General features: G+C 40.5%; 224 protein-coding genes, 1 other RNA gene, 1 riboswitch and 5 other annotated features (2 of these 231 running past the window's edge). Of the genes, 36 read left to right on the plus strand and 189 right to left on the minus strand.

What is annotated here, in order from left to right; translation table 11 throughout:
- The 19 genes from J1899_RS15320 to rpsU all read right to left on the minus strand — a co-directional run.
- Nucleotides 1–717 carry the 5' portion of a pyruvate, water dikinase regulatory protein gene (locus J1899_RS15320; RefSeq protein WP_066443529.1) on the minus strand. It extends 102 nt beyond the left edge of the window, so the window shows 717 of its 819 coding nt (coding positions 1–717); it begins with the start codon at nt 715–717; its stop codon lies off the left edge, out of view.
- Between the two features lie 27 nt (nt 718–744).
- A complete protein-coding gene (gene ccpN / locus J1899_RS15325; protein ID WP_066443526.1) occupies nt 745–1,380 on the minus strand; it encodes a transcriptional regulator CcpN in 636 nt (211 codons plus the stop codon).
- Between the two features lie 288 nt (nt 1,381–1,668).
- Entirely contained in the window at nt 1,669–3,741 is a 2,073-nt protein-coding gene (gene glyS / locus J1899_RS15330) for a glycine--tRNA ligase subunit beta (protein ID WP_214475029.1), read from the minus strand.
- A gap of 1 nt (nt 3,742) precedes the next feature.
- Nucleotides 3,743–4,624 carry a glycine--tRNA ligase subunit alpha gene (gene glyQ, locus J1899_RS15335; RefSeq protein WP_151573272.1) on the minus strand — a complete coding sequence of 294 codons (882 nt, stop codon included), beginning with the start codon at nt 4,622–4,624 and terminating at the stop codon, nt 3,743–3,745.
- Between the two features lie 94 nt (nt 4,625–4,718).
- Nucleotides 4,719–4,899 (minus strand) — a binding site (T-box leader).
- A gap of 42 nt (nt 4,900–4,941) precedes the next feature.
- Complete coding sequence (gene recO / locus J1899_RS15340) at nt 4,942–5,697, minus strand: DNA repair protein RecO (protein WP_214475031.1); 756 nt, start codon at nt 5,695–5,697, stop codon at nt 4,942–4,944.
- A 30-nt stretch (nt 5,698–5,727) separates the two neighbouring features.
- The gene (locus J1899_RS15345) at nt 5,728–5,871 is read right to left on the minus strand and encodes a YqzL family protein (RefSeq protein ID WP_066443516.1); all 144 of its coding nucleotides are present in this window, start codon (nt 5,869–5,871) and stop codon (nt 5,728–5,730) included.
- A gap of 151 nt (nt 5,872–6,022) precedes the next feature.
- Entirely contained in the window at nt 6,023–6,934 is a 912-nt protein-coding gene (era, locus tag J1899_RS15350; protein ID WP_066443514.1) for a GTPase Era, read from the minus strand.
- Nucleotides 6,927–7,325, minus strand: coding sequence for a cytidine deaminase (locus J1899_RS15355; protein ID WP_066443508.1), 399 nt, complete (start codon nt 7,323–7,325; stop codon nt 6,927–6,929). The genes era and J1899_RS15355 overlap by 8 nt, the downstream gene beginning before the upstream one ends.
- Before the next feature lie 980 nt (nt 7,326–8,305).
- Nucleotides 8,306–8,704: a diacylglycerol kinase family protein gene (locus J1899_RS15360; RefSeq protein ID WP_214475033.1), complete on the minus strand. Its 399-nt coding sequence runs from the start codon at nt 8,702–8,704 to the stop codon at nt 8,306–8,308.
- Nucleotides 8,682–9,152, minus strand: coding sequence for an rRNA maturation RNase YbeY (gene ybeY / locus J1899_RS15365; protein WP_066443498.1), 471 nt, complete (start codon nt 9,150–9,152; stop codon nt 8,682–8,684). Before ybeY ends, J1899_RS15360 begins: the two co-directional genes overlap by 23 nt.
- Nucleotides 9,149–11,344, minus strand: coding sequence for an HD family phosphohydrolase (locus tag J1899_RS15370; RefSeq protein WP_066443492.1), 2,196 nt, complete (start codon nt 11,342–11,344; stop codon nt 9,149–9,151). Before J1899_RS15370 ends, ybeY begins: the two co-directional genes overlap by 4 nt.
- Nucleotides 11,345–11,624: 280 nt before the next feature.
- Nucleotides 11,625–12,587, minus strand: a complete 963-nt coding sequence (locus tag J1899_RS15375) for a PhoH family protein (RefSeq protein WP_066443488.1) — start codon at nt 12,585–12,587, stop codon at nt 11,625–11,627.
- On the minus strand, nt 12,584–13,777 hold the full coding sequence (gene yqfD, locus J1899_RS15380) for a sporulation protein YqfD (RefSeq protein WP_214475035.1): 1,194 nt from the start codon (nt 13,775–13,777) through the stop codon (nt 12,584–12,586). The genes J1899_RS15375 and yqfD overlap by 4 nt, the downstream gene beginning before the upstream one ends.
- Before the next feature lie 54 nt (nt 13,778–13,831).
- Complete coding sequence (gene yqfC / locus J1899_RS15385) at nt 13,832–14,116, minus strand: sporulation protein YqfC (RefSeq protein WP_066443482.1); 285 nt, start codon at nt 14,114–14,116, stop codon at nt 13,832–13,834.
- A gap of 76 nt (nt 14,117–14,192) precedes the next feature.
- The gene (locus J1899_RS15390) at nt 14,193–14,669 is read right to left on the minus strand and encodes a hypothetical protein (RefSeq protein ID WP_066443479.1); all 477 of its coding nucleotides are present in this window, start codon (nt 14,667–14,669) and stop codon (nt 14,193–14,195) included.
- Nucleotides 14,670–14,742: 73 nt separating this feature from the next.
- Nucleotides 14,743–15,753, minus strand: a complete 1,011-nt coding sequence (gene floA, locus J1899_RS15395; RefSeq protein ID WP_066443477.1) for a flotillin-like protein FloA — start codon at nt 15,751–15,753, stop codon at nt 14,743–14,745.
- Nucleotides 15,754–15,764: 11 nt separating this feature from the next.
- Entirely contained in the window at nt 15,765–17,096 is a 1,332-nt protein-coding gene (locus J1899_RS15400) for an NfeD family protein (RefSeq protein ID WP_066443475.1), read from the minus strand.
- A gap of 174 nt (nt 17,097–17,270) precedes the next feature.
- Nucleotides 17,271–17,714, minus strand: a complete 444-nt coding sequence (locus J1899_RS15405) for a GatB/YqeY domain-containing protein (protein ID WP_066443472.1) — start codon at nt 17,712–17,714, stop codon at nt 17,271–17,273.
- Between the two features lie 15 nt (nt 17,715–17,729).
- Complete coding sequence (gene rpsU, locus J1899_RS15410; protein ID WP_066201342.1) at nt 17,730–17,903, minus strand: 30S ribosomal protein S21; 174 nt, start codon at nt 17,901–17,903, stop codon at nt 17,730–17,732.
- A gap of 213 nt (nt 17,904–18,116) precedes the next feature.
- Here rpsU and J1899_RS15415 point away from each other — a divergent pair, with 213 nt between their 5' ends.
- On the plus strand, nt 18,117–19,049 hold the full coding sequence (locus J1899_RS15415; protein ID WP_214478865.1) for a Na/Pi symporter: 933 nt from the start codon (nt 18,117–18,119) through the stop codon (nt 19,047–19,049).
- A gap of 34 nt (nt 19,050–19,083) precedes the next feature.
- Here the strand turns inward: J1899_RS15415 and deoC are convergent, their stop codons facing one another.
- The 13 genes from deoC to gpr form a co-directional block, all read right to left on the minus strand.
- Complete coding sequence (gene deoC / locus J1899_RS15420) at nt 19,084–19,752, minus strand: deoxyribose-phosphate aldolase (protein WP_214475037.1); 669 nt, start codon at nt 19,750–19,752, stop codon at nt 19,084–19,086.
- A gap of 438 nt (nt 19,753–20,190) precedes the next feature.
- Complete coding sequence (gene mtaB, locus J1899_RS15425; RefSeq protein ID WP_066443470.1) at nt 20,191–21,534, minus strand: tRNA (N(6)-L-threonylcarbamoyladenosine(37)-C(2))-methylthiotransferase MtaB; 1,344 nt, start codon at nt 21,532–21,534, stop codon at nt 20,191–20,193.
- A gap of 5 nt (nt 21,535–21,539) precedes the next feature.
- Nucleotides 21,540–22,289: a 16S rRNA (uracil(1498)-N(3))-methyltransferase gene (locus tag J1899_RS15430; protein ID WP_214475039.1), complete on the minus strand. Its 750-nt coding sequence runs from the start codon at nt 22,287–22,289 to the stop codon at nt 21,540–21,542.
- Between the two features lie 346 nt (nt 22,290–22,635).
- On the minus strand, nt 22,636–23,574 hold the full coding sequence (gene prmA / locus J1899_RS15435; protein ID WP_066443466.1) for a 50S ribosomal protein L11 methyltransferase: 939 nt from the start codon (nt 23,572–23,574) through the stop codon (nt 22,636–22,638).
- Nucleotides 23,575–23,595: 21 nt separating this feature from the next.
- Nucleotides 23,596–24,720, minus strand: a complete 1,125-nt coding sequence (gene dnaJ / locus J1899_RS15440) for a molecular chaperone DnaJ (RefSeq protein ID WP_066443463.1) — start codon at nt 24,718–24,720, stop codon at nt 23,596–23,598.
- A 207-nt stretch (nt 24,721–24,927) separates the two neighbouring features.
- The gene (gene dnaK, locus J1899_RS15445) at nt 24,928–26,760 is read right to left on the minus strand and encodes a molecular chaperone DnaK (protein WP_066443461.1); all 1,833 of its coding nucleotides are present in this window, start codon (nt 26,758–26,760) and stop codon (nt 24,928–24,930) included.
- Between the two features lie 25 nt (nt 26,761–26,785).
- Nucleotides 26,786–27,364, minus strand: coding sequence for a nucleotide exchange factor GrpE (gene grpE, locus J1899_RS15450; protein WP_214475041.1), 579 nt, complete (start codon nt 27,362–27,364; stop codon nt 26,786–26,788).
- Nucleotides 27,365–27,685: 321 nt separating this feature from the next.
- Entirely contained in the window at nt 27,686–28,726 is a 1,041-nt protein-coding gene (gene hrcA / locus J1899_RS15455) for a heat-inducible transcriptional repressor HrcA (protein ID WP_066443454.1), read from the minus strand.
- A 114-nt stretch (nt 28,727–28,840) separates the two neighbouring features.
- Complete coding sequence (gene hemW / locus J1899_RS15460; protein ID WP_214475043.1) at nt 28,841–29,974, minus strand: radical SAM family heme chaperone HemW; 1,134 nt, start codon at nt 29,972–29,974, stop codon at nt 28,841–28,843.
- 114 nt (nt 29,975–30,088) lie between these two features.
- The gene (gene lepA, locus J1899_RS15465) at nt 30,089–31,924 is read right to left on the minus strand and encodes a translation elongation factor 4 (RefSeq protein WP_066443448.1); all 1,836 of its coding nucleotides are present in this window, start codon (nt 31,922–31,924) and stop codon (nt 30,089–30,091) included.
- Between the two features lie 248 nt (nt 31,925–32,172).
- Complete coding sequence (locus J1899_RS15470; RefSeq protein WP_066443445.1) at nt 32,173–32,517, minus strand: YqxA family protein; 345 nt, start codon at nt 32,515–32,517, stop codon at nt 32,173–32,175.
- 24 nt (nt 32,518–32,541) lie between these two features.
- Nucleotides 32,542–33,729: a stage II sporulation protein P gene (gene spoIIP / locus J1899_RS15475; RefSeq protein WP_214475045.1), complete on the minus strand. Its 1,188-nt coding sequence runs from the start codon at nt 33,727–33,729 to the stop codon at nt 32,542–32,544.
- Between the two features lie 301 nt (nt 33,730–34,030).
- Entirely contained in the window at nt 34,031–35,155 is a 1,125-nt protein-coding gene (gene gpr / locus J1899_RS15480; protein WP_214475047.1) for a GPR endopeptidase, read from the minus strand.
- 330 nt (nt 35,156–35,485) lie between these two features.
- Between gpr and rpsT the strand changes: the two genes are divergently transcribed.
- Entirely contained in the window at nt 35,486–35,749 is a 264-nt protein-coding gene (gene rpsT / locus J1899_RS15485; RefSeq protein ID WP_066443438.1) for a 30S ribosomal protein S20, read from the plus strand.
- 119 nt (nt 35,750–35,868) lie between these two features.
- On the opposite strand, the gene holA is transcribed toward rpsT, so the two are convergent.
- Nucleotides 35,869–36,888, minus strand: a complete 1,020-nt coding sequence (holA, locus tag J1899_RS15490) for a DNA polymerase III subunit delta (protein ID WP_066443430.1) — start codon at nt 36,886–36,888, stop codon at nt 35,869–35,871.
- A gap of 314 nt (nt 36,889–37,202) precedes the next feature.
- Here holA and J1899_RS15495 point away from each other — a divergent pair, with 314 nt between their 5' ends.
- The gene (locus J1899_RS15495) at nt 37,203–37,337 is read left to right on the plus strand and encodes a YqzM family protein (RefSeq protein WP_066443427.1); all 135 of its coding nucleotides are present in this window, start codon (nt 37,203–37,205) and stop codon (nt 37,335–37,337) included.
- 252 nt (nt 37,338–37,589) lie between these two features.
- Here J1899_RS15495 and J1899_RS15500 read toward each other — a convergent pair whose 3' ends face one another.
- The 3 genes from J1899_RS15500 to J1899_RS15510 form a co-directional block, all read right to left on the minus strand.
- A complete protein-coding gene (locus tag J1899_RS15500; protein WP_214475050.1) occupies nt 37,590–39,911 on the minus strand; it encodes a DNA internalization-related competence protein ComEC/Rec2 in 2,322 nt (773 codons plus the stop codon).
- 21 nt (nt 39,912–39,932) lie between these two features.
- Complete coding sequence (locus J1899_RS15505) at nt 39,933–40,493, minus strand: ComE operon protein 2 (protein WP_214475052.1); 561 nt, start codon at nt 40,491–40,493, stop codon at nt 39,933–39,935.
- A gap of 62 nt (nt 40,494–40,555) precedes the next feature.
- Complete coding sequence (locus J1899_RS15510; RefSeq protein WP_214475054.1) at nt 40,556–41,179, minus strand: helix-hairpin-helix domain-containing protein; 624 nt, start codon at nt 41,177–41,179, stop codon at nt 40,556–40,558.
- An 88-nt stretch (nt 41,180–41,267) separates the two neighbouring features.
- On the opposite strand from J1899_RS15510, the gene comER reads away from it, so the two are divergent.
- Nucleotides 41,268–42,089 carry a late competence protein ComER gene (gene comER, locus J1899_RS15515; RefSeq protein WP_214475056.1) on the plus strand — a complete coding sequence of 274 codons (822 nt, stop codon included), beginning with the start codon at nt 41,268–41,270 and terminating at the stop codon, nt 42,087–42,089.
- Nucleotides 42,090–42,166: 77 nt separating this feature from the next.
- Here the strand turns inward: comER and J1899_RS15520 are convergent, their stop codons facing one another.
- Genes J1899_RS15520 through J1899_RS15555 form a run of 8 tightly spaced genes read right to left on the minus strand, consistent with a single transcriptional unit; the run spans nt 42,167 to nt 47,196 of the window.
- Complete coding sequence (locus J1899_RS15520; RefSeq protein WP_214475057.1) at nt 42,167–42,922, minus strand: class I SAM-dependent DNA methyltransferase; 756 nt, start codon at nt 42,920–42,922, stop codon at nt 42,167–42,169.
- The gene (gene rsfS, locus J1899_RS15525) at nt 42,922–43,275 is read right to left on the minus strand and encodes a ribosome silencing factor (RefSeq protein ID WP_066443411.1); all 354 of its coding nucleotides are present in this window, start codon (nt 43,273–43,275) and stop codon (nt 42,922–42,924) included. Before rsfS ends, J1899_RS15520 begins: the two co-directional genes overlap by 1 nt.
- A complete protein-coding gene (gene yqeK, locus J1899_RS15530; RefSeq protein ID WP_214475060.1) occupies nt 43,268–43,846 on the minus strand; it encodes a bis(5'-nucleosyl)-tetraphosphatase (symmetrical) YqeK in 579 nt (192 codons plus the stop codon). The genes rsfS and yqeK overlap by 8 nt, the downstream gene beginning before the upstream one ends.
- The gene (locus tag J1899_RS15535) at nt 43,836–44,405 is read right to left on the minus strand and encodes a nicotinate-nucleotide adenylyltransferase (RefSeq protein ID WP_066443408.1); all 570 of its coding nucleotides are present in this window, start codon (nt 44,403–44,405) and stop codon (nt 43,836–43,838) included. The genes yqeK and J1899_RS15535 overlap by 11 nt, the downstream gene beginning before the upstream one ends.
- 16 nt (nt 44,406–44,421) lie before the next feature.
- On the minus strand, nt 44,422–44,712 hold the full coding sequence (gene yhbY, locus J1899_RS15540) for a ribosome assembly RNA-binding protein YhbY (protein WP_214475062.1): 291 nt from the start codon (nt 44,710–44,712) through the stop codon (nt 44,422–44,424).
- 2 nt (nt 44,713–44,714) lie between these two features.
- Entirely contained in the window at nt 44,715–45,545 is an 831-nt protein-coding gene (gene aroE / locus J1899_RS15545) for a shikimate dehydrogenase (RefSeq protein ID WP_214475065.1), read from the minus strand.
- Nucleotides 45,546–45,570: 25 nt separating this feature from the next.
- A complete protein-coding gene (gene yqeH, locus J1899_RS15550; protein ID WP_214475067.1) occupies nt 45,571–46,677 on the minus strand; it encodes a ribosome biogenesis GTPase YqeH in 1,107 nt (368 codons plus the stop codon).
- A gap of 3 nt (nt 46,678–46,680) precedes the next feature.
- The gene (locus J1899_RS15555; protein WP_066443397.1) at nt 46,681–47,196 is read right to left on the minus strand and encodes a YqeG family HAD IIIA-type phosphatase; all 516 of its coding nucleotides are present in this window, start codon (nt 47,194–47,196) and stop codon (nt 46,681–46,683) included.
- A gap of 522 nt (nt 47,197–47,718) precedes the next feature.
- On the opposite strand from J1899_RS15555, the gene sda reads away from it, so the two are divergent.
- Nucleotides 47,719–47,859 carry a sporulation histidine kinase inhibitor Sda gene (gene sda, locus J1899_RS15560; RefSeq protein WP_066443394.1) on the plus strand — a complete coding sequence of 47 codons (141 nt, stop codon included), beginning with the start codon at nt 47,719–47,721 and terminating at the stop codon, nt 47,857–47,859.
- Nucleotides 47,860–47,919: 60 nt separating this feature from the next.
- On the opposite strand, the gene J1899_RS15565 is transcribed toward sda, so the two are convergent.
- The gene (locus J1899_RS15565) at nt 47,920–48,717 is read right to left on the minus strand and encodes a phosphatidylserine decarboxylase (RefSeq protein WP_214475069.1); all 798 of its coding nucleotides are present in this window, start codon (nt 48,715–48,717) and stop codon (nt 47,920–47,922) included.
- A 220-nt stretch (nt 48,718–48,937) separates the two neighbouring features.
- On the opposite strand from J1899_RS15565, the gene pssA reads away from it, so the two are divergent.
- Nucleotides 48,938–49,480, plus strand: a complete 543-nt coding sequence (gene pssA / locus J1899_RS15570; protein WP_214475071.1) for a CDP-diacylglycerol--serine O-phosphatidyltransferase — start codon at nt 48,938–48,940, stop codon at nt 49,478–49,480.
- A 70-nt stretch (nt 49,481–49,550) separates the two neighbouring features.
- Here pssA and J1899_RS15575 read toward each other — a convergent pair whose 3' ends face one another.
- Nucleotides 49,551–51,350, minus strand: a complete 1,800-nt coding sequence (locus J1899_RS15575; RefSeq protein ID WP_214475073.1) for a M3 family oligoendopeptidase — start codon at nt 51,348–51,350, stop codon at nt 49,551–49,553.
- 238 nt (nt 51,351–51,588) lie between these two features.
- Between J1899_RS15575 and J1899_RS15580 the strand changes: the two genes are divergently transcribed.
- Nucleotides 51,589–52,575 (plus strand): F510_1955 family glycosylhydrolase, encoded by a 987-nt coding sequence (locus J1899_RS15580; RefSeq protein ID WP_214475074.1) that lies wholly within the window; start codon nt 51,589–51,591, stop codon nt 52,573–52,575.
- Nucleotides 52,576–52,645: 70 nt separating this feature from the next.
- On the opposite strand, the gene J1899_RS15585 is transcribed toward J1899_RS15580, so the two are convergent.
- Nucleotides 52,646–53,401 (minus strand): N-acetylmuramoyl-L-alanine amidase, encoded by a 756-nt coding sequence (locus tag J1899_RS15585; protein ID WP_214475076.1) that lies wholly within the window; start codon nt 53,399–53,401, stop codon nt 52,646–52,648.
- 273 nt (nt 53,402–53,674) lie between these two features.
- Between J1899_RS15585 and J1899_RS15590 the strand changes: the two genes are divergently transcribed.
- A complete protein-coding gene (locus tag J1899_RS15590) occupies nt 53,675–54,133 on the plus strand; it encodes a hypothetical protein (RefSeq protein ID WP_066443371.1) in 459 nt (152 codons plus the stop codon).
- A gap of 102 nt (nt 54,134–54,235) precedes the next feature.
- Here the strand turns inward: J1899_RS15590 and J1899_RS15595 are convergent, their stop codons facing one another.
- The gene (locus J1899_RS15595; RefSeq protein WP_214475078.1) at nt 54,236–54,649 is read right to left on the minus strand and encodes an immunoglobulin-like domain-containing protein; all 414 of its coding nucleotides are present in this window, start codon (nt 54,647–54,649) and stop codon (nt 54,236–54,238) included.
- 348 nt (nt 54,650–54,997) lie between these two features.
- Here J1899_RS15595 and J1899_RS15600 point away from each other — a divergent pair, with 348 nt between their 5' ends.
- Nucleotides 54,998–56,695 carry a M3 family oligoendopeptidase gene (locus J1899_RS15600; RefSeq protein WP_214475080.1) on the plus strand — a complete coding sequence of 566 codons (1,698 nt, stop codon included), beginning with the start codon at nt 54,998–55,000 and terminating at the stop codon, nt 56,693–56,695.
- Between the two features lie 310 nt (nt 56,696–57,005).
- On the opposite strand, the gene J1899_RS15605 is transcribed toward J1899_RS15600, so the two are convergent.
- The 4 genes from J1899_RS15605 to J1899_RS15620 all read right to left on the minus strand — a co-directional run bounded on the left by J1899_RS15605 (nt 57,006) and on the right by J1899_RS15620 (nt 62,043).
- Nucleotides 57,006–57,962 carry an ATP-grasp domain-containing protein gene (locus tag J1899_RS15605; protein ID WP_214475082.1) on the minus strand — a complete coding sequence of 319 codons (957 nt, stop codon included), beginning with the start codon at nt 57,960–57,962 and terminating at the stop codon, nt 57,006–57,008.
- A 15-nt stretch (nt 57,963–57,977) separates the two neighbouring features.
- Nucleotides 57,978–59,027 carry an LLM class flavin-dependent oxidoreductase gene (locus tag J1899_RS15610; RefSeq protein WP_214475084.1) on the minus strand — a complete coding sequence of 350 codons (1,050 nt, stop codon included), beginning with the start codon at nt 59,025–59,027 and terminating at the stop codon, nt 57,978–57,980.
- A 108-nt stretch (nt 59,028–59,135) separates the two neighbouring features.
- Nucleotides 59,136–59,239, minus strand: a riboswitch (SAM riboswitch).
- A 169-nt stretch (nt 59,240–59,408) separates the two neighbouring features.
- Nucleotides 59,409–61,112, minus strand: a complete 1,704-nt coding sequence (locus J1899_RS15615) for a methyl-accepting chemotaxis protein (protein WP_343216723.1) — start codon at nt 61,110–61,112, stop codon at nt 59,409–59,411.
- Between the two features lie 484 nt (nt 61,113–61,596).
- On the minus strand, nt 61,597–62,043 hold the full coding sequence (locus tag J1899_RS15620) for a GyrI-like domain-containing protein (RefSeq protein WP_214475086.1): 447 nt from the start codon (nt 62,041–62,043) through the stop codon (nt 61,597–61,599).
- A gap of 231 nt (nt 62,044–62,274) precedes the next feature.
- On the opposite strand from J1899_RS15620, the gene J1899_RS15625 reads away from it, so the two are divergent.
- The 5 genes from J1899_RS15625 to J1899_RS15645 all read left to right on the plus strand — a co-directional run bounded on the left by J1899_RS15625 (nt 62,275) and on the right by J1899_RS15645 (nt 66,219).
- Nucleotides 62,275–62,766, plus strand: a complete 492-nt coding sequence (locus tag J1899_RS15625) for a hypothetical protein (RefSeq protein WP_214475088.1) — start codon at nt 62,275–62,277, stop codon at nt 62,764–62,766.
- 138 nt (nt 62,767–62,904) lie between these two features.
- The gene (gene hpaB, locus J1899_RS15630; protein WP_214475090.1) at nt 62,905–64,359 is read left to right on the plus strand and encodes a 4-hydroxyphenylacetate 3-monooxygenase, oxygenase component; all 1,455 of its coding nucleotides are present in this window, start codon (nt 62,905–62,907) and stop codon (nt 64,357–64,359) included.
- Between the two features lie 104 nt (nt 64,360–64,463).
- A complete protein-coding gene (locus J1899_RS15635) occupies nt 64,464–65,063 on the plus strand; it encodes a class I SAM-dependent methyltransferase (protein ID WP_214475091.1) in 600 nt (199 codons plus the stop codon).
- A 770-nt stretch (nt 65,064–65,833) separates the two neighbouring features.
- Nucleotides 65,834–66,004, plus strand: coding sequence for a hypothetical protein (locus tag J1899_RS15640; protein WP_156495729.1), 171 nt, complete (start codon nt 65,834–65,836; stop codon nt 66,002–66,004).
- 32 nt (nt 66,005–66,036) lie between these two features.
- On the plus strand, nt 66,037–66,219 hold the full coding sequence (locus J1899_RS15645; protein WP_066443338.1) for a hypothetical protein: 183 nt from the start codon (nt 66,037–66,039) through the stop codon (nt 66,217–66,219).
- Here J1899_RS15645 and J1899_RS15650 read toward each other — a convergent pair.
- The 4 genes from J1899_RS15650 to J1899_RS15665 all read right to left on the minus strand — a co-directional run bounded on the left by J1899_RS15650 (nt 66,216) and on the right by J1899_RS15665 (nt 69,573).
- Nucleotides 66,216–66,662, minus strand: a complete 447-nt coding sequence (locus J1899_RS15650; RefSeq protein ID WP_214475093.1) for a hypothetical protein — start codon at nt 66,660–66,662, stop codon at nt 66,216–66,218. The two genes, J1899_RS15645 and J1899_RS15650, sit on opposite strands and share 4 nt — an antisense overlap.
- Before the next feature lie 32 nt (nt 66,663–66,694).
- Nucleotides 66,695–66,892, minus strand: a complete 198-nt coding sequence (locus J1899_RS15655) for a hypothetical protein (protein ID WP_214475094.1) — start codon at nt 66,890–66,892, stop codon at nt 66,695–66,697.
- Between the two features lie 199 nt (nt 66,893–67,091).
- Complete coding sequence (locus tag J1899_RS15660) at nt 67,092–68,306, minus strand: sensor histidine kinase (RefSeq protein WP_214475096.1); 1,215 nt, start codon at nt 68,304–68,306, stop codon at nt 67,092–67,094.
- Nucleotides 68,307–68,688: 382 nt separating this feature from the next.
- Nucleotides 68,689–69,573, minus strand: coding sequence for an AraC family transcriptional regulator (locus tag J1899_RS15665; RefSeq protein WP_214475098.1), 885 nt, complete (start codon nt 69,571–69,573; stop codon nt 68,689–68,691).
- A gap of 118 nt (nt 69,574–69,691) precedes the next feature.
- Here J1899_RS15665 and J1899_RS15670 point away from each other — a divergent pair, with 118 nt between their 5' ends.
- Entirely contained in the window at nt 69,692–70,633 is a 942-nt protein-coding gene (locus J1899_RS15670; protein WP_214475100.1) for a DMT family transporter, read from the plus strand.
- 46 nt (nt 70,634–70,679) lie between these two features.
- Here the strand turns inward: J1899_RS15670 and J1899_RS15675 are convergent, their stop codons facing one another.
- Complete coding sequence (locus tag J1899_RS15675; protein ID WP_214475102.1) at nt 70,680–71,111, minus strand: GNAT family N-acetyltransferase; 432 nt, start codon at nt 71,109–71,111, stop codon at nt 70,680–70,682.
- Between the two features lie 167 nt (nt 71,112–71,278).
- Between J1899_RS15675 and J1899_RS15680 the strand changes: the two genes are divergently transcribed.
- Complete coding sequence (locus J1899_RS15680) at nt 71,279–72,136, plus strand: PhzF family phenazine biosynthesis protein (RefSeq protein ID WP_214475104.1); 858 nt, start codon at nt 71,279–71,281, stop codon at nt 72,134–72,136.
- A gap of 82 nt (nt 72,137–72,218) precedes the next feature.
- Nucleotides 72,219–72,593, plus strand: coding sequence for a hypothetical protein (locus tag J1899_RS15685; protein WP_214475106.1), 375 nt, complete (start codon nt 72,219–72,221; stop codon nt 72,591–72,593).
- A 10-nt stretch (nt 72,594–72,603) separates the two neighbouring features.
- On the opposite strand, the gene J1899_RS15690 is transcribed toward J1899_RS15685, so the two are convergent.
- The 3 genes from J1899_RS15690 to J1899_RS22645 form a co-directional block, all read right to left on the minus strand.
- Nucleotides 72,604–72,954, minus strand: coding sequence for a hypothetical protein (locus tag J1899_RS15690; protein ID WP_066443319.1), 351 nt, complete (start codon nt 72,952–72,954; stop codon nt 72,604–72,606).
- Nucleotides 72,955–73,142: 188 nt separating this feature from the next.
- Nucleotides 73,143–73,862 carry an RNA polymerase sporulation sigma factor SigK gene (gene sigK / locus J1899_RS15695; RefSeq protein WP_214475108.1) on the minus strand — a complete coding sequence of 240 codons (720 nt, stop codon included), beginning with the start codon at nt 73,860–73,862 and terminating at the stop codon, nt 73,143–73,145.
- Between the two features lie 368 nt (nt 73,863–74,230).
- Nucleotides 74,231–75,640, minus strand: a complete 1,410-nt coding sequence (locus J1899_RS22645; RefSeq protein ID WP_246586497.1) for a hypothetical protein — start codon at nt 75,638–75,640, stop codon at nt 74,231–74,233.
- Between the two features lie 330 nt (nt 75,641–75,970).
- Here J1899_RS22645 and J1899_RS15705 point away from each other — a divergent pair, with 330 nt between their 5' ends.
- Nucleotides 75,971–76,138, plus strand: a complete 168-nt coding sequence (locus J1899_RS15705) for a hypothetical protein (RefSeq protein WP_161598847.1) — start codon at nt 75,971–75,973, stop codon at nt 76,136–76,138.
- Between the two features lie 386 nt (nt 76,139–76,524).
- Here the strand turns inward: J1899_RS15705 and J1899_RS15710 are convergent, their stop codons facing one another.
- The 6 genes from J1899_RS15710 to J1899_RS15735 all read right to left on the minus strand — a co-directional run bounded on the left by J1899_RS15710 (nt 76,525) and on the right by J1899_RS15735 (nt 81,246).
- Nucleotides 76,525–76,665, minus strand: a complete 141-nt coding sequence (locus J1899_RS15710) for a YrzI family small protein (RefSeq protein WP_080844821.1) — start codon at nt 76,663–76,665, stop codon at nt 76,525–76,527.
- Between the two features lie 702 nt (nt 76,666–77,367).
- A complete protein-coding gene (locus J1899_RS15715) occupies nt 77,368–77,625 on the minus strand; it encodes a YrhC family protein (protein WP_066443250.1) in 258 nt (85 codons plus the stop codon).
- Nucleotides 77,626–77,804: 179 nt separating this feature from the next.
- Nucleotides 77,805–78,941 (minus strand): bifunctional cystathionine gamma-lyase/homocysteine desulfhydrase, encoded by a 1,137-nt coding sequence (locus J1899_RS15720; protein ID WP_214475110.1) that lies wholly within the window; start codon nt 78,939–78,941, stop codon nt 77,805–77,807.
- The gene (locus J1899_RS15725; RefSeq protein ID WP_214475113.1) at nt 78,942–79,865 is read right to left on the minus strand and encodes a PLP-dependent cysteine synthase family protein; all 924 of its coding nucleotides are present in this window, start codon (nt 79,863–79,865) and stop codon (nt 78,942–78,944) included. It abuts the gene before it with no gap.
- An 18-nt stretch (nt 79,866–79,883) separates the two neighbouring features.
- A complete protein-coding gene (gene mtnN / locus J1899_RS15730) occupies nt 79,884–80,588 on the minus strand; it encodes a 5'-methylthioadenosine/S-adenosylhomocysteine nucleosidase (RefSeq protein WP_066443245.1) in 705 nt (234 codons plus the stop codon).
- A 19-nt stretch (nt 80,589–80,607) separates the two neighbouring features.
- Nucleotides 80,608–81,246: a class I SAM-dependent methyltransferase gene (locus J1899_RS15735; RefSeq protein WP_214475115.1), complete on the minus strand. Its 639-nt coding sequence runs from the start codon at nt 81,244–81,246 to the stop codon at nt 80,608–80,610.
- Nucleotides 81,247–81,421: 175 nt separating this feature from the next.
- Here J1899_RS15735 and J1899_RS15740 point away from each other — a divergent pair, with 175 nt between their 5' ends.
- Nucleotides 81,422–81,625: a DUF2536 family protein gene (locus J1899_RS15740; RefSeq protein ID WP_214475116.1), complete on the plus strand. Its 204-nt coding sequence runs from the start codon at nt 81,422–81,424 to the stop codon at nt 81,623–81,625.
- A 207-nt stretch (nt 81,626–81,832) separates the two neighbouring features.
- Here the strand turns inward: J1899_RS15740 and J1899_RS15745 are convergent, their stop codons facing one another.
- From J1899_RS15745 to J1899_RS15810, 14 genes are all read right to left on the minus strand, one after another.
- A complete protein-coding gene (locus J1899_RS15745) occupies nt 81,833–82,519 on the minus strand; it encodes a YrrS family protein (protein WP_214475118.1) in 687 nt (228 codons plus the stop codon).
- Between the two features lie 212 nt (nt 82,520–82,731).
- A complete protein-coding gene (locus J1899_RS15750) occupies nt 82,732–84,498 on the minus strand; it encodes a peptidoglycan D,D-transpeptidase FtsI family protein (protein ID WP_214475120.1) in 1,767 nt (588 codons plus the stop codon).
- A gap of 70 nt (nt 84,499–84,568) precedes the next feature.
- The gene (greA, locus tag J1899_RS15755; protein WP_066443236.1) at nt 84,569–85,045 is read right to left on the minus strand and encodes a transcription elongation factor GreA; all 477 of its coding nucleotides are present in this window, start codon (nt 85,043–85,045) and stop codon (nt 84,569–84,571) included.
- Nucleotides 85,046–85,245: 200 nt separating this feature from the next.
- Complete coding sequence (udk, locus tag J1899_RS15760) at nt 85,246–85,881, minus strand: uridine kinase (RefSeq protein WP_066443235.1); 636 nt, start codon at nt 85,879–85,881, stop codon at nt 85,246–85,248.
- A gap of 3 nt (nt 85,882–85,884) precedes the next feature.
- Nucleotides 85,885–87,153, minus strand: coding sequence for a peptidase U32 family protein (locus J1899_RS15765; RefSeq protein ID WP_151573366.1), 1,269 nt, complete (start codon nt 87,151–87,153; stop codon nt 85,885–85,887).
- Nucleotides 87,154–87,172: 19 nt separating this feature from the next.
- A complete protein-coding gene (locus tag J1899_RS15770; protein ID WP_214475122.1) occupies nt 87,173–88,102 on the minus strand; it encodes a peptidase U32 family protein in 930 nt (309 codons plus the stop codon).
- A gap of 5 nt (nt 88,103–88,107) precedes the next feature.
- Entirely contained in the window at nt 88,108–88,746 is a 639-nt protein-coding gene (locus J1899_RS15775; RefSeq protein ID WP_246586498.1) for an O-methyltransferase, read from the minus strand.
- A gap of 267 nt (nt 88,747–89,013) precedes the next feature.
- Nucleotides 89,014–90,147, minus strand: coding sequence for an endolytic transglycosylase MltG (mltG, locus tag J1899_RS15780; protein WP_214475126.1), 1,134 nt, complete (start codon nt 90,145–90,147; stop codon nt 89,014–89,016).
- Between the two features lie 243 nt (nt 90,148–90,390).
- The gene (locus J1899_RS15785) at nt 90,391–90,675 is read right to left on the minus strand and encodes a DUF1292 domain-containing protein (protein ID WP_066443231.1); all 285 of its coding nucleotides are present in this window, start codon (nt 90,673–90,675) and stop codon (nt 90,391–90,393) included.
- A 14-nt stretch (nt 90,676–90,689) separates the two neighbouring features.
- On the minus strand, nt 90,690–91,106 hold the full coding sequence (gene ruvX / locus J1899_RS15790; RefSeq protein WP_066443229.1) for a Holliday junction resolvase RuvX: 417 nt from the start codon (nt 91,104–91,106) through the stop codon (nt 90,690–90,692).
- 2 nt (nt 91,107–91,108) lie between these two features.
- The gene (locus tag J1899_RS15795; RefSeq protein WP_066443228.1) at nt 91,109–91,375 is read right to left on the minus strand and encodes an IreB family regulatory phosphoprotein; all 267 of its coding nucleotides are present in this window, start codon (nt 91,373–91,375) and stop codon (nt 91,109–91,111) included.
- Between the two features lie 113 nt (nt 91,376–91,488).
- Nucleotides 91,489–94,122 (minus strand): alanine--tRNA ligase, encoded by a 2,634-nt coding sequence (gene alaS / locus J1899_RS15800; protein ID WP_214475128.1) that lies wholly within the window; start codon nt 94,120–94,122, stop codon nt 91,489–91,491.
- A 318-nt stretch (nt 94,123–94,440) separates the two neighbouring features.
- A complete protein-coding gene (locus tag J1899_RS15805; protein WP_214475130.1) occupies nt 94,441–95,523 on the minus strand; it encodes an AI-2E family transporter in 1,083 nt (360 codons plus the stop codon).
- Between the two features lie 367 nt (nt 95,524–95,890).
- Nucleotides 95,891–97,072, minus strand: a complete 1,182-nt coding sequence (locus tag J1899_RS15810; protein WP_214475133.1) for an IS256 family transposase — start codon at nt 97,070–97,072, stop codon at nt 95,891–95,893.
- Nucleotides 97,073–97,416: 344 nt separating this feature from the next.
- On the opposite strand from J1899_RS15810, the gene J1899_RS15815 reads away from it, so the two are divergent.
- Nucleotides 97,417–97,611: a hypothetical protein gene (locus tag J1899_RS15815; protein ID WP_080844777.1), complete on the plus strand. Its 195-nt coding sequence runs from the start codon at nt 97,417–97,419 to the stop codon at nt 97,609–97,611.
- Between the two features lie 97 nt (nt 97,612–97,708).
- Here the strand turns inward: J1899_RS15815 and J1899_RS15820 are convergent, their stop codons facing one another.
- The 10 genes from J1899_RS15820 to J1899_RS15865 form a co-directional block, all read right to left on the minus strand.
- Nucleotides 97,709–97,843, minus strand: a complete 135-nt coding sequence (locus J1899_RS15820) for a YrzQ family protein (RefSeq protein ID WP_082851637.1) — start codon at nt 97,841–97,843, stop codon at nt 97,709–97,711.
- Between the two features lie 29 nt (nt 97,844–97,872).
- Complete coding sequence (locus J1899_RS15825; protein ID WP_066443225.1) at nt 97,873–98,064, minus strand: hypothetical protein; 192 nt, start codon at nt 98,062–98,064, stop codon at nt 97,873–97,875.
- Nucleotides 98,065–98,084: 20 nt separating this feature from the next.
- Complete coding sequence (locus J1899_RS15830; RefSeq protein ID WP_306806918.1) at nt 98,085–98,579, minus strand: PRC-barrel domain-containing protein; 495 nt, start codon at nt 98,577–98,579, stop codon at nt 98,085–98,087.
- 34 nt (nt 98,580–98,613) lie between these two features.
- A complete protein-coding gene (locus J1899_RS15835; RefSeq protein WP_156495713.1) occupies nt 98,614–98,763 on the minus strand; it encodes a hypothetical protein in 150 nt (49 codons plus the stop codon).
- Between the two features lie 72 nt (nt 98,764–98,835).
- A complete protein-coding gene (gene recD2 / locus J1899_RS15840; protein WP_214475135.1) occupies nt 98,836–101,250 on the minus strand; it encodes an SF1B family DNA helicase RecD2 in 2,415 nt (804 codons plus the stop codon).
- A gap of 63 nt (nt 101,251–101,313) precedes the next feature.
- On the minus strand, nt 101,314–101,964 hold the full coding sequence (locus J1899_RS15845; RefSeq protein WP_066443223.1) for a tetratricopeptide repeat protein: 651 nt from the start codon (nt 101,962–101,964) through the stop codon (nt 101,314–101,316).
- Nucleotides 101,965–102,281: 317 nt separating this feature from the next.
- Nucleotides 102,282–103,397 (minus strand): tRNA 2-thiouridine(34) synthase MnmA, encoded by a 1,116-nt coding sequence (gene mnmA / locus J1899_RS15850; protein ID WP_080844762.1) that lies wholly within the window; start codon nt 103,395–103,397, stop codon nt 102,282–102,284.
- A gap of 121 nt (nt 103,398–103,518) precedes the next feature.
- A complete protein-coding gene (locus J1899_RS15855) occupies nt 103,519–104,658 on the minus strand; it encodes a cysteine desulfurase family protein (protein ID WP_214475138.1) in 1,140 nt (379 codons plus the stop codon).
- A gap of 97 nt (nt 104,659–104,755) precedes the next feature.
- On the minus strand, nt 104,756–105,175 hold the full coding sequence (gene cymR, locus J1899_RS15860; RefSeq protein WP_080844756.1) for a cysteine metabolism transcriptional regulator CymR: 420 nt from the start codon (nt 105,173–105,175) through the stop codon (nt 104,756–104,758).
- Nucleotides 105,172–105,846 carry a YczE/YyaS/YitT family protein gene (locus J1899_RS15865; RefSeq protein ID WP_214475140.1) on the minus strand — a complete coding sequence of 225 codons (675 nt, stop codon included), beginning with the start codon at nt 105,844–105,846 and terminating at the stop codon, nt 105,172–105,174. Before J1899_RS15865 ends, cymR begins: the two co-directional genes overlap by 4 nt.
- Before the next feature lie 168 nt (nt 105,847–106,014).
- Between J1899_RS15865 and J1899_RS15870 the strand changes: the two genes are divergently transcribed.
- A complete protein-coding gene (locus J1899_RS15870) occupies nt 106,015–107,280 on the plus strand; it encodes a replication-associated recombination protein A (protein WP_214475142.1) in 1,266 nt (421 codons plus the stop codon).
- A 142-nt stretch (nt 107,281–107,422) separates the two neighbouring features.
- Here J1899_RS15870 and J1899_RS15875 read toward each other — a convergent pair whose 3' ends face one another.
- The 5 genes from J1899_RS15875 to J1899_RS15895 are packed head-to-tail and all read right to left on the minus strand — an operon-like array spanning nt 107,423 to nt 111,183.
- Nucleotides 107,423–108,382: an ABC transporter permease gene (locus J1899_RS15875; RefSeq protein WP_214475144.1), complete on the minus strand. Its 960-nt coding sequence runs from the start codon at nt 108,380–108,382 to the stop codon at nt 107,423–107,425.
- Between the two features lie 3 nt (nt 108,383–108,385).
- Nucleotides 108,386–109,300, minus strand: coding sequence for an ABC transporter ATP-binding protein (locus J1899_RS15880; protein ID WP_214475146.1), 915 nt, complete (start codon nt 109,298–109,300; stop codon nt 108,386–108,388).
- A gap of 13 nt (nt 109,301–109,313) precedes the next feature.
- Nucleotides 109,314–110,027, minus strand: a complete 714-nt coding sequence (locus tag J1899_RS15885) for an ABC transporter ATP-binding protein (RefSeq protein WP_214475148.1) — start codon at nt 110,025–110,027, stop codon at nt 109,314–109,316.
- On the minus strand, nt 110,024–110,392 hold the full coding sequence (locus J1899_RS15890; RefSeq protein WP_214478867.1) for a GntR family transcriptional regulator: 369 nt from the start codon (nt 110,390–110,392) through the stop codon (nt 110,024–110,026). The genes J1899_RS15885 and J1899_RS15890 overlap by 4 nt, the downstream gene beginning before the upstream one ends.
- A 5-nt stretch (nt 110,393–110,397) precedes the next feature.
- Nucleotides 110,398–111,183: a hypothetical protein gene (locus J1899_RS15895; protein WP_214475150.1), complete on the minus strand. Its 786-nt coding sequence runs from the start codon at nt 111,181–111,183 to the stop codon at nt 110,398–110,400.
- Nucleotides 111,184–111,328: 145 nt separating this feature from the next.
- On the opposite strand from J1899_RS15895, the gene J1899_RS15900 reads away from it, so the two are divergent.
- The gene (locus tag J1899_RS15900) at nt 111,329–111,757 is read left to right on the plus strand and encodes a hypothetical protein (RefSeq protein ID WP_214475152.1); all 429 of its coding nucleotides are present in this window, start codon (nt 111,329–111,331) and stop codon (nt 111,755–111,757) included.
- Between the two features lie 279 nt (nt 111,758–112,036).
- On the opposite strand, the gene J1899_RS15905 is transcribed toward J1899_RS15900, so the two are convergent.
- Nucleotides 112,037–112,804, minus strand: a complete 768-nt coding sequence (locus J1899_RS15905) for a tRNA threonylcarbamoyladenosine dehydratase (protein WP_214475154.1) — start codon at nt 112,802–112,804, stop codon at nt 112,037–112,039.
- A 427-nt stretch (nt 112,805–113,231) separates the two neighbouring features.
- Between J1899_RS15905 and J1899_RS15910 the strand changes: the two genes are divergently transcribed.
- Together J1899_RS15910 and adhE are read left to right on the plus strand one after the other, a co-directional pair.
- Nucleotides 113,232–113,459 carry a hypothetical protein gene (locus tag J1899_RS15910; RefSeq protein WP_066443209.1) on the plus strand — a complete coding sequence of 76 codons (228 nt, stop codon included), beginning with the start codon at nt 113,232–113,234 and terminating at the stop codon, nt 113,457–113,459.
- A gap of 57 nt (nt 113,460–113,516) precedes the next feature.
- Entirely contained in the window at nt 113,517–116,111 is a 2,595-nt protein-coding gene (gene adhE, locus J1899_RS15915) for a bifunctional acetaldehyde-CoA/alcohol dehydrogenase (RefSeq protein ID WP_214475156.1), read from the plus strand.
- A gap of 402 nt (nt 116,112–116,513) precedes the next feature.
- Here the strand turns inward: adhE and J1899_RS15920 are convergent, their stop codons facing one another.
- From J1899_RS15920 to J1899_RS15940, 5 genes are all read right to left on the minus strand, one after another.
- Nucleotides 116,514–116,966 (minus strand): AraC family transcriptional regulator, encoded by a 453-nt coding sequence (locus tag J1899_RS15920; protein WP_214475158.1) that lies wholly within the window; start codon nt 116,964–116,966, stop codon nt 116,514–116,516.
- 156 nt (nt 116,967–117,122) lie between these two features.
- A non-coding RNA gene (gene ssrS, locus J1899_RS15925) (6S RNA) lies at nt 117,123–117,311 on the minus strand.
- 62 nt (nt 117,312–117,373) lie between these two features.
- The gene (gene aspS, locus J1899_RS15930) at nt 117,374–119,149 is read right to left on the minus strand and encodes an aspartate--tRNA ligase (protein WP_214475160.1); all 1,776 of its coding nucleotides are present in this window, start codon (nt 119,147–119,149) and stop codon (nt 117,374–117,376) included.
- An 11-nt stretch (nt 119,150–119,160) separates the two neighbouring features.
- Nucleotides 119,161–120,435, minus strand: coding sequence for a histidine--tRNA ligase (gene hisS / locus J1899_RS15935; RefSeq protein ID WP_066443203.1), 1,275 nt, complete (start codon nt 120,433–120,435; stop codon nt 119,161–119,163).
- A gap of 89 nt (nt 120,436–120,524) precedes the next feature.
- Nucleotides 120,525–120,761 (minus strand) — a binding site (T-box leader).
- A 71-nt stretch (nt 120,762–120,832) separates the two neighbouring features.
- Nucleotides 120,833–121,009, minus strand: a complete 177-nt coding sequence (locus tag J1899_RS15940; RefSeq protein WP_214475162.1) for a hypothetical protein — start codon at nt 121,007–121,009, stop codon at nt 120,833–120,835.
- A 247-nt stretch (nt 121,010–121,256) separates the two neighbouring features.
- On the opposite strand from J1899_RS15940, the gene J1899_RS15945 reads away from it, so the two are divergent.
- A complete protein-coding gene (locus J1899_RS15945; RefSeq protein ID WP_214475164.1) occupies nt 121,257–122,993 on the plus strand; it encodes an N-acetylmuramoyl-L-alanine amidase family protein in 1,737 nt (578 codons plus the stop codon).
- Nucleotides 122,994–123,026: 33 nt separating this feature from the next.
- On the opposite strand, the gene dtd is transcribed toward J1899_RS15945, so the two are convergent.
- The 7 genes from dtd to J1899_RS15980 form a co-directional block, all read right to left on the minus strand.
- Nucleotides 123,027–123,467 carry a D-aminoacyl-tRNA deacylase gene (gene dtd / locus J1899_RS15950; protein WP_066443201.1) on the minus strand — a complete coding sequence of 147 codons (441 nt, stop codon included), beginning with the start codon at nt 123,465–123,467 and terminating at the stop codon, nt 123,027–123,029.
- Nucleotides 123,468–123,484: 17 nt separating this feature from the next.
- A complete protein-coding gene (locus J1899_RS15955; RefSeq protein ID WP_214475166.1) occupies nt 123,485–125,680 on the minus strand; it encodes a RelA/SpoT family protein in 2,196 nt (731 codons plus the stop codon).
- A gap of 396 nt (nt 125,681–126,076) precedes the next feature.
- The gene (locus J1899_RS15960; protein ID WP_066443199.1) at nt 126,077–126,589 is read right to left on the minus strand and encodes an adenine phosphoribosyltransferase; all 513 of its coding nucleotides are present in this window, start codon (nt 126,587–126,589) and stop codon (nt 126,077–126,079) included.
- Complete coding sequence (gene recJ, locus J1899_RS15965; protein WP_214475167.1) at nt 126,558–128,951, minus strand: single-stranded-DNA-specific exonuclease RecJ; 2,394 nt, start codon at nt 128,949–128,951, stop codon at nt 126,558–126,560. The genes J1899_RS15960 and recJ overlap by 32 nt, the downstream gene beginning before the upstream one ends.
- Nucleotides 128,952–129,032: 81 nt before the next feature.
- Nucleotides 129,033–129,356, minus strand: a complete 324-nt coding sequence (locus J1899_RS15970; RefSeq protein WP_214475169.1) for a LapA family protein — start codon at nt 129,354–129,356, stop codon at nt 129,033–129,035.
- Nucleotides 129,357–129,497: 141 nt separating this feature from the next.
- Nucleotides 129,498–131,759, minus strand: coding sequence for a protein translocase subunit SecDF (gene secDF, locus J1899_RS15975; protein WP_214475171.1), 2,262 nt, complete (start codon nt 131,757–131,759; stop codon nt 129,498–129,500).
- 237 nt (nt 131,760–131,996) lie between these two features.
- Entirely contained in the window at nt 131,997–132,290 is a 294-nt protein-coding gene (locus J1899_RS15980) for a post-transcriptional regulator (protein WP_214475173.1), read from the minus strand.
- Between the two features lie 184 nt (nt 132,291–132,474).
- Here J1899_RS15980 and spoVB point away from each other — a divergent pair, with 184 nt between their 5' ends.
- Nucleotides 132,475–134,034, plus strand: coding sequence for a stage V sporulation protein B (gene spoVB / locus J1899_RS15985; protein WP_214475175.1), 1,560 nt, complete (start codon nt 132,475–132,477; stop codon nt 134,032–134,034).
- A gap of 683 nt (nt 134,035–134,717) precedes the next feature.
- On the opposite strand, the gene J1899_RS15990 is transcribed toward spoVB, so the two are convergent.
- Nucleotides 134,718–135,368, minus strand: a complete 651-nt coding sequence (locus J1899_RS15990; RefSeq protein ID WP_214475177.1) for a DUF421 domain-containing protein — start codon at nt 135,366–135,368, stop codon at nt 134,718–134,720.
- Nucleotides 135,369–135,586: 218 nt separating this feature from the next.
- Here J1899_RS15990 and J1899_RS15995 point away from each other — a divergent pair, with 218 nt between their 5' ends.
- A complete protein-coding gene (locus tag J1899_RS15995; protein ID WP_214478868.1) occupies nt 135,587–135,979 on the plus strand; it encodes a TIGR04086 family membrane protein in 393 nt (130 codons plus the stop codon).
- Between the two features lie 37 nt (nt 135,980–136,016).
- Here the strand turns inward: J1899_RS15995 and yajC are convergent, their stop codons facing one another.
- The 12 genes from yajC to J1899_RS16055 form a co-directional block, all read right to left on the minus strand.
- Nucleotides 136,017–136,301, minus strand: coding sequence for a preprotein translocase subunit YajC (gene yajC, locus J1899_RS16000; protein ID WP_066443191.1), 285 nt, complete (start codon nt 136,299–136,301; stop codon nt 136,017–136,019).
- A 24-nt stretch (nt 136,302–136,325) separates the two neighbouring features.
- Nucleotides 136,326–137,465: a tRNA guanosine(34) transglycosylase Tgt gene (gene tgt, locus J1899_RS16005; RefSeq protein ID WP_066443190.1), complete on the minus strand. Its 1,140-nt coding sequence runs from the start codon at nt 137,463–137,465 to the stop codon at nt 136,326–136,328.
- 63 nt (nt 137,466–137,528) lie between these two features.
- The gene (gene queA, locus J1899_RS16010) at nt 137,529–138,557 is read right to left on the minus strand and encodes a tRNA preQ1(34) S-adenosylmethionine ribosyltransferase-isomerase QueA (RefSeq protein WP_214475179.1); all 1,029 of its coding nucleotides are present in this window, start codon (nt 138,555–138,557) and stop codon (nt 137,529–137,531) included.
- Between the two features lie 33 nt (nt 138,558–138,590).
- A complete protein-coding gene (gene ruvB, locus J1899_RS16015; RefSeq protein ID WP_214475181.1) occupies nt 138,591–139,592 on the minus strand; it encodes a Holliday junction branch migration DNA helicase RuvB in 1,002 nt (333 codons plus the stop codon).
- Between the two features lie 42 nt (nt 139,593–139,634).
- Nucleotides 139,635–140,246, minus strand: coding sequence for a Holliday junction branch migration protein RuvA (gene ruvA / locus J1899_RS16020; RefSeq protein ID WP_214475184.1), 612 nt, complete (start codon nt 140,244–140,246; stop codon nt 139,635–139,637).
- Nucleotides 140,247–140,350: 104 nt separating this feature from the next.
- Nucleotides 140,351–140,710 carry a monovalent cation/H(+) antiporter subunit G gene (gene mnhG / locus J1899_RS16025; protein ID WP_214478869.1) on the minus strand — a complete coding sequence of 120 codons (360 nt, stop codon included), beginning with the start codon at nt 140,708–140,710 and terminating at the stop codon, nt 140,351–140,353.
- The gene (locus J1899_RS16030) at nt 140,694–140,978 is read right to left on the minus strand and encodes a Na(+)/H(+) antiporter subunit F1 (protein WP_214475186.1); all 285 of its coding nucleotides are present in this window, start codon (nt 140,976–140,978) and stop codon (nt 140,694–140,696) included. Before J1899_RS16030 ends, mnhG begins: the two co-directional genes overlap by 17 nt.
- Nucleotides 140,975–141,454 (minus strand): Na+/H+ antiporter subunit E, encoded by a 480-nt coding sequence (locus tag J1899_RS16035; RefSeq protein WP_214475188.1) that lies wholly within the window; start codon nt 141,452–141,454, stop codon nt 140,975–140,977. Before J1899_RS16035 ends, J1899_RS16030 begins: the two co-directional genes overlap by 4 nt.
- A 31-nt stretch (nt 141,455–141,485) precedes the next feature.
- Nucleotides 141,486–142,964, minus strand: a complete 1,479-nt coding sequence (locus tag J1899_RS16040) for a Na+/H+ antiporter subunit D (RefSeq protein WP_066443183.1) — start codon at nt 142,962–142,964, stop codon at nt 141,486–141,488.
- On the minus strand, nt 142,957–143,295 hold the full coding sequence (locus tag J1899_RS16045; protein ID WP_066443182.1) for a Na(+)/H(+) antiporter subunit C: 339 nt from the start codon (nt 143,293–143,295) through the stop codon (nt 142,957–142,959). Before J1899_RS16045 ends, J1899_RS16040 begins: the two co-directional genes overlap by 8 nt.
- Nucleotide 143,296: 1 nt before the next feature.
- The gene (locus J1899_RS16050) at nt 143,297–143,722 is read right to left on the minus strand and encodes a Na(+)/H(+) antiporter subunit B (RefSeq protein ID WP_214475190.1); all 426 of its coding nucleotides are present in this window, start codon (nt 143,720–143,722) and stop codon (nt 143,297–143,299) included.
- A complete protein-coding gene (locus J1899_RS16055) occupies nt 143,706–146,129 on the minus strand; it encodes a Na+/H+ antiporter subunit A (RefSeq protein ID WP_214475192.1) in 2,424 nt (807 codons plus the stop codon). Before J1899_RS16055 ends, J1899_RS16050 begins: the two co-directional genes overlap by 17 nt.
- A 272-nt stretch (nt 146,130–146,401) precedes the next feature.
- Here J1899_RS16055 and J1899_RS16060 point away from each other — a divergent pair, with 272 nt between their 5' ends.
- Nucleotides 146,402–147,088, plus strand: coding sequence for a universal stress protein (locus J1899_RS16060; protein ID WP_214475194.1), 687 nt, complete (start codon nt 146,402–146,404; stop codon nt 147,086–147,088).
- 61 nt (nt 147,089–147,149) lie between these two features.
- Here J1899_RS16060 and J1899_RS16065 read toward each other — a convergent pair whose 3' ends face one another.
- The 5 genes from J1899_RS16065 to safA all read right to left on the minus strand — a co-directional run bounded on the left by J1899_RS16065 (nt 147,150) and on the right by safA (nt 151,739).
- A complete protein-coding gene (locus tag J1899_RS16065) occupies nt 147,150–147,701 on the minus strand; it encodes a tyrosine-type recombinase/integrase (RefSeq protein ID WP_214475196.1) in 552 nt (183 codons plus the stop codon).
- A gap of 138 nt (nt 147,702–147,839) precedes the next feature.
- Nucleotides 147,840–148,358: an intercompartmental signaling factor BofC gene (locus J1899_RS16070; RefSeq protein ID WP_214475198.1), complete on the minus strand. Its 519-nt coding sequence runs from the start codon at nt 148,356–148,358 to the stop codon at nt 147,840–147,842.
- Between the two features lie 151 nt (nt 148,359–148,509).
- Entirely contained in the window at nt 148,510–149,163 is a 654-nt protein-coding gene (locus J1899_RS16075) for a YhcN/YlaJ family sporulation lipoprotein (protein WP_214475200.1), read from the minus strand.
- Between the two features lie 97 nt (nt 149,164–149,260).
- Complete coding sequence (locus J1899_RS16080; protein WP_214475202.1) at nt 149,261–150,292, minus strand: phosphotransferase; 1,032 nt, start codon at nt 150,290–150,292, stop codon at nt 149,261–149,263.
- Nucleotides 150,228–151,739 (minus strand): SafA/ExsA family spore coat assembly protein, encoded by a 1,512-nt coding sequence (gene safA / locus J1899_RS16085; RefSeq protein WP_246586500.1) that lies wholly within the window; start codon nt 151,737–151,739, stop codon nt 150,228–150,230. Before safA ends, J1899_RS16080 begins: the two co-directional genes overlap by 65 nt.
- A gap of 335 nt (nt 151,740–152,074) precedes the next feature.
- Between safA and J1899_RS16090 the strand changes: the two genes are divergently transcribed.
- On the plus strand, nt 152,075–152,611 hold the full coding sequence (locus J1899_RS16090; RefSeq protein ID WP_214475203.1) for a transcription repressor NadR: 537 nt from the start codon (nt 152,075–152,077) through the stop codon (nt 152,609–152,611).
- Nucleotides 152,612–153,285: 674 nt separating this feature from the next.
- Here J1899_RS16090 and pheA read toward each other — a convergent pair.
- From pheA to J1899_RS16240, 30 genes are all read right to left on the minus strand, one after another.
- Complete coding sequence (gene pheA, locus J1899_RS16095; RefSeq protein ID WP_214475205.1) at nt 153,286–154,149, minus strand: prephenate dehydratase; 864 nt, start codon at nt 154,147–154,149, stop codon at nt 153,286–153,288.
- Nucleotides 154,150–154,223: 74 nt separating this feature from the next.
- A complete protein-coding gene (locus J1899_RS16100) occupies nt 154,224–154,679 on the minus strand; it encodes an ACT domain-containing protein (protein ID WP_066443173.1) in 456 nt (151 codons plus the stop codon).
- A 28-nt stretch (nt 154,680–154,707) separates the two neighbouring features.
- The gene (gene obgE / locus J1899_RS16105; RefSeq protein WP_066443172.1) at nt 154,708–156,000 is read right to left on the minus strand and encodes a GTPase ObgE; all 1,293 of its coding nucleotides are present in this window, start codon (nt 155,998–156,000) and stop codon (nt 154,708–154,710) included.
- 103 nt (nt 156,001–156,103) lie between these two features.
- Nucleotides 156,104–156,664, minus strand: coding sequence for a sporulation initiation phosphotransferase B (locus J1899_RS16110; protein WP_151573411.1), 561 nt, complete (start codon nt 156,662–156,664; stop codon nt 156,104–156,106).
- A gap of 211 nt (nt 156,665–156,875) precedes the next feature.
- A complete protein-coding gene (rpmA, locus tag J1899_RS16115; RefSeq protein ID WP_066443170.1) occupies nt 156,876–157,169 on the minus strand; it encodes a 50S ribosomal protein L27 in 294 nt (97 codons plus the stop codon).
- Nucleotides 157,170–157,514 carry a ribosomal-processing cysteine protease Prp gene (locus J1899_RS16120; protein ID WP_214475208.1) on the minus strand — a complete coding sequence of 115 codons (345 nt, stop codon included), beginning with the start codon at nt 157,512–157,514 and terminating at the stop codon, nt 157,170–157,172. It abuts the gene before it with no gap.
- Nucleotides 157,515–157,526: 12 nt separating this feature from the next.
- Complete coding sequence (gene rplU, locus J1899_RS16125) at nt 157,527–157,835, minus strand: 50S ribosomal protein L21 (RefSeq protein WP_066443168.1); 309 nt, start codon at nt 157,833–157,835, stop codon at nt 157,527–157,529.
- A 12-nt stretch (nt 157,836–157,847) separates the two neighbouring features.
- Nucleotides 157,848–157,928 (minus strand) — a sequence feature (ribosomal protein L21 leader region).
- A 49-nt stretch (nt 157,929–157,977) separates the two neighbouring features.
- Complete coding sequence (locus J1899_RS16130; protein ID WP_214475209.1) at nt 157,978–159,444, minus strand: Rne/Rng family ribonuclease; 1,467 nt, start codon at nt 159,442–159,444, stop codon at nt 157,978–157,980.
- 23 nt (nt 159,445–159,467) lie between these two features.
- Complete coding sequence (locus J1899_RS16135; protein WP_066443166.1) at nt 159,468–160,334, minus strand: M50 family metallopeptidase; 867 nt, start codon at nt 160,332–160,334, stop codon at nt 159,468–159,470.
- Nucleotides 160,327–161,109 (minus strand): M23 family metallopeptidase, encoded by a 783-nt coding sequence (locus J1899_RS16140; protein ID WP_066443165.1) that lies wholly within the window; start codon nt 161,107–161,109, stop codon nt 160,327–160,329. Before J1899_RS16140 ends, J1899_RS16135 begins: the two co-directional genes overlap by 8 nt.
- Nucleotides 161,110–161,249: 140 nt before the next feature.
- Nucleotides 161,250–162,053, minus strand: a complete 804-nt coding sequence (gene minD / locus J1899_RS16145) for a septum site-determining protein MinD (protein ID WP_214475211.1) — start codon at nt 162,051–162,053, stop codon at nt 161,250–161,252.
- 1 nt (nt 162,054) lies between these two features.
- On the minus strand, nt 162,055–162,732 hold the full coding sequence (gene minC, locus J1899_RS16150) for a septum site-determining protein MinC (RefSeq protein ID WP_214475213.1): 678 nt from the start codon (nt 162,730–162,732) through the stop codon (nt 162,055–162,057).
- A gap of 277 nt (nt 162,733–163,009) precedes the next feature.
- Nucleotides 163,010–163,525: a rod shape-determining protein MreD gene (gene mreD, locus J1899_RS16155; protein ID WP_214475215.1), complete on the minus strand. Its 516-nt coding sequence runs from the start codon at nt 163,523–163,525 to the stop codon at nt 163,010–163,012.
- The gene (gene mreC, locus J1899_RS16160; protein ID WP_066443161.1) at nt 163,522–164,421 is read right to left on the minus strand and encodes a rod shape-determining protein MreC; all 900 of its coding nucleotides are present in this window, start codon (nt 164,419–164,421) and stop codon (nt 163,522–163,524) included. Before mreC ends, mreD begins: the two co-directional genes overlap by 4 nt.
- A 91-nt stretch (nt 164,422–164,512) precedes the next feature.
- Nucleotides 164,513–165,535: a rod shape-determining protein gene (locus J1899_RS16165; RefSeq protein WP_066443160.1), complete on the minus strand. Its 1,023-nt coding sequence runs from the start codon at nt 165,533–165,535 to the stop codon at nt 164,513–164,515.
- A 145-nt stretch (nt 165,536–165,680) separates the two neighbouring features.
- Entirely contained in the window at nt 165,681–166,370 is a 690-nt protein-coding gene (radC, locus tag J1899_RS16170) for a RadC family protein (protein ID WP_066443159.1), read from the minus strand.
- 43 nt (nt 166,371–166,413) lie between these two features.
- A complete protein-coding gene (locus J1899_RS16175) occupies nt 166,414–166,986 on the minus strand; it encodes a Maf family protein (protein WP_214475218.1) in 573 nt (190 codons plus the stop codon).
- A gap of 201 nt (nt 166,987–167,187) precedes the next feature.
- Nucleotides 167,188–168,243 carry a hypothetical protein gene (locus tag J1899_RS16180; protein ID WP_214475219.1) on the minus strand — a complete coding sequence of 352 codons (1,056 nt, stop codon included), beginning with the start codon at nt 168,241–168,243 and terminating at the stop codon, nt 167,188–167,190.
- A 121-nt stretch (nt 168,244–168,364) separates the two neighbouring features.
- Nucleotides 168,365–168,817, minus strand: coding sequence for a type II secretion system protein (locus tag J1899_RS16185; RefSeq protein ID WP_246586501.1), 453 nt, complete (start codon nt 168,815–168,817; stop codon nt 168,365–168,367).
- 107 nt (nt 168,818–168,924) lie between these two features.
- A complete protein-coding gene (locus J1899_RS16190; RefSeq protein ID WP_246586502.1) occupies nt 168,925–169,728 on the minus strand; it encodes a pilus assembly protein PilO in 804 nt (267 codons plus the stop codon).
- Nucleotides 169,725–170,363 (minus strand): PilN domain-containing protein, encoded by a 639-nt coding sequence (locus J1899_RS16195; protein WP_214475222.1) that lies wholly within the window; start codon nt 170,361–170,363, stop codon nt 169,725–169,727. Before J1899_RS16195 ends, J1899_RS16190 begins: the two co-directional genes overlap by 4 nt.
- Before the next feature lie 3 nt (nt 170,364–170,366).
- The gene (gene pilM / locus J1899_RS16200) at nt 170,367–171,359 is read right to left on the minus strand and encodes a type IV pilus biogenesis protein PilM (RefSeq protein WP_214475223.1); all 993 of its coding nucleotides are present in this window, start codon (nt 171,357–171,359) and stop codon (nt 170,367–170,369) included.
- A gap of 12 nt (nt 171,360–171,371) precedes the next feature.
- Complete coding sequence (locus tag J1899_RS16205) at nt 171,372–172,118, minus strand: prepilin peptidase (protein WP_214475225.1); 747 nt, start codon at nt 172,116–172,118, stop codon at nt 171,372–171,374.
- 4 nt (nt 172,119–172,122) lie between these two features.
- A complete protein-coding gene (locus J1899_RS22760; RefSeq protein WP_214475227.1) occupies nt 172,123–172,524 on the minus strand; it encodes a prepilin-type N-terminal cleavage/methylation domain-containing protein in 402 nt (133 codons plus the stop codon).
- A gap of 114 nt (nt 172,525–172,638) precedes the next feature.
- Nucleotides 172,639–173,844: a type II secretion system F family protein gene (locus J1899_RS16215; RefSeq protein ID WP_214475229.1), complete on the minus strand. Its 1,206-nt coding sequence runs from the start codon at nt 173,842–173,844 to the stop codon at nt 172,639–172,641.
- Between the two features lies 1 nt (nt 173,845).
- Nucleotides 173,846–174,886: a type IV pilus twitching motility protein PilT gene (locus tag J1899_RS16220; protein ID WP_151573429.1), complete on the minus strand. Its 1,041-nt coding sequence runs from the start codon at nt 174,884–174,886 to the stop codon at nt 173,846–173,848.
- 12 nt (nt 174,887–174,898) lie between these two features.
- Entirely contained in the window at nt 174,899–176,563 is a 1,665-nt protein-coding gene (locus tag J1899_RS16225; RefSeq protein ID WP_066443149.1) for a GspE/PulE family protein, read from the minus strand.
- Between the two features lie 22 nt (nt 176,564–176,585).
- Nucleotides 176,586–177,971, minus strand: coding sequence for a G5 domain-containing protein (locus J1899_RS16230; RefSeq protein ID WP_214475231.1), 1,386 nt, complete (start codon nt 177,969–177,971; stop codon nt 176,586–176,588).
- Between the two features lie 26 nt (nt 177,972–177,997).
- A complete protein-coding gene (locus tag J1899_RS16235) occupies nt 177,998–178,753 on the minus strand; it encodes a PRC-barrel domain-containing protein (RefSeq protein ID WP_214475233.1) in 756 nt (251 codons plus the stop codon).
- A 329-nt stretch (nt 178,754–179,082) separates the two neighbouring features.
- Nucleotides 179,083–180,504: a hypothetical protein gene (locus J1899_RS16240; RefSeq protein ID WP_214475235.1), complete on the minus strand. Its 1,422-nt coding sequence runs from the start codon at nt 180,502–180,504 to the stop codon at nt 179,083–179,085.
- 151 nt (nt 180,505–180,655) lie between these two features.
- Here J1899_RS16240 and J1899_RS16245 point away from each other — a divergent pair, with 151 nt between their 5' ends.
- From J1899_RS16245 to J1899_RS16255, 3 genes are read left to right on the plus strand one after another with little or no spacing between them, the layout of a single operon-like run.
- On the plus strand, nt 180,656–181,180 hold the full coding sequence (locus J1899_RS16245; protein WP_214475237.1) for a type IV pilus modification PilV family protein: 525 nt from the start codon (nt 180,656–180,658) through the stop codon (nt 181,178–181,180).
- Entirely contained in the window at nt 181,164–181,724 is a 561-nt protein-coding gene (locus J1899_RS16250) for a PilW family protein (protein ID WP_214475239.1), read from the plus strand. Before J1899_RS16245 ends, J1899_RS16250 begins: the two co-directional genes overlap by 17 nt.
- 11 nt (nt 181,725–181,735) lie before the next feature.
- Nucleotides 181,736–183,754, plus strand: coding sequence for a hypothetical protein (locus J1899_RS16255; RefSeq protein WP_214475241.1), 2,019 nt, complete (start codon nt 181,736–181,738; stop codon nt 183,752–183,754).
- Nucleotides 183,755–183,881: 127 nt separating this feature from the next.
- Here J1899_RS16255 and J1899_RS16260 read toward each other — a convergent pair whose 3' ends face one another.
- From J1899_RS16260 to J1899_RS16275, 4 genes are all read right to left on the minus strand, one after another.
- Nucleotides 183,882–186,779, minus strand: coding sequence for a VWA domain-containing protein (locus J1899_RS16260; RefSeq protein WP_246586503.1), 2,898 nt, complete (start codon nt 186,777–186,779; stop codon nt 183,882–183,884).
- A 169-nt stretch (nt 186,780–186,948) separates the two neighbouring features.
- Entirely contained in the window at nt 186,949–188,667 is a 1,719-nt protein-coding gene (locus J1899_RS16265; RefSeq protein WP_343216724.1) for a sensor domain-containing diguanylate cyclase, read from the minus strand.
- A gap of 57 nt (nt 188,668–188,724) precedes the next feature.
- The gene (locus J1899_RS16270; protein ID WP_214478874.1) at nt 188,725–190,056 is read right to left on the minus strand and encodes a bifunctional folylpolyglutamate synthase/dihydrofolate synthase; all 1,332 of its coding nucleotides are present in this window, start codon (nt 190,054–190,056) and stop codon (nt 188,725–188,727) included.
- A gap of 81 nt (nt 190,057–190,137) precedes the next feature.
- Complete coding sequence (locus J1899_RS16275; protein WP_214475245.1) at nt 190,138–192,786, minus strand: valine--tRNA ligase; 2,649 nt, start codon at nt 192,784–192,786, stop codon at nt 190,138–190,140.
- Nucleotides 192,787–192,850: 64 nt separating this feature from the next.
- Nucleotides 192,851–193,090 (minus strand) — a binding site (T-box leader).
- A 174-nt stretch (nt 193,091–193,264) separates the two neighbouring features.
- On the opposite strand from J1899_RS16275, the gene J1899_RS16280 reads away from it, so the two are divergent.
- On the plus strand, nt 193,265–193,459 hold the full coding sequence (locus J1899_RS16280; RefSeq protein ID WP_425514977.1) for a hypothetical protein: 195 nt from the start codon (nt 193,265–193,267) through the stop codon (nt 193,457–193,459).
- Between the two features lie 15 nt (nt 193,460–193,474).
- On the opposite strand, the gene ysxE is transcribed toward J1899_RS16280, so the two are convergent.
- The 8 genes from ysxE to hemA form a co-directional block, all read right to left on the minus strand.
- Nucleotides 193,475–194,542 (minus strand): spore coat protein YsxE, encoded by a 1,068-nt coding sequence (ysxE, locus tag J1899_RS16285; RefSeq protein WP_214478875.1) that lies wholly within the window; start codon nt 194,540–194,542, stop codon nt 193,475–193,477.
- Between the two features lie 110 nt (nt 194,543–194,652).
- Nucleotides 194,653–195,837: a stage VI sporulation protein D gene (spoVID, locus tag J1899_RS16290; protein ID WP_214475248.1), complete on the minus strand. Its 1,185-nt coding sequence runs from the start codon at nt 195,835–195,837 to the stop codon at nt 194,653–194,655.
- Nucleotides 195,838–196,729: 892 nt separating this feature from the next.
- Nucleotides 196,730–198,016 (minus strand): glutamate-1-semialdehyde 2,1-aminomutase, encoded by a 1,287-nt coding sequence (gene hemL / locus J1899_RS16295; protein ID WP_066443135.1) that lies wholly within the window; start codon nt 198,014–198,016, stop codon nt 196,730–196,732.
- Between the two features lie 42 nt (nt 198,017–198,058).
- On the minus strand, nt 198,059–199,039 hold the full coding sequence (gene hemB / locus J1899_RS16300; protein WP_214475251.1) for a porphobilinogen synthase: 981 nt from the start codon (nt 199,037–199,039) through the stop codon (nt 198,059–198,061).
- A gap of 18 nt (nt 199,040–199,057) precedes the next feature.
- Complete coding sequence (locus tag J1899_RS16305; protein WP_214475253.1) at nt 199,058–199,840, minus strand: uroporphyrinogen-III synthase; 783 nt, start codon at nt 199,838–199,840, stop codon at nt 199,058–199,060.
- On the minus strand, nt 199,840–200,772 hold the full coding sequence (hemC, locus tag J1899_RS16310; protein WP_214475254.1) for a hydroxymethylbilane synthase: 933 nt from the start codon (nt 200,770–200,772) through the stop codon (nt 199,840–199,842). Before hemC ends, J1899_RS16305 begins: the two co-directional genes overlap by 1 nt.
- A gap of 35 nt (nt 200,773–200,807) precedes the next feature.
- Nucleotides 200,808–201,641, minus strand: a complete 834-nt coding sequence (locus J1899_RS16315; protein ID WP_066443131.1) for a cytochrome C assembly family protein — start codon at nt 201,639–201,641, stop codon at nt 200,808–200,810.
- 12 nt (nt 201,642–201,653) lie between these two features.
- Complete coding sequence (hemA, locus tag J1899_RS16320; protein WP_066443130.1) at nt 201,654–203,000, minus strand: glutamyl-tRNA reductase; 1,347 nt, start codon at nt 202,998–203,000, stop codon at nt 201,654–201,656.
- A 307-nt stretch (nt 203,001–203,307) separates the two neighbouring features.
- Here hemA and J1899_RS16325 point away from each other — a divergent pair, with 307 nt between their 5' ends.
- A complete protein-coding gene (locus J1899_RS16325) occupies nt 203,308–203,790 on the plus strand; it encodes a LiaI-LiaF-like domain-containing protein (RefSeq protein WP_066443129.1) in 483 nt (160 codons plus the stop codon).
- Between the two features lie 97 nt (nt 203,791–203,887).
- Here J1899_RS16325 and J1899_RS16330 read toward each other — a convergent pair whose 3' ends face one another.
- From J1899_RS16330 to ilvB, 17 genes are all read right to left on the minus strand, one after another.
- Complete coding sequence (locus J1899_RS16330) at nt 203,888–204,625, minus strand: amino acid ABC transporter ATP-binding protein (RefSeq protein WP_281420582.1); 738 nt, start codon at nt 204,623–204,625, stop codon at nt 203,888–203,890.
- 12 nt (nt 204,626–204,637) lie between these two features.
- A complete protein-coding gene (locus J1899_RS16335; protein ID WP_214475256.1) occupies nt 204,638–205,285 on the minus strand; it encodes an amino acid ABC transporter permease in 648 nt (215 codons plus the stop codon).
- A gap of 63 nt (nt 205,286–205,348) precedes the next feature.
- Entirely contained in the window at nt 205,349–206,131 is a 783-nt protein-coding gene (locus J1899_RS16340) for a transporter substrate-binding domain-containing protein (RefSeq protein ID WP_066443126.1), read from the minus strand.
- A gap of 198 nt (nt 206,132–206,329) precedes the next feature.
- Complete coding sequence (locus J1899_RS16345; protein ID WP_066443125.1) at nt 206,330–206,620, minus strand: hypothetical protein; 291 nt, start codon at nt 206,618–206,620, stop codon at nt 206,330–206,332.
- Between the two features lie 117 nt (nt 206,621–206,737).
- Nucleotides 206,738–207,328 carry a ribosome biogenesis GTP-binding protein YihA/YsxC gene (yihA, locus tag J1899_RS16350; protein WP_066443124.1) on the minus strand — a complete coding sequence of 197 codons (591 nt, stop codon included), beginning with the start codon at nt 207,326–207,328 and terminating at the stop codon, nt 206,738–206,740.
- Nucleotides 207,325–209,652 (minus strand): endopeptidase La, encoded by a 2,328-nt coding sequence (lon, locus tag J1899_RS16355; protein ID WP_214475258.1) that lies wholly within the window; start codon nt 209,650–209,652, stop codon nt 207,325–207,327. Before lon ends, yihA begins: the two co-directional genes overlap by 4 nt.
- A gap of 258 nt (nt 209,653–209,910) precedes the next feature.
- The gene (gene lonB / locus J1899_RS16360) at nt 209,911–211,578 is read right to left on the minus strand and encodes an ATP-dependent protease LonB (RefSeq protein WP_214475260.1); all 1,668 of its coding nucleotides are present in this window, start codon (nt 211,576–211,578) and stop codon (nt 209,911–209,913) included.
- 583 nt (nt 211,579–212,161) lie between these two features.
- On the minus strand, nt 212,162–213,427 hold the full coding sequence (gene clpX / locus J1899_RS16365; RefSeq protein WP_066443121.1) for an ATP-dependent protease ATP-binding subunit ClpX: 1,266 nt from the start codon (nt 213,425–213,427) through the stop codon (nt 212,162–212,164).
- A gap of 773 nt (nt 213,428–214,200) precedes the next feature.
- The gene (tig, locus tag J1899_RS16370; RefSeq protein ID WP_066443120.1) at nt 214,201–215,487 is read right to left on the minus strand and encodes a trigger factor; all 1,287 of its coding nucleotides are present in this window, start codon (nt 215,485–215,487) and stop codon (nt 214,201–214,203) included.
- A gap of 180 nt (nt 215,488–215,667) precedes the next feature.
- A complete protein-coding gene (locus J1899_RS16375; RefSeq protein WP_214475261.1) occupies nt 215,668–216,681 on the minus strand; it encodes a tetratricopeptide repeat protein in 1,014 nt (337 codons plus the stop codon).
- A gap of 96 nt (nt 216,682–216,777) precedes the next feature.
- Nucleotides 216,778–217,359 (minus strand): 3-isopropylmalate dehydratase small subunit, encoded by a 582-nt coding sequence (leuD, locus tag J1899_RS16380; RefSeq protein WP_214475263.1) that lies wholly within the window; start codon nt 217,357–217,359, stop codon nt 216,778–216,780.
- 11 nt (nt 217,360–217,370) lie between these two features.
- A complete protein-coding gene (leuC, locus tag J1899_RS16385) occupies nt 217,371–218,786 on the minus strand; it encodes a 3-isopropylmalate dehydratase large subunit (RefSeq protein WP_214475266.1) in 1,416 nt (471 codons plus the stop codon).
- A gap of 58 nt (nt 218,787–218,844) precedes the next feature.
- Nucleotides 218,845–219,957: a 3-isopropylmalate dehydrogenase gene (gene leuB / locus J1899_RS16390; protein WP_214475268.1), complete on the minus strand. Its 1,113-nt coding sequence runs from the start codon at nt 219,955–219,957 to the stop codon at nt 218,845–218,847.
- A 219-nt stretch (nt 219,958–220,176) separates the two neighbouring features.
- Nucleotides 220,177–221,715: a 2-isopropylmalate synthase gene (locus J1899_RS16395; protein WP_066443115.1), complete on the minus strand. Its 1,539-nt coding sequence runs from the start codon at nt 221,713–221,715 to the stop codon at nt 220,177–220,179.
- Nucleotides 221,702–222,727, minus strand: coding sequence for a ketol-acid reductoisomerase (gene ilvC, locus J1899_RS16400; protein WP_066443114.1), 1,026 nt, complete (start codon nt 222,725–222,727; stop codon nt 221,702–221,704). Before ilvC ends, J1899_RS16395 begins: the two co-directional genes overlap by 14 nt.
- 62 nt (nt 222,728–222,789) lie before the next feature.
- Entirely contained in the window at nt 222,790–223,305 is a 516-nt protein-coding gene (gene ilvN / locus J1899_RS16405; protein WP_214475271.1) for an acetolactate synthase small subunit, read from the minus strand.
- The gene (gene ilvB, locus J1899_RS16410; protein WP_214475273.1) at nt 223,302–225,023 is read right to left on the minus strand and encodes an acetolactate synthase large subunit; all 1,722 of its coding nucleotides are present in this window, start codon (nt 225,021–225,023) and stop codon (nt 223,302–223,304) included. Before ilvB ends, ilvN begins: the two co-directional genes overlap by 4 nt.
- Nucleotides 225,024–225,089: 66 nt before the next feature.
- Nucleotides 225,090–225,321: a binding site (T-box leader), on the minus strand.
- Between the two features lie 375 nt (nt 225,322–225,696).
- Here ilvB and J1899_RS16415 point away from each other — a divergent pair.
- Nucleotides 225,697–226,461, plus strand: coding sequence for a hypothetical protein (locus tag J1899_RS16415; protein WP_214475275.1), 765 nt, complete (start codon nt 225,697–225,699; stop codon nt 226,459–226,461).
- Between the two features lie 648 nt (nt 226,462–227,109).
- On the opposite strand, the gene J1899_RS16420 is transcribed toward J1899_RS16415, so the two are convergent.
- Nucleotides 227,110–227,682, minus strand: coding sequence for a nucleotidyltransferase family protein (locus tag J1899_RS16420; RefSeq protein WP_214475277.1), 573 nt, complete (start codon nt 227,680–227,682; stop codon nt 227,110–227,112).
- 467 nt (nt 227,683–228,149) lie between these two features.
- On the opposite strand from J1899_RS16420, the gene J1899_RS16425 reads away from it, so the two are divergent.
- A complete protein-coding gene (locus J1899_RS16425) occupies nt 228,150–228,971 on the plus strand; it encodes an STAS domain-containing protein (RefSeq protein ID WP_425514978.1) in 822 nt (273 codons plus the stop codon).
- A gap of 81 nt (nt 228,972–229,052) precedes the next feature.
- Here J1899_RS16425 and J1899_RS16430 read toward each other — a convergent pair whose 3' ends face one another.
- The 3 genes from J1899_RS16430 to J1899_RS16440 all read right to left on the minus strand — a co-directional run.
- Nucleotides 229,053–229,475 (minus strand): group I intron-associated PD-(D/E)XK endonuclease, encoded by a 423-nt coding sequence (locus tag J1899_RS16430; RefSeq protein WP_066443109.1) that lies wholly within the window; start codon nt 229,473–229,475, stop codon nt 229,053–229,055.
- Nucleotides 229,476–230,155: 680 nt separating this feature from the next.
- Nucleotides 230,156–230,671, minus strand: coding sequence for a metallophosphoesterase (locus J1899_RS16435; protein WP_214475279.1), 516 nt, complete (start codon nt 230,669–230,671; stop codon nt 230,156–230,158).
- A protein-coding gene (locus J1899_RS16440) for an XTP/dITP diphosphatase (RefSeq protein WP_214475280.1) crosses the window boundary here: on the minus strand, nt 230,668–230,686 show its 3' portion. Its footprint extends 593 nt past the window's final position; the window shows 19 of its 612 coding nt (coding positions 594–612); its start codon lies beyond the right edge, outside the window — the gene reads right to left on this strand; it ends in the stop codon at nt 230,668–230,670. Before J1899_RS16440 ends, J1899_RS16435 begins: the two co-directional genes overlap by 4 nt.

A 230,686-nucleotide genomic window follows, 5' to 3' on the forward strand; every position in this document is an offset into this window, starting at 1 on the left:
CACAATGTTTTCAAAGTAATTGATTTCATTTTTGATTCTTTCAATATTTGCATAGCTTGCATTATCACTGAGCCCCAATGAAATGAGTCTTTCTCTTCTAATATTATTTAATTTTTCCGGGCTTATTTTTAAGCCGTAGCATTTTTCGGGCTGAACAAGAAATAACTCCTCTGGCGGGTCCACTTCAGGCACAAGCGGAACATTGGCGACCTTAAGTCTTTTATGAGCCAAGTATTGAGACAGAGGTGTCTTGGAAGTTCGTGAAACGCCAACCAGAACAATATCTGCTTTTAAAATCCCTCGTGGATCTCTTCCATCATCATACTTAACAGCAAATTCAATGGCTTCGATCTTTTTAAAATAATCCTCATCGAGTTTACGGACTAATCCTGGCTCATATAAAGGCTCCGTCCCGCAAAATGTCTGAATTTGGTCCATAAGCGGCCCAATAATATCACAGGCATAAATCCCTGCATCCTGTGCTGAAACATTCATATATTGGCGGATTTCCGGCTTTACCAGGGTATAAGCGATCATTCCATTATCCAGTTTGGCAAGTGAGATTACTTCGTCAATATGTGTTAGCTCCTCAACATATGGAAACCGTTTTATAATGACATCACCGCCATTAAATTGACTTGTAGCTGCTTTTGTTACGAGTTCTGCTGTTTCACCTACAGAATCTGAAACAACATAAATTATTGGCATCTTCCCCATTCTTGATCCCCATCTCCTTTGTCCAAATTACTTTTCTCCAGCAAGTGCAACAAATGCTTTTGTCAAATTGGTTTTGGTAATTCTTCCTAATACTTCAAGACCTTCGTCTGTTTCTTTAACGATCGGCAAGGAGTCAATTTGCTTATCAATCAGCTTCTGAGCCACATCGAGCAATAAATCATCTTTCTTGCAAACAGTAATATTAGGCATTCTTGTCATAATGATATTGACCGGAATGGCCGATAGCTCCTGTTTGCCTATGCTGGCTCTTAATAAATCCTTTCTAGAGAGAACACCCACAAGCAGTGATTTTTCATCTACAACAAACAATGTTCCAACATCCTCTAAGAACATCGTTACAATGGCATCATATACGGACACATTTTCCTTAACCACCACTGGGATTGACTGATAGTCCTTCACAAACAGCTTCTGCATGTTTTCCGTCAGAAGCTGCGCTCCCGTTTTTCCTGTATAGAAATAACCCACCCGGGGTCTGGCGTCGAGGTAGCCTGCCATTGTTAAAATCGCCAAGTCAGGCCTTAATGTAGCTCTGGTTAAGCTTAGCTGTTCTGCTATATTTTCACCGGTAATTGGGCCATTTTCCTTAACGATTTCCAGAATTTTTTCCTGTCTTTTATTCAGTTCGATTTCACTCACCACCTATCTATGTACGTGTATACGATTCAATAAGACATACTATTATAGAAACATTATATACTATTTGGACAAAATGAACAGAATAGATTCCTTTTAAAATGTGAATAAAACAGCTGAATTTAGCAATGTGAAAGAGCTTGCCGCTAAGACAAGCTCATCCAACAGTTTTTTTCATGGTTTTTCACATAAGAGTTTGAGGTACTCTTCACTTATCAGCACTCGCGCTATTTTCAGAAGCCAGAATTTCTTTCTGTTCAAAAGTGCTTCTGCTAAAAAAGTGGAACTGCATCTCTATTTCACAATAATCTCATTTACATTTGCAAATTGACGAATGATCTCCGCAAGCTTAGCCATTTGGCTTAAACGGTTTGAACGGATGTTTTCCTGTTCTGCCATTACCATTGTATGTTCAAAATAACCATCAATAGCAGGCTTTAATGAAACAAGCAAGTCGTATAAACTTTTCTCATCTGCAATGTTCTGCAGCTGATTACGAACTTCCTCATATTTGTTATACAATTCTTTTTCATAGTTATTCTCAAATAAACGCTCTTCTACTTCTCCAACATGTACTGCTTTTGAAGAGATATTTAATACACGGCCAAGCGCTTCCATGTTTTCTTTGAAATCCGGATTTTGTTTCTCTTTTTCCAATACTTCTGCACGCTTAACCAATGAAGGCATCGAACCCAATTCATTGCCAAGAACAGCATCAATGAGATCATAACGAACGCCGCGCTCTTGTAAGATATGCTTGATGCGCAGTTTAAAGAATGCAGAAAGATCTTTTTGTATCTCTTCTAAAGCTTTTTTCGCGATATTATCTTCCTGAACAAGCTCTAAAGCAAGATCAATAATCGTTTCAAGCGGCAGTACCCATTGTTTATTTAAAAGAATTTGCACAATGCCTGTTGCTTGCCTTCTTAAAGCATATGGATCCTGTGAACCACTTGGGATAATGCCAATCGCAAAGCAGGCAGCAATCGTATCGATCTTTTCAGCGATCGATAATAATGCTCCCACATTGCTTTCAGGCGTCCCGTCTTCAGCATTTCTAGGCATATAATGCTCATTAATAGCTTTGGCAACAGCAGGATCTTCACCCTTTTGCAGCGCATATTTTTCACCCATAAAACCTTGCAGTTCAGGGAATTCATATACCATATGTGTCACAAGGTCAAATTTCGCAATCTCCGCTGCACGATCTGCCTGTACAGTTTCATTTTCATTAAAGGATAATAACCCTGCCAGCTTGTTCGTTAACTTGCGCACTCTTGCTGTTTTTTGTGATAACGTACCAATTTCCTCATGGTACACAATGGATTCCAGCTTTTTAAGCGAATCGCTGATCGCTGTTTTTTGATCTTCATTGTAAAAGAACGCTGCATCAGACAGTCTTGCTCTTAATACTTTTTCATTTCCTTTTGCAACATTTTCAAGATGCTCATGCCCGCCATTTCTCACTGTAACAAAGAATGGAAGGAGATCTCCATCTTTTGATTTAACAGGAAAATAACGCTGATGTTCTTTCATCGATGTAATAAGAACTTCCTGTGGAATCTGCAAAAACTCTTCCTCAAACTTTCCAAAAAGAGCAGTTGGATATTCAACCAGGTTAGTAACTTCTTCAAGTAGATCTCCATCGACTGGAATGACCCAGCCATGCTCTTCCTCAAGTTGTTTTAGCTGGTTGCGTATGCCTTCTTTTCGTTCATCCGAATTAACAAGCACATACTGAGACATTAATGTTTTTTCATAGGCATCCGGGCTTGTAATTTCCATGCTTTCACCCAGGAAGCGGTGACCCATTGTCCAATTGGATGTCTGTACACCTGCAATTGAAAATGGAATGATTTCAGATCCAAATAATGCGATGATCCATTTTATCGGACGGATATATTTAAGCTCTTCATCTGCCCAGCGCATATTTTTAGGAAAAGACAAGGACGTAATAACATGCTGCAGCTCAGGTAAAAGCGAACTCGTTTGCTGGCCTTGAATAAACTTTTTCACATGAACATACTCAACACCATTAATTTCTTTATAGAAAATATCTTCGACTGTTGCTCCTTGCCCTCTGCAAAATCCAATGGCAGCCTTCGTCCACTCGCCATTTTCGTCTTGTGCGATTTTTTTAGCTGGCCCCTTCGCTTCCTCATGTACATCCTCTTGTGCTTCACTGATGCCTTCCACCATTACAGCAAGACGGCGCGGTGTTGAAAAAGCAGTAACATGATCAAAATCAATCTTTTTTTCCATCATCCAAGCTTGAATTTTATCAGAAAGCTGATTCATTGAATTTGTAACAAATCTTGCGGGCATTTCTTCAAGACCAATTTCTAAAAGGAGATCTTTTTTAGACATCTTAATTTTCCTCCTTTGCTTGCAGGATTGGGAATCCTAACTTTTCACGCTCTTCATAGAATGTTTTCGCTATTTTTCTTGCCAAGTTACGGCAGCGGCCAATATATCCCGTTCTTTCTGTGACGGAAATGGAGCCTCTTGCGTCTAATAAATTGAACACATGTGAGCATTTCAGGACATAATCATAAGCTGGGTGCACGAGACCTTCATCCATTTGACGATGTGCCTCTTTCTCATAAATATTAAATAAGTTAAACAGCATATCAGGGTCGCTTGTTTCAAACGTATATTTAGAATGCTCGTATTCCGGCTGCAGGAAGATATCTCTTACAGTAAAGCCATTTGTCCATTCCAAATCAAATACATCTTCTTTATCTTGAATATAAGAAGCTAAACGCTCAATTCCATAGGTAATTTCCACAGATACGGGCTTACATTCAAGTCCGCCCACCTGCTGGAAATACGTAAATTGGGTAATCTCCATGCCATCAAGCCAAACTTCCCAGCCTAATCCAGCACATCCAAGAGATGGATTTTCCCAGTTATCTTCAACAAAACGAATATCATGCTTAAGCGGGTCGATTCCTAATGCCTTAAGTGAATCAAGATACAGCTCCTGAATATTATCTGGAGAAGGCTTCATAATCACCTGAAATTGATGATGCTGATAAAGACGGTTAGGATTTTCTCCGTAACGTCCATCTGCCGGACGGCGGGAAGGCTCCACATAAGCTACATTCCAAGGCTCAGGTCCAATTGCCCTTAAAAATGTATACGGACTCATTGTGCCCGCTCCTTTTTCCACATCATAAGCCTGCATTAGAATGCAGCCTTGCTCTGACCAATGCTTTTGCAATGTCAGAATCATGTTCTGAATATTCATCTCACATCTCACCCTTTTTATAAAATTGATGTTAGACAACAGGGACTTAATCGTCAAAAAACTAAAAAACTCCCGTCCCTATGCCTAAATACGGCATAGGGACGAGAGTTAACCCGCGGTTCCACCCTATTTGCCAAAGCAAAAGCTTCAGCCTCTTTCAACGTTCATGTCGCTCGTAAAGTGCCCTTCCTTAATCCTTCTATCACCTAGCTCACACCACCCTAGGTTCGCTTTTATAGACTGGATTAAGTACTCCTCTTCGTCATCGCAACTATTAATATTTGAATCATAGCGAAAATCATTTTTAAAGTCAAATATTACTTTAAGAAGCCATCGAATTTCTCCATTTGATTCAAAAACTTTTTTGATTTTAAATTTAAGCCAGAGTTTTCATCATAATAGGCTGTAATGATTTTCTTCAGCTCTGCCTTTGTTTCTTCTTTAACTGATATATCTCCGAGTCTCGATAAATCAAAATAATAAAACAGCCGTAACAATCGGACTGCTGCCGGGGATAGTTTGTAATGGTATGGATCCTTTTCAAGGCAGCGATGGCAGATAAGACCGCCCTCCCGAATGGAAAAAGAGAAATGCCCATCGGTGCTTCCGCAAACCGTACACTGATTTAATACCGGATATAAACCGAGTGTATTCAGCATTTTCATCTCAAAAATATTCATAATAATGTCGGGATCATAGCCTTCATTAATCAGATTCAGCGATTGAAATAATAGCTCAAATAAGAATGGATTTGGCTTTCGATCTTCAACACTTCTATCTAAGAGTTCTACAATGTATGCAGCATAAGCCGTAAGGAAAATATCTTCCTTAATCGATCGCATCGAGGAAATCATTTCTCCTTGCTGCATCGTGCCCAGCCCGCTTCCTCTTTGCATAAGAAAATATCCATATGTAAAAGGCTGGGTGACGGCGGAGAGCCTGCTATTCGGCTTTTTCGCTCCGCGTGCCATCATCCCAACCTTTCCCCATTCGCGCGTATATAAGGTAACGATTTTATTGCTTTCTCCATAATTCGCTGTTCTAATGACTATGCCTTCACATTTTTCAAGCATATTCGTCACCATCCCTATATTTAGACAATCCTATGAGATGGGAAAATCAACCTCTGCTAGCTCTTCGTCCTGATTTCCGGGTATATCATTTGTTTCCTTTTGCAATTCCTTAAAAAGAAGATATGTGTCAATATTACCTGTTTGCGAGAAAACCTTCCAGGTAAATTCCATCATCGATAACCCCACCTTTCCGTATTTAACTAGCAATGCAATTATGATTCCTTAACCTTATCATAGCCTGTCTTTTGAAAATCATAAGACGAAAAATTTGTAAATTAAAATCGTTAATTGAACATGAATAACGTTAATAATGTAGATAAGAGAATTAGTATTCGTCTTCTCTAAAACCGAAGTCGCGCAGCTGTGTCATCTTATTGCGCCAATCCTTTTGCACCTTAACCCAAAGCTCCAGGAACACCTTAGATCCGAGCAGATTTTCAATATCTAATCGTGCCCGCTGTCCGATCTCCTTCAGCATTTTCCCTTGCTTGCCGATGACAATACCTTTTTGCGAATCACGCTCAACAATGATGGTAGCCATCACATGAACAATGTCCTTGTCATCTTTCTTTTTCATTTTGTCGATCACCACTGCAAGCGAATGAGGAATTTCTTCACGTGTCAGATGAAGAGCTTTTTCCCTAATCAACTCAGAAACAATAAAATGCTCTGGATGATCGGTAACCTGATCTGCAGGATAGTATTGCGGACCTTCTGGCATATATTCCTTCAGCTGCTCTAGAAGAGTTTCAACGTTATTTCCTTCTAAAGCTGAAATCGGCACAATTTCTTTAAAATCATACTTTTCTTTGTATGACTCTATTACCGATAAGAGCTGGTCAGGGTGAATTTGGTCAATCTTATTGATCACAAGAAAAATAGGTGTTTTAACGGATTGGAATTTTTCGATAATAAACTCTTCGCCTTTTCCAAAACCTTCTTCGGCATTTACCATAAAAAACACAACATCTACGCCTTTTAGCGTATTCTGGGCCACCTTCATCATGAAGTCTCCCAATTTATGCTTTGGTTTATGAATACCCGGTGTATCGATAAAGATAAACTGGGCATCCGCCGTTGTTAAAACTCCCTGCACTTTATTTCTTGTTGTCTGTGGTTTATCGCTCATAATGGCAATCTTTTGACCAATAACTCTGTTCAGGAAAGTCGACTTTCCGACATTTGGTCTGCCAATAATGGAAATAAACCCTGATTTATGCTTTTGTTCGTTATTCATGTAAATCCTCCGGTGAAAATGCGCCAGGCAACAGCTCTTCTACTGAAAGCTCTTTAATAGCTCCATTTAAATTAGTTAGTATGATTTTTGTATCTTTGCTGCAAAGTTCAGAGATTACTTGGCGGCATGCACCACAAGGAGCAACAGGCCCATCTGTATCTGCTACAACTGCAATTGCTTTAAATTTAGTAATTCCATCAGAGTATGCCTTAAAAAGCGCTGTTCTTTCTGCGCAATTGGTCATACTATATGCTGCGTTTTCAATATTGCAGCCATGTATAACGGTACCTTCATCCGTAAGGAGAGCGGCGCCAACCTTAAATTTAGAATATGGTACATATGCTTTTTCTCTTGCTACTTTTGCTTCTTCGATTAATTGTGTGATTTCCACTATACATTCTTCCTTTCAATACCAAGACCGAAGCCTTACACTTATTTTACATCATTTCAAGAGCAATTACATGGGTTGTTGTCAAATTGTAATAAAAAAATTGAAAATTCAGTTAATGAATTAGCCCTATTTGTTTGCTGTTCTGTTATTTTAGCCGATTTAGGCAACGGTTTCAAATAGGTTGTAGCTGTGTTAACAAAATCTTTGCGGTTCTTTAACAAATGGATAGGAGGGCGTGGGGATTTTGCTCGCCAACTTGCTTGATGGATTCATTTCATTTGGGGGGCGGGAATCACTTATGGTTCCTATTTGGTTAAAAGAGCGGGGGTTGGGCTTTAGTTGTGATCGGCATGCCAGTATCATGGGTAATGTGGGCTTGTTTTGGTTTGTTTTGTGACACAGTTTACTAGTTTCTGAATAATAGGGCTGTGTTTCGGCTCTTTTCGTGACACTATCTACCAGTTTCTGGATATCAAGGGTGTGTTTCCGCTCTTTTCACGACACTATCTACCAGTTTCTGGGTATTAGGGGTGTGTTTCCGCTCTTTTCACGACACAATTCACCAGTATCTGGATATTAGGGGTGTGTTTCCGCTCTTTTCACGACACCATCCACCAGTTTCTGGATATTAGTGGCGTGTTTCCGCTCTTTTCACGACACCATCCACCAGTTTCTGGATATTAGGGGTGTGTTTCCGCTCTTTTTACGACAATAACCACCAGTTTCTGGATATTAGGGGTGTGTTTCCGCTCTTTTCACGACACTATCCACCAGTTTCTGGATATTAGGGGTGTGTTTCCGCTCTTTTCACGACACTATTCACCAGTATCTGGATATTAGGGGTATGTTTCCGCTCTTTTCACGACAATAACCACCAGTTTCTGGATATTAGGGGTGTGTTTCCGCTCTTTTCACGACACTACGCCCCTGCTTTCTCTTCTTTAACCACCCCAAAAAAAGACTGTCAAAAATGACAGTCCTTACAACCCCATACTAGCAATAATTTTCGGCAAAAAGATGATGACACCGATCACAATAGCGGTTATAGCATAGACAAGAACAGCTGCTGCTGCAATGTCTTTTGCCTGCTTTGCCAAAGGATGATACTGGTCAGTTACCAGATCAACCACTCGTTCCACAGCGGTATTCATAAGCTCGAGTGCGATCATGCCTCCAATGACGATGATCACTACGAGCCATTCAGCCTTGCTGATGGAAAAGATAAATCCGCTAACCGTAATCAGCGGCATAACAGCAAGATGGATCTTCAAGTTACGCTCTGTTTTAGCTGCAGAAACCAGCCCCTCAGCAGCATAAGAAAACGATTTGGCTACAGCCTTAATCCACTTATGTTTTTTACCTTTCGAGGCCGAATTCATCCAGCAAAACCTTCTGACGGGAAAACATCATTTTTTCGTCTTCTTCCGTCTCATGATCATAGCCAAGCAGATGTAAAAAACCGTGAAGGGCAAGAAATCCTAACTCCCTCTGAAAACTGTGGCCATAGTCCTCTGCCTGCTCTTTTGTTTTTTCAACCGAGATAATAATATCCCCAAGCACTCTGGGCATTTCAATACCCAATAGAGCTACTTCGCCTTCTCCCAGTTCTTCCATAGCAAATGAAATCACATCAGTCGGCTTGTCTTTGTCCCGGTATTCTCGGTTTATTTCTTGTATTCTTTCATTCGTGACAAATGTTACGGATACTTCCGTTTCATTTTCCACCTGTTCCTTAACAGCTGCAAAATTTAACAGCCTTTCGACTTGCTCTTGATCCTGAGCAGAAATCTCATTTGTTTCATCTAAAAAATCAATATTTAAACTCATGCTTCTTTCACCTTCTGTTTCGTCATTTCTGGATATTCAATACGGGAATGGAATATTCCATTTAATGTTTCACTAAATGATTGTGCTACAATGTCAAGCTCTTTTAATGTTAAATCACATTCATTCAGCTGGCCGTCCTGCAGACGATCGGCAATAATCTTCTTAATCAGATCCTCAATTTGCTCTGGTGTCGGATTTGACATGGACCTTACTGCTGCTTCAACACTATCAGCAATTCCAATAACTGCTGCTTCCTTTGTCTGCGCTTTTGGACCAGGGTAACGGTAATCCTCCTCTTTCACATCCAGGCCCTTCTCTTTCGCCTTAAAGTAGAAGAATTTTAGCATGGTGGTTCCGTGATGCTGTTCGGCAATATCAACAATTTCTTTCGGCATTTTATGCTTTCTCAGCAATTCAGCACCATCGGCTGCATGTGCAATAATAATATTTTTGCTTGTCTGCGGCGGCAGACGATCATGAGGATTTTCAATATTCATCTGATTTTCAATGAAAAACTGCGGCCTCTTTGTTTTGCCGATATCATGATAATAACAGCCTACCCGTGCAAGAAGGCCGTCTGCCCCAATTGCCTCACAGGCTGAATCAGATAAGTTAGCGACCATTACACTATGGTGATAGGTCCCAGGCGCCTCTGTTAAAATTTTTCTTAGAAGCGGATGGTTCGGATTTGAAAGCTCAATCAGCTTCATCGCTGAAAGCATGCCAAAGCCGGTCTCGAAGAAGGGCAAAAACCCAATCGTTAAGACAGCTGATGCAATGCCGGAAATCAGAGCAGCAGCAAAATAGAAACCATATTCAAGCGGATCATACTGGCCATTGCGCAAAAACAGCAATGAAAAGATCACGATAATATTTACGATCGATACAAACAGACCAGCCTGCAAAATTTTAGAACGGTGATTATGATTCGTTAAGAACAGAATGCCTGCCATTCCGCTGCATAAAATGTAAATTCCTGCCGTGACATGGAGTGTGCCTGTGATTCCTTCATTAAAGATAATACAGCCGCACACTGTACTTATAATGGTAAAAAAGATCGCCAGCTTTTCATCAATCAATATCTTAATGAGCATGACTCCCATTGCTGCAGGGAATATGTAAACAATTTCAGAGTAATCGAGATCATGAAAAAAGCTAATTGCTTTCATCAGCAATGTGGATAGAATAAGAATCAAACTAAACAGCAATAGCTGGCTTTGCTTCTTTTCTTCACTCACATTATGCTCGTGGAAATAATAGTAGATAGCTCCTAAAATAAGGACAATCATGAGCAATAAGCCAATATAGGATTGAATCGAATTTTCATTATCTGTCAGTCCTACAAGATCCAGCTGTCTATAAACATCCCTGCTAATAAGCTGGTTTTGCTCTACCAGGATTTGGCCTTGCAGTATTTTTACAGGCTCTACACTTTCAACCGCCTGCTGACGCATTTCCTGTGTAGCTGCAGGGTCATAAAATTCATTTTGATAAACAGCATACCGTCCAAGTTCAATGGCTGCAGTCTTTAATCCCGTGCTCATACTTGTCAGCTTAAGTTCTTCCTCAAGCCTTTTCTTTGCATTTTCGACTTCATCAGCAGGAATGCGTGATTGCATCACATTATTGATCGTCGTTACCGTTAAATCCTGAGCTATGCTTAACTCGTCCTGCCCGGCCTGCAGAAGCGCGCGCAGCGATTGATCGGATACTTCCTTTGTTACACCCTCAGTAAGCTTTTCTTTCATCAAGGAAAGCTTCTCATCTATTGTGGGCTCTTCAATCTCAGCTGCTTCGTCATCCGTACTTTCAGCTAATTCCTCTGCAGCTCTTTCCCTATCGGCCATATCTTCTTCAATTTCATCATTCACTTCAGTAGCCGAACTAAAAATGGATGTGACAAGGTCAACTCGATTTTGAGCAATTTCCTTTTTGACCACATAAACATCTTGTACTTGGTTCTCCGCCTCTTTTTTCTTTAATTCAGTGCTTTCCTTATCTTCAACCGTAATAGGAGATCGGATGGTTTGCTCAGAGACTGAAAACAAACTCAAATTTAGCATTTCTGGTCTCACATTCGCGAACATAGAAAAGTATAAAACAATTCCTAAAACAACAAACAGCAATAATTTAAATATTTTAACATTAAGCAAATTTCTTATTTTAGCCATATTCCGCTGCAGCTTTTCCAAAAAAAGATCCCTCCTACCATACCACAATATGACGGTTGCGCTATAACTATAATTATGTAAAATAATATCAGCTTTTTAGACAAATTTCATTAAAATGCCAGAAAGTTTTCATAGTTCGTTACTAATAGGGTAACCTATCCTGATAGATAATAGCAAATTATACCAATAGGATATCTGAATTCGGAATAGAGGACAATGATTCATTAAACTTGGTGAGCGTTATCTTCTGCTTTTTTTTCAGCAAAAAAACAACCGCCAGTCTCCTGGCGGCATTAGCTCACTACTGTTCAGATTTTTCATAAGCCTGGATAATCTTGGCTACAAGCGGATGACGAACAACGTCACTTTGCTCTAAATGAATGAACGAGATTCCTTGAACACCTTTTAAAATATCCTCACCTGCGATCAGTCCGGATTTAACGCCTTTTGGCAGGTCAACCTGTGTTCTGTCACCTGTTATGACCATTTTTGATCCGAAACCTAAGCGGGTTAAAAACATTTTCATTTGAGCAAGTGTTGTATTTTGTGCTTCATCTAAAATAACAAATGCATCATCAAGGGTACGGCCCCTCATATAGGCTAGAGGAGCAATTTCAATCGTTCCCCTTTCAATCAGCCTCTGAGTATGCTCTGTTCCTAAGATATCATGCAGAGCATCGTAAAGAGGTCTCAAATATGGGTCGACCTTTTCCTTTAAGTCACCAGGCAAAAATCCAAGGCTTTCACCAGCTTCAACTGCGGGTCTTGTTAAAATAATGCGTTTGACCTGGCCCGTTTTTAATGCACTGACAGCCATGACAACCGCAAGATATGTCTTACCTGTACCGGCTGGGCCAATACCAAAAACAAGATCATGCTTTCTGATTGCATTAATATATTGACGCTGTCCTAACGTTTTAACACGAATGGATTTGCCTTTTGCGTTTTTCGTAATTTCTTCTTCATATAAGTCGCTGAAGTATTCAAGTGTTCCCTTTTTCGCCATTTCAATGGCATACACGACATCTCTCCCGCTGATGTTAATTCCTTTGCGAATTACATACAGAAGCTTATCAAGTATGTTTCCTACAAGCTCTACTCTTTCAGCAGTTCCTGAAACATATACCGATTCGCCGCGGGTCACCACAGAAACCTCAAGCTCTTCTTCAATTAATTTAATATTGTTATCAGAGTTGCCGAGCAGTGCAATTGCTTCGTTTGGATTTTCAAAATGCATATTCATTGTTTTTAAATCTTCTGTCATTCTGCATCTCCTTGGGTAAATGGTTGTCCTTGTGCAATATTCTCAATAATTTGGAAATGTATTGATAGTGTAACTTTACCATTGTCTGCAGATTGGTGCAAAACTTTTTCACCTTTAATCTTAGCATTGTCATCGAGCAGTGATTTTATATCCTGCCTCGCCATTTCTTTTGCTACTTCCACTGCTTCTTTATTTGTATACGTTCTAGTAATTGTCTGCCGCTCGCGGAATGTCTCATTCTGATAAGAAAGCGGTAAATCCCATGATAAAAAGCGGAGACTCTTTTTATTCTCTTCTTTTTCGTGCTCTTTAAATTCAAGCTTGCCAAATCCCCAAATAGGAATCTTCCAAGAGCCAATTTCAAGATAGTGTTTTTCCTTCTCATTGCCGTTAAATACTTGGAAGGTGCTGTTGATTGGCAATGTGACCGTAGACTTGTACCAAGTTTCGCCAAAAACTTCTCCTTTAGCAGATACGACCTCTGGCTCTTCTTCTTTGCCAACCAAACCGGAAACAAGTAATTGTCCTGGAACGACCCGATCATGAATACTAACCACTGGCTGTCCTTCTTCAACGAACATGTTTTCAATAATGGCTTTCTTTTTTGCAATAAGATGCTGCGGCCCGAGCGCTTCTATTTTCTCAGGCTCATTCTTTTCAACCACTTGAAGATGGTAGGTTGTCCCTTTTAATTCCACACCAACCCATGTTATTTCTTTTACATTATTTGTCAGACTTTTTTGAATGGCTTCCACATTATCGATAAAAAATTGAAGCTTACCAGTTTTAACGCCCATTTCCTCCAGCTCTTTCTGAATTTTATATTCAGTTGCCGGATTTGCCCCTTTAATTTCGATGCCCCATACCATGTTGGAAAGCAGGGTAATTACCACCAGGAACAGAAACGCTCCGATTAAAAAGCCGGTATTTCTAAGCATTCTAATCGTTAAGAAAGGAATACCCTCTCTTTGCTGAAACTCTAATTTACATTCACTATCACGTGCATACTTCCTAATCTTTTTTGCATCCCTCAGATTCATTTGAAAGGTGATTGCACTTGTGCCGTGACTTCTGACATTCCAGATATGTATTTTATCTCTTGTTAAAGAATTGATAAAACGCTCAATTCCTTTTCCATGTGCCTTTACTGTCACTACTCCTTTATAAAATTCAATCCATTGATTCTTCATAGCGCTCCTCCTGATCCATGATTTGCAGCCCACGGGGTGACTTCAAGCCACCTCTCAATCCGGGAGATAGGTGACTTGATCAATTTTCCCCTCAAGCATGATCTCTTCTGGCATTATTGTCTTTATGACAAAAGCCTTCCCTTTCACTAATAACTGTCCCTGCTTAAGCAAAAGCCTAATTTCCTTATCTGAAAATGAAAGCAGACCTCGGTGATTTTCAATATATATATGGATTTGTCCAATCATTGTTATTCGGGGTAAATCCATCATGACATCTTGAGGAAGCTCCATATTTTTTGTCATCCAGCTCCGCAGCACGGTCCCCCATTTTTTTGCCATAAAAAAGAACCCCCTTTCATCTCATATGTATGAAATGAAAGGAGGTTCTAGCACATTTTTCGCCAATCAAGCGCTGTTATTTTCTTTTCACTGAACGATGAGGATTCATCGCTCTTGGAGGACCTAAAATTTCAGACCAAATAATCGCATCTGCAAGCTTTTGCTTATCTGGAGCCAAAGCTTTGGCTTGCGCCTGTGTATTCGTATTTGCTGTATTCTGAGCAGGCATACGTTCTCTGATTGCTGCTGTTCGCCGTTCGGCATACCGCTGCTTTTGCTTTAAAGCTTCCAGCTCTTCATCAGCCTTTTGTCTTGTTTCAGCATATTGCTGCTCCATTTGAGCAGCAGCCCGCTTTGCACGCGTTTCAAGCTCTTCTCTTTTTCGTTCAATAGGAGATGCTTGTGCCGGCTGCTGTGGCTGAGTCGGCCGGCTGACAGGCCGCTGCGCTGGTTTTCTGCGTTTCTCTTCTTCTTTTTTTCCTTTTGTAAATAGAGAACTAATAAAACCAATTATCGCCAAAAGGATAAGCGGGTTTTCAAATAAAAATTCCATAAAACGATTCCTCCCTTCCAAAAGGGAAATTCTTTTCATCAGCCGCCCTCTAAAAGGGCAGCGCTAAGAACCATTAATCTTTTTTATTGTTCGGATCTTCAGATATTTTACCAATCGAATCTCTCATATCTGTATCTGCAGAGATATTCTTAAAGTTTAAATAATCCATTACACCCATATTGCCGCTGCGCAATGCTTCTGACATAGCAAGAGGAACTTTCGATTCGGACTCAACAACCTTCGCACGCATTTCTTCGACACGCGCTTTCATTTCCTGTTCTTGCGCTACAGCCATTGCACGGCGCTCTTCAGCCTTCGCTTGAGCGATCTTTTTATCAGCTTCAGCCTGCTCTGTCTGAAGCTCGGCACCGATGTTTTTGCCGATATCAACGTCCGCAATATCAATCGATAGAATTTCAAAGGCAGTACCAGCATCTAAGCCTTTAGAAAGAACAGTTTGTGAAATCATATCAGGATTTTCTAGAACTTTTTTATGATTATCAGATGAACCAATTGTGGAGACAATCCCTTCCCCTACACGGGCAACAATTGTATCTTCACCAGCACCACCGACAAGGCGGTCAATATTGGCTCTAACCGTAATACGTGCTTTTGCTTTCACTTCAATTCCGTCCATTGCCACACCGGCAATAAATGGTGTTTCAATTACTTTCGGGTTTACACTCATCTGTACTGCTTCTAAAACGTCACGTCCAGCCAAATCAATAGCCGCACTTCTTTCAAAACTTAATTCAATATTTGCACGATGTGCTGCAATAAGCGCATTCACAACACGGTCTACATTACCACCAGCAAGATAATGACTTTCCAGCTGATTTGTTGTCACATCTAAACCTGCTTTATGCGCTTTAATCAACGGATTGATGACACGGCTCGGAATAACCCGGCGAAGTCTCATCCCAATTAAAGTGAAAATACTTACCTTCACCCCGGCTGCTAATGCTGAAATCCACAGCATGACTGGTACGAAAGTGAATAGAACTGCCAAGAGAATGACAGCAAGTACAATCAGCACAATGGTTAAAATACCACCTGTTCCTAGTACTGTTCCAAGTTCAAACATGTAAGTTCCTCCTATTTATCTAAATTAGTTAATTCCCTAACTACAATGCGCGAGCCCTCAGCTTTAACGACCCGAACCTTTGCATCTTTCTGAATAAATCCACCTTCACTTACAACATCTATTCTTTCATTGCTTATTACAACAGTACCTGCTGGACGCAATGCAGTCAAAGCATATCCCTCCGTACCAATTAATTCTGTACGATTTGTATTGGACACATATCCTTTTTCTGTGTTTGTAGAGTCGGTTAAAATCATTTTTCGAAAGAATTTCATCTTTTTACCAAACACCTTTACCAATAAAATAGAAACCAAAATTGCCGCCGAAATGGCTATCAAAATAGAAATTCCCATATGGACAACGTTTCCAGATGCCATAAACAGACTGGCTATAATAGCCCCTGCTCCAAGCAGTCCGGCAATGCCGCCCGGGAGGAAAAACTCTGCGATTAACAGGCCAATCCCAATCACAAAGAGGATTAAGGTTTCATATCCGGCAAGGCCGGCAACAAGGTGTCCGTAGAAGAATAGCAATAAGGCGGACAGACCCATAAAACCTGGGACTCCAAACCCTGGTGAATATAATTCCACCACCAGCCCAATACTTCCAATTGACAGCAAGATCGGGATAATGACCGGGTTTGTTAAAAATCGAGCCAGTTTCTCTGAAAAACTTTCTTCCATGCTTCTGATCTCAGCATTTTCAAAACCAAGCTGCTGGACTAATTCATCCATATTGGCAACGGTAGCTTCAGAATAGTTCACTTCTAATGCCTGATCTGGTGTTAAGGTTAACAGTTCATCATTCCCAAGTCCGAGTTCAGGTATTTCAATAGATTCGTCTGCCATTGCCCGTGCAACGATTGGATCTCGATTTGATTGCTGTGCAGCACTCTCCATAGCAGAGAACCAATAAGACTCAGCCTTCTTCCCAGCTGTGTTGCCTGATTGATCGATGATGGCAGCTGATCCCATTGTCGAACCAGGCACCATATAAATCTCATCGGTATTTAATGCAATATAAGCACCTGCTGATAATGCTTGTTTATTAACAAATGAAATCGTTTTAATATCTGTGCTGGTTAAAAGCTTTCCAATTTCTCCAGCAGCATCCACGGCCCCACCTGGCGTATTGAGTTCAAAAATAATGGCATCAGCGCCTTCTTCCTCAGCTGTATGAACGGCTCTGCTTAAAAAGGCATATAATCCTTTTTCGACCGTTTCTTCCACTGGAACCGTGTAGACGATATCATTATTAGCACTTGTTCCATTGACAGGAATAAGCATGAGAATAAAAGCAAAAAGGAATGAAATAACAGCGATATGTTTAAAAACGGATCTCATTAATCCTCCCTCCTTTCTCATTCATAATCTTATCCTTGGTTGTTATACGGTTTAGGATACTAAAAGGTTTCAATTATTTTCATTTAATTAAGGAAAAACTCATGTATTTATAAAAACTTCGCTAAATAGCCAAAAAGACCGGAAGCATTAAGCTTCCGGTCTTTCGAACTCGTTTTATGAAAGGTGTTGTTGTACAAGTTTATTAATGATTGAACCGTCTGCTTTGCCTTTAACCTTTGGCATAATAGCGGCCATCACTTTGCCCATATCGGCTTTAGAAGCAGCCCCAGTTTCTTCAATCGTTTCTTTAACGATTTCAGAGAGTTCTTCTTCAGTCAGCTGTTTAGGCATATATAATTCTACATACTGAAGTTCAGTACGAATTTTTTCAACAAGATCTTCACGACCTGCTTTTTCAAATTCATGGAGGGAATCCTTGCGTTGTTTAACTTCGCGAGAGAGGACAGTAAGCTCCTCATCACCGGACAGCTCTCTGCCAAGCTTGATCGCTTCGTTTTGAATGGAAGCTTTGATCATCCGGATAACGGTTAGCTTATCTTTTTCTTTATTCCTCATCGCTTGTTTCATATCCTCATTTAAACGCTCGAGAAGACTCATTTCATTCACCCTCTCTTAAAACTTGCGCTTTCTTGCAGCCTCAGACTTTTTCTTACGTTTGATACTAGGTTTTTCGTAGAATTCGCGCTTTCTTGCTTCTTGCAAAGTACCAGTTTTAGAAACTGAACGTTTGAAGCGACGAAGAGCATCTTCAAGCGATTCGTTTTTACGAACGACGGTTTTAGACATTCTCTTTCCCTCCCTCCGAGCACAACACACTTACATCAACAACATGGTTTATTCCATGTACCTTGCAATTATAATATAACACTGTATGAAGGTCAACTGAAATTAGCACTAGCTACCGTTTGTTTTTTATTTTCTTCCTAAAATAATTTATGATCACCATGGCATGTCCCTCGATACATGTCCATATGATGAGTGTTAAGGGGGGATTTTATGCTGCTGCAGCTGCTATTATTTATACTTCTTATTGGCTTATTTATTTTTGGAATGACGATCCTCAGAACAGGTTTATTTAATCTTTCCGGAAGTTCCATTCATAAAGTGCTGACCATTTTAACATATACTCCCTGGAAAGGGATGCTTACTGCCATTATTTTAACAGCTGTATTGCAGAGCAGTTCTGCTCTGATGATTATGACCATTGGACTTGTTTCTGCAAGATTGCTGACGTTTCCGCAATCCATCGGCATTATTTTAGGAACCAATATTGGAACCACTTTTACTACGGAACTTATTACCTTTAATATTGAATCCCTGCTGATTCCATTTGCATTAATTGGGGCTTCTACGGCATTATTTCCGCAAAAAGCAGTGAAAAGTGCTGGATTTGCATTCTTAGGCATTTCGGCCGTTTTTGCGGCAATGCGGGGCTTCGAATTTCTTGCCATATCTTTAAAAGAGAATTACTATGTAACGGACATTCTTCTAACATTAGATGATCACCATTTATATAGTATTTTTGCAGGGATTGTGCTAACAGCCGTCATTCAGTCAAGCACAGCTGCTACTGGCATTGTGATGGGTTTTATGTCGGCCGGGCTGATGGATTTGGATACAGGAATAGCGATCATGCTCGGTTCCAATATCGGCACATGTGCCGATGCTTATCTGGCTTCCATTGGAGCAGGACGCGCTGCAAAGCTTACAGCGTTTGCTCATATTTGGCTAAACTGCGTGGGAGTTGCTCTGTTTTACCCGTTTATTTCGATGCTGGCAAGTGCCGGTGAGGTTCTATCTTCTTCACTCGATACGCAGCTTGCCCATATCAGTGTGCTATTTAATGTGATAACATCCTTGCTTGTATTGCCTTTTGCACACCAGTTTGCCTCCTTTATAGAGAAGCTGCATGGAGGAAAACCTGTGAATTAAAAAGAGCCGCCCAATGGACGGCTCTTTTTTTCTATTAATAATCTGAATCGCTTGTTAAGCCTTGTACAATTGCGGCACCTGAGCTAGCACCGATTCTTGTTGCACCTGCATCGATCATTTTTTGAGCATCCTCTGCACTGCGTACTCCGCCAGATGCTTTCACACCAAGATCGGGTCCAACTGTTTTTCTCATTAATGCAATGTCCTCGACCGTTGCTCCGCCTGTTGAAAAACCAGTGGATGTTTTAACAAAATCAGCACCTGCTTTAACAGATAGCTCACACGCTTTTACTTTTTCGTCTTCTGTTAGAAGAGATGTTTCAATAATAACTTTTGTTAATGCTTTCCCTTTCGCTGCATCAACAACCGCTTTGATGTCTTTCTCAACAAGCTCATAATCTCCGCCTTTAAGTGCGCCGATATTGATAACCATATCCACTTCCGTTGCACCATTTTCAATTGCATTGCTTGTTTCAAAAGCTTTTGTCTCAGATGTAGAAGCCCCCAGCGGGAAACCAATTACTGTACAAACCTTTACTTCTGTTCCGCTCAAAAGGTCGCTTGACAGCTTAACCCATGTTGGATTAACACATACAGATGCAAAATTATATTCTTTTGCTTCTGCACAGATTTTTTCAATTTGCTCTTTTGTTGAATCCGCTTTTAGTAATGTATGATCAATCATTTTTGCTACATTTGTCATTAAGTATTGCTCCTTCCGGAAACTAGTTGTACGTACCTCTAATATGATACCATTGTCCATAAAAAAATTACAGTGTATTTTTGAAAAATTGCAATCGGTTCCAACTATATTATTGCCCATACTGCTGCTTGGCATGATTTTTTTATCTTTTAAGGAGATCAAATCGGACAATGATTACCCGTTTTCCTGCGGGGGATGGTGGTTTCCATTATGATCTGTACGAAAAGAGACTCAAAAATGTGCTAATAGGTCCTTTTGTTGTCCTCTTTAAGTAAAAAAGCGCAAATATCGCCCTTCCCAGAGAAATATCCGCCGTTTGAGAGGTTTTTCCACCGTTGAGAATTTTTATCCGCCGTTATTTTCGCTTTATCCGCCAAACGCTAAAATACATATTTCACTGCCCCCCCCAAAAAAAGAACCGCCCCAAAGGGCAGTTCTTTAAACAGCAGCTTCTTCCACTTCATCAAGTACGCGGACAAATTGTCCTTCGTTGTATGGATAGCCGGATTTAGTAATTTTTACTTTGACGATTTGGCCGATCATATCTTCGGTTGCTGGCAGAACAACTTTTAGGTAGTTGTCAGTGTAGCCAACATACAGATTGCTGCCTTCGTTTTCTTTGAATGCTTCTTCTGGGATTACTTCGAGTACTTCGCCTTCAAATTCGCTTGCATATTCCTTCGCAAGCTGATCCGATAAGGCAATCAAACGGTGTACACGTTCATTTTTAATTTCCTCATCAATCTGGTCATCCATTCGAGCGGCAGGCGTGCCTGTTCTCTTTGAATATGGGAAAACATGAAGCTCAGAGAATTTATGATCTTTCACGAAGTTATATGTTTCCATAAATTCTTCTTCTGTTTCACCAGGGAAACCGACAATAACGTCAGAAGTAACTGCAAGACCAGGAAGCACTTCTTTTAAGCGATCCAATCTTTCAGCGAAAAATTCCATTGTGTATTTACGGCGCATTCTTTTTAGAACTGTATTAGAGCCTGATTGAATCGGGATATGAAGGTGTCTCACGATGACGTTGGACTGATCGATCACTTCGATCACTTCATCCGTGATTTGGCTCGCTTCAATGGAAGATATACGCAGTCTCTTTAAGCCGCGGACTTTTGCTTCCAAGTCTCTTAAAAGCATTGCAAGATTATAGTCTTTCATATCCTCGCCATATCCGCCTGTGTGAATGCCTGTCAGGACAATTTCTTTGTAGCCTGCATCGACAAGCTGCTGTGCCTGGCGGATGACTTCTTCCGGATCTCTTGATCTCATAAGACCACGTGCCCAAGGAATGATACAAAACGTACAGAAGTTATTGCAGCCTTCCTGGATTTTAAGAGAGGCTCTTGTGCGATCGGTAAAAGCAGGCACATCAAGCTCTTCGTATACACGGCTTTTCATAATGTTGCCGACTCCGTTAATAGGCTGGCGTTCTTGCTTATATTGTTCAATGTACTCCAGCATTTTAACGCGGTCCTGAGTTCCTACGACAATATCAACTCCAGGAATCGCCATGATTTCAGCTGGAGAAGTTTGTGCATAACAGCCTGTTACACAGATGACAGCATCCGGGTTTCTGCGGATCGCTCTGCGGATCACTTGACGGCTTTTTTTATCGCCGGTATTGGTTACCGTACATGTATTAATCACGTAAACATCGGAAATATGCTCATAATCTACCCGGTCATAGCCGGCTTCTTTAAATAATTGCCAAATGGCTTCTGTTTCATAATGGTTGACTTTACAGCCAAGTGTATGAAAAGCTACTGAAGGCATTTTATTCACCCCATTAATTCAAAATGATAGGAAACGGCCGCTAATGCATATAACGGGGCCGTTTCTGTTCGTAATATTCTAGGTCCAAGACCGCAAGTAATAAATCCTTGTTCTTGAAGAGCTGTAACTTCTTGTTCAGTCAGTCCGCCCTCTGGACCAAACACGATTAACAGTGATTGTCCTCTTTTAAGCTGATGTAATGTTTGGGAAAGCATCGAAGCTTCTCCTTCTTTCGCACTTTCCTCAAATGCAATTAACTTTTGATCGTACGATTCTGCTAATGTGATCAGCTCTTTTAATTGAACTGGAGCAGTAACCTCAGGCAAAATCGTGCGATGAGACTGCTCTGCAGCTTCTTTGCTGATTTTATACCATCTATCAAGCTTTTTGTCTGCTTTTTTAGCATCCCATTTGACAATTGAACGGGCTGATATAAAAGGGATAAATTTATATGCACCAAGTTCTGTTCCCTTCTGGATGACGAGCTCAAGCTTATCCCCTTTAGGCAATCCGCTCACAATCGTTACTTGTACAGGCAGTTCTGGTGAACCTTCTATCCATTTTACTATTTTTGCCGTTATTTTTTCATCGGTAATTTCTGCAATTTCACATTCTGCGCTGCTTCCTTTTGGGTCAACGCAAATAATGGAATTCCCTGGTGCCATTCGCATAACTTTGCTTATATGGCGCTGGTCGTCTCCAGTAATGATAAAGAATTCATTTTGAGCAGGTTCATTTACAAAATAGCGCTGCATAAGGATCCCTCTTTGTCATATAAAAAATATAGATGGTACACAAACTTTGTTACTGTTTAAAACATAAGAAGCTGGATTTGCACTTCAGGGTACTCGCTTTCCGCGGGGCGGGTGGTGAGCCTCCTCGGCGCTATCGCACCTGTGGGGTCTCACCTTCCCACTCCTCCCACAGGAGTCTCGCACCCTTCCGTTCCAATCAACTAGCATATTATTATTGACAAAACAACTCGTTAGAAAAATGAAATTCCTGCGGCCATAATGTCAGATTGAAAGAACTACGCAAAAAATCACCTAATCTACATAAGGATAGGGGCAGCTGTTTACCAGGCAACCCCTATGACAGCTATTATTTTCTTTTAGCGATGATCGCAACCCAGTCTTCCATTTGCATGACTTCGATAATATCAAAGCCAGCTTCGCTGATCTTATCTTTAACGTCCTGCTTCTTTTGCTGAATGATGCCAGAGGCAATGAAGTAGCCGCCTTGTTTTACAGCTGAGGCAACATCATTTGTGAAGCGCATGATGACCTCTGCTAAAATATTCGCGACAACAACATCTGCTTGTTCTTCAACACCGTCAAGAAGGTTGTTATGAAATACATCAACTTTTTCATGAACCTTATTTAGCTTTACATTTATTTTAGCTGATTGCACAGCGACTTCATCAAGATCAAGTGCTGTTACTTTTTCAGCCTCAAGCATAGCTGCTGCAATACTTAATACACCAGAGCCTGTTCCAACATCGACAACATAGTCACCATGTTTAACCGTACGCTCAAGGGCTTGAATACACATCACTGTTGTCGGGTGTGTTCCTGTGCCAAAAGCCATGCCTGGATCAAGCTCTATGATCAGCTCATCGCTGCTGACAGGGGTGTACTCCTCCCATGTAGGAACAATCGTAAATCTCTCTGATATTTTAACAGGATGGTAATATTTCTTCCACGCTGTTGCCCATTCTTCTTCATTTACTTCACTAATGCTTACTTTATTGAGTCCAATATCAATATTGAAAAGGATTAAGTTATTAATCGCTTCTTTAATTTCATCTACCGTTTCACCCAGGAAGCTGTTTACAGGCAGATAGGCTTTGACAATTACACCTTCATCAGGATAATCATGTGGATCGAGCTGGTAAATTTCACCGAATTGGTCTTGTCTTTCTTTAATTAATTCAAACGGGTCCTCAATAACAACTCCGCTTGCACCCGCTTCGTGCAAAATATTCGAAATCGCCTCTACCGCTTCATTTGTTGTATGAATGCTAATTTCTGACCATTTCAACGTTTACCAACTCCATTTCCATTATTCACCCTTAAAGGCACGTTTTACTTTATCAAAAAAACTTTCCTCATGCTCACCTTGAGGTACACCGCCGCTTACTTCTGCAAATTCAGTTAAAAGCTGCTTTTGCTTTTCTGTCAGCTTCGTAGGTGTCACAATTTTAACGATAATATGCTGATCTCCTGTGCCATAGCCGCGCACATTTGGAATTCCTTTTCCTTTTAAGCGGAATTTTGTTCCTGTTTGTGTTCCTGCAGGCACTTTAAGCTTCACTTTTCCATGAAGAGTTGGGACTTCAACTTCATCTCCAAGCGCCGCCTGTACAAAAGTCACTGGCATTTCACAATACACATCGTCGCCATCTCTTTCAAAGAATTCGTGAGAACGAACAGCAAAGACCACATACAGATCTCCTGCTGGACCTCCGTTTACACCTGGCTCCCCTTGTCCGGAAACGCGAAGCTGCTGGCCATCATCAATCCCAGCTGGAATTTTCACGTTAATTTTACGGCGTTTCTGCACCTTGCCGTCTCCGCCGCATGTTGAACATTTATGCTTAATGTTTTTGCCGGTACCTGAACAGTGATGACATGCTCTTCTATTCACAATTCGGCCGAACGGAGTATTTTGTTCCACATTCAGCTGACCAGATCCTTGACAGTGACTGCAAGTTTCCACTTTTGTACCAGGTTTTGCACCAGATCCGTCACAAGTGTCACAAGGTTCTTCTCTAGGAATTTCAATGGATGTTTCCTTGCCAAATACTGCATCCTCGAATGAAAGAGTCATCGTATACTGCAGGTCTGCACCTTGTCTTGGCGCATTCGGATCTCTTCTGCGCGAGCCGCCTCCGCCAAAGAAAGTGCTGAAAATATCTTCAAAGCCGCCGAAGCCTTCAAAACCGCCGCCTCCGCCAAATCCTTGATTTGGATCCGTATGACCGAATTGATCATAATGCGCTTTTTTCTGATCATCACTTAATACTTCATAGGCTTCTTTTACTTCTTTAAACTTTTCATCTGCACCTGGTTCTTTATTTATATCTGGATGATATTGTTTGGACAGCTTGCGATAAGCTTTTTTTAATTCATCCTTGGAAGCACTCTTGCTGACGCCAAGGACTTCATAGTAATCCCTTTTACTCATGATTACCACTCCCCGATTCTATTCACATAAATTGTATTGTATCAAAAATAAAAGCCAAAGCCAAGAAAGACCTGACTTTGACTGTGGTAATTCCAGGTGCAGCCAACATGTATGCTAAGCTGCACCCGGGAAATAGAATGAATGGTCTTAGTCGTCTACTTTATTCTTTATACGAATCAGCAAACAACTTCATAATCGTTTAAACGATTACTTATCATCCTTAACTTCTTCATATTCAGCGTCAACAACATCGTCATCCTTGCCGCCGGCAGCCGAATCATCAGCACCTTGTGCGCCCTGTGCCTGCTGTTGTGCCTGCTCATAAAGCTTCATAGTTAGAGCTTGAACGATTTCCTGAAGAGCATCTTTCTTCGCACGGATTTCTTCAAGATCATTTTTCTCGATCGCTTCTTTAAGAGCATCTTTTGCTTCCGTTGCTTTTGCAGCTTCTGCTTCGTCTACTTTGCCTTCAAGATCTTTTAGCGTTTTTTCAGTTGTAAACACAAGCTGATCTGCCTCATTGCGAAGCTCAACTTCTTCTTTGCGCTTCTTGTCTGCTTCAGCATTTTCTTCAGCTTCTTTTACCATTCTATCGATCTCATCATCAGAAAGTCCTGTAGAAGACTTGATAGTGATCGCTTGTTCTTTGTTTGTGCCAAGATCCTTCGCACGTACGTTTACGATACCGTTTTTATCAATATCAAAAGATACTTCGATTTGCGGTACGCCGCGTGGTGCTGGAGGAATATCGCCAAGCTGGAAGCGTCCTAATGTTTTATTGTCTGCTGCCATTTGACGTTCACCTTGAAGTACGTGAATATCTACAGCTGACTGATTATCAGCAGCAGTAGAGAACACTTGAGATTTTGAAGTTGGAATCGTTGTATTACGGTCGATCAGCTTTGTAAATACACCGCCCATTGTTTCAATACCAAGTGATAATGGAGTTACGTCAAGTAATACTACGTCCTTCACATCACCAGTGATCACTCCGCCTTGAATAGCTGCACCCATCGCAACTACTTCATCAGGATTTACACCTTTATGCGGCTCTTTGCCAACTTCTTTTTTGATTGCATCTTGTACAGCAGGAATACGAGTAGATCCGCCAACAAGAATAACTTTGTCAATTTCAGAAGGAGATAAACCAGCATCTCTTAATGCCTGGCGAGTTGGTCCCATTGTACGTTCAACAAGGTCAGAAGAAAGCTCTTCAAACTTCGCACGTGATAATGTTACTTCAAGGTGAAGCGGACCAGCTTCTCCAGCTGTAATAAACGGCAGGGAAATTTGTGTAGATGTTACACCAGAAAGATCCTTTTTCGCTTTTTCAGCAGCATCTTTTAAACGCTGAAGTGCCATCTTGTCTTTAGAAAGATCAATGCCATTTTCTTTTCTGAATTGCTCTACTAAATAATCGATGATCACTTGGTCAAAGTCATCTCCGCCAAGACGGTTGTCGCCGGCAGTTGATTTAACTTCGAATACTCCATCGCCAAGTTCAAGGATGGAAACGTCGAATGTACCGCCGCCAAGGTCATATACAAGGATCGTTTGATCTTCATCAACTTTATCCATTCCGTAAGCAAGAGCAGCAGCTGTTGGCTCATTGATAATACGCTCAACTTCTAAGCCAGCAATTTTACCAGCATCTTTTGTTGCTTGACGCTCTGCATCATTGAAGTATGCAGGAACAGTAATAACTGCTTTCTCAACTTTTTCACCAAGATATTCTTCTGCATATGACTTTAAGTATTGAAGAATAATAGCAGAAATTTCCTGCGGAGAATAATCTTTTCCTTCAGCTTCTACTTTAAAGTCAGTACCCATATGGCGTTTTACAGAAAGAATCGTGTTAGGGTTTGTAATGGATTGGCGTTTTGCAACTTCCCCTACTTGACGCTCTCCGTTTTTAAAAGCTACAACGGATGGAGTTGTACGGTTTCCTTCCGGATTCGGAATTACCTTTGCTTCGCCGCCTTCTAATACAGCCACACATGAGTTTGTTGTACCTAAGTCAATCCCAATAATTTTGCTCATGAATATTACCTCCCTAATATATGTATTACTGAGTTACTTTTACCATTGCTGGTCGGATTACGCGATCTTTCAGCATATACCCTTTTTGGAATTCTTCAACTACCGTATTGCTAGCAAAGTTTTCGTCTTCCACCTGCATAACAGCTTGGTGAATATGCGGATCAAATTCTTTTCCAACAGACTCAATTTGTTCAGCGCCTTCTTTTTTCAGCGCCTCAATCAAGCTGCGGTAAACCATTTCCATTCCTTGCTGCATTGATTTCGCCTGTTCGGAATCAGCTTCCATTTGTAAGGCACGTTCGAAGTTATCAATGGCAGGCAGCAAATCGGTAATTAAGCTTTGTGATCTATATTTATCGGCCGCCTCACGATCTAATTTCGATCTGCGGCGGGAATTATCAAAATCAGCCTGCAGACGCAAATAGCGGTTTTCAGCTTCCTCAAGCTTTTGTTCAAGCTCGGAAATTTTTGCATCGGCCTCGTTTGTTTCTGATGCCTCAACAGCTTCTTCTTCTGCTTCACCAAAAATTTCTTCAGTCGGCTCTTCGCCATCAAATGGCTGCTTGTTTTGTTCTTCTTGTAAAGTGTCTTTCTCTTCTGCCAACTTTTTCACCTCCTTAAAATGGGTTTTACGGAAATATCTTTTGAGTCAAAGACTGTTTTGCGGTTTCTGCTACGCTTAACTCAAGTATAAACTGATTTCCACTCCAGAGTACTCGCTTTCCGCGGGGCGGGTGCTGAGCCTCCTCGTCGCATTCGCTCCTGTGGGGTCTAAGGCTCCCCACTCGTCCCGCAGGAGTCTCGCACTCTTCCGTTTCAATCAACAAGTGTTGTTAAAGCAAATTATTATCTTAAAGTTAAGTTCAAATCACGCTTCGCTTACTTCTTATGAAAGAGCGCTCAATGCATTGTCCCTCTATCAATATTACCCGCGGTTTTCATTTTGATACAGATTTGTGAGAACAGCGGAGAGGTCTTTGCTGAAATAGTGAAGCAGGCTGATAACTCGGGAATATTCCATTCGGGTTGGCCCCAGGATGGCGATGGTGCCGAGTCTTTCTTTTCCAACTGAATAGCTGGCTGTGATCAGACTGCAGTTGTCAATCGCTTCATTATTGTTTTCTCTGCCGATTTTCACCTGAATCCCGGAATGATGATGGCGGATAAGGTCATAGAAGCCTTTTTCCTGTTCAATCATATTCATCAGATTGCGGACTTTATCAATATCATGAAACTCGGGCTGGCTTAGCATATTCATTTTACCGCCGAAAAACAGTTTTTCTCCTGCTGGCGCTTTAATGGTTTCAGTGATGGAATGCAGCATATAATCATAGTGACTGATATGCTGGCGAAGCAGCACTGCAACCTCTTTATAAATTTTATTATGAAGCTGATCCATTGGCACACCGGAGAGGCGCTCATTCAGGATGTTGACAAGCTTTTCAAGCTCACCGGCATCAATGTTTTCAGGAAGCTGAAACATTCTGTTCTCCACATGTCCGGTATCAGTCACAATAATAGCAATCGCTGTCTGTTCATTCAATGGGACAATCTGAATTTTCTTCAGTTTATTTTCACCTAGGTCTGGTCCTAAAACAATGGATGTATAGTTCGTCATCTCTGAAAGGATTTTCGCAGATTTCTGTACGATTTTCTCAAGCTCGTATATTCGATCTGCAAAAATGGATTTCACCCGATATACATCTTCTTTGCCCAGCCTTTGCGGTGAAAGTAAATGATCCACATAATATCTGTAGCCTTTTTCGGAAGGAATTCTTCCCGAAGAGGTGTGTGTTTTTTCAATAAAACCCAGCTCTTCCAAATCAGCCATTTCATTTCTGATTGTTGCCGAGCTAAATGAAATCTCATCCTTTTTCGACAAGCTTCTTGATCCGACAGGCTGTGCAGATTGAATAAAATCATCAACAATCACTTGAAAAATTAATAATTGACGATCTGTTAACACAGTTATCACCTCTGTTAGCACTCTTAATCGTTGAGTGCTAATTCTACTAATAAATTAACAAATCCACGGGATAGTGTCAATAAAAAAGCCTAATTCATATACAGATGGTTAGGATTATTTCAGGAAGTTTTGAAATACTTCATTTCCTAAAAAACGGCCTTTATGCGTCAGTTTAATGTCGTCATTTTCAACCATTAGCAAGTCTTTATTTACAAGTTCATTTATTTCATCTTTAAAATAGCTCAATGGATTCTCTGCAAATTTCTCTGAAAAGCGACGGATTGAGACACCCTTCGTTTTTCTTAGACCTAAAAACATTTCTTCTTCCATTTTTTCAACCTTTGACAGCTCATGCTCTTCAATAATAGGAAGCTTGCCATCTTCAAGAGGCTCCATATACTTTTTCAGCGGCCCGAAGTTTGAGCGTCTTTTGCCATCCACATAACCATGCGAACCAGCACCAAAACCATAATAATGGTCATTATTCCAATACGTTAAATTATGCTTGCTTTCATATCCTTTTTTCGCAAAGTTGCTGATTTCATATTGCTCATAGCCATGCTTATTCATTTGTTCGATCAGCACTTCATACATTTCAGCTTCCATATCCTCTCCAGGAAGGGGCAATTTGCCTTTTCTCATTAAGTTATAGAAGACCGTTTTCGGCTCAATGATTAAGGAGTACCCTGAATAATGCTCAATATCCAGTGTAAATGACGTTTCCAATGTTTCTTTAAAATCTGCTACCGTCTGACCAGGCAAGCTATAAATTAAATCAACACTAATATTCTGAAAGCCTGTTTTTTTGGCGGCTTCAATCGACCGGAATACATCCTTTTTCCTGTGTACCCGTCCAATCCGCTCCAGCAATTCATCATTAAAGGTCTGAACACCAAAGCTGAGTCTGTTGACGCCAGCATCATAAAGAACCTTTAATTTTTCTGCTGATAAATCCCCTGGGTTGGCTTCAAACGTAAACTCAGTATGCTCATTAAACGGAAGGTAACGATGAATGGTCTCACAGAGTACTTCCAGCTGTTTTTCGTTTAATGCAGTTGGTGTTCCTCCGCCTACAAATATCGTCTTTAAAACATCCGGCGGAGATTCCTGCGTCGCAATCGCCATCTCATTGCCAAGTGATTGCAGGTACTCATCAACAGGCTGGCCTTTTAAGAATACTTTATTAAAATCGCAATAATGGCAGATATGCTCGCAAAAAGGGATATGAATATATGCTGCTCCAATCATTTTTACACAACCTTTATTTCTTAATAGTGTTGGAGATTTTTTCTGTATGATAAAAACAAGTTAGGTATGCTTTTTACAAAGCATACCTAACTTGCATGTACTCTATCAATAAAATTACTTTTTCGGCGTACTGTCATCCATTTTCAGAACGGCCATAAACGCTTCCTGCGGCACTTCAACAGAACCGACCTGCTTCATGCGCTTTTTCCCTTCCTTCTGCTTTTCTAACAGCTTCCGTTTACGGGAAATATCTCCGCCATAACATTTGGCAAGTACATTCTTTCTCATTGCTTTAATGGTTGAACGAGCCACAATTTTTTGACCGATCGCAGCTTGGATTGGCACTTCAAACTGCTGTCTTGGGATTAATTCTTTCAGCTTTTCAACAATGACTTTTCCGCGCTCATACGCGAAGTCACGGTGAACGATAAAGCTCAAGGCATCAACTTTTTCAGTGTTCAATAAAATATCCATTTTAACAAGCTTCGATGGCTTGTAGCCAATCAGCTCATAGTCAAAGGACGCATAGCCCTTTGTATTGGACTTCAATTGATCAAAGAAATCATAAACAATTTCTGATAACGGAATTTCATACACAATGCTAACCCTTGTTTCATCCATATATTGCATATCTAAGAAGATACCGCGTTTTTCCTGGCAAAGCTCCATAATTGCCCCTACATAATCGTTTGGTGCCATCATCGTTGCTTTAACATATGGTTCTTCAACACGATCAATTTTTTGAGGATCAGGCATATTAGAAGGGTTGTCTACTTTAAGTTGTTCGCCATCTGTCATAATGACATCATAGATAACACTTGGTGCCGTTGTGATCAAATCAATTTTAAATTCACGTTCAATTCTTTCTTGGATGATCTCCATATGAAGAAGTCCAAGGAATCCACAGCGGAATCCGAAACCTAGCGCCTGGGACGTTTCCGGCTCAAATTGAAGAGCAGAATCATTCAGCTCAAGTTTTTCCAGCGCTTCACGCAGGTCATTGAATTTCGCGCTGTCGATTGGATATAATCCGCAATACACCATTGGATTCAATTTACGATAGCCAGGAAGCGGCTCTGTTGCGCCGTTCTTCGCACTTGTGATCGTATCCCCTACACGAGTGTCGCCAACATTTTTAATCGCTGCAGTTAAGAAACCAACATCTCCAACAGAAAGCTCTTGCAGTGGTGTTGATTTTGGCGTAAATACACCTACTTCTGTTACTTCGAATTCCTTGCCGGTCGCCATCATCCTTACTTTATCGCCGACCTTGACTGTTCCTTCAACAACACGAATATAAGCAACAACACCGCGATATGCATCATAAAGGGAGTCAAAAATAAGTGCTTTTAATGGTGCTTCCGGGTCACCTGTAGGTGCAGGAACCTTTTCTACAATCTGTTCTAAAATTTCTTCAATCCCAATACCTGCTTTGGCAGATGCAAGTACAGCTTCAGAAGCATCAAGGCCAATAACCTCTTCCACTTCGTTTCTCACCCGCTCAGGATCAGCACTTGGCAAATCAATTTTATTGATAACCGGAAGTATTTCCAAGTCATTATCAAGTGCTAAGTAAACGTTCGCAAGTGTCTGCGCTTCAATGCCTTGTGCAGCATCTACAACTAAAATGGCTCCTTCACAGGCTGCAAGACTTCGGGAAACTTCATATGTAAAATCCACATGTCCCGGAGTATCGATTAAGTGAAACGTATATGTTTCTCCGTCCTTGGCAGCATATTTCAGCTGAACAGAATTCAATTTAATCGTGATTCCGCGTTCTCTTTCAAGATCCATTGAATCAAGAAGCTGATCCTTCATTTCACGAGCTGTTAACGCTTTTGTTTTTTCTAAAATACGGTCAGCTAAAGTGGATTTCCCATGGTCAATATGGGCAATAATCGAGAAATTACGAATTCTCGACTGTCTCTCAAGTCTTTCTTCTCTGTTCATATAAATCCTACACACTCCTATTAGAAAAGCTCATCGCCCATTTTGCAGCGCTCGGAGCTAAACATGATCTAAGTTCACTTTGTCCTTTTAATAGAGCAAACCTTTTAAAAAGTGTCTACTCGAAAAATGATATTTATAATGGCATACTATTTTTGATTATAGCAGTACAAATGTGAACATTCAATGTTAAGCGCAGGGATTCAGCATGGATCTCACTGCAAAAAAATAGCAACTGCTAAAAGCAGCCGCTATTCACCGTTGATAAGAGATGTAATAAGCTGAATGGTTTCTTCCATTAAGGCTTGTATGGTCGCTGAGAACTGTTTTCCAAGTGAGGAAAAGAAATTATAAGCTTCCATCTCTTCAAGCTGCTCTCTTTTTTTCTGGAGATCATGGCTTGAAACCTCATTGCCGAGTATGGATGCCTGCAATTCTCCGCTCTCAGCCTCCTGAATCGTTATGGCCTCTTCATAATTAGGATCATCAAAACCTCTCATCTGCTGGATTCCATCATTTGCCTGCTGCATTCCAAATAGAACCGAGGCAAACATGAGCGCTGCCAGAAACAAAGCTTTTAATGTAAACCTCTTCATCCTTATCACACCTTATCAATACTTTTAATTTTGTGCAGATCCGTTTACTTCCTCTGCCTGCCAATAGAATTCACTGAATACATCTGCAAGCGCTGCTGCTGAACGATTTAATTCTTCGAAGGTATTATCTACACCGCCAAATTCTACGAGGATGGCATTTTCGGAAAGATCCTGATTGTAAATGCCATTAGAACCTGATTTATCTTTTAGTAAAACCCCTCTGCTCAAGCCCGGATATTTACTTTCTAAACCTTTGTGAAGCTGTTGTGCAAGCTGATTATTCTTTTCATAGTTTTGATGTTTTCCGCCTATGACAAACGCCAGCTGTGCGTAGCTTTCACCGTTTATGACTTTTGTTGTTTGTTCCTTGCGCCTGGAATCTCTGTGTATATCAATCAAGTAGGTTAAATCTTTATTAGAGCCAAGTGCCGAGGCAATAACTTCCCGTGACTCCTGGTAGGACTGCCCATAGCTCCAGCCTTTTTTCACCAATCTTGATTGAACATCCGTTTTATCAATTGTTGTTCCGATACCTTTGCCCTCAAGCTCATCTTTCAGCTTGTCTCCGATTTTTGTCACATTGATCTGCGAATGAAAGGCTTTATTAGGATCTGTCACACCTTTTAAATAAGGAAGGAACGATTCAGTGTTATGAGTAAAATAAACATAAACAACCTCTTTTCCGTCCGTAGATTGCGGTGGAGGGGCTGTATCTTCACCTGGTTCACCTTCGTCTAGATCATCCACATTTTGCAGTGGCGGTTCGCTTTTTCCCTCAAATACATCCTGTGGAGGGGCAGATTCAATCGGCATGTTCGTATAATTGGTTCCTTCCCCCGCTACTAAAATTTCTGTATCAAAGATGGTAAAAGAGGGAAGCTCCCGTCCCAGCAGACTTCTCGGGTCATCCAAATTAATATTGGTAGAAAGCTGAAAAAGCAAGCTGGACAAATTAGGGCCTTCCTCTAAATCCATGTTTGCTGCGAAAGCCCGGTTTTCCGTGCCGATGATTTTGTACAGTAGATCTGCAGAGAAAAAAGATGCTGCCTTATTCACCGATTCTGACGACGGCCTAAGGTCTGGATTTAAAGAAGTAATCGCACCGCTTATCGAAAAAATCATAAATATAAACAATAGAAACGCTGCCGCTGACTTTACTAGATTTGATCCTTGAACTGTAATCAATATCCCGCTGGATTTTTGGGGTCTCATTGTTCCACCTCTCCTTGCAAGTCTAGTAAATCTTATGACTTTGATAGGAAAGATAGAACTAGAATATGTTTTATTTTTTAAGCTAGCGAATTTTACAATTGGTGGGGAAGTGGCTTTGCACTTTGTATAACTTTTCTTTTCCACAGCAGTTTTGAGCGGTGATGTGCAGTTATTCGGGACATTTTTTCCCGTCAGCAGTATTTTTCCACACTGACGGGCACTTTTATCGGTCTTTTCTTCCCCTCAGCAGCAATTTTCCACGCTATCGGGCAGTATTTTCTCTTCCACTGCAAAAAAGAACTTACCTTGTATACATCCCGCTATTATCATCATTAATGTTTTGATGAAGAGCTGCATTAAGTCCGTTGGCAATGACATTTGCCATATCTTCGATGAAGATATCCACTTCTTTTGGTGTGACCATTAAGTTATGGCCGATCGGAGAAAGTACTTCATAAATCAGCTTTCTCTTTTCTTCTTCCTCTAATGTCCCCACAATGCCCAAAAAGGTTTGACGCTGCCCTTCTTCTGGCAGGTCTTCCTCTGTCAGTTTTTTTCTGCCGCCAAAATTCATTCCTGCCGGTGCTAATGCTCTTGAAGGCCGATCCCCTTCTCTCAGTTCTTTACCAAAATGCTTTAAGATGAAATCAATGGTGTCACTCGTAATAGATACGGCATCAACAACAGTAGGCACTCCAATAGCAACAACTGGAATCCCCAATGTCTCGGCACTGATTTCCTTCCGTTTATTTCCCACACCAGAACCAGGATGAATGCCGCTATCGGAAATTTGAATGGTGGCATTTACACGCTCAATCGATCGTGCAGCAAGTGCATCAATCGCAATAACAAAATCCGGCTTCGTCTTTTCAACAATCCCGAAGATAATGTCACTTGTTTCAATCCCAGTTAACCCCATAACACCAGGAGCAATGGCACTGACAGGACGGTACCCTTCTTCAACGCTCTCAGGCTGCAGCTGATATAAATGCCTTGTGACGAGAACATTTTCACAAACCTCAGGGCCAAGTGCATCCGGCGTAACATTCCAGTTTCCTAAGCCTACGATTAAGCAAGAAGCCGTTTCTGTAATGCCAAGCTGTTTTATAAAATGGGAGAATTCCTTTGCAAATACCCCGACAACCTTTTCCTGAAGCGGAGTGTCCTGCTGGCGAATGCCTAATGCTTCAATGGTTAAATACCTGCCTTCTTTTTTCCCAATCGCCTCGGCTCCTTTTTTTGTAACCTCCACAAAAGAAACCTTGATATCGTCTTCTTCTTTTTCTTTTATAATGACGCCTTCAATTTGAGAGAGATCTTCCTCATGATGAATTCCATTTTGCCTTTCAGCAAGCACCATTTCTCTCGCCTCTACAGCTAAATCTGTTCTTACTGAAAAATTGCTTAAATCCGGTTTCTCATTCATACTGATCCCTCGCATTCTAAAAAGTGTTAACAGTATTCCATATATCATGTATCATGTCCTGAACAGCAGGAAAAGATTCACAATTATAGCAGTTTCCGTTCCTTTTCCTTTAGAATGAACAAAATAAGAACAGGCAACTTACGATAATTGGCTGCAGAGTATTGCATTATTTGCGGGGGTTTGGTAGAATAGCACTTGTTCTTAATGAATTGTGAATGAATGTGACTATCGAGTTAGAGTAAAGGCTTTTTCGGCAATGGCTTCCATTTGGTGAGCATAAAATGCCGTTAACCTGCAATCATCTCGATGCTTTTTCAGGAGGTGAATGGAATGCCAAACATTAAATCTGCTATCAAGCGTGTAAAAACAAGCGAAGCTCGCAACGCTGCTAACGCAACTGCTAAATCTGCAATGCGTACTGCTGTGAAAAAAGCTGAAGCTGCGATCGTTAATAACGAAGCTAACGCACAAGAAAGCTTTGCTGCTGCTGCAAGCAAGCTAAATAAAGCAGCTGCTAAAGGACTTATCCACAAAAATGCTGCTGCCCGTAAACAATCTCGTTTAATGAAGAAATTAAACTCTGTAAACTCTTAAGTTTATGGAATCATGGCTATCTGCTAAAGATAGCCTTTTTATTTTGCCTTCATTTTCATCCCCTAATAAAAAAAACCGCATTCTCTCTGCTGGCCACAGAAAAAATACAGTTTTTCAAATTATTTCGACGCACTTAATTTAAATAAAAACATTTCAATCAGCATGGTTTTGTTCATTCCGCCCGTTTTCATCTGATAATCTGCATCAGCGAGCTGGCTCATGATTGCGGATAGTTCCTGATCATCAAAAAGCTGCGCTTGTCCGGCTGCAAGCTTCACCCGGAATGGATGTATTTTCAGCTGACCAGCCATCTGATTTTGTCCGTAGCCTTTTCTGGATAACTCCTTCACCTGGTAGATAAGTCTGAACTGCCCGGTAATGACCGCTAAAATTTTGATCGGCTCTTCATTTTGTTTGAGGAGATCGTAAAAAATCCGCAGTGCCTCATCAATTTTTCTATGTACAATTTTATCTACGAGCGCAAAAATATTTTGTTCCAATGACCGTGCAACAAGCTTCTCTACCATTTGTTGATCTATGCGTTTTTCATCATCCGCATATAAAGAAATTTTATCTATCTCACTTGTCAGCATAAATAAATTGGTGCCTGCAAGTGCAAGCATTAATTCAACAGCATCTTCATCAATCTGAACACCATTCAGTGCCGCCCGCTCACGAACCCAGGTTTTTAATTCATTTTCTCCGAGCTTTTTTGCCTCTACAATGGCTGCTGTTTTCTTAAGTTGCTTCGTGATTTTTTTGCGCTCATCCAATTTTTCATATGCTCCTGAAAATACAACGATGGAATAAGGTGAAGGCTCTTTTAAATATGCCTCAAGCTTTGCCACATTGTGCTCCACTTTGGACTTGGATTTTTCAGCAGTTAGAAAAACGGGATTCTGCAGGAGAATTAAGCGCCGCTCTCCCATAAAAGGCAGTGTTTCGGCATCTTCCAGAGCTGTTTCAATTGGTGTCTCTTCCAAGTCGTAAGAGGCTAAATTGAAATCAAGCTCGTCCTCATTTAAACTATGCTCAATGAGCAGCTGCTTCGTTTCATTTATCAGATAAGGCTCCGTTCCATAAATTAAATAAACTGGTGCAAATCGCTGCCCCTTAATTTGTTTCCATATATCAAACACAAATATTCGCTCCGTTCAATAGGTTTTACTTCAAGTATTCACTACTACTATCCTAAAGAAGCCATCATGTTTTGACAAGTAGCAATAGGGAATCAGCTCTATAGAGAATAGAGCTGATTCCCAATCTATATAGAACGCCGACAGCGAAGGCCTAGGAATCTTCGCCGTCAGCGGTGCACCAGTAATTCTATTTTCTCCTGCATAGTAGTACGTTATTTGTGACAACTGCTGTAAGGACAGGAAAAGCATGTGAGGAAGTATGGATTTTTTAGAGTATTTCGCTTATACTAGATAGGAAATAGGAGGGGTAGACTGTGAACGAATTTGAAAAAAACGTACAAAGCACACGAAATGATGCAATTGACTCTGGTATCGGCTTCGTCGTATCATTCGGATTTTTTGCAACGTTGTTTGTCATTGCAACAGTCATTAAATTTATCGCATCTTAATCGCTACATAAAGTGAATCTTCCTATATTAGGATTATTTATGCCAACGCTTTCAAATCATCCTTTATGATTAGAAGATTCTAAATGGTTCATGCTTAAGATGCTCTTCAAATCCACTTCCATGCTAAAAAGAGAGCGGAAGCGAGATTGAAGAATGAAGACAGAAAGCTGAACAGGTTGCCAGCGCCAGCAGCCTTGAGACTGTATGATCAAAATACAGTCTCTTTTTCATTCTTTTTTCTGATACTGTATCCTATGGAATAACGGTAAAAAATGTACCTTGGCCTCCTTTAAATTTGTAGGTAATCGCCCCGTGCACATCTGTACGCAAAATAAAAATCTCTTCTTCATTCAGTTTATCTATTACATCTCCATGCGGATGGCCATACAAGTTATTTCTCCCGGCAGAAATCAAGGCGTAATGAGGCTGAACAGTTTGCAGCAATTCTATAGAAGTGGATGATTTGCTTCCATGGTGGCCAACCTTCAGCACATCTGCGCGAAGGTTCCCATAGTGATCTATTAGCAGCTTTTCACCACTCTCTTCCGCATCCCCCATAAACAGCCAGCGTAAGCCGCCAATTTCGGCATACATCACAATCGATCCATTATTCTCTCCCATTATTTCCGCAGACTCTCCCGGTAACATAAGTCGAAAAAAAGATTGTCCGCTTTTCCATCCCATACCTGCTTGTACATAATGAACTTCAATGTCATTATTTATGGCAGCAGCGGCCAGCTTTCTTTCCGATTCAGATGGTTCTGCTTCAGCCGCCATCAAAACTTCCTTCACATGCATCTCCTTCAGAATGGCTTCACTGCCGCCAATATGGTCGATATCACCATGTGTGATCATAAGCTTATCTAATGTCCGTACTCCTTTACTTTTTAGAAAAGGAACAATTGTATCTTTGCCTACTTCGAAAGGTTTCTTTCTTTCTCTCCACTTTTCTTCTGGAAAATGTAACAAACCACCAGTATCAATTAAATAGTTTCCTTGGCCATAAGGCAGCTGTATGAATATGCTGTCCCCCTGTCCAACATCGATCATGGTCACTTCTCCATACGGTGAAAAAGAATTGACAGCATAATGAATGAAGACAACAGAAGCCGGGAGCAGCAAAATTCTTACAAACGACTTGGAGCCAGAACGCTTTTCCCACAATGCAAAAAAAGATATGATCGCCGCTGCATATAGTATAAGAACAAGGTTAGAAGGGATGCCTAACGTTAAAACGGCAAAAGGAACTTCTGACAGCCAGTTACTGCCCGCATTTATTAATTGTATAAAGAGATCTAAAATGGCAACAAGAAACTCACTCTTCTCTCCAACACCCAGATGAACAAAATACAACAACATTAATCCTGGCATCATGATCCATGAATAAAGCGGGATGTAAATGATATTCACAAACAGAGAAATCAGGGAAACTTCATAAAAATAATAAAACATAATGGGAAGAGAAGAGAGTAAGCAAATAAACGAAGTCTGCAGAGCCAAAACCATTGAATTCTGAGCTTTTTTTGTTAAGTTCTGTGCAGATAGTATCAGTGAGAGGGTAATGAGAAAAGAAAGCTGTAAGCCTATATTAAATATGGCATATGGAGAAATGAGTACATATCCAATGAAAACAGCTGATATGATATCACTTGTCGGAAGATGGAAGTGGAATTTTTTCACACCCAAAGCAAGCATCAGCATTAGAACCGACCGGTTTACTGAAGGAGCCGCTCCTGTCAGTAAAGCATAAATAGGCAAGATGATGAACAAGAAATGCGTCATTTTTTCTCTCGTAATTCCTATTCTTAAGCCAAGATAATAAATAATGCCAGCGAGCATGGCAACATGGAGCCCAGAAATGGCCAATAAATGAACAATTCCCAATCGCTCATAAGAGGTAATCACATCATGATCAATCCCATTTCTGTCACCAAAGATCAGAGCTGCCGCCAGACCTGCAGACTGATCAGGAAAATGATCTTTGAGATAAGATATTCCATTAAAACGAAGCTTTTGAAAGAAGGTAATCGGAGATGAAACTTCAGAGGAACATTGAGTGAAGGAAAAATCCGGTGCTTCTAAGATCCAGTAAATACGATTTCTCTGCAGATATAAACGATAATCAAATCCATTCGGATTGGTAACAGCTGAAGGCTCTTCAAGCTGACCCCTAACAGAGCAATTCAGTCCGGGATGCACCTCATCAGTGAGCACTTCTTTCTCTTTCTCAGATGATATTTCGTAGCGCATCATCATCAATTCTCCAGTGCTGGTTTTCACCTCTGCTGAAAGTAAATCTCCATCTATTTTTATTTTATCTTGAAATGTTAGGGTGAATTCTGTTTTATCTCCCCTAAACTGTGTCACTTGATTACGCTCTGCTAGTTCACTTCTAACGTACATAGTGACTGACAGAACTACGATGAGTGCGATCATCCCAGCCTGCCACTTTTTGATTAAAACTAAAAGGATTACAAGCAGGCACAAGCCAATAAAACTAACCATTCTATCGGCAAGTGCGGCTGTAATTCCAAGTAAAGAAGCAAAAGCAAAATAAATGCCGTTTCCTTTCATTTCTCACCTCGAAATCCCTGTTTATGAAAAGAGCTTGTCCGCCTCTTCGCGGAGCTTTTGAACTGATTCTGCCTGATCCTCTTTGTTTTCAATCAAGGAAAGTATTTCATCAACAAGCGCCCGTTTTTCAGCCTGTTTAAAATCGATCGTCAATTCCTCACTATCAACTTTTAAAACTTCGACACCTGCTTTTTGAAAAAGCTCAATTCCATAAGGGTGGTTCTTATAATCTTCCGCATAATAAACAGTCTTAATGCCAGCCTGAATGATCGCTTTACAGCATTGCAGGCAAGGAAAATGCGTGACATAAATTTCTGCGTCACTCGTTGGCACACCAAACTTTGCACATTGTAAAATTGCATTCATCTCAGCATGGATCGTGCGGACACAATGATTGTCGATTACATAACAGCCTTCATCAATACAATGCTCTCCCCCGGCAATGGAGCCATTATAGCCGCCGGCAATGATTCTTTTATCACGCACAATGGTTGCTCCCACAGCCAGCCGTGTGCAGGTGCTTCGAAGTGCTAATAAATGGCTTTGCGCCATGAAATATTGATCCCAAGAAATTCTATTCATTCTTTTGTCTCTCCTTTATCTCCCGCATTCTCTTTCTAGTGTAAAGCGGCTTAATGGACAGGTCAATTGACTTTGATCAGTTCAGCCAGTTTTTCATAGGTTTTGTCACCAATGCCGGATATTTCTTTCAGCTCCTCCTTTTCTGCAAAAGATCCGTTTGTATCACGATAGTCAATAATTGCCTCTGCCTTAGCAGGCCCTATTCCCGGCAGTGTCTGAAGCTCCGCAGAGTCTGCCGTATTAAGATTGACAGTTTCATCATCATTGGAATTCGCCGACATATTCAGTTCAATCCCAGCTGACTCTTCACCCTCTTTTGGAATATATAAAACCATCTCATCTGTCACCCGCTGTGCAAAATTAATCATCTTTTCATCTGCATCATTCTCAAGTCCTCCTGCCTCAGCAATCAAGTCCACTACCCTGTCCCCGTCTTCTGCTTCATAAACACCTGGATTTTCGACAGAACCTTTGACATCGACTAAAATGATGGTTTCTTCCTCCACAGGTTCCTCAATGACTTCCTCAGTCACCGGCAGTGCCTCCTGCTGCCGGACCGCCTCCTCATTTATCTGCGTTAACTCATCACCTTCATTGCCAGAAAAAAAGAGAAACAAAATCAGCATGCCTGCCCCAAGGCAAATGAGCATGAAATAAAGCTTTTTTTCCTTTATAAAATGAAGCATATTTTTCACCAGCTTTCTTTTAGCATAATTGTTTTATTTTTTCATATGTTTTTAGGAGAAAGTTTTGCATGCATAGGAGGGTTGCAGCATGAAAATAGGTGTGATTGGCACAGGAAATATGGGCAGAATTTTGACGGAAGCATTTATAGATGGAGGAACTGTATTACCCGAGGATTTAATGATCACGAATCGAACATTAGCAAAAGCATTGTCGCTGCAGGAGGTTTATGCAGGATTAAATGTCGGAGTTGATGCTAAAGCGGTAGCTGAGCACTCTGATCTGATCTTTATCTGTGTTAAACCACATGATGTACATCATGTCATAAGCAGTATCCAAAACCAGCTGACACCTGATAAATGCGTTGTATCTATCACAAGTCCGATCAGCATAAAACAGCTGGAATCGATTGTTCCATGCTCTGCAGCAAGAGCTATTCCGAGCATCACAAACCGCGCCTTAGCCGGCGTATCTCTGCTTAGCTACGGTGATCGGTGCGATGAGAAGTGGAAGGCGAACCTGAAAGCTCTATTCGCTTCAATCTCTGCGCCGGTCGAAATTGAAGAAAATATTACACGTGTGGCATCTGATATTGTCAGCTGCGGACCAGCCTTTTATAGTTATTTAACACAGCGGTTTATTACGGCAGCGGTGAATGAAACGGAGATCGATCAGGAAACGGCTACAAAGCTTGCTGGTGAGATGCTGATTGGTTTAGGTGAGCTTTTGAGGAAAGGGTATTATACGCTGCCGACATTGCAGGAAAAGGTTTGTGTGAAAGGCGGCATTACAGGGGAAGGCATTAAGGTACTGGAAAGTGAGCTTGGAGATGTGTTTGAGCAGGTATTTAAGGCAACACACGCGAAGTTTGCGGATGATTTGGATCTAATGAAAAAGCAATATACTTTCTAGTATTCGGGATAACGAGACAAAATCCTTTTAAAAAAGATAAAAAAGCAAGATCATTTTCTCATGATCTTGCTTTTTCCTTATTTTTTCATGTGCTTCCTGCAAATGAAAAAGATCCGCTCAGAATCATCCTGCGGCGGGGTGTCAGAGAAGTCTGCTAAAACGTCCAGCACTTCAAAGCCAGCCTGGTTCAGCCATGTTCGGTATTGTTCAACAGGATAGGTGCGCTGAAAATGGAGTTCATCATAGCGGTCATATTTGCCTGTTGCCTCATCAAGTGCAAAAAAGGTTAATTCATGATCAACACTGTGAGGGTGTTCGCCTTCAAAGCTCTCCCATATGTAGCTGATTTCTTCTTCGTTTAAAGCGAATGTCTGGTTCATAAAGATATGCGCCATTTTATAAACAGAATGAACATCAGCAATAAACAGACCATCATCCTTTAGGTGTGTGAATACACCCTCAAAGGTTCTCTTCACGTCTTCTTCATTTTGCAAATAGTTCAGAGAGTCGCAAAAAATACCGATGATGTCAAAGAGGCCAAGACCTTCAAGCTCAGCCATGTTCTGCTGAAAATACTGGATAGGAAGGCCTTGTTCATCAGACTTCCCCCTTGCAACAGAAAGCATATCTTCTGAAAGATCTACTCCTGTTACGTCATATCCGCTGCCTGCAAGGCGTACAGAAAGCTCACCAGTTCCGCAGGCAAGGTCCAGCAATTTTTTTCCGGCAACATGATATTCAGCGGCCTTTTGCTCAATGATTTCAACCCATTTATTATAGGGAACATCTTTCATCAGCTCATCGTAAAGATAAGCGAACTGCTCATAGCTCATTAGTTTAACTCGCTTTGAACATTTTCAGATGGCGCGTCTCCCCAAAGGCGTTCTAAATTGTAATAATTTCTTTCATCCTTATGGAAGACATGTGCCACCACATCTCCTAAATCAACGAGAATCCATCTTGCCTCATCGAAGCCTTCCATACGCTTAACTGTATGTCCAAGCTCTTCTGCTTTTTCTTTGATTTCGCGGGCAATTGCCTGTACTTGCTTGTCAGAGTTACCATGGCAAATCACAAAATAATCGGCAATTAAGGAAATTCCCTTCATATTTAATGCGATAATATCCTCTGCTCTTTTATCATCTGCTGCTTTTACAGCTGTATTTAATAATGTTTTTTCAGTCATTTAATCTGTCCTTTCTATTTAACAATAATCCATTATAAGCCTCTAGTGTCTGCGGATATACTGCCTGCCCTTGTTTTATTAAAAATATAATTGTATTGCTCATCGCCTGTTTAAGTGCTGCATCTAAATTTTCTTGTGCTGACAGCCGGACTTCCTCGACACCAGGGAATTTGCGGCCCGGCTCAATATAATCGGCGACATAGATAATTTTGTCCAAAAGCGTCATATGCTCACGCCCTGATGTATGATAGCGGATTGCATCCAATATCTCTTCATCTGCAATGCCCGCTTCCTCTTTAACAAGGTAAGCCCCTACAGGAGCATGCCATAATTCAGAGTGGTGCAAAAGCAAGTCTGCCGGCATTTTCTGTTCAATGATGATGCTTTTCATTTCATCTTTCGGTCTGAACTTCGCATAATCATGGAAAATCGCTGCGATCTCCGCTTTTTTCTCATCAGCTTTATACTTTTTCGCCAGTTCAATCGCTGTTTCCATTACGCCAATGGTATGAATATATCGTTTCTCTGTTAATTGTTCTTTTACTAGACTTAGCGCTTTTTCACGATCCATACAGCTTTTTCTCCTTTATATAATCACGTATTTCATTCGGAACTAAATACGTAATGGATCTCCCTTTTTGAAGGCGATCCCGAATCAAACTGGATGAAATCGCCACATCCGGCACATTAGCATATGTAATAGGATAGTCGCTTTCAAGCTCATAAGAGGGACGATTGACACCAATGAATTGCACCATCGTGATCAGCTCATTAATGTTATGCCACTTGGGCAAATATTCTACCATGTCCGCACCAATGATAAAATAAAAGCTGTATTGTTCATATAACTCATTCAGCTGCTTGATGGTGTCATAGGTGTAGGAGGGACCTTGCCTGTCCAGTTCAATCGTTTCTACTTTAAAACCAGGGTGCCCGGTAATGCCAAGCTCCAGCATCATGACCCGATCTGAAGCCGACACCGAATTTAACCGTACTTTATGCGGAGGCTCCTGGTTTGGCATAAACCAGATTTCATCAAGCTCAAGTTCCTCTTTTACCTCATTCGCAATGATAAAATGGCCAAGATGCGGAGGGTCAAAGGTTCCGCCTAGAATTCCTACCTTTTTCAGAAGTCTTCACTCCCTGTTATGGTAATTGAATTTGCTTATTCTCTCTTGATTCTTTATATAGTACTATTGTGTTTCCGATCACTTGAACTAATTCTGCACGTGCACCTTTTGACAGCTTTGCTGCCACTTCATCGCGATCTTCTTCACAGTTTTGAAGCACACTGATTTTCATCAATTCTCTAGCTTCAAGGGCTTCACGAATCTGCCCGATCATATTTTCATTGACGCCGCCTTTTCCAACTTGAAAAATCGGGTTCAAATGGTGTGCCTTTGATCTTAAAAATCTTTTTTGTTTACCTGTTAACATTGTTAACCTCCTAGATGTGATAATACAAGTTTTTTCATTCTATTTGTATCGGGTTTTATGCCTGTCCAAAGTTCAAACGCTAGTGCCCCTTGATACACAAACATTGGCAGGCCGTTTTGAATCTCTGCTCCTGCCTTTTGAGCTTGCAGCAAAAAGGGAGAGTAGAGTGGATTATAGATAATATCGCTGACAAATGTTTTGGAATCGAGACGCTGTAAAGATAGGGGTAAGCCTTGACTGGCTGCCGACATTCCAATTGGCGTTGTCTGGATGATTAACCCATACTGTGACAATTCTTTTTCCGCCATGTCCTTTGAATAAACGGTTGTTTGCACTTCATATGGACACTCATTCTTAATAAGCTCAGCCTTCTCTGCAGTCCGATTGCACAAATCAATGTGCTGCAGGCCAGCAGCAGCGAGTGCAAAATAAATGCCTCTTGCTGCTCCTCCAGCTCCAATAACCAATGTCCGCCTGTTCTTGAAATCCGGCAGTACCGTCTGCAATCCTGCCACATAACCAGTGCCGTCCGTATTATAGCCATGCAATTTGCCTTCTTTATTGACTACTGTGTTAACAGCACCAATGGATCCTGCAAGCGGGTCTACATAATCAAGAAAAGGAATAATTCTTTCTTTATGCGGAACTGTGACATTGAATCCCGATATGCCTATGGCCTTCAAGCCTGCAACAGCCTCTTGCAGTGACTCTTTTTTTACGAGAAGAGGATGGTAATGGGCATTGATCCCATATACTCCAAAAAGATCATTATGCATGAGAGGTGACATGGAATGGGCGATCGGATCACCTATAACAGCAAATAGCTTTTGCATAAATCTGATTCCCCTTCCGTGAAAACTAAATCAGTGATTTCCTGGTTATTACATGAACACCTTTAGGAACATAGGCAGTAACCTTAATTCCCGGGTCGTTAATTGTAATCCAGCCTAAACCTGAGAATACGATATCTGTCTTTCCTTCTTTGATCGAAAACTCCTGCTTCACCAGCTCCGGGAACTCATCCATTTGCTCCTGTCTCGGAGGTGTCAGCATTTCGCCGGCATGATTTTTATAAAGCTCCTCAGCATTCTCTGTTTTGGTCCGATGAATCAGCAATTCGTTTGAGAAATGGCAGACAAACGAGGTTTTGCCGCCGCCTGAGACATAATCAAATCTTGCTAATCCGCCAAAATATAATGTCTGCCCTTCATTTAGCTGATAGATTTTTGGCTTAATTTCTTTTTTCGGCGTAATGACTTTCAGATCACGCTTATCGACAAAGTGTGCCATCTGATGATGATTGATAATCCCTGGTGTATCCATCAGAGCTTGTCCATCAGAAAGCGGGATCTCAATAATATCAAGAGTCGTGCCAGGAAAATGAGATGTTGTAATAATATCTCCTTCACCTGTTACTTCCTTTAGAATACGATTTATAAATGTCGACTTCCCGACATTTGTACAGCCGACCACATACACATCTTTACCGCCACGATAGTGATCAATCGCTTCTGCCACTTCTTTCATGTTCTGTCCTTTGCCTGCACTCACAAGGAAAACATCCTCAGGCTTTAGTCCAAGCTCCTTGGATTCCTGCTTCATCCAATTGATCAGCTTATTCTGCTTAACTGATTTTGGCAAAAGGTCGACCTTGTTCCCAACCAGCAGGATTGGATTTTTGCCCACAAATCGGTGCAGCCCAGGCAGCCAGCTGCCATTAAAGTCAAAGATATCGACAATTTTAACGATGAGGGCATCTGTTTGGCCAATTCCATTTAATATTTTCAGAAAATCATCATCTGTTAAGCTGACGTCCTGAATTTCGTTGTAATGCTTTAAACGGAAACAGCGCTGACAAATGATTTCCTCTTTTTCCAATGCAGAAGGCGGAGCATAGCCTAAGCCTTCTCTTTCATCTGTTTGAATTTTCACTCCGCATCCAATGCAGACATATTGTTCACTCAATGTTTAATCCTCCCACTGAATCATCCCTTTTTTCCGGAAGAAATTAAGGATGCGTCTTTCCACTTTTCTGTTAAACCTTGTTACAAATCCATCTGTTTGGGCAACAGGCACAACCAATACGGTGTGAAACCCGCTGCGGTTTCCGCCAAGAACATCTGTAAGCAGCTGGTCCCCGATTACAACTGTTTCTTCCTGCTGTAAGCCCATCTCAGCTAATGCACGTCTAAACGCTCGTCCCATTGGTTTGCGAGCTTGATATATAAAAGGTATATTAAGCGGCTCTGAAAATGCCTTTACTCTATTTTCATTATTATTGGATACAATCGTAACTTTAATATTGCTATTTTTCATATCCTCGAACCATTTAATCAGTTTCGGGGTTGCGTTTGGACGATCCCACTCAACAAGCGTGTTATCCAAATCGGTAATAATTCCCTTAACACCTCTTTCAGCCAGCGTATCCGGAGTTATTTCAAAGATACTTTTCACATGCTGATTTGGTAAAAAATGCTTCAACACCATTGTCACACCTCAATTTTCTTATTCTGCATTACTATGTCACATCATCTGGTGATGGTCAATATATTTCTAAAGCGTTATAAAGCTTTAAGGATATGTTCTGATATCTGCTTGATAGCATTCACTATCCAGATTCCTCTTCACATTACTCTCTTAGTTTCTTCCATTTATCTAATCCGATATTTAAAGATCCTCATTATATCTTTTGCATAAAAAATGTTTCCCATAAGGAGAACAAATTTCCGTACATTTATAAATTAAGGCAAATACTTTTCGACAAAATTTTCAGCTTCGAATTTGTGGATAACTTTATTCACATTATACACTATGATACAGTTATCATTTTCCCATATATAAACAAAATAATCACAGGTTATCCACCACTGACTGTGGATAACCGAACGGTTGTTCCGTGTGTTTAAATTTGGTAAAGTAAGGGTACAACACAATTACCTACTAAATATATGTTTAAATCCAGTTACATAGAACGATTTAAAGCCCACTTTTGGAGGTGAGTCAACTTTGCGCAAACTGTCAGATGACCTGCTCATAGAGTCGTATCATAAAGCAAAAGAACTTCGACTTTCCCCAGACTTTATTCGATTAATTGAAACGGAAATCCACCGGAGATCTTTAACAAACCAGATTAAAGCTTCATCTTAAAGTCTGCTACTTGTAAATTGGACAAGCCCTTTTTTAAAGGGCTTTTATTTTTTTCTATAATTAAACTTGGACAGATTGATGGACTATATCGCCAATTCTCTTTCCTGCTTGAATGTTGAAAGGTGCTTTAATGCCCTGATCAAGTATAAAGGTATCTTTTTCAAACAAGAGAATAACGGTAGATCCGAATGTAAAGTAAGCCATTTCCTTCCCTTTTTCGAGCATGTCCCCATTATGAGTTGTTTCAATTGAATTGACAAACATCGCTCCCACCTTAATGACCGCAAGCTTTCCTTCTTCATGCTGAATTTCAGTGATTGTCCGATAATTTTTCGATAACGTATCCCTGCCATATTTAAGTCCCAATCGATTGACTGGATATGATTTACGGCCCAAGGTCCATTGTTCAAGGACCGTTCCTGTAACAGGACTATGAATGCGATGATAATGACTGGGACTTAAATATAAAATCATATACTCCCCGCCAGCATAAACATCCGCTTTCTCTTTGCTTCCCAGCATCTCACTGATTGAATAGGTTTTTCCTTTAACAACAATCTCACGTGTGCTTTCAATCATGCCGATATCTTCAATGACCGCATCCACCGGGCTAACAACTGCTTCTTCTGCAGCATGTGTGATCCGCGCATTTGTTTTCAGCTTACGGATAAAAAAGTCATGCAGCGATTGATATTCTTTTCGTTCTTTTTCCATTTCCTGTTCATTAATTTTATAGGTTTTTGAAAATGAAGGAATTACAAATCTGCTAAGCTTTGACCGAGCAAATTTTTGAAGAAGATAGGACGTAATTCTGCCATTAGTCAGTTCAATCAAAAAGCGATAGATAGGTTGTTTCATCTTTTAGCTCCAATCTCTTGTCATTAAGTCATCCTGCCTAAAATCAGCAGCTATATACAAAATAAGCATAGCAGCATCCTGAAACTTTGCTGCTTTTAAACCGTATAAAATAACAGTCTTTAAAATATTTATTATATAAGGACAATTGTATTCGTTGTTAAAAGGTCTTATGTAATGTGTTCAAAGCGCTTGCGCTTTTCTTATTCAAAGGAGTGAAAAGATGCTTTCATTTCAAAGCAGCCACCATTTATGGAAAAGATTCAGGTCTCAAATCGCAAATATATTCACTTTATTGAATCTTAGCAGTGGAAGTATTGCTTGTATATTCATTATGAATGAGCAGATTTCAGTTGGAATTTTGTTCATTGTTTTGGCTGCTCTCTTAGATTTTCTTGATGGGATGCTGGCAAGGAAACTTCAGATTCAATCTGAGTTCGGAAAACAATTGGATTCCATGAGTGATATTATATCATTTGGCATAGCACCAGCACTATTATTATATCAGGGAATTCTTTATGAATTTGGTGTCATTGGTATGGTTTTCACCATGATGTATACATGCTGCGGGGCGATTCGCCTTGCACGTTACCATCTGATCCATCAAGATGAGTATTTTATTGGATTGCCAATTACCGCTGCTGGTCTCTTTGCTGCGCTGAGCATGCTGATGATTTTACATATACCCCCAGTCTTCTATTTATCTTTCACCATAATCTTATCTTTCATGATGGTCAGTACGATGAAAGTAAAGAAAATCCGCTGAATTTCTTTTACCCATAAGCTTGGTGAAATAACAAAAAACCGCCCTCATAGAGCGGTTTTTTTTGCAGATGTTATTTCTTTTCTGTTAGTGCTAGGAATTCTTCTACATCATCTACACATAGCTGAACAGCTTTTTCCCAGAAATCAGGTTTTGTTAAGTCTGTGTTTAAATGCTTTTGTGCCAGGTCTTCTACTTTCATTGATGCAGAATCCTTTAATAAGTCAATATATTTTTCCTCATAGCCAGCTCCTTCTTCAATTGCCTGCGCATAGATGCCAAGAGAGAAGAGATAGCCGAATGTGTACGGGAAGTTGTAGAAAGGAACACCTGTGATATAGAAGTGAAGCTTAGATGCCCAGAATGTTGGGTGGTACTCATCCAATGCACCTGCATAGGCTTCCTTCTGAGCTTCAAGCATTAGTTCACTAATTCTTTCCGTGCTCACCATGCCGCTTTTTCTTTCTTCATAAAAACGTGTTTCAAACAAGAAACGAGCATGAATATTCATCAGCAGTGCAACAGAACGCTGAATTTTATCTTCTAAAAGAGAAAGCTTTTCTTCCTCTGACTGTGCATTCTTCACCGCTGCATCGCTGACAATCATCTCAGCAAATGTGGATGCTGTTTCAGCTACATTCATTGCATAACTGCGGTTCAGTGTATGAACATCTCTCATCGCGTATGAATGGAAACCATGTCCCAGCTCGTGTGCAAGTGTTGAGATATTAGAAGGTGTCCCGGAGTATGTCATGAAAATACGGGATTGGCCAGTTTCCGGGAAGAATGTACAGAACCCGCCAGGTCTCTTTCCAGCACGGTCTTCTGCTTCGATATAGCTATCTTCAAATGCCGTTCTTGAATAGGAAGTCATTTCCTCCCCAAATTTGCTGAAATGATCGAGGATAAATTGTGCACCCTCCTGATAAGAAACCTTCGTTTCTGTCTCGCCAAGCGGAGCATCAAGATCATACCAGCTCAACTTTTCCAATCCGAGCAATTGTGCCTTTCTTTCAAGAAACTTTACGAAAGGAGCTTTATAGCTTGAAATCACATTCCACATGGAATCAAGTGTAGCCTTTTCCATACGGTTAATCGCTAATGGCTCTTTCAATGGATCCTCCCAGCCGCGTTTATCATAGACCGTTAAGCGGAAGCCAGCCAAGTGGTTTAATGTTTTGGAAAAGTAATCTGCCTTTTCTCCCCATGCCTCTTCCCAGCTCTTGAATACAGTTTTTCTTACTTCACGATCCGGGCTGGAAAATTTATTGGACGCCTGCCCAACAGACAAAAGTTTCTCCTCGCCGTTTTCTGTGAATGGAACCTTAACTGTTCGAACAATCACATCATACATTTGGCTCCAGCCGTGATAACCATCAACACCAAGCGCATTGATTAAGGATTCTTCCTTCTCAGATAACTTCTCCGCTGCTTTTTCACGGCGTTCTGTCAGAACAAATGACAATTCAGATAATCCTTCTGTTTGTAAAATGTCTTCCCAAACATTTTGGTCAAATGATGTCAATTTTTCATCAAAACCAGTTAGCACCGATTGAAATGCTGCACTTAGAAGTGTCACTGTAGCACGATGTTTGTTCGCTGCCTTGTCTTCTGTATTCTGTGCTTCTAAACAGCTGACAAATGCTCCCGCCTGTCTAATTTTCTTCGATGTTTCTTCAAACTTCTTCAAAAGTTCGATCAGCTGACTGCTTTCACTTGCTTCGTTCGAAGGTTCCCAGCCCTGTAAAGATTGTTTAAACTGTTCTATTTGTTCTTCCGTTTCATTAAGATGTGCTGTAAATTCCTCAGATTCACTTCCGCCTTTAAAAAATACATCTAAATCCCAAACCTCTGAATATGTTTTTGTTGTCATTTCAAAGCCTCCTAAAATCGTTATGTATCATTTGCCTTTGACTCTATTTGAAAAAGCTCATTTTACTTCGGCAGCTGAAATACTTTCTATATTATAAATTAATTTTTCGGAAATTTCTATCTTCATGACTTTCTTTTTTTAAAAGGATCAAAATGGGAAGGCGCTATGTTTGCTTCTTAACATGGTTATCGTTATGCTATCATTGACATGAAGCAAAAATGAAAGTTGGAGTGAACAGATGATTTTGAAACGATTTTTAATCCCTTTTTTGCTGCTAACCGTTTTTTTAGCAGCTTGCACGAATACGGAGGATGAAGCAGAACAGCCGTCAACACCCGACAATGAAACGGAAGAGCCTGCTCAAGAAAACCCGGAGACAGAGGAAGAAGATGTACCATTTGAAATCGTGGAAGCAGCAGATATAGAAATTGCCCAGCTGCAGGGAATAGGCTATCCTGGAAATGATGACGCTTTATATGTTGCAACAGATCAAGGCTTGCTTATGTTTAAAGGAGACAATTGGTATGAAACGACTTCAAAAAAGCATGATTATTTTGGCTTTAATGCGGTGGAAGACGGATTTATTTCAAGCGGCCAGCAAGGTGAAGCAAAGTTGGGAATTGCCAAAAGTACAGATAAAGGTGAAACACTTGAATACATTGCTTTTAAGGAAAAGGGACAGTTTCCTTTTCTGACGGCCGGGTATCAAACCGGAATAATTTATGGAATAAACGGTGACGCATCCACTGAGATGGATCCAGGCCTGTTCCGTTCTGCAGGTGAGGATGCTGAATTTGAGCCTGTACCATTAAATGGATTTGGTGCCGATACGCTTGGCATGATCGCTGCCCATCCGACTGACGCGAATAAGATGGCAATGGCCACAAGGAGCGGCATCTACCTTTCTGAGGATAAGGGAAATAATATGGAGCTTATTACAGAAGAGATCATGGTCACTGCTCTTGCATTTACAGAAGGTCATTTATATTATTCTTCAGTAGAAAATGAGAAGGTTTTATTCCATTCTATCAGCCTGGAGACGATGGAAAGCGCAAGTATTGAAATTCCTTTCCTCGCTTATGATAACCCGATTACCTATATAACAGGCAGTCAAAAGAATGAGGGCACACTGGCATTTTCAACCTACATGCGCGACCTTTATCAATCAGCAGATTTTGGAGAATCATGGGAAAACATTCTCGAGAAGGGCAGTATTTCGAATTAGGATAGCTTATGAAAAAAGAGTAAAAGCCCGAAAATGCTTTTACTCTTTTTTTGCAAATGAACAGAATCCTCTACAGAATAATCGCTTCAAACCCAGCAGCCGTTAAATGCTGCACCAGCTGCTCTGCATTTTTTCTATCAGAAAAGGCCCCAGCCTGAACCTTATATAATCCATTTTCGGCAAGTACAAACGAGTCAAATCCTGCACTTCTCGCCTGTGCTGCTAGACTATCAGCATTCCCTTTATCTCGGAATGCCCCAATTTGCACCCTAAAGAGGTTTATTTGTTTTTTTTTTAACCCAAAAGCCCTTGCCAGTCCGTTGACATGTCCTCTGGCAATTCCTTCTATGAAAGCTGGCTGTGCCAACTTTGCTGCATCATTTGCATGGTCAATAAAGCCGTTTTCAGTCAATAAAGCCGGCATCGCTGACTCGCGAAGCATATGGAAGTTCGCCTGCTTCTTGCCGCGGTCCGCAAAATCAACAGCCTTTATCACTTCCTCATGAATAATATTTTGGTAAGTTGCAGTCGGTGCACCAACATTCGGATAAATAAAATCCTCATAACCTGTCCCTCCGCCCGCATTAATATGAATGGATAGAAGAAAATCTGCTCCCCATGCATTGGCCGCATTTGTCCGGCTGCTTAATGAAAGAGCTGTATCTCCTGTTCTGCTCATATTAAGTTCAACATTTTCATACTCACTGCCTAGAATATCCCGTATCCTAATGGCAATCTGAAGGGTTAAATCCTTCTCCTGCAGTCCGTTTCCAACAGCTCCTGGATCACTGCCCCCATGACCAGGATCTATAAAGATTTTCACCATTTTCATCACCTCAATCTATCCTATTCTTTTACTCTCTTAACTGCTTGTACACTTGTGGAAAGAACAGAGAAAATCGAGAAAATGGCAATGGTTATTCATGCTGGAATGGTAAATGGAAAATTAGAAAATGTGGCTCTTGTATCAATAGTTAGTAGACTAGATGGAGAATACTCTTAAATAGAGAAAAGAATGTTGTAATCAAGCAAAAAAACAATTCAATTTCAATATCATAAATGTAATAATATAGAAAAAAGTATTTTTTTGGAGGATCCTTTGAGAGAGTTACTTGAAAAGAGTTTGCTTGGAGCAGCGATTGTATTTGTCATTAACCATGTCTTAGGACATCTGTTTTTGTTTATCCCCTTTTTTTCTCAAGGTGAAATGTACATGGAAGGAACGTTTTTTGGCATGTTCTATAATCTTCAGCTGTATTTTTATTTCATTTTTACGAATGGAGTTTTGTTCTTAGCCATAAAACACTACTATCCAAAATGGCATATGAGCTGGAATGTTATACTCGTTTTTATTGCATTTAACTTTTTCCTACAGCGAAATCCATTAGGCAATGAGGGAGAAATAGTCTATTATGTTCGTTATCTATTTGCACTGAGCGGTCTTTTCTTGGTTAACATCATTCGTGACAGGGTTTCATGGATTTGGAAATCTATGATTATTGCCTCTCCTCTTTTACTTTCTGGTCTCATTTTGGTGATTTTAAGTATATCAGAGTAATCATAAAAAAAAGGGGCTGAACTTTTAACAGTCACAGCCTTTTTATAATTGAAAAGGAAGCGCCGAACTATGCAAGGACTACATGCAATTGTATCCCCTTCATCATTCCACCTTAAATGGCGCGGCCAAAGCACCTATTGTTGCTCGATATTCTCCAGGAGTAAGGTTATAATCCAGATCACTGACTTTTAAGCTTAAGGAAGAAGTTTCATGGGCAGGATGCCCTATAGCTTGCTCTGTAAAAGAATCAGCCTTCATCGGTACCTGGTACCATGTATCTTCCTCCTTTTTTTCTAAGAAGACATGCACACCCGTATAAAATTCTTCTTCACTTTCATTCATTATATTCACTTTAATTTCATCCACAGATGTTGGATATACTGGTTCCTCTGTTTCAACCCTCACTCCGTCTTCTGAGTTAGGACGGCTTTGCACAGCCTCTTCCTCCAGTGATCCTTGGCAGCCAGTAATAATAAGCAATAACATAATAGATGAAAATAGAAAAATCTTTTTCATATAAGCCGCTTCCTTCCTTTTAGTATATTTACCCTTATTTTTCTTGATAACGGCTCCAGGCACCCGTAGCAAAGGCAGCACATATTTCTCCTATAAATCTAAGAAAGCCTACAATGAGTTCCATGCTGAACAACTCCTTTTCTTTAATTTTAAAGGAAAATATAAAGAATGTAAATTTATACCATAATGTGCTGTATACATTTTTGCACACTATAAACATTCTTTTACCCAAAACAAAAACCAATAATAGACAACCATCTCCAGCATAAAGAAAAAAACTAGATTTACAGCCAAGAGTCCGTTAATATAATATTAAGAAAATTTTTATAAAGAGAAGGGGAGTCTATCATGGCACAAGAATTAAGTCATACATATTATAAAGAATTAATCAATTTACAGGATGCAGCTGGGGTAGAATCACAGTTTCAGAGCTTACTGGAAATACCGATTGAATCTGTTTCTGATCTGGAAAAATGGCTGCTGGAAGAAAAAACGTTCTTACATAAATTAGATGAAGCGATGACAGGTCACTTAGTAGACTTTAACCGCAATACAGAAGATGAAGATATAAAGGCGACATATCTTCATGACCAGCAGGTGATCCTGCCGCTAATCATGAAATATGAAGCAAAACTAAATGAGAAACTGTGTAATTCTCCTTATTTTCATGAACTAAATGAAGATCGTTATGGGTTAATGAGACGTGCTCGTGAATCGAAAGTGAAATTGTTCAGAGAAGAGAATATTCCGTTAATGGTTAAAGAGCAAGAGCTCAACACCAAGTATAGCGAAATTATGGGAGGTTTAACCGTTGAATGGGAGGGTGAGGAAAAGCCATTTCCATTCATTCAATCACAGCTTGACCATCTTGACAGAGCCATAAGAGAAAAAGCTTATCACAAGATGATGGGAGCATATCGTCAAATCAAGCCAGATATGGATTCCATTATGGATGAACTCGTTCAGCTGCGTCATCAGATCGCTTTAAATGCAGGCTTTGAGAATTATCGCGATTATATGTTTGTCGCTAAAAATCGTGAGTATAGTGTGCAGGATTGCTATGACTTCCATGAAAATGTTGAAAAGCACATCATTCCCGCCTGGAACCGTCTGGCAGAGGTGTTCAAGTCCAAGCTAGGTGTCGATACATATCGCCCTTGGGATAACAATGCTAAATTGATGAAAAACGCACCATACACGGATGTGGCTGATCTGATGGATGGCGTTTCTGAGATGTTAGGCAAGACAGATGCCTATTTTGCTGAACGTTTCAATTATATGAGAGAGAATGGTTTACTCGATCTAGGAGATCGAAAAGGTAAAAGCCCTGGCGGTTTTTGTACTTCATTACCTGTTTCAGGAGAAACCTTTGTTTTTGCAAACTTCAGTCCATCCTTCTTCTCTCTAATTGCACTCATTCATGAAATGGGACATGCGGTCAATGGATACCTTGAGTTTTCTGAGCATGGTCCTACTGAAGACTATCAGCTTCGCATGGAAGTGGCTGAATTATATTCACATGGAATGGAATTACTGTTATTGGACAAGCTTGATCGTTTTTATCCGGAAGCAGAAGATTTTAAGAGCGCACAGCGTGAAGAGCTGAGACGGGCATTTACGATGTTATTCGGTCCATTATCAGGGGATCTCTTCCAGCATTGGATGTATACAAATCCAAACCATACTGCAAAAGAGCGAGATGAGAAATACTTCGAAATCTCTAAACGGTACGGTTTAAGCCCTGTCGATACTACTGGCTTTGAAGAAGAAGTTGGAATGAGCTGGGCTGGCACCCTTCATTATTTCCAGGTTCCTTTCTATAATATTGAATACTCCATTTCAATGCTTGGTGCACTGCAATTACTGGAGAATTATCAGAAAGACCCGGCAAAAGCAATTGAAGATTATAAAAAAGGTGCTGGTGCTGACTATAACCAAAGTATTGCTGCTATTTATGAAGAAACAGGCGTAAGCTTTGATTTTACAGAACCAGCTGTGAAAAGAATGGGTGAATTCCTGGAGAAAGTGATTCAGGATATTAACTAACAGAGGCTCTTAGCCTTTACACGCGGAAAATGGCACAACTAGCACATGAAGCTGGTTGTGCTTTTTTCTTTCTTTGGCAAAAAACAAAGTGGCGAGACAAAACTAAAACCATATTTCTAGAATGCTTATATTCAATGTCATGGTTTGGTTATTTAAACAAGACCGTTACAATGCGCTCCGGTCCCTCCGCACCATTTCACTCATGTTTGTAATAATAAATAATTAAAAAAACCGAATGATTAGAAAGATTTACCTCCTAACCATTCGGATCTTAGTCGTAATAAATACTTATGCCCCAGTCCCTTCCAACTTATATATTTACTGATACTGAGTAGTGTTCTTCCAGTGTCTTCTTCAATAACGATGCCAGTTCCAGCATTCCATATTTTCCTGCTTTTGCTTCTGCATCGGAATTATAGTTGGTGTTTGTATTAATATCATAGGTGTAAATGTCGCCGTCAGCGTTTTTGATAAATTCAATACCAGCCACTTGAATATCATTTCTCCCCAACACGTCTTTATATTTTCCTATGATATCATCATCAAAGCCTTCAATGATTTGAAACTTAGGCTTCTCTTCAACCTCATCTCCTACTGGACAGAATAAGTCTCCAATCTGGCAGGCATCAGCCGGGCATAGTTCGAAGCCCTCTGATGTATCCACCCGAACAGCATAAACAAATTGGCCTCCGACAAATTCACAGCGGGTGATGTAGCTTTCTGGCGATTGAATATATTCCTGAATAAGGGTAATTCCATCAACAGGCTCTTCAAATGCTGGTCCCTCGACATATGCTTTCAGAGCGTCAATACTCTGGAATAATTGCACACCCAAACCTTTGCCGGCACGGTTATGCTTCGTGATAAACGGCTGTCCTGCGAAAGCTTCTGCTGCTTTTAAAATCTGCTGTTTTCCAACCGCTGCAATCGTTTTTGGTGTTTTGACACCAGATTTTTCTAACTCCAGGTATTGCAGAACCTTGCTGACTTCAAGCTTTAGCGCACTTGTGCCATTCAGTACAATACGTCCATGCGCTTCCAGCCAAGCTAATACCTGTCCGGAAAATTCAGCGGCAAAACGGTGGTCACGTGTATGAGAAGAAGCACTCATTCTGCTGTAGAATATTCCTTCCGGCGGTTCTGAAGATAAATCCAGTGTTCCTTCGTCTAAATGCCATTCTTCATAAGGAACACCAAGCTCCTCTAGTCTATTGGTTAAGTGGACGGTCCACTCACTATTTTCATGGATTACATATACTTTGGTCATGTTCGGGACCCCTTTCTAGTTTTTTATTAAACTGCGTTTTTGCTCAACTAATGGCATAACCTGTTTTGCAAATCGTTCCATTTCCTCTAATTGAGGTGAAAATTGCAATAGCAGCAAGTCTAAACCTTTTTCTTCATATTGCAGAATTCGCTCGGCAATTTGCTCAGGTGTTCCTACTAAATTTGGACGCAAGCCACGGTTGGAAACAGAGTAATCCTGAAGCTGAATCTGCTGTTCTAATTGTGATTTCGTCGTGAAATCTTTAAAGCCGGCATATGCACTTGAATCCTTTACTGTTGTGATCTTTTCAAGTTCAGCAAAAGCCTCTTCTTCTGTATCACGGCAAATCACATAGGCGGCCATCCCGAATGAACTAAAAGGCTCATTGCCAGTTTGGGCACGTCTTGCCTTCATATCAGCAATTTTTTGCTGTATTTCTTCAACCGTTCCGCCATGCATCACATAGGCATCACATTTTTCGGCAATGGTTTGCTTGCCTTTTTCACTTTCCCCGCCTGCATAAAGAATCGGATTTGGTCTTTGAACAGGCTTTGGCGCAAGCTTTGTATCTTTTAAATCGTAAAATTGGCCAGAATATTGGAAGGTTTCTTCTGTCCATAACCCTTTTAAGACATCAATAAACTCCTCGGTACGGGCATAGCGCTCGTCATGTTCGGTGAAAATTCCAGCATATTGGCGCGCCTCTTCTGCCCACCAGGCAGATACTACATTAAGAGTAAAACGACCGTTGCTGATGTGATCAATATTGGCTGCCATTTTTGCTGCAACGGCAGGATTATGAAAACCAGGGCGGATCGCCGTCATAATTTCAATTTTCTCAGTAACCGCGGCAAGAGCAGCTGCCGTAGACCAGGCTTCAAGCGAATCATGCTCTGGCCCTTTAATATCATTTAAATATAATTCCGCGATTAATGTTGTGGAATATCCCCATTGCTCAGCACTTTGAATCACATTTTTTGCATAATCAAAAGTTGCAGGCATTTGTTCATCTTCTACATTACGCAGCCATCCTCCAAATATCGGCAGCCAAAAACCATATTTCATCTCTCTTCGCCCCTCTGACAATTAATTATCTACTTTTCCTATAACTTAAGTAGGATTAATAAACAATGAAAAAACTCTCCTCCTAAGAAGAGAGTTTTATAAACCCTCTTCTCATCTTTCAAGCATTACGCTTGCTGGAATTGGCACAGTGTTCACAAGAACCTGCTGCCGAGGCTTCAAAGGGCCAGTCCCTCCACCTCTCTGGATAAGAAGAAAATATTCAATTTTTCATTTATTTAATAAGGATAATAAATTAAATTCATACAATTGTCAATAAATTAATTCTACTCTCTAAATATTAAGTAATTTACCTATTACCTTCTAGACAAATAAATTATTTTCATGTAGAAATCTAAACTATTCATTTTTCACATTCAAACACTAGACTTTAAACCTGCTGACAACCACTTTTAGATCATCTGCTAAATTGGATAGTGCTGCTGATGAAGCAGCTATTTCTTCCATTGATGCAAGCTGTTCCTCTGCGGAAGCTGCCACGTTTTGTGAATGGGAAGATGTCTGTTCTGATACGTTAATAATCCCAGAAACGGTTGCTGACACTTCTTGTGTACTAGCCGATATTTGTTCAGAAGTAGCTGCCATATCATTCGTTTGCTCTGTTAATCGCCCCATATAATCAAGTATTTCCTTGAAGTTTTCGCTCGTCTGATTTACAACTGCTAACCCTTTTTTCACATCCAGAGTTACTTGTTCTATGGACTTGTTAGACTGCTCCATATCTGCTTGTATTGTTTTAATCAGTGCAGAGATTTGCGAAGAAGAGCTTTGAGATTGTTCAGCAAGTTTTCTTACTTCATTTGCAACGACAGCAAATCCTTTTCCATGCTCTCCTGCTCTAGCAGCCTCTATTGCTGCATTTAATGCCAGTAAATTTGTTTGATCCGCGATGTCAGTGATCGCTTTCGTTATTTTCTCAATTTCCTGGGATCGTATTTCAAGTGTTTTTATGACCTCTCCGCTTGCTAAAACAGATGAGTTTATCTCATTTATTTGCATTACTGTATTACTGACAAATAAACCGCCCTCTTTGGCTTTTTCAGCAGCAAGCGTACTGACTTCTGAGACTGCTGAAGCATTTTCAGCAATTGAGTGTATGCCCTTTGCAACTTCTTCAAGAGCTAAAGCACTTTCTTGCACATTTTCCGTTGATTGTTCGGCTCCATTCGCTACTTGTTGAATTGATTCTGTAATCGTCTCTGTGGCAATGCTCGTTTGCTCTGAGCTTGCAGTTAACTGTTCCGACGAGGAAGCTAGTTGTTCTGATGTTTGAATAACTTCATCTACCATCGTTTTAAGATTTTGAGACATGTGGTTGTAGCTCACAGCTAAGGAACCAAGCTCATCTTTTGAATGATCCTGAACTTTCGTCGTAAAGTCCCCATTACCAGCCCTTTCAAGAGCTTTGGTCATAATGGCAAGTCTCTTTTTCATTTTAGATGTGAATAGATAAACGATCGCAACAGCTAAGGCTATTATAATCAATAAAACAATGGTGAATTTTGTTAGGAAAGAAGATAGTATTTGATTAATTATTTCTTCTGAAGCACCAACATAAAAGATCCCAATCACTTCACCCGATGAAGAATGGATGGGCATATAGGCCGTTTGATACATATTCCCTGCCACATTTGCTTCACCATAATAACTTTCTCCATTATTTATGACAGTGTCCACTACCTCAGAAGAAGCTTTGGTACCAATCGCACGCTCTCCATCGATCATGACATTTGTCGTTACACGGGTATCTTTAAGAAAGATGGTTACAGTGTCGCCCGTATCTTTCCCTATCACATCTACTATTTCAAAGTTTTCATTTATTTTTGCAGACCCTTTATATAAATCATTTCCTTTAACTTCCCAATCACCTGGGTACGTATTGTCGATATATCGATAAGCTAAACCTAAATCTCCCTTTGCTTTCTCTGTTGCAAATTCTTTAATCCCTATTGATACCTCATGATTTGCAACAAACCCAATAACTGCTGACAGAATCACAATGATTGATATAACAATCAAATTTATTTTTGCAGCCAGCTTAAAATTAAATTTCTTGATTTTCCCCAATGCACTTTCTCCTATTCGATCTGATATTCATTTTTATATCTCCCCAAAATACTATCGGCTAATATAAGATAAACATTAATACGGTTTTTACCGAAAAGAAAAAATAATTTTTACTTGTAAATTTCCCCTATGTAATCGATAGACACCTTGAATGGTTACAGATTTTCCTGTTCTCCGGTCTGCATGCAATGAAGCAATGCTTACATCACAAACAAAAGAGCTGCTGATCGATTAGGATCAGCAGCTCTTATTAGATTTCCTTTTGATATATAGTGGATTCAAAGGTTTTTATTGAATCGTTATTTAAAATACCTGAAGAGCTTCTACATTCGCAAAAAAATCCTCCATCTCTTCATAATCCATTGACCATTCTGAGATCCAGAAGTGTTCTTAATCATCTAAATACTTCAGCTTTATTAAAGTGCAGTTTGAAACACAAACCCTGGCAGTTACAATAAAATATCATCATATACTTTTTATACCTTTAAACTTGAATGGGCAAATAAATCTCGACCTCTTCTTCGCCGTCTCCAACAGGATGGTATGTTTCAATAATAAAAGCATCCAGATCTAGTTGATGACCTTGTTCTGCTGCCCAATTTAATAATTGTGAATGCAGTTCAGCTACCTTCGACATATTACCTCTAATCGTTATGTAGCTTTTACTTATCTCCATGTACTCCATTCCGGGTGGTGTTTCACTTAATTGTTCACTTACAATCAAGCCTGCATAGAAGGTTCCAACCTTATGTTCCTTATTCTTTTTAGGCTCATACAAGCTAATTTCGGTTTCTGTTGAATGTAAGATTTCCTCTGAGCGATTTAAAAGCTCTTTTGCGAGTAAGGGAACATCATAACCATAGTGAACAAACTCCCCACTTCCTTTTAGAGCAACAAGTTTAAAATCTTTTTTTACCTTCTTGAAAAACATGTTAAACGCTCCTATCCTTTATACTTTCCAACTTATTCAACAGAAAAACCTTACTTCCTGCACTAATAATAAGTTATTGTCCTGTCAATTGAACTTTATGCAAAAAAAGTCGTATCTTTTATCCAGCATAGGCAGCCGCCCATCCCTCTAGGCTTCAACCGAATAATGTGTAAATAAATGTATGCTGATTTCTTGGAACTCCAGGAATCATGACATGATGGAGGTATAAAGATGATTAAATTAATTCCATTTCAAGGAACTGTCACGATGATTACTGATTTAATGGGCCAAAACGGTGAAGGAGCCGGCTGCAGCAAACTGATGACGGTTGAGAACAGTATGGGTTCAATCGTCAATTTCGTCGTCACACCAGCCACGTATTTTGCTGAACATGAAGCAGTAGCCGCGGGAGATGTGGTAACCGGCTATTATGATGGAAATGCTCCTGCCATATTGATCTACCCACCGCAATACCCGGCGATCGTAATGGTAAAAGAAAAGCCTTATCAGAATGTGAAAGCTGATTATTTTAATACTCAATTGATTAGCAGTGACGGAGAATTACAATTAATGATCTCTCCATATACTCAAATCTTACTGACAAACGGGCAGCCCTTTTCAGGAAGCATCGTAAATCGAAATTTACTTGTTATTTATGGAACTGCCACAAAGAGTGTTCCTGCCCAAACCAATCCATACAGAATCATTGTTTTGTGTCAGTAATATCCCTGAAAAGTCTGGTGGAAAACAATCTTAAAACAGGAAACACGGGAATGTTCAGCATAAAAGCAAAATATAATGACACTAATTTAGTTCATTGTTTTTTTGGGGGATCCTGCAGCAAAGGGAGAGAGCAAAAAAATGGGCGTTACTAGCGGAAAATCGTTTATAGACAGATTAAATCAAATGGAAAACGAAGTGTGGTTTGATGGCGAAAGGGTTAAAGGGAATATTTCCGAGCATATTGCATTTAAGGGCATCCTGAAGTCAAAAGCTTCGCTGTACGATTTACAAACCAATTCCGACCTAAAAGATGAAATGACCTTCTTTTTGCCTAAAGAAAAAGAACCCTTCGGCATTTCGTATATGCAGCCAAAAACAAAAGATGATTTACAAAAAAGAAGAAAAATGATGCAAAACTGGGCGAGGAACACACATGGATTGATGGGAAGAAGTCCTGATTATATGAATACGGTTGTAATGAGCTTTGCTTCCTCTGCATCCATTTTAAACGGCAGAGATAATTGTTTTCCCGATCATTTACATGCTTTATATAAAAGAGCACTAAAACAGGATCTTTCATTTACACATACTTTTATTACACCACAGGTCAATCGATCTCAAGTTTACATGGAGTTCTCAGATGAGCCAATTTCCGCTAAAATTGTGGATAAAAACAATACGGGATTAGTTATAAAAGGTGCTCGTTTGCTTGCTACTCAAGGAGGATTAACGGATGAGGTGCTGGTCTTTTCTGCACCAAGGCTGTTTATTGATTCAAGCGAGGTGTTTGCCTTTTCCATCCCGTCTAATACGAAAGGGTTAAAGTTTATTTGCAGGGAATCTTTCGTGGGTGGAGAATCTTTTTTTAATCATCCATTAAGCTCACAATACGAAGAAATGGATTCAATTGTTGTTTTTGATAATGTCATGGTTCCGTGGGATCGGGTTTTTTATTATGAAAATGTGGATGCAGCAGCTGACTTTCTCCTTCAAAGTTCCTTTTATTCATTCGCATACCATCAAGTGATCACTAGACAGATTGTCAAAACAGAATTTATTCTCGGGGTCACTGAACTGATTGTCAAGGCCATTAATGTCGGCGAATATCAGCATATCCAAGAAAAACTTTCTGAAATCATCATTGGACTTGAAACTATGAAAGCACTTCTAGAGAAATCGGAAAATGATGCTATAGTAGATGCGTTCGGCATTATGCGTCCCAGCTTAATGCCACTGCAAGCGGCCAGTACTATTTATCCTAAAATATATCCACGCTTCAGTGATATCATCCAGCTAATTGGAGCGAGCGGAATGATTTTACTGCCCACCGAGAAGGCCTTTCAATCTGAAATACGCCCAGACTTAGATCAATACCTGCAAAGCGATGGCATGAATGCCGAGGATCGGGTAAAACTTTTCCGCTTAGCATGGGATCTGACGATGAGTTCTTTTGGTACAAGACAAACGCAATATGAAAGATACTTTTTTGGTGACCCTGTTAAATTATCAGGCAATCTTTATAGTAACTATGCAAAAGATCAATATGTTGAAGAAGTAAGAAAGTTTTTAAACCAGCAGCAGAATATGCATTAGTGAAGTATCCTAATTTCTCAATCATCTGCACGGCTAAAAATGATCCTTATTTGCTATACTGATTCTGACGATCACTATTTCTAGCAGAAAGAAGTTGAATAAGGATGGAAGAAAACGTATTTGAGCAGATGGCGAACAAATATGATACAGCCGAGCGAATTGAGATGGCTAAAGTTATTACGGAAAAAGTAAAAGATGCATTGCAAAACAGCGAGACAAATTCACTAATCGACTATGGAAGCGGCACTGGCCTGGTCGGACTGGAGTTAACACCTCTCGTAAAATCTGTCCTTCTGATTGATTCATCACAAAAAATGCTGGATGTTGCCCAGGCAAAAATCACTCAAAAAGGCATTTCCAATGCCAGCACTCTCTATTCTGACTTTACACAGGAAATTCCTGATCATGTAAAGGCGGATATTGTTGTGATGTCACTTGTTCTTCTTCATATTCCGGATACTCGTAAAATCTTACAATCACTTTTTAACATCCTGAATGATGAGGGCAAACTGATTATTGTTGATTTTGATAAAAATGACAAAATCCAGCATCCTAAAGTGCATAATGGTTTTGTACAAAATGACCTTAAAAACCTTTTATCTGTAGCAGGATTTAAATCAACTGACATTCACACATTTCACCATGGAAAATCTATTTTTATGAACCAGGATGCTTCCATGTTTTTAGCGAGCAGTTTGAAGTGATAATCTAATGCAGAGTGCAGCGCATCAAGATATCCATTAAACAGAACTTCAGCAAAGGTCACCATCGTGGAGAAGGGTTCGATTACAGCCCTTCTTTTTTATACCTTCATAAGGCAGTAACTAGAAGCACTGGAGAACATTCGAGTCAATGGCAGTATTTAATCCGCTAAGCTTTCGACTCTGTCCTTTATGCTTGCCAGCCGGCAAGAATATTTTATTTCTTCTGAAATTTTCCATATATTGTGCTAAAATGAAGGTAACTTACATAAGGTGGTGTCTTTTTGAATCAACTTAACCCCAAGTATTTAATTGTATTTTGTTTCATTTTTTCCCTCATTACTATTTTATCAGCCATTCAAATAATTTTTTCTTCCTTGCCTTTTATTCGATTCATTCATACGGTTCTGATTATTTTCACCTCTGTTTCTATGGGAGCGTTTATAAGAGAATATTTTATATTAAAGCAGTAGTAAATAACTGTAGAGGCGGGATCAAGATGAAAAAATATATAGCAGGTTTTATTGGCATCATGGTCGGTATGTATTTACACAGCACTATTAGTAATCATATTCATTCTTTATTCTTAACACCTTTGATAATGAGTATTTTCATTGCAAGTCTTATCATTTTATTATGGAAAAAGAGAAAGAAAGCATGATGTGCATTCAAATGTATCATGCACTTTGTAAGTTTTTAATAAGTTAACTTTGACTTAATTGCATGATCACCTCATGTGAATTTAAAAAACACTTATAAAGGTGGTTAATTAAATGATTTTATCTTTTGTATCAATTATTCCTCTATTCATTAATTTAGCTGTGATCGTCTTCATTATCTGGGGCATTGTTTCCATCGTTAGCGCACAAGGCGAGAGAAATAAAATCCTTAAAGAGATCTCAGCCAAACTAGATAAAATAGATAATATCAAAAAGGAAGATTAATTAGTCTCTTCCGTGAACCAATGGAGGTATTTATGGGGAAATATGTCGTACTCACACTACTGACCATTATGCTTTCAATCATTTCTTTCTCTATCATTTCAGCATTTCTTCGTTTTGATGAATACTACAGCATAATGATCATTATAATTGCATTACTTTCTATCATTATCGCCTTATTAAATAGAATCATTGATATATTGAATAAAAGACATTAATACAACCAGCTTGGCACTACAAATAAACGCTTTTTTGGTGATAAATTAATGAGATCTTCATGTTTTCCATTCGAATCTTCCCAATAAACCTGTAATTGAAGCTCATCCTCCTTATTTTGGAACATGGAATCCCAGCTATGAATATAGGTTATTTTATTATTTTCCTCTGCTAGCTTATCGTTTCGGTATTCTAGCTGATGTATTTCCTCACCATTTCTTATAAGCTTTGCACCTGTAAAAACAATCTCCTTTTCTCCATGCCAATAAAGATAGCCGATCCAATCTCCTTTCGGGGCACCAGCTTCCCGATTATAATCCCCTCTCCACAGACCGTTTTGAGAAGTTGCTTCCCACTTGGGTGGCTGGATTACCGAATAAAGCATCCAGATCATAAGGAGCAGGCCAGCTGTAATAAAGGTGTAAATATATTGTTTACGTTCCATAAAATCTCCTTCAAGGACACAGTTCTAATGGATTATTTATCCATTTTCTCTTTTTCTTCATTTGTTTTACTGAGCCCATTCCAAGTGTAGTATACAATCCAAAAGACAAGTGCAGTAAGAATTGCAAATGGTTTTAATTTTTGAGGCAAATAAAGAACTAATATAAACCCAATGATCAAAAAAGGGGGCATTAATATCCAGTAACGCCTATCTTTAAATTTGGTAAACATGTAAAATAAATCACCCCCACCACTTCCATTTTATGTATTATTATTAAATGGTTTCGATAAAAACTGTCTGAATCCTTCTCTAATCTGAAAAATGGGTCTTCTGAATAACAAAAAAAGAAGCTAATATACTAGCTTCTTTTAACTATATAATCTTGTTTTAGGATTCTCGTTAACAGATGCAAAAATAATTTCTACATTCCTATGCTTTCACAACCGGAAAAGTCACCGTAACCTCTGTCCCTTTTCCTTCCTCGCTCCAAAAGTTAATGGTGCCATCATATTTTTGGACGATATTAAAACAAATCATTAATCCTATTCCTGTGCCTCTTGCTTTCAATGAATAGAATGGCGTTCCGATTTGCTCCAGCTGTTCCTGATTCATTCCAGAACCGCTATCAATGATGACAATTTTTACTGCATCTTGATTACCTGTAACTTTTATACGAATCGTATCTCCGTGATGTGAAGCTTCGATTGCATTCTTTAATAGATTAACAAATAACTGCTTAAACTCCAGGATATTGCATTGAATTTCGTAGTCATCTTCAATCTCTAACTCAATATGAATAGTATCGAACAATGCATATGTGTTGAGCAGATCCATTACGGTGTGAAGAGCAGGGTTGACCGAAACAATCTCAGTTTTAGTTTCTGCTGGCTTTGCCAATGATAAAAAATTGGATATAACGGTTTCCGCGTCTTGAAGCTGATCCAGCATCAAATGGTAGTGCTTTTTGATATGTTCTGGAATTGCCTCGTCTCCCTCATGCAATTGAATAAACCCTTTAACTACTGTGATAGGATTTCTGATTTCATGAGCAACAGCTGCCGCTAACTGTCCAGTAGTTCGCAGTTTTTCATCTTCCTTCATTTGAACATAATAACGTTCCTGGTCCTTCATCTTCTTTTTGAAAAGCTGGAAAAGGAACAGCAGGATTATTTGGGAGGCAACAAAGTTAATGGCAACCCCTGCATAGTCTATATAGGTGTAAACAAGTGTAGTTCCTGTTTCCGTCATCATGAAGTACATAAAGATGCTAATGGTTATTGTTATATTACTCACCAAGGTAATATAAAATAATCTTGTATGAAGAAACAACACAGGAATAACAGGGAGATAACTAATCATTAGCAGCGAAGCAAACCGATCAGGAAATTGTAAATACATAAAGAAAAAATAGCCAGACATAAAAAGAATGATTGCCGCTCTAAAACTTTCTGAATCTCTTTTTGGGAACAGAATGAATAGGATAGAAATTATGATAACAAGTAACAATTGAAAAAGTAAAGTCGAAGTAATGGTACGTTCATTTACTTCAAAAATTAACATTAGCCCTGAACTCATTAAGATAATCAGAATGCTGATAATCATCCGGTAAATTTTTATACTAGGTAATAAATCATTGTCGATCATTTTGAAAGGTCCTCACAATACTGTTGTCTCTTATTTTCTAAGGAGTCCATAAAATATATCATTTTAATGAGATCCTTTTATGCAAAATATCAGATTATTGGTAAAACATTTTATTGTTAAATGGATTCTATTATAAAAATATGTTATCTCGATATAATTTCTCTTAATCGATGCAATTAAAAGACAACGTATTCAACCAATTACATTGATATGCTCTTTTTTTATAAATATCCTACACTCAAATTACACTGTGATTTTCGTTGCAGGATTGTTCATTGTGCATGATATTATTTTACCATATTTTCTAGAAAGTGTTTGTACAATAGCCAATTATGGTTATTAATTTCTCAAATTTTTTTAACTATAGTAAGACAATCGTCAGTCAGGACATATGTAGTTTCTTGTATACTAATGGTGTTGTATCCATTGTTTTTCGAAACCTTTCAATATAATAGCTTGTGCTGTTAAATCCTACACTATAGGCAACATCGGTAATATTTGATTCAGGCTGCTTCAGTAAAATTAAACTTTTTTGAATACGATAGTGTGTGACATAGTTTAATGGTGTGGTCTTCAATATCCGTTTAAAATATCGACAGCATTCAGATCTGCTTAATTGGCCTGCATTAGCAATATCATCTAACAGGATTTTTTCAGCGTAATGGACATGAATCCAATCTAACATGTGTTTCATTCTTTGACTCTTCATCATTTCCGCTTGCTCAAATTCTAATTGGATGCCATGCATCATGAGGTTTTTCCAGATTAAATTCAAATGAAAACTGATATCAATTTGGTAGCAGGAAGGAGTTTCTTTTATTAGCTGATGAATCTTTCTAATAGAGTCCAATATATTAAATCCCCAGCCTTCTGCATGGATCAATTTGATATAAGGGATATTTGTTGCTTCAGTGTAAGGTTTTACATAAATGGCATAAAGTTCTTGCGGCAGTACAAAACCCGGAGCAATATTCAAACAAATATAAGCACAGCCTGAATCGTTTTTATCTTCTGCACTATGGAGGCAGCTGCTATTTATAAAGAGCCCCTCCCCTTCTTGCACCGTAACCTTCTCTTCATTTATCTGAAAATCGGCTTCCCCATTTATAACAAGTACAAACTGAAACTCATCATGCCAATGAAGCGGTATATATCCATTAACATTTTGGTTAATGACCGTTTCATAACAGGCAATCGGCAGTACCATGGTACGATGTTCAGTCAATTCTCTTAAATTTTGGTCAATCATAAAATCTATAATTTGCATACAACCGCCTCAATATCATGATATTTTACGAACCGATTTTAGTATTATTCCTAAGGTTTTCCATTTATTATTTAAAGTATTATAACACTATTTTTATATTCGAGGTGGAAAATCAAACATGAATAGACGAAAGGGAATGTTTCTTGTTATAACTGGAGCAATGTTTTGGGGAGTCGGCGGTACAGCAGCTAAAAAGCTATTTGAATTAGGAATCGACGTCAATTGGCTGGTCACAACCCGCTTGCTCATTGCAGGTCTTTTACTCTTAACAGTTCAATATTTAAAAAAAGACCGTTCCCAAATAATCGGAGTATGGAAAACAAGAAAAACCGCTCTTCACTTAGTGATCTTCGGGTTACTCGGTATGCTTGCCGTTCAATACACTTACATGGCTTCAATTGAACATGGAAATGCAGCCGTTGCAACTCTATTACAGTATTTAGCACCCGTTATGATTATCTTATACTTAATTTTACGCAAACAAACCATTCTGACGGGAAGAGATCTGCTGACTGTTTCTCTCGCATTAATTGGCTGTTTTTTCTTATTAACAAATGGCTCCGTCTCGCAATTATCTGTACCAGCACCTGCCATCATTTGGGGAGTTTTATCTGGAATCGCCCTTGCCTTTTATACATTAAATGCCGTCCCGCTACTGAAGCAATATGATTCACTTGTGATCGTCGGCTGGGCGATGATCATCGGCGGAAGTGCATTAAGTTTCATCCACCCGCCACGGCAAATGAATTTTAATAGCTTAACATTAGAAGTTTATGCCTATTTAGCTTTTGTCATCATTTTCGGAACCATGATTGCCTTTTGGTTTTATATCGAAAGCCTGCAAAGCCTGTCACCTAAAGAATCAAGTCTGCTGGGCAGCATCGAACCGTTCGCAGCTGTTTTAACAACTGTCTTTTGGCTAAAAGAATCCTTTGGCTTTTTCCAGTGGCTAGGCACACTTTGTATCATTGGCATGATCTTATTAATGGCATTGCATAAAAAAGATTCATCAAGTTCCAGCCAGCATCCTGATGAAAAAGAGCCCCTTAAGGTTGGTTGAGTTGAGGGGCTTTAATTCAATAAACTAAAAGCACTTAAACTAATTTTTATTTAATAGATAAGTCCTTCTTTAAATAATAATGCACAAATTCTCTTCCAACTTGATCGATGCTGCCAAACACTTCATAGCCATTCTTTTGATAAAAATCTAACGCCTGAAAACTCAAAGTATCAACTTTTATGAAATTACATTTTTTATCCAAAGCAATGGCCTCCAGCTCTGTTAATAATGTTGTCCCATACCCGGAGTGCCGAATGTCTTCATCTAAAATAAACGTATAAATCTCCAGCCAGTTCCAGCAGACTGCAGCTAAGATTCCACCATAAACCTTGCCATTATCATCCTTAAGAAATAGATTAATTTCTTCATATCTACCTCCCAAATCCTTGGGAAAATGCTCGAGGTTGAACTTGTAAAGTGCGTCGTCAACATATTGTTTATCTTCTTTTTTTGATTCTTTGTTTATATGCAGTTGCATGGTAAAACTCCCTCTCTTTTCATAGGTTACTATTTCAATTATATTAGAGGGGATTCCTTCCTTTTTTTGCTAGTGATACAATTACTTTATAAAATATTTGCTAAAATCCCATAAAAATGAAATGCTTTTCATTATCTATTCAAATAACTAAAAAGGAGATTGAAAAATTGTTATATTATGTAATTGACGCTTTTACAGAAACAAGATTTGGTGGAAATCCGGCAGGTGTAGTGATCCACGAACATTTAGACGAAGAGTTTATGCAGAAATTTGCTGCAGAAGTTCGCTTTTCAGAGACAGCATTTATTAAGAAAATAGACCTTAACCATTTTGAAATTAAGTACTTCACACCGACCTCCCAGGTGGAACTTTGTGGGCATGCTACAATCGCATCCTTCACAGCCTTATTGGATAACAACGATGTTGAAGATAATAATAGATATTTTATAAAAACACTCGCGGGGACACTTGCTGTTGAAATCAATCAATCTTTTATTATGATGGAGCAAGCTGAACCTATGCTTGGGAAAACATTCGATAATTATGTCCATTTGGCGAACCTCTTCAACATGGATGAAAACCAAATAGGCAGTACAGACTGCCATCTGGTACCTCAGTCTGCAAGTACTGGTCTGTGGGATATCATGCTTCCGATTAAAACGAAGGATGCTTTATATGCTCTAAATCCTGATTTTAAAGCACTTGCTGAGTATTCAAAGATCCATAACGTGGGTGGTGTCCATGCCTTTACTCTTGATACGAGGGTAGGGATTGCTGAGAGCAGAAACTTCTGTCCGCTCTATGGCATTAATGAAGAATCCGCAACAGGCACTTCAAACGCTGCATTAACCTATTATCTTTTCAAAAACAATGTATTACAGCAATTTAATCAGGAGTACACTTTTCTTCAGGGAAATAGCATGGGAAGACCGTCAAAAATCATTACAAAATTAATGAATGAAGAAGATCCAAGAGTGATGGTTGGGGGCAAAGGGGTTATTGTAACAAAGGGAAAATTATATTAAGCGCCATTCTATTATAAGGATGGCGCTCCATCTTTAAATAATTTGCCTTTCAAAAAAAATAGGAAAGAGAAGACAATCGAACATGGAAATCATATCGAATGAAGATCAATTTGAGTGCCTTAAATCAATGCAATCAACAATCAAAAAACTGGAAAAAGCCTATGCCCAAATGAATCAAAAGGGTGCAAATACAACTCTGGTAAAAAAACGGCTGGATGCCTGTAAAATTGGGCTTGCTATGCTAGAAAATGTTTGGAATGAAGTCCCCCATTCTCATAGTCACACAGAGTTAGCAGGTGCCCAAAAGGTCCTTCTTGCTTTAACTCCTTCTGTTGAAAGCAGTTATGCCAAGTCAAAGGCTGGCAGTCCGCAAAGAACACTTTTAGAAAGAAGACTTAAAGCGTTGGACTTAGTTGATGAAGCAATAAAAGATCAAATTTCCATGGAAAACAGCTAATGTTATACATTTATTTTCTAAATACTTCATCTAATATAAAATAAAAAATTGCCATAATAAATGCGTAAAAAACATAGACAATATTTGGTGCTGAATAAGAAAATATTGCAAGAGAGCCTAAATAAACTAATACTTTTACTACTTTTCGCTTACCTTTCCAAAACAATATAGTTAACAACTCTGCAACGATTGATGAAATAACCCCGTATAAGAAGATAAAAAGTGTAGTATATGAAAATAACACTAACAAAGTAAGAAAGAAATCTTCATTTCCTTCCCAAAAACCCAGTAGCATAAAAGCTGTAAGGATAATAGAGGTAATAATAAGAGTTATTAAGTTTCGTACAATAAAATTTTTCAATATAGTTCACCTTCTTGAATCATTTGTGCCAATAATAGATAAGATTTTAATTAAAGTAAGTTAATTATATTTGATTTATTGATTTCACAAAATTATTAAGCATTAATTATGGTTAAAAAGGGAGATAACAAGAAAAATAAAAACAGCTTTTTCAAAGGATCTCCCTGAAAAAGCTGCTTATCATTCATTTAAGTATTCTTATTCCGCTTCTCCTTCTCCGCCCGATAAAACTCATGAAACATTTTCATTAAAGCGCGTTTTTCAATACGGGAGACATAGCTGCGGGATATGTTAAGCTCTTTGGCAATTTCTCGCTGGGTTTTTTCCTTTTTCAGATCAAGGCCAAACCTTCCAACAATGACCTCTCTTTCGCGGCCATCGAGGACATCAATGTATTCGCGAACCTTCTCAAGCTCCATGTTGAGCTGGATGGTATTGATGACATCTTCGGATTCCGATTTGAGGACGTCGATGAGGGAGATTTCATTCCCTTCCTTATCCTGCCCAATCGGATCATGCAGCGAAACGTCTTTCTTCGTTTTCTTCAGCGCTCTCAGATGCATAAGAATTTCATTTTCAATACATCTGGCTGCGTATGTCGCGAGCTTTGTTCCTTTGCCTTCTGAATAGCTTTCAATGGCTTTGATTAAGCCGATCGTTCCAATTGAGATCAGGTCTTCAGAATCTTCACCTGTATTTTCAAATTTTTTCACAATATGGGCAACAAGCCGTAAGTTATGCTCAATCAGCATATTGCGCGCATGGGCATCGCCTTCTGCCATTAGCCGCAAATATTTTTTCTCATCTGCTGCTGACAGCGGCTGTGGAAAGGCATTGTTTTTTACGTATGAAACAAGGAAGATGATTTCCTTTACCATAAATCCGAGTGCTGTTAAAATTCCGGACATTTCTGCCACCCCCGCTTTCAAGACTTTTTCCTATACCTAATTCCTATGTGAGGGCGGAGTTGTTTTTGTCTGTCCTACTTCATATTTTAATTAGCATAATTTGGATTAGGGCACTAAGTTCAGTCAAATCCTAAATATTTACGATTAAATAATTTTGATGAATGTAAAAATAAAAAATATAAATTTAAACATTTACGGTATTGGGTTTTCTGTTTCCGGTTAGATAATCAAAGATTTTTAGTACAATCCCACATAAATTATAAACTGAATTGTATTTGGAGTTTTCATTAATGTGGGATTGTTATATGGTTCCTATTTTACGAGATTAGTACAAAACTATTTAAATGAAATCAGCACCTAATTTCTCTTTAACTTAATTGAGTGATTACAAGGTGCGCAGAAACTGGTCTTGTTCCTCCGGCTTGAGGTGTTATTGTTAAGGCTATTGCATCTCCAGCAGGGTTTCTAACAGTGAGTATTGAATTAACGACTGTGGTAGTTATCAGAGCTATTCCAACAATTTGAGTGGTGCCTGTTGCACGCCCGACTGCCGTATATGCTAACTCACTTCCATTGAGAGTTAAAAGCAGTTGTCCTGTTTCACTAGCACTTACCTGAAATAAGACTTGGTAAGTTCCAACTGCAGCTAAGTTAAAGTTGCTGAGACTAGTGCGAGTTATTGCCGCTCCGCTAGTTGGTCCATCTTGCGGGAAGCTTACATCAGTGCCAGGAACAATTGGTTCCGGATTATCGGAAGGCATTAAGGCAAAAAAATCTGCAAAACTGACGATGCCTCCTTGTGCTCCAGGTGGCCCAACTGGTCCTGTTGCTCCCGTTGCTCCCGCTGGTCCTGCTGATCCGGTTGCTCCCGTTGCTCCCGCTGGTCCCGCTGCTCCGGTTGCTCCTGCTGGTCCTGCTGATCCCGTTGCTCCCGCTGGTCCCTCTTGCCCCGCTGCTTCCTTTGCTCCCGTTGCTCCCGCTGGTCCTGCTGCTCCCGTTGCTCCCGTTGCTCCCGCTGGTCCCGCTGCTCCCGTTGCTCCCGCTGGTCCCGCTGCTCCCGTTGCTCCCGCTGGTCCTGCTGCTCCCGTTGCTCCCGTTGCTCCCGCTGGTCCCGCTGCTCCCGTTGCTCCTGCTGCTCCTGTTACTCCCGCTGGTCCTGTTGCTCCCGCTGGTCCGATTGGCCCTGTTGCTCCCGTTGCTCCTGTTGCTCCCGTTGCTCCCGCTGGTCCTGTTGCTCCCGCTGGTCCTGCTGCTCCTGTTACTCCCGCTGGTCCTGCTGCTCCCGTTGCTCCTGCTGCTCCCGTTGCTCCTGTTGCTCCTGTTGCTCCCGCTGCTCCCGTTGCTCCGGTTGCTCCCGCTGGTCCCTCTGGCCCTGTTGCTCCTGCTGCTCCGGTTGCTCCCCCTGCTCCCGTTGCTCCCGCTGGTCCTGCTGCTCCCGTTGCTCCCGTTGCTCCCGCTGGTCCCTCTGGTCCCGCTGCTCCGGTTGCTCCCGTTGCTCCCGCTGGTCCCTCTGGTCCCGCTGCTCCGGTTGCTCCCGCTGGTCCGATTGGCCCTGTTGCTCCCGCTGGTCCCGCTGCTCCCGCTGCTCCCGTTGCTCCCGTTGCTCCCGTTGGTCCCACTGGCCCTGCTGCTCCCGTTGCTCCCGTTGGTCCGGCCGGTCCGGTTGCACCAGTTATTCCACAATACTCGGTAACAGGGGTACATGAATTGCATCGGTATTTTTTGTTAGATTTTTTTTGCAGGTTAATTTTTTTATATTTTTTATCATGATAGAGCATTAAATATTACTCACTCCCTATCCACTATAATTTAATAGTTCCTCACTTAGTGTATTCGGTTGTTGTATTTGTGACTGATTAAAATACAAATTCTCTTTAGCAATTTAATTTATGTTGTCATTCTAATCCAATATTTAACAGTTAATGGTTCATAATTCATAAGTAATTTATTATCAGCAAAAATTTTCCGTTCAATAATTTTTTAAAATAATATGCCTTATGCAGACAATCTGCTTTGTATAATCACTAGGCTGAATTTTATGCCTCATTAGACAAACTCTCCCCTTTTTCTGTATGATTAAATTATCATAGTTGAAAGAGGTTAGAGACTTGCCTGCACAGAAAATTATCTTGGCTATTACGCTCATCATCATTGTTTTGGCTTCAACTGGAGAGCTTATTTTTAATGGATTTGCCCTAAGGCCGATTCTTATTATGGCTGCGGCGATTGCGATCGTGGCATTTTTGTGGTTTTTTCCGAGGGATAGACGGCAATAAAAAAAGGATCAGCATTTGGGTGCTGATCCTTTCTTCTATTCCACACTGACTTCGGCGGCGATAATGCAGCCAATTGACCCGCATATAACCAGTCCCATCACGATTATAAACATGCCTCCACCCCTTATCACCATTTCTTACCTTTAATGTAGCATAGCTGATTCCTGGTGGATCAAAGGGGTTGTGAACGTTTTGTTAATCAATGTGACTTTTCTTGTTTTTTTTTCGCCTAAAACCTAATGTAAAAATGAGTATATGCAATGACATGTATACCACTCCCCTTTGCCGTTAGGTGGAGTCCTTCTCCACATAGAATATTGCCAGCCTGCCTTGCATCATAAATAACATCTTATTCCCCGCCTTTCCTTGTATTTTTGTTCTTAAAATTAAAATCTGCCGTAAAGTGAGAATTGACGATCACGGTTTTCTTCCATAAGCTTGTGACACATTTCTTCGCGAAGAGCATCTTCTGTTGTCATTTTGCGCTTATGAATGGTAACGGTGAAAAACAGAATATTTAGGGTCATGCATACCACCTCCTCTTTTTTTCTATCCTTGAGCCTATTTTTGGGCAGCAAAAAGCCGCAGGGCATACTGCTCCTGCGGCAAAAGGGCACAAAAATGCCGCAGGAAACGAATCTCCCTGCGGCATGGATAGACAAATTTAAATTAAGCGATCCAGTCCAAGTCGGTCGAATTCGTTACATATGAAGTTTGATTCAATTGTTCAATTACAACGTTTTTCATCATCATTTTCTTCGACCTCCTTTTAGAATTTTTCACTTACATTGGTAAGTATATCCACAAAAACCAATTTTGTAAACAATAATTTGAAAAATTATGCAAAAATGTTGTCTTGCCTACTGAACGGCCGTGAAACAGCAACCATTTCGTATGAATTTACTGTTTCGAAAATCAGATATTCGCCGTCCAGAAAATTTATTCGCCGTTAAACAGATATATTCGCCTTCAAAAATTTTTATTCGCCGTTATTTTCATATATTCGCCGTAAGCGACCTTTTATTCGCCAAACTCAAAACATAACTGCCATCTTAGTGGTCTAGCTGCCTTGCTATTGTAACCATTCAACATTCTGCTGCTTAGAAAAACAGATATCCGCCGTTATTTTCATTTATCCGCCAAAAACGACCTTTTTTCCGCCAAACCCCATACCCACACAGCACCGCCCCCCAAAAAAAGCGCACAAAAAAAACGCCTCTCCGGCGTTTCTATTTCTTCATCAAATATTCGTCTCCGCCTTCAGTCTCTGCAAGTAATGAACGGCATTTACGTGAGCGCACAAAAAAGAAGATCGCTCCTGCTAAAAAGAAAACAGATGCTGCTGTCATAATATGTGAATCAGCCAGCGCTTGTTCCGTTGGCAGAATCATTCCTAAATAAAAAAACGAGCCTACAGCCAGAAGGGAGATCGCAAATCGTTTGAAATCTAGCATTTTTTCATATAAACCTTTTGCATTTTGTTTCATCTCATCACCCCGTTGATGTGTATGTCTCTCTCTTAAAAACTATAAATCTACTTTAACATGCCTGACAGGGTGAGAGTATATGTAAATTATGTAAATAAGACTGGTGCGTTGCTGCACCCGCTCTTATCCCATACTGCTAAAAAAAGACTCCCCGCAAAGGAGAGTCTCAAGCATTAAAATTAATCTTCCAACGCATTCTTCAAATCTTCAATTAAATCCTCAGCGTCTTCTAATCCAACCGAGATGCGCACAAGTCCTTCTGTAATGCCAAGTTCAGCTCTGCGTTCTGCCGGAATTGACGCATGTGTCATCCGCGCTGGAACTGAGATTAAGCTTTCCACAGCACCAAGGCTTTCGGCCAGCGTAAAGTATTTAATCTTTGTCAGAAGCTTATCGGCATTTTCGCCGCTGCCCACATCAAAGGAAACCATACCGCCAAAGCCGCCAGCCTGCTTTTTAGCAATCTCATGGTTTGGATGCTCTTCTAGGCCTGGATAGAATACCTTTTCAACAGCAGGATGATTTTTTAAGAACTCCACAATATCATGTGTATTTTTCTCCGTTTCTTCCATGCGCACGCCCAGTGTTTTAATGCCGCGCATTAAAAGCCAGGAATCCTGCGGTCCAAGCACGCCGCCAGTGGAATTTTGCACGAAATGCAGATCTTCGGCTAATTTTTCGCTGTTCACAACAACAAGTCCTGCCACGACATCACTATGGCCGCCAATGTATTTCGTTGCACTGTGCAGCACAATATCAGCACCATTTTCGATTGGTGTCTGCCAGTAAGGAGTTGAGAATGTATTATCAACAATCGTCAGCAGATTATGCTTTTTCGCCTCTGCCACCGCACCCTCGATATCTGTAATTTTCAATAGCGGGTTTGTTGGTGTTTCTAAATACAATGCAACGGTATTCGATTGAACCGCCTTCTCAATATTGTCCAGATTGCTTGTATCTACAAACGTAGACTCAATCCCAAAGCGGTTTAACACTTTTGACATGACACGGAAAGTACCGCCGTACACATCGTCTGTTAAAATCACATGATCGCCGCTCTTGAATAGCATCATAACCGCTGTAATGGCCGCCATTCCAGATCCAAAAGCAAAGCCGGCATGACCGCCTTCTAGATCTTTAATCAGTTCTTCTAACGCATGGCGAGTTGGGTTGCCTGTACGCGAATATTCAAAACCGCTGTGCTTTCCTACGCTCTCCTGCTTGTAAGTGCTGACCTGATAAATCGGCACAGATACAGCGCCAGTATGCGGGTCACCAGCGATACCACCGTGAATCAGCCTTGTTTTTCTTTTCATTTAAATCCCTCCATCGAAAATCTTTTTACTTAAGTATCGTTCACTGGCATCCGGGAAAATAACCAGTATATTGGTTCCTTCCGGTGCCTTTTTCGCTTCCTCCAGGGCAGCATGAAAAGCGGCTCCTGAAGAACTCCCAACCAGTAAACCTTCCTTTTGTGCCAGCTCTTTTACTCGTGCGAACGCATCCATATCCAGAATGGTATGAATCTCGTTAAAATAAGCGGGATCCATATAGTCCGGCAAAAACTCCATGCCAATTCCTTCTGTTTTGTGGGGACCAGATTCTCCTCCATTTAAAATAGAGCCTTCTGGTTCCACAATCACCGTTTTGATCTCTTGATTTTGCTCTTTTAAATAGCGGGCTGTTCCCATGAATGTGCCGCCGGTTCCTGCACCAGCTACGAAAATATCCAACTGGCCGTCCATCTGCTTATAAAGCTCTGGTCCAAGTGTTTTGTAGTAGGTGTCTGGGTTTGCCGGATTTGCGAATTGCTGCGGGCAGTAAGAACCAGGAATTTCTTTTAATAATTCCTTCGCCTTTCTGATGGCCCCAGCCATTCCTTCGCTTGTTGGCGTATGGATAATGTCCGCTCCAAGCGCTTTCATGATTTCCTGCTTTTCGATACTGAATTTCTCGGGCATGCAGACGATAACCTTTACTCCATGTTTGATGGCAGCAAGCGCTAAACCAATGCCCGTGTTGCCGGCTGTCGGCTCAATTACAGTGCCGCCTTTCTTCAGCTCTCCGCTGGCAAAAGCCGCATGTAAAAGCTCCTGGCCAAGGCGGTCTTTCACACTGCCGCCCGGATTCATAAATTCGAGCTTCGCAAAAAGGCGGACAGCCTTTGGAAGCTCGAACTGGGTGATTTCAACGATAGGAGTATGGCCGATTAATTCATGAATGTTTTTATATACGTTCAAGCCAATCAATTCCTTTATTTAGCCATTATTTTTAATGGAAGATGTGATGCTCATGACTAAGTTTGCTGAATGCAATGCTGCTGTTTCAAGAAACTTGTCAAATGAAATATCTGATTCCTTGCCGGCGATATCGGATAGAGATCGAATCACGACAAATGGAATGTTAAATTGGTGACAAACCTGTGCAATTGCAGCTGCTTCCATTTCAACTGCCTGCAGATCCTCAAACTTTTCTCTCACTGCCTCTACACGAACAGGGTCACTCATAAACGAATCTCCTGTTGCGATTAAGCCGCGCACTACTTGAATGTCGCCTGATTCTTTTGCACATTCCTCCGCAATTTTCACTAGCTTTTCATTTGCTGTAAAAGCTGCAGGCAGCTGTGGTACCTGACCATATTCATAGCCAAATGCTGTTACATCCACATCATGGTGTCTTACTTCTGAAGAGATCACGACATCGCCGACATTCAGTTCTGGGTTTAATCCGCCAGCAGAACCTGTATTGATCACATAATCCGGCTTGAAGCGATCCAATAAAACGGTTGTAGACATTGCCGCATTCACTTTTCCAATACCTGAACGAAGCAGAATCACGTCTGCTCCATCCATCTCACCTGTTGTATATTCACAGCCTGCAATTGTTTCGACTGTTTGATTCGTTATTTTGTCTCTTAGGATCGTTACTTCTTCTTCCATTGCTCCGATAATTGCGATTTTCATTGTTTTAATTACCTCTTCCTTATTTTTTAACTCCTTCCATAATCCAGACAAAATCATTTACACGAGAAAATGTTACTGTAAAGTTGTTTTGTTCCATGAAGGCTTTTAATACAGGGATGGTTGTGTAATATTCCCTTTGCAAGTCTTCAGCTAAATTATGGAAGCCGTTTTCCTGTGCAGAAGCAATTGCTTCCTCATATGCGTCCTTGGATTCATACATCGTGTCCGCAAACACTATTTTACCACCAGAGGGAAGAAGTTTGCCATAATTGCTAATGGCATAGCCTTTCTCTTCATCTGTCAAATGATGAAAAGCATAGCTGCTGACAATCGTGTCGACCTGTCCTTTGATCGCAAAGTGAAGGAAATCGCCATCAAGGATCTCAGCTTCGCCGGCTAGCTTAGTTTGTGCTACTTTTCTCATAGCGGGGGAAGGCTCGATCCCCGTAACAGTTAACCCATTGTCTAATAGCTTCCTTGTCAGATTCCCGGTGCCCGGACCAAATTCCAGCACCCTTCCAAAAGAGCGTTTTGCCACTTCCTCTAATAAAGGATCATAATGCTTAAAAACTTCTTTATATTCAATATCATGCCCTGTAACGGTATCATCATAACTGTCTGCCCAATTTTCAAAAAGCTCAAGAAATTCTTTTCCCATTTTGTACTCACTCTCCATAAACTTATAATTCCTATGAGTATACTATGAATTAAAACAAAACTTGTTCCCAATGTACCACAGGAAGTGGCAACTTTCAATTATCAACCCTTCTTTTCAAGAAATTTTTATTGTTATAAAATAAGCATAACATCATAACAGAGAGGATCTTAAACACATGAATATTCATTTTGACTATATTGAAGATAAAGTGGAATTTTTCGAAGCTGTCGACTTAAAAACATTGGAGACAAAAATCAACGCTCAAATCGAGGAAAATAAACCTTTAATGCTGCGCGTTCACCATGTTGGCCATCAGATGCATGTGGATGAAAAAGGGAAAACGTTTTTTACGGCGGTTGTGCATTTTAAGGCGAAATAATTACAATAAACAGCAAAAAAGGAACGTCTGATTTGGACGTTCCCATTCTTATTTCGTTAAAATACCTCTTACCAGTGTACCTGAAGTTTATTACCATTTGGGTCGTAAAAGTGTAATAAAAAAGCAGAATGATTAGAAATGTTAGTTTCTAATCATTCTGCTGCATCGTTACCTTGAATTTTATATACAAGTTTCATATTTCTTAACCTACTGAATCTCCCTAAGTTCTTCCACCTTCACCGGCTTCCAGCCTTCGCCGTCAACCCAATCAATATAAACACGGTAGTTTTCAGTTCGGTCTTTTGAGCGGACGGTTGCAACGGATTTATTGACGCCGTTATTGCCGAGGAAGATTATAGTCATATTTTCTTCAGGAAGACCTGTTGCATAGGTGATGGCTTTCACACTTTCCTGCCAGTCCACTGAACTTGAGTCATATACCGCACTTGGGTGCTCTGTTTGCACAGTGCCTACTGGCTGCCACGCTGGATTTTCAATCGTGCGGATGATGTTGGAATCCTCACTGCCCTCTGTAACGACCTCCTGACTGGAATCAGCTGGTGCTACTTCATCGGAAGTCTGTTCTTCATTTTCTTCGTTTTCATTTCCAGACGTTTCTTGATCTTCTTGTGTTTCTTCATCTTCTGTATCAGCTGGCTCCGTTACATCCTCTGTGGTGTCGGCAGGTTCATTTTCATTGGTTTCTGTTGTCTGTTCTTCATTTTCAGCTCCGTTTGCTGCCTGGTTATCATTGTCATTTCCTGAAAAAACGGCATAGGAAACGATGATGATCAGCAATAATACAACCACAATTAAACTATTTAAAATGATGTTGGTTTTTTTTCGCTTTGATCGTTTTCCATATCTGGAATATTCCTCTTGATTGCCTTTCATCGTGTTCTCCTCCCAAAAAGACATTCTTTATTTAGAAAGTATGTGCAAATTCTTCTAGACAGATTTGCTGAAAACCATTCTACCATGAATAGCAGGAAAACAAAAAGAATCCTATTCTTCTTCAAGCTAAAAGGGAGAATGGCACCATTAGAAATCTCTTCATTCACCTATATATGACGGGAATGCCAGTCCAAAAGTTTCATTTTTTCTCATCAATTGTATTCCTGATCATAGGCATGCAGCTTTTCGACCAGTTCGGCAAAGAGAGGATTCACTCCGCCTGAATTAGCCGGCACTCCAAGATTAACGGCTACAAGCGCATATTTCGGCTGTTCGTATGGAAAATATCCTGCAAACCATTTATTATGCAGTTCGACTCCGCCTGACATAGCACCTGTTTGCGCGGTTCCCGATTTTCCAGCTACAGCATATGGCAAGTTTTGAAACCATCTGCCTGTCCCTTCTTCATCAAGGACAACCTCCCTCAGCAGCTTTTGCATATTTATGGCTGTATAAGGTGATAGCGTATCACCCGCAAGTGACTTCTCCTTAAATTCCAGCAGTGATGTATGGTTCTTATATTCAACACCTGATGCAACACGAACCATTTCTTTTTTCCCGCCTCTAGCAATAGCCGCCATCATATTAGCAACCGCAATCGGAGTTGCGCGAACCTCATGCTGGCCAATTCCTGTTAAACCGACGAAATTACTGTCTTCTCTCGCATCCTCTGATAAAAAGACTCTGCCTTTTTCTTCATCCTGCAGCTGATGGAAGTCTTCGAGATGATAGAGATCTCCATGCCAGCCAACTCCGCCTGTTAATGAGAGCTTTTCGGCGTACTCCTCCAATATATGCGGGTCGATCTCTTTTAATTCTTTTGCCAGTGTGGCAAATGTATTATTGCAGCTTCTCGCAAAACTATCATTAAAATTCAGCATTCCATGATCATAGTTTAAATCAGGATCACCTGTAATCGTTTTGCTGCAATCAAACAAACGGCTGGAGTCGGTCAGCTTATAATCAATCGCCGCAGCGGCTACGACCGTTTTAAAAATAGAGCCCATAATCTGCTGCTTGACCATGAGATTTTCGCTCCCGCCCGTCTCTTCATCAAAGGGATTATTTTTATTTATCACTGGCCGTGAAACGGATGCAAGCACGGAATTGGTTTCAATATCGATTAGTACTAAACCGCCTCTCTTTATTTCATGTTTGTCTGTTAGCTCTTCGGCCAGTTCTTGAATATCATGGTCAAGCGTCGTCCGAATATTGACGGGATAATATGGGTTTGCAGGCTCAACATATTTAACATCGATCCCAAATAAAGGCCCTCCAATGGCATCCACATGATAAACAAGCTTTGAATTCCCTTCAGGAAGCAGAAATTCATCGAAGCTTTTCTCCATTCCCGTAACGCCCACCATCGTATCCTCAGAAAGCTGCTTGTCCGGATAACGCTGCTGGACGACCTCCTTGTTCATACTGGTGATGCCAATTAATTGTTCTGCGGGATTATCCAGAAGATGATATTTCTTATCTACGGCAAAAACACCAGGAATTTGCAGCTCGTTGATTTGATCCATTTGTGCACTTGTCAGCTCTAAAGGTTTGGGTTCTCCATAAGCAATCGGCTCCTTTGCCTGCTCAACCGCATGTCTTAGAGCATATTCTGAAGCTCCTGTTATATCAGAAACCTGCTTCACATCCCACTCCATGTTTGCTAAAAAAGGAAATAGTATGAGTACTGGCTTGTATGTATGTGTAAGCGGGTTACCATGACGGTCTAAAAAATTGCCTCTGCCTGTATCTAAGACCATTTCCTGAGATCTCTGCTGCACGCTCGCTTCTAATAAGTTAATCCCATTCTCTGTGAAATTTTCAGTTTGAAGCAATTGGATCTGTGCAAGTCGTCCTAATAAAACAGACAGAAGGACCATACAAGCAGCTAAAATAAAAACAGCTCTTTTTCTCCACATAAAAAACACCTCGTCAAAAGTTTTGACGAGGTTTTGTTTTTTCAAACTTATGAAGTTAAAATAAAACCGCTTACTTAATTGATACGATGCGGACGTTCATGTCACCGCCTGGTGTTTGAACAGTTACTTCATCTCCAACTTTGCGTCCAAGCAAGCTTTTCGCGATTGGAGAATCGTTTGAGATTTTCCCATCGAAAGGATCAGCTTCAGCGCTTCCCACGATAGTATACGTTTCTTCATCACCGTCTGGAAGCTCAACGAATGTCACAGAGCGGCCTAAAGAAACGCCATCTGTGCTCATATCTTCTTCTTCAATTATTTTAGCGTTGCGGATCATATTTTCAAGCGTTGTGATTCTGCCCTCAACAAATGCTTGCTCCTCTTTTGCAGAATCATACTCAGAGTTTTCTGATAGATCACCGAAACTGCGGGCAATCTTAATTCTTTCAACTACTTCTTTACGCTTTACTGATTTTAATTGTTCTAATTCTTGTTCAAGCTTTTCTTTTCCTGCCTGTGTCATTGGAAATACTTTTTCTGTAGCCAAGATCTTCACTCCTTCTGTATTCACACACCCAAAGGGGCATTTGTGTCAAAATGTATGTACACTGTTCACATTTTAGTTAAAATGCACAGGAGCGCGTCCTTTTAAAAAGGGCGCGCATTATTTCATCCATTATAAAGCATTAACACGATGTGTCAATCCTTTTAAGAAAATATGTTCCTTACATTTTCTATGCTATTGTTTCATAAAATAGACTTTTGTTCAAGAATTGTTTTGATTTTTGTGACCATTAAGTCAATCGCCACATGATTATGACCACCCTCAGGGATAATCACATCAGCATATCTTTTCGTTGGCTCAATAAATTGATTATGCATCGGGCGCACAACGTTCACATATTGTTCAATGACAGAATCCATTGAACGTCCACGCTCTTTAATGTCTCTAAACAGACGGCGAATTATGCGCAAATCTGCATCTGTATCAACAAAAAGCTTGATATCCATAAGATCGCGGAGGCGTTCGTCCTCTAAGACTAAAATACCTTCTAAAATAATAACATCCTTCGGTTCAACCATAATAAATTCATCTGATCTTGTGTGCATCGCATAATCATAGACTGGCTTAGCAATCTCCTCATGATTAAGCAATTTTTGAATATGTTCAATAAGCAGGTCATTATCAAATGCAAGTGGATGATCATAATTGGTTTTTAACCGTTCCTCAAAAGGAAGATGCCCTTGATCTTTATAATAGTAATCCTGTTCAAGCAGCAGGATAGAGTGCCCTTTAAAGCTTTCATAGATAGACTTTGTAACGCTTGTTTTTCCAGAGCCTGAGCCCCCTGCTACACCGATAACAACTGGTTTGCGACTCATTTTTTAAATCTCCTTCCGCATCATGTTATTCGGGTAAACGGGCTGATCCACTTTGAAATGTACAATTTGCAATGGATGACGTGCTGCATCCAGTTCATTGCCTTTTTCGTCCCAAATTTTATCCACAACAACCTTGAAATTTTCGATTTCCGGACCAAAGAATTCAACCTCTTCACCCGGTTTAAAGAAGTTACGCTGCTGCAGTGTAACCACTTGTGTTTCTTCATTATAATCAAGAACAAGTCCGACAAAATCAAAGTTCGTTTTCTTGCTATGATTGCCAAACATTTGCTCTTGAACCCCAGGTACGCCCTCAAAAAAGGCTGGAGCTGTTTCTCTGTTTGCACATTTATCAAGCTCTTTTAGCCACTCTGGCTTGATGACAAAGTTTTCTGGATCTGCACAGTAAGCGTCAATCACTTTGCGGTATACGCTGACAACTGTTGCAATATAGTGAATAGACTTCATTCTTCCTTCGATTTTTAAGCTGTCAATGCCCATCTCAATCATGCGCGGAATGGATTCAACCAGCTTCAAATCCTTAGGACTCATCGCAAATGCTTCATCATCATCAGTGAAAAGCGGTACTTCTTTTTCATCTTCAAGCTGATATAAATCATAATCCCAGCGGCATGATTGACAGCAACCGCCGCGGTTGGAATCACGTGCTGTCATATGGTTGCTCAGCGTACAGCGTCCAGAATAAGCAATACACATTGCACCATGAATAAAGGTTTCAATCTCAATATCAACCTTTTCCTTCATTTCCTGAATGTCCTCTGCACTCGTTTCACGGGCAAGCACGACACGCTCTAAGCCTTCTTCTTTCCAGAATTGAACGGCTCTCCAGTTAGACAGTGACTGCTGAGTGCTTAAATGCACTTCAACATCCGGCGCTACACGGCGGCATGTTTCAATAATAAGCGGATCTGCAACAATAATGCCTGCCACTCCAGCTTCCTGTAATCCTTTTAAATAGTCTTCAAGACCATCAATATTTTCATTATGTGCAAAAATGTTGGTAGTGACATAAATTTTCGCACCATACTTACGGGCAAATTCAACGCCCTCTTTCATTTCCTCAAACGTAAAGTTGCCTGCATTTGAGCGAAGGCCATATTCCTGTCCGCCAATAAAAACAGCATCTGCTCCATAATGCACAGCGATTTTTAGTTTTTCCAGATTTCCTGCTGGCGCAAGAAGCTCTGGCTTTTTCACAATGACACGCTTTCCGTCGACGATTTCTGAAACTCTATCACTCAAGGTCGTCATATGCTGCCTCCTTCTGCTATTAATAAACCGTTTCTTTAAAGAAAAAGCCTGTATCAAGCAATCTGTTTGCCGGCTGGGTTTCTTCTACCTGCTGCAGAAGCTCGTCTTTTATATCTTCATATTCGTCTGGATCTTTGCTGCAAATATCAATCGCCTTGCGGTAAAGTCCAGTCACGGTTGTGATATACTCTTCACTTTTTAAAATTCCATCAATTTTAAAAGAATCAATGCCAGCTTCGATTAGCTCCTGAAGCTCATCAATGATGCAGATATCATTTGGACTCATGATATGTGTGCCATTTTCATCTTCAAAAATCGGATATTTATTTTCACGTTCTTTATCATGCAGGAACATATTATCTTCCTGTGATCTATTTTCAACCTTTAAAGCTTTTCCTTGATACTCATAATAATTACCAAGCAGGGAGCGCTTTGATTGGAACATGGCTGTCATACCATGAACTTGAACCTCAATTTCAACCTCAGCATGTTCTTTGATTTCAATAATGGCATCCATATTAATTTCCCGGGCAAGAACCGCTCGTTTTGATCCTTTTCTTCCCCAGTAGTTACATGTATACCAGTTCGTCGCAGTGGTTTCTGTATTCCAATGAAGCTTCATATTTGGCGCAGCTGCTTTTGCTGCCATCAAAACAGCCGGATCGCCATAAATAACAGCATCTGCTTGTACCTCATTTAAAAAGGAAATATACTCATCAAGCTCTGCTACAAGGTCATTATGAAAAATAGCATTCATCGCTACATACACTTTTTTGCCATGTGCATGTGCAAGTTGTATTGCTTGTTTCACATCTTCTCTGGAAAATTCAGCTGGCAGCCGCAGACCATAACGCTGTTCTCCGATGACAAATGCATCTGCTCCGGCAGAAATTAACTCTTCAATATGCTGAACTGACTTAGGAGTCACTAACAATTCAGGCTTTTTCATATTCTTCACCTCTTTTTACTGATTGCAATACCGTCACCAACAGGAAGAATTACTGTGTCGTAATCTTCATGTGACATAAGCCATTCGTTAAACAGATTTATTTTTTTCACTAAGCTGCGGATTCGCTTATTTTCAATCTCGTCTTCACATACTAGCCCTTTAAATAAAACATTATCCGTGACAATGACGCCATCGTCTTTTAAAAAAGGAGCATACATTTCAAAGAAACGCTGATATTGCCCCTTGGCCGCATCAATAAAAATGGCATCATATGGCCCATGATGCTTTACTTCCTGCTCCAGTTCAAGCGCATCTCCTGTTAGCTGAATAATTTGCTCTTCCCGTCCTGAACGCTGGATATATTGTCCGGCAAGTTTGATCCGTTCTTCGTCTCTCTCTAATGTGACAATTTTGCTTTCAGGTAAAGCCAGTGCCATACGAAGTGCAGAATAGCCAATCGCCGTTCCGACCTCCAGGATGGACTTTGCCTGCTGAATTCTTAATAACTGAAGCAATGCTTCAATTCCGACCAATTCCATAATAGGAACGCCATTTTCCTCTGCGTACTGTTCCATTTCCATCAGCAGAGGAGGGCGTTCTTTCGTTAATTTTTCTATATAAGTATGCAGCTTATCATTTTGCAAACTGCCCTCACCTCTTATTATCCATTTAGACATGAAAAAATAGCGTTCACTGGAGCATGTACAAAAGCAGCACTTTTGCAAAAAACGAGCCATTCGGCCCACACCGTGATTGACGCTATCGTCTACTCTATAAACACCTCAACTATTTTACCATAGTTTCCGAAAAGTGCAAGGGGCTGTTGATTCAAGGGACGTAGGAAAAACCGCCTCGCCATGTAAACAAATTAGAAAAAGAAGGCCAATACAGGCCTTCATTTTCATTGTATTCTACTGATTCGTTATATGCTCTGCTTTCTTCTGGTTATGCTCATCTAATGTAGTAGAGAACAGCACTTCGCCCGTTCCTGTTGCCAGGAAGTACAGGTATTCGGTTTCTGCAGGATATAGTGCCGCTTCTATAGAGGAAACACCCGCATTTGCGATCGGTCCTGGTGTTAGTCCAGTATTTTGATACGTATTATATGGGGAATCAATCTCTAGATGTTCGTATAAAACTCGATCTAGATGCTCACCATGTGCATATAAAACGGTTGGGTCTGTCTGCAGCGGCATGCCCGTTTCCATTCGATTATAAAAGACACTCGAAATAGACTCTCTGTCTACTTGCTCTGTTGCTTCTTCTTCAATGAGTGATGCCATGGTCAATAGCTCATGCACCGTCATTTCCTGGGCACCCATTTCACCAGCGTATTCATTGATCACCGCATTTGTTTTATCCAGCATGACCGTGACTATTTCTTCTACTGTTGGATCTTCTTTATAAAATGGATAGGTGGCCGGGAATAAATAGCCTTCTAGGGGATAAAGGACATTTTCGCCTAAAATTTCATCTGTTAATAGATTAGGATACTTAGTCATTAACGATTCAATAAATGTTTCATCGTTGAGCTGTTCAAATACAGCTTCACCTTCCTGGCCGATTTTTTCTCCAATAATGCCGGCAATCTGCTCAAGCTGCTTCCCTTCCGGTATAGTCATCTGGAAAACAACCTCGTCCATTACCGAACCTGTTTTTAAACTGCCAATAATCTCATCTAAAGTCATGGAAGGCTTCATATCATAAGTGCCTGCCATAAAGCCGGATTCATTTTTAAGTTTGACATAGTATTTAAATACACGGGCATCTTTAATAATTCCATTATCCTCCAACACTTGGGCAATGCCTGTTACAGATGAACCAATTGGAATTTCGACTGGCTTTACAGTATTGTTCTCAGGATCAGCTGGTTTAATGGCTGAGTTAATATACAAATAGCCACCGCCAGCTATTCCTCCAATAATAAGGATTAATACAATCGTTGTGATAAACACAATCTTTCTAACCACTTTTGCTTCACTTTGCCGTTCAGTCAGCTTTTGGCGAATAATCGATTTTTTATCTTTCGTTTCATTTGATGACAAACATTTTCCCTCCTACTCAGGCGGACATGTCCAGTTCATTTCATTTCAACATACCCTTCCTCATAAAATCGAGGATTTGCCCTTCTGCTCTCATATCTCGCATTATTATACTATATTTTCTGAGTGAAGTCGCAAAATATTACAATTAGTAAGAATAAATTACAATTATCTCCAAAAAATATTGTCGAAAACACTTTTACAAGCACAAAAAAACCTCCAGATAAAATCTGAAGGTTTTTCTTTTTATTCTTCTTCCTGCTCCGCTAGGAATGTGTTCAGCATCTCTTCAATAAGATCCCATTCTTCGTCCGTTTCAATCGGCTGAAGCTCGCCATCTGTATTGTCATCGCTAGGGATGAAGGCTGATGCATGAATTTCGATTTCTTCTTCATCATCTTCTTCACCAATTGGATAGTATAATACATATGATTTTCCGAACTCGTCTGAGTTAAATGTAAATAGCACTTCGCAAAGCTGCTCGTTGCCTTCCTCGTCTACTACTGTAATATTTTTTTCACCGTGATCCATTTTCTTTCACCTCATTAATTTTGGCTATTCAAAAAGCCTTGTAAAATCATGACCGCAGCCATTTTGTCGATGACTTGCTTGCGCTTCTTTCGGCTGACATCTGCTTCTAAAAGCACGCGTTCTGCCGCCATTGTAGTCAGACGCTCGTCCCATAGGACAACAGGCAGACCGAAAAGTCTCTCAAGCTCGCTCCCGTAGAACTGGCTTGCTTCGCCGCGCGGGCCAACAGTGCCATTCATATTCTTCGGGAAGCCTACAACAATTTTACTGACTTCATGTTCTTTAATAATTTCACCAATACGATCAAATCCAAACTGCTTTTCTTCTTCATTGATCTTTATGGTTTCTAAGCCTTGCGCTGTCCAACCAAACGCATCGCTTATTGCGACGCCGACTGTTTTGGAGCCGACATCTAATCCCATCGTCCGCATGTTTATCCCTCTCGCTGCTGTTTCAAGTATGATTTGACAAGTTCTTCAATAATTTCATCCCGTTCCAGCTTGCGGATCACATTACGAGCGTCCTTATGGCGTGGAATATAGGCAGGATCTCCTGAAAGCAGATAACCGACGATCTGGTTGATGGGGTTGTACCCCTTTTCCTGAAGCGCTCCATACACTTGGAAAAGCACATCATTTACATCCTGTTCAATCGGTTCCTCAGGAAAGTTGAATCTCATTGTTTTATCAAATGAGCTCACGTTTTACACCTCGCTTTACCATTTGAGCGATATATTCGTCGCCACGCACAGAAATACCTTCTAGAGCATGACCACTGATGGTTACCTACATTCTACACTACTTTTGCCTGAGATCAAATTGATTTCACCCATTCAGCCGCAAATTGCAGTGCTTCTTCCAGCTTTTCAGGATCCTTGCCGCCTGCCTGTGCCATATCTGGACGGCCGCCGCCGCCACCGCCGCAGCGTGAAGCTACTTCTTTCACTAGCTTTCCGGCATGGTAGCCATTTTTAATCAGATCTTCTGTTACACCAGCAATCAAGTTTACTTTGCCCTCATTTGCGCTGCCTAAAACGACAATCGCTGAACCAAGCTTTTTCTTGAGATCATCTGCCATGTTGCGAAGATTGTTCATGTCAGAAGCTTGTACTTTTGCCGAAAGCAGTTTAACGCCATTGATTTCCTGCACCATGTCAACAAGACTTCCTGCTTCAATGTTCCCCAGCTTTGCCGCTAATGATTCATTTTCACGCTGAAGCTGTTTCATTTCACCTTGAAGAACGTCGATTCTGGACGGTACATCCTTAAGATTTGTTTTTAATTTCGAAGCTGCATCTTTCAGAGTCATGATTTGCTCATTCATCAGTGCATAAGCACCTTCACCTGTTACCGCTTCGATTCTGCGTGTTCCTGCGCCGATTCCGCTCTCTGATTGAATTTTAAATAAACCAATCACAGATGTGTTCGGAACATGGCAGCCGCCGCAAAGCTCAAGGCTGTAATCGCCGATTTGAACCACACGGACCACTTTGCCGTATTTTTCGCCAAACAATGCCATCGCACCCATTGCTTTTGCTTCCTCAATGCCTTTATGCTCGATATTGACTGAAAGACTGTGCCAAATCTTTTCATTAACGATTTGCTCAATGTTTTCTAACTCTTCAGCCGTAATTTGTCCGAAGTGTGAAAAGTCAAAGCGAAGGCGATCTGGTTCAACAAGAGAGCCTGCCTGATTGACATGTGCGCCTAAAACATCCTTTAATGCCTGGTGTAGCAAGTGAGTAGCTGTGTGATTTTTAATAATCTTAGAGCGGTTAAACGCGTCCACAACTGCCTTCACAGAACTGTTCACCTTCAACGTTCCTTTTGAAACAACTGCACGGTGCAGGTTTTGTCCGTTTGGAGCTTTTTGAACGTCTTTTACATGTACAGTCACTCCATCAGCCTCGAGTGTACCTCTATCAGCAATCTGTCCGCCGCTTTCAGCATAGAAAGGCGTTTGGTCTAAAATAAATTGAACCTCGTCCCCTTCTGCTGCTTCATCTGCAAACTGTCCACCTTTAACAATTGCCAAAACATTTGCTTCGCTATAAAGATTTTCGTAGCCGACAAACTCACTTTTCTCTTTATAGTCTCCAAGTACACCTTCCTGCACTTGCATGGAGTCAACATCCTGACGAGCAGAACGTGCGCGGTCACGCTGAAGTTCCATTTCACGCTCAAAGCCATCATGATCGATTGTCATGCCTTCTTCTTCAGCATACTCTTCTGTTAATTCAACCGGGAAGCCGTAAGTATCATAAAGACGGAACACATCTGAACCTTGAATTACTGTGCTGCCTTTTTCTTTTTCACTTTTTATAACCGTCGAAAGAATCGCCAATCCTTCGTTTAATGTTTCATGGAAGCGCTCTTCTTCGTTTTTGATTACTTTTTGGATAAAGTCTTTTCCTTCTGAAACCTGCGGATAGAAATCCTTCATCACATCGCCGACAACGTCAACTAAATCAAACATGAACGGACGGTTGATTTGAATTTGCTTCGCGTAACGAACCGCTCTTCTCAGCAATCTTCTTAGTACATAGCCTCGGCCTTCATTGGATGGCAATGCTCCATCACCGATTGCAAACGCAACAGTACGAATATGGTCCGCAATAACCTTAAAGGCCACATCTGCCTCTTTGTTCTCGCCATATTTTACACCGGAAATTTCTTCAGTAGCATTGATGATCGGCATAAACAGGTCTGTATCAAAGTTTGTAGGCACATTTTGCACAACAGAAGCCATACGCTCAAGACCCATGCCTGTATCAATGTTTTTCTTTGGCAGCGGTGTGTATGTACCATCTGGATTATGGTTGAACTCAGAGAACACCAGGTTCCAAACTTCTAAATATCTTTCATTTTCTCCGCCTGGGTATAACTCTGGATCATTCTCATCGTTTCCATACTCTGGACCGCGATCATAGAAAATCTCCGTGTTCGGACCGCTTGGGCCTTCTCCAATATCCCAGAAGTTCCCCTCTAAACGAATGATGCGCTCTTCAGGCACCCCGATTTTTTCACGCCAGATGCTGTAAGCCTCATCATCCTCAGGGTGAATGGTTACAGAAAGCTTTTCTTCTTCAAAACCAATCCACTTTTCTGAAGTTAAGAATTCCCAAGCAAATTCAATCGCTTCTTCTTTAAAATAATCACCAATAGAAAAGTTCCCGAGCATCTCAAAGAACGTATGGTGACGAGCTGTTTTCCCAACGTTTTCGATGTCATTTGTACGAATCGATTTTTGCGCATTTGTAATACGCGGATTTTCAGGCACAACGCGGCCATCAAAATATTTTTTCAATGTTGCGACACCACTGTTGATCCATAAAAGGGACGGATCCTCATGCGGTACAAGCGAAGCACTTGGTTCAATAGCATGCCCATTTTCTTTAAAATACTCTAAAAAGAGGCGGCGAATATCTGATCCTGATAAATTCTTCATCTTTACTCCTCCAAAAACAATAGTTGTAATCTTTTGAAAATACAAAAAGCCCTCATCCCAAAACAGGGACGAGGACTATACTCGCGGTACCACCCTGATAATAACAGAGCTGACTCTGCTATCTCTCAGATCCTTAACGCGGAAGACGGCAGGGATTAGCTGCATTCAGGATTAGCGTTCTGTTATCCTTCACCCAGGGATTCTTCCAGCCTTGGAATCCCCTCTCTAAAAAGTGGTCTATAACATACTTGTTCCATCAATATGTTGTTTGTATAAATACATTTATAAGCGCATTATAGCGATAAGAAAGGCGGTTTGTCAATGCTTCACAGGCTCTCGTTCCCTCTTTTTTGAAAAATGCTTTTTCGCATGTAAAAGGCTTACTTTTAAGACGGCCAGGATCGGAACAGCAATAATCAATCCCAGGATTCCAGCTGCCTCTCCCCCTGCTAAAAGCGCAAGCATGATTACGAGCGGATGCATATGAAGACTATGCCCCATAATGAAAGGAGAAAGAACATTTCCCTCAAGAAACTGCAGAACGAGCACAATCCCAATAGCAATCAGCACCATTTTTGTGGACATCGTTGCGGCAATAATGACAGCTGGAATGGCTCCGATAACCGGGCCAAAATAAGGGATGACATTGGTTATGCCAATAATCAAACCTAAAAGCAGAGAATACTTAATCCCAAACAGCCAAAACAAAATGGCTGACAAGGATCCGATGACGATACAAACAAGCAGCTGACCTCGGATATAGCTGCCTAGTGACTTATCAACATCTTTTAAAAACAGCAAGCCTTCCTTCCGCCACCTGCGGGGAGTTAAATACCAAGCCGCTTTTTTGACAAGAGGATAATCTTTTAACAAGTAAAAAGAAATAAAAGGAATCAGCAGAAGCATTACGATGTCATTCACAAAATTCATCATCACAGCCAAAATTTTCGTCAGCAAATTGTCTAATGCTTCCTCAGCCGCTGTAATGCCGCTATCAACTCTTGTCTGCAATCCTTCTGGCCACATTGACGTTTTCTCCTGAATCATCTGGACCCAGCTTCGATATTGCTCACTAAATTGCGGAGCACTTTCCGTCAAATCCCTAAGCTGATGAATAAAGGCTGGAATCCCTTTATATAAAGCAAATCCAATTCCACCGAAAAAAATAATATAAATAATGCAAATGGCCACACCTCTGTGTATCCCTGTATCATGCAGCCGCTCCACAATCGGATGAAGCAAATATGTAATAAACGCACCGATAATGAAAGGAATCAATACAGCTAAAAAAATATCCAGCACCGGATGCCACAACGTCTTTAATTTTAAAAAAACAAAAATAACAATAAACAAAAGCAGCAAAAACCCTAATCGGTAAAACCACTTTATAGGGATATTCATTGAAGTCCGCCCCCTCACTGGATAGTGTGAGAGAGATGAGGGAGAATCATACATTTATTTTGGAGGGGAGGTGGTTTTCTGCGCTTATTGTTTCTGTCAGGGTGGATTTTTTGGAGTGGCGGGCACTTTTCGGCTTCTTTAGTTCCCTTCACCACTGATTTTTCCAGCTGGCGGGCACTTAACCTCTTCTTTTGTTCCCTCCAGCATGAATTTTCCCAGCTGGCGGGCACTTAACTCCTTCTTTTGTTCCCTTCAGCATCAATTTTCAGTCAAGTCCTTATTATTGTGTAAATTCCTTTTCACAATGTTACCACCTATTAATAGCTGTTAGTTGATTTTGCTTAGGAGAAGGGGGTACCCCCTTCTCCTAAGCAAAATTTCGCTCCGCGGTAAGGTATACTTTCTTATTTAATTCTAAATTTTCATTCTCCATTAACAATGCACCAATTAATCGAAATGCAGACTGATTATTAGGAAAGATACGGATCACACTCACTCGTTTTCTAATTTCTTGGTTGAGCCTTTCCAATGAGTTATTGCTTAAAATGTGTATTTGATACTTTTCTGGTTCATTTAGAAATTGGATCGTGTCTTCGTAACCTTCTTCGAGAATTTCGATTGCCTTTCTTACTTTCTTATTTTCTGCATATAGTTCAATAAATTTGTCCCTATATTTTCTTGACTCTTCAACTGATACTACTTGGTATATTTTTCTCAGATCAGAAATGATTTGTCGTGATCCTGTTTTTGGAAGTGCGTTAACAATATTTCGTTTGAAATGAACAGTGCACCTTTGCCATGCCGTACCTATAAATACTCTTTCTATTGCTTTCTTTAATCCAGCATGTGCATCTGAAATCACTAATTTTGGTGATTGTAACCCTCGAGATTTTAAATCTTGAAAGAACTCTTGCCATGCTTGAAAGCTCTCGACGTGATCTATTTTAAAGCCAAGTACTTTACGCTTTTTGTCCTCACCCATACCAGTAATTAAATAAGCTGCTTTTGAAATGACCTTGTTATTCTCTCGAACTTTTATATAGGTGGCATCAGCGTAGAGATACGGATAATATTCGACATTAAGTGGGCGATTAGCCCAGGCTTTTACTACAGGATCCAGTTTCTCTGTTAGGGAGGAAACAAAAGATTTTGATACACTCTGGCCACATAATTGTTTTACGATATTCTTTACTTTTCTAGTGGAAACTCCATTGATGACCATTTCTAACATAGATAATATAAGTGTCTGATCAACACGCGAAAATTTCTCAAAGATAGAAGGCGAAAATTCACCTCCTCTTGTTCGGGGAACTTTTATTCTTAACTTTCCGATACTCATGATGAGTTCACGTTCATAATATCCATTTCGATAATCACGACGATCTAAAGAACGTTCATAGGCAGCTGCATTTAAATAGTCATCTCGTTCTTTTTCCATGTATTCGTTCAAGACTAATACTAAGGTAGATTTCACAATAAGCTCAAGATTAGAATTCATAATCGATTCTTTTAAAACGTCCATATCTAGGTTAAACTGTAACTGAGTCATTTTTATCCCTCTTTCCAATGTTTTCTTGGTCGTTAACATTGTGGACAAATAGGAATAAAATGACTCTTTCTTTTTACACAATTATATGGACTTAATCAATTTTCCCAGCTGGCGGGACTTAACTCCTTCTTTTGTTCCCTCCAGCATGAATTTTTCCGGCTGGCGGGCACTTAACTTCTTCTAAACTTCCCTCCAGCATCAATTTTCCCGGCTGACAGGCACTTGTTTCACAACCAAAGAAATCTGCTGAAATAAATTAACCAAAAATGGTAAAATAAGTTTAAAACAGCAACCATACTTTGGCTTATATACATAGAAGAAATGATAATGGGGAGAAAAAACATATGATGATTGCGTCTCTGTATTTTGGCTGGTTCTTCATGCCTGTCTTATGTATTATGTTTTGCTTGAATTTAGTATCAATTTTAAAAAAGGTAAAAAACGACGAAAACACGGCAAAAAACACCGTTTGGCTGACCATTTCTTTTACTCTTATCATGTGGAGTATAGCGATCATTGCTTCAGCAGGCATTTACTAAGAACACTTAGCTTCAAAGCGCTAAGAAAACGAAACACTCCAACATAATAAAAATAGGGATACCAATTCATCTGCGAATTAGTATCCCTATATCAGCCTTAAAAAAGTGCTTTTGTCATTTTCTTCTGTATCTTTTTCATATTTCTTGAAGAGAACATTTTGTTTTTTTGAGTGGCATTGTAAACAGCATATCCAGCTCCGATAAGTGCTGCTGAGGTTAATATTTTGTTCAACTAACACACCTCGATCCGCTAAATTTTCGTCACGATGAATAGCGGCGCTCATCTTCAGCAAACAAGTCGTCAAGAGAACTTAATGATCCATCTTCTTCAACTTGATGGGTATTGATCATTCCTTTGGATAATGATAGCTCTATAAAGCATCCCCAGCAATAATACTGATTGATGCCAATTTTTCCGATATCCTTGCTTCCGCAATTTGGGCACTTTAACATAGACGTAAGACACCTCATTTTTATTTTACATTTACAATGATGGCGTCTTTTCCAATCGCAGGCGGCTCTTCTGTCTTAATGACATGTTTTCCTTCGAGCATATCTGAAAAAAAGCCATCGGTACATTCATACCCTACGATTGTGCCCACTTCTTCGGAAAAATATACATCCTCAAGCAAACCCAGCTTTTCGCCTTCTTTGGTCATCAGCATCTTGCCGGTTAAGCGATTATGGCTTTCACACGTGTATTCCCCGCCCTTTTGAATCGGCTTCATGACAGCAGGGCTTGGAATCATCACACCATCCCAGCCAAACGAAGATACATCGTTAATATCAATGAGAAACGTTTTCTTTAAAAGAGCACCTTTCTTCAATAACAGACCCTTTACGAGTCCTTCCTGGGAAATAAATAAATCGCAAATACTGCCGAGTTTATCACCTGTGTTGGCGTTAAAAACGGTCAAGCCTTTTAAAAGGGAAAATGTCCTCAGGAGCGCTCCCGCCTTCCCGAACATCAGTATTCAAATCAAGTACATGCTACAGTTATTTTTATTTCTTATTGTAGCGCGGTTTATCAAAACGCTGATTTCGTTCTCCGCCATCAGCCAGCTCTTCTGAAAACTCATGTGAGCTGCCTTCTTTCATCTTATATGCCTCAATCTCTGCATAGGTAAGCTTGTTGTCGTTTTTCTTTGGCATAACAGATCCCGCCTTCTTGTGTCAAATGGTAAAGCTCCCCATAAAAAAACAGCCTAACTTAGACTGTTTCTATTAGCTATATCCTTTTTCCATAAAATCATACGGCGTTATATTTTCCATCCCAATCATTGGGTCAGCAGCCAGCAGAATTTCTTCGTATGACAGATTTTCGTCGAGTTGAAGTGGAACTTCTCCGCCCTGCTCTATGATGCCGTCCTGTAATTTTTCCGTTAATCTTGTCAGTCTTGCCTGCTCATCTGCCCGTTCGACACCTATTCTGAGGGCGTCCTCTTCTCCGCATAATATTAAAAACTGTCTGCTTCGTGTAATAGCGGTGTATAACAGATTTCTCCGCAGCATTCTATAATAGCTTTTCACAACCGGCAAAATCACGATCGGAAACTCGCTTCCCTGTGATTTATGAACAGAGCAGCAGTATGCATGCGTGATCTGATTCAAGTCCTGTCTAGTATATGTTGCTTCGATTCCTTCAAAAGAAACGACAATCATATCCTGCTTTTCCGTATTTTCTTTTGCATAAAAGATGGAAACAATTTCACCCATATCGCCATTAAATACATGATTTTCAGGCTGATTCACAAGCTGAAGCACTTTATCGCCAATCCGATATGTTACATCACCAAAGGCCAGCTCCTTCCGCGATCCATCGGGATTGCTGTTGAAAATTTCCTGCAGCATCAAATTAAGCTTGTCAATTCCTGCAGGTCCTCTATACATAGGCGCCAGCACCTGAATGTCCTTGGCTGTATAGCCTTTTTTCTTCGCATTTAAAACTACTTTCTCAACAACTGCCCCAATTTGTCCTGGTCCGCATTTTATAAAAGAACGGTCAGGCTGTGGAGCGCTAATATTCGCCGGAAGCTGTCCTTTTTTCATTTCATGGGCAAGCTCGATAATGGATGAGCCTTCAGCCTGACGGTAGATATCCACTAAGCGGACAGTTGGGAGCCTTTCTGATCGAAGTAGATCTTTGAGAACCTGACCCGGTCCCACGGATGGCAGCTGATCTTCATCACCTACTAAAATAACCTGCATATTCTCTGGCACAGCTTTAAACAGCTGATTCGCCAGCCAAATATCAACCATCGACGTTTCATCCACAATTAAAATTTTTCCCTCAAGCGGATTTTCATCATGGTGATCAAAGCCTTCACTGCCATTCCACCCGAGCAGACGATGAATCGTTACAGCGGGCAGTCCTGTAGATTCGGCCATTCGTTTAGCCGCTCTGCCTGTTGGTGCAGCAAGCAGAAACGGGAAGGTTTCTTCCTTCTTATAAGCGCCGGGATCAAGCGAGCAGCCATGCAGTTCGCCATACAGTTCCACAATTCCTTTAATGACAGTTGTTTTTCCCGTACCTGGACCACCGGTTAAAATTAGCATCGGACTCATCAGCGCCTTCTGGATCGCTTCCTTTTGCGAAGGAGCATACTGGACCCCAAGCCGTTCTTCAAGCTCACCTAATGCCATTAAAAACTCTGATTCAGGAAATTGCTGATCATATTGGGTCTGCTGCAGAATCCTTTTTATATTTGTCACAATTCCCTTTTCTGAAAAATACAAAGGCGGCAAATAGAGGCGCTGATCCTCCGCCATAATCTTGCCTTCTTCCCCAAGCTTCACAATTTCCTTGGAAATATCAGTGAACTCGATCTGGTCACGCTTATTATCCTCCAGCAGCTGCTTAACACTCGGGAGAAGGTCTCTGGCATACATAAACACATGTCCATTCTGCATGCTGCCGGTTTCAAGCATATAAAGGCATGCGGCTCTAATGCGATCAGGATGGCTGCCTGATATCCCGATCTGATATCCCAGCTCATCCGCGCGCGAAAAACCGATTCCTTCCACATCTTCAACAAGCTTGTATGGATTATTTTGAATCATATCAACCGTTTGTTCCTTATATGCCTGATAGATTCGCATTGATAGCTGCGGCCCAAAGCCATATTGATTTAGAGCAATCATGGCCTGCTCCAATCCCTGATGCTCCATTAACGTATCATAAACAAGCTTTGCTTTTTCGCCGGAAAGCTTGGGAACCCGATCAAGTATAGAAGGCTCATTCAGAATTTTAGAGATCGCATTCTCTCCAAGCTCCTCCACTATGCTTTCCGCCGTTTTAATGCCAATCCCTTTAAATAGCTCACTTGATAAATAATTGGCAACGCCCTGCTTTGTCTGCGGAATATCCTTGCGGTAATGGGTAGCATGAAGCTGGACGCCAAATTTCGGATGCTCCTTCAGATCTCCGTAAAAAATATATGTCTCATGTTCATGAAGCTTTGGAAAATAGCCTGTGACCACAGCTTCTTTATCTTCATATGTATGGTTTGTATCTTCAACCCGCAAACGCAGCACCGTGTACATGTTTTGCTCGTTATGGAAAATCGTCACAAGATGCTTGCCTTTCATATATTTTTCTTCTGCACCGGAAAATAAGTTTAATGAGCCCTGCTCCTCCATTGATGGTCCCTCCCTTCAAAGGCTTTTTAACATCAGATTAAATGAGTGAGAATACCTCCAGCACTATTCCTTCTCGATCAATTTTTTCCCATAGCCTGCAAGGACATGATCAGGCTGAATTTCCAGTGCTTTATCGAAGTGTTCCAATGCTTCTTTTTCTTTTTCCTGAAAACCATATGCTACACCTAAATTGTAATATGCATCGGCATGCTCTTCATCCAGGCTGACGCACTTTTTAAATTGTGCAATGGCTTCTTCAATGAATTCCAGTCCTGCAAGACAAAGGCCATATTGGAAAAAGGCTTCCGCATCTTCTTCGTTTAATTCGGTGCTTCGCTGCAGATATGGCAGTGCAAGACGGGCCTGATCAAGCGCCATCAAAGACATGCCAAGCATGAAATAATTATCACCAGTATTTAAGCCTTTTTGCATCGCACGCTCAAACATGTTTTTAGCTTCTTCAAAGTTTTGCTCATCATAGTATAAGTTACCTGCGCTATAGTAAGCGGCAGCGGCATTTTCATCGAGGGCAATCGCCTTTTCGTAAAATTTCAGCGCTTTTTCAGGGTCGCCGACAGCTGCTAAGACGTTGCCAAAGTTTATGTATAGAACTGGATTATCCGGCTGCTCTTCAATGGCTTCCATAAAGGACTGTGCAGCTTCCTCCCATTTTCCTTCTTGCATATATTGAATACCTTGCTGATTTTTATCCATTGTTCAATCACTCCATTCACTGAAAGTATAGCATATTTTTATTTTAGGACGGAAGAAAGCCCTGAATTCAGTGATTCAGGGCTTGTTTTCAGCAATGTGTAAAAGTGATTTCCACTTGCAGGGTACTCGCTTTCCGCGGGTGGAAGATGAGCCTCCTCGGCGCGTGCGCATGTGGGGTTTCATCATTTCCACTTCTCCTGCAGGAGTCTCGTACCCTTCCGTTCCAATCAACCAGGCATATCCTGATAAAATCTCTCTTTTTTTATAGATTAATAACCCTTTAGAAAATGGATTTAATTGAAGATCTACTATTTAAACTACCCTACATACGTAAGACGGTCTTCGTTTTTAAATACTTGGTCAATGGTTCCGCCGCCCAGGCAGACGTCGCCATCATAGAACACAACCGCTTGTCCTGGTGTAATTGCACGGATTGGTTCATGGAAGGTAACTTTAACGGTATTGTCGTCGGCGAGTTCTACTGTAACTTTATTGTCAGCCTGACGATATCTGAATTTTGCTGTACATTCGAATGTTTGCGGTGGTTTTTCATCTGAAACCCAGCTCACATTTACAGCTGTGATGCTGTCTGAATACAGCTTTTCATTATGGAAGCCTTGTCCCACATAAAGAACATTGCGCTTTAAGTCCTTGCCGATCGCAAACCAAGGTTCACCTGCTCCGCCAATGCCAAGTCCGTGGCGCTGACCGATTGTGTAGTACATCAATCCATCATGGCGACCCACCACTTTGCCGTCGAATGTTTCCATATTGCCCGGCTGTGCTGGCAGGTAGTTTCCGAGGAATTCTTTGAAATTGCGCTCGCCAATAAAGCAAATGCCCGTACTATCCTTTTTCGTTGCTGTTGCCAGCTCTGCTTTCGCCGCTAATTCTCTAACCTTAGACTTTTCGATATCGCCAATCGGGAACATTACTTTTGAAAGCTGTTCTTGTGTCAGCTGGTTAAGGAAATAGGTTTGATCTTTATTTTCGTCAAGCCCTCTCAGCATTTTGTATTCACCATCACGGTATTCTACTCGTGCATAATGGCCTGTTGCTAAGTAATCGGCACCTAGGCTGACCGCATGCTCAAGAAACGCTTTGAATTTGATTTCCTTATTGCACATGACATCAGGATTTGGTGTTCTTCCAGCTTTGTATTCATCAAGAAAATACGTAAATACCTTTTCCCAATACTGCTTTTCAAAGTTTACCGCATAGTAAGGAATACCAATTTGGTTGCAGACTCTGATGACATCGTTATAATCTTCCGTTGCTGTACATACGCCAAATTCATCCGTATCATCCCAGTTTTTCATGAAAATACCGATGACGTCATAGCCTTGCTCTTTTAAAAGAAGTGCTGCCACAGAAGAATCAACACCGCCTGACATCCCGACAACTACTCGTGTATCTTTTGGATCTTTTTTCATGTTTTTCACCACGTTTCTGTTTTTCTTTTTATTTATGTTATCTTAAATGATTTCCACTCCATGGTACTCGCTTGCCGCTCGTCAGTTTGCTCCACAAATAGCAACCATATGGAGTATCACTTTATGTTAATCGCTTTATAATTTTACTCGTTTCAAGTGCTGCTTTTTCAACCTGTTCCGCTGTGTTGAATAAGCCAAAACTAAAACGGATCGAATTTTGCAGACGATCGTCTCCTTTTCCAAACATCGCAACAAGCACATGTGATGGTTCAATTGAACCTGCTGTGCAGGCTGAACCGCTTGATGCCGCGATTCCGGCAAGGTCAAGGTTCACAAGCATCTGTTCTACATTTGTCCCAGGAAAGCTTAAGTTTAGTACATGTGGCATTGAATAATCAAGTGATCCGTTCCGGGTAAAATTCACTTCATTTTCATTGAGTTTTTGCACAAAAAGCTCCTGATAGCTTTTATATTGCTCAGTCTTCGCTTCCCGTTCTTCCTGCGCAACACGAATAGCCTCCAGAAAGCCTGCAATTGCAGGGACATTCTCGGTTCCTGCTCTGCGTTTTCGCTCTTGCTCACCGCCAAACAAACGAGATGACAGCATGACGTTTTTATGGGCATACAGAAAGCCAATCCCTTTAGGTCCGTTAAGCTTATGGGCCGTGACAGATAATAAATCGACCTTCAATTCCTTCACATCGATTTTCTGCAGTCCATAGGCTTGGACAGCATCTGTATGAAAAAGTGCCTGATGATCAGCAAGAAGCTCACCAATTTCTTTGATCGGCTGTAGCGCGCCAATCTCATTGTTGGCGAACATAATGGTGACAAGAATTGTTTCGTCAGTTAGTGCATTTTTAACAGCTTCTGCTGAAACTCTTCCAGTCTCATCGACAGGCAAATACGTAACCGTAAAGCCTTGCTTTTCAAGCTGATGGCAGGCATGTAAAACCGCATGATGCTCGACCTCAGTTGTGATAATATGATTGCCTTTATCACGATAAGCATCTGCTGTTCCAAAAATCGCGTGATTATCGGCTTCGGTTCCGCCGCTTGTAAAAATAATTTCGTTTGCATTCGCACCAATGCTTTTCGCCATTACTGCCCGCGCTTCATCAATAATATGCCGCGCACTTCGTCCAAAATGATGAATGCTCGAAGGATTTCCGAACTCCTGTCCCATCACTTCCATCATTTTCTCAATCACTCTTGGATGCATCGGGCTTGTTGCCGCGTGATCTAAATATATATGTTCCATTAATTCACCTTCTGACTTTCGAATGATATCGCTGCAGACTTTTAGTCTTGATTCATTACTTCCTATGAAAGCCGTAAATTAGCTTTCGGGGATTATTTTAAATATAAAACATATAAGAATCCCCAGCATTATCATCTGTATGATTCGCCAAGTCTTCGATCGTAGTGTTGTCTAATACATCTTTAACTGCATCGCGGATTCTAATCCATAACTCTCGCTTAGCTGGTTCTTCATCTTCAATGCCTTCTACAGGACTGATCGGGCCTTCTAAAACGCGAATTATATCTCCAGAGGTGATGTCTTGCGGCTCTCTGCCTAGTATATAGCCGCCATATGCTCCTCTAATGCTCTTAACGAGTCCGGCATTGCGCAGCGGTGCAATGAGCTGCTCTAAGTAATGCTCTGATAAATCATTGTTTTGGGCAATGACCTTTAGCGAAATCGGTCCTTCCCCATGTTTTCTGGCAAGTTCAATCATAATGGTTAAGCCGTAGCGGCCTTTAGTTGAAATTTTCATGGATTTACACCTCTATTTTCTTTATCTATAAAAGGCTGTTTTCGTAGCGACGCCAAAAATAGATCCGTCAGCTTTTGACATTGCGGCAATGCCTTTCCTACAAGTGGACCTATACATAAACTAATAAAAACGGTTCCCCAAAAAACAGGACCGCCAAGCTGCCAGCCGACAATTAACACTAATATTTCCATTACAGCACGCACTCTTCCGACTTTCCAGCCTGTCTTTGAAGTAAGTGCAATCATAAGACTATCGCGCGGACCTGCGCCCAGCTGTGCTGATATATAAAGTCCCATTCCATAACAGTTAATCAGAATACCGGCTGCAAACATCAGAAGCTTTCCAGTCATACTTGAAGGTGTATCCATAAAAGGCAATAACATGTACATATCGATAAACAAACCGACAAGAATCATATTCAAGTATGCACCGGCCTTGGGCATTTCCTTCGATATAAGAGCTGACACAATCAGCACAGCAACGCCAACAATAATGGACCAGCTTCCAATCGATAATCCGAATTGATAATAAAGACCAACATGCAGAACATCCCACGGTGAAGCTCCTAAATCAGCCAATATCACCAAATCAATTCCAAGACTCATTACGAGCAATCCTATCAAATATACCGAAAATCTTGGACCGATCTGGCCTCTTCTCTTCATATTCATCCTCTTTTCCCATCTACATAAGTGATCTTATATATATTTAATTCCTTACTTTCTCTATAGACTTTTGTCATTATAGCATAATTGCAGGCATTATTCATTTATACAAAAGGACAGTTTATGATATGTTTAAAGCAGAAAATTCCCTGCACTATATTTGGAGTGATTGTTATGAGCATTAAACCGTTAGCCTTCAGAATGCGGCCTAAAACAATAGACGAAATCATCGGACAGGAGCATCTAGTTGGCGAAGGAAAAATTATAGATCGGATGGTAAAAGCCAAACAGCTTTCCTCCATGATATTATACGGACCTCCGGGAATTGGCAAAACGTCGATTGCGAGCGCCATTGCCGGCAGCACCCGGTTTGCCTTCCGCACACTAAATGCCGTTACCAATAATAAAAAAGATATGGAAATCGTTGCGGCTGAAGCCAAAATGTCCGGAAAAGTCATTCTTCTCCTTGATGAGGTACACCGCCTTGATAAAGGCAAACAGGACTTTCTGCTTCCATACCTTGAAAACGGGATGATTACATTAATTGGCGCCACAACCAGCAATCCCTATCATGCTATTAATCCGGCCATCCGAAGCAGATGCCAGATCTTCGAATTAAAGCCGTTATCCATTGAAGATCTAAAGCTTGCCTTAACAAGAGCCATCCATGATAACGAACAAGGGCTTGGAGATAAAGACATCGAAATCGATGAGGATGCGCTCACTTTTTTTGCCACAAGTTCTAACGGAGATGTCCGCAGTGCCCTCAATGCCTTAGAGCTTGCCGCATTATCAACAAAAGTTGCCGATGATGATGTCATCCATATTACGTTAGCAGTTGCAGAAGAATGCATGCAGAAAAAGAGCTTTCATCATGATAAAGATGGTGACGGACATTATGACGTTCTTTCCGGCTTTCAAAAATCGATTCGCGGCAGTGATGTGAATGCAGCATTGCATTATCTCGGCAGACTGATCGAAGCCGGTGATCTGACCAGTATCGGCCGCAGATTATTAGTGATTGCCTACGAAGATATTGGTCTCGCTTCCCCGCAAGCAGGAGCCAGAACATTAGCAGCGATTGAATCGGCTGAACGGCTTGGTTTTCCCGAAGCACGCATTCCGCTTGCCAATGCGGTGATTGAGTTATGTCTATCACCGAAATCAAACTCAGCCATTTCGGCAATCGATAGTGCTTTAGGGGATATCCGCAGCGGCATAAGCGGCGATGTGCCAAACCATTTAAAGGATGCGCACTACAAAGGCGCAGCAGAGCTTGGACGCGGAATTGACTATAAATATCCGCATGATTATGAATCTGGATGGGTAAAACAGCAATATCTGCCAGACAAACTAAAGCATAAAAAATACTATGCTCCAAAACTGACAGGAAAATTTGAGCAGGCACTTGCGGCGATTTATCAGAAGCTGATGAAATAATTGGCGACGATGGCACGGACTTACAGATTTTTTTATAAAATTCATAGAAAACCTGCATGGAACCTTCCTCAATGTTTACATTTTACTATCTGGTCTATAAAAAATGCTTAGAACCTCAATGGTCCTAAGCATTTTTTGACTGTTATGCAGCCACATCACGTTTCTTAAATGTATAGAAAGCAATGAACTGGAACAGCAAGAAGTAAATAATAAGCATGATAACCGAGAAGCCCATTGTCATTCCTGCGATCAGCGGAGAGCCATCTAGGTATTGCATCAAGTCGGTATTGGCAAACAAAATGTACTTCGCCCAATCATATCTCATCGCAACGAGGCTTGTCACCGTGCCGCCCATAAACATAAGGAAGAGGGAAAGGCCGATTGCAAGCGAACTGTTTCTGAACGCCGCTGAAATCATAAAGGCCATAGTCGTCAGCATAAATAAATTAATCGAGTTTAATCCATAGTAGGTCAGTAAATGCACAAACATACTTGTTTCAATTACTTGACCGTCCTGATAGCGCAAATATGGCGACACTTCACCAGGAGTTCCAAAAAGAATACCGCCCAAAATAGCAGAATAACTAAAGAGAAGCACAAGCAGCATTAAGCTGAACAAAACAACTGTTACATATTTTGAAAGCAGGATTTTTTCCCGGCGGATCGGCCTGATAAGAAGCAGTTTGATTGTGCCCCAGTTAAATTCACTGGCCACAATTCCCGCCGCAATAATAATTGAAAACATCCCAACAAATTCAATAACAAAAGAAGCATCCTGAACAAAGCTCCAGACAGAATAATTGTCATTTGGTGAAATATTATGCTCCAGTCGATATTCACCAATGGCAATATCGCTTTCATAACTGTGTCTCATTTCAGGTGTGAATGTATCACCGTATTCTTCTAATTCTTTCGTCAGTGTTTCATTTTGCATTTCAATCCCGCGCTGCCAATCGCTATTATCCGGAACAGTTCCGCCGCTTTCCTGATACTTAATAAATGCAGCCATGACGGTGACAAATAATAACAAAAGACCAATCATGACATAAGTGCCCGCACGCTTAAAAATTTTCATCCATTCATTTTTTAATAAATTCAGCATTCTTTACTCCCCCTTCTTTGCAGTAATTTCAAGGAATCGGTCTTCTAAAGTTTTATTAACTTCTTTCAGCCCGTATATCTTTACATCGTTTTGAACAAGCATTGATATCATGCTCGGAACCTCTTCTTTACCAATAACAATTGAAATATTTTTATCCGATAGTACAATTGAACTTTCTGGGTATTGCTGTTTTAATAGCTCAACTGCCGCATTGGCCGGCTCTGCTTCGAGCTCATACTGTTTTTCACCTGTTTGCACAACATCATGCACAAGCTGAACATCCACAAGTTTTCCCTGCTGAATAATACCAATGCGGTCACACATCATTTCCATTTCTGAGAGCAAATGACTTGAAACAATTACTGCCATGCCTTTTTCTCTTGCTAATTTCCGAATATGGTCCCGGATCTCTCTAATACCAGAAGGATCTAATCCATTAGTAGGTTCATCCAATATTAAAACTTTTGGATCATGCAATAGACACTGCGCTAATCCAAGGCGCTGCCTCATTCCAAGTGAATAGGTTTTGACTTTATCATGAATTCGGTCTTTTAAGCCGACAAACTCAACGGTTTCCATGATTTTTTCCTTTGTTACGCCTTTTGACATCCGTCCGAAATGCACGAGGTTTTGATACCCGCTCATAAACTTATACATTTCCGGATTCTCAACAATGGCCCCCACATGCTGAATGGCTTCTTCAAAGTTTGTCTTCACGCTGCTGCCCAGAATCTGAATATCACCTGAAGTGATTCCAATCAACCCAGCAATCATACGAATCGTCGTTGTTTTCCCCGCTCCATTTGGTCCTAAAAATCCGAATACCTCGCCGCTTTTCACCTCAAAGCTTAAGGAATCAATAATTTTTCTGCCTTTAATTACTTTTGATACATTTTGAATCTTTACAAAATTTTCCATATATTCACCTCTTTTATATTTCATTTCTCTTTACGCTGCTCTGAAAAATTACTTTCATCCACTCAATAATAGACAGGCCCTTCTCTTCTCTTAACGCCTCGACTTCTTCGTGTGCAATCAGTTCACCATTCTGTAAAACGAGCACTTCATCCAGCAGGGCTTCAATTTCAGCAATTTCATGAGTTGCAATCAGAAGGGTTTGTTTGTCAAAATCGATATACGTCAGCAGCCCTTTCACAATCGACTCTCGAACCATTGGGTCTAATCCAGAAAAAGGCTCATCAAGCAGAAGATATTCTGCATCCCTTGCTAAGGCCAAAACCAGCTTTAACCTGCCACGGCTTCCTTTTGACAGATGCTTTATTTTTGTATCTTTTTCCAATGACATAAAACTCAGCAATTCAAATGCTCTTGTTTGATCAAAATCAGAAAACTGCGTATCGTAAAACGCGATTAAGTCCTTAGGTGTAAAAGTAGGATAAAGTGTATCCAATTCTGTTAAGTAAGCCACTGTCCCGGCTGTTTTTCGATCAGGCTTTTTCCCATTTACTTTGACATTGCCTTCGGAGGGATAGGCGAGACCAGCAATCAGTTTTAACGTCGTTGATTTCCCGCTTCCATTCGGACCAACTAATCCATAAATTTTTCCCTTTTCCAGTGCGAAAGACATGGAATGGATCGCTTTCTTTCTTCCATACTTCTTGTAAACTTCTGCAAACTCAATCATGAAGTCCCCTCCAAGTAGTCCTCTACCTTTTGAATCAATTGTTCAGGGGGAACGCCAAGCTCTTTCATACTATTGACAAAGGAATGAATGACTTCATCCTGCATTTCTCTTTTCAGAGCAGCAATAACACCATGCTCTTCCGTTACAAAAGTTCCCTGCCCACGTTTCGTCAACACAATTCCCGTCCTCTCCAATTCACTATAAGTCCTTTGGATTGTATTTGGATTCACTCCTGATTGGATCGCCATTTCCCGAACCGAAGGCAGCTTGCTTCCAGCCTGGAGGTCTCCCCGAATAATCTGCTGCTGCACTTTACTGACAATTTGCATATAAATCGGCTTTGAAGCTTGAAACTGATCTCCCATCGTATTCACACCTCAACCTTCTTCTCCAGCATCCAAATGGAAAAAATAACAACTGCCATTAAAAGGATTAGATAGAGTGCAATTTCTGTAAGTGAGATAAAAGGATTCGCTGTGAGCTCGGCTGAAAAAGACTGTTTTGAAAGTTCATAGTTTAATGTTTTTAGGCTGGTCATATCAATGGCGCCAAAATTCCAAAAGGATTGATAAATAGGGAGCTCTTTAATCAGATTTTCAATATAAAATGAGACTACCCATAAACATATTAAAAACCCCCATCGAAACCCGCTGTTCCAGCCATATAATTTTAGCGAATGATATAAGGTCCAGTAAAAAAATGTCCATATTCCCAAATAGAATGAATAGGCAATAATACTTAATGACACACCAGTCAGTATGAACTTAGGCAGCTGATCTTTGGCCAAGAAATAAATGCCTGTATCACTCTCTGTTGCCCATATCGCAATGATGAAAGCAATAAAAATAGAAACCATCATAAACACAAACCCTGTTAAAAACTTTGAAAAAAAGAGCAGATAACCGCTGTTCGGATTATGAAGCCATAACTGTGTTTTTGCTTCCACATTTAATGACAGCAGCAAATAAATCGGCAAATAAAACGCATGTGCACTGAGGATCATGAACACAAGTACTTCAAAAACAATCATGTCATTTACATATTGAGATATGCTATAGCCAGCAGCCGCAACTGCAATGCTCAGCAGGATCCCCCATATAAACCAAATTCTCATTAATTTTGCTTCTTTGATTAAAAGTCCTTTAAAGGCCGTCACAAATATAAATGCCCCCTTTGCTGTATCCGTGTACTAGTCAAATAATACACTAATACATTTTTGAATGTCAATCCATTTTTTGTATGTTTTTAACAGCAGTAGGTGAAGGTAATAGTAGGCTGAATGAAAGAGGATGGTGGTTACCGTGACTGCAAAACAAAAATGGACCCATAAGGACGATGAATTGCTGAGAGAAACCGTGCTCGAATATACCGGGAATGGCGATCCAAAATCAGCTGCATTTAAAGCAGCCGCAGCAAAGCTGAACCGTTCTGCCGCAGCCTGTTCCAATCGCTGGTTTCACTTAAACAAAGAGCAGGATGTACAGAAAAAAGACATTCATTTATCAGATATAATTGCATTTTTGGAGGAATTCCCTAAGTTGCTGAAGGAAAACGAAGAGTTGAAAAACATACAAGCTGAGTTGTCTGAGCAAAACGAATTCTTAAAGTCACAGCTTGAGGAGAAACGCAGCAAATATGAAGCTACCTTGGAGCAGCATGAAGAAATGACGAAGCTTTTTGAAGAGGCATCGAATTTGTTTGATGGAGAGATTAAACGGGTTGTACATTGAGATTTGAGGAAAATTAGTTGTAAAAGGCTGATTCGCTATCATTTTTGCTTAAAAGAGCGTGATTGAGAGCTGAATTCTGTTCTTTTTTGAAGCTAACAATAGGGCTATCCGCCGTCCAGAGAAAATATCCGCCGTTTAAATTTTTTATCCGCCGTAAAAAAAATATATCCGCCGTTATTTTGATATATCCGCCAAAAACAGCTATTTATCCGCCAAACGCTACTTCACACCTTAGAAACTTGCATCTCCACAAACGAAAAAAAGCCCATTGCTGGACTTTTATTTCTCATCTTTTATTCTTGAAATTTTAATTTCGCTTAATAATTCCCTCACAACATAACTCGCCATGACCAGGCCAGCTACAGAAGGAACAAAGGCATTGGAAGATGGCGGCATTTTGGCTTTGCGGATTACAGCATCATCTTTGCCGACTTCCTTGCGTACATCCTCGCGAATCACAATTGGACTTTCATCGGAAAATACAACCGGAATTCCTTTGCGAATGCCTTCTTTTCTTAGACGGGTACGGATCACTTTTGCAATTGGATCTGTATGTGTTTTTGAAATATCCGCAATCTGAAAACGGGTTGGATCCATCTTATTCGCAGCACCCATGCTTGAAATAACAGGGATATTGCGGCTTAAGCATTCTTTCATTAGGTGGATTTTATATGAAATCGTATCAGAAGCATCGACAACAAAATCCAAACCATATTCAAAAAATTGCTCATACGTTTCTTCAGTATAAAACATTTTTAGTGCGATGACTTCGCAATCCGGGTTAATATCTTTGATTCTTTCTTTCATCAAATCCGCTTTCGGCTGACCGACTGTTGATAATAAAGCAATAATTTGTCTATTCACATTGGTGATATCCACATCATCTTTATCAACAAGAATCAGTCTGCCGACACCAGAGCGGGCAAGCGCTTCCGCTGCAAACGTTCCTACTCCGCCAATTCCCAGTACGGCAACCGTACTATTTTTCATGATGTCTATACCTTCCTTGCCGATTGCAAGCTCATTTCTAGAAAACTGATGCAACATATTTATTCAACTCCAAACGATTGTAATCAACTTATATATTATCATTTACCCGATAATGAATATATCATACTTCTTTATAAATACAAGTAGTTCGATAGGAATATATTAGTTACACTCTTTCATTCCAGGTTAACGGCTTTAAACCTGGACCTCGCGTCATTGAAACCGACTACAAAAAAATTGGAGATATCTTTCGATCATTTCCCGAACGTATTCGATCATTTCCCAATTTTATTTCATCAATTCTAAGTTTTTATCGATCTTTCTCTTCCTAGATTCGATCAATTGCTCAACAAAGTAGTATGCAATATTACCAAATTGTTAATAGAATAATTTTCCATAATTCATAATTTGTTCAACATTTCACAATCTTATTTCATCATGCATATGCTATTCTATATTCAGAAAAAGAAAAGGAGTGATTGATATGATGGTCTATGAGTGGATGCCTTTCACAACAGATCGTGAGGAGTATACGCAAACATCGTTTGAGGCAGTAATTGGTGATGCATTTGAATCAATGTTTTTTGCGGAGGATGATCCTATCCCAACTTATATTTGGACTGTCAATTATGTCGTCATTGTTAAAAGAAGCTCTAAAATCTTTACGGACATCACTTTCAAAAAAGTGCCCCGCAACCCTGTAAATGCATAGTTTATTTTTTTAATCTATCATGTGAAATATTTCACAATTTAATCGGAGGGTTTAATCATGGCTATTGATGAAACACAACTAACAGAAAAAGCTTCAGTTTTAACAGAAGTTGACCAGCTTGCTGCCAATGGACTGCAGGCATTAAAAAATTTCAGCAGTTTTTCTCAGGAAAAAATCGATAGCATTGTCAAAGCAATGGCTCTTGCAGGACTTGACCAGCATATGCCGCTTGCCAAGCTTGCTGTAGAGGAAACCGGCAGAGGTGTCTATGAAGATAAAATTATTAAAAATATGTTTGCAACAGAATACATCTATCACAATATCAAATACGATAAAACGGTTGGCATCATCCATGAAAACAAACATGAAGGCATCTATGAAATTGCTGAACCGATCGGCGTTATCGCTGGAGTGACACCTGTTACGAATCCAACTTCAACAACCATGTTTAAAGCTCTCATCTCAATAAAAACAAGAAATCCTATTATATTTGCTTTTCATCCTTCTGCACAAAAATGCAGCAGTGAAGCGGCGCGTATTCTGCGGGATGCGGCCATAAAGGCCGGTGCTCCCGAGCATTGTATTCAATGGATTGAAACACCATCTCTGGCTGCTACACAGCAATTAATGACACACCCTGATATCTCACTCATTCTTGCAACCGGCGGCTCCGGAATGGTCAAATCTGCATACAGCTCAGGAAAGCCTGCTCTAGGCGTTGGCCCTGGAAACGTTCCTTGCTATATTGAAAAAACAGCTAATGTCAGACGGTCCATCAATGATTTAATTCTCTCCAAAACCTTCGACAACGGGATGATTTGTGCATCTGAGCAAGCGGTCATCATTGATAAAGAAATCTACAATGAAGTCAAAAATGAAATGATCGAAAATGGCTGTTATTTTGTTAATCCTGATGAGAAGAAGAAGCTTGAGAAACTTGTCATTAATGAACACACTTGTGCTATCAATGCCGAAATTGTAGGGATGCCTGCAGCTGCAATCGCTGAAAAAGCAGGTTTCCATGTGCCAGAAGGAACAAAAATCCTTGTAGCCGAGCTAAAAGGTGTTGGCGCAGACTATCCATTATCCCGGGAAAAACTAAGCCCTGTACTTGCCTGCTATAAAGTAAACAGCCTTGAAGAAGGATTAACACGATGTGAGGAAATGCTGGAATTTGGCGGTTTAGGACATTCAGCCGTTCTTCATTCCAGCAGCGAGCATGTGCAGCGCTTATTTGGAACACGAATGAAGGCAGGCAGAATTATTTTAAATGCTCCATCCTCTCAAGGAGGCATTGGAGATATCTACAATGCCTACATGCCATCATTGACGCTTGGCTGTGGAACTTATGGCGGAAACTCTGTATCTACGAATGTAGGAGCCGTACATCTTATCAATATTAAAAAAATGGCACAAAGGAATAATAATATGCAGTGGTTTAAAATCCCCCCAAAAGTTTATTTTGAAAAGAATTCAACTCAATATTTAGCAAAAATGCCAAAGATCTCGAAAGCCTTTATTGTGACAGACCCCGGCATGGTGAAGCTCGGCTATGTCGATAAAGTACTTTATTATCTGCGCAAGCGTCCAGACTATGTTCATTGTGAAATATTTTCTGATGTGGAGCCAGATCCTTCAATTGAAACGGTCATAAAAGGTGCTGAGCAGATGGCACAGTTTAATCCAGATGTGATTATCGCCCTTGGCGGCGGTTCAGCAATGGATGCAGCCAAAGGAATGTGGCTATTTTACGAGCATCCTGATACTGAATTTTTTGGGTTAAAGCAGAAGTTTTTAGATATCCGAAAAAGAATCGTCAAATATAAAAAACTCGGTGAGAGAGCACAATTTGTCGCGATACCCACAACATCTGGCACGGGCTCTGAAGTCACTTCCTTCTCTGTTATTACCGATAAAGAAGCAAATATTAAATATCCTTTGGCAGACTATGAGTTAACGCCTGACGTTGCCATCATTGATCCTCAATATGTTATGACCGTACCGAAGCATATTACGGCAGATACAGGCATGGACGTTTTAACACATGCCATTGAGGCTTATGTTTCCGTCATGGCAAATGATTATACGGACGGCTTAGCGATGAAAGCCATTCAGCTTGTCTTTGACTATTTGCCTAAAGCATATCGAAATGGAGCCGATGAAGTGGCACGGGAAAAAATGCATAATGCCTCCACCATCGCCGGAATGGCATTTGCGAACGCCTTTTTAGGAATCAACCATAGCCTTGCCCACAAGCTTGGCGCAGAATTTCATATTGCACATGGCCGTGCCAATGCAATCCTCATGCCGCATGTGATTCGCTATAATGCAGTCAAACCAAAAAAATTCACCGCATTCCCTAAGTATGAACGCTTTATTGCGGACGAACGCTATGCGGAAATTGCGAGAACACTAGGATTGCCTGCCCGGACAACAGAAGAAGGCGTCAACTCGCTGATCCAGGCAGTCTGCGACTTGGCAAAAGAGCTGGAAATCCCATTGACCCTTCAAGGAAACGGCGTAAATAAAGAAATATTTGAAAGCAGAGTTGATTTCTTAGCAGAACGCGCATTTGAAGATCAGTGCACAACCGCTAATCCAAAACTACCATTGATCACGGAGCTCGCTGAGATTTATCGCCAGGCTTGGTAATAGAATAATAGCTGAAACCGGAGAAAATCTATTTGATTCTCCGGTTTTTTTGTGTTTATGAAGGAATTTGTTTTATTTTGAGCCTGGAATGCTTGTTTTTCATGAGAATGAGCAAGGCGGATTTGGGTTTGCTATCAAATTTTCTGGTTTTCCTATCAAAGTTTGGGTTTATCCTATCAAAATTCCTGAGTTTCCTATCAAATTTTTGGGATTTCCTATCAAAAATCCTCGGTTTCCTATCAAATTCTGGGTTTCCTATCAAAATTCGAGTTTCCTATAAAAATCTCTCGGTTTCCTATCAAATTTTGGGTTTATCCTATCAAAATTCCTGAGTTTCCTATCAAATTTTCCGACTTTCCTATCAAAATTCCTGACTTTCCTATCAAACCCACTAAATCCCCACTATTTAACAGGTACACAAATCTCACAGAGATGCCTCTCTACCTTTTCCTCGGAATATCGCTCAAATGCCGGCCTCTCCATGTCCACACGTAATCCATCTCGCGTAAGATCCATAAATATCATGCCCCAGGCTTTCCCGACTGCTTCGGCTGTATGCTCAACTTCGTAAATAGCATATCTTCCTGGTAAAAGAACTCCCCCACAAACTGTATCATCCAAAAGCACTCCCTCAGTGATCACAATTCCCGCATCATATCTGCAGTGTTCAGGCAGTGTCGTCCCCGGATCGTCATGGGATATTCCCACAATTACCCCTTCTCCCTGCATCAGCCCGTTTTCCCTTCCCCACTCTTTTATTCTCCTCATCGCTTCAAGATTCCCCATCCCATATGGTCCAACATGCCGAATATACGCAATACGTGCTACGGGCAAATTTTCAATTTTTCTTTTCATCCTTATTACCTCCATTTTGTTTGTACGTTCAAAATGAATGTAACAGCCATTAAAATGAATTTCACCATTAATTTTAAAATTTTTCCAATTCTTTTATAACAACAGCAAAAAACCCCACGAAATTAGCGCAGGGTTTCAATCACAATTATGAAGTTAAAGAGTCCCAATCATGCCGTCGCCTCATGTGCCTTCGTTTTGAACCCGCACTCAGCAGGTGGGTGTCCTGTTCCTGCATTAGCAAGTCCTCTAACATGGAGGCATTTACGCGGCTCGGAAACTCTGGACTCCCGAAGGAATAATGTTCGGTCAAAATTTCAGGTATTGCAACGAACACATCAGGACTCTTTATGAATTGAACTCATTATATCACGAAATGAAAGCTCTTACAATGAGTAAGGAATAGGCAATTATTCACTTTTTTTCAGATTTAAAGCTAAGTGTAAGTCATCTAACTGAGTCTCACTAACCTCACCTGGTGCATTTGTCAGGACGCAGCTTGCACTTGCTGTTTTAGGGAATGCAATGGTATCACGCAGATTTGTTCTGCCTGCAAGCAGCATTACCAAACGGTCAAGACCGAGTGCAATTCCGCCATGCGGAGGTGTTCCATATTCGAATGCTTCAAGCAGGAAGCCGAATTGCTCTCTTGCTTCTTCTTTTGAGAAGCCAAGCACTTCAAACATTTTTTCCTGGACTTCACGTTCGAATATACGAAGGGATCCGCCGCCAAGCTCATAGCCATTTAAGACTAGGTCATATGCCTGTGCCTTCACTTGTTCAGGATTGCTGTCCAATAAATGCAGGTCTTCGCGTGCCGGCATTGTGAATGGATGGTGTGCTGCATAATAGCGGCCTTCATCTTCTGCATACTCAAGCAATGGCCAATCTGTTACCCATAAGAAATTAAATTTGCTTTGATCAATCAGGTTCTGTTCTTTGCCGATTTTTAGACGAAGTGCACCTAATGCATCTGCAACTACGTTCTTTTTATCAGCTACGAATAAAAGAAGGTCTCCTGTTTCAACTGAAAGAACAGATTTTAGCTCACTTTCTTCTTCAGGGCTGACAAATTTAGCAATCGGCCCTTTTAAGCCTTCTTCTTCCGCTTTCAGCCATGCAAGGCCTTTTGCACCATATCTAGCAACGAATTCTGTTAGAGCATCGATATCTTTACGAGAGTATGCTGATGCACCGTTTTTCACATTTATCGCTTTAACCTGCCCGCCAGATGAAACAGCTCCTGCGAATACTTTAAAACCAGATTCTTTAACAATAGCAGAGACGTCTGTTAATTCCATTGCAAAGCGTGTGTCCGGCTTATCTGAGCCAAATCGGTCCATCGCCTCTTGGTATGGCATCCGGTTAAATGGTGTTTCAATCTGAATGCCTTTAACATCCTTCATGATTTTTGTCATCATTGATTCCATCATCGCAATAATATCATCCTGGCTCATGAAGCTTGTTTCGATGTCAAGCTGTGTAAATTCAGGCTGACGGTCTGCACGCAAGTCTTCATCACGGAAACAGCGGGCGATCTGATAGTATTTTTCAAATCCGCCAACCATTAATAGCTGCTTGAAAATCTGCGGTGATTGCGGAAGTGCATAGAATTCGCCTGGATGTACACGGCTAGGCACTAAATAATCACGAGCCCCTTCAGGTGTGCTTTTCGTTAAAATGGGTGTTTCTACATCAATGAATCCTTCTTCATCAAGGAAATTACGCATTGTTTTTGTGACTTGGTGGCGCATTTTTAATGTTTCAAAAATAGCTGGTCTGCGCATATCTAAGTACCGGTATTTCAGACGGATATCTTCAGACACATCTGTTTGATCTTCAATTACAAATGGAGGTGTTTTCGCTTCATTAATGATATTCACAGTTGCAACTGAGATTTCAATTTCACCTGTTTTTAAATTATCATTCACTGTGCCTTCCTGACGGGCAACAACCGTTCCTGTCACATCAAGCACATATTCATTTCTGATTTTTTCTGCTGTCTCTAATGCTTCTTTAGAAACTTCCGGGTTAAACACGATTTGCACAATCCCCGTACGGTCACGAAGGTCGATAAAAATAAGTCCTCCAAGATCGCGCCGCTTTTGCACCCATCCTTTTAATGTAACAGTTTCGCCAATATGGCTGCTGTTGATATGACCACATTCATAAGTTCTGCCAAACATCTCTATTCCTCCTATTTGCCGCTTAGTTCTATAAATTTCTCGATAAATGAATCGAGATTGATTTCTGTTTGCTCACCAGTATCCATGGATTTTAAATTGATTTTATTTTCTTTGAGCTCATCTTCTCCAAGAACAGCAACATATTTCGCATTTACACGGTCTGCCGCTTTGAATTGGGCTTTAATTTTACGATCTAAATAATCTCGATCAGCCGAAAATCCAGCATTTCTAAGCTTCTGCAGCAGGCCAACTGTGTAATCCTTTGCTTCGTCTCCCAAAGCAACAAGATAACAATCTATGCTGTTCTTTAAATCCAGCTCTACCTTTTCGGCTGAAAGGGCTGCAATGAGTCTTTCAATACTGAATGCAAAACCAATACCAGGAGCTTCCGGCCCGCCAATGTCTTCTGTTAAGCCATTGTATCGGCCGCCTCCGCAAAGTGTTGTGATGGCACCAAAGCCTTCTGCATCACTCATAATCTCAAATGCTGTGTGTGTGTAATAGTCTAATCCGCGCACTAGATTTGGATCTACCACAAACTCTATGTCAAGATCCTGTAAATATCTCTGAACCTTTTCAAAATAAGTTTTTGACTCTTCATTTAAATAATCCAAAATTGATGGAGCTGACTTCATCAGTTCATGCTCACGATCTTTTTTACAATCCAAAATCCTCATTGGATTTTTCTCTAATCTGTTCTGACAGTCGCTGCAGAACTCTCCGATCCGTGGTTTGAAGTGTGCAATCAGTGCATCGCGGTGCGCGCCTCTGCTTTCTTTATCGCCCAGGCTGTTAATGACAAGCTTTAATTTTTTCAAGCCCATCTCTTTGTAAAAAGTCATTGCAAGTGCAATCACTTCTGCGTCTATTGCCGGATCGGAACTGCCGATTGCTTCAACACCAAATTGCACAAACTGGCGGAATCTTCCTGCCTGAGGGCGTTCATAGCGAAACATGGGTCCCATATAATACAGTTTAATCGGCTGATTTGCGTAGCCAAACATCTTATTTTCAACATAAGAGCGCACTACAGCAGCTGTTCCCTCTGGACGAAGGGTTAAGCTGCGCTCACCGCGGTCTTCAAAGGTATACATCTCCTTTTGCACAACATCCGTTGTATCGCCTACTCCGCGCAAAAACAGCTCTGTGTGTTCGAAAATTGGCGTTCTGATTTCCTGATATTGAAATCTGTCACAAATTTCCTTCGCCTTCTGTTCAATAAGCTGCCATTTCTCAACCTCTCCAGGTAAAATATCCTGTGTTCCTCTTGGAATGTGAATTGCCATAACGAATCCTCCTAAAACAATTAATTACTATATATGTATAAAAATAGTCTGAACACAAAAAACTCTCGTCCCTTGTATTCATTACAAATACAAGGGACGAGAGTTATATTCCCGTGGTGCCACCCTAATTGAAGACAGTTTACCTGCTTCCACTTTTACAGTTAACGCCTGTGTACGTTCATTTCCTACTAGGCCAGATTGGCATTTCAGAACGAAGCCTACGAAGTGTTCTTTCATTAAATCAGTTTGGAGAAATGCTTTCAGCCTAAGGCATTTCCTCTCTTTCCAATTAGGATTTAACTACTCTTCTCCATCATCGGGTATCAAAACATCAAATTATATGCTTATATTATTTACTTAATATTAAGGAGCAAAGCACATAATGTCAAGAGCGAAATTACGAGCGTCCCATTTTCTTTTTTAATGTTTTCACATCTTTTAATGTCAGGCCAAACTCAGAAGCAAGCTCCACCATGTTTGATTGCTGCTCTGATTGGATAAAATCATGAAAATCGACACCAAATAGTTTATTATTAGTTGATTGAATAGACATTCCTTTATCGCCAAATCTCATGATAGAAATCATCCTTTACATTTTTTGTATTCTCTAGTATTCCCTGCTAACTGAAAATTATTGTCCTTCAGTCCACTTTCACGAAAATTTTCTTAGAGGAAATAGCTATTTACTAACGAATTAGTATAATAGGCTGGTACTAATCTTTTCTAAGATTGCTCGAGCAAGGCTGAAAACAACGAGAAGAAAATGTTATACTATGTGAGGCTGGCAATTTGGCATTTTTTTCTGTGAGAGGAGGATTTTTTTGTTAAAAAGAAAGGCTTCAACCGTGTTTTTTTGCTTTATTTTACTCTTAACTGCTTTTACTCCCGCTGTAAGCGCTGAAGCAGGAGGGGCGGCTATAAAAATTGCGGTTGATGAATTGAATGTAAGATCTGGTCCTGGATTAAGCTACCCGATTTTAGGAAAAGCGAGCCGGAACGAGGAATATCAGCTGCTTGGACAAGAAAATGAATGGCAGCAGATAAGCTATAAGGGAGATCAAGGATGGGTCGCTGACTGGCTTACGGCTGCAACAGATGACCATTCATCATCTGTTAGTATTTCCATGAGCGGACAAGCGACTATCTCTGAAGATGGACTGCGGGTAAGAAGCGCCCCCGGGACAGACAACTCTGTAATCGGAACGGTACATAGAGGTGAAACCTATAGCATTAAACAAAGTAACGGAGATTGGACACAGCTTGAAACACCATTTGGTCTAGGATGGGTATTTAATGATTATCTGCAAATGGATTCAAGTGAAGAACCACCTGCAGCTGAAAAAACTGGCACTATTACAGGGAGTTCGGTGAATGTCCGCTCAGACTCAACAACTGGCGGGGACATTCTTGGCAAGCTGGATCAAGGTTCGACTGTAAAAATTTTATCAGAGAAGAACGGCTGGGTTGAAATTTCATTTTCTGGCCAATCAGCGTGGGTCAGCAGTGACTATGTCGAGGATCAAACAGCTTCCTCATCAGCCAGCACAGGCGAGAGTGAGCTGACATCCGGGAATACAGCACTTATTAAAGCAGATTCGTTAACGGTAAGAGACACTCCTTCCTTAAATGGAGACAGAATTGGTACAGTCACTAAAGGTGAGTCATTCACGATGCTAGAAGAAAGCAATGATTGGGTTAAAATTGAATACGATACAGGAGCCTTCGGTTGGGTTGCAGGCTGGTTTTTAGAAAAACAACATACCAGCAGCACACAAACAGCAGGGAAGCCTTTAAGCGGCAGTACAGTATCTATTACACATGATGGCACGAATATACGTGCGTCCTCTTCAACTAATTCAGCTGTTGTTGAGAGAGCCAATGCCGGCCAGGTTTTTGAGGCGATTCGCTTAGAAAATGATTGGGTTGAGGTTAAACTCACCGATGGCAGCACAGGTTTTGTTGCAGGCTGGATTGTGAGTATGAATGGACAAGCAGCACAGATTGAAAAGCGCGGATCAGGATCAGTGAAGAATAAAACGATTGTGATCGATCCGGGACATGGCGGAAGAGATAATGGCACAACAGGAACAAGAGGGACATTAGAGAAAAAGCTGAATCTGCAGACTGCAGAGCTATTAGCTGCCAAGCTGAAATCTGCTGGTGCAAATGTCATTCTTACAAGAAACAGTGATACATATATTCCACTTGAAGCAAGGGTAAGAAGTTCCTCCGTAAATGGAGCAGATGCTTTTATCAGCATTCATTATGATAGCATTAATGACCGAAGTGTGCGCGGAATGACAACTTATTATTATTATGGCTTTCAGGAACAGCTTGCCAGTGATGTTCATGCCGCAACCGCTGCGAGAACTCGTATAAAAGACCGAGGGCATCGCCAAGGTGATTATTATGTACTCAGAGAAAATACCCAAAAAGCCATCTTAATTGAACTAGGCTACCTAAGCAATCCAGCGGAAGAAATGGCTGTCAGCTCCCCGCAATATCAGGAAGCTGCAGCTGCAGGAATGTATGAAGGACTAGTGAGATATTTTAAGTGAAATATAAAAAAACAGCTCCCCTGAGCTGTTTTTTTATTTACTTTCAATAATTAGCGTTACAGGACCGTCGTTTGTCAGGCTTACATCCATCATGGCACCAAATGTACCTGTTTCGACCTTTAAGCCTTTTTCACGCAGATAAGAATTAAAGGTATCATAAAGGACAATTGCCTGATCTGGTTTAGCCGCATTCATAAAATTAGGTCTGCGTCCTTTTCGGCAATCTCCATATAAAGTAAACTGGGAAACAGACAAAATTTCTCCGCCAGCGTCTAAGATCGATAAATTCATTTTTCCATCTTGATCATCAAAGACTCTTAAGTTTGCTATTTTATCTGCAAGAAAAGCTGCATCCTCTTCCGTATCATCATGTGTGACACCAACTAAAAGGACAAACCCTTTTTCAATCCTGCCTACAACCTCATCTTCAACCGTAACCGAAGCCTGCTTGCTTCGCTGTACTACAACCTTCATAACAATACTCTCCCAGGTTAATTCATTATACGTCTAACAGCATAAACGTCTGGTATTTGTTTAATTCGATCAACCACTTTTTGCAGGTGGCTGACATTTTGAATGGCAATCGACATATCAATCGTAGCTGCCTTATTGCGATCTGATTTGCCGGTAACCGCTGAAATATTTGTCTTTGTTTCATTTACCGCCTGCAATACTTCATTCAATAGACCTCTGCGATCATAGCCGGTAATTTCAATCTCAACATTATATTCTTTCCTGTCGTTTAGGCCTGTTTCCCATTCAACCGGAATGAGGCGAGCCTGTGCGTCATCTGTTCGGATATTGGTGCAATCTGCACGGTGAACAGAGACACCTCTGCCTTTTGTGATAAAGCCAACAATCTCATCTCCAGGTACGGGATTACAGCAGCGCGATAACCGGATGAGCAGGTTATCAATGCCAGATACTCGCACACCTGATTCCCGTTTCCTTGCTGTTGGAAATGACTTTAATTCTGAAACAGCATTTGAAATATCGTTGTTTTGCTCAAGATCACGCTTCTTGCGCCACTTCTCTGTAAGACGGTTGGCGACTTGAAGAGCCGTGATGCCATTGTAGCCAACTGCAGCATACATATCCTCTTCATTGGCAAAATTGAACTTTTCAACGACTTTTTTAACATTTTCTGCTGTTAAAATTTCTTTTAAATCAAACTCCATATTGCGGATTTCTTTTTCAACGAGTTCTTTGCCTTTTTCAAAATTCTCATCTTTTCGCTGTTTCTTAAAGAATTGTCTGATTTTGTTTTTAGCCTGTGAAGATTGCGCCAGCTTCAGCCAATCCTTACTTGGCCCATACGAATGCTTAGATGTAAGAATCTCGATAATATCTCCGGTCTGCAGCTTATAGTCTAATGTCACCATTTTGCCGTTCACTTTGCTGCCGATTGTTTTATTGCCAATCTCAGAGTGAATTCGATACGCAAAATCGATCGGAACGGAGCCGGATGGAAGCTCAATTACATCTCCTTTTGGAGTGAAGACAAACACCATGTCCGAGAATAAATCCATTTTTAACGATTCCATAAATTCTTCAGCATTCACCGTATCATCCTGGAAATCAAGAATTTCTCTGAACCATGTAAGTTTTTCTTCAAAAGAAGAATTTTCAGCCACTTTTTTGCCTTCTTTATACGCCCAGTGGGCAGCAATCCCGAACTCAGCGATGCGGTGCATTTCCATTGTGCGGATCTGCACTTCCAATGGATCGCCTTTTGGTCCAATCACCGTTGTATGAAGTGATTGGTACATATTTTGCTTTGGCATAGCAATATAATCTTTAAATCTTCCAGGCATCGGTTTCCAGCATGTATGAATAATCCCCAAAACCGCGTAGCAGTCCTTAATGCTGTTCACAACAATTCTTACAGCTAATAAGTCATAAATTTCATTAAACTGCTTGTTTTGCAGGGCCATTTTTCGATAGATGCTGTAAATATGCTTTGGCCGCCCAGACATTTCAGATTTAATTGCCACCTCATCAAGCCGTTCCCGCATGATTGAAATGACTTCATCTAGATATTCTTCCCGCTCTGCCCGTTTCTTTTTCATCAGGTTCACAATTCGATAGTATTGCTGCGGATTTAAATATCTTAATGCAGTATCCTCAAGCTCCCATTTAATTTTTGAGATCCCTAAACGGTGGGCGAGAGGTGCAAAGATTTCAAGTGTTTCATTTGAAATGCGGCGCTGCTTTTCAGCCGGCAGATGCTTTAATGTCCTCATATTATGAAGACGGTCAGCAAGCTTGATCAAGATGACACGGATATCCTGTGCCATCGCGACAAACATTTTGCGATGATTTTCGGCCTGCTGCTCTTCCTGTGACTTGTATTTAATTTTCCCCAATTTTGTTACACCATCGACAAGCATGGCAACTTCATCATTAAATGCGTTCGATATATCTTCCAGAGTAATTTCTGTATCCTCAACAACATCATGTAAAAAACCTGCTGCAACTGTAGAAGGATCCATTTCTAAGTCAGCCAGAATACCAGCTACCTGAATCGGATGAATGATATATGGTTCGCCTGATTTGCGATATTGTTCACGATGAGCATGCTTGGCAAATTCATAAGCCTCTTTAACGAATACCGTTTGCTCCTCATTTAAATATTGCTTTGTCCTGTCGATGACTTGTTCGGCGGTCAGAACCTGATCATGCGCCATAGAATCACCTTTACCCCATAATTTTATTTCTGCTTCATTTCCGTTTATATAAACGGTGCCCTCCGCCAATAGCGTTTGAAAGCACCCAGAATGTATTCAAGTACCATTCATCTGATGATAATGTTACAAATTAGAATGATTGTTATTATTATCGAAAAAAAATGGACAAAAGTAAAGTGGTTGGCTGTTATTTTTATGGAAAAACGAAAAAAATGTCGAACTTTGACCGTATTGATGAGCAAATTTGTTAGTATATCCATTTATTATATAAAATATATGGATTTTTTTTGAAAATGGATCCTTATTAAAAAATAAAACACTATTAAAAGGAAAGAACCGAAATTCTTCAATGTATAAAAAGAGCGCCATGTTAAATAGCGCTCTTTTTTGGATTTATTAAAAGTCCATTAATGTTAATACGTCGTATTTCTCGAGTTTGCTTCTGCCATCGAGGTATGTTAATTCGATTAGGAAGGCAATACCTGCAACAATGCCGCCAAGTTCTTCAACAAGCTTGATTGTTGCTTCAATAGTGCCGCCAGTTGCCAGCAAGTCATCTGTGATTAATACGCGCTGACCTGGTTTAATCGCATCCTTGTGGATGGTTAAAACGTCTTTTCCGTATTCTAAACCATAATCAACCTTGACTGTTTCTCTTGGAAGTTTCCCTTCTTTACGAACTGGTGCGAACCCAACTCCTAAGGAATAAGCTACAGGGCAGCCGATAATAAAGCCGCGCGCCTCTGGGCCTACAACAAGATCAATGTTCTGCTTTTTTGCATATTCAACGATTTGGTCAGTTGCATATTTGTATGCCTCACCATTATCCATTAAAGTTGTAATATCTTTAAAACGAATTCCTGGTTTTGGCCAATCCTCAACGATTGTAATGTATTGTTTCAAGTCCATTCTTACCCATTTCCTCCTCGGATTCCACAGATCCTGAGATCACTTCATCAAACCAGCTCTTTAACTGGCCATAAGATGAGTATAGCAAATCGCTTTCAAGCTCATATGATGCCTGCTTTTGCCGGTATGTCTGTGAATCTGCCAAATCACGTTTATTGGCTGTATTTTGTAGAGAAATAACTCCACTCTTTATTGTAACAAAATCTAACTCAAAAAACACTGTTGAGATAAAATCTATTGAATCTCTGCTCCAGCCTTTGTGTTTGGCTAAATCGTTTCCGTGCTTTTTCAAGTCAAAAGGACCTTTTTTCGCCAAGAACGCATAAAACCATTTAAAATGATCCCGGTTCGGCATGGTACTGAAGTAATCACTATCCTGTTTATAAAATAAAGCATATATTCTGCCTGGCTTTTTACCCTGCAATAACCCGGCAAGCAGCTCCTTTGAAGGAGGCAGGTCCGCGAGAATAATAGGCTCTTCAGATATGTTGGTCTTCATAGCATCTTCTAAAGTCGGAACATATGAAACATGGCCGCCATTAGCATATTGCTTAATAAAGTCCATGTTTTCTTCATTAAAAACAATCCAGTGATTCTCAGCCTGCTTAACACCTTCAGGCAGTTTGGCAGGATTTTTAATTCCTCTAATATCAAAAAGCTGCCATCCTTCAATGGCTACATCATGAATGAAAATTTGCGGCTTTTTAATATTGTTCCATTCATTAATGGAAAGCTCTCCAATCACATTAATGGATGCCTCTGGGGAAATCTGATCATAAAGATGCCCAAGACTGAACCCAATTCCATCCAACTGCGAAGAATCCTGTTCGAAAGTCATTTTTAAATGATTTTGATTGGTGCCAATTTTTCTGATCGCCTTTATGCCCGCTCTTTCAATAACAACCTTTGGCTTGGGATTGTCCATTCCATATGGGGCCAGCATGTCCAGCTCTTGAATGGAAGCTAAATCAATATCAGCCAGATCTACTTGCTTATCCAATGTGGTAATTGGCACAAAGTCCTCTTCTGTCAGCTGCTCATCTGCGAGTACTTTCAGCCGTTCTCTGAGTTCATTAACATCAGAGATATTTAATGTCATCCCAGCTGCCATGGGATGTCCGCCGAAATGAGGCAGAATATCTCTGCATTCTGAGAGATTCTTAAATAAATCAAAACCAGCAATGCTGCGGGCAGAACCCTTTGCCAGCCCTTTAACAGGATCGTAGCTTAACACGATGGCTGGCCGGTAAAACTTTTCAACGAGCTTTGAAGCGACAATTCCAATGACACCAGAATTCCAGCCTTCTTTTCCAACCACAATAACTGTATGGTCATCAATACCATAATTCGTCTCTACTTCTTCGATCGCCTTCTGAGCAATTTCATTCACGATGCTCTGACGGTCTTTATTCATATTATCAATCTCTTCGGCAATCGATTCAGCTTCAATCCGATCTTCTGTTAATAGCAGCGCTACAGCCGGATCAGCACTATCTAGCCGTCCAGCAGCATTTAATCGCGGTGCAATAAAGAAACCAATTGTTTCTTCATTAATGGCGCCTGCTTCAATGCTGCCTCGTTTCAGCAGCTCCTGCAGCCCAATGAACTTGGTTGCTCTTAATTTCTTGATCCCTTTTTTAGCAATCGTGCGGTTTTCTCCTTTAAGCGGGACCAAATCGGCAATCGTTCCAATAGCAGCAATTTCAAGCAGATGCTCAGGCAAATCCCCATATAAAGCATGAGCTACCTTAAATGCAACGCCAACCCCTGCCAGATCACGAAAAGGATAAACGCTATCTTCAAGCTTAGGATGAATAATCGCCAAAGCTTCAGGAAGTTCAGGTCCTGGTTCATGGTGGTCGGTAATAATTAAATCAAGTCCAAGATCTTTAGCCGCTTTTGCTTCATTTACAGCAGCAATCCCTGTATCTACTGTAATGATGAGCTTAACACCAATATCAGCTGCATATTCAAATGCAGGGATATTTGGACCATATCCTTCGGTAAAACGATTTGGAATATAATATTCTACTTGTGCGCCAAGATCGCGAAGCACGGTCATCATTACGGTCGTACTCGTAACTCCATCAGCATCATAGTCACCAAATATAAGTATTTGTTCGCCATTGGCTATTGCCTCTTTTATTCTGGCAACTGCCAGATCCATTCCTTTCAGTAAAAAAGGATCATGAAAGCCCTGTTCTTTTTCAAATAAAAAATACCGTGCTTCTTCAACGGTATCTACTCCACGATTAACAAGTAAAGAAGCAACTAGAGGCGTTACCTTTAGTTCTTCCACTAATATATTGACTTTTTCTTGATCTGATTGCCGGACTACCCAGCGTGTTTTTGATTTTAACATGCGCTCACCCCTCGGCTTTTTCATTATACAAGAGGGGTAAGCTTGTTTCAATACATATAGAATTGCCAAAAATGTTTTCGTTTAGCTTTGTGTGCTTTTTTGTATGCTTTCTTTAGGCTTTTTCTCTGTCTTTAAAGAGTCGTTCTTAGTCACCTTTGGCTGTTCAGCCGCTTTTTCTTTCTTCAGATGCTTAATTTCTCTCTGCAGACTGTAGATACGTACAATTCCAACTGAGCCAATAATAATCCCGCCCATTAAAACAGAGCCTAGAATCACTAATATTAACGGCCATTCACTTTCTCCAAATAAATAATTAACTGTAACTGGGTCAACATTTATAACAGCAAAAATAGCGACAATTAATGCAAATACAATTCCCAGTAATAATGCCCATTGGTTTTTCATAAATATCTCCTTTCCTGCACTCTTATCTACTTTAATTACCCGCTTTGGTTAGTGGATAAAACTCATACACTACGTATTAATATACTTCAGATAAAGATAAAAATACCTCTGTCTGCTAGCAGACAGAGGTACCATAACCTATTAAACCTGAGGCTCGTCGGTTTCCTTTTTCTTCTCTTTGAATGTAATTAATACGCCTTTTTGCTTCAGCTCTTTGCCCTTCCAGTCCAACCAAAGCTGTGCGGCTAGGAAAATGGAAGAATACGTACCGGCAATAAGACCAACAAGCAAGGCTATGTTGAAATTACGGATTGCTTCACTACCAAAGATAAGCAAGCCCAGTACAGCAAAAATAACCGTTATAATGGTGTTGACTGAACGTCCCAAGGTTTGTCTTAAACTTTTATTAACAATTTCCTTTAATTCTGCAAACTCTTTAATCTTACGCTTCTTGACCATATTTTCCCTTATTCGGTCAAAGGTTACGATTGTATCATTAATTGAATAACCGATAATCGTTAACACTGCTGCAATAAAGGTTAAGTCTGCTTCCAGTCTAGTCAAACTAAATACTACAATAATAAAGAAAGCATCATGCAGGAGGGCAATAATCGCCGGTATAGCCATCTTAACTTCAAAACGGATTGTCACATAAAGGATAATCCCGATAGAGGCAATTCCCAGGGCAATAAGTGCGTTTCTCGCAATTTCTTTCCCAACTGTTGGAGAAACAGTACTGATATTTGGCTCAGTACCAAAAACTTCATTGAATTGAGCTTTTACCTCAGCAATTTCATCTTGGCTGAGTACATCTGTCGTTCGGGCAACAGCGATATTATTATCTTCACCCGAAATCACTATATCATCTGTATTAATTTGTGCAGCTTCAAGCTGTTCCTGAAATTCACTGGATGAAATCTGCTGTTCACTCAGCTGCTCAATTCTTGTTCCATTTGAGAAATCAATACTTAAGTTCAATCGGAAAATACTTAACACAATTATGCCAGCAATCACCGTAACTGCTGAGAAGATATAGAACTTTTTACGCTGCTTTACAAAATCAAATTTATCAAATCTTGACGGCAAATCAAGGGTATCATAATTTTCCGCAATATCTTTAATCTCACTCTTTTTAACACCAAACCAGCCTGGCTTTTTATTGAACAAGTTGCTGTTTACCCATAAGCCCAGCAATAATCTAGTTCCGTATACGGATGTAATAAAGCTGACCAGTATACTAATGATTAACGTTGTTGCGAAGCCTTTCACTGAACTTGTCCCATAGATAAACAAGACGCCGGCCGCAAGCAAAGTTGTCAAGTTTGCATCAAAGATGGTCGAAAGCGAGTTCTTCCCGCCAACTTGGAATGCGGACTTAATCGAACGTCCAACTTTGATTTCTTCCCTAATTCTTTCATACGTAATAATATTGGCATCAACAGCCATTCCGACACCTAGTATGAGAGCGGCAATACCAGGCAGTGTCATAACTGCATTCAGCCAGTCAAAAATCAGAAGCGTGATAAAGAGATAAATCGTTAAGGTAATGGATGCGATAATCCCAGGGAAGCGATAAAAAGCAATCATAAACAGGAAGATCGCTCCAATGCCGACAATCCCGCCGACAACCGTTTTCTGAAGGGCTTGTTCACCAAATTGAGCTCCTACCGACGTAGAGAACACTTCATTTAACTCCACCGGCAAGGAACCTGAGCTTAGAAGGTTCGCAAGCGTTTGAGCTTCATCTAATGTGAAGTTTCCTTCAATCGAAACGGTATCTGTGTTAAAGACCTGACTTACGTTAGGTGCAGATAGGAACGCAGGATCCTCTTTTGTGACTTCTTCCTGGAAGCTATGCACGCCTTCTTCAAAATCCAGCCAAATGACAAGCTGATTATTTGGAGCCATTGCTACGATCTTTTCCGTTACTTCTTTAAACTTATTAGCATCCTTCAATTCAATCGAAACGTTAGGCTGACCATTTTCATCAAATGATTGCTTCGCTCCGCCTTCAACAAGGTCGGATCCATCCATCATCAGCTCATCGTTTACATCACGGAATGAAAGGTTTGCTTCTGTTGAAAGAATTTCGCGGGCTTCATTTTGATCCGTAACACCAGCGAGCTGAACACGAATACGATTATCGCCTTCAATTTGAATACTCGGCTCGTTTACGCCCAATACGTTAATTCTTCGATCAAGTGACTGGACAGTGCTATTAAGGATATCCTGTGTCACTTCTTGTCCATCTTCAGTCTTTACTTCATACAGAACTTCAAATCCGCCCTGCAGATCAAGACCGAGTTTAATATTGTTTAAAATATCTTTCGATGTCACGCCGATCAAGCTTCCAAGCAATATAACGATCAGGAAGAATGATAGGATTCTACTGCGTTTGACCATTATGTATAAATCCTCCTTAAATAGTGCCAGAAAAGGCATTAAACCTATGATTCCAATATACCCATTATGAAACAGAAAAAGGAAGCTGTCAATTTGACTATTAACGAAAAAGAAGCATTCACAATGCATAATCAATATCCTTTTGCATAGGGCAGGATCTCTTTTAGCAAGACTGATTGTTTAGGTATTTACCATGTGGAACACTTCTTGCTTCAGAGTAAATTCACGCTTATATTGTTATTTAAAAAGGCTTTTCAGATCTTCTTCACTAATAGATAAGTCACTTCCTCTTAAAGCCTCTACTGTTGAATAATTGATATATTCACCCGCTTTAACCGCCATAATACCTTCTATGATTTCGAATAATTTGACATCTTCTTTTGGTTTCTTCCATTTTTTCTTCGTGAGAAAAGACCAGAATTCATCTTCCTTCACATTGCCATAGCCATAAAACTGAATTTCATCGATCTTCACTTGCAATGCCGGACTAACGTGTTGACGAAAGGAATCATAAGGGTGATTAGTTTTCAATATAGAAACGCCTCCATTTTATCATGCATAATAGCGAGATTATATGCTTTAAAAACCAAGCAGTGAAACCTTCCTATTGGGCAGCATTTAGCAGTGTTTAAAAAAGCTTGTCATGCTTTGTCCACTCTCTTGCATATAGATAATTGTATAGCATTATATGTAATTTGAGAAGGCAGGGAGCAGAATGTCGAAATTTTTAAAAGGGACCATGATCCTGCTGGCAGCAGGCCTGGTCACTAGAGTTCTAGGATTTATTAATCGCATCGTTATTGCCCGATCAATAGGGGCCGAGGGTGTTGGTTTATATATGATGGCATATCCGACTTTTATTCTTGCTGTCACCATAACCCAGCTGGGTCTTCCTGTAGCCATATCCAAACATGTAGCAGAAGCTGAAGCGGTGGGAGACGCACGAAAAACAAAAAAAATACTGGTTGTCTCTCTGGCCACAACCATCTCGTTATCACTAATCATTACGCCTGCTTTAATTATATTAGCTCCATATCTATCTGAAACACTTTTTACAGATCCAAGAACCCATTTGCCCTTGCTCGCAATTGCACCAGTTGTTCCTATTATAGCTGTTTCTTCTGTCATTCGCGGCTATTTTCAGGGAAAACAAAATATGAAGCCTGCTGCTTACTCTCAGTTACTTGAGCAAGCAGTCCGTATTACACTGATTGCCGCTATGACAACTGCATTCCTCCCTTATGGAATTGAATATGCAGCAGCGGGAGCCATGCTTGCTTCAGTTGTGGGTGAGCTTGTTTCTTTAGCCTATCTATTAACCGCGTTCAAATTAAAAAAGAAATTTCGTGTTCGCAAGCAATTCTTTCAATTCATTCAATCGGGGAAATCTACCTTTAAAGAGCTCATGAGTGTCGCCTTGCCAACAACAGGAAGCCGCATGATCGGTTCACTTGCCTGGTTTTTTGAACCCATTGTTGTAGCACACAGCCTGGCATTAGCAGGAGTTGCAACCATTGCCGCAACCCAAAGCTATGGTGCCCTAACAGGTTTTGCCATGCCGCTATTAATGCTGCCATCTTTTATCACCCATGCCCTCTCAACATCATTGGTGCCAGCCATTAGTGAGGCCTACTCAAAAAAGAATATGAAGCTTATTGAATATAGACTTCAGCAAGCTCTAAAATTTGTATTCATTTCAGGCGGCTTGGCTGTGGTCATCCTCTATGTTTTGGCAGAACCGCTCATGAATATTATTTACGATTCATCTACTGGAGCTGGCTTTATTAAATTAATGGCACCTTTTTTCTTATTATACTTTTTCCAAGGTCCACTTCAGGCAGCATTACAAGCTTTGGATCATGCCCGCTCTGCCATGATTAACAGCTTGATTGGGGCTGTTGTTAAAATCGCTGTTATTTTCGCACTTGCCAGTCAGCCAGCCTTCGGAATTAATGGTGTGGCCATTGGCATGCTTGTAGGTTTTGTTCTTGTAACCCTGCTCCATATGGCTACAATCCTGAAAAAGATCTCTTTTACTTTTCATATTCGCGACTATATGAAAACATTTATCATTATGGGTCTATCAGGCTGGGCAGGCTACTATACTTACCCTTATTTACATGACTATTCCATGCTGATTTCTATCATCATCAGCATTTCTGTTATCGTAATGGTGTATTTCATTCTGCTGCTGCTCTTCGGTTTACTAAAAAAACACGAGCTTCGTCAGATTCCATGGATTGGCGGATTTCTATCTATTTTTGCATTGAAGTAATGAAAGATGTTTTAGAGTTTGTACATTCGTTTAGGAGCACTGCAGACTTTCGTTTTCAGCCGATGGAAAATTTAAACATAGCTCTCTCCCTTGCCTCAGTACCTTCAGAAGTAGACGGACCTATTTTTTAAAGAAAGAAAACCCCAAACCATTAGACAGGAGCTCATTGCTAATGGTTTGGGGTTATTTTATTTGGCTAAGTGTTTCTCTCTTTCCCATGACATTTTTCCATATTCTGGACTTTAGGAGGGTGTTTCTATCCTTTTCATGACTTCAATTTCCAGATACTAGACTTCAGAGGAGTGTTTCCCCCTTTTTCACGACTACAATTTCCAGATACTGGACTTTAGAAAGGTGTTTCTATCCTTTTAACGACACCATTTTCCAGATACTGGTATCTAGAGGTGTGTTTCTCCCTTTTTCACGACACCATTTCCCAGATACTGGACTTTAGAGGGGTGTTTCCCCTTTTTCCACGACACCATTTTCCAGATACTGGACTTTAGAAGGATGTTTCTATCCTTTTCACTACACCTTTTTCCAGATACTAGACACTAGAGGGGTGTTCCGCCCCTTTTCGCGACTTAAAGTATTGTCGAGGCAAAGTTATTTCAGTTCCAGCACCTATCCAGTACCTATTACTTCCTCCTCCCCCCAGAAGCCTTTCAAGCACCGTTCTAACATCATTTCTCAATTTCATTTTTTATATCAATATAAAAACGCCCGTTCTCAAAGCTGCAAAACGAAATTTCATCTATGCTGTGGTAGCCTCGTTCTCCTAATTCCTTCAGCAGCCATTCGTCTGTTTTATTTATATTTTCAAGATGCTCATATTGAATGACTCCATCGAGAATAAGCGGCCAGGTCACACCGTTTTTAGCAGCTTTCTTCGTAAAAACGGATAAATGGCCAGAAGATTCGAGTACTGCCAATTCAACATCTGATATAAGAGCAATGTCTTTGTCACGCAGCTGAAGGAGCAGATCGTCGAAATTATAATTTTGCTTTTTCATGGCGTACTCATCTATTTTCCCATTATTTATGATGATCGTTGGTTTTCCGTCTACGACATCTCTAAACTTCTTACTTTTCAGTGATATGTAAGCAAATGTAACCTGCAGCAGCAGCAGTATGAGCATAGGAAGCACATTTTTAAACAGTGATGATTCTGTTTGCTCTAGAGCTGTTACAGCTAACTCCGCCAGCATAATCGAAACAACTACATCCAGTACACTTAGTTCGCCGATTTCCCGCTTTCCCATCAATCGATAGATGACGGAAATTAACCCATACAAGAAGATCGTTCTGAAAATAATGATCGTATACTCTTCCATTGAATGATCCCCCTTTAAAAACCACTTTCTTTTTATTGTCAACGAACAAGAAAAATATATAAGCTTTATTTTTCAGGATGAAGAAAAAAGAAAATTTTGTTAGCGAAAAGTGATTTTCTGCTTCTAAATTCCGCTCTTCTGAATATGCTTGTACAAAGAGATTGTGCGTGACATGCCATTGGCTTTCACGCAAAAAAAAGCTTGCCAATAGAGGGGAGATGGTTAAAATAGAAGAATCAAAAAACTTAGGCAGTGCAGTGTTATTTGGGAATATTGCCATTTTTATTGTTGCAATAGTCAGCAGTTTGTTTTTTTCGCTGCTTCTTTCGTTCACCTCTTTACAGGAGGCATCACTTCAGCATGTCATTACCGCTGTATCATTTATAGCTTTATTTGCGGGAGGCTTTATTGCAGGAGGAAAAGGAAAGCAAAAAGGCTGGCTTCTTGGCGGGATAACAGGGCTGCTTTATTCCCTTATTATCTTTCTTTTTCAATACTTAGGTCATGATCGTCTTTTTGATATGGAACAAATTATCTATCATACATGTTATATCCTAATCTGTATGATGGGCGGTATTTTAGGGGTAAATGTGAAGGGGAAATCATCTTAATAGCAAAAAGCGGACCCAAAATGGATCCGCTTCTTTTTTATTTTGCTAGCATATCTCCAGCTGATACTTCCGTTACTTCGCGAATTGCTGCGCGATCGTATGTAAGTCGGCTGCCGTCACCGCATTTGATAACAATCTTATCTTCATCGATTGCATCAACAAAACCATGAAGACCACCAATTGTTACAACTTTATCTCCCTTTTTCAAATCGGTCTGCATTTGCTGAACCGCTTTTTGGCGCTTCTGCTGCGGACGAATTAACAGGAAGTAAAACAATACAAACATCAATAGCAGTGGTGCTAATGTTCCTAAGATTTCCATTCTCTTTTCCCCTCCTTTCAGGCATTAAAAGTTTTTCGCGTTTGGTTTGTTAAATCCATATTGTTCGAAAAACTCTTCTCTAAAGTCCCCCAGTCGATCTTCTCTGATTGCCTGTCTGACCCCTTCCATTAATTTTAACAGAAAATAGAGATTATGATAAGTTGTAAGCCTTATTCCGAACGTTTCTTCACAGCGAATTAAGTGACGAATATAGGCACGGCTATAGTTTTTGCATGTATAGCAATCACAGTTTGGATCAAGCGGTCCAAAATCTTTTGCATACTTCGCATTTTTAACGACTAATCGGCCTTCACTTGTCATTAACGTTCCATTTCTGGCGATACGGGTAGGCAATACACAGTCGAACATATCAATTCCGCGGATCGCTCCATCAATTAACGAATCCGGTGAGCCTACACCCATTAAATATCTAGGTTTATTGTCAGGCAGCCATGGCGTCGTGAATTCAAGCACCCGGTTCATCACATCTTTTGGCTCTCCAACTGACAAGCCACCAACAGCATACCCTGGGAAGTCAAGTGATACAAGATCTTTAGCACTTTGCTTGCGCAGATCTTCAAATTCCCCGCCCTGCACAATGCCAAACAATCCTTGGTCATTTGGACGCTGATGAGCTGTCAAGCAGCGTTCTGCCCATCTGGATGTTCTCTCAACAGATTTCTTCATATATTCATGTGTTGCAGGAAATGGCGGGCACTCATCAAAGGCCATCATAATATCTGAACCTAAAGCATTTTGGATTTCCATTGCTTTTTCTGGAGATAAAAATAGCTTGTCTCCATTTAAGTGATTGCGGAAGTGGACACCTTCCTCTTCAATTTTACGGAATTCACTTAAGCTGAATACCTGGAATCCGCCTGAGTCTGTCAGAATGGCACGGTCCCAGTTCATAAATTTATGAAGTCCGCCTGCTTCTTGAATAATCTCATGACCAGGACGAAGCCATAAATGATACGTGTTGCTTAGAATAATACCTGCTCCCATCTGAACTAAATCTTCAGGCGACATTGTTTTTACAGTAGCCAATGTCCCAACAGGCATAAATACAGGTGTTTCAAACGAACCATGCGGCGTATGTACACGGCCGAGTCTGGCTCCAGTTTGTTTACAAGTTTTAATTAATTCATAACGAATGGCTGTCACTATTCTTTCTCCTTCCGAGAATCGTGTTGCTTTCATTTCTTCATTCTATGTGCTGTAATTTTCTTATTTTATCAGCATGGCATCGCCAAAGCTAAAGAAGCGATAGCGCTCCTCAACTGCTGTGTTGTAGGCATGTAATACATTTTCTCTTCCTGCTAAAGCACTGATTAACATGATTAGCGTTGATTTCGGCAGATGAAAATTGGTAATCATCCCATCGATCGCTTTAAATTCAAAACCGGGGAAGATAAAAATATCTGTCCAGCCGCTCGCAGCAGCAAATTGTCCATCATGGTCTCTTGCAATGGTTTCAAGGGTTCTTGTTGAAGTCGTTCCGACACTGATAATCTTACCGCCTTGTTTGCGCACTTCATTCAGCAGATTTGCTGTACCTTCACTCATTTGGTAATACTCGGCATGCATATCATGCTCTGTTAAATCTTCTACACTGACCGGTCTAAAAGTCCCTAATCCAACATGCAATGTGATAAAAGCAATATGAACGCCCATAGCTCTTATTTCTTCAAGCAGCTCCTCTGTGAAGTGAAGCCCTGCAGTTGGTGCAGCAGCCGATCCGCGCTCTTTAGCAAATACGGTCTGATATCGTTCTTTATCATCAAGCTGTTCTTTTATATATGGAGGAAGGGGCATTTCACCCAGGCGATCGAGCACTTCATAAAAAATACCTTCGTAGCTGAATTCAAGAAGACGTCCGCCATGCTCAGATTCACCAATGCATGTTGCAGACAGCAAGCCATCACCAAAAGTAATCACTGTACCTTCTTTAACACGTTTCGCCGGCTTTATCAGTGTTTCCCACTTGTCACCCTCTTGCTGTTTTAATAAAAGAACCTCAATCTTTGCACCAGTTCCTTCTTTTTCTCCAAACAGTCTTGCTGGCAGTACTCTTGTATCATTCAACACAAGAGCATCCCCCGCTTTAAAATACTCTTTAATATGCTTAAATATATCGTGTTTGATTTCACCTGTTTCCTTATCTAGCACCATCAGTCTGCTGCTTGTCCGGTCTTCGAGCGGAGTTTGAGCAATCAGCTCCTCCGGCAAGTGAAAATCAAATAAATCTACCTTCATGTTGTCACCGTCTCCTGCTAATAATATATTCCCCTATTGTTCTGGCATTTCTAATTGGAAATGCTCGTAAACCAATCTTGTCGCTATTCTTCCGCGCGGTGTCCGCTGCAAGAAACCAATTTGCAGCAAATAAGGCTCATAAACATCTTCAATTGTATGTGCTTCTTCTCCAATAGTAGCTGCAATTGTTTCTAAGCCAACTGGACCTCCGCGAAATTTCTCAATGAGCCCTATTAATAATTTATGGTCAATATGATCAAGTCCTAAACGGTCAACTTGCATCAATCCCAATGCTTCATCCGTTATCAGCAGATCTACTGTTCCATTGCTCCGGACCTGAGCAAAGTCTCTTACTCTGCGGAGCAGACGATTCGCAATACGCGGAGTTCCCCTTGAACGGCGGGCAATTTCCATTGCAGCTTGATCGTCAATGCCTGTTTCAAGCACTTCAGCTGTTCGCACGACGATTTGCTTCAGCTGTTCTTCCGTATAATACTCAAGCCTGCACATCACACCGAAGCGATCTCTTAAAGGAGCTGATAAAGAGCCTGCTCTTGTTGTCGCTCCAACGAGGGTGAAGGGAGGCAAGTCAAGGCGTACAGAACGTGCACTTGGCCCTTTGCCGATGACAATGTCAAGACAAAAATCCTCCATTGCCGGATAGAGGACTTCTTCAATCGACCGGGGCAGGCGATGTATTTCATCAATAAACAATACATCTCCAGGCTCCAGCGCTGTTAAAATTGCGGCTAAATCCCCTGGACGTTCAATAGCCGGTCCAGCCGTCGTTCTCAAATTTACGCCCATTTCATTTGCTATAATCGCCGCTAGGGTCGTCTTCCCAAGACCTGGCGGGCCATATAATAAAACATGGTCAAGTGTTTCCTGCCTTAACTTTGCTGCCTGGATAAACACTTCAAGATTCGCCTTCACTTTATCCTGGCCGATGTATTGCCGTATCGTCTGAGGACGCAGACTTTGCTCAAAAGTAACATCAAGCATATCGGCTTCGCCCGAAATAATGCGGTCTTCCAACTCCATCACCTTCTTTATTCACTCAATATAGGAGCAGAGTATTTATTTTAAAAGCTTTTGCAGTGCAGCTTTTATATATTGGTCTGTTGTCAGTTTCTCAACTTTCAGTGCAGGTGTGATTTTCTTCAATTCGCGATCAGAGTATCCTAAAGCCTTCAGAGCCAACAAAGCTTCTTCAAAGTCAGCTTCATGCTCACTGCTTTTCTCAATGCTCTCATGGTCACTAAATAGATTAGGGAAATAATCTGGCACAAAGTCTTGCAGCTTTCCTTTTAAATCAAGGATTATTTGTCTGGCTGTCTTCTTCCCTACACCTGGAAATTTCACCAAAAAGGCTTCATCTTCATTTTCAATAGCTGAAACCACTTGCTCTGGCTGTCCTGTTGCTAAAATAGCAAGAGCTCCTTTTGGCCCAATTCCAGTAACATTAATCAGCTTTGTAAAGAGCGTTTTTTCTTCTCGTGAAGTAAATCCATAAAGAGCAAAGATATCTTCACGCACATAATGATATGTATGCACCTTTACTTCCTGCCCAGCCTTGCCTGAATAGCTGAATGGATTCGGTGTCAGGATTTGATAGCCAATGCCGCCATTTTCAACGACGATATATTCTGGCCCGATATAATCAATTTTGCCTTTAATATATTCGTACAAACTGTTCTCGCTCCTCTAAAATGCTGTATTTCATTGTACCATACTCTGCTGCTTAATGACACAGGCATATCCTGCATGCCCCTAAGCAACAGAGTGTACAAGTTCTATCCTTTTTCCTGCAGACGTTTTAACTCTTCCTTTAAATCGTCGCGGGCACTTACTTCTGCAAGCTCCACATCTGTGCGGTAAGCAGAGCGGCAGATTAAGTGAGCGGATACAGGTGCAGTCAGAAAGACAAAGAAAATTCCAAGCAGCAGTTTTATACTAAAATATCCTTCTTGAAAGATAAAAAAGACGAAAGTGCCGACAAGTGTACAAAGCACGCCCAATGTCGAGCTTTTAGAAGCTGCGTGCGACCGTGTATAAACATCAGGCAAACGAACTAATCCAACTGCACTTAAAAAACTAATAATACAGCCAATGAGAATGAGAGTGACAGCAACTATTTCACTTAGAACGCTTATGCTCAATGACAACACCTCTTTCTAGATATCTGGCAAACGCAATCGTCCCGATAAAGGATAATATACCGATCAATAAGATCACTTCAAAAAACGCCGTCGTTCTGAGCATAACAGAGGTGATTGCTACCACTGCAATTAGATTGATGCCAATCGCATCAAGTGCCTGCACCTTATCAGGGATCGAAGGCCCTTTTATGAGCCGATAAACGGCTGCAATTATAGAAAGAACTAAAAAGAATATTGATATCAATAGAATCGTATAAATCATTTGCGCGTCACCTTCTTAATGGCCGTTTCAAACTTCTGCTTTGACCGGAGTACAGATTTTTTAGATTCTGGGATATCCATTGCATGCATATAAAACACTTTATTATCATTTGAAACTTCTATTACGACAGAACCCGGCGTTAGACTCAGCAAGAGAGCCAATAGGGTAATTTCCAGATCTCCCTCTAATTCTGTGTGCAGTTTAAAAATACCAGGTGTAATATTAATTTTTGGTCTGGTTACTTGCCGAATCACTAAAATACTTGATGAAAGCAGCTCACGCAAGAAAATAAAAAACAACTTTAAAACATTTAAAATGGTAATCAGATAAAACTGATCACGCAAATATTTCCGCAATATGAATATGACGACAATCCCGACTATATATCCTGATAAAAATGTGATGGCACTCCAATCATTTTGGAGAAAACTCCATAATATCGCTATAAATAAATTCGTCAGTACCTGCTTTGGCATCAGCTTCACCCCAATCCTTTAGCCTTCTATTTTATTCTCCAAATACAGCTTTGATATAGAGCTCAGGATTCATCAGTCCTTCTGCCGCTAGATTGACATACGAACTAATCCCTTCAGCACCGACTCCAAGCAGCACAGCTAATCCTGTTAAAAGAGCAATCGGCACCATTATACCCTTTGTAGACCCTTTTTCCATTTCTTCACTGAGATAGGTCTCTCCCCAAAACGCATTCATAAATATTTTCATAATTGAATATAAAACGAGCAGACTTGTCAGAAGACCAATGCCTCCGAGCCAATAATACTCCGCTTCAAAGGTGCCTTGTGTGATAAACACCTTGCCTAAAAAGCCGCTTAACGGTGGAATACCTGCCAATGCTAATGCAGCCGTGAAAAACATCCAGCCTAAATACGGATGAGTGCGTATCAAACCGCTCATATCTTCAAGCTTACTCGTGCCTGTCAGAGAAATGATCGTTCCTCCAATGAGGAAGATGAGCGCTTTAATAATCATGTCGTGAATCAGATAAAATACGGAACCTGTCATGCCCGCAATCGACATGGAGGCAAGTCCAGCCATAATAAAACCGACACCGATGATCACATTATAGGTTAAAATTTTCTTAATATCTCCATAGGCAACTGCTCCGATTGCACCAAGCACCATGGTAACTGCACCTAAAACACCAATGAGAAGGTGGGTTATTTGCGGTTCATGATAAAATACAAGCGTAAACAAGCGGAAAATCGCATACATGCCCACCTTTGTCAGTAAACCTGCGAACACTGCAGCGATGGCAGTTGGCGGTGCACTATAGGACCCAGGAAGCCAGAAAAACAGCAGTAACCCGGCCTTTAAACTAAACACAATTAAAAATACGAGTGAAATGGCTGTCAGCATTCCGCCCTGACCTGCCTCTGCTACCTTGACAGAGAGATCAGCCAGGTTTAGCGTTCCTACCACAGCATAAATATAAGCCACTCCAACTAAGAATAGAAACGATGAAATAAGATTGATCAGCACATATTTAACCGATTCTCTCAGCTGCTTTCTAGTGCCGCCTAATGACAGCAGAACATAGGACGAAATCAGCATGACTTCGAAGCAAACAAACAAATGAAAGAGATCGCCTGTTAAAAACGAGCCATTTACCCCGGTAATCAGAAATAAGAAAACAGGATAGAAATAATAGCTCTCCCTTTCTTCCCCAATCGTTTTAAAAGCAAATAACAAACATGACAGAGCAACAATACTTGTAGTTGTCAGCAAAAGACTTGAAAACATATCAGCAGCGTAAGTGATCCCGAAAGGCGCCTGCCAGCCTCCAATCTGCAGGGTTTGAATGCCATCTTGATCATTTTGAATCATAAGCAGCACTGCCACAGCGCCAGTTGCGGTTATGCTTGCTGCACTTACTATTTTTTGGAGGGTAATATTCTTTCTAAACAAAACCATCAAAAGTCCCATAACCAAAGGGATGACGACGGGTAAAATCAGCAGATTATTCATCCTCATTCCCCCTCATTTTCTCTGTGTTGTCTGTTCCTATAACCTTATAGGCACGGTAACTTAATACTAAAAACAAAGCCGTAGTAGCAAAATTAATAACGATCGCAGTTAAAATCAATGCCTGCGGTATAGGGTCTGTAAATGTGATCTCTTCAAAGCCTAAAAGCGGCGGACCGCCAGCTTTTACTCCCCCCATTGTTAAAATGAGAAGATGAACACCATGACTTATAATAGAAGTCCCTAAAATAATTCGCAGCAAGGTCTTCGTTAAAATTAAATACGTTCCAATGGCAAAGAATAATCCAATTAAAATTGACATCAATGTTTCCATATTATCGATCCTCACTTATCGTCATGATGACCGTAACCGCCGTACCAATAACAGCCATTGCAACTCCCACATCAAACAAAACTGCCGTTGCGAGCTCTGTCTTTCCGAATATTGGCAGATCAAAATAATCAAACGTATGAGATAGAAATGGTGCATCAAATAGAAAGGAACCAAGGCCTGTTCCAACGGCAATCAGAACACCAACCACAGCCACCTTTTTGAAATCGAGTGCTATATTTTCACGGACTGTTTCAATATCATAGCTCAGAAATAACAGCGTTAGAGCGGCTGCAAAGCCCAAGCCGCCAATAAACCCGCCTCCCGGAAGATGATGACCGGAGAAAAAAAGGTTAATGGAGAAGGTGAAAATAATGACGACTGCCACCTTTGTGACACTTCTTAAAATTACATCATTCGGCTCCTTCATCTTTTTCCCTCCTTGCTAATCTTAATTTGATCAATGTATATACACCAAGGCCAACAATGGTCAGCACAAATATTTCAAGCATAGTATCAAGACCACGGAAATCAACCAATATGGCATTAACAATATTTCTTGCCCCTGCAAGCTCATACGAATCTTCAAAATACGATGAAACTGGTTCAAACATTCTGCTGCTGTTCGCTGATATCGCAAACAAAGTAACGACAGTCCCTACACCGAGCGAAATAATTAAGTTTAATGGCTTGAATGGTATTCCTTTTTTCTCTTTTTCCTTTTTAAACTTCGGCAAATGGTAAAAGCATAGTAAAAACAGAGCGGTTGTAACCGTCTCTACCACAAGCTGTGTTAAAGCCAAATCTGGTGCTCTGAAAAGAACAAAGAAGATGGCAACCAAATAACCAAGTGCTCCTACGGCAATAATGGCAGTCAGGCGCGACTTTGCAAATAAGACGGTTAACGCCGCAGCAAGCATACTGCCCATAATGCCGACTTCATAAAAACTTACTGGTGCGTCATTTGAAACATCAATCGAAAATGCACCAGGGAGCAGAAGCGCACCTCCCCATACGAAAATCAAAAGCGAGAAGATGTAAATCATATAAGCACGCAGAGAACCTGTCATATACTGATCCGTAATGGTTTTTGCTCCGCTTTCCATTTTTGCCAGACCGCTATCATATAAGCGGTTAAGCGTAACACTTTGCGGATAAACGCTGTATAAACCGATCCATTTTTTTAATAGTACATATAAAATGCTTCCAATAACGACAACGCCAATTGTCATAAACAGTTCTGTATTCCAGCCATGCCATGCGCTGATTTTCATCTCAATATCAACCGCAGTTACTTCCTCCGGCAATAAAGAAGCAAGTGCCGGCTTTAATAAATAATTGGCGAGGACATTTGGAAAAAAGAAAAAGATCACAACTAGCGAAGCCAATATAGCAGGAGGAATCAGCATGCCAAGCGGTGCTTCATGTGCCGGCTTTTCAAGCATTTTGGGCTTATATTTCCCTCCGAACGTTTTAAAGACAAGTATCATACTATAAACAAATGTGAAAACACTTGCGATCCAAGCAATAACCGGAAATAATACTCCGATTGTTTCCATATTAAAAATCTCCAGCTGTGAGGCATTTACAACAGCCGTAAAAAACATTTCCTTACTCAAGAAACCGTTAAATGGAGGCAAGCCCGCCATTGCAAAGCTTCCGATTACAGCAAGAGTAAAAGAAATCGGCATAAAACTCAGTAAACCGCCCAGCTTACGGATATCACGTGTCCCTGTTTCGTGGTCAATGATCCCAACAACCATGAACAAGGATCCTTTAAAGGTAGAATGATTGACTAAGTGAAACACAGCAGCAAGTGACGCGATTGCATACACGGACGATTCGTCATTATAGCCAAAATACAAAATAGCAGACCCTATCCCGAGCAAGCTCATGATTAAACCGAGCTGACTGATGGTGGAATAAGCAAGCAGTGCTTTTAAATCTGTCTGCCTGACAGCATTAATAGAGCCGTATAATAAGGTTAGTATTCCAATTCCTGACACAAGCCAAAACCATTCAGCTGTTCCTCCAAAAACTGGCGTAAAACGGGCAACTAAATAAATGCCTGCTTTAACCATCGTTGCTGAATGCAAATAAGCACTAATCGGTGTTGGTGCCTCCATTGCGTCGGGAAGCCAAATACTAAAAGGAAACTGAGCTGATTTTGTAAATGCCCCAATTAAGATCAGGATCATTAAAGGGAAGAAAAGTTCATGTCCATGAATTAGATCCATCTGTGAAGCAATTTCCCGCATGCTATAAGTATCCGTTATGATGGAAAGCATAATAAAGCCCGCAAGCATGCTTAAACCGCCAAAAATCGTAATCAGCATTGATTTTTGTGCACCATAACGAGACCTTTGCCGCTGATACCAGTAGGCAATTAATAAGAACGAAGAAATACTCGTTAACTCCCAGAATACGTAGATCACAAGGATATTATCCGAGAACACAAGTCCGAGCATGGCACCCATAAACATCATTAGATACACATAGAAATTATGGAGAGCTTCCCGCTCCTTTGAGAGATAGAAAATCGAGTAAAAAATAACAAGTGATCCAATTCCTGTAATTAAGAGTCCAAATACTAATGACAATCCATCCATATAAAGTTCAAAATTAATGTCATAAGTGGGGATCCACTGAACAAGATAGGTAAATGTTTTACCTGCTGATATGGAAGGAATATACGTTAATAAATAGATAAAAATCAGGAACGGTATAAACAATACGAACCAGCCTATATGAATTTTTTGATTGAACACTTTATGCAGAAAGGGAACAATAATAGCAGCAATAAATGGTACTAAAATGATGATGCCGAGCCATACCATATTGGAGTACCTCCTTTATACGAATTTTTAAAAATGAGCATGCCTGAAAAAGAAAGACGATGTTTTTATCCTTACTCTTTTGGTCAGTCCTGTCTCAAACCTAATGAATGCTGACTGCTGTTAAATGCTTATTTTATCTTTTAAAAAAGGACTGCTTTAATTTTGTTTTTTACATTGACTGTGTGTGTGTCATGAGCTATAGTCATACATAGCCAATTTATTAAACTGTTTTTTGATTAGTTATTTCACATCTATTACGAGGTGAGCTTTAAATGAAGAAAATTAAAGGTCGTATGGACGAAAGCATTTTAGTCTGCGTCTATTATGGCCCTAATGGTGAACGACTCATACAGCGCGGCAGCAAGCTGGCAAATATGCTTGATTGCCCACTTTATATTTTGACGATTGACCCTAAACCATTTGATGAAATGGATGCTGAGAAATCTCACTACATTACGAGGTGGCAGCAGCTGGCAGAGCAGCAGGGTGCTGATGCCTTTATATTAAGAGATAATGAAAAGAAGCCTGTTTCAAAAGTGATTGCAGAAGTCGCAAGGGAACAGCATATCACGCAGATTATTCTCGGACAGACGGCACAAAGCCGCTGGGAGCAAATTGCAAAAGGATCAATCATTAATTCTTTGCTGCGCGAAATCCCTTTTGTAGACCTTCATATCATCTCTGTTTCCCGTGATCTGAAAGATAATGAAGGCTTATTTGAAAAAGGCGTCCGTGCTTATCTAGTTCAAGACGGTGAGCAATATCGAGTCATTTTCAAACATGCCAAAAATGTTGAATACGAAGGCATCTTCTTTAAGGATAGCTGCACAGACTTTAACAATGGGATTTTTAAATTTATGAAAAACAACGAAATGCTTCAAGTAAATGTAACTGAGGACATCGTGACGGATTTGACACATGTTGATATGAATACAACACTTGAGGATAATGACGATTAATTCTTGCCTCCGCATATAATGCGGGGGTTTTCTTTATAACTCATCATCAATTTATTACACCCTACAAATTGACATCGACTTTAATCATCTGCCCCTCATGTTTATCAATTCCAATATATTTTAATGTCTCTGCAGAAGAATGATGCTGATAGATCCCCTTAATAATCGAGATGGCTATACCTTTGCGGTAAGCATGGTATCCAAATGTTTTACGCAGAGTATGCGTGCCGATCTTGCCGGGGATACCGACCTTTTTAGCTGCGGTATTAATGATTCTATATGCTTGTTGCCTTGTAATCGGCAAATCATTCTTTTTTGATTTGAATAAATAATCTTCACCTTGATAGGTAAACTGCGCCAGATATTTCTGTAATTCTCCACGCACGGAATTGTTCAAATAAATCGTCTGTTGAGATTGTTCTAATTCTAAAAACTCTTTCGTCTCCTTGCCATCGGAAACATCGCCAACTTTTAATGAAAGCAAGTCACTTATCCTAATTCCAGTATTAATTCCAAAAACAAAAAGAAGCAAATCCCTTTGTGACTGTTCCTTTAACTCTTTTTTTATTTCATTAATACTTTGAATATCCTTAATAGGATCGACGTACTCCACAGAATTTCCTCCTGTTTTCTAATGTTACTTAATTATATGTTAACAAATACTATGTAACATTACAAATGTTTAATCCGCAAAAAAAGACCAGGACATCTGTCACCGGTCGATTTATTGCGATTTGGGCCTGTCAATTAATCAATTTAAGACCTTGTCATCCGTTGAATAGGTTTTAAAGGTTTCAAGTACTTCTATATATCGATCTTTTGTCATGATCGGAATTCCTTTTTTCAACTGTTCACACTTATTGCTTTCAAGTCTCTGGATATCGATTTGAAAGAAGGATTGAATAATGTTTGTGCGCTGCGGTTTTCCATTAAATATGGTGAGAATTCCTTCATCTGTGATCCCAAAATATCCATTTGCCTTCAGTAGCGGGGAAATATCGTCCGTCTGTTGCCTAAAAACAACGTATCCTTCATCCATATCTACTAACTTCCAATCTTCATATTTCGCCCAGAAATCTTCGGCTGCCCAAATGGTTTCCGTCACTGTTTCTTCACTTATTTCTCCGTCCAGATACACTCTTTCTAAAATCACTTTCATCTGCGGCGGAGATTCATTATTATCCATTGCCTGTGCGGACACCTCATGGACCGCACCAATTCCAACAATCATTATAAATGCAGAAAGCAGTGATGCAGATATGCTTTTCATTTTGGTCACCTCGCCTATATATGCGACAATTTTATTCGCTTAAATATCTTTGTTTATTACTAGTTTGACCAAAAATTTTATGCTTATTCCTATTTATTGGATAAAGAAAAAAGCAGAGAGAAAACCCCCTCTCTGCTGTTATATGTCTTACTTAATTATTCACATCTCTAAACAAGTTTTCCATATCCAAGTCAATTTGCTCGCGCATTCCGCCTTCTTTAAGATCATTGTTAAGAACCTTAATCCGGTTATATTGACTTTCATTCGTGAGGATATGGACTGAGCGATCGCCAATTAGGGGACGAACCGCCTGCTGAATACTTTTTTTCGTCTCAGCATCATTGTTACGATTTTCCAGCAATGCAGCTATGACAATGTCATTTTCATGTAATAAAGCTTGTGCATCTTTGACATTTTCTACATTTGAAGCTGCTTTGCTTATGTTTTCAGCAGTAGTGCCATCGTAAGATTGATAATAAGATGTTCGCGGAGTTCTGACTGGATCACCAAGGTGCTTATGGTAGTTACGATCAGCCCGGCTGTATGTGCCATCTCGCTGATGGCCTCTCTCCTCACCAAGTGAATGATCCATCATTTCCACAATCGGCCCATCATTATCATTGTTTGTGAGCAAGCGTGCATTTCCGCGATCCTGATCTTCGTGATGCTCATTTGAATAATACCCCATTGGCTGCGTTACTTCTGTATTTCGATCCTGAACAGCAGTATCTCCATTCGTTCCGCATGCTGTTAAACCAAGCGAGACAAGTGCTGCAAAGGGAATAAGAGCCCGTTTTTTATTCAAAATAAAAACCTCCTCGGATATCACAAGCCTGAGCGGTCTGCTCTTGTTTAGCTTGGCTGGTTCGAAGAGGTTTAATGCCTGCAGATAACAGGAAGATCTATGAGCCTATTTCCATTTTTATATCATGAATAAATGTGCGCCTTTTCTCTAATTGATAAAAAGTCATATCAAGCACATTTTTTATTTTCACACGATCATTGTACATTCTCCCGCGTATAAGCCGGTTCCATTCACGAAAAATATCTGTCGGGTAAATGAGTCCATACAAAAAGCCTTTTTCTGAAAGATAAGGCTTTAATATTTGTAAGGATTGCAATTCATGGAAGGACCAGCCGATCGATGGCAAGATCCGGTTGGCATATTGCAAATAATCAGCATAAGCATGGCCATTGCTGATCAAATCAAAATCCAATAAATATAGACGCCCATTTTTACCGCGAAGAAAATTATGAAATGCCACATCTCCATGCAGCACAACTTTTGGCTGTGTTTCAAACCACTCGAACGTCTCCTTCATTCCAGCTAATGACCATTTTGCCCACAGAATAAATTCTTCAAGTAGATCGCCATGAATAAACAATTTGAGCAGCGTACTATTTTGCTTAAAAACAGTCAAGCGGTCTGTCCACTTTGCCATTTGATTGAATGCAGGAAGCAAGGTTTTGTATCTTGGATATAATTTTGCAGTTGTTTCATGATAGTGATACAGAAGTGACAATGCATCTTCTCTATTTTTAGATGTATTGTACGCAAAAGGGTGTTCTGCTGAAGGAATATAGTCCAGCAGTCCAAACAATTTCCCTTGAAAATATAGAGGTGCATCCTGTGCCAGGTCAACAAACTGATAAGTCTGATCAAAGCCCTCATGCTTTAGTGAAGACGTAAAGGTTTCTTGCAGCCTTAATCGATTTCCTGGCGAAAATTCTTTTAAGATATATTGTTTCTCAGCTGTGCTGATTTTAAAAACATTTTTGCGGATCGGTCTTAGATCTGTTAAAACAAAAGGCAGTTGACCATTTAAATAGGTGAAGAGACGATTTAGATCTAAATCGTCTCTTCGTCCGTTATCCTTCGAAGTCACTGCTTTCGTCAAAAGGACGACCGAATGCAGGTCCGCCCATTGGTCCATATCCGTATGGGTTCATCTGTCCTTGTGGAAATGCTCCATAAGGCTGGCCATATGGTACAGCTCCTGGGAATGCAGGCGCAGGTACAAAAGGCTGCTGATATTGATGTGGATATCCAGCAGGTGCTCCGCCACCACATCCGCAGTCTGCTTCAGCTCCTTGTACAGCAGTAGGCATTAACGGCATTTGACTTTGTGACGGCATTAATGGCATTTGGTGTTGAGCTGGACTTAACGGCATTTGACTTTCCGTTGGCATTAATGGCATCTGAGCATAATTCGGCTCCTCCATTACTCCTTGCACTTGCGGCATCGGCGCGTATTGCGGATAACCATGATGCATTGGAGGCGGACAGTAGCCTGGTCCTGGCCCCGGCATTACAGGTGAAATCGGATAAATCTGTGTTGGCGGGCATGGATAATAAGGCTGCTGATATGCAGGTGCTGTATATGTCGGCTGAAGCGGAAGCTGCTGACCATAATCCTCAACGCCCATTACCGGTGCTGGCATTTGAGCTTGTGATGGTGAAAGCGGCAATTGATGCTGTGACATATACGGTGAAGATTCCTCATAGTTAGGACTTTCAACTCCTGGCATCATTCCATAAGGTGACTGTACTCCCTGAACTTGCGGGTATGGCATTTGTGCTTGAGGAAATCCTCCTTGATGACCTGCTTGTGGTGCAGGAGCTCCCGGGTAAAATGGATTTTGGTTGTGATAAGGATTCATAGGCTGTTCGTAACCTCCTTGGTTTGTTGGCAAATTCATGCTTTCATGCATTTCAACAGGATTTTCCTGTGGAAATAAATTTAATGGTTTTGGCGGCAGCTTTGGTTTTGTTGGTGCTGCGATTGGCTGTTCTGCTGCCATTGGCATAACCGGTTTTACTGGTTTTACTTGTTCAATAGGCTTTGTTTGTTCCACTGGCTTTGGCTGTACTGGTTTTGGCTGTGCAACAGGCTTCTGCTGAACAGGCTTTGGCTGCGGCATTGGTTTTGGCTGTGGGTGTGGAGCAGGCTGCTGCGTTTGTATATTGGCAAGATTCATTAAATAATAATTGTTAATATCGATATCTGGCATCATTGGCTTTGGCATTTTTGGCATATATGGTTTTTTAGGCTTTTCTTGCTTAAGCGGCGCCGGTTTCTGCGGCTGAACAGGCATTTCCTTTGGTGTTTCAGCTACAGGCTGTGTGATTGGCTTTTCTTTTGCAAATGGATGCTCTGCCTTTGGCATTTCCTTTTTGGAACCCATATGAATTTCTGGACCAATTGGCGCCTCTTTTTTAATCGTGCCGCCTGATGCAGGAACTTTTATTTTCATGCCGGGCATAATCATATCAGGATTGCTGAGCTGTGTATTCATCTTTTTAAGCTCTTCAAAATTCACTCCGTACTTTTTGGCGATTTTCCAAAGGGTATCCCCTTTCTGTACGATATGGATTTTCACTCTGATTTCCCTCCTATGTGTAAAGTCATACCGTGTTTTCCGCTGATGATTTTTGCGGTCACACGGATTGTTGATCAAATCGGGCTTTTCAGTTTTCCTGCAGCTGTGGGCAAGCAGAATAAAAACTGAATATCTGCGATAGTCCATATAGTGTATGAAGGAATGGGCAAATTGCTAACAATCTACACAGAAACTTATGATTTTTTTTATGAAAATATGATTTAATCTGAAAAAACATAATATGTCTGTCAGCGGACAAATACTCATCCATTTAAATTCAGGTAAAAATTATGGTAAAATGGGACAATATGTGAGCGTTTGGGGGGAAACCTATTTTGAGCGAATCAAAGAAAATACTAGGTGAAGAAAGACGATCCTTACTGCTTGAGCTTTTACAAAAAGCCGGTCAGCCTATAACAGGAGGCGATCTGGCCACAAAAGCAAATGTCAGCAGGCAAGTGATTGTCGGTGATATTACCTTATTAAAAGCCCGAGGCGAGCCGATTATAGCAACAAGCCAAGGCTATATGTACTTAGCAAACAACATCCCTTCTCCCATTGCCGAGAGGATCATCGCCTGCTGTCATACACCAGAACGCGCAGAAGAGGAACTCTGTCTTTTCGTTGATTATGGCGTGACTGTGAAAGATGTCAAAATTGAACATCCTGTGTACGGAGACTTAACAGCGTCTATCATGGTTTCAAGCAGAAAAGAAGTCAATCAATTTATTAAAAAAATTAAAACCACACAAGCATCCTTCTTGTCCGAGCTGACTGATGGCTATCATATCCACACCATCTCAGCACCTTCAGAAAAAAATTTAGATGAAGCGGTCGAGGCATTAAGAGAAGCGGGATTCTTGGTGGAATAAATACGGGTTAATGGAGAGGCAGGGGTTATTTCCTGCCTCTTTTTCGTTGGGGGTGAGTGGATGATTGCTGCTGTACTGGGAGTTGTGTCCGCTTTTGTTCTTCGTTTTGCAGGTGTTTATTTGGTGTGACTCGGGGGACAGTGGGGCGGGGTTCTTTGGTAACCGTGGGCTCTTTTTTTGGGACTGGTGGGCTCTTTGGGGCTTCTTTGGTGACCGGCGGTTCTTTTTTGGATTGGCGGGCTCTTTGGGGCTTCTTTGGTGACCGCCGGCTACCTTTTTTCGGGCAGGCGGGCACTTTGGGGCTTCTTTTGTGACCGCCGACTCTCTTTTTTTTGGGCTGACAGGCACTTTGGGGCTTCTTTGGTGACCGCCGGCTCGCTTTTTCCGGGCTAACGGGCACTTTGACCCCTCTTTACCTCCCGTCGGCTCTCTTACTCCACACTGACGGGCACTTTCGCACTTCTTTAGTGCCCGTCAACTCTCTTTTTCCGCACTGACGGGCACTTTCGCACTTCTTTACTACCCGTCCACTCTCTCTTTTCACCATAAAGAGCAGTTCCCGCCAATCCTTCCTCCCCGTATCCCCTAACAGGTTACTCCTCTTTCATAAACTCCATTAAAAAAAGCTGCCCAGTCAAAAACTAGACAGCCTTTTCCAAAGAGACAAGCAACTCCTACGCCTCACTACTCCCTAAACTAAAATAAGGATAACTCCCCAATATATTTACTCTGCAGCCAAGCGCCTCCAATTCAGCGGCAACTCCTGGAATGAGCACTTCATCTTTCTGCATATCCACATCAATGATAAAGAAATAGTTGCCAAGTCCTGTTTTCATTGGTCTCGATTCAATTTTGGATAAATTCAGATTTCTCCAGGCAAATGCCGACAAAACCTGGTGAAGTGCACCAGCACGGTCTAATGGCAGAGTCACCATGATCGTTGTTTTATGACCTTTAAAAAGGGGCGTATCTGTATTGAGTTCCTGTTCCTCTTTTGAAACAACAATAAAACGGGTGTGGTTGTAATCAAAATCATGGATATCGGATTGGGCGATGGCCAGTCCATATACTTCTGCCGCCAGTTCATTTGCAATTGCAGCAATCTTTAGCTCTGGATGATCTTTTATGTAAGAAGCAGCTGCTGCCGTAGATGTTGTATTTACCGTCGGAATTCCTTTTAATTCTGTATGTAAAAATTTATGGCACTGTGCAATTGCATGTGAGTGACTATAGACAGCTGTAGTTTCATTCCATTTATCCTGATGAAGTGGATGCACCATTAAATGCTGCCGAATCGGGGCAGTGATTTCCCCAATAATGGGTTTCTTCGCTTCATGAATTAGATAATCCAGGGTTATATTAACAGACCCTTCTAATGCATTCTCAATTGGAATCACAGCCAGATCAACTTTTCCTTCGTTTAAAACATCAAAGCAGTCCGGAATGGTTTGAAGAGGGATTCTTGTTTCGTTTGGAAACAAACCTCTCACCGCAATATCGGTAAATGTTGCTTGTGGTCCTAAAAAGCCGATCTTCATGAAAACCTCTCCTTTGAATCTTATGTATATGAATATAAAGTTGTAAAAAAACAGGTACTCGGCAGGTGCGTACACTACGCACCTGAACTGAGTACCTCCACTTTATCAACAAACTCAAGTCTTCTTAAATTTGTCAGCAGTTCATCAATTTCAGTAGCCATCTCAGCTACATTTAATGATAAAGTTACATTCGCTCTTCCTAACAGCGGAATTGTCTGGTGGATGGTCAGAACATTACAGCCTGAATTCGCCACAACACTCAGCAAATGTGATAATGTGCCTGAACGATCTTCCAGATGGAAAAACAAAGTAATAATCCGTTCTTTTACAACCGTATGGAAAGGAAAAACGGTATCACGGTACTTATAAAAAGCACTTCTGCTTAGGTCCACTTTTTGAACAGCTTCCCATACAGATTCCGCTTTCCCTCTCTCGATCATTTCCTTTGCCTCTAACGTTTTTTTCATCGCTTCAGGCAAGACATCTTCTCTTATTAAAAAGAATTTTTTATCAGACTTATCTTGTTTCATTTTTACACCTCGTCACATTCTGAAAAGGCTAGTCAACAAAATCAAATTCAAATTCCATGAGCTTAACAGTGTCTCCGTCTTTCGCACCTTTTTCACGAAGTGCATCGTCAATGCCCATTCCTCGCAGCTGACGTGCAAAACGGCGTACAGATTCCTCACGGCTGAAGTCGGTCATCTTGAAGAGCTTAACAACCGCATCTCCTTCTAAAATAAACGTTCCAGAAGAATCACGTGTGATCACAAACTCAGTTTGCTGTGATTCATGCTTGTAAAGAACGCGGTGAACGCCACTTTCCTCTTCCTGCTCCTCAATAAGCGGGAATTCAGGCGTTTGCTCAATTTTATCAGCCACGGCAAACAGCAAATCACGAAGACCTTTGCGTGTAACAGCCGAAATTGGGAAAATCGGATAATCTTCCTCCAGCTTTTCTTTAAACAGCTGCAGATTTTCCTCCGCTTCAGGCATGTCCATTTTGTTCGCTACAATAATTTGCGGTCTTTCTGTTAAACGCAAATTATATTCCTTTAATTCTTTGTTGATTGTCACATAGTCCTCGTAAGGATCTCTGCCTTCTGTTGCAGCCATATCAATGACATGGACAATAACTCTTGTTCTTTCGATATGACGAAGAAATTGGTGTCCAAGACCAACTCCTTCATGTGCTCCTTCAATTAAACCTGGAAGGTCAGCCATAACAAAGCTTCTTGCATCCTCTGTCTCGACCATTCCTAAGTTAGGTGCAATGGTAGTAAAGTGGTACTCAGCAATTTTCGGACGTGCAGATGACACGACTGAAAGCAAGGTTGATTTTCCTACACTTGGGAATCCAACTAAGCCAACATCCGCTAATAACTTCAGCTCAAGAATCACATCACGCTCCTGGCCTGGTTCTCCGTGCTCTGAAAGTTCAGGAGCCGGATTTGCAGGTGTAGCAAAACGCGAGTTACCTCTTCCGCCTCTTCCGCCTTTAGCAATAACGGCTCTTTGGCCATGCTCTGTTAAGTCTGCAATGACTTCATTTGTTTCTGCATCAGATACCACCGTACCGGGCGGAACCTTTACAACCATATCTTTTGCACCGCGGCCATGCTGATTTTTAGACATCCCATGCTCACCGCGTGTTGCTTTAAAGTGTCTTTGGTAGCGGAAATCCATTAAGGTGCGCAGGCCTTCTTCTACTTCAAAAACGACATTTGCTCCTTTACCGCCGTCACCGCCAGCGGGACCGCCTTTTGGCACATACTTTTCACGGCGGAATGCAACCATCCCGTTGCCTCCATCTCCGCCTTTTACATATATTTTAACCTGATCAACAAACATTGTTTAACTTCCTCCCGTCATGCAGATAATCTGCTTCTATAATGCCAGCTCTTTATAGCCTTAGCTTGTGCATGTTTGATGAAATGCTATTCGACGAGAATCACTACTTTTTATTTTCCATGCTAAAAGGCACGAAAACTTCCAATCCAAGCTCCATATCTGAAAACTCATGAAGATGTACGCTTAAAAAGTTCGGTATGCTTGTAAAAAACTCGTTTAACATACTTTTATCGACTATGATCCCGCTAAAATCAAAAAAGAATCGCGCTGCTTCGCTTTGGGGCTCTATTGAAACTGAAAGGTGATTTTCATAATAAGGTTTTACCGATGCATTGAGGCACTCAAAAAATGTGCTTGTCCATTGTGCCAGCGCTTTGTCATCCAGCTGTTTAATACAGCTGTTTCCATCAACCTCCAGCACATCATATTCGAGCTGAAAAAAGTGATTTTCCCAATTATAGGTGAGGAGCAATGATGCAAATAGAGGAATTTTTAAGTTTGAAAGCTTCGCCTCTTGCTGCGATTCCAACACAATCTCATCAATAATTTCTTTTGCCCGATCTATTTTATCCAGTGCCAGATTTCCTTTGATTAATTGAAGTTTGTTAAGCCAGTCATGACGTGCATGGCGCAGCACTTCAATCATATCCCATTCTTTATCCATAAGATACAGATACTCCTATACTAAGTAGTGACGAAATCATCCTTTTAGTAAGTATATCAAAAAAGCAACTGGACGTAATCTAATTTGAGCAAATAACATGACTGTAAAGTACATCTTTTCATTTTTTCATCATTTTTTTGGGACGACTCAAAGGAAAAGCTGTATATAAAACGAAAACTCTAACCATAAAGGTTAGAGTTTTCCTAATCGCTTATGCTTCTTGTGCTTGTGGATATACGCTCACTTGCTTGCGGTCACGTCCAAGACGCTCGAATTTAACAACACCGTCCACTTTTGCGAAAAGTGTGTCATCTCCACCTTTACCTACGTTTACACCTGGGTAAATCTTTGTTCCGCGCTGACGGTAAAGGATAGAGCCGCCAGTTACGAATTGACCGTCCGCACGCTTAGCGCCAAGACGCTTAGAGATTGAATCACGGCCGTTCTTAGTAGAACCTACTCCTTTTTTAGAAGCGAACAACTGAAGATCTAATTTTAATAGCATTTATTCCACCTCCTGTTTTTTGAAGGTAATTCTTATATTCTGTCCGTAAGTCTCTTCAATACTCTGCAACGAGACAACCATTCCTTGTAGCAAAAGCTGAACTTTATCAAGTACATCTCCTGACAGGTCATCAGGAAGAGTGCAGTGAAGCAGTCCATCGGGATCATGGGTGATATCTGGTGTCACACCTGTCAGCTCGTGCACCGCATTAATTGCGCCGACGGAGACAGCAGAAACACCTGCACACACAATATCCTGACCTCTTTCGGCAAAAAAAGCATGGCCGCTGATGGCAAAGGATTGAATCTTACCGGTTTGATTACGATAAATCGTAATATCAATCATGTCAGAATCGCCTTATGCGTTGATCTTTTCAATAACAACTTTAGTGTAAGGCTGACGATGACCTTGCTTTTTGCGGTAGTTCTTTTTCGCTTTGTATTTGAATACAGTGATCTTCTTCGCACGGCCTTGTTTTTCAACTTTAGCCGTTACAGTAGCACCCTCAACAACCGGGCTTCCTACTTTCACACTTTCTCCACCTACAAAAAGAACCTTATCAAAAGTTACCGTTTCGCCTGCTTCGCCGTTAAGTTTTTCGATGTAGATTGCTTGACCTTCTTCTACACGTACTTGCTTACCGCCAGTTTCAATAATCGCGTACATAAATGCACCTCCTCATAAACTAAGACTCGCCATCTTCAGGTGGGAAGCGGAAAGCTACCTCTTAACACCTGGTCTGTGCGGTTGTAGCACAGGTGCGCTACAAACATAACATGAAAATACTATCATATTATCAGGATATATGTCAATGTAAATTCTTTTTCAGATCAGAATAAGCACCCAATTGCTTAATCTCATATGAAGGGATTACATCTTCAGCAATTGAAAATAACAATTTCATTCCGAGCATTTCTTCTAATCGCTGCTGATGAACTGCTTGTTCTCCCAAGAAAACATCCTTTACATCTTGTGTCAGTCTAATCAGCACTGCGTCATAATCACTGCCCCGATACTCCCATAGCTCCCTTTCTAATCGAAAAGCAATACTTTCCGCGCTTAGGACCCGTCCTGTTCCATGACAAACTCCACATGAGGAAGTAAGTACTTCCCGCAGAGAGTTTTTCGTCTTTTTTCTCGTCAGCTGCAATATGCCTAATGGAGTAAAGCCGATCAGCTTTGTTTGCCGTTCATCCTTCGCAAGCTCTTCTCCCATAACCTTTATAATTGATTTTTTATCGTTCTCATTTTGCATATCGATAAAATCAATTAAAATGATGCCCGCGAGATCACGAAGCCTGATTTGTCTTGCCGCTTCTCTTGCTGCAAGCTCATTTGTTTTATAAACCGTATCCTGCCGATTCTGCTTGCCTGAGAACTTCCCAGTATTGACGTCAATAACTGTAAGAGCCTCAGCTTCATCGAATATTAAATAGCTGCCTTGGTTTAGCCAAACAATTCGCTTAATCGCTTTCTCGATTTCGCCTTCAAGACTATGAGAGGCTAAAATATTTTCTTTATCATGGTAATGACTAACAGGCAAAGATGTATAGCGGCCAAGCAATGTCTGTACAGAGCGATCATCAGCCAGGATTTCGCCTGATTTCATTTTTTTCACTTCTTCAATCAAGCTTTGTAAAAAGACGTCTTCTTCAAATACAAGCCCAGGCTTTTTTCTGGACGCAGCCAGTGCAGAGATCTCTTTATATTGTTCTCGCAGGTTTTGAAGCTCTTCGAGAAGAGCAGATTCAGGCTGCTCTAGAGACGATGTTCTAAAAATGAGGCCCTCACGATCATTTTTTTCTCTCATCCCAAAGCTTCTCAGGCGCTGTCTGTCCACTGGCTGGTCTATTTTTTTCGAAATAGCCACATAACGTCCTTCCGGCATATAGATCATGTGCTCTCCCGCCAGTTCGATTATACCGGTTAGTCTCGGTCCCTTTGTCCCGGCAGCATCCTTCTCGATCTGGACAAGCATTTTTTCACCCTGATGTACATATGACGAGATTGAACGGCTCTCTTTTACCGCCTTTTCCTGATCTTCATTCACAAAGGAACTAAGCTTCTCTTTATGAAGAAACCCGCTTTTCTCCTGACCAATGCCTATGAATGCAGCATTTAAGCCCGGAAGAACCTTTTCAGTCAGTCCTAAATAAATATTTCCCACAGCTGCCTGCTGCTTTGGCTGTTCAATCACAAGTTTTTCTACTACATGATCCTTAAGCAAAATATACCTTTTTTCCCTTGTGGTGCTGTTAATGATTAGCTTTTCCAATTCTAGGTTCCTCGCTTTATTCTTTAATACAGATAAACAATATCTCCTATTTTAGCAGTTACAAGCTTTTCAGAAAAATAAGCATGAAGAAGTTCGTTTTCATCAAGCGTCCCTTTTTCAAATCCATCCTGCTCAATCACGATCGGATGCTTGCAGCCGCGCTGAAATTGATCAAGCACATCAATCAATTTGTCTTGTTCGTCCACAACAATCGGCTTTAATATCCGTATATCTGTATGCTTTCCATAATAGCGCTGCAGCAAAAAGCGCATAAATGTATATCTGGTTTGTTTCCATTCATAATATAGTGAAAATGCCAAAAAAGCAGCTACAATCCAAATATTTAAATTAAAAGGCCCAGTGAATAAAAAGAAGATCATAAATACTGCCAGACTGCTGATTGACAGGTAGATTGTTTTTTTATGGGCAGCCGGAAACGGAAGCTTACTGGAATAAAACAAAAAAATGAGCTTTCCTCCATCAAGTGGCCAAATAGGAAGTAAATTAAAAACTAAGATCATTAAGTTATAGTGGACAAACAATTGAAAGACATCTGCTGACATCCATGAGACGCTATGTAATAAAGCAGCTCCGCCAATTAACCAGACATGCTGAAGCGGTCCTGCCAATATGACCATAAGTTCTTCACGCAATGGACGATTGCCATGCTCATCCATTTCAGCAACACCGCCAAATGGGAGCAAAGCAATCCTTTTTATACGCCAATTATAATGAGCCGCAGCCGCAGCATGACCAAATTCGTGAACAATGATAATGCAAAGCAGAAGCAGCAATTCTCTGAAATGCCCAGTAGCAATGGCCAGTCCTATTACAACCCATAGGAGCGGATGTATATAAAGATATTTTACCAAGCTCAGTATTTTAATCAAATGGGATCACCTGAATAGGGTCGATGAAATCATCTCCCTTTTTAATCGCCAGGTAAAAGGAACCTTTCTCACCATTTTCAGACGCTGAAGCTGCTCCTACAGCAGTGCCCTTGTTTATATACTGTGAAAGCTTTACATCAATGCTTTCAAGATTGCCATACCATGACTCACTCCGGTCTGGATGCTGAATCACAACCGTATTGCCAAAGTCCTCTTTTAAACCAGCAAAGGACACGTATCCCTCACTCATGGCTTCCACACTTGCACCCTTTTCCGTTTCAAGGATCATTCTTTGTCCATTATCATCGAAATCTTCGACAATCTTAGCAGATGCAGGTAAGGCATAATCGGTGAGGTTCTGCTGTGTTTCTTCATTGTTTTCATCGTCTTTGACTGGCAATAACGCAAGCGGCTTGCCAAATTGATCTTCATACCAATCTGCAACGGCCGCAAACTGAAAATCCTTTTCCATTGTAGAGACGATAAATGTTTTTGCCGATGTTAAGGACGGAGTTTCGCTGCGAAACAAAATGGCCACAGCCAGAAATAAACATGCCGAAAAAAGAATTTTAAAGATGATCGCTTCTTTTTTAAAAAGAGGATGTCCATCTTTTAAGGGCGGATGATCATAATCCGGGATAGTACTGTAGCCGTAGCCGTTTTCCTGTTCTTCTTCCATCCACATAGGAGGTTTATGTCCTCTATTTGGGGTTCTTTCCATTTCTCTTTTCTTCTTAGCCATCTTCTTGCGAATTTCATCAGCTCTTGAGCTCATATCTATTCCACCACCATCATGGTATTTATTTCTACCATTTTATGAGTTGTCCAAATAGAGTATGACTGATGGGGAAGCTTTCCAAATAAAAAAACCGGGAATCCCCGGTTTAATTTCTTACAGTGCATACACACACATTATTATTTAACACCAAAAAACTTTTTAATTTTGGAAAACATGCCTGCCTGATCTTCTTCAAGTGATTGAAGAGGAACAGATTCACCCAAAATGCGGCGCGCAATATTCCGGTAAGCAATAGAAGCTTTGCTGTTCGGATTTAAAGCAATTGGCTCACCGTGATTTGAAGCCTTAATCACTTCATCATCATCAGCTACAATGCCAATCAGGTCAATGGAAAGATGGGTTGTAATTTCATCTACATCCAGCATGTCGCCATTTTTCATCAGATGATTGCGAATACGATTGATAATAAGTCTCGGAGCGCTGATTCCTTCTTCTTTTTCCAATAAGCCGATAATTCTGTCCGCATCTCTTACAGCACTAACCTCAGGTGTTGTCACAACGATTGCATGATCCGCTCCGGCAACAGCATTTCGGTATCCCTGTTCAATTCCTGCGGGACAGTCGATTACGATATAATCATAATCCTGTTTTAATTCATCAATTAACACTTTCATTTGTTCTGGAGACACAGCGTTTTTATCACTCGTTTGTGCTGCTGGAAGCAAATAAAGCAAATCCTCAAAACGCTTATCTTTTACAAGCGCCTGATGAATTTTGCATCTGCCTTCGACGACGTCCACAAGGTCATATATAATGCGGTTTTCCAGTCCCATTACTACATCCAGATTGCGGAGGCCGATATCTGTATCAACTAGACATACTTTTTTGCCCTGCAAGGCTAAGGCAGTTCCAACATTTGCTGATGTCGTCGTTTTACCGACACCACCCTTACCGGATGTAATGACTATTGCTTCTCCCACACTAGAATCCCCCTTGCAATTTCGATAAATTTGGTCGAATATTCATTAAAGCTTGTAATCTATCAATTGTAATTTGATTGTTTTCATCTATATAAGCACATTCCATTTCGCGGCCATCTTCTCCAGGGTAATGATCAGGTGCACGATTTAAACATTCTTCAATTCTCAATTGTGAAGGCTTCATAACCGAAGCGGCGATCACAGCTTCCCGATTACCGCTGCAGCCTGCATGTGCAATCCCCTTCAAAGCTCCTAATATGTAAATATTCCCTCCCGCTTTCACGGTTCCGCCAGGATTCACGTCACCGATGAGCAGCAGGTCCCCGGCAACTTCAAGGACTTGTCCAGATCTTACAATTTTCGCGATGGACACCACTTCATGTGCAATTCGTTCAGCTTCTGCTTCTTGCTTTGTTATCACATTTGAATTAATCGTATCCACAACAAGATTTTTCTTCTGACGGATTAATTCTCTCAATTCTTCCTTCTGGTCAGCAGTTAAATAACGATTGCCAACTTGGACCATAACCGAAATTAATTTGTCACTCTGAGACTTGCTGCTTTCTGAAAGCTTCTGATCGAGCTCTTCTTTCAAGTCACTGTAGGAACATGTATCATCAAGATGCAGTGTTAGTCCTTCTTTTGTTCCTTTTATCGTTACATTTTGGTATTTTTTCATTTCAAGTTGTTCACCTCAAGAAAAAGCTCTCCGCATAAAAATCATATACTGGAAGGAAACAGAAAATATATAGTTGATATTCTATTTCTTCCTTTTTCGTTTTTATATGAATCTACTACCTCATGTAAAAAGCTCACAGATTTTCTCTATCTGAAATTATATTCGACAGAAAGCTCAGAAAATCCTTTCACCTAATAGATGATTCCTTAGGCTGATGACAATATTTTTCAACAGCCTAAAGAATATGAAACATCAATTACAGCGGATTATTGCTGTATTAATCAGATACACTTGCCATAAACTTTTCAAAATGCCTTTTTAATGGATAGCTGGCAATGATGATAAAGGCAGAGTTAAGCACAACTGTCGGCAAAAGACGCAAAGAAGCAAAGTCTGCAAACGACAGGTCAGTCTGATTAATCACTACATTAATTTCATATACACCTATTTCAAGCAGAACAATCAACAGTAATGAAGCCAAGCTGACCATCGCGATGTTTGTCTGCAGTATTCGCATTAATTTGGACATTAAGTAAACAAAAATTGGAAAAGAAAACAAATAAATGCCTATCACGCCTGTATACACAATATCAAACAGCAATCCAAAGATTATTCCATAAATAATTCCATATTTACGCGAGCTGAACACAGTCAGAAATAAAATACTGATGATTAAAAAGCGCGGAACGGTAATTCTGTCGCTGCCAAACATTTCAGTCGGCAAATATTGCACAAAAATACTTTCAAAAACAAACAGAAAAAGAAACAAGAATGGAAGAAGATATTTTCTCACTCCTCTTCCTCCTCTTCTTCTAGCGTACTTTGCAATTCTTCTTGAATCTCAGCTGACATGCTTGTAATTTTAGCAACCATGACATGATTAATATCGTATAAGTCTGCTCCTGTTTCCAAGTAAGCTGTCTGGGTCAAACCATATTCGGCATTTTCAACTTCGACCACTTTCCCAATAATTAATCCTTCAGGAAACACGCCGCCAAGACCCGAACTAATTACATTCTGACCTTCTTTTACCTCGGCATCATACGGAATCTTCGTCATCATTAACAGCTTTTTATCTTTATCATAGCCTTCAATTAAACCAAAAACTTTCTTATTGTCTTCTGCCTGAATTGCTGCAGAAATCCGATTCGTTGGATCCATAGAGCTTAATAACTGTACGGTTGAAGTAAAGCTTTGGGCATTCTTAACCTTACCGATTAATCCATTTGCCGTAATAACCGCCATATCCGCTTGAATGCCGTCATTTTCCCCTCTATTAATAATCAGATTCTCATGATAACGGTCAGGGTTTCTTCCGATCACTGTCGCCTGGATCGGTTCATATTGACTGAGTGCATCTTCTTTCCCGACAATATCCCGCAGTTCTGCATTGTCCTTTTTCAATCGCTGCACTTCAGCTTCAAGACTGGCAAGCTTGTCTAGCCGCGGCTTGAGTTCTTGATTTTCACTGTATGTATTTTGCAAGTCCTGCACATTTTCAATAAAGCCGGCAATATAATTTGTTGGGCCTGATAGAGCATTTTGCACAAATCCTGTCATGTCCTTAAGGAATTGCTCCGGCCACGTAACCTTTTCGCGTTCACGCAAGGAAAAACCAATTAATGCCACAAGTACGATAATGCTGACAAGCAAAATAATCAGGCGCTTATTCAAAAAAAACTGTGGCATTTTGAACACCTCGATTTATTTTTTCACTTAGCATATAAAGGAAAAAAGGCATCAGACCTGAAAAAGAATGATGCCATTCTATTTTCCTTGATTAACGTGAATCCTTAGCTTTTGTTTTAAACAGATCAATATGATCCAATGCTTTCCCTGTTCCAATGGCTACACAATCCAATGGGTTTTCAGCAATCAGCACTGGCATTTTTGTTTCTTCACTAATAACCTTGTCCAAATTCCGCAGCAATGCACCGCCGCCTGTAAGAACAATTCCGCGGTCCATAATATCGGCTGCAAGCTCTGGCGGTGTTTTTTCTAATGTTACTTTCACAGCATCCACGATTGCAGCAACGGTATCATTTAAAGCCTTTGAAATTTCTTCTGCCGTAATTTCAATTGTTTTAGGCAATCCTGTTAACAAATCGCGGCCGCGGATATCAATATTATCGACACCCTCCGGATCACTGGCAGATCCAATTTCTACTTTAATCATTTCAGCAGTACGATCCCCGATCATCAGGTTGTACGTTTTGCGGATATAATTAATAATAGCATCATCCATTTCATCACCAGCAATGCGGATTGATTGGCTTGTTACAATTCCGCCCAGCGAGATGATCGCAACTTCTGTTGTACCGCCGCCAATATCAACAACCATGCTTCCAGTTGGCTCCCAAACAGGAAGATTTGCACCGATTGCAGCTGCAAATGGCTCTTCAATCGTATAGGCGTCTCTTGCACCGGCCTGACGTGTTGCATCAACAACAGCACGTTCCTCAACCGCCGTAATGCCAGAAGGCACACAAACCATGACATATGGCTTACCAGAGAACAAACCTTTATTTTTATTCGCTTGTTTAATATAATATTTCATCATAACAGCCGTTGTTTCGTAATCTGCAATGACCCCGTCCTTCATCGGACGAAGAGCAACAATATTTCCCGGTGTACGGCCGATCATATTTTTCGCGTCATTACCTACAGCCACAATAGCTTTTGTATCTGTCTGCAAGGCCACAACGGATGGCTCTCTTACAACAATTCCTTTTCCTTTTACATATACAAGTGTGTTAGCAGTTCCCAGATCTATTCCTAAATCTTTAGTTCCAATTCCAAACATAACAGTATCTCCCTTTCTGATACATATAACCTGTCCACTATCCGTGAACAATTTAAGTCCATATCCCTCATTATATCATTTTATTAGTGTGCATCTAAAAAATCATAAACAATATTATAGCCCAACGTCAAATAAAAACCTAGTGCTATAAATACCCTTTTTCCTTTAAGCTGACAAATTTATTTTCCCCGATAATAAGATGATCAAGCACTTCAATGCCAATTATTTTTCCGCACTCACCTAAACGCTTTGTAACCTCAATATCTTCCCTGCTGGGAGACGGATCTCCAGACGGATGATTATGAACACAAATTACTGAAGCGGCAGAACGCTTTAATGCTTCTTTGAAAACCTCGCGCGGATGGACTATAGAGGCATTTAAGCTCCCAATAAAAACAGTTTGCTTACTTAGCACCTGATTTTTCGTATTCAAATATAAACATACAAAATGCTCCTGCGATAAAAAGCGCATATCATGCATGACATAATTTGCTCCATCCTCAGGAGAGCGGATGCTGTATCGTTCCTCATAAGTGAGATTAGAAATACGCCTGCCAATTTCAACGGCTGCCAAGACTTGAATTGCTTTGGCTGTGCCTATGCCTTTAATGGATGTAATTTCATCCAGCGTTGCATCCTTTAATAAGCGAAGACCTTCAAAATGCTTAAGAAGACGATTCGATAATTGCAGAACAGATTCATCTTTTGTGCCTGTTCTCAGCAAAATAGCGATTAATTCATGTGTGGAAAGACTTTCAGGACCTTTTTGAATAAACCGCTCCCTTGGCCTTTCGCTTTCGGGGAAATCCTTTATTAACAATGATTCCGTGTCCATCGTATTCCTCCCTTTGCTGAAGGGAGTTATGGAAATGGTGCCATTACATCGGGAGGTTAAAGCCAGCTTCTTTTAACTTGCGAACCGTTTGTGAAACAGGAAGACCTACTACCGCAAAATAATCACCGTGTATTTCCTTCACAAGCATGGAACCAAATCCTTGGATTCCATATGCTCCTGCCTTATCAAAAGGTTCGCCCGTTTTTAAGTAGGCCTTTATTTCTTCATCCGCTAACTCCCAGAATAATACTTTTGTTTCTGTAAAAAACGTAGTTGTGCCTTGTGGAGACACAATGGATACACCGGTAAAGACAGAATGCTGTTTCCCAGAAAGAGAACGAAGCATCGTAAAAGCATCATCTTCATCGTGCGGTTTTCCTAAAATGGCATCACCTAACACAACAACTGTATCCGCACCGATCACATACGAATCTTTATGATCCTGAAAAACGGCGTCTGCTTTACGTTTAGCAAGTTCCATGACAACCTCGGCAGGTTTTGTGCCAGGTTCAAAATTTTCATCAACATCACTGCTTTTGATTTCAAATGGTAGTTGAAGAATTTCAAGAAGTTCTTTCCGACGTGGAGAAGAAGAGGCTAAAATGAGGGTTTGCATGTAATCACCTTACCTTTGTTATTGTACCAGAATGGAGATACATTCTAATCGTACCAAACTTTGCAGAAGCAAACAATTTTTAATAAAGCTTTTGCAGAAATTCTTTATGATTTTCTATCTTTAGGCATAAAAAAAGAGCCTGTCACATAAAATCGAACAGACTCGAAAAAATTTCCCGGGAAAATTTTTCTCTAATATCATTTATAAAGCATCATACGCGGCTAAAAAAGCAAGCAAATGACCTTGCAGTTTATTTGAAAAGGAAGTATCAGGTTTACTGACATATGCTTCAAATTGTGCAAGTGCCGAACTCAGCTCCTGTTTTAAAAGAATCAGCTTTTCCTGTTTGATCTGATCATCTGAAATAGCCGTAAGAACTTCGCCTGCTGCAGCTGTACTTTCAGCTGTATCTGCAGGAATTTCAACTCCAGTAAATGCAGCTGACGCACTTGCTGTTAAGCTTTTAAAAAGAGCTGGAATGTGTTCAAGCAGCGCTTTTTCATCTTCTGTCAGCCCTTCTATGGTAGTCCCGCCGAAAGTGAGCTCTTTTGCAAATACCTGAAATCCTTGTTCTTTCAGCTTAGTCCCAGCGGCCTTTGCTTTTGTAAGATCAGCCGATACAGCAAGCAGAAGCGGATAATTGCCTTCACCCTGAATATAAGAAGCTGGCACCCCTTTATCCATGCTCTTTTGCAGCTCTTGCTTAACTCCTTCTTCTGTCGTAAATACTCCGCCTTGAACAATAAATGTATTTATAGGTCCAGCTTCAAACTGAATCGTACCAGCAGGCGCACCTGGCTGTTCACCTGTTTCCTCTGAAGGTGTTCCAGCAGCTGGCGAAGCGGTTGCATCAGGTTCCGCAATCACAAGCTTTAATAGAATGAAACCAAAGCTTGTCCCAAGCAATACGGCGAAAAACACAGCAAAAAAGACCGTTGGCACATAACTCTTTGTTCCTTTCTTTTTCAGCCCTGCGTTAAAAACAGAAAAACCTTTTACGTTTTTCTTCTTTTCAGGAGCAGAAGCAATGTTAAATTCCTTTACCTCATCTTCTGGATGTTCTTCTGGAAGAATCCAGTCAAATTGGTCATCAGATTCCGCCTCTTGAGCAGCTGCCGTCTGGAAGCTTGCAAAACTCTCCATTGGTTCCTTTTTTTCTTTTCTTTTCTCTGGATGATCTGTTTTCTTTACTTGAAATGGCCGGTCTTCTCCATTTATTTTAATGGTGATTGTCTTTTGTCCTTTTTTGTGTTCCACTGCTTGTCCTCCCATCCTGTCGATTTTTGAATGGTTACATCCTAACACAACAGCAAAAAAAAATAACAAGACTTTTGTCGTCTTGTTATGGGAGAATTTCGTCAAATTTTTTATATAAGCTTTAATTCGGCAATATATTTGCTGTGATTAACTCGCTGATTGGAATGGCATTTTCTCCACCATTATAAGTGCAAAGGTTTTTCTCGGTGCCTTTTAAACAGACAGCTGTGGCTGATTCTCCTGTTATCACAACATATGTATCATCAGATGGCTCTAGCATGTCGCCGCTATGCGGATCTTTAAACACATCTATAAACTGCTGTTCTTCCAGCGCTTTATAAGAAACAGATGCTTGAAGGGTGCCCCCGCTTGTTAATTCATGGCGAATATAAAAGTCAGCAGCTTCTTTCAAAGCGATCGCATTGCCGACAAAGGCCTGATCGCGTGCCTTTTGAATGACGTTTGTGATCGACATAACGGCAATTGCAGCAACAATTCCTAAAATAACAATCACTGCAAGCAGTTCAATTAATGTAAGTCCCTTTTCGTTTAGTCTAGTGTGCATTTTGATCATGACTAGACCCCTCTTTTTCGACAGAAGTATTTTTTACAGAGTATCAACGGAGAGAGGAAGATTGCTATTATAAGCCTGTTACCATTGCATAATAGCAAATACCCCTCTTAAGGTGTATCATCTTCATCTTCATCTTCTTCCGTTATGAAGCGATTTAGCGGATCGCTTTTATTTGAACCATCTGGTGCATCTACCGGCGGAAGCTCTGCCTCTAAATCTTCAAGTGCTGGATAATAATAGGCAGCAAGAGTGATTTCAAATGTGACATTGCTCGTATCCTGCTCGACAGAATATACCTCCTGAAGACCAGTAAAATTCAATTCTTCTATTTTAATAATCCGCTCCATAGACAATAGATTCTCAAGCAGCTTCTCTAATTCAAAATAGGAATCGGACTCTCCAAACAATGTTAGTGATGTTTTTTTAATGCCGTTTGGCAATGGAGTTTCGGTTTCTCCTGTTTCACTTGTTTCAGAATCTTCATCTACAATTTCCTCAGGATCAGCTTGTTCTTCCTCTGTTTCTGGATCATATTGTACTGTTCCTTCTTCACTGATCAAATCAATATTTTCATCTTCCTGTGTTCCATTGAGCTGTATTTCATTGATCGTAGCATCCGAAACAATTTCAGCCTTTTCCACATTTAAAAGAAGCTGATCTAAAAGACGCTTAACAGGCACTTCTTTTTGCAGTTCCATCGTATTTAAAACGGTCTGCTCACTATTTTGAGTTAACGTATTATCAATAATATCAAGTTCCTGTCTTGCCATATCGAGTTCTGTGTTCTTACGGTCAATCTGATCGTTCAGCGGCAAAATAAATAAGTAATAAAGCCCGAAAGTGAGAATACCGATTAAAACAATTCCCAGGAAGCCAAAGCCAAGCTGTTTTTTTGAAAGCTGTACATTCATGGCGAAGTGCCTCCTTCATCCTGGTCACGATCTTGCTCATCATTTTCTGTCTGAGCAGCCTCTTTTAATGCAGGCACATTGATTCTCATCTCGTAATTGGCAATATATCTTGGAACAATATCATCACTAACAGCAGATTCATTTTCTTGGTCGGTTAAGTCAGCTGTTTGTGCTTCTGTAAGTACAGCTTCCTCTATCCACTGTACAGATGTCAGCAAGCTCAGATAGTATGCTGCTTCTGATTTTGTATCAAATTGGACCTGCTGATTGACTGCATGATCTTCGTCCATTTCAAACTCGCTGATAAAGCCCCGTTCTGGCAGAAGTTTTGTCAGCTCCTGCAGCATATAAACTACATTATAAGGCTGCTGATCTGCCCAAGTAATTGCATTTTGTAGGTCTGTTACAGAATTGGAGGACTGATAGTTTTCCAGCTTTGCCCGTTTTGCCTCCAGCAGCTCAGTTGTTTGCGCCAGCTGCTGCTCAGTATCCGCAATAGACTGCTTCCGGTCCTGAATGATAAAAAAGAAAACCGCAGCTATCATCAACACAATCAATATAGAAGCTAGAAGAACGATATAAGAAGCTTTTGTTTTTTTCTCTTTTTGCGGAAGCAGATTAATATCGACTAACATCTTCTACACCTCTTTTAAAGCTAATCCGATATTCAAATAAAATGAAGGAAGCTCAGCATATTGCCCTGAATCTATCACATCATTTTTCAATGTTAAAACAGGTACAGAATAGCGATTCTTCATTTCTTTAAAAATATCGTCAAGATAAGGATGATCACCATCGACAACGATCTTCGTAATCTTCTTTTTGCCTTGTGTCAGTGAAAATTGATAATAATCCTGAACCCGATCAATTTCTTTATAGCTGTCCATTAGCGAACTGCCTACATCATTTGCAGATCCTGAATAATGAAGCTTCCTGCCGCCATTTTCAGATCTGACCGTATCCCATTGTGATGCATCAATGTCCAGCTTTAGATGGCGCATAATAATCGGGATATGATTTTCAAATATACTGACATTTACAGTTGTAAGATCATATTGAACGAGCATTAAGTTTTCATCCGCGTTTGCCATATCGAGCTTATGATACAGTCTATAAAGAGAAAGTGCTGATAAGTCAGCTGCTGCCGGCTTAAGCTTTACCTCTTCCAGAATATCTGTATACTCAGCAACTACACTTTCAGGTGCGGCAAAAAGCAGTACTTCCTTGCGCTCATTGTTCTGCTGCGGCAAAGAATAATAATCAAATATTGGATCCTCAAACGGAAGATGGATCGTTGCACCAATTTCCATAAATAAATAGCCCTTCAATTCATCTTCATGCACATCAGCAGGGATTGCTATTTTTCTCATGACAATAAAAGGATCTGGCACTAAAAAGGTTACTTGCTTGTTTTTTAGCTTCCATTCATTCACACATTCTTCTAAAATGGCTATTAATGTTTCACTATCCTGAATTCTGCCTTCCTTAATCAATCCACTAGGAATAAACCGTTCTTCTAAACGCTGGATGTGCAGATCTCCATGTGACTTTACCTCAGCTAAACGAATAACATGATCCTTAATGATCAGGCTAATATTTGATTGTTTTCCCAGCTTCAAACGAAAGGCCATTTTCAAAACTCCTTATAATAGTGAATGCAAATACCAGGTGATAATGTCATTGCCAAAGAAATAAGCTGCTAAAGCACCAATCCCGATAAAAGGACCAAAAGGAATCGGATTTCCTCTTTTAAGTTTGCCTGTCAGCAAGCCCAATCCGCCATAAACAGCTCCTATTAAAGTTGCGATAAAGAATGATAATAGGACAAGCTTTACTCCAAGTGCTATTCCGAGAACTCCATAAAGCTTAATATCTCCGCCGCCCATGCCGCCTTTACTGATTACGGCAATAAAAAGCAGCAGACCAAAACCGACTGTAGCACCAGCAATTGAATCCCACCACCACGGTGTGAGCGGAATAAAGATACGTTCAGCTATTAAGATAATTGCAAATACAAGCAGGATTTTATCTGGGATCAGCATGTATTTAATATCAGTGATCCAGATGATGACGATCAGAGAGATAAGCGTCCAGGCAATCAATAATTCCGCACTCCACCCAATAAGGAGTGGCGCTGCCACAAACAGCAAACCTGTCATCAATTCAATTAGCGGATAAACGAGCGAAACAGGTGCCTTACAGCACCTGCATCTTCCTCGTAAAAATACATAAGATAAAACTGGAACAAGCTCAAACGGCGTGAGAACATGTCCACACTTTGGACAATGCGACCGCGGCTTTACAATGGACTCTCCGTTCGGGACCCTCAGGCCGACTACGTTGTAGAAGGAGCCTAGGAGGAGGCCGTAGACAAAGACTAACCAAATCATTATATTAATAGTCTAGCAATTCTTTTTCTGTAGCAACACTATCTTTAGGATCGCTATCCACTAGAGCAACTGAATCATGACCCTTTAAGGAATAAGTATATTTCCCATCAGTAACTGCTAACGTTACAGTATAGTCTGTATCTTTAACGTTATCTAAGAATTGTTCTAATTGTGTCTTTGTTAAATCACCAGCACCTGGGTTTGAAGATGTAACATACATTTTAGCAGCACTAATAATTTGAATCCCTTCTGCTACCTTTGCATCATTCTCAGATTTCTTAATAATCCCACCAATACTAGGTATAGCAATCGCAGCAATAATCCCTAAAATAACAATAACAGCAAGAAGCTCGATAAGAGTTAAACCTTTTTGATTTTTTAATGTGTTTCTTAGTTTTTGAAACATGTTCATTCTCCTTAAAATGTGAATTTTATGTTACTTTTTTACTAGTCTCATTATAACAGATTCGTCGAATTGTGCTAGTAGGAAATTGTTTGAAATTGTAAAAGTTTTGTATAGTTATCCGACATGGTTAAAGATCTCAAACATCGGAACCATAATGGATGTAACGATTGTTCCGACAATGCCTGCCAGGAAGACAATCATGATTGGTTCAATAAGAGATTTCAGACGATCAGTGGCACTTTCTACTTCTTTTTCATAGAAATCGGCTACTTTCGCGAGCATTGCATCAAGAGAACCAGTTTCCTCACCAATTGCAATCATCTGCGAGACAAGGGGAGGAAAGACCCAGTGCCTGCGCATTGGCTCTGTTAACGAGCGGCCCTGCTCTAATGAATCTCTCGATTGGCGAATTACTTTTGCAATGACTTCATTTTCAACAATATTTTCGACAATGGTCATGGCCTGCAAAATTGGAACGGATGAAGTAAATAAAGAGCTTAATGTTCTCGTCATCCGGGCTAACGCTGCTTTTTGAAAAATCTTTCCGAAAATCGGCATTCTTAATAGGAAGTAGTCTAAATAATATTTTGATTGTTTATTATTGCGAATAGCCATGATCCCTACAAAGATAGCGATAAAAATAAGAATAACCAGCCACCAGTATACCTGCATCAGTTCACTGGACTTCAAGACAAACTGAGTGATCGCTGGAAGCTCCCCTCCAAAGTCCTCAAACATTTCAACAAAGGTCGGAACAACAGAGACAAGCAAAAAGATGACAACCGCAACAGCAATAATTCCTACCACTATCGGATATGCGAGTGCAGAAACGATTTTTTGCTTTGTAAAATGCTGCTTTTCATAATGAACTGCTAGTCTTTCAAGCGTATCATCCATATTACCGCCCACTTCACCAGCACGAATCATATTAATAAACATGCTTGTAAAGATCTTCTTATGCTTTGCCGCTGCCTCAGAAAGCGGATTTCCTTCCCGCAGGTCCTGTTCAACAACCTTTAAGGCTTTTCGCAGTGCTTTGCTTTCCGTTTGTTCGGAAAGGATGGCGGTTGATTCGACAACAGACACACCAGCCTTCAGCAAAGTCGAAAATTGCCGCAGGTATATGACAAAATCTTCGAGCTTTACAGGGTTGCCGATCGTAATATCCTTAGTCAGGACCGTTTCGGGCAATTCCTGAAAATCCATAACACGAATGCCATTTTCCCTCAGCTGAATCACTGCCTCACGTTTTGAAGAAGCGGTGATGACACCTGACTTATTTCCTTTTCGGTCTCTTCCGCTATATTTATAACGAGGCATCTTATTCCACCTTCTCAACTAAATAAGGGTTCGCGAGTTCCTTTGAAATTAAACCAGCCTGATAGAGCTCTTTCACATTGGTCTCCAATGTATGCATGCCCTGACTCCTTGATGTTTGCATTACATTCACAATCTGATGAATTTTTTCATTGCGAATAAGGTTAGCAACAGCCGCATTATTGAGCAATATTTCAGTTGCTGCTTTTCTGCCTTGTCCATTGACAAGCGGAAACAAGCGCTGCGAGACAATGGAAACTAGCACAGATGCAAGCTGAATGCGAATCTGATCCTGCTGTGCCGGCGGAAAGACATCAATGATACGGTTAATGGTTGCCGGTGCACTGGATGTATGCAATGTTGCAAACACTAAGTGTCCTGTTTCTGCTGCCGTTATAGCCGTTTGGATGGTTTCAAGGTCTCTCATTTCTCCTACTAAAATAACATCAGGATCCTGTCTGAGTGATGCTCTTAAACCATTCGCAAAATTATTCGTATCAAAGCCAACCTCACGCTGATCAATGATGCATTTGCCATGCTTATGCAAATATTCAATTGGATCTTCCAGTGTAATGACATGCTTGCGCATGGTCTGGTTCATATAATCAATCATTGACGCAAGCGTGGTTGATTTCCCGCTGCCTGTAGGTCCTGTAACAAGTACAAGTCCCTGCGGCTTTGCTGCAATTTCTTTTAAGATCAGTGGCAAGTCCAGTTCATCCATTGAAGGTATTTTCGTCGGAACAACACGGACTGCAAGTGCCACACAAGAACGCTGATGATAAGCATTCACCCTGAAACGGGAAACGCCGTGCAGGCCATAGGAAAAATCCAGCTCGCCATTTTGCTTAAATGTATTCCAGAGATGATCTGGGATTACCGCTCTTGCCATGCTTTCAGTATCTGCCGGAAGCAGCGTATCTTGCCCATAGCGTTTTAAATCTCCATTGATCCTCATGATTGGCGGTACACCAACCGTGAGATGAATATCTGATGCTTTTAGCTCAAAGCCTGCCTTCAGAAGCAAATCAATTTTATTTACCATACCGTTTTACTCCTAATCAGGTAGTGCTACTCTGAGCACCTCTTCTGTTGTTGTGATTCCTTGCTTGATTTTGATTAATCCATCATCAACAAGGAAGATCGTTTTGTTTTTAATGGCAATTTCTCTTAATTTCGAGAGAGATTCACCATTCATAATCACACGGCGCATAACATCATCTACAACTAAAACTTCATGAATCGCGACACGGCCTTTATAGCCAGTCATATTACAGGATGAACAGCCGGCACCTTTTACAACCTGATCGATTTTCATGCCTCTCTTGGCAAAAATCTCAATCTCGCGTTTTGAAGGCTCCATTGTTTTCGCACAGTCACGGCACACTCTGCGGACAAGCCGCTGCGCCACGACCCCGCTCAATGAAGAGGCGACAAGGAAAGGCTCAACGCCCATATCTACTAATCTTGTAATCGTGCCGATCGAATCATTTGTATGCAAGGTGCTTAACACGAGATGTCCTGTTAAGGAAGCACGAATGGCAACTTCTGCTGTTTCCTTATCACGAATCTCCCCAACCATGATAATGTTTGGATCTTGTCGAAGAATGGCACGCAGCCCTGCAGCAAACGTCATTCCCACATTTGAGTTCACATGAATTTGATTAATGCCTTCAAGCTGGTACTCTACAGGATCTTCGACTGTTATAATGTTCACTTCTTCGCTGTTAAGCTTGTTTAAAGCCGCATATAAAGTGGACGATTTACCGGAACCTGTTGGCCCTGTTATGAGAACAATCCCTGTTGGTTTTTCAATCATATCGGTAAAGCGCTGAAGATTTACCTTGTTAAAGCCCAGTTTATTGATGTCATTCAGCGTACTTCCAAGATCAAGAAGACGCATAACAATTTTTTCACCATAGACAGTAGGCAATGTGGATACACGCAAATCAACCGGGTGGAAATCCAAGTTCATCTTGATTCTGCCGTCCTGAGGAATCCGATGCTCTGTAATATCAAGATTCGCCATGATTTTGATTCTTGCTGTAAGAACACTTTGCATATGCTTAGGCAGCACTCTCTCTGTTCGGAGTATGCCATCCACACGATAGCGGATAACTACCTTTGTCTCCTGCGGATCAATATGCACATCACTCGCCTTTACAACAGCGGCATTCGTTAATACTTGGTTAACTAGACGGACAATCGGAGAATCCTGGTCAACGATTTTCTCTTGTTCTACTTCTTCTGTATGTGCAGGTGAAGTCCCGAATAATTCCTCGAGCCCTTCATCCATATCGTAGTATTTATTGACTGCCCGCAAAATATCATCTTTTGTTGCAATCGCTGTTTCGATTTGGAAGCCGGTTGATAGACGAAGATCATCAATGGTATAAAAGTCCATCGGATCGGCCATCGCTACGTATAACTTATCTCCATCTTTTTTCATAGGAATGATTAAGTTGCGTTTCGCCATATCCTTAGGAACAATACTAAATAGATTCGTATCAAATGGATAACGGTACAAGCTTACATGTGGAATGCCAAGCTGAAATTCCAATACTTCGATCAGCTGCTGCTCTGTCACATATCCGCGCTGCAGGAGGGCATCTCCAAGCTTTTGCCCGCTGCTCTTTTCTTTAAGCGTCAGCTGCAGCTGTTCTTCCGTAATTAACCCTGCATCAACAAGCAAGTCTCCTAATCTTTTACGAACTTGAGTCATCTATATCCCTGCTTTAACCTCTTTATTTTGTTGCTTCTTTTTCGTGACCCCATAATTCATTCTCATTCTTCTTTTCACCATTCTGAGCTTCTTCCTCAGAGCCAGTTTCAGAATCTGATCCTGCTCCCTCATCCCTCATATCATCTTCAGAATCTGCATCTGTATCAATATTAACATCTGCATTTTCATCAGAGTCTGTTTCATCTTCAATCGTTGTATCTATTGAATCATTTTCCACCGGATCAGGCTGTGTGTTAGCTATTAAACTCTTAATCACAACTTTATGAACAGGAGGGTAAAAGTCATCAGAGATGAATTCTTTTCTTAGAATGCTGCCTGATGGTTCCTTTACTTCACGATATAGTTTAATAATGACACCATCACTGCCTTCTGAAACAGTCTGTTCCTCACCAAATCTCAGCTTTGCATCATACTGCACAATTGTCTTTGGTTTGAATACCTCTTGATCTTCTAGAGAAAGGCTGTATTCATATAGAAATGGCGAACCTTTTAAGGAAACATGGAATTGATTATCAATAAGCTTAAATTCCAGTGTAAACGAGCTGTCATTGGTATTGCTGATAATAAAATCCATATTCTTGGCAGGATCTACTTTCGCTTCAAAGCCGGCTTCCGCATATTCTGGCAGCAGCCTGCTAATATGGCGCTCAGAAATAAGGAAATTGGTTGACAGCACTGTTTTATACATGGCAGATGCTATATGGCTTAATGTCTCACTGCTAAAGGAAGATGTTAACCCGTTTTCCTCAATATATTTTAATAGTGATAGCTGTGATTGCGGCTCAATTTCAATCTGACTTACCGCTTGTGTCCATTTTTCCAGACTTTCATAAGCCTCGTCAGCTGCTAAAGTAGCTTCAGCCACCACTTGATCCTCTTCTGCTACGGCAAAAAATGTCTGCAGCTTCATGGTCTGGCTGCCCGTATGCAATAGAGAGGCCATATTCAGCAGTTCCGTTCTTAGTTTCTCCTCCTGAAAATCATCTGATGTCAGCTCTGGAGAAATCTCTAAAAGCTTAAGTGCCAGCTCATCTTCATTTACTGTTACAAGCAAAGGATAAGTACCGCCCTCCTTCACTGCCTGTAAAGAAGAGTCTACATCAAAGGAAAAGATAGAAAGATCAACTTGTTCATCTTTTTCTTTATAGTTAAAAGTAAGGGTGTTCTGTTCCTGCCACAGTTTAGTGTTCTGCAGGATTTGGTCATACGCTTCTTGACGTGATAATCCCGAAACATCTACCGATCCTACCAGCGTCTTTTCTGTATAAACACCTTTACTTCCCGTAACATTTCCATAAACAGCAGTGCCAAAGTATGAAAAACTAAAAATAAACGCTGTGCTAACAAGCAAGATGATATATAATTTAGCACTATCTGATTTCTTCATGCTCCGATCCGCTCCGCTCTTTATTCCTATTCAACATTTACTGCCAATTCAATTAGGACTGCTGGTCCTTCCGTTTGCGCAGAGTGTATTTGGTCTTCTGTTAAAATGGTTCCCGCTGGAATGAAAACTTGTCCATCTAAACCAATAATATCTTTGTTGACCTTTTTGCCGACAAGCAGTTCCACCTGTTTATTTTTCAGGGCATCAAGCTGCTTCGTATTTTGCTGCTCTTCACTAGCCGCAGCTTCCTCATGGTGAATGGAATCCAGCTCAGCTGTCTGTTGTCCTAGAAGCTCATGGTTATCAAGGAAGCCTTGTTCTGCATCTTCTTTTACAATTACAATATCTTTTCCATACGTAAGTACGTATTCTGAAGGCATTGTCACTTGTTTATCACCTACAAGCAAATCCATACCAAGGATTTGACCAGTTTCGTCATCAGCGTAAAATTCAATGACTTCACCAAGCAGTGCACCTTTTCGTGTCATTACTTTTGTTTGGTTGATTTTAATTTTTTTGTTTACGAGCTGGTTTGCAATTGGAATTTCGTTGAGGTCAATGACGGCGTTGTCTGTTTCGACAGTAATAGCGTATTCTCCAATTCCGACAACTTTTTTGAATGGGATTGCTTTAACGCTTACTTGCCAGTCTTCGTGTTCGATTGTCAGGAAGTCAATTGTGCCTTTTTCAGGATTGATTACGAGTGTTTTTACTGCGCCGATCTGCTGTCCGTCTGCGATGCTGATAATTGGCAATCCTGTAATTTGTGAGCTGTTTTTCATTTATGTCACCACACCTATTCTTTTAGAGATCACTTTTCTGTTTAGATTACAGAAAGGTATAAAAATTTATATTTATTAAGGGTCACGTAGGGCTGCTTTCCGCTTCGGGGCACTCGCTTTCCGCGGGTGGAAGTTGAGCCTCCTCGGTGCATTCGCACCTGTGGGGTCTCAACCTTTCCACTTCTCCCGCAGGAGTCTCGTACCCCTCCGCTGCAATCAGCCAACATTTTTACATATACATATCGAATTGAATTCTCTCACTAATCAATCATCTTATACTAAAAATCATAGGCTAAATAACACAGTCATATCAACCCATTACTTATAGATTACTGTTCTTGGTTGGAATAAGAAAGTAGTAAAAATTGGATTTGTTCTGAGATGATTGGCATGTTGGAATATTGGTTTTTTAGTTCGTTTAGTAAGGTTATCAGTTTTTGGTGCTCTTGCTGTGAGATATAGTGTTCGATTAGCAGGCTGGCAAAGATGTAATGCTCTTTTTGCGGCATTTTTTGCTGCATGCACTGCTGAATCCATTTTTCGTATACATGAGGTTCTGTTGTTTCTTTTGCCAGTTGAAGCTGGTCAAGAAGAGTTTTCAGCACTTCTCTTTGAAGAGTGATATTTTCTTCCTGATCTTGCTGCTCTTCATCCGAATCAGATGATGTTGCTGCTAGAATCCACGACTCGTCTTCTTCCTCTATAACAGGATCTTCTTCATCAGCCATAAGTTCTGGAATGATCTCATCATTTTCATTAACAGCTTCTTCAACGTCTTCATCATCAAGACTTTCTTGGAACTCTTCAAGTACAATCGCTTCTTCACCATCTTGTGGCTGCAGAATTTCTTCAGCAGAGACTTCATCCTCCTCCAGCATTTCCTCTAGTGAAGGGATAATGTATGAACTTTCATCGAGAAGTTCGCTTTCCTCTGACTCCAGTTCTTGCTGTGAAGTGCTTGTCTCATTATCGACTGAAGCAGGGATAATAAAATCATCATCCTCTAATTCCAGACCAAGGCTAAACTCATTTTCTTCCGTTTTACCAGGCAAGTTTTCCTCGTTCTTTTGCTCTACCTGTATGACAGGATTGTCATCAGACATCAGTGACTCCAGTTCACCAATATAGGAAAGCTCCGCATCTTTAGACTCATCTTCCTTTTCGTCTATTGCAAGCGTCTCTTTGTCTTGTGCAAATTCAGTTAATCTAATTTGGTTGAAGTCAATTTCATCAAGCTGTCCGTCCACTGCATCTGCTTCCGTTTCTAATTCCGCTTCTGCCTTTTCCGCTAACACCACTGCATCTGTTTGCTGAGAATCAGTTACCGGCAGTATGATTTCCGCTTCAAAAACTTCCAGTACATCTTCTTCATCGTGATCTGTTTCGATCAGTTCGATCACTGAATCATGGTCCTCAATAGGAGATTCCTCCTCTTCGGCTTCCTTTTCTTTATAATCATGATGATCATCCTGATTGTAAAGGGGAAAAGCAGTGTCTGCAGTTGCTTCTGCTGCAAGAAATTGATCGCTTCTCTTCATCATTAAATACCCGCTCATAACAATCAGCAGAAGCAGTATTAATAATAACTTCCATAATTCCATCACCGATTGTCCCGCTATGCCAAGCAGTGCAAATGAAAAGGATAAAACGGTCATCATCACTTTTCCTTTTTTTGTTAAACCAAGCGGCAAATAAATGACGAGCGGAATAATGACGATTAGGGAGATTGCAGCTAAAATGAAGCTAATCATCGTTTCACCTCACTAGTATAGGATAAAAGATTCATAATATTGCTAACATTGTCGAAAAATAATAGAAAACAATGTAAATTGTCCTAAAAAAACAGTAAATCATAAGAAATATTGTATAATATAATCATCAAGAATGAAAGAAGGGAAACGAATGAATTGTAAAAAAATCCTTTCTAGTACTAAAGGCCTTACTCTTATTGAGGTTTTAGCCTCATTAACCATCTTGAGTATCGTTTTAATTGGGATCATGAGCTTTTTTACACAAGCATTTTCCTATACCAATAAAAACGAGACCAAAACGGCAGCCGTCAATGTTGCCCGCAATGCCTTGATGTATGTCGAAAATCAGAGTTTTATAGAAATGAGAGAGAAATTCTCCTCCCCCAACTCTACTAATCAAAATGAAGAATTACGTATTTATATATGTAAGAACCCAAATGGCAGTGAACAATATAATTTGTTTTGGAAGGGCGAAACACAGTCAGCAGACTGCTCATCCATTACAGTAAACAATATAAAATATGATGTGCGTATTACATCTGATTATTCTAGTGATTATAAAGAAAATCATGAGGACTATTTTGTTCCGCTTAAGGCAACAGTGACATGGAATGATGGCGATCATCAAAAATCGACCGAGGTTGAAGGAGCTATTCAAAGTGAAGATATTAGATGAAAAAGGAGCTACACTCTATGAGCTGCTCGCGGTAATGGTCATCTTAATGATTGTATTGCCGGTGATATATGGTGTCTTTTCGTCAGGCTATAAATTGTACAATAAAGTAAATGCTGAAGGCCAGCTCCGCGACGATGCTGACTATACAGCGACCATGATTATGAATGCCTTTTACTCTACTCCTTTTGATTATGTCCGTTCCTGCGGAGACAACTGCATAGAGCTTGTAGACAGCGAGCATACCACTGTTGCACTTGAAGAAGGAGAACAGCAATCATTTTACAGCATTGATCAATCAAGTGTATATGAAGAAGAAAAAGTAACGGTTATTCAGCTGACAGATAAAACAATGAACAATCAAACGATTTCAGTATTTGAAATTGATGGAGCTGCTTTAGATGTTCAGTCCGATTTTTCAAATTCAACCATTACTGGCTGTGAAGGTGGCCCATGTGAGAATGGAATTATTCAGCTTCATTTCAATTTATCACATAAAAGGCTAGCGGAAGGAAATTTGGAGCTTGACAGTCAATTCGGCTTTTAAAGGAGAACAAAATGATAAAAAATGAACAAGGAAATAGTTTAATTATCGTATTACTTGTTTCACTCGTTTTTACCGTTTTAGGTATGGCCGTTGTCTCTGCATCCATCGGAGGTGCCAAAAGAACTGAAACAAGGGAAAGTGATGTTGTCTATACGTATGATGCATTAAAACTATTGAATGAAATGACGAGCACCCTTCCCGAACTATTAGGCGAAAATGAATTGAACCTCGAAAATTTCAGACGCTGGGACAGCAATCACCGCTTATACGTCGAAAATCGATTTGACGATGTCTTAGAGAATGCAATTGTGGAACAGATACTTGAACCCAATCGCGCGGCAGATTATATCGAGTGCATGAATGTAATTGACGTCAGTACAGGTTCACCATCGTACCTGGATAACAGTCACGCCTGTGTAGGCAGTCTTACAAACTATGATGCTCCTTTTAACATTGATAAAGATCTCGATTTTACCAGAATAGTAGATTTTGTACTTGTAACAAAAAACCCAATTGAAACAGAAGGAAAAGTAACGAGAACCATTAAGAAAAGATTAATACTTTCTCCGCTGCCAAGCTTTTTAAAGTATGCAGCCGGATCTTTTTCCGATAATGAAGGAGAAGGCTTTAAATTAAATGGCTCTGCGAACTTCAATGGAAATGTATATGCCAATCATCTTCATATTCAAGAAGAAGCAGAGTTTGAGCTGCGCGATGGCACAAAAAAAACGCAGGATACACCGATGTCATCCATTACCGGCGATTTATATAGCAGTTCAGCTAACCTGCTGCCGCTATTAAAAGAAGATAACTTTTACAAAGAGGATATTCCGGATTTAAAGCATGACAGTCAGTTTATTAACATTCAATTTCAAAAGTCAATGAATGAACTGACCAATTCGATTTTAACGGACAGTAAACTGTCTGCAGCAAGAACTGGCAATGGCAGTGATTTCTCAGACAGCTTGGCATCTGCGATAAGTAATACACAGCCAAGCAGACAAATTGTTGGAAGTGATGGATACATCGAGAAAGTGGAGGTTCAGCCAAATCCGCTATCCATTGTAGGTGAAACGGCTGCTCCGCTTGATAATAGCTTTATTATTGAAAGTGCAGATCAGGCAATGGAATTTAATGACCCGTTAAAAGTAAATGGCGATCTTGTCGTAATGAGCACTAATTATCCAATTTCCTTCCTTGATCAGCTAGTAGTTGACGGTGATCTTTACTTAGTAAGCTATAAGGATATGAATTTTAATGGCGACATACTTGCGACAGGTGATGTTCACATCATTAATATGACTGGAATGTTAAATGCAAACCGCAATATTATTGGTGCAAAAAATGTTGAGTTAGAGTCCTATGAAAACAACGTCTTTTCTGTGGAAAGCAGCGGACTAAAAGTGGCTGGCGACATTGTTTCTGGAGAAAATGTTTTTCTTAAACCTTTTTCGACAACCATTGATATCCAAAGCAATATTATCAGTAATAAAAACCTGACGATCATTGGGGACGAGAATGACCAAGGCGGAGAAGATGATCAGGTCATGTTTGACTCTGTCGTATATACAGGGGAAAAAGCGAGCATATCCAATGTCAATATCATTGGTGCGCAAAACAATGAAAAACAGATTGTCCTGCTTGTTCATGACGACTTGTTAATAACCAGGATTAATGAGTTTAATAACTATACACCTGCTGATGAAGAAGGACTTCCATACTTGCCAAGGGAAAACAATACCGTAAAGCCGCTAAAAGGATTTTTCTATACTGAAAAGGATGCTGAATTGTATGGAGTCGGCTCACTCTTTTATATAGAAGGCGGGCTTTTTGCTAAAGAGGCATTAACGATTAATGCGATTCGCGGAAGAGTTAATGCCATTACACAGCTCCCAATGCAGAATCAGCAAGAAGACAACTATTCGCGCTTTATTGTCGATTATAATCAGGATGTTTTGCTGCAGAGAATCGAAGCACTTCCGATTGTTGAACAGCTTCAAATATTTTCGGATGAGCTGATTGTAGATTAAGAAGGTTGGTTTAATGTAAAGAAGGGATGCCGCAAAGCATCCCTTCTTTTTTTCGAGTAAATTAAAGATATGCAAACAAAAACGCCCTACATCATATAGGGCGTTTTTCATGTTCTAGCTATTCATTTTACCAGCGTCCTGCACCATTTGAGCCGCCGCTGTCATGGTCTGCTCCCTCAGGTCCTACTTCAAATAAAGCAGATGCCTTTGGTTTTGATTGATCTCTTTGCTTTTCGGCTTCTGCGGTTACCGTAGAATAACCGACTTCTTCACCGATAATATACCACTCAGATCCTTCTTTTCTAACAGATACTTTATCTGGCAGAGTAGACAGCAGAGATTCAATGTCTTTGTCTGTTGCATTATTAGGGTTAAAGATTAACACATCGCTGAGAGCAATCTCTTCGCCTTCTTCAATTTTGAAGACAGACTTGATAAACTTAATTTCTTTTAATCCAATATAAGCGTCTTTAACAATTACCGGCACCCTGACTGTTATACCAGAGCCATCTTTCGCTTTGACAACTAAATAGGTTTCACCTTCAGCTTTGCCGATAATTCTCATATCCCCTTTATATTCAGCTATATTCTGATCTTCGATATAAATATCAAGATCTTTATTAGATGCATTTAGCGGAGAAATGTTAACCGTAAAGGATTTAACTTCATCCACTTCCAGTTCCAATGGATTTGGTGTTACATTGATTGATTCAACTGGAACTTGAAGAGTAATATCCTTTTCTACAGGCGTATTGAAGGCAAATCCGCCTTCAGCTTTTATTCTGATCGTATTTTTCCCTATATCATCGATTACGATGGATTTTGAAGGGTCAAATTCTGTCCACCCAATATTGCCGTTAGGATTCTCAATAGAGTAATAATACTTAACTCCTTTGCCGGCAACCAGCTGTGTAACATCCACATTGACTTTTTCACTTGTGACGTCTCCGTCCTTGTAGACAACTCCGCTATCCTGTCCTGTCATCTCAAAATCCGGAGTCAAGTAGATGATCACTTCTTCATTATCAGAATATGTTACTTTAATGGCTGTATTTTTATCGCCGACAAATTCCATATCCTTAATTGGCTTAGGCTTTAATCCGTAATCATTTGGGAACTCTGTTTGTGCAACAACTGTATTATTGTTATTAAGATCCACCTTGTTAATGAGACCAGAAGCATATCCGTCATATGCTTTGCCGCCCATTTCATTCAAGCGCACCTTTAAATTGATAAACTGGTTGGCTGGAGCAATGGAAGCCTGCTGCTCACCAAAACGGCTATCTTTGTACGTAACATACGCTGTTGGCATCTTGACGTTATTTAGCGCCCAGTCCCCTTTTAGGTTTAAAGAAGCAGCTAAGCTGTTCGGTGAAAAAACACCGGAAGCATAATTGATTGACTGACCTAGTGTAATTTGTGCTGCCGGACGACCATCTTGTCCAGTGATAAGCTTCACTCCTTCAGAAGGAATTAGAGAAACCCCGCTTGGCAGTGGCTGAACAATTTGGATATTTGATAGATTTCCCTTCACTTGATTATTGAATAAACCATTCGGACTTAAAGAATAGTTGACTTTTAATTCATTTGTTCTTTCATTAGAACCAGAAACTTTGATTAAATTATCCGGATTATTGATAACACCCTTTAAGCTCATCTCACCAACCATACTTGGCGCGGCATCATCTTTTACAGAGATTTTTACAGGTGCATGGGTGATTGGCGCAACTGCTTTGCCATCAATATCCCTGTATGAAAGTTTAATATTATCAAATACATAATCTCCTGCTTGCGTAAAGCTTAATGGCAGAGAGAAATCAATTGGCTGTGGAGCACTTTGATTTAAAGGATATTTTAAATCAAACTTAATGGTCGCAATTCCATTCGTAATGGTAGCATTTGCACCATCCTGCAGCTTCACTTTTCCATTAAATTTGTTAAGATCTACTGTAATTTCCCCGCTGATGGATGGTGTATCGATTTCCCCGGAAATCGCCCGGAAAACTTCAGATATATTCCCTTGTGATGCTTGGCGGGCTGTTACACCAGTTACAGATGATAGCTTGCGCAAATAATCCATATCGACTTCACTGTCATTGCCAAAGCCTATTGAATACAGTTTAATATCTTTTTGAGCAAGGGATTGTGCCATATTTATACCATGCTGTTTAATTCGCCTTTTTGTTTCATTTACGTCCTGGTTGATAGTGTAACGGTTGCCATTCAGATAATAATATACTTCACTAAAATCGCGGCCTGTTCTAGTGTCTGTGTATATTTCATGATAAACAAGAACATTTTCAGTTACTGTTTTTTTCTCATATACTGGTACAGTAGAACACCAAAACAAGAAACAATCTTCTCTAGTTCCTACTTGAACTTGTTTCTGATAAGTTATTGCTTCCTTATAGTTAGAAAAAGTAGGCTCCCCATCAGTCATAAAAATTACATATTGGTTTTCTGCCGGTTTTTCTGCCCCATTCGTTTGGCCACCGAGCATTTCAAGTGCTTTTTCAAAAGATTGAGTATAGTTTGTACCCCCAGAGGCAGATAAAGTATTCACAGTGTCCTCAATTTTATTTAGATTGCTTATAAAATCATTAAATGAGAAATACACAACTCTATCCGATACTTTTGTATCGAAAGGAACTAACCCAAAACGATCTCCAGGCTGTCCATGCTCTTTAAAGTACTTAACCGCTTCTTCAATGGCATCCTTTGCATCCTGAAACTTTTTCGGATTTCTACCCGATTCATTCATCGAACCCGATTTATCAAAGATGAAGATTAGGTCGATCGGATCTCTCTCAGGATTTGTAGCCATTCCTTTTGGCATAAGATGAAGGTCAAGACCTCCAATTGCATCTGCATTCTGCGGCTTAACAATAATTTCCTGCGATGCTTTTGCCGAAAAGTTTACCGACGGAGGATCTGCTGCAGCAGAAGCTCCCGTTGGAGAAAAAAGAATAGATAATAGCATTGGCAACAGCAAAAAGGGTAACAGGATTTTCTTCATTTGCTTCATCTTTTTCACTCCTTTCAAATATATGAATTTTTCAGATTATATTCAGAACTTTTATACTATAAGTATACCAATTTACCTATAAAACAAATAGTTAAATCTATCGAAATGATCAAATTTTTTTTCATAAAAAATAGAAGACAGAAACCTGTCTCCTATTTCCGAAACACCTTTATTTCACATACTCAGCAACCTTATTTCTTCCCGCTCTTTTAGCTCCCGTATAAAGCGCTCTGTCAGCATGGCGGATCAGTGTCATTGGGTCTTCAGCATTTTCTGGTGCTGCCGCGACCCCAAATGAGGCCGTGATCTGTATTTCCAGATCGATCTGTTCTACTCCAATATGCTGTGATAATTGAAACGGCTTATTTGCCAGCAGGAGCCTTAAAGTTTCAGCAAATTGAATAGCTTCATGCTTTGGATAGTTGGGAAGAACAATAACAAATTCCTCACCGCCATACCGGGCAACAATTCCAGAATCACCGGTAGCAGCTGTCAAACGATTTGCCAGTTCACATAAAATCTCATTGCCGCTTTGATGTCCATAGTTATCATTGATAGATTTAAAATGATCAAGGTCGAGAATGATTAAAGAGAGTGTGTATATCTCCTGTTTTGCCAGTTTTGCAAATTCGTTATTCAATCTTTTCTCAAGGTATCTGTAATTATAAAGCTTTGTTAGTGCACAGCGCTCGCTTTTTTCTTTTGTTTTCTCGTAATGATTGGCATTTTCGACAGCAATGGCCAGATGTGAACAAAGGATATCAACAATCATCAGCAAAGATTTGTCAAAAACGGCTTTTCTTGTAGAAGCCAAAAAGAGGACACCTGTTACTTCGCTGTTTCGAACAACCGGAACAGAGACAATGCTTTCGATATTGGCAGGCACATACCCTTTAATCAGGAGCTGCCAATCTTTTCTTGTCTTAAATAGGACACCCTTTTTTTGTTCCCACACAAAACCGCTTATTCCTTCTCCTTTTTTTAGCGGCTTCATCACCGCTCGGTTTATTTGCCCATTTTCATAGCTGCGGATGATCTGCAGCTCTTTCCCGTCCACAATGTCCATTAGATAGGCATAATCTGCTGGAAGCATCTGAATCAGCTTTTCCATAAATAAATCGAGTACTGCTCCGACTTTTAATCGTTCTGCCAGCTGATGGCCTATTTCCGATACTTTCTGTAAATACGCATTCACATTTTCACTGGAGGAATATAGACTCATAATCAGCGAAAGACTGGCAAATGGTATGCCGACACATAATACGGCAATGACACCAATTTCCTTATATAAAATAAACAGAACATACCCTACAGGGAAAGATGCTAATGATGAGAGCATGTCCCAAACCATATCTTTTCCAAAGAGAAACTTCTTTTTATCCGTTAAAACAGTATCTATAAAAATAAGAAATAATAAATTTAAAATATAGTAAAAGACTGGATATAAGAGAGCAATAAAAAAGGACTCAGTATTATAGGTGAGCTGGTCGCCGGAAACACCGCCAACTGCATAGTAAAGCATACCGCTAAATAAAGAAACAAGCAGGAACATACTTGAATTTAAAGGCAGTCGATACAGTTGTTTATTTTTACTGATATTGAGTCTGGCAAGCAGCACAAAAATCGCAAATTGAGCCAGCAAAATTTCAATAAAAAGCCCAAATAAAAGAAAAACCGCCATAGAGACCCATTGCAGTAAAAACACTGGTGTATTATTTATGACGACAGGTAATAGCGCAACGAGAAAGGTAAGTAAAAAGAAGGCTGCCAAATCAGTCAGCGGAACTGCTTCAACAGGAGGAGGATAAAAATGATAGGCAATCCAAAGTGAAGCTGGCATTAACAAGATCCAAGCAGCCCAGATGATTTTTTTATATTTCACCTTCATTTTCATCCCTCCTTTTTCCATAGGTAAAAAGTTGTATAATGTGGATATTTTATCAAATTAAAAGGTTTTTGTCACATCTATATTCAAACTATTTAAACTTTTAATTAAAAATGGCTTTGCTTCTGATAAAAAATAGAGTGAGCCTGTAATAATCAGCATCTCATTTTTCCCCAGCGAAAGCATCTCAGAGCGAATGGCATCTTTCCAATCAGATGCAGCTCTTTTACGATGTGAAGAGCTAATTTTCAATAGATCTGAAGCTTTAGCAGCCCTCGGGAAGTCAAAGTCCACAAATGTCATTGTATCTGCAACTGAGTCTAATTGCATGATCATTTTGTCTAGTTTTTTATCAGAAAGAGCAGCGAATATAACCCTCTTTTGTAATTTTCTGTATCGTTTTTGCAATTCATTTGTGAGGGCTTGGATCCCCTCATTGTTGTGCGCACCATCTACTATAATTAAAGGCTTTTCGCTGACGGTTTCAAATCGGCCCGGCCAATAGGCTTTCATTAACCCCTGCTTTATTTGATGTTCCTCTTGAGGAAAACCTTTTAGAGTTAACAGTTCAGCTGCAATAACGGCGAGGGAGGCATTTTCAACTTGATGCTCTCCTGGCATGGTAATGTCAAGTTGTCCATACTCGTTATTTGCTGTCTTTAGACTAAATTGCTCACCAGCTGCTGTGGAAAAATGTTCTTGAATGACAAGATTCTTTCCAAGCTGATAAACCTCTGCATTCTGCTTAGATGCTGTCTTTAATATCACACTTCTCGCACTTTCTTCTTTTACAGCTGTAATGAGCGGGGTATCTTTCTTGATAATCCCGGCTTTTTCATAGGCGATTTCTGCATAAGTCTCTCCAAGGATACTCGTATGATCCAGGCCAATACTTGTTATGATAGAGAGAAGAGGTTCTATGACATTCGTGGAATCAAGCCGTCCGCCAAGACCCACTTCAAACAAGGCTATATCTGCAGGCTGAACATGACCAAAATATTCAAATGCCATCACAGTAATGACCTCAAATTCAGTCGGACCACCAAGGTCTGTCTCTTCTAATTCCTCAGCAAGCGGCAAAATCCGGTTCACAAGCAGTAAAATCTCTTCATCGGAAATCGGTTTGCCATTGTATGAAATCCGCTCATTAAATTGTTCAAAAAATGGAGAAGTGAAGCTGCCCACAGTAAACCCTGCTTCCTGTAAAATACAGCGTAAATATGTCAGTGTTGAACCTTTTCCATTTGTTCCGCCAATATGTACGGTCTTTATTTTTTTCTCTGGGTTTCCCAGTTTCGAAAGCATCCATTCCATTCTTTTTAATCCAGGCTTAATCCCTAACCTCAATCTGCCATGGATCCATTCCAATGCTTGTTCATATGTAGTAAAAATAATAAAAACCTCCTTACAGTATGGAAGACGAATCCTTCATAAGAGGGACTCGCCTTCGATCCATACATTATTTAACCTAGATTACACGTTTTTCAGTTCATTCATACGTGCTTCAACAGCAGAACGTTTTTCCGTATAATCAAGCTCCTTCGCTCTTTCCTCTTCAATTACTTTTTCCGGAGCCTTTTTAACAAAACCTTCGTTGCTTAGTTTCTTCTGAACACGCTCTACTTCCTTGTTCAGCTTCTCCCACTCTTTTTGCAGGCGGGCGATTTCTTCGTCTATATTAATCAGGCCTTCAAGCGGAAGAATAATTTCTGCTCCTGTAATAACAGCGGTCATTGCTTTATCAGGAGTTTCGACATTAATACCAATCGTTAATTCTTCCGGATTACAGAAGCGTTCGATATAAGCACGGTTGCTTTCTAGGATGCTTTCGATCTCTTCGTCCTTCGCTTTAATCAGCATCTTGATTTTCTTGCTCATTGGTGTGTTTACCTCAGCTCTGCTGTTTCGTACAGAACGGATAATTTCAACAAGAAGCTTCATTTCTGCAGCAGCCTTTTCATCGCTGTACTCTTCTACAACCTCTGGCCAAGAAGCTACTGTGATGGACTCCCCTTCATGCGGCAGGTTCTGCCAGATTTCTTCTGTGATGAATGGCATAAATGGATGAAGAAGTCTCATCGTGTTGTCTAAAACATAAGCAAGAATCGAACGTGTCGTCTTCTTAGCCGCTTCATCTTCGCCATATAACGGCAGCTTCGCCATTTCAATATACCAGTCACAGAAATCATCCCAGATGAAGTTGTAAAGAATTCGTCCTACTTCACCGAACTCATAGCGATCAGATAATCTTGTTACGGTTTCAATTGTTTCATTTAAACGTGTCAGAATCCATTTATCTGCAACGGATTTTTCTCCAGATAAATCGATCTCCTCGTATTTCAGTCCATCCATATTCATCAACGCAAAACGGGAAGCATTCCATATTTTATTGGCAAAGTTCCATGTCGATTCTACCTTCTCCATGCTGAAACGCAAGTCCTGACCAGGTGAGCTTCCAGTGGAAAGGAAGTATCTTAGTGCATCTGCTCCGTATTGATCAATGACATCCATTGGATCAACACCATTTCCAAGCGATTTACTCATCTTGCGGCCTTGCTCATCGCGTACAAGCCCATGAATGAGAACGTCTTTAAACGGACGCTTACCCGTAAACTCTAGACCTTGGAAAATCATACGGGAAACCCAGAAGAAAATAATATCATATCCAGTTACAAGGGCATCTGTTGAGTAATAGCGTTTGAAATCTGCTGAATCTTCATCTGGCCAGCCCATTGTTGAAAATGGCCATAGTGCGGAGCTGAACCATGTATCTAATACATCGTTATCCTGTGTCCAGTTCTCTGGGTCAGCAGGAGCATTCTCACCAACGTAAAGTTCGCCTGTTTCATTGTGATACCAGGCAGGAATGCGGTGTCCCCACCATAATTGACGGGAAATACACCAATCACGGATATTTTCCATCCAGCGCAAATACGTATTCTCAAAGCGGGCAGGCACGAAGTTAACCTTTTCTTCCTTGCTTTGCAGGGCGATCGCTTCATCAGCTAATGGCTGCATTTTAACAAACCATTGTGTTGAAAGGTATGGTTCAACAACGGCGCCGCTTCTTTCAGAGTGTCCAACAGAATGCATATGCTCTTCAATTTTAAACAGAACATCCGCTTCCTGCAGGTCCTTTACGATTTGCTTTCTGCATTGGAAACGATCTAATCCTTTGTATTCGCCGGCATTTCCATTCATTGTACCGTCTTCGTTCATAACAAGAATACGCTCAAGATTATGGCGGTTGCCGATTTCAAAGTCATTTGGATCGTGTGCTGGTGTAATTTTAACTGCACCAGAACCAAATTCCATATCTACATAATCATCACCGACAATCGGGATTTCTCTTCCAGTGATCGGAAGCTTTACCGTTTTGCCGATTAAATGCTTATAACGGTCATCTTCAGGGTGGACAGCAACCGCTGTATCTCCAAGCATCGTTTCCGGACGAGTTGTCGCTACTTCAATATAGCCGCTTCCATCTGTTAATGGGTATCTCATATGATAAAATGCACCCTGAACATCCTTATAAATAACTTCAATATCAGATAGTGCTGTTTTCGTTGCAGGATCCCAGTTGATGATATATTCACCGCGGTAAATTAAGCCTTTCTCATAAAGAGAAACGAATACTTTATTTACAGCTTTTGATAATCCTTCATCAAGCGTGAAGCGTTCTTTCGTATAGTCCAGTCCAAGTCCGACCTTGCCCCACTGCTCACGGATATGGCCTTTGTATTCATTTGTCCATTTCCATGTTTCTTCCACAAACTTTTCACGACCTAAATCGTAGCGGCTTTTTCCTTCATTGCGAAGCTTTTCTTCAACCTTTGCCTGTGTTGCGATACCGGCATGGTCCATTCCAGGCAGCCAAAGAACATCATAGCCTTGCATTCTTTTAATACGCGTTAAAATATCTTGAAGAGTTGTGTCCCATGCATGACCAAGGTGCAGCCTTCCCGTTACGTTTGGCGGCGGAATAACAATGGTGTAAGGCGTTTTCGTTTCATCTGCACCAGATTCAAAATATTTACCGGAAAGCCACCAGTCGTAGCGCCCTTTCTCAATCGATGCCGGATCGTATTTCGTCGGCATTGTCAGTTCATTATTGTTTTCCATTTTTATATTCATTCCTTTCACATGACCCTAATACTTTTAAAAAAACAAAAAACCCCATTCGTCATAAAAGGACGAATGGAGTTTGCTTCGCGGTACCACCTTTTTTTCAATATCAAAAAAACAGCCTGATATTGACTCTTAAAATTGATAACGGCTTTCCCGTCTTTTACTAATGAGCATAATGCCGTTCGCAAAAGAAGCTCAAGGGCGACCTTCCAAAGCATCCGCCTGACAAACCTCGCAGCAAATGGTTCATCTCTCTTAAGGCTTTTCACTCTGTACTCTTCCCTATCCTGGCTTTTATTCATTATTTATATGCTCTATACTACTCAAATCAATAACGCTAGTCAATATCGTAACACTATTTTTTTATTTTATACCTTTTCTGAATGAAACGTTCCAAAGGATACAGCAAATTATGCATGGAGTTAGGCACTATCACTAAATGAGGTTCATATAATGAGGAGGAGGGGGACTGATGATGAAAAGAAGATATAATCCGCATGGACTGCCGCCTTGGCTAAGATCGATTCGCAATGTATGCGGACAATTTATTGTTCCGATTTGCATTTTTCAAGGCATTCGAACACTGATTCTGCCTTCCATTTTAGACGTGTTATTGCTTTTCCTGCTTATTGCTGCTGTCATTGCATTTCAATTTGAAATGATTTAGAGCCCGGAACATGGATTAATTCTGGGCTCCTTCTTGTTCTGCCTGTGCTTGTGCTGCCGCAGCAGCCGCTGCCTCTTGTTTTTGTCTTTCTGTTTCTTCTATTCTCATAATCACATACTCTGTATTTTTTAATAGCCAGAACTGATTCTGGAAATATTGCAGCATTTTACGTTCACCACGGCTATTTTTCTTTTTATAATAACGTTCTGCTGCACGGATCACCGGACCAGGATAGGCGAAATAGCTTTGAAAAAGCAATAACTCATCTTCTTTATATGGAAAGTATTTTAAATACGTATAAAACCAATCCACAGCTTCCTCCGAGCGTTTAGGATATGTCTTTAACGACCTGGAGAGAAACGGAAGCATGTCATGCAGGGGAGAGCTTAGCTTTGCATTTTCGAAATTCAGGAAATATCCATAGCCTCGCTCATCAAATAAAAAATGTTCCGGCGAAACCTTTCCATGAATAAGGACCGTTCTTGCTTTTTCTTCTTCTTTCGTCTTTTCATACCATGCTTTCAACTTATCTTCCGCATATTTTATTGCCTGAGTTATGTCATGGTAATACAAGCAAAACAACAGCTCTGTCGGTGACATATACGCTCGTTTTTCACATTGCTCTATAAAGCCTGAAAGAAATTCCTTCTCTTTTTCCCATTGCTGCAGTGTGTTCTCATAATGCTCTTCTCTTTCCTCTTTGGTGATTTTTACTTCTCTGACCGAAAGGGTATGCATCCGTGCCAATTCCCGGAACATCTGCTGATACCTTTGTGTTCGGTCCTCTTTTAATTCATTCGCCAGCCAAGGCATTAAATAATATAAATGATGATCATGCAGCACCGCGTAACGGCCATCTGCAGTCGGATAGATTGGTACAACCCGGTTATAGCCTTTTTGATATAAGTTATGAACATGTCTGATAAAGTCAGCACCATGATTGGTCTTGATTTTCTTTAAAGCAAAGATCCCTTTATTGCTATAAATTTTTTGGACTCTGCCAAAATCCTCAACAAAATTCGCTTCTACAGCATAATGCCTTAAAATGGGTGCTACCTGCTTTAATCGATTTTTTTCCTGCACAGTAATCACTCACTTCCTACAATTCAGCGCAGATACATGATCACTTCTGCGTAAAAAAAAAAACAGATGAGCAGGTTAACATACACCTGCTCATTGGTCCATGATCAACATTAACGGGTTACAACAGCAGGGATATACAGCACCTGACCTTCAAAGACGTCTTGAGTGATATCAAGGTTGTTCACTCTCTGCAGCTGCTGAGAAGACACTTCATATCTTTCTGCAAGCAGCTCGAGTGTTTCTCCGTGCTGCACAATGCATACCTTCAGCTTAGACATTTCATTTTCATCTTTTCGTGCAAAAAACTCTGTTAATGTCATACTGTTTTTGGATTTTTTCTTTTTCTTTACTTCTTGCTCAGAAGAAGATGATGATTCTTCCATGTATACATTTTCAGTCACTTTTACTTCTTGAACAGGACTTTCTTCAAGCGGTACTTGCTTGAACTCTTCCACTTCTGCCACGTATGTTTCAGCAGGTGTTTCACTTCTTTGAGCTGTAAATGCGATATTAGGGAATGCTTCCTTAGGCTCTTCTGCGGCTTGAGGTGCAATTTGAGCTTCTTGTAATGCTGGAGGTGCTACCTCTTCTTCATTCACCTCAACTGCCGGGACTTCAGGCTGTTTTCTTGCCTCTGCTTCAAATGGACGGAATAACTCTTCTTCTTGTTCCTGATCATGTTTTGGCTGTTCAGCTTTTTCAATGCGCAGTTCAGTGACAAAATCATTTTCTTGTTCTTCATCTTCTTGTGCAGGAGGCTCAAATATTGAAGCGGATGAGCGGTAGAGCGGCTCCAGCTCTGCCTCTGCCTCTGCCTCAGAAGCTTCTACAACTTCCTCAACAGCATTTTCAGCCTCTTCACGCTGCTCGCCATATAAACCGGAAATCATTAAGTTTGCGTTCAGCTTCATACAGCTGCGTTCAGGAAAATCGTAATCAAAGGATTCCACTTCTACACCAATGTCCTCAATGCTTTGAATTCGATTATTCGGGATCGTAATATCTACTGGAAAAAAGTGAGTGAATTCAAAAACACCTTCATCTCTTTCCTCTACACTTTGCACAAACTTTGCCTGGTAGCCAGCATTCTGCTGCTCTGCTTCATCTGCTTCGACGCGATTATACTCCCCTGTAAGCTCTAAAGCACCTTGGATGGTGACATATTGTTCACTTTCCTGGATTGTAATATTTGGATCAAGTGAGATTGATATTAATTGCAGTACTTCCTGTCCTCTTTGAAACCACACTGATTCTTCTAAAGAAAATCGTAAGCACGATGGATTTCCCTGAGTCAAAGCGACTCCTCCCTTCATATCTTTCACGTCTAATCACTATGTCATTATCAATTTATGAATAGACGATTCTAAATATGAGTAAAAAATTGCAAGATAGATTAGTAAGAGTGCTTTCGGTGCAGGAGTTTTTGAGATTAGGAACTTGTTAGAGGCAGCTGGTTTGTTTAATGCTTTGAAGGGAGGGGTTGTGCTGTGGGGGGTTGTGCTTTTTTGGGGGTTGTTTTTGCTTGATTGTCTGGTTTTTCACTTCTGGGAGTGAGGTGCAGCGATTGTTTTGGGTTTCAGGTTTAACGGTTGCTGCTGGAATTTGGAGGTTTGCGACACTATATACCAGTTTTTGGATTGTACAGGTGTGTTTAATCCCTTTTCGCGACACTATATACCAGTTTCTGGATTATACAGGTGTGTTTCTTCCCTTTTCGCGACACTATATACCAGTTTCTGGATTATACAGGTGTGTTTAATCCCTTTTCGCGACACTATATACCAGTTTCTGGATTATACGGGTGTGTTTCTTCCCTTTTCGCGACACTATATACCAGTTTCTGGATTATACGGGTGCGTTTCCTCCCTTTTCGCGACACTATATACCAGTTTCTGGATTATACAGGTGCGTTTCCTCCCTTTTCACGACACTACATACCAGTTTCTGGATTATGCTGGTGCGTTTCCTTCCTTTCACGACACTATATACCCATTCCTGGATCACAAAGGTACATTGCCTCTTTTCCCACCACATCTCTAATGAGATTTAAAAGGTACGTTTCCTCCCCCACAACATCATTTACTAATTTACAGATCACAAACCCAAATTTCCGCCATTCAACCCAAACCCATCTAAAAAACACCATTAAAAAACAGCACCGGCTATTTCGGTGCTGTCTCTACTGTATTACATAATTCTAGAAAAAGCAGTTTCTGCTGCTTTAATTGTGTTTTGAATGTCTTCGTCACTGTGTGCAGTTGAGAGGAATAATCCTTCGAACTGTGAAGGCGGAAGGAAGACCCCTTCATTTGCCATTTCACGATAGTAGGAAGCAAATAGGTTCAAATCAGATGTTTTCGCTTGATCATAGTTTGTTACTTTTTCGTTTGTGAAAAAGATGCCAACCATGGAACCTGCACGGTTAATCGTATGCGGAACTCCGTATTTTTCTGCTGCTGCTTTTAAGCCTGACTGCAGCATGTCTGCTTTGCGTCCAAATTCTTTATAAGTTTCTGGTGTCAGCTGACTTAATGTTTCAAGCCCTGCAGTCATGGCAAGCGGATTTCCTGATAGGGTACCTGCCTGATAGATTGGTCCGCTCGGTGCAATTCTTTCCATAATTTCAGCTTTCCCGCCGTATGCACCAACTGGCAGTCCACCGCCGATGACTTTCCCTAAACATGTAATATCAGGTGTAACGTTAAAATAGCCTTGTGCACATTGATAATCTACGCGGAAGCCTGTCATCACTTCATCAAAGATAAGAAGTGTTCCATTTTGCTCTGTGATCTCACGCAGTCCTTCAAGGAATCCCGGCAGTGGCGGCACAACACCCATATTGCCGGCAACTGGCTCAACAATTACACCAGCAATATCATCTCCATATTGATTAAATGCCAGCTTCACGCTCTCAAGGTCATTGTAAGGAACTGTGATAGTATTTTTAGCCACACCCTCAGGTACACCAGGACTATCTGGAAGTCCTAATGTGGCAACACCAGAACCAGCCTTGATAAGCAAGGAATCACCATGACCGTGGTAGCAGCCTTCAAATTTCATAATCATGTTGCGGCCAGTATAGCCTCTCGCCAGGCGAAGTGCACTCATTGTTGCCTCTGTTCCAGAAGAAACCATACGCACGATTTCAATCGATGGCACACGCTCGATGACAAGCTTGGCAAGCTCATTTTCAATTTCTGTTGGAGCCCCAAAGCTCGTCCCGTTTTCAGCCACTTTTTTGATTGCTTCAACCACGCGGTCATTACTGTGACCTAAAATTAGCGGTCCCCACGAAAGGACATAATCAATGTATTCATTGCCGTCAATATCATAAATCTTTGATCCTTTTCCACGCTCCATGAAGATTGGATCCATATTAACAGATTTAAATGCACGGACAGGGGAGTTAACTCCGCCAGGCAATAGCTTTTTCGCTTCTTCAAACGCTTGAATGGATTTAGTATAAGAACGCATACGATCCCTCTTTTCGTTTTTTAGTTAAAGATTGTTTTTTTATTAGTTTTGCTCTTTCAGCCATCTTGCAGCATCTTTTGCATGATACGTAATGATCAGATCACAGCCGGCTCTCTTCATGCCTGTCAGCATTTCCATGACAATTCGCTCTTCGTCAATCCAGCCGTTTTGAGAGGCTGCTTTGACCATGGAGTATTCTCCGCTCACATTATAAATGACAAGCGGAAGATTGATATTGTTCTTTACATCGCGGACAATATCCAAGTACGGCATCCCTGGCTTCACAATAAGGAAGTCGGCACCTTCTACCAAGTCAGACTCTGCTTCTCTAATGGCTTCAAGGCGGTTTGCCGGATCCATTTGATAGGCTTTGCGGTCACCGAATTGAGGTGTACTGTCAGCCGCTTCTCTAAACGGACCGTAAAAGGCTGAAGCATATTTAACAGCATAGGACATAATCGGCACATTTTCGAATCCTGCTTCATCCAATCCAGCACGAATCGCTGCTGTAAAGCCATCCATCATATTGGATGGAGCAATAATGTCAGCTCCTGCTTTTGCTTGACTGACAGCCGTCTGCACTAGCAAATCAAGTGACTCATCATTTAAAACTTCTTCATTTTCCACAAGACCGCAATGGCCGTGGTCTGTAAATTCACATAGGCATGTATCCGCAATAACAATCAGCTCAGGGAAGCTTTCTTTAATTAATCTTGTTGCTTCCTGTACAATGCCATGATCGTGATAAGCCTGCGTGCCGCACGCATCCTTTTCTTCAGGAATCCCAAATAGCAGAACCGATTTTATGCCTAAAGATACTACTTCTTCAAGTTCAGCATGAAGGTGGTCCAAGGATAAGTTATAAATGCCAGGCATGGATGTTATTTCTCTTTTAATATCCTGACCTTCTGCAACAAAGATTGGATAAATAAGATCATCTGTATGCAGTCTATTTTCTCTTACAAGCGCTCTCATATTAGCTGTCTTACGAAGTCTTCGGTGACGATTGAATTGTAGGTCCATAATAGAATCCTCCTTGTTTTATGTTGTTTCTATCTCTTTTAAATACTGAATGATTTCATTTAGCATATCTTTCACCGTATATCGATCCGGGATTGCATGAACATGCAAACCATGTGTTTCCGCCCTGGCTTTTGATACCGGTCCAATACAGGCGATAATACATCGTTTTATTTGATCTGCCAGATCGTTTTCAAGAACAACATCCATAAAATGATCAACTGTGGATGGACTTGTGAAAAGAATAATATCCAGCTGATGGTCCAGCAATTTTTCTTTTAATAGCGCTTTGCTATCTTCTGGCATATCGGTTTTATAGACGATGATTTCTTTCACTATTACTTCTTTCCTGCGTAAAGCAGAGGCGATCGCATCTCTTGCTAAATTTCCTTTTGGAATGAGAATGTGCTCACCCTTTTGAATTAAAGGCAAAAACTCTTCTATAAAGCCTTCCGCAACATATTGAGATGGCACAAAGTCAACGTTCAGCCCTTTAGCTTCCAGTACTTCCTTCGTCTTGTCGCCGATTACTGCCATTTTCGGAAGCAGCTCACTTTTTGTATCCACATGCGCAAAAAATGTTTCCACCGTTACATTGCTCGTAAAAATTAGCCAGTCATATGTATGTAATGTTTCGTTTAATCTGGCAGCATCTTTCTGTGTTATGGTCGGCTTAAAAGAGATGAGAGGAATTTCCACCGGAATTCCCCCTAGATCTCTTACCAATTCAGCAACTGGTTTAGCATGCTGCTTTCCTCTGGGAATCAGCACCCTTTTGCCGAGCAGAGAGGACGCGGCAGACATTACTCTCCAAGCTCCCGTTTTACTTCGTCAATTAAGTCCTTTGCACCCATTTCAGTCAGTGAGGATGCTGTTTGTATGCCTACAGCCTCAGCATCAGCTCCAGCAGACATTTCCTTCAGCATGGTCGTGCCATCAGGAGAACAAACAAGTCCTGTTAACTCCACTTCTCCATCATTTTTAAGTGTGGCATAGCCCGCAATTGGAACCTGGCATCCGCCTTCCATTTTGTGGAGAAACGCTCTTTCTGCCGTAACCGTTTTGGTTGTCTCCTCACATGCAAACTTCTCAAGCAGTGATAGTAGTTCTTCATCTTCTCCGCGGCATTCAATAGATAATGCGCCTTGTCCAACAGCTGGCAGGCAAAGATCAGGGTCTAAGAACTCTGTAACAACATCCTGTGACCACCCCATGCGTGCAAGTCCAGCAGCAGCCAAAATAATGGCATCATAATCTTCCGTCTCAAGCTTCGCAAGACGTGTATCGATATTTCCTCTAATCCATTTGATTTCTAAATCCGGACGTCTTGCCAACAGTTGCGCTCCACGGCGTAAGCTGCTTGTACCAATGACAGAGCCAGGCTTTAAATCTGAAAGCTTAATATGTCCTTTTGAAATTAAGGCGTCACGGTGATCTTCCCGTTTTGGTATACAGCCAATGACGAGCCCTTCAGGCAAAACGGCAGGCATATCTTTCATACTATGTACAGCCATATCAATCTCTTTATCAAGCATAGCCTGTTCAATTTCTTTTACAAATAATCCTTTTCCACCAACTTTGGATAATGTAACATCCAGGATTTTATCTCCCTTTGTCACGATTTCTTTCACTTCAAACTCAAAGCTGGGATTCAATTTTTTCAATTCAGCAATAACCCAGTTTGTTTGTGTAAGTGCCAGCTTACTTCTTCGCGAACCCACGATAATTTTTCTCATGACGGCCTCCTAATGTTTACATCGTACTTAGACAGTTATTGATCCCAAAAATGGAAAGATGATAATTTCCCAAATAAGAAAAAGTTAATTAATACAACTAGAAAAGCGGCAGCATTCCAATAAGCCAGTTTCTTACCATAGAAGCCCTTGCCTACTCGAAGGTACAAATAAATGCTATATAAGATCAGCACTAGAAATGAACCAACTACTTTCGAATCAAGCCAGGACATATCGGGAAGCTTTATATATGCCCATTGTACACCAAGTATAAGGCTAATCATCAATAACGGGACCCCAATCACAGCCAATACATATGACATATGTTCCAGTTTCGCTAAATCAGATAAGCGCACAAGGCGGGAATTCCACTTCTTTCTTTTTAAAAGATCATATTGAATTAAATAAAGGAGCGAAAACACAAATGATAAGCCAAATGCTCCATAAGATAGTATGGCTACTGTTATGTGAATAAATAATAACTCTGACATTAACCTGCCAGCGAGTACGGTTGACTCAAATTGTACGGGAGCAAATGTGTGAATCGCCATAAAAATAAAACCGATGATGTTAGTAAAAAACACAGTAAAATCCACACGCAGCAACGTATTAATGGCAAGTGACAGAGATATTAGCACCCATGCGTAAAAGTATAAACCTTCAAAGATCGTCAGCACAGGAAATCTGCCTGTTTCGAACATATAAAGAATTAAAAAGAGCGTTTGTAAAACCCATACAAATGAAAGTAACCAGAAGGCAGCTCGGTTCGCCTTCCGGTTATTATGAAGAAAATCAATAAAATATAAGAGTACACATAAAGCATACAGAATAACCGTAAATTCATGCAGCCTCGTCATATAGATGTCAAACATGGCCAGACCTCACTATACTTGTAAGGAAGGCTGCGGAACTATAGTCCGAGTTTGACTAGCCTGTTCCGTTTTCACGTTTTCATGGGCTGAAACAATATCTTCTATATTAAAGATCTTCACAAAAAGGTCTAATGCCTCTTCTGCATCCTTGCGTCCAGCTAATTCTTTCGCCTGAAGAATCGGATCTTTTAATAGCTGATTAATAATGCTTTTCGTATGCTTATTCAATACTTTTTTATCACGATCGCTCAAATGCGGCATCTTTCTCTCGATGCTCATCATTGTCTCTGCTTGAATCGTTAGAGCCTTTTCTCTTAAAGCAGAAATAACAGGCACAACTCCAAGCATGTTTAGCCATTGCTTAAAGTCAACAATTTCAGCTTCAATCATAAGCTGAATCGTTTCTGCTGCTTTTTCCCGTTCAGCTAAGTTAGCCTGAACAATGCCTTCCAAATCATCGATATCATATAAGAACACACTATCAAGCTCTGTTAAAGAAGGATCAAGGTCACGCGGCACAGCGATATCTACCATAAATAGCGGCTGGCCTTTGCGCATTCTTTCTACGGTCTCCATTAACTCTTTCGTAACCACAAATCCTTTAGCACCGGTAGAGCTAATTAGTATATCCGCTTCAACAAGAGCGCATTGCAGCTCCTGCAGTGATTTTGCTTGTCCATCATAACGGCTGGCAAGATTCTGCGCTTTTTCAAATGTTCTATTAATAACCGTAACTTTCTTGGCTCCATTTGAATAAAGGTTCTGAATCGCAAGCTCACCCATTTTACCGGCACCAAGAATCAGCACATGCTTGTTTTCAAGAGAGCCAAAGATCTTCTTAGCCAGCTCAACAGCTGCATAGCTGACAGAAACCGCGTTCGCTCCAATATCTGTTTCAGAATGTGCTCTTTTTCCTAATGTGACAGCCTGCTTAAATAGCTGATTAAAGATTGTACCTGTCGTTTTTTCTTCTTGTGCCTGCAAAAAGCTTGAACGCACTTGTCCAAGAATCTGTGTTTCGCCAAGCACCATAGAATTAAGACCGCATGATACTTTAAATAAGTGTTCCATTGCCCCTTCTTGCTCATATATGAATAAGAACGGAGAAAATTCACTTTGCTCAATTTGGAACCATTCTGATAGAAACTCTTTTATATAGTAACGGCCAGTATGGATCTGGTCGACAACCGCATATATTTCCGTACGATTACACGTTGAAATAACAACGTTTTCAAGAATGCTCTTTTTCTGTTGCAAAGCCTGCATTGCTTCCCCAAGCTGCGCAGGATTGAATGTTAAACGTTCTCGTATCTCTACAGGGGCAGTTCTGTAGTTAAGACCAACAACTAAAATATGCATGAAATTGACACCCCCAGAATGATTACATAGTTCGCTACTCTAATTATATCACTTCTAGACATAAATCCGTCACGAACATGTGAACAGATTATGAACTTAAGTTTATCTATATATGTTTGCAGTGTTACAGATTTACCGTGCAAACAGCACAAAATCTGATAATATGGTAAAGAAGCCAATTATATAGCTTCTAGCAAGATCAACAGCATCTTGCTTACATAATAAATAGATCGAAATACTCCCTTATGTACAGTAACAAATATCACACTTATATTCAAGTAAACATGACCGAAAGTGGTGAAAATATATGCGAAATCAGCGTCTCTTTCCAGGGATGATTCTGCTCGGATTTGGAGCCTATTTTTTTCTGCAGCAGTTAAATATCTCTTTATTACAGCCATTATACTCTTGGCCAACATTATTAATTATTGTCGGCATTGCTTTTTTAATTCAAGGCTATGGAGCAAAAGATTATGAAGCGATTCTCCCAGGAGTCATTCTCACTGGTTTTGGAGTGCATTTTCATATAGTTAATAGATTGGAAATTTGGCCGGACCATATTGGAAGCTTTATTTTAATCATCGCTTTAGCCTTTTTGCTTCGTTATTTAAAGACAGGTGCAGGTCTTTTTCAAGGGTTCCTTTTTTTAATTCTTGCTGTTCTCCTGCTTTTCTACGACACTATACTGGGATGGCTTGGTATTTTACCAAGCAGCGTTTCAACTGCTTGGAGATTTTGGCCGCTGCTATTAATGGTTGCCGGGCTGTTTCTCCTAATTAAGAAGAAATAATGTTCAGCTGCTATAAACCAAGTAATCATAAACTGTAAATGCAAAAGGACAGGGAGTTTACGTTATCTTTCCCCGTCCTTTTTTATCTAAACACTTTTTACAATACAGAATCTAAAAAGTTTTTCGTTCTTTCTTCCTTTGGCGCTGTAAAAAGTTCATCCGGATGGCCCACTTCTACAATTCGTCCGTCATGCATATAGACAGCCCAGTCTGCAACTTCCTTGGCAAAACCCATTTCATGTGTGACCACGACCATGGTCATTCCTTCTTCCGCCAGCTCTTTCATGGTCGTTAAAACCTCACCGACCAGCTCTGGATCCAGCGCAGAAGTCGGTTCATCAAAGAGCATGATATCCGGTTTCATTGCTAAAGCCCTGGCAATGGCAACCCGCTGTTTTTGACCGCCTGAGAGCTTTGAAGGATACACATTCTCTTTATCTGAAAGTCCAACTTTTTTTAATAATTCCTGTGCTTCTTTTTTCACTTGCACTTTTGGCTGCTTTTTCACATGTAATGGCGCTTCCATCACATTCTCCAGAACCGTTTTATGCGGAAAAAGATGAAAATGCTGAAAGACCATGCCTACCTTTTGTCTTACTGCATTTAAATCATGTGTGTGCTGATCTATCTCTTCACTTTCAATTTTTATACTTCCGCTGTCCTTCATTTCAAGAAAGTTTAAACAGCGCAGCAATGTGCTCTTACCAGATCCGCTTGCCCCAATTAAACAAACGACATCACTTTCCTTTACAGTCAAATCGATATCCTTTAACACATGGAGATCACCAAAAGATTTATTTAGCTTGTTTACTTCTACAATAATTGACTCAGTCATAATAGACACCTCCTAATCACTTATGGACATTCTTTTTTCAACTAAGCTGACAATAATAGAGAAGAACAAGACAAGTACTAAGTAGTAGACGGCAACAATTAATAAATAAGTCATATAGTCATAGGAAATGGAACCTTGTGTTGTGGCAACATTAAATAATTCATACATTCCTATGAAGGATGCAAGTGAAGAATCCTTTAACGCAATAATGAACTGGTTTCCAAGTGGAGGAAGTGCCCTTCTGCTTGCCTGCGGAAGAATAATTCTCCGCATAGCCAGGCTCCTTGTCATCCCAAGTGATCTGCCGGCTTCCATTTGACCTTTGTCAATGGATTGAATAGTCCCTCTAAATATTTCAGCAATATAAGCACCGTTATGGAAGGCCAGTCCGAGCACAACAGCCCAGAAATCTGAAATATTGAGCGAGGTCAAACCAAAATAAAAGATAAAGATTTGGACAACAAGCGGAGTTCCGCGCACGACAAATATATATACATCAGCAATTACTTCAAGTATTTTTATCTTGGAGATTTTTAAAAATGCAAACAGCAGCCCGACTGCAATGGCAATAATGACCGAGACAACTGTCAGCTGAAACGTAAGCAGCATCCCTTTTAAAAAGATCGGTGCTGTATCAATAAATGTTGTAAACCAATCCATTCATTTCCCCTCCTTTAAAACATTTTAAAAGGCGAATGCTTTCGAACATCCGCCTCAAATGGTTTATTCATCTTCAGGATTCACTGTAATATCTTCACCGATATATTTCTCACTGATTTCCTTCAATGTTCCATTTTCGTGCAGTTTCTCAAGCGCTGCATTTATTTCTTCCAGCAATTCAGGATTATCCTTGCTGACTGCAATGGCCTGCTCGCCAACACCCAGCAAATCACGTCCTTCAATCGTCATTCCAGATCCGATCGCTTCCTTGCCGGTAATAAAGTCTGTCACAACCGCGTCATGCTTCCCTTTACTCAATGCTTCTAAAGCGACTACATCACTATCATAGTATTTAACATTATCGGTTACAGGCAAAACTTCTTCAGCATATGTCGTTCCTTTTGCAACAGCCACTTCTAAATCAGCCAGATCCTCAAGTGTTTCGACTGAACTATCTGGACGCACAAAGATTTGCGGTCCTGAATAATAATACGGAATTGAAAAGTCGACTGCTTTTAGCCGTTCCTCTGTGATCGTATGACTTGCAACTGCTGCGTCATAGCGGCCAGCTTTCACACCTTCTACAATTCCGCCAAATTTTGTTTTCTTCTGAACCGGTTCCAGTCCAAGTTCTTCTGCTACAGCTTCTCCGACTTCAATATCAAACCCAGTCATGGTTCCATCTGCTTCTGTTACAGAAAACGGATTAAATTCACCAGAAGATGCATATGTAAATTTTCCTTCATCCACTAATGCTTTTCCGCCAGAAGACGCCTCTTCCGCACCACATGCTGAAAGAATCATAACAAGCAATATTCCGTAGATGCCTTTTTTAAAGATTTGCATTTTCCTTATTCCCCCTTTTTTTGTTCTGCTTAAAATTCTTACCCTTTAACCTTAACAATCAAACAGAATTATCTCAAAATTCATATTTTGTGATAATTCACCTTAATTAACTCTATGCCAGTTTCTGTTAACTTCACAGATACTAATTCATGGATATAAGTGGTTTTCCTTCCGTATTCTTATGAACTTAGTATTCTCTTAAGTAAAATATAGAAATAATGTGGTGATTAAAAGCGGGGCACTGAATAGAGCGAGGCGATACATACTTTTGCTGTTTCTAACTGGTTCGGTACTTACTTTTATAACATCTGTTGACCCTGCATTTGATTTTTCCTTACTCCAGCGATTAGTCGCAATTCCGCTGATCAGAAGAGCAATAAGAGCTAAACCTCCTGTTATATAGCTAAATAGCATAGAATGATCTGTTAAAAAAGCTAAAATAATAAAAGCTAAACCCAATCCAATTCCAATAAAGAATGATTTCCACATACACAATCTCTCCTTTTATTTCAATTTTATCGGGCTGATTGAACAATTATGTCATTAAAATGTTTGCTGAAAATAAAAAAAGGAGCAGGCAATAATTTGCCATACTCCTTTATCCAACTATCCCTGTCTCATATACCCTTTTAAGATTGACCATGCTTCATCTTTTCCTTGACCGGTTTCAGATGAAAATAGAACAACAGAATCTTGCGGGTCCAAATCTAATGTTTCTTTTGTAACCTTTAGATGCTTTTGCCATTTTGATTTCGGAATCTTATCCGCTTTGGTGGCAATGATGACACATGGAATATTATAATGCTTTAAAAATTCATACATCATCACATCATCGTTTGTAGGCGGATGACGCAGATCGACAATCAGGACTACAGCTTTGAGCTGCTCCCTTGATGTTAAGTATGTTTCAATCATTTTGCCCCAAGCTTCCCGCTCTTTCTTGGAAACTTTTGCGTATCCGTATCCCGGAACATCCACAAAGTGAAGAATTTCATTGATTAAATAAAAATTCAAGGTTTGTGTCTTTCCAGGTTTAGAAGAAATGCGGGCAAGTGCTTTTCGGTTTAGCATTTTATTAATAAATGATGATTTCCCGACATTGGATCTGCCTGCCAGTGCAAATTCAGGCAGATTACTTTCAGGATATTGATCGGGTTTAACCGCACTGATAACAATTTCTGATGATACTACCTTCATGAATGCAAACCACCATTCAATGCGTGCTTCAGCACTTCATCTAAATGAGAAACAAGCACAAAATCAAGTTCACTTCTCACACTTTCAGGGATATCATCAATATCCTTTTCATTATCCTTTGGCAGGATGATCTTTCTTAAACCTGCCCGATGTGCACTAAGCGACTTCTCCTTCAAGCCGCCAATAGGAAGCACACGGCCCCTTAACGTAATCTCACCTGTCATGCCAACCTCTTTGCGGATCGATCTCCCAGTAAGAGCTGAAACAAGTGCAGTCGCGATGGTAATCCCAGCAGATGGTCCATCCTTAGGAACAGCACCTTCTGGAACATGAATATGAATATCATATTTTTCATGAAATTTTTCATCAATATCAAGCTCAGCCGCTTTTGAGCGAACATAGCTGAATGCTGCCTGAGCAGATTCCTTCATAACGTCTCCAAGCTTTCCTGTTAAAACAAGTTTTCCTTTTCCAGGAGAAAGCGAGACCTCAATTTGCAGGGTGTCTCCGCCTACTGTTGTGTAAGCTAGTCCTGTAGCAACCCCTACTTGATCCTCTAGTTCTGCTTGTCCATAACGGAATTTGGCTTTACCAAGAAATTCTTCGACATTTTTGCTTGAGATAACAACTTTTTTCTTTTCACCAGAAACAATGATTTTAGCTGTTTTTCTGGCGATTGTCGCAAGCTGGCGCTCTAAACTCCGGACCCCAGCTTCACGCGTATAGTATCTGACAAGCGTTTGAATGCCATCTTCGCGAATCTGCAGCTGTCCTTTTGTCAGACCATGCTCCTTCACCTGTTTCGGAAGAAGGTGATCCTTGGCAATATGGATTTTTTCCAGTTCCGTATATCCGGCAATTGTAATGATTTCCATACGGTCTAAGAGCGGACCGGGAATTGTGCTTAAATTATTTGCTGTGGCAATGAACATCACTTTTGATAAGTCATAGGTTTCTTCAATATAATGATCGCTGAAATTATGGTTTTGTTCAGGATCTAATACTTCAAGCATGGCAGATGATGGATCTCCGCGAAAATCACTGGACATTTTATCAATCTCATCTAATAAAAAGACTGGATTGATGGTGCCGGCTTTTTTCATCCCTTGAATAATCCGTCCTGGCATGGCTCCAACGTACGTACGTCTATGACCGCGGATTTCCGATTCATCACGGACCCCGCCCAGTGAGATTCTCACAAAATTGCGGTTTAACGAGCTTGCAATTGATTTGGCCAGACTTGTTTTACCAACTCCTGGAGGTCCGGCTAAACAAAGAATCGGGCCTTTTAATGAGTTAGTAAGCTTTTGAACAGCCAAATATTCTAAGACACGCTCTTTTACCTTTTCAAGGCCATAATGCTCTTCGTTTAAAACACGTTCAGCTTTTTGAATGTTTAAATCATCTTTTGTAGCGTTTGTCCATGGAAGAGAAATAAGCCATTCGATATAATTGCGGATTACTGCACTTTCAGCTGAGCTTGAAGGTACTTTTTCGTATCTTCCCAGCTCTTTTAATGCTGTTTCCTGAATATGCTCCGGCATGCCTGCCTTCTCAATTTTATCAGTCAGGTCTGCTATTTCGCCTGTCTTGCCTTCTTTATCGCCCAGTTCTTTTTGAATGGCCTTCATTTGTTCGCGCAGGTAATACTCTTTTTGCGTTCGTTCCATTGATTTCTTTACGCGCTGGCCAATTTTCTTTTCGAGGTTAAGGACTTCTTTTTCATTATGAATAATTTTAATCACTGTATTCATTCTTGCTTTCACATCAAGTGTTTCAAGAATATCCTGCTTCTCTTTAAGCTTTAAAGGCAAATGCGATGAAATAATATCTGCTAGCCTGCCTGGTTCTTCTATATCTGTTACAGATGAATACGTTTCTGCCGATACCTTTTTCGATACCTTTATGTATTGCTCGAAGTATTCAAGCATTGTTCTCATTAATGCCTGATCCTCTACATCCTTCGATTCGGGATCTTCATGAACTTCAACATTAACGGAGTAGTATTCATCCTCATCATAAAATTCCATTACTTCTGCTCTTTTGAGACCTTCAACTAACACGCGGATTGTACCATTGGGAAGCTTCAGCATCTGCTTCACTTTTGTCAGTGTACCCATGTGATACAAATCGTCTTCTGAAGGGTCATCTATAGACATATCCTTCTGCGTAGTTAAGAAGATTAAATGGTCATCTACCATTGCTTTTTCAAGCGCTTGTACTGATTTTTCACGGCCAACATCTAAATGAAGCACCATTGTTGGATATACAAGCAAGCCTCTAAGCGGCAGGAGGGGGACGATGATTTCTTCCTTTTTCGTCATTTCTCATGCACCTCCAAATGCAAATCTAAAACCCTAATAATTGCTGATTTCTTTGTACAATTCTATCTTATTTGCCCTGCAGTGTCGACTGTTTAGCCACTTTCTTCACGTACTTGCCTTAGTATCAAATATTAACAGGCTCATTATGCCTCTCATATCGTTATTTTTTCTCAAGCTTCTCTATCCTATTCCATTCGGAGAAATAGAAGGCATTGGACAATAAATCAGCTTGCAGTTCTTACACTGCAAGCTGGGATATTACATGCTTTCTTTCTTGGACAGTTCGATTGGCATGGATAATAATTGTTCTTTATAGCCGTCTTTTTGAATCGCAATTTTAAATACTTCGCCTAAATGGCTGACAGGAATAATGGTTATGCCGTCAATTTCCTGCAGTATGCTTTGATGATTTTCCTGCGGGATAATGACGGTAGAAGCACCCGCTTTTTTCGCAGCCTTTACCTTTGGATACACTCCGCCAACAGGTTTTACAAAACCATGGATACTAATTTCTCCAGTCATTGCGATGGTATGATCTACTGGCAGCTTATAAATCGCTGAATAAATACCCGTTGCCATTGCAATTCCAGCTGAAGGACCGTCAATCGGCACTCCGCCTGGAAAGTTCACATGAATATCATATTCATCTGCAGGTACACCCATTGATCTTAAAACGGTCAAGACATTTTCAATTGAACCGCGCGCCATACTTTTGCGTCTAATCGATTTCCCTTGTCCGCCAATGCTTTCTTCATCAACAATACCCGTAATATTAATGCTGCCCTTATCGTGGGCAGGAATCACAGTGACCTCGATATCTAGCAGTGCCCCGCTATTTGGACCATGCACAGCCAGACCATTTACAAGCCCAACTGCTGCTTTTTCGCCAATTTTCCGTTCCATCCTCGGGGTAAGCTGACTGGATTGAACAACCCATTCGATATCTTCGTCTCTTATGTAATTTCTTTCTTCTGTAATCGCTAAACCAGCTGATATTTGGATCATATTGACAGATTCTCTGCCGTTTCGGGCGTAAGATGCAAGTGTGTTTAATGCTTTTTTACTAATCGACAGCTTCACTTTTTCTGCAGCCTTTAACGCCACTGCCTCAATTTCTTCCTCCGATAACTCACGGAAAAATACTTCCATACAGCGGGAGCGAATGGCAGCAGGGATTTCACTCGGTGTCCTTGTTGTTGCTCCAATTAAACGGAAATCCGCAGGAAGCCCATTTTTAAAGATATCATGAATATGCGATGGAATTTGTGTATTATCTTCATTATAATAGGCACTTTCTAAAAATACTTTTCGATCTTCCAAGACCTTCAAAAGCTTATTCATTTGAATGGAATGAAGCTCTCCAATTTCATCAATAAATAGAACGCCGCCATGTGCATTTGTAACAGCACCTTGCTTTGGCTGAGGAATTCCAGCCTGGCCCATCGCACCGGCTCCCTGGTAAATCGGATCATGGACAGATCCGATTAATGGATCCGCAATCCCGCGCTCATCAAATCTTGCTGTTGTTGCATCAAGTTCTATAAAAATGGATGAAGCTTTAAATGGTGATTTGTTATTCTTCTTTGCTTCCTCTAAAACTAATCTTGCAGCTGCAGTTTTCCCGACACCAGGCGGTCCATAGATAATAACATGCTGAGGATTTGGTCCGCATAATGCTGCTTTTAAAGCCTTTATTCCATCTTCCTGGCCAACAATATCAGCAAATGAAGCAGGCCGCACTTTTTCAGCTAAAGGCTCAGTCAGCGAAATGGACCTCATTTTCTTTAACTGATCCATTTCTTTTTTAGATTCACGATCAATGGATACTTTTTGAGTGCGCTGACTCTTTAATAAGTTCCAAAAATACAACCCGATGACAATCCCAAAAAACAATTGAATAAATAAGGCAATCCCCGTCCAACTCATGTCGTTCCCTCCTGAATTTTAATCTAGCTGTTAACTGCTAGTATCTCCCCGACATGGTTGGAATAAACAGAAAAAGAAAAATCCGTTGAAAGGACTTGTATACGTTCTTTATTTCTTTATTTGATTGATAAAAACAGCTCTTATATTCTTAGTAATCCCTCTATAGAGAATAGGTACTTTTTTTGCCCTTAATTTAAGGGGAAACCAGTGAAATAAGCGGAGGTTTTACCCTTATTTCACAAATTGACCTATTTTCAGGCAAAATAAGGGGAGATTTTCCGGCTATATTGATTAAAATCGCCCATTTTCATGTTTTTCAGTTAGTTAGTCGGAATTACTCCGTCTATTTAAGTACATTTTAAGTGATTTTACGATTTAAGCGGAAATCTTCCGCCTATTTATGAAATTTCTAATTCTGCATTTTAGAAAAAATATAAAACCAGCTTAGTACTTACTATGCCTGTTATGACCCATGCGTTTGCTAAGCACCAGCCCAGCCGTAAAGCAAATAGTTTTCAAAAAAAGCCCAAAAAAGAAAAGCCAACCGAAGTCGACTTTTCTCAGGAATATTGCATTTATATCCTTATGCAGAAGTTTTGCGTTCTTCTTCAACAATGGTTCCATCTTCAAGAACAAGCTTTGGTGCCCCAGTGTCAAGAACCGTATCTTTCGTAATGATGCATTTTTTAATATCATCACGGGAAGGAAGTTCAAACATAACATCAAGCATAATGCCTTCAATAATAGAACGAAGACCACGTGCACCTGTTTTACGTTCGATTGCCTTTTTCGCGATTTCGATCAGAGCTTCATCTTCAAAATCAAGCTCAACATCATCAAGCTCAAGCATTTTTTGATATTGTTTTACAAGAGCATTTTTTGGTTTCGTTAAAATCTCAATTAGTGCTTCTTCATCAAGCTGCGTTAAGCTCGCAATAACTGGAAGACGGCCGATGAACTCTGGAATTAATCCAAATTTCAACAGGTCTTCTGGAAGAACCTTAGAAAGAAGTTCTTTTTGCTCTAGCTCGTTTTGCTTGTTATCAGAACCGAACCCAATTACCTTTTGACCTAAGCGGCGTTTAATGATTTGCTCAATGCCATCAAATGCACCGCCGCAAATGAATAAGATATTTGTTGTATCGATTTGGATGAATTCCTGATGTGGATGCTTTCTTCCACCCTGTGGAGGAACACTTGCCACAGTGCCTTCAAGAATTTTCAGTAAAGCCTGCTGAACACCCTCACCTGAAACATCGCGAGTAATCGACGGATTTTCAGATTTACGTGCCACTTTATCAATTTCATCAATATAAATGATGCCTTTTTCAGCTTTTTCAACATCATAATCAGCAGATTGAATTAATTTAAGCAGAATGTTTTCAACATCCTCACCAACATAACCTGCCTCCGTTAAAGAAGTTGCGTCTGCAATAGCAAAAGGTACGTTCAAAATACGCGCAAGAGTTTGTGCGAGCAATGTTTTTCCGCTACCAGTCGGTCCGATCATTGCAATATTACTCTTTGCAAGCTCTACTTCATCAATTTTGCTGTTTGAATTGATGCGCTTATAGTGATTATAAACGGCTACAGCAAGTGACTTCTTAGCTTGATCCTGCCCAATAACATATTCATTTAAAATCTCACGAATCTCAGAAGGCTTTGGAACATCTTTAAATTCTACTTCTTCTTCTGTTCCTAACTCCTCTTCCACGATTTCCGTGCAAAGTTCAATACATTCGTCACAAATATAAACACCTGGTCCCGCAACAAGCTTTCGGACCTGGTCCTGTGTTTTCCCACAGAAGGAGCACTTTAGCTGTCCTTTTTCATCATTAAATTTAAACAATTCCTTCACCCCTCAAAAAAACTGAAAAGATATATAACCGCGAATCCTATTTCACTGAACGTTCCGTTGACTGACCCGAAAATAGATTAGATATATGTATGGAATAGGCTCTCTGCAATGCTGCTCACTTTAGATGGTCAAAGAATATATACCATTACAGCATCGTGACTTACTCCAACTAATTTTCCGGCTGCTAAAAAAGAGTAATCTAAAATAAGCACATAAATATTTATGTTACTTACTTTTCCCTCTCATATTAGGCATTTAAACGTAACTTTAAATTTTTCCCAAAACAAGTATGTACTGCATTGTAACACATATTTACAGCAGACAGGAAATGATAACGCTTATGGTTGAAAATAGAATATGTACTTCATTCAGTAAATATGATTCGCTGGTTATGAAAAAACAAGCGATCGCCATAAAGCGATTGCCAAAGATAAAACTTGCCGTTTGACAGGTGCACAGCCAGAGGCTTCGCATACCTTATGCTGTTAAATGCTTGCTTTAGTCAAAGAAAACCGGCATTGGTTATATCATCATGTAAGTCAAATCGGGTCTTTTCGGTAAACGAAAAAAATATGTACTTTCTTAAGGATATCCATAGTGTCTGATTTCCATAAGTGTATCTTTTGCAAGAATACATGGTTTCTATGTAATACGTTATCATTTTTGTCTTTTCACAGAGCAAGGAGATACAAGAGTTATGTAGTATTTCTTTGGAGTACAAAACAAGGCACGATCAAAATCGCGCCTTATTTTTATCTATTATATTATACAGTTTTGCTGTTTTCTACAAGTAAATCGATTGCTTTTTTCATTTGAAGATCAGATTTTAATGCATCAAGGTTGCCGCCAAGTGCTTGTGTAATAGCGTCTACGCCCATGTTGTACATTTCAGCCATTTTATCAAGCTCAGCAGAAATCTCTTCTTCTGTTACTTCAATGTTTTCAGCTTTAGCGATCGCTTCAACTGTTAAGTTTACACGTACACGTTTTGCAGCTTCTTCGCTCATTTGCTCACGCAATGCGCTTTCGTCTTGACCAGAGAATTGGAAGTAAAGCTCAAGATTCATGCCTTGCATTTGCAGACGCTGTTCAAATTCTTGAAGCATGCGGTCAACTTCAGTGTCAACCATTGCAGAAGGAACATCGATTTCAGCATTTTCAGCTGCTTTTTCAACAACAGTGTCACGTACATGGTGCTCAGCTTCATGCTTTTTGCTGTCTTCTAAACGAGTTTTGATTTTTTCTTTAAGTGCATCTAAAGATTCAACTTCTTCATCAGCATCTTTTGCAAACTCATCATCTAGAGCAGGAAGCTCTTTACCTTTAATTTCGTGAACAGTTACTTTAAAAGTAGCTTTTTTTCCAGCAAGTTCAGCTGCATGGTATTCTTCAGGGAAAGTAACTTCAACATCTTTAGACTCTCCAGAAGCTGCACCAACCAATTGCTCTTCAAATCCTGGAATAAATTGGCCTGAACCTAATTCTAAAGAATAGTTTTCAGCTTTGCCGCCTTCAAATGCTTCTCCATCAACGAAGCCTTCGAAGTCCATAACAACTGTATCGCCGTTTTCAGCTTTGCCTTCTTCTTTTACAACAAGCTCAGCTTGTTTTTCCTGCATAGCAGTAAGTTCAGCTGTTACATCTTCTTCTGTCACTTCAGTTTCGAATTTTTCTACTTCGATTCCTTTGTATTCGCCTAATTTTACTTCTGGCTTAACTGTAACAGTTGCTTTGAAGATTAAGTTTTTGCCTTTTTCAATTTGCTCAACATCGATTTCCGGACGATCCACTGGCTCAATTCCAGTTTCGTCGATTGCATTTGCATATGCATCCGGTAATAGATAATCTACAGCATCTTGATAAAGAGATTCTACGCCAAAACGCTTTTCAAACATACCACGAGGCATTTTTCCTTTACGGAAGCCTGGTACATTGATTTGTTTAACGACTTTCTTAAATGCAGCGTCTAAACCTTCGTTTACTTTCTCTGCATCTACTTCAATTGTAAGAACCCCACGGTTCCCTTCAAGCTTTTCAAATTTAGCTGACATACAATTAGTTCCCTCCAAAATCTATGATCATTTCATTTTTCACGAAATGGTATGAATACGTCTTGTTTTCAAGCCACTATTCATTCACTAGTAACTGTTAAAAATTACTTATCTGCGTAATACAACCATTATATTATAACACACGGAGCATAGCTTTCAAGATTGAGCCTTATTTTTGCGCTAAGAAATTTCTTCTAGTGCAGAGATGTGCTCACTTGCAGCCTGAATCTCTCTCTCTTCCACTTCATATAAAGCTTCTAATTCTTCTGATGAAATCTCTATTCCAAAGTAGTTTGTGACTAGTCTATGATAAGCAGCAGCCAGTGCATTTGAGGAGATCGATTCAACCTCAAAAGGATAGAGAAGAAAGTAGTGACGCTTTATGATTTCTTTTGTATTTTCATATAAAATAGGATCTTCTTGAGAAATGCCAGCTTCCAGAAACCCTATAATCTCATTGTATTGCTTTTGATCATCCCAGTTATGCATGTCGGCTGGGATTACCTGCTTCTGCTTTCCGCCCTTATTAACCAGCACAGAACGTTCAAAGCCATGTTCTGCTAAGACATTTAACAGGATGGTTTTAAAAAAATATTGCCCGTCCTGATCTCTCAAATACTCTTCTATTCCTTCAAGCTGATTCCGTATGTTAGATTGAGCCAGTTTTGCGGCTATCTGGATTTGCTCATTTTGATCTAGCACAGCAAAAAAGTTAATTGGTTCATGTTCCTTGATATCTTCATGTTCTTCTTCTATCTCGATCGGAGCTAAATGGACATGCTTTCTGCTAAAAGCAAGCATGGTGCTAAAATGCTCGTATTTTTCCTTTGGCACCTCTTTCTCTTCCAAAAGGCCTTCAATCGCAGTAATAATCTCAGCATACTGCCCCAGCTGAACGAGAATCATTAAGTATAGCTCCATTATATCAATATAATTTCCTATGTCTTTCTGCAGCATGCTTTCAGCCAATTTTTTTGATTTGTGCAAGTTACCTGACTCAAAATAGGCAAGGACTAGACCAATATGTATTTCACTATTATCAGGATCCAGACTGAGGGCGTCTTCTAGATAATGAACCGCATTTTTGAAATCTTTTAGTTTGACTGCCTCAAGTCCTTTTTCTATAAGCCGCTTCTCAAGACCGGGAAAGAGAATAATATTTTCACCTGAATCTTTCTGTTCCCGTTTTTTCATATCTATACCGTCCTTATGATTGGTTTGCAGTTAGTTTAGCATGGTGAGAATAAAAAAACAAAAAGATCCATCACCTAATAGTAATGGACCTTCTATTTACTGCGCCTTTTCATATACAGTAATGTATTCATCTAATTGCATGGTAATTTCAATCTCATCCCAGCCATTTACGAGCATCTTTTTCCAATAAGGATCTATTGAAAAATGTGCTTTAAACCCGCTGGTGTCAAAAATGCTTTCGTTTTCTAAATCAACGGTAAGTTCATAGTTTTCATGTTCTGCTTTTTGCAGCAGCTGTGCGACTTTTTCTGCGTCCAGTGTAACTGGAAGCAAACCGTTTTTTAAGCAGTTCTGATAAAAAATATCTGCGAATGAAGGAGCAATGATTGCCTTAAAACCATAATCTAATAATGCCCATGGCGCGTGCTCTCTGGATGAGCCACAGCCGAAATTTTCATTGGCAATTAATATTTTTGCACCTGTGTTCTCAGGTCTATTTAATTCAAAATGAGGGTTTGGCTCACCATCGGGTGAATATCTCCAATCATTAAACAAAAAGCGTCCAAAGCCTGTTTTTTCAATTCTTTTAAGAAATTGCTTTGGTATGATTTGATCTGTGTCGACATTTGCGCGATCAAAAGATGCCGCCTTTTCTGTTATTTTTGTGAATGCACTCATCCTTTTCCCCCCTATTTAACTGCTTCTTCCGGCATCACCTCTGATACATCGGTGATTTTTCCATATATGGCAGCCGCAGCAGCCATGATTGGGCTGACAAGATGTGTTCTTGCACCTGTTCCTTGTCTGCCTTCAAAATTCCGGTTCGATGTTGATGCACAATGCTCACCAGCAGGAACAATGTCATTATTCATGCTTAAACACATACTGCAGCCAGATTCTCTCCACTCGAACCCTGCCTCCGTAAAGATACGGTGCAACCCTTCCTCTTCTGCTTGCTTCTTCACCTGCTGTGAGCCAGGAACCACTAATGCTCTAACATTGCTATGCACCTGTTTGCCTTTCACAATTTCCGCTGCCTGCCTTAAATCCTCGAGGCGGGAATTTGTGCAAGAACCGATAAACACATGCTGTATTTGAATATCATCTATTCTTTGCCCCTCTGTTAACCCCATATAAGAAAGAGCATTCTGCAGAGATTTTCTTTCAATCTCGTTTTTGCAGTCTGAAAGATACGGAATTCTTTCATGCACTCTTGAAGTCATTGCAGGATTTGTCCCCCAGCTGACCATTGGAGCAATTTCCACTGCATTGATATGAATCGTCTTGTCATAGACCGCATCATCATCTGAAGCAAGCTCTCTCCATTCTGCAACTGCCTTCGCCAATTCCTCGCCTTTAGGAGCAAACTTTCTGCCTGTTATATAGGAGAAAGTCGTCTCGTCAGGACTCACTAAACCTGCTCTTGCCCCGCCTTCAATAGACATATTACAGATGGTCATTCTTTCATCCATCGACATGGATCTTATTGCCTCTCCACTATATTCAATAATATAGCCTGTTCCAAAATCAAAACCATGCTTTGAAAGGATATATAAAATAATGTCCTTCGCCGTTACTCCTTTATTAGGAGTTCCGCTGATGTCAATTTTCAGTGTCTTTGGTTTGGCACGCCATATGGTTTGAGTGGCCAATACATGCTCAACCTCACTCGTTCCAATGCCAAAAGCAATAGAACCAAAAGCACCATGTGTTGAAGTATGGCTGTCTCCGCAGACAATCGTTTTGCCTGGCAATGTCAGTCCAAGCTCTGGACCAATAACGTGAACGATCCCCTGATCTGGACTATCTATGCCTGCTAACGGAATTCCAAATTCATGACAGTTTTTTTCTAATGTCGTCATCTGATTCAGCGCCACTTTATCATGAATTTCGGAACGGTTATCTGTTGGAACGTTATGGTCCATAGTAGCAAAGGTTTTATCCGGTCTGCGTACCTTTCTTCCTTTCATTCTTAGACCTGAAAAGGCTTGTGGTGAAGTAACCTCATGCACAAGGTGTAAATCAATATATAATAAATCCGGCTTGCCCTCTTCTTCATATACAACATGTTTATCCCATATCTTTTCAATAATTGACTTACCCATTGTGTTCCCCCCTATCGAAACGAGTGTCTTCATTTTTTGACAACTAAACTGGCTATTATTAAGAGTAAGCCTCCATAATATGCATAATCGCTTCATGATCTAAAATCATCGCTTTAACCTCATTAATCATTTCGCTAGTAGATACATAGTTATTGACAGTTCTTCCGATATCTTTCGTTCGATAGCCTGCATCAAGCACTTGGTTGACTGCCGTTTCAACCGCTTTTGCTTCCTCCTGCATTCCAAAAGATAAACGAAGCATCATCGCTGCAGATAAAATGGCTGCAAGCGGATTGGCAATATTTTGACCTGCAATATCAGGAGCAGAGCCATGAATCGGTTCATATAATGAAGGGCCATCCTCTGAAAGACTGGCAGAAGCCGACATCCCCAATGATCCAGTCAAGACGGAAGCTTCATCACTTAAAATATCGCCAAACATATTTTCCGTTACAATAACATCAAACCTTTTCGGATTTGTCACTAATTGCATCGCTGCATTATCGACCAGCATATGCTCCAGCTCCACATTCGGAAACTGCCTGGAAATTTCATCAGCTACTTCTCTCCACATTCGGCTTGATTCTAGGACATTCGCTTTATCCACTGACGTTACTTTTTGATCTCGTTTCTCCGCAAGCTCAAAAGCCAGCTTAATGACACGCTCCATTTCAGACTTTTGATAGTATAATGTATCAACAACCGCTTCTTTTCCGTCTCTTTCCACGCGCTCACTGGGTTTTCCAAAATACAGTCCGCCTGTCAGTTCCCGAACAAAAAGCAGATCTACATTTTCGATATATTCCTTTTTTAATGGAGAATTCTCTGCAAGACTATCATAATAGCTCGTTGGCCTTAGATTTGCATAAAGGTTCAGTTCTTTTCTTATTTTCAGCAAACCGCGTTCTGGCCGAAGGTGTGGAGGCTGAGTATCCCATTTGGGACCGCCAACAGCACCTAATAAAACCGCATCGCTATCTTTACAATGCTGTATGGTTTCATCCGGTAAAGGCGTGCCATATGTATCAATGGCTTCTCCGCCAATGCTTCCATATGTGAAATGAAACTGGTGTCCAAAGCGTTCTCCAACTGCCTGAAGAACTTCAACAGCTCCTTTTGTCACTTCTTTTCCAATTCCGTCTCCTGGAAGAACAACGATCCGTTTTTCCATCACTAACCCCTCCGATTTTGTTCATTTGGCTTTTTTGTGTGAAAAATAAAATGAAGATGCAAATTCCAATTCATGCTGGTCGTTTTAAGGAGGAGTGGTGGTGAGCCTCCTGCTGCAGAAGCACCGCACCACTCCAATCAGCGATTTCTATACTGACCTTGTATATAAAAGGTTATTTAAACAATAATCCTTCAGCAAAAATCACTTAGAAAGCTAATTTTATACATTTAAGACCGCTGTTTTGCTTTCTTTTAAGTAAATGACACGATTAACAGCATTTAAGTAGGCTTTTGCCGAAGCTTCAAGAACATCCTGTGCTAAGCCTCTTCCGCTTGACTCTTGCCCTTCATATTGAAGACTCACATATACTTGTGCTAACGCGTCTCTGCCTGCACCAACAGACTGAATACGGTAATCAAGTAAATGAACTTCGCCTGTAATACATTTTTCGAGCGTATTATAAAGTGCCTCAATCGAGCCAGCACCTGTTGCGGCTTCCTGCAGCATTTCATTTTGTTTGCCGGATAAAGTGACAGTCGCTGTAGGAATTTGATTTGTGCCGTATTGAACCTGTATTTGCATCAGCTCATAGAAGCGCTGGTCTTTAGAGAGCTTTTCTTCAAGTACGATAGCGGCCAGGTCATCATCGGTCATTTCCTTTTTCCGATCTGCCAAATCCTTAAAGATGGTGAAAAGAGCTGGAATTTCTTCATCAGGAACAGTTAAACCAAGCTCCTGAAGACGGTTTTTAAACGCATGTTTGCCGGAATGTTTGCCTAACACCATCGCATTTGAATGGAAACCAACAAGTTCTGGTGAAATGATTTCATAGGTTGACTTGTTTTTAAGGACGCCATCCTGATGAATGCCTGATTCGTGGGCAAATGCATTTTTACCGACAACCGCTTTATTAGCTGGAACCGTCATTCCTGTAAGCTTGCTGACGAGACTGCTCGTGCGGCTGATTTCCTGCAGATTCATAGCAGTGCTCGCTCCATAAAAATCCTTTCTAATATGAAGAGCAACCGCAAATTCCTCTAATGCTGCATTGCCAGCTCGTTCTCCGATGCCGTTGATCGTTCCTTCCACCTGTGTTGCTCCGTTTTCAACAGCGGCAAGTGAATTGGCAATTGCCATTCCTAAATCGTCGTGGCAATGTGCAGAAAGATGTACTTTATCAATAGAAGGAACATGTTCTCTTAAGTAAGAAAAGATACGTCCATACTCAGCTGGAGTTCCATAGCCTACTGTATCTGGAATGTTTATAATGTTCGCTCCCGCCCTAATCACCTTTTCAATAATTTCTGCTAAAAAAGGAAGCTCTGTTCTGGAAGCATCCTCTGCAGACCATTGAATGATCGGGAACATTTTGGAAGCATATTCTACTGCTTCGACAGCTGCTGCAATGACTTCTTCTTTTGATTTTTTCAATTTATATTCTCTATGAATAGGAGAAGTTGCCAGGAATGTATGAAGACGCGGTTCTGCACCCTCTTTTAATGATTCCCATGCTGCATCAATATCCGATTTAACGGCTCTTGCCAAACCTGTTACAGAAGCGCTGCGGATGGTTTTGGCGATTTGCTCAACAGAAGCAAAGTCGCCTTTAGAAGCTGCAGGAAAACCAGCTTCAATAATATCCACATTTAATCTTTCAAGCTGTTTGGCAATTTCGAGCTTTTCTGAGAAATTCAAGTTTACTCCAGCTGACTGTTCTCCATCTCTCAAAGTTGTATCGAATATTTTAATGGTTCGCACTGACAGCCACTTCTTTCTTTTGTTTATTTTTTTGCACGAATGGCATCATTTTTCTTAACTCCTTACCAACAATTTCAATTTGATGCTGTTTTTCACTTTCGTTAACCGCGTTAAACACTGGGCGATTTGCCTGATTTTCAAGAATCCAGCCTTTCGCAAATTTACCTTGCTGGATGTCCGTTAAGATGCTTTTCATTTCTTCTTTTACTCTTGCATCCACTACTCGAGGTCCGCTGACAAAATCACCCCATTGTGCTGTGTCTGATATTGAATAGCGCATCCCCTCTAATCCGCCCTCATACATTAAATCAACAATCAGCTTAAGCTCATGCAAACATTCAAAATAAGCTAGTTCTGGCTGATATCCTGCCTCTGTTAATGTTTCAAACCCTGCTTTTACTAAAGAAGTTAGTCCTCCGCACAGAACCGCCTGTTCTCCAAATAAGTCTGTTTCTGTTTCTTCTTTAAAGGTTGTTTCTAAACCGCCTGCTCTTAACGATCCAATGGCTCTGGCATATGCTAAAGCAAGCTCTCTCGCTTCGCCTGTTACATCCTGATAGACCGCAAATAGAGCTGGCACCCCTGCACCTTCTTCGTATGTTCTGCGTACAAGATGACCAGGTCCTTTAGGTGCTACTAATAACACATCACTTTCCTCAGGAGGAACAATTTGATTGAAATGAATGTTGAAGCCATGTGCAAACATTAAAGCCTGGTTTGTCAAATTAGGCTCAATTTCTTCTTTATACACCTTCGTCTGCTGCTCATCAGGCAACAGGATCATGACTACATCAGCTTGTGCTACTGCTTCGCTTACAGGATAGACAGCAAATCCATCTGCTTCTGCTTTATTCCAGGAATTACCTTTGCGCAGTCCAATCACAACTTCTACACCGCTGTCACGCATGTTTAAAGAATGTGCATGCCCTTGTGATCCGTAACCAATTACTGCAACCTTTTTCCCGTTTAAGTATTCTGCATTTGCATCTCCGTTATAGTACATTTTCGCCATTTTTCATTCTCCTCTTCTATTGTTTTATGGTTTTAAATTATTTAGAAAGTGCTTGAACATTTTTATAAAATCGATACCTGTTTCGGCGGTGCACTTCTTTGCGTCCCTCGAGGGAAAGCGGTTGTGCCCGTTCTTGCCAGCTCTTTAATTCCATAAGGACTAATTAGTTCTATAAAAGCTTCGATTTTTTCAGATTCGCCAGTAATTTGAATGACCATGCTTTCTTTACTTACATCAATAACTGATGCTCTAAAAGGTTCTATTAACGAATATAATTCATTTCTTGTCTGCGGAGCTGACTGCACTTTGATTAAGGCCAATTCTCTTGCGACAATAGACTGGTCTGTAATATCCGTTACCTTGATCACATCAATTTGCTTATTTAGCTGTTTAGTAATCTGCTCGCTCGCTTTTTCATCCTCGACATGTATAACACATGTGATTCTGGACATGCCTTCAAGTTCAGAGTGGCCAACAGAAATGCTTTCAATATTATAATTTCGTTTCGAAAATAGGTTGGTCACTCGATTAAGCACCCCTGGCCGATTCATTACGGTCAGGCAGATGATTCTTCTCACGGTTTAACACCTTCCATTTCATGGAGCCCCTTACCAGGAGCGATCATCGGAAATACATTTTCATTTGGATCAATCCGCAAATCGATTAATACTGGTTCGTTACATGTTAATAGGTGTTTTAATTCATTTTCCGCTTGTTCCTTTGTATCAATTAAAACCCCTTTTATGTCATAGGCTTCTGCTAGTTTTACAAATGATGGCTGTGAAGAAAACTTACTATGAGAAAAACGCGACTCATAAAAGATTTCCTGCCATTGGCGCACCATTCCAAGAGCCTGGTTATTCAAGACAACGATTTTAATTGGCAGGTTCATCTCACGAATAACGGCTAATTCCTGCGTACACATCTGAAAGCCGCCATCTCCAAGAACCGCAATTACATTCCGCTTTGGATCAGCGAGCTGTGCCCCAATGCTTGCTGGCAAACCGAAGCCCATTGTTCCTAATCCTCCTGATGTGACCCAGCGATTCGCTTCGTTAAATCGATAATATTGCGCTGCCCACATTTGATGCTGCCCTACATCTGTGACAACAATCGCCTCTCCATTTGTAAAAGAGTGAATAAGCTCCATTGCCTTTTGCGGCTTCACCTCAAGTGATGTTTGGTCATAATGGTATGGAAACTCTTCTTGCCACTCCTCTAGCTGTTTCATCCATTCATCATGGACTGGCGGTTTGCCTTCTCCATTCACAAGTTCCTGCAGTGCTTCTTTTGCATCAGCAACAATCGGAATAAGCGTTTCAACATTTTTGCCAATCTCTGCAGGATCAATATCAATATGAGCGACAGATGCATGTGGAGCAAAATGCTTCAGGTTACCGGTAAGCCGATCATCAAAGCGGGCACCGATATTAATAAGCAAATCGCATTTTGATAGTGCCATATTGGCCGTATAACAGCCATGCATGCCTGCCATGCCGATAAATAGAGGATGTTCTGCCGGAAATCCGCCTAAGCCAAGCAAAGTATGAATAACCGGGAGCTTCTGCTGCTCTGCGTAGGCTTTTAATGCGTGCATTGCTTTTGCATGAAGAACGCCCGCCCCTGCTAATATAACTGGCTTTTTTGCTTTGCTGACTGCTTCAATCAGCTTTCTGATCTGCAAATAATTCGGATGTTTGGTTGGCTGATAACCCGGAAGATGGATTTCTGCCTCTTCCTGCATTTCAGCTGGAGCAGCTGCGATATCTTTTGGTATGTCAATTAAAACCGGACCAGGTCTGCCGCTGGAAGCAATGTAAAAGGCTTCCTTTACAATTTTAGGTATGTCCTCCGCTTTTCGAACTTGGTAGTTATACTTGGTAATCGGTGTAGTAATCCCTAAAACATCTGCTTCCTGGAAAGCATCTGTACCAATAACTCCTGTAGCAACCTGGCCGGTGAATACAACTAGCGGCAGTGAATCCATCATGGCATCCGCAAGTCCAGTCACAATATTGGTTGCACCTGGTCCAGAAGTGGCAATAACAACGCCTGGTTTGCCGGATATTCTTGCATAGCCTTCTGCTGCATGAATGCCTCCTTGCTCATGCCTCGGTAAAACATGCAGAATCTTTGACGAATAAATCTTGTCATAGATGGGGAGCACTGCTCCTCCAGGATAGCCAAATATGACTTCAACTCCCTCTCTTTCCAAGGCATCTAATAACAAATCGGAACCTGTTATTGACCGTGTATTCTCCGCTTTAACCTCGGGTAACGCAGCTCCCTGCAACATGAATGAAAATCCTCCTCTTTTAAAAAATAAAAAGCCTTCTCATCCCTTTATCCAGATTTCTGGAAAACAAGGGATGAAAAGGCTTGAAAACCTGTTCCACGGTACCACCCTGATTCACGTATAATACGTGCTCTCATTTTGTTTGATAACGGGTGCAGCTACCCGGCAGGTCTTACTAAAAGGTTCAGACCCGCACTCAGAGGTGAGTTCATTTTATGCTGGATTACCGGATTTCAGCATCCCCGGCTCTCTGTAAAATCCTGTTCATAAAATTACTTGTCCTCATCATTGATTTTATCGATTCAACACTTTAAACCGTTAAATTTTTAGGTTAAAAAAATGACAGTTTTTCAAAGTGAAAACGTCTTGCTGTGTTTGTGTTATTTGTGTAATTTGTTTTATTGAGGACTATCTTACCCGCATTTACCAGCATCGTCAATAGCATTTTTTAAATTATTTGATAATTTAGATTAGTCAATTTAATTGGATGCGCTTTCATTGTTGTTAGCTTCCCATTCTTGTTGGACAAAATTTTTTGAAAAAATTTTGTAATTTTGAACTTAGCGCTTCAATGTTTTCTCAATAATTACCAAAAATATATTTTATTTGTAATGACTGGGTGGTAGTCTTTAGTTAGATATAGATCTGTTATTTGAAGAGGGAAGGTGAGCATATGAAAGCAGCACAAAGCATACTAGCAACATGGGAAAAATTTAACGACTTTCCTATGGAGACTTTAACAAAAATTTGGGTTTATAACAGTGCAAGCACCAAAAAACAACGAGCACTTTCTCTTATGAAAGAGCATAGAGAGCAATATGGGATGTCAGGGAATTGTTTTGATCTTGCAATCTGGCTTTTAGATGAATTTAAAAAAGATGGTGTACACGCCTATCCGATCGGGGATCAGCTTATGACAGAAGATGCTCATGCAGCTGTCATCGCAGTGTGCGAGGAAGGAAAAAGATACTACTGTGATTTAGGCGATCAATGGATTACCCCGATTTTAATAGATTCGGAGTGCGAGGATTTTACAAATGAAAGACTGTCTGGTTTCTTTCCTGGCGCACAAGTGCAGGTTCACACTGCCAAAGATACATTTCAAATCCTCTATCACCGGCCAAATGGAAAAACGTCCAAACAAGTCTTTGACCCGAAACCCGTGGGTATGGATTTCTTTCTACACGCTGCTGAACTTTCGCAGAATACAATCAGTTCAAAACCACAAGTAGAATGCAGAGTACCATATGATTCTGAAATCGCTCATTGGGAGTTTTATAACTGGGAGAGTTTTTTAAGCACAAATGACGGTTTGTTTCTTGAGCCAACATTAGTGCGCATAGAAGATTGGGTGGAGAGGATATTTGAGAGGACGGGATATAACCGTGAGATATTAGTGGATGTCCTTAAATTGTATAAAAATATGAAAAAGTATTAGATCTCAGGCAGAAGGAACAGTTGTATAGGTGTGTATGTTCCCGCGAGACGGCTTTTCGGGGCGGGGCGGGCACTTAGCAGGCGTGTTAGTTCCCTTCAGAACTCTTTTGCCAGTGCGACGGGCACTTAGCAGACATGTTAGTTCCCTTCAGACCTCTATTTGCAGTGTGACAGGCACTTAGCAGACATGTTAGTTCCCTTCAGAACTCTTTTGGCTGTGTGACGGGCACTTAACAGACATGTTAGTTCCCTTCAGAACTCTTTTGGCGGTGCGACGGGCACTTAGATGGCGTATAAGTTCCCTTTAGGACACTTATTGCTGTGTGACGGGCACTTAGCAGACATGTTAGTTCCCTTCAGATCCCTTTGGGCGGTGTGACGGGCACTTAGGTGGCGTATAAGTTCCCTTTAGGACACTTATTGCTGTGCGACGGGCACTTAGCAGACATGTTAGTTCCCTTCAGACCTCTTTTGGCTGTGCGACGGGCACTTAGCAGGTGCACACACTGTTTCCAATAAGGCTTATCTGTAGATTAAAATTTTGGATGATTGTATAAACACACTCCATTTTGGTCATACAAAGCCACTGCGACCAAGTGAAATTCGGGCCAATATTGCGTTTTCTGCTATTCCTTCAAAGACATTAAATTCATTTATATTCAATTGCACAAACCTTTACATTCTCCCAAATAGAATTCCAATTCTTCTTTCTCATTCGATTATTATAAATGGCCATTCTCTCATTTCCCTCCAAATAATAGGGAGTTGGCCTTACTTTTAGGTTCAAGACATCATCAATTCCCCATGGTGCAGTTAATAATAGATTGTCTTTCTCGTCTAACTTAACGCCTAAAGCTGTTACCGATTCAGGAAACTTGGAGATGCCATCTGTGGAGGATGTATAGGGCGGCATATCATTTAACACATGCATTCTGGCCTGATTCTTAACAGACCAAGGTATTCCCGCTACAAGCTGGTTAAGCTTTCTCTCCAATTCTTTTTCTTCGGATTCATCTATATTAGATGGATTATAGTAGATGACATCAATATCAGGCAGCGGTGTTCTCTCTTGGTAGGTATGTAAGGTATCCCATATTTTTGAGCGCACAAATCCAGCACAAATCCACCAATCTGGCAGCTGTAAGGATTGAACCGCTTTTAGGAGATTCATCATCCAGTGATCTTCCCGGATCAGTTCAAGAATGTCTTCTTCTGTTTTCATGATATATGTCCCCTTTTCAACTAAAAATCAACTTAATACTTATTCTATCTATGTTGATCAAGCTCCTGTATAATCAGGAAACAAGAAATGTGAATAATTGTTTAATAATTCAAATATTTGGTATAATCAAATTGTAAATGCTGGTTTGGAAAGCGAGGGAATAGGTTTCTAACATTTTCACAGTAATAATGTTAATAATATGTTTAAACTTTTATAATAAGGGTAAAGGATAATGTTATATCTTTGTCTAAGGATCTGAACCAGGGACTTCCGGCAAATTACATATGATATTAAATGGAAAAGAACTAATACCAATCTTATAGTAAAGCAATAGTCATTTTACCTTCATAACGGAGTGCATTGGCTGGATCCTTTTATAAAGAAACTAACATTAGCAAAGAACTTCATCAATAGGGGTTCGGTAAATTTGTATTTTTATATGCACAAGAATTGGGGGAGAGCTTTCGGTGGAATTAATGTCCAACATCAGTAAAGAAGTACAATCATTTATACAAGAAAATGGTAATAAGTTTGAGGAGCAGCTTTTATCTGAAGCTGTGAACGTGTCTACGAAAATAAAAGACATCTTAAATACCGGAAATATTGATTTATTAAAAAATGCAAGGAAGCTCATCACTTGTGTCCTTGAACAAAGAGATGAGGAATTAACAGCCTTTGCAAAACAGGAAGGCATCGCATGGGCATCTCACTCTTTGACCCTTTCGTTAAAATTAGAATGGGTACAGGCAATAAGACGAACCTTATGGCTATCCATAAACAAACTGGACGCGATTAAACAGATGACAATAGATCGAGATGATTTCTATGAATTAGAAAAGCTTATAAACGATCGAATCGACCAGTTCCTCAATACATTTTTTCTTAACTATTCATCCTACAAAGATGAAATGCTGCAAAAACAAAGAAATATGGTCGAACATCTATCAGTTCCGATCATTCCTGTAAGAGAACATGTTTCTGTTCTTCCTCTCATTGGATCAATCGATTCCTATAGAGTGCGGATCATTGAGGAAAAGGTTCTAAATGAAATTGCAAGCTCGCGAATCCAAACGCTGATCCTGGATCTTTCAGGCGTTGCTTTGATGGAAATGGATGTCATTGATCAATTCGAAAAAATATTAGCAGGCATAGCCATGATGGGATGCAAAGCTGTTCTGACTGGTTTACGTCCAGACCTTGTAAGAAGAATGGTCCATGCGGGAATCCGCTTCGATAAAAATGCAGATACAAGAGGAACACTTCAGGATACGCTGAGGGAATATATTTAAACAATCGAGACCGCTGAGAGGCGGTCTTTTGTTATGCATTTTTTATGTTGGGAATGAGGTAGCAAAAGCAGCAAGTATATTTCAATATCCTAATGGTAAATCTCTAAAATCACTAGCCATTTTTACTAGCTTTGATTGATTATTTTTAGCAGGAGTGAGCCTTAAAGTAACCGATTCCTTCAGATTCTTGGGATCAAGATAGTAACATTCATCAGTCTGAGGACAATAAATGCAGTAAATATCGACCTCTTCCTTATCAACTGGTTTACTGATGGCACCTGTACTTTTATAATATGATGAGCGAAACCTTACTTCAAGATTACCTCTATGATTCATATTTCTAAACTTAACTTGAACACGCTTAAATGATCCATCTTTATAAATAACCAAGTCAAATGGAGCATGTTCAGTTAGAGGTAACATCACCATAAAACCTTTCTGATAAAGATCAACTTGTGCCTTTAAAACACCTAAATCTCCTTTGTTTTTTGTATGGTGTTGCATTGTAAGCTCTCCCTTCTAAATGATAATCAGCACCTAAGAAGAAGAATCACTGTTTGCAGAACCTTAAATTGACTGAAGCAGAAAAGTATGAATGCAAAGTTGTGAAGAATGTTGAAGAAAAATAAAAAAAGATGCTAACACAATTTCTAATCTGTGTTAGCATCCTTTTTCTGTACAATTAATGACGTCCCAGGAGAGATTCGAACTCCCGACCGACGGCTTAGCTTACCACTATGACTTTCGTCACCAAACAAGTTTTGTTTGTGGTCTGGACTATATCTTCACCATTTCAGGTGCGACACGTATAGTCTCTACGGATCCTCACGATGATCAAGAGTGATCATTATTTAAAATTCCTACCACTAACATTGTTAGTCATTCAGAATTTCTCACCCTAAGGTTAGGCGTAAGTTTCCTCGGTATTACCATCAGCATATCTGTTAAGGCTTCACCGATACAGTGTCGTCCACTCTAAAAGTTTCTGTTTCCTTATAGAGGCTCCTATTTTCTTGAAGGCCGTTGCTCTATCCTGCTGAGCTACTGGGACATATTTAAATGTTAACGTCCTCTTGAGGACAATATTTATTATATTAAAGTAATAATTAAAAGTCAACATTTTTTTAGAAAAAAATTCTTTATGAGGGAAGTGTTAGCTTCCCTCAATTATTATATGCGATTCTTCACTCATTTGGAAGGGAGAAGTTACGACAAAGCTCGTCTAATTTCTCACCATCTGTATCATACACGTCAAGCTGCAGCTCTGTTTGATCGATCGTTAAGATGACATATGTTTTCTCTACACGTCCCCGCGGCATGGAGATGCTGCCAGGGTTGATAAAAAGAATATCATCAATCATTTCAGCGCCAAGCTGGTGTGAGTGACCAAAGCAAACGATATTGGCACTTTTCTCTCGTGCCCGGTATGACAGATTCATCAGTGACGACTTAACAGAATGCAAATGGCCATGTACCGTTAACACCTTTAAGCCATCTGCCAGGCTCATGATCTCCTCGGAGTAGCCGCCATAAAAATCACAGTTTCCCCGGACAGCAGTGAAACCTTTCATTGCTGGATGATTTGGCTCAAGCTCAGAATCTCCACAGTGGATCATGATGGCACAATTCTGATGACGTTCCTTAATTGACACCAATTCATCTGTTAGTCCATGGCTGTCACTTAAAATAAGGATTTTCATTTCCTATCAGCTCCT

It is taken from the genome of Cytobacillus gottheilii, from assembly GCF_018582665.1.
GTDB classification, from domain to species: domain Bacteria; phylum Bacillota; class Bacilli; order Bacillales; family Cytobacillaceae; genus Cytobacillus; species Cytobacillus gottheilii.

What these genes read in the sequence shown, in the direction of transcription:
- tig (WP_066443120.1), bottom strand. Translation starts at nt 215,487, where the DNA reads ATGTCAGCTAAATTTGAAAAGCTTGAAGGGAACCGTGGGGTTCTTACA.
- J1899_RS16245 (WP_214475237.1), top strand. Translation starts at nt 180,656, where the DNA reads ATGAATTGTAAAAAAATCCTTTCTAGTACTAAAGGCCTTACTCTTATT.
- radC (WP_066443159.1), bottom strand. Translation starts at nt 166,370, where the DNA reads ATGGACACGGAATCATTGTTAATAAAGGATTTCCCCGAAAGCGAAAGG.
- gpr (WP_214475047.1), bottom strand. Translation starts at nt 35,155, where the DNA reads ATGAATGAGAAACCGGATTTAAGCAATTTTTCAGTAAGAACAGATTTA.
- alaS (WP_214475128.1), bottom strand. Translation starts at nt 94,122, where the DNA reads ATGAAGAATTTATCAGGATCAGATATTCGCCGCCTCTTTTTAGAGTAT.
- J1899_RS15905 (WP_214475154.1), bottom strand. Translation starts at nt 112,804, where the DNA reads ATGTTGCATCAGTTTTCTAGAAATGAGCTTGCAATCGGCAAGGAAGGT.
- yqfD (WP_214475035.1), bottom strand. Translation starts at nt 13,777, where the DNA reads ATGAAGAATCAATGGATTGAATTTTATAAAGGAGTAGTGACAGTAAAG.
- leuC (WP_214475266.1), bottom strand. Translation starts at nt 218,786, where the DNA reads ATGGGTAAGTCAATTATTGAAAAGATATGGGATAAACATGTTGTATAT.
- J1899_RS15345 (WP_066443516.1), bottom strand. Translation starts at nt 5,871, where the DNA reads ATGATGGAATTTACCTGGAAGGTTTTCTCGCAAACAGGTAATATTGAC.
- J1899_RS15685 (WP_214475106.1), top strand. Translation starts at nt 72,219, where the DNA reads ATGGAAATCATATCGAATGAAGATCAATTTGAGTGCCTTAAATCAATG.
- J1899_RS16185 (WP_246586501.1), bottom strand. Translation starts at nt 168,817, where the DNA reads ATGATCAAAATGCACACTAGACTAAACGAAAAGGGACTTACATTAATT.
- leuD (WP_214475263.1), bottom strand. Translation starts at nt 217,359, where the DNA reads ATGAGTGCATTCACAAAAATAACAGAAAAGGCGGCATCTTTTGATCGC.
- J1899_RS15510 (WP_214475054.1), bottom strand. Translation starts at nt 41,179, where the DNA reads ATGCTTCATTTTATAAAGGAAAAAAAGCTTTATTTCATGCTCATTTGC.
- J1899_RS16100 (WP_066443173.1), bottom strand. Translation starts at nt 154,679, where the DNA reads ATGAAACAAGATAAGTCTGATAAAAAATTCTTTTTAATAAGAGAAGAT.
- J1899_RS15715 (WP_066443250.1), bottom strand. Translation starts at nt 77,625, where the DNA reads ATGAAACAAAATGCAAAAGGTTTATATGAAAAAATGCTAGATTTCAAA.
- J1899_RS16060 (WP_214475194.1), top strand. Translation starts at nt 146,402, where the DNA reads ATGAAGAAAATTAAAGGTCGTATGGACGAAAGCATTTTAGTCTGCGTC.
- J1899_RS15890 (WP_214478867.1), bottom strand. Translation starts at nt 110,392, where the DNA reads ATGGGAGATCAGTTTCAAGCTTCAAAGCCGATTTATATGCAAATTGTC.
- J1899_RS16230 (WP_214475231.1), bottom strand. Translation starts at nt 177,971, where the DNA reads ATGAAGAAATCAGATAGTGCTAAATTATATATCATCTTGCTTGTTAGC.
- J1899_RS16340 (WP_066443126.1), bottom strand. Translation starts at nt 206,131, where the DNA reads ATGCAAATCTTTAAAAAAGGCATCTACGGAATATTGCTTGTTATGATT.
- J1899_RS15640 (WP_156495729.1), top strand. Translation starts at nt 65,834, where the DNA reads ATGATTTTATCTTTTGTATCAATTATTCCTCTATTCATTAATTTAGCT.
- J1899_RS15765 (WP_151573366.1), bottom strand. Translation starts at nt 87,153, where the DNA reads ATGACGACCTTGAGTGATAGAGTTTCAGAAATCGTCGACGGAAAGCGT.
- J1899_RS16120 (WP_214475208.1), bottom strand. Translation starts at nt 157,514, where the DNA reads ATGATTGATATTACGATTTATCGTAATCAAACCGGTAAGATTCAATCC.
- pheA (WP_214475205.1), bottom strand. Translation starts at nt 154,149, where the DNA reads ATGAAGATCGGCTTTTTAGGACCACAAGCAACATTTACCGATATTGCG.
- J1899_RS16030 (WP_214475186.1), bottom strand. Translation starts at nt 140,978, where the DNA reads ATGATTTATACGATTCTATTGATATCAATATTCTTTTTAGTTCTTTCT.
- J1899_RS16035 (WP_214475188.1), bottom strand. Translation starts at nt 141,454, where the DNA reads ATGCCAAAGCAGGTACTGACGAATTTATTTATAGCGATATTATGGAGT.
- J1899_RS15940 (WP_214475162.1), bottom strand. Translation starts at nt 121,009, where the DNA reads ATGAGATTTGGCGATAAAGGAATGTCTATTCAATCAACTAATAATAAA.
- J1899_RS15875 (WP_214475144.1), bottom strand. Translation starts at nt 108,382, where the DNA reads ATGCTGAATTTATTAAAAAATGAATGGATGAAAATTTTTAAGCGTGCG.
- J1899_RS15635 (WP_214475091.1), top strand. Translation starts at nt 64,464, where the DNA reads ATGGAAGAAAACGTATTTGAGCAGATGGCGAACAAATATGATACAGCC.
- ilvB (WP_214475273.1), bottom strand. Translation starts at nt 225,023, where the DNA reads ATGTTGCAGGGAGCTGCGTTACCCGAGGTTAAAGCGGAGAATACACGG.
- J1899_RS15675 (WP_214475102.1), bottom strand. Translation starts at nt 71,111, where the DNA reads ATGCAACTGCATATAAACAAAGAATCAAAAAAAGAAGATAAACAATAT.
- J1899_RS15880 (WP_214475146.1), bottom strand. Translation starts at nt 109,300, where the DNA reads ATGGAAAATTTTGTAAAGATTCAAAATGTATCAAAAGTAATTAAAGGC.
- spoIIP (WP_214475045.1), bottom strand. Translation starts at nt 33,729, where the DNA reads ATGAGACCCCAAAAATCCAGCGGGATATTGATTACAGTTCAAGGATCA.
- J1899_RS15750 (WP_214475120.1), bottom strand. Translation starts at nt 84,498, where the DNA reads ATGTGGAGAAAAAGAGCTGTTTTTATTTTAGCTGCTTGTATGGTCCTT.
- rsfS (WP_066443411.1), bottom strand. Translation starts at nt 43,275, where the DNA reads ATGACTGAAAAAACATTATTAAATACAGCTGTAAAAGCAGCAGATGAT.
- J1899_RS16435 (WP_214475279.1), bottom strand. Translation starts at nt 230,671, where the DNA reads ATGAAAATCCTTATTTTAAGTGACAGCCATGGACTAACAGATGAATTG.
- J1899_RS15505 (WP_214475052.1), bottom strand. Translation starts at nt 40,493, where the DNA reads ATGAATAGAATTTCTTGGGATCAATATTTCATGGCGCAAAGCCATTTA.
- J1899_RS15885 (WP_214475148.1), bottom strand. Translation starts at nt 110,027, where the DNA reads ATGATTGAGTTTGCAGAAGTTTACAAGAAGTATGGAAGAAAGAAAGCG.
- J1899_RS15610 (WP_214475084.1), bottom strand. Translation starts at nt 59,027, where the DNA reads ATGAAATATGGTTTTTGGCTGCCGATATTTGGAGGATGGCTGCGTAAT.
- J1899_RS15670 (WP_214475100.1), top strand. Translation starts at nt 69,692, where the DNA reads ATGAATAGACGAAAGGGAATGTTTCTTGTTATAACTGGAGCAATGTTT.
- J1899_RS16195 (WP_214475222.1), bottom strand. Translation starts at nt 170,363, where the DNA reads ATGTTAGTCGATATTAATCTGCTTCCGCAAAAAGAGAAAAAAACAAAA.
- J1899_RS15920 (WP_214475158.1), bottom strand. Translation starts at nt 116,966, where the DNA reads ATGAAAAGAAAAATTGAAAATTTGCCCGTAGCACGTATTGCGTATATT.
- J1899_RS16070 (WP_214475198.1), bottom strand. Translation starts at nt 148,358, where the DNA reads ATGAAAAGCATATCTGCATCACTGCTTTCTGCATTTATAATGATTGTT.
- lonB (WP_214475260.1), bottom strand. Translation starts at nt 211,578, where the DNA reads ATGAGTTGGACGGGGATTGCCTTATTTATTCAATTGTTTTTTGGGATT.
- J1899_RS15770 (WP_214475122.1), bottom strand. Translation starts at nt 88,102, where the DNA reads ATGAAAAAGCCTGAATTGTTAGTGACTCCTAAGTCAGTTCAGCATATT.
- yqfC (WP_066443482.1), bottom strand. Translation starts at nt 14,116, where the DNA reads ATGGCAAAAAAATGGGGGACCGTGCTGCGGAGCTGGATGACAAAAAAT.
- J1899_RS16265 (WP_343216724.1), bottom strand. Translation starts at nt 188,667, where the DNA reads ATGAAGGTGAAATATAAAAAAATCATCTGGGCTGCTTGGATCTTGTTA.
- J1899_RS15955 (WP_214475166.1), bottom strand. Translation starts at nt 125,680, where the DNA reads ATGGCGCATGATCAGGTTCTGACCGCCGAACAAGTCATCGACAGGACA.
- J1899_RS16315 (WP_066443131.1), bottom strand. Translation starts at nt 201,641, where the DNA reads ATGTTTGACATCTATATGACGAGGCTGCATGAATTTACGGTTATTCTG.
- J1899_RS16110 (WP_151573411.1), bottom strand. Translation starts at nt 156,664, where the DNA reads ATGGATAAAGAATGGGATATGATTGAAGTGCTGCGCCATGCACGTCAT.
- J1899_RS15595 (WP_214475078.1), bottom strand. Translation starts at nt 54,649, where the DNA reads ATGAAAAAGATTTTTCTATTTTCATCTATTATGTTATTGCTTATTATT.
- rpsT (WP_066443438.1), top strand. Translation starts at nt 35,486, where the DNA reads ATGCCAAACATTAAATCTGCTATCAAGCGTGTAAAAACAAGCGAAGCT.
- aroE (WP_214475065.1), bottom strand. Translation starts at nt 45,545, where the DNA reads ATGCAAAAGCTATTTGCTGTTATAGGTGATCCGATCGCCCATTCCATG.
- J1899_RS15470 (WP_066443445.1), bottom strand. Translation starts at nt 32,517, where the DNA reads ATGAAGAGGTTTACATTAAAAGCTTTGTTTCTGGCAGCGCTCATGTTT.
- J1899_RS22760 (WP_214475227.1), bottom strand. Translation starts at nt 172,524, where the DNA reads ATGTTTCAAAAACTAAGAAACACATTAAAAAATCAAAAAGGTTTAACT.
- yhbY (WP_214475062.1), bottom strand. Translation starts at nt 44,712, where the DNA reads ATGTTAACAGGTAAACAAAAAAGATTTTTAAGATCAAAGGCACACCAT.
- yqeK (WP_214475060.1), bottom strand. Translation starts at nt 43,846, where the DNA reads ATGGATCGTGAAAAAGCGCTAAGTCTAGTAAAAGAACAATTAACAGAG.
- J1899_RS16205 (WP_214475225.1), bottom strand. Translation starts at nt 172,118, where the DNA reads ATGATTTGGTTAGTCTTTGTCTACGGCCTCCTCCTAGGCTCCTTCTAC.
- J1899_RS15785 (WP_066443231.1), bottom strand. Translation starts at nt 90,675, where the DNA reads ATGGATCACGGTGAAAAAAATATTACAGTAGTAGACGAGGAAGGCAAC.
- mnmA (WP_080844762.1), bottom strand. Translation starts at nt 103,397, where the DNA reads ATGAAAAAAGATCCAAAAGATACACGAGTAGTTGTCGGGATGTCAGGC.
- J1899_RS16215 (WP_214475229.1), bottom strand. Translation starts at nt 173,844, where the DNA reads ATGCCTCGTTATAAATATAGCGGAAGAGACCGAAAAGGAAATAAGTCA.
- J1899_RS15815 (WP_080844777.1), top strand. Translation starts at nt 97,417, where the DNA reads ATGATGATTGCGTCTCTGTATTTTGGCTGGTTCTTCATGCCTGTCTTA.
- leuB (WP_214475268.1), bottom strand. Translation starts at nt 219,957, where the DNA reads ATGGAAAAACGGATCGTTGTTCTTCCAGGAGACGGAATTGGAAAAGAA.
- hisS (WP_066443203.1), bottom strand. Translation starts at nt 120,435, where the DNA reads ATGGCAATTCACATTCCAAGAGGAACACAGGATATTTTACCTGGAGAG.
- J1899_RS15645 (WP_066443338.1), top strand. Translation starts at nt 66,037, where the DNA reads ATGGGGAAATATGTCGTACTCACACTACTGACCATTATGCTTTCAATC.
- J1899_RS15580 (WP_214475074.1), top strand. Translation starts at nt 51,589, where the DNA reads ATGATTTTGAAACGATTTTTAATCCCTTTTTTGCTGCTAACCGTTTTT.
- J1899_RS16225 (WP_066443149.1), bottom strand. Translation starts at nt 176,563, where the DNA reads ATGACTCAAGTTCGTAAAAGATTAGGAGACTTGCTTGTTGATGCAGGG.
- J1899_RS15360 (WP_214475033.1), bottom strand. Translation starts at nt 8,704, where the DNA reads ATGAATTCGGCCTCGAAAGGTAAAAAACATAAGTGGATTAAGGCTGTA.
- hemL (WP_066443135.1), bottom strand. Translation starts at nt 198,016, where the DNA reads ATGCGTTCTTATACTAAATCCATTCAAGCGTTTGAAGAAGCGAAAAAG.
- J1899_RS15400 (WP_066443475.1), bottom strand. Translation starts at nt 17,096, where the DNA reads ATGAGATCCGTTTTTAAACATATCGCTGTTATTTCATTCCTTTTTGCT.
- ilvC (WP_066443114.1), bottom strand. Translation starts at nt 222,727, where the DNA reads ATGGCGAAAATGTACTATAACGGAGATGCAAATGCAGAATACTTAAAC.
- J1899_RS15650 (WP_214475093.1), bottom strand. Translation starts at nt 66,662, where the DNA reads ATGGAACGTAAACAATATATTTACACCTTTATTACAGCTGGCCTGCTC.
- J1899_RS16420 (WP_214475277.1), bottom strand. Translation starts at nt 227,682, where the DNA reads ATGAAAACAGAAGAAGACATTCTTGAACTGATCCGGGAAGATCACTGG.
- recO (WP_214475031.1), bottom strand. Translation starts at nt 5,697, where the DNA reads ATGCTTGAAAAATGTGAAGGCATAGTCATTAGAACAGCGAATTATGGA.
- J1899_RS15665 (WP_214475098.1), bottom strand. Translation starts at nt 69,573, where the DNA reads ATGCAAATTATAGATTTTATGATTGACCAAAATTTAAGAGAATTGACT.
- J1899_RS15500 (WP_214475050.1), bottom strand. Translation starts at nt 39,911, where the DNA reads ATGAAAGGAAACGGCATTTATTTTGCTTTTGCTTCTTTACTTGGAATT.
- floA (WP_066443477.1), bottom strand. Translation starts at nt 15,753, where the DNA reads ATGTTTGAACTTGGAACAGTACTAGGAACAGGTGGTATTTTAACCATT.
- hemA (WP_066443130.1), bottom strand. Translation starts at nt 203,000, where the DNA reads ATGCATATTTTAGTTGTTGGTCTTAACTACAGAACTGCCCCTGTAGAG.
- glyS (WP_214475029.1), bottom strand. Translation starts at nt 3,741, where the DNA reads ATGTCTAAAAAAGATCTCCTTTTAGAAATTGGTCTTGAAGAAATGCCC.
- J1899_RS16220 (WP_151573429.1), bottom strand. Translation starts at nt 174,886, where the DNA reads ATGGTAAATAAAATTGATTTGCTTCTGAAGGCAGGCTTTGAGCTAAAA.
- J1899_RS15710 (WP_080844821.1), bottom strand. Translation starts at nt 76,665, where the DNA reads ATGACCCTAAATATTCTGTTTTTCACCGTTACCATTCATAAGCGCAAA.
- J1899_RS15655 (WP_214475094.1), bottom strand. Translation starts at nt 66,892, where the DNA reads ATGTTTACCAAATTTAAAGATAGGCGTTACTGGATATTAATGCCCCCT.
- spoVB (WP_214475175.1), top strand. Translation starts at nt 132,475, where the DNA reads ATGTCGAAATTTTTAAAAGGGACCATGATCCTGCTGGCAGCAGGCCTG.
- pssA (WP_214475071.1), top strand. Translation starts at nt 48,938, where the DNA reads ATGCTTTCATTTCAAAGCAGCCACCATTTATGGAAAAGATTCAGGTCT.
- J1899_RS15910 (WP_066443209.1), top strand. Translation starts at nt 113,232, where the DNA reads ATGATGGTCTATGAGTGGATGCCTTTCACAACAGATCGTGAGGAGTAT.
- hemB (WP_214475251.1), bottom strand. Translation starts at nt 199,039, where the DNA reads ATGGACCTACAATTCAATCGTCACCGAAGACTTCGTAAGACAGCTAAT.
- J1899_RS15995 (WP_214478868.1), top strand. Translation starts at nt 135,587, where the DNA reads ATGGTTAAAATAGAAGAATCAAAAAACTTAGGCAGTGCAGTGTTATTT.
- J1899_RS16275 (WP_214475245.1), bottom strand. Translation starts at nt 192,786, where the DNA reads ATGGAAAACAATAATGAACTGACAATGCCGACGAAATACGATCCGGCA.
- J1899_RS16055 (WP_214475192.1), bottom strand. Translation starts at nt 146,129, where the DNA reads ATGGTATGGCTCGGCATCATCATTTTAGTACCATTTATTGCTGCTATT.
- rpsU (WP_066201342.1), bottom strand. Translation starts at nt 17,903, where the DNA reads ATGTCTAAAACCGTCGTTCGTAAAAACGAATCGCTTGAAGATGCTCTT.
- J1899_RS15600 (WP_214475080.1), top strand. Translation starts at nt 54,998, where the DNA reads ATGGCACAAGAATTAAGTCATACATATTATAAAGAATTAATCAATTTA.
- yajC (WP_066443191.1), bottom strand. Translation starts at nt 136,301, where the DNA reads ATGGAAATCTTAGGAACATTAGCACCACTGCTATTGATGTTTGTATTG.
- J1899_RS16260 (WP_246586503.1), bottom strand. Translation starts at nt 186,779, where the DNA reads ATGAAGCAAATGAAGAAAATCCTGTTACCCTTTTTGCTGTTGCCAATG.
- J1899_RS15565 (WP_214475069.1), bottom strand. Translation starts at nt 48,717, where the DNA reads ATGAAACAACCTATCTATCGCTTTTTGATTGAACTGACTAATGGCAGA.
- J1899_RS16140 (WP_066443165.1), bottom strand. Translation starts at nt 161,109, where the DNA reads ATGAGCTCAAGAGCTGATGAAATTCGCAAGAAGATGGCTAAGAAGAAA.
- J1899_RS15805 (WP_214475130.1), bottom strand. Translation starts at nt 95,523, where the DNA reads ATGAATATCCCTATAAAGTGGTTTTACCGATTAGGGTTTTTGCTGCTT.
- secDF (WP_214475171.1), bottom strand. Translation starts at nt 131,759, where the DNA reads ATGGTCAAACGCAGTAGAATCCTATCATTCTTCCTGATCGTTATATTG.
- J1899_RS15970 (WP_214475169.1), bottom strand. Translation starts at nt 129,356, where the DNA reads ATGAAAAACCAATGGGCATTATTACTGGGAATTGTATTTGCATTAATT.
- ybeY (WP_066443498.1), bottom strand. Translation starts at nt 9,152, where the DNA reads ATGAGTTTAAATATTGATTTTTTAGATGAAACAAATGAGATTTCTGCT.
- J1899_RS15375 (WP_066443488.1), bottom strand. Translation starts at nt 12,587, where the DNA reads ATGACAGAAGATTTAAAAACAATGAATATGCATTTTGAAAATCCAAAC.
- mreC (WP_066443161.1), bottom strand. Translation starts at nt 164,421, where the DNA reads ATGCCACAGTTTTTTTTGAATAAGCGCCTGATTATTTTGCTTGTCAGC.
- obgE (WP_066443172.1), bottom strand. Translation starts at nt 156,000, where the DNA reads ATGTTTGTTGATCAGGTTAAAATATATGTAAAAGGCGGAGATGGAGGC.
- cymR (WP_080844756.1), bottom strand. Translation starts at nt 105,175, where the DNA reads ATGAAAATTTCAACTAAAGGCCGCTACGGCTTAACCATTATGATTGAA.
- J1899_RS16050 (WP_214475190.1), bottom strand. Translation starts at nt 143,722, where the DNA reads ATGAAGGAGCCGAATGATGTAATTTTAAGAAGTGTCACAAAGGTGGCA.
- J1899_RS15835 (WP_156495713.1), bottom strand. Translation starts at nt 98,763, where the DNA reads ATGCCAAAGAAAAACGACAACAAGCTTACCTATGCAGAGATTGAGGCA.
- J1899_RS15625 (WP_214475088.1), top strand. Translation starts at nt 62,275, where the DNA reads ATGATTAAATTAATTCCATTTCAAGGAACTGTCACGATGATTACTGAT.
- J1899_RS15390 (WP_066443479.1), bottom strand. Translation starts at nt 14,669, where the DNA reads ATGGAATTTTTATTTGAAAACCCGCTTATCCTTTTGGCGATAATTGGT.
- J1899_RS15825 (WP_066443225.1), bottom strand. Translation starts at nt 98,064, where the DNA reads ATGTTAAAGTGCCCAAATTGCGGAAGCAAGGATATCGGAAAAATTGGC.
- J1899_RS16190 (WP_246586502.1), bottom strand. Translation starts at nt 169,728, where the DNA reads ATGAATGTACAGCTTTCAAAAAAACAGCTTGGCTTTGGCTTCCTGGGA.
- era (WP_066443514.1), bottom strand. Translation starts at nt 6,934, where the DNA reads ATGAATAACGAACAAAAGCATAAATCAGGGTTTATTTCCATTATTGGC.
- hpaB (WP_214475090.1), top strand. Translation starts at nt 62,905, where the DNA reads ATGGGCGTTACTAGCGGAAAATCGTTTATAGACAGATTAAATCAAATG.
- J1899_RS16280 (WP_425514977.1), top strand. Translation starts at nt 193,265, where the DNA reads ATGATGAAAAGAAGATATAATCCGCATGGACTGCCGCCTTGGCTAAGA.
- J1899_RS16325 (WP_066443129.1), top strand. Translation starts at nt 203,308, where the DNA reads ATGCGAAATCAGCGTCTCTTTCCAGGGATGATTCTGCTCGGATTTGGA.
- J1899_RS15740 (WP_214475116.1), top strand. Translation starts at nt 81,422, where the DNA reads ATGAATATTCATTTTGACTATATTGAAGATAAAGTGGAATTTTTCGAA.
- J1899_RS16305 (WP_214475253.1), bottom strand. Translation starts at nt 199,840, where the DNA reads ATGTCTGCCGCGTCCTCTCTGCTCGGCAAAAGGGTGCTGATTCCCAGA.
- rpmA (WP_066443170.1), bottom strand. Translation starts at nt 157,169, where the DNA reads ATGCTATTAAAATTAGATCTTCAGTTGTTCGCTTCTAAAAAAGGAGTA.
- pilM (WP_214475223.1), bottom strand. Translation starts at nt 171,359, where the DNA reads ATGGCCTTTCGTTTGAAGCTGGGAAAACAATCAAATATTAGCCTGATC.
- lepA (WP_066443448.1), bottom strand. Translation starts at nt 31,924, where the DNA reads ATGAACAGAGAAGAAAGACTTGAGAGACAGTCGAGAATTCGTAATTTC.
- dnaK (WP_066443461.1), bottom strand. Translation starts at nt 26,760, where the DNA reads ATGAGCAAAATTATTGGGATTGACTTAGGTACAACAAACTCATGTGTG.
- minC (WP_214475213.1), bottom strand. Translation starts at nt 162,732, where the DNA reads ATGAAAAAATACCAAAATGTAACGATAAAAGGAACAAAAGAAGGACTA.
- J1899_RS16175 (WP_214475218.1), bottom strand. Translation starts at nt 166,986, where the DNA reads ATGCAAACCCTCATTTTAGCCTCTTCTTCTCCACGTCGGAAAGAACTT.
- J1899_RS16415 (WP_214475275.1), top strand. Translation starts at nt 225,697, where the DNA reads ATGAAAGCAGCACAAAGCATACTAGCAACATGGGAAAAATTTAACGAC.
- J1899_RS15855 (WP_214475138.1), bottom strand. Translation starts at nt 104,658, where the DNA reads ATGGAACATATATATTTAGATCACGCGGCAACAAGCCCGATGCATCCA.
- comER (WP_214475056.1), top strand. Translation starts at nt 41,268, where the DNA reads ATGAAAATAGGTGTGATTGGCACAGGAAATATGGGCAGAATTTTGACG.
- J1899_RS15870 (WP_214475142.1), top strand. Translation starts at nt 106,015, where the DNA reads ATGAGCATTAAACCGTTAGCCTTCAGAATGCGGCCTAAAACAATAGAC.
- J1899_RS15405 (WP_066443472.1), bottom strand. Translation starts at nt 17,714, where the DNA reads ATGAGTCTTCTCGAGCGTTTAAATGAGGATATGAAACAAGCGATGAGG.
- J1899_RS15720 (WP_214475110.1), bottom strand. Translation starts at nt 78,941, where the DNA reads ATGAAAAGAAAAACAAGGCTGATTCACGGTGGTATCGCTGGTGACCCG.
- recD2 (WP_214475135.1), bottom strand. Translation starts at nt 101,250, where the DNA reads ATGGAGGAGCAGGGCTCATTAAACTTATTTTCCGGTGCAGAAGAAAAA.
- J1899_RS15865 (WP_214475140.1), bottom strand. Translation starts at nt 105,846, where the DNA reads ATGAATATGAAGAGAAGAGGCCAGATCGGTCCAAGATTTTCGGTATAT.
- aspS (WP_214475160.1), bottom strand. Translation starts at nt 119,149, where the DNA reads ATGTTTGGCAGAACTTATGAATGTGGTCATATCAACAGCAGCCATATT.
- J1899_RS15585 (WP_214475076.1), bottom strand. Translation starts at nt 53,401, where the DNA reads ATGGTGAAAATCTTTATAGATCCTGGTCATGGGGGCAGTGATCCAGGA.
- J1899_RS16080 (WP_214475202.1), bottom strand. Translation starts at nt 150,292, where the DNA reads ATGGACCAATGGGCGGACCTGCATTCGGTCGTCCTTTTGACGAAAGCA.
- J1899_RS16430 (WP_066443109.1), bottom strand. Translation starts at nt 229,475, where the DNA reads ATGCAACACCATACAAAAAACAAAGGAGATTTAGGTGTTTTAAAGGCA.
- J1899_RS15520 (WP_214475057.1), bottom strand. Translation starts at nt 42,922, where the DNA reads ATGAGCTATGAGCAGTTCGCTTATCTTTACGATGAGCTGATGAAAGAT.
- glyQ (WP_151573272.1), bottom strand. Translation starts at nt 4,624, where the DNA reads ATGAATATTCAGAACATGATTCTGACATTGCAAAAGCATTGGTCAGAG.
- J1899_RS16345 (WP_066443125.1), bottom strand. Translation starts at nt 206,620, where the DNA reads ATGTGGAAATCATTCTTTATTGGAATTGGATTGGGTTTAGCTTTTATT.
- yihA (WP_066443124.1), bottom strand. Translation starts at nt 207,328, where the DNA reads ATGAAGGTAGTATCATCAGAAATTGTTATCAGTGCGGTTAAACCCGAT.
- J1899_RS16330 (WP_281420582.1), bottom strand. Translation starts at nt 204,625, where the DNA reads ATGACTGAGTCAATTATTGTAGAAGTAAACAAGCTAAATAAATCTTTT.
- J1899_RS15810 (WP_214475133.1), bottom strand. Translation starts at nt 97,072, where the DNA reads ATGACTCAGTTACAGTTTAACCTAGATATGGACGTTTTAAAAGAATCG.
- ruvX (WP_066443229.1), bottom strand. Translation starts at nt 91,106, where the DNA reads ATGCGGACGATGGGATTAGATGTCGGCTCCAAAACAGTCGGCGTCGCA.
- queA (WP_214475179.1), bottom strand. Translation starts at nt 138,557, where the DNA reads ATGAAGGTAGATTTATTTGATTTTCACTTGCCGGAGGAGCTGATTGCT.
- J1899_RS15990 (WP_214475177.1), bottom strand. Translation starts at nt 135,368, where the DNA reads ATGGAAGAGTATACGATCATTATTTTCAGAACGATCTTCTTGTATGGG.
- J1899_RS16375 (WP_214475261.1), bottom strand. Translation starts at nt 216,681, where the DNA reads ATGAAAAAACGGGAACAGAAAGATTCAGGTGAAAATATTATTCTCTTT.
- hemW (WP_214475043.1), bottom strand. Translation starts at nt 29,974, where the DNA reads ATGATTGGAGCAGCATATATTCATATCCCTTTTTGCGAGCATATCTGC.
- J1899_RS16040 (WP_066443183.1), bottom strand. Translation starts at nt 142,964, where the DNA reads ATGAATAATCTGCTGATTTTACCCGTCGTCATCCCTTTGGTTATGGGA.
- J1899_RS15605 (WP_214475082.1), bottom strand. Translation starts at nt 57,962, where the DNA reads ATGACCAAAGTATATGTAATCCATGAAAATAGTGAGTGGACCGTCCAC.
- J1899_RS16165 (WP_066443160.1), bottom strand. Translation starts at nt 165,535, where the DNA reads ATGTTTGGAATTGGAACTAAAGATTTAGGAATAGATCTGGGAACTGCT.
- J1899_RS15620 (WP_214475086.1), bottom strand. Translation starts at nt 62,043, where the DNA reads ATGTTTTTCAAGAAGGTAAAAAAAGATTTTAAACTTGTTGCTCTAAAA.
- J1899_RS16235 (WP_214475233.1), bottom strand. Translation starts at nt 178,753, where the DNA reads ATGAAAAACAGCTCACAAATTACAGGATTGCCAATTATCAGCATCGCA.
- J1899_RS16335 (WP_214475256.1), bottom strand. Translation starts at nt 205,285, where the DNA reads ATGGATTGGTTTACAACATTTATTGATACAGCACCGATCTTTTTAAAA.
- J1899_RS15660 (WP_214475096.1), bottom strand. Translation starts at nt 68,306, where the DNA reads ATGATCGACAATGATTTATTACCTAGTATAAAAATTTACCGGATGATT.
- rplU (WP_066443168.1), bottom strand. Translation starts at nt 157,835, where the DNA reads ATGTACGCGATTATTGAAACTGGCGGTAAGCAAGTACGTGTAGAAGAA.
- udk (WP_066443235.1), bottom strand. Translation starts at nt 85,881, where the DNA reads ATGAGTCGCAAACCAGTTGTTATCGGTGTAGCAGGGGGCTCAGGCTCT.
- hemC (WP_214475254.1), bottom strand. Translation starts at nt 200,772, where the DNA reads ATGAGAAAAATTATCGTGGGTTCGCGAAGAAGTAAGCTGGCACTTACA.
- dtd (WP_066443201.1), bottom strand. Translation starts at nt 123,467, where the DNA reads ATGAAGGTTGTAGTACAGCGAAGCAAGCAGGCTTCGGTTACGGTTGAA.
- dnaJ (WP_066443463.1), bottom strand. Translation starts at nt 24,720, where the DNA reads ATGAGTAAAAGGGATTACTATGAAGTCCTTGGCGTCAGCAAGAGTGCT.
- J1899_RS16255 (WP_214475241.1), top strand. Translation starts at nt 181,736, where the DNA reads ATGATAAAAAATGAACAAGGAAATAGTTTAATTATCGTATTACTTGTT.
- J1899_RS15735 (WP_214475115.1), bottom strand. Translation starts at nt 81,246, where the DNA reads ATGGGAAAAGAATTTCTTGAGCTTTTTGAAAATTGGGCAGACAGTTAT.
- J1899_RS15575 (WP_214475073.1), bottom strand. Translation starts at nt 51,350, where the DNA reads ATGACAACAAAAACATATTCAGAGGTTTGGGATTTAGATGTATTTTTT.
- adhE (WP_214475156.1), top strand. Translation starts at nt 113,517, where the DNA reads ATGGCTATTGATGAAACACAACTAACAGAAAAAGCTTCAGTTTTAACA.
- J1899_RS15430 (WP_214475039.1), bottom strand. Translation starts at nt 22,289, where the DNA reads ATGCAGCGCTATTTTGTAAATGAACCTGCTCAAAATGAATTCTTTATC.
- J1899_RS16045 (WP_066443182.1), bottom strand. Translation starts at nt 143,295, where the DNA reads ATGGAAACATTGATGTCAATTTTAATTGGATTATTCTTTGCCATTGGA.
- J1899_RS16240 (WP_214475235.1), bottom strand. Translation starts at nt 180,504, where the DNA reads ATGATTAGCTTCATTTTAGCTGCAATCTCCCTAATCGTCATTATTCCG.
- J1899_RS22645 (WP_246586497.1), bottom strand. Translation starts at nt 75,640, where the DNA reads ATGCTCTATCATGATAAAAAATATAAAAAAATTAACCTGCAAAAAAAA.
- recJ (WP_214475167.1), bottom strand. Translation starts at nt 128,951, where the DNA reads ATGTTAAAATCAAAAACACGCTGGGTAGTCCGGCAATCAGATCAAGAA.
- mtaB (WP_066443470.1), bottom strand. Translation starts at nt 21,534, where the DNA reads ATGCCTTCAGTAGCTTTTCATACACTTGGCTGTAAAGTCAACCATTAT.
- J1899_RS15845 (WP_066443223.1), bottom strand. Translation starts at nt 101,964, where the DNA reads ATGGATAAAAATCAGCAAGGTATTCAATATATGCAAGAAGGAAAATGG.
- lon (WP_214475258.1), bottom strand. Translation starts at nt 209,652, where the DNA reads ATGACGAAAAAGGAAGAAATCATCGTCCCCCTCCTGCCGCTTAGAGGC.
- sigK (WP_214475108.1), bottom strand. Translation starts at nt 73,862, where the DNA reads ATGTCCGGAATTTTAACAGCACTCGGATTTATGGTAAAGGAAATCATC.
- J1899_RS15745 (WP_214475118.1), bottom strand. Translation starts at nt 82,519, where the DNA reads ATGAAAGGCAATCAAGAGGAATATTCCAGATATGGAAAACGATCAAAG.
- mtnN (WP_066443245.1), bottom strand. Translation starts at nt 80,588, where the DNA reads ATGAAAATCGCAATTATCGGAGCAATGGAAGAAGAAGTAACGATCCTA.
- J1899_RS15960 (WP_066443199.1), bottom strand. Translation starts at nt 126,589, where the DNA reads ATGGACTTGAAACAATACATTACAATCGTTGAGGATTGGCCAAAACCA.
- J1899_RS15830 (WP_306806918.1), bottom strand. Translation starts at nt 98,579, where the DNA reads ATGTTCGGGAAGGCGGGAGCGCTCCTGAGGACATTTTCCCTTTTAAAA.
- deoC (WP_214475037.1), bottom strand. Translation starts at nt 19,752, where the DNA reads ATGACAAATGTAGCAAAAATGATTGATCATACATTACTAAAAGCGGAT.